Here is a 230686-nt window from a genome sequence, read left to right as displayed (position 1 = left end):
CTTCTTTTAAATTATTATTTTCTATATATATTTGAGACTTTATAATGTATTTTAAAGCTCTTACATCATCTAATTTTTCTGAAATAACATGCTCTTCATATTTATCAATTTTATTTATATATTCATTAGCCTTAGTATAATTTTTTAATATAATTTCTATTTCTGCTAAATTTATATATTTGTATATTTCTAATTCTGCTTGTTCCTTTTGATTTTTTATCTTTTGATTATTACAAGAAGAAATAATTTCACTTGCTGTGCCATATTCACCTAACTGTCTAACAACCACTCCTAAATCGATAGTAGCTCTATTTAGTTCAAAATATCTATCCATATCTGACGCTTGAACTATAAGCTCCAAATTATTTTCTATTGCATATACATATCGGTAAGTTAATATATTTAGATTTGATAGCCTTTTGTAAAGATGCAATTTAGATTCTTTATTTAATAAATTTTCATGTTCTTTAATTTTATTATAACTATTTAATGCCAATTCTCTTCCTTCTTTAGTAGTTAAAATAGGTCTAAACATATTCCAAATAACAACTTTGTAATTTATATAATCTTTTGGATTAATTAGTTCAAATCCACTTTTAGCATCTTCCATAGCTTTTTTTATATTGCTATTTTTCATATTATAATCACTCATAAATCCATAACTGTATAGTAATGCAAACTTGGATGTATATCTATCTCTTTTATTTAAAACTTCTTTAAAATGAGTTTTTGCTTCTTCATAATTATTATAAATATTTAAATCTGTATATCCTAAAATAAATTCTTTATTTGAAATATTATTAATATCACTTAATTTTGATTTATAATTTTCTTTAAAACTTTCACTTAAATCCTCTTGATTCTCATAGCTTCTTTGTATCTCAATGATTAAGAAATTTCCTGTTCTACTTTTAACAAGAAAAATCATAGAAACCGTTATCAATAAAATTACTACTATATATGTAAATATCTTCTTTATTATAATCACATCCCATACAGAAATTATATCCTTAAATTGATTTTATAGTCTAATTATTATAGTGTCAATCATATAGGTAAAATATTGTAAGTTTTTGTAGATTCAAATAAAAATAGGACTACTATATAGTAGTCCTATTTTTATTTGAATTATAATATGAAAAATCCAGCAGCAATTATCAGATATACAGAGAGTAATTGTACCCCTTCAAGCCAATTTGATTCTCCATCACTAGCAACTCTATTTACAATAAGTACAGATACTATTAAAGATACTAACTCAAACTGATTAAATACTATACTCATTGGTGTAAATAATAAGCTTAAAAATATTAAAACTGGAGCTACAAATAATATTATTTGTAAACTTGATCCAACTGCAATTTCTACAGATACATCCATTTTATTTTTCATGGCCATTACAATCGCAGTAGAATGTTCCGCTGCATTTCCTATAATTGGAATTAATATTATACCTACAAAAAATTCGCTAAGTCCTAGTGTTGAAGTTATTGAGTCTACTCCACTAACTAAAAATTCACTTTCAATTGCTATTAGTATAGTAGCAATTGCTAAAATAATTATAGATTTTTTTAGACTCCATTTAGCACTTCCTTTTTCTTCATGGTCTATAGAGTATATATCTTTATGAGTAAAAAAAGAAAATACTAAACTTAATATGTATATAGCAAACATGATTATAGCTACCACTATACTTAATCCTTCATATCTAGTATTAAGTAATTTTGGATCAATAGTGTGAGTGAATATAGCTGGTATACAAAGCCCTATTACGGCAAGCAATAGCATACTTGAAGAAACCTCTATAACTTTTTTATTAAAAGTTTGATTTTTATGTTTTAATCCTCCAAATAACATACTTGCTCCAAGAACAAGTAATATATTACCTATAACCGAACCTGCAATAGAAGCCTTTACAACATCAAACAATCCTACTTTAAGAGCAAAGAAAGATATTATAAGTTCTGTTGCATTTCCAAATGTGGCATTTAAAAAGCCTCCAATTTTGGGACCAGTGTAAAAAGAGATTTCTTCTGTTGCCGCTCCCATAAGCCCTGCTAATGGTATTATTGACAGAGCAGCTAAAACAAACATTACCGTCGGTGGCAAGTGCATAAATTCTCCTATTATACTTATAGGAATAAAAATCAATAAATATTTTAAAATTTTCATTTTCCACCTCTAAATAGTTTTATTTTAATAGTTTTATTTCTAACTTATTATATTCCTTTACTATTTTTTTGTCTATATTCCATTATATAGTATTTGTCTTTTCTCATAATATAATTCAAAAAAAATAACTACATTAATGTAGTTATTTTTTTTGAATTATATTATGTAGTTTTTTATAGTCCCCAAAATCAATAATATAGCACTCCAAAATAAAGCCGCACACATATAAGCTGAGTATCCATGTAATTTATAAATTGTTAATAATAAAATTGTGGTTATTGTGATAATACTTGCCAATACCCTTGATATAATTTTATACTTAAATACAATATTAGGTTTTAAAGGATTTTTTCTATCATTTACTGGAGCTAACATATAAATCGCCCCAAAACTTAACATAGAAAATATCATTACTAAAGATTTGTAAGTTATAATGTCATCATAACGGCTTATATAAATTGTAAATATTAACATAGCGATAAACATTGATAGACGTACTAAATAACTATTATGTTTATATCCAAAAGCAAATTTTCGTATTAAAATATAACAAATTAAAAATATAATTCCTTGAATTACCTTATTAAAAATTAAACCTATAATTACTACACTTACCAAGCTAATTATAAAATATATTAAAGAATTAATTCTACCTTTATATATTTCATATTTTTCTTCAACTACAAATCTCTTTTCAATAAAAAAAGATACTAACTTATCAGCAAGTGCCTCAACCATAGTGCCTCCCTCAAATCTTTTTTATTTTAAAATAACACCTAATATTTATTTATTCAATATGTATTGCAAAATTGGTCACTAAGTGGTCAAAATTGGCGTATTTTAATGCAAAAAAGTACCTCTTTTTATTGGTATCATTATAGTTAAAAGAAATTTCTCATCATCAAATTTTATACTTACTTCTCCATCATATTTATTAACAATATTTTTTATATTCTTAATTCCAAGTCCATGATGAAATTTATCCTTTTTATCAGTTATTATATTTCCTTTTTTGCTTAAAATTTTGTTTATCTTACTATTTTCAATATTTATGACACAAAAACTATTTACATAAGTAACCTTTATAAATATGAATTTTTTTAAAGAATTAGTTTTTATCTTTTGACAAGCTTGAATTGCATTATCTATGGCATTTGAAAATATAATACATATATCATTCATATCAACAAAATCTAACTTTGATAAATCTAAAAAACATTCAAAATTAATATTATTTTTTATACATATGGATTTTTTATCACTTAATATTATATCTACAATTTTATTTCCTGTATTAAATGAGTTATTCATACTGTTTAATTCTAAATTTATATTACCTACATATTTTTTAACTTCTTCTATAGTATCTAAATTTCCAATGCAAATCATATGATTTTTCATATCATGGTAAAGACTTCTAACTTTTTCATGATTACTTTCTACCTGCATATAATAAGTACATTCCAGACTTATTTTTTCCTTTATCAATTTATGTTCTAATTTCAATTTATTATCTTTTAAAATTTTATAAATTATAGCTATTAAAAATACACTAGATATCATTAATAAAGAAGATATAAATACAATTATATAATTATTTATTTTATTATTTGTTGATAAATCTACGGCATAACAATATACAGTTATTAAAATAACTATATTAGTACAAACTGGTATACATACATATACAAAATCCTTTTTACTGATTTCTCCCGATAATTTAAAATAGCTAAAATAAAGAACACATATAAATGCAACTGATTTAGAAATTATTATAGCTTCAATTCTATACATAGAGTAGTTCATAACAAATGAAAAATTAACTTCATTTATAAGTGCTATTACACCTGCGCTTAAAATTTCTATTCCTAATAAAATCAAGGTAAATAATAAAGGTATTATTAAACTTTTGATAAAACTTACTCTATAGTTTATTATATAAAATATAGAGCTACTTATTATAAATATACCTATTCTTATACTTATGTTTATTTTTATTATATTAAATGAAAAAAACATAAATATTATTAAAATAAAACTAATTAAATTAGTCTTAATAGAAGTTTTCCTCTCACTAACTGTATTAAATAACATATAAATAGTTATCAATTCTATCGCTAATGTGAATATATGAACTAAATCCCAAAACATATGGCTGTTTAACATATAATTGCTCCTAATATATTAGTTAATTCCTTCTTTAAACTCTGTATTCTATGTTTACTAACAGGTATTTGAGCTTTATTTATGTAAACAATGTTTTTGTCAATACATTCAATTTTATCTAAATTAACCATAAAACTATTGTGACATCTAAAAAACTTTTTCCCTTGTAATAGTTTTTCTAGTTTTCGCATACTCATTTTAACCTTATACTCATCATTTATCTTATGTATTACAAGCTCTCTTCCTTCAGTTTCCATATACAATACATCGTCTAACATTATTTTTATTAATTTATTTTTATTATTTATAATTAAAAAATTTTTAGATTTTTCTAAAATATTTAAAATACATTCATTTAAATGTCTTTCAATTATTTCATAAGTAAGCGGTTTCAATAAATATCTATAAGCTCTTACTTCATACCCTTCATATACGTATTCATTTAAAGAAGTGGTAAATAAAATTTCTACATTATTATCAAATTCCCTGATCCTTCGAGCAGTATCCATTCCTGTAAGGCCTTCCATCTGTATATCTAGAAATAGTATATCCAAATACTTTGGGTAATTTTTTATCAATTCCTCTCCTGATTTAAACTCATAAATCTCAAAAGGTAAATTTTTAGATTTAATTACTTCTTTTATATGATTTTTTAAAATTTTAATGTGTATTAAATCATCTTCACATATACCAATATGTAGACCCATTGTTTCTCCTCCCTAATCAAATTACTTATTAATATCATTATTTATTTTCACTACTTCTATTATATATAATAGAAGCTTCTAGGTAAATCGATTAATATAGTTATGCTGATATATACATTTTAGACAAAAAAAAGACTGTTTTCCGTTAACAGTCTTTTTAGGGGATATTTTTATACTTTTAGGGGAATAGTATATTTTGAGTCTATATCTTAAAGTGCTTTAATTTTTAATAAATTCTGTCAGTTTCCTAATGATTTGTTTCTTTTTGTCAAATCTTGTTGTCTATGTATACAATATATCATATTATAGTATACAAGTCTATATAAAAATAAAATTTTATGTATTTTTTTGTTTTTATATTTTATTTCAAAAACGAAAAAAGACTGTTTTATTAAACAGTCTTTTTAGAGAATATTTATTTAACTTTTTATAATAAGGGATCTTTAAGGGTAAGAAAAACTTCTTAAGTTTCTCTTTTTAATGTCTATATCTTAATTGATTTAAAACACATATTTATTGTATATTAATTATTTGTTTTAATTTGTCTTTCCTTGTTGTCTATGTATACAATATATCATCTGTTTAAATTAAAATCTATATTATAATTTAAATTTTATATAAAAATATTTTTTTATAATTATTTTTCATATAAAATTTGAAACCTAGTTTTAACTTATTAAATATTCTTTATAAAAATATTAATCTATAAATGTAGTAACATCCTCTAATGGTTTTCTTGGTGGTTGTGCAGGTTGATTATCTTCAGCTACTCCTAGTGCTATCATAGACATTAATTCATATCCTGGTTTTTCAAATCCTATAAGATTTTCTATTTCAGTTTTAGCATGAGTAGGTCCTGTCATATAACAAGCCCCATAACCCATCTCAGTTGCCGCTAATAAAAAGTTTTCTACAGCAGCTCCGATACTTTGAGCTCCTGATTGTGGAGAAACAAGTGTATCTAAAATTTCTTTAGGAGCATCATTTTCTTTTAAAATTTTATATTCTATCATCTTATATTCGCATCCGTAAACTAAAACTACTACTGGAGCATTTTTAAAACAAGTATAATAATTTATTACACTCATATGTATTTTTTTATCTTTTTCAGTTTTTGCTAATTCTCCTATTTTTTCATGACTCTTAGTTACTATATCAGCCATTTCGTTTATCATATCTTTATTTTGAAGAACAACAAAGTGCCAGTTTTGTTGATGTTTTGCTGATGGTGCAAATGTAGCTGCTTTTAATAGTTCTATTATATCTTCCTTAGGCACAGGTGTATCTTTAAACTTTCTTATACTTTGACGATTATATATAAAATCTAAATTTGCCATTATTTTATCTCCTTTTAATATGTATTTATTTCTAAGCTAAATTATATAAATAAAATAGTTTTATGTCAAACTATTTTTTTATAGTTAATTTTTGTATCATTTTCATTAAGTTTTATATAATCTATTGTGTGCGCTTTTAAATAATGCTATTATATGCTGACACATAAATTTAATAATTATAAAGGGGGATTTTATGACCAAGGATATGACAACTGGAAATCCAGTAAAGTTAATTTTGTATTTTTCTATACCACTTTTAATAGGAAATATATTCCAACAGTTTTATAGCATGGTTGATACAATAATAGTTGGAAGGTTTTTAGGTGTAAATGCTCTTGCTGCCGTAGGTTCGACTGGTTCAATGAACTTTTTAATAATAGGATTTGTATTAGGTCTTACTTCAGGCTTTTCTGTTTTGGTTTCTCAAAAATTTGGAGCAGGTGATACTGAGGGAGTAAAAAAGGCTGTGGGTAGTGGTATAATATTATCTATAATTATGACAATTTTAATAACTTCAATTAGTATTCTTACTGCAAAGCCACTTTTAAGAGCTATAAATACACCTAATGATATAATAGATGATGCTTTTTCTTATATAATAGTTATTTATGCAGGAATATTTGCAACATTTTTTTATAACATGATTTCTAGTATCTTACGTGCATTGGGAGATAGTAAAACACCTCTGTACTTTTTAATTGTGGCTTCTATTTTAAATATCATTTTAGACTTAGTATTTATAGTTAATTTTTCAATGGGTGTAGCTGGTGCTGCCTATGCAACAGTTATATCTCAAGGTTTTTCTGGAATTTTATGTTTAATTTATACTTCAAAAAAATTTCCAATATTAAAACTTAACAAAAATCACTTTAAATATGATAAAGATCTCTTTAAAAAACATTTGGGTATTGGTATACCTATGGCTCTTCAATTTTCTATAACTGCAATTGGAGCAATAGTGCTTCAGGGAGCAGTTAATGCATTTGGCTCAACTGTTGTAGCTGCACATACTGCTGCTTCTAAAGTTGAACAGCTTGTTATGCAACCTAGCGTTACATTTGGGGTAACTATGGCAACTTATTGTGCCCAAAATCTTGGTGCTTCAAATATAGACCGCATTAAAGAAGGCGTAAAAAAATGTACTATTATAAATATAGGAATTGGTATAGTTGGTGGAGTTATACTAACTCTATTTGGAAGTTCTTTTGTGAAATTATTTATATCTGATGCAAATCCAGCCGTAATAGATTACTCCATGAAGTATTTAACTACTGTGGCATTCTTCTTTATACCACTTAGTTTAATATTTATTTACAGAAATGCTCTTCAAGGTATGGGATATACTTTTGTTCCTATGATGGCAGGAGTTTGTGAGTTGTTGGCTAGAACCATAGTTGCATTTACACTTCCATTAATTCTTGGATATACAGGTGTTTGTTTGGCAGGTCCGATGGCTTGGATAGCTGCTTGCATTCCATTAATTCTTGATTACACTAGAAAAATTAATAACCTAGAAAATTCAAACTGTTTATCTATAAATGCATAATAAAAAATAAAGTACCTTAAAATTTTTTAAAATTTTAAGGTACTTTATTTTTATATCTTTTTACTATTATATTCTCTAAGGAGTTGTTCTTCTCCCATTTTCACTAATTTTTTAGTCATCATTGCACCTATACTACCTGCCATCAATCCATTTTCATAAGATGTTTTATTCGCTCCATCTACATGATTATTTGGGATTCCAAACTCCCCTGCTATTTCTAATTTCATTTGATTTAAAGCTTCTTTTGCATTATTTACTAACGGTTTATTTGCCATTTATTTGACCTCCTAAATAGTTGTCCTACTTAGTATTTGCAAAGTAGTTTTATATTATTATACAGTTAGTAGCAAGATAGTTTTATTTTTACAAATAATTTTTATTAATTTAACTTCTTAAATCTTCTAATTTCTGAATTTTAGGATTATAATTTAATACTTTTTTTGCACTTTTACTAAAAAGTATAGGAGTACTTCCTATTATCCCTATAAGAAAGCATCCAATCATTATAATTCTTGGATAAAAAATATCTCCAAGTATACCTCCTACTAAACTTCCAATAGGATGTATTCCCATAGATAGAGTAAATATAATGCTCATAACTTTTCCTCTCATATTTTGAGGTATAACTAACATCATAGCTGATGTACTTACAGTATTTGATACAGTATTTAAAAAACTACCTATAAAAAAGCATATACACATTATATAAAATTTATTTATAAGTACACCTAAAAAGAAAAATACACTTTGTAATATTAATGCTGGTAACATAATATTTGCTCTTTTTTCAATTTTTATATTAACTTTTGTTAATAATATACTTGCAAAAATCATTCCAATACTTTGAAATGCAGATATCACGCCAAATCTAGATACCCCTAAATTTGAATCTGCTAAAAATAAAGGTTTAAGAAGCAAAAAAAACATCGCATATAAAAAGTTAAGAGAAAAAGCTGCCGAAAGCAATAAAACAAATCCCCTAAATCTAAATGTAAACTTTAATCCTTCTTTAAAGTCTTCTTTTAAATTTAATTTTGTATTTTTCCTATCTGTTTTTGGAATCTCTATAAAAATTTCACTTATAGTTGATGTTATATAACTAATTCCATTGAATATAAACATAATTGATTCCCCAAGAATTGAGTAGATAAATCCACCTGACATGCTTCCGATAAGACTGGTCGTTGATGTTGCCATTTGTTGAGCAGAATTTGCTTTGACTAGATCTTCATTAGATACTAAATCTGGAATTACAGAACTTATTGCAGGATTAAAAAATGCTGAACACACACCAGATATAATTCCAACTATTATTACCATCCATACATCTAAAAAGTTATTTAAGGCAGCGTAACCTACAAATAGCATACCTATTCCCCTTATAAAGTCACCTAAAAGTATAAGTTTTTTTCTATCAAACCTATCTACTATAACCCCTGCAAAAGGTCCTATTATTACTCTAGGAATACTTACTGCTGCCATTAAAATTCCCATTATTGCTGATGACCCCGTTTTGTCTAAAACCCAAAATCCAAGAGCAATTGAATAAAAAGCATCTCCTAAACAAGACACTAATTGACCTTGCCATAATAAGGAAAAGTTTTTGTTCCAAAGCTTGTTATTTTTCAAACTACTTGAATTATCCAAATTATATTCCACCTTTTATACTAAATTTGAATTTTAACATACTCTCCATTTGGGCTATCAACCTCTACAAGTATTAGTCCCTTATGATTTTTTCTTAAGTATTTTAGACCTTTTATAAGATTTTCTTTATTAAACTCTGTAAGAAAATTACTATTTATTTTATTTTTATCAACATATTTACTACTAGATATATTTGTAAATCTTAGTATAGTAGTTATCATACACATAGGTAAGTTTATATTAATATTTCTCTTTAAGTCATTGGTTTTAACAACTATTTTCAAAATATTCGCCCCCTTATCCTATCTCAATTATAACTCTATCTCCATCATCACTATTAACTTCTACCAATCTTCCTTCAAACCCATTTTCAACAGCATCGATTATACTATTTATATCAATATTATATTTGTCTAAATTTGCTGATCCCATTAAACTATTTGATCCTAGAACCTTTAAAAATCCAATAGGTATATTAACCTTTACTCTTTCTCCATTGCTACTTATAACTCTTATATATATCATTTTTTCTTTTGAGCTATTTTTATCTATCTTAAAAAATTCATTTTCATCTACAATTGGTTGTTTATTTACTTTTACTTCATCACCTGGATTTGATTCTAATGCCTCTAATAACTTTAAGCCCTCTTCTGCACTAATTTTTCCTTCTTCAACCATCTTTAAAACTCTCTTTTTATCTTCCATTTTTATACCACCTTTTAATTATAGATTTTTTAATAATTTTATAGCTTCATCTGAGGATATCTCTCCATTTTCTAACATATTCATAATATGTTGTTTTTCATTATCACTATTTTTTCTAGCATTCAATCCAAGTGTTTGATTTATTTCATCTAATTTACCTCTAACTGTTGGATAAGATATATTTAACTTTTTCTCAACATCTTTTATATTTCCTCTACAAGATAAAAATACTTCTACAAAGTGTAATTGCTCTTGAGATAATTTTTCAAATTTTGAAAATGAAAAATCATTTTCTATTTTTGTATTACAATTACTACACTCTAGCTTTGTAATCTTTAGTTCTTCGCTGCATATTGGACATTTAGTCAAAACTTTATACACTTTATCACTTCCTTTAATATAATTATATACATAAAATTAATATTTGGCACTAATTTATTTAAAATATTTAATTCAAATTTTAATATTATTAATTTTTAATTCTATTTTTATTAATTTATTTAATTTTTATTTTAAATATAAAAGAGTTATTACTATTTGTAATAACTCTTTTAGCTTTCTCACTTATTTATTTAATTCTAAACTTATAGTTTGATTTTTAAATTGAGTATCTTTTCCAACTTTCTTATTCCAATCTTCAATTACTGGTATAATTTTGATTTCTTTCATATCTTTATTAATTTCAAATTCTATAGTACTACCCTCTAAATTTTCTTTATCAGAGCTTAAATCATATGATGCTCCATTTGACTGTATTATATTCCCACTTTCATCTTTTATAATAAAATCTAGGAATATAGGATTTTTATATAAACTAGTAGTATTATTTTCTACTTCAAAATTATATTTTATTTTAATTCTAGTAGGTGTAACCCTTAATTCATCTATATTTGCTTTAATATTCATGCCTTTATAGTTTATATCTAAACTTTTATTTACATCATAAGATTTTATACTTTTAGATAATTCTTTTCCATTTAGATTAGTTTTAAAGTTCCAATTTCCATTTAAATAACCAGTTTTAGTCCCATAAGGTTCTCCATCTTCTGATGTTCCTCCACCATGAGCACCAATTCTGATATCATTAGTAACCTTTTTATCTTTATTGAAAGTATATCCAATTTCATCAATAATTACTTCTACATTATAGTTTTTACTTAAATCTAAGTCTTTTAATAGATCAAAGTTTTCAATATCTGCTTTTCCATCACCATTTTTATCTATACTATCTAATCTACATTTTAAAAGTATATCACTACGATTCTCATCTGTCTTTTCTGAACTCATTGCACCACCTGTATTTACAAAAGTTAAATCTCCTATTTTTACTTTAGGTTCATTAAATTCGGCATTTTTATTTTCACTGCTTATTCCAAGTTTATCTTTATCTAACTTTGAATCATCTAAAGTTAAACTAAGTAATAGCTCTCCATCCTCTAACATAATTTCATTTAGAGTAACATCTATGTTTTTATCAGTTTTAGTTTCATTAACTAAAGTTTTATATCCTCTTAATTCTTCATCATTTTTATTAAAGAAATGTTCTATTTGCTTACCTATATTTTGTATATAAGCCATAGAAGTTTCTCCACTTAAAATAATCCCCCCTGCTACAAGTATTGGTATACTAGCTACTAATATATTTTTTTTATAGTTTGATTTTCTATACTTTATTTTTTTATTCATCCTATTTTTTATAGCTTCTTTATCTTCTTCACTTATATTTATATTTTTATAATTATTTTCATCTATTTTAGTATCATTAAACATTTCATATTTATTTTTCATATTTACCCCTCCTTATGTATAGCTCTTAACTTTTTTCGACCTCTCGATATACGATTGTATAAATTATCTACATTTGTATTGAATTCTTTAGCTATATCACTTAATTCAATATCTTCCAAATAGTATTTTTTAAATATTTCTCTGTCTTTTTCAGATAAATGATTTAATAAACTATCTATTTCCTCTTTTATTTCATGTTGAAGTAAATCTTTATCTTTATAAGATATTGTATTTGCCTCTATTTCTATGGATTCAAGCTCTCTTATATATTTTTTCTTATAATTTATAGCTTTGTATTTAGCTATACTTCCTATCCAATTTTTAAAAGTTGATTTATCACCTTTGTAGGAATCAATATTATCCCATATAGCTAAAAGTACATCATCTAAACATTCCTCTTCATAATTTTTTAAACTTCCTAAATAGTTTCTAACTATTGCTAATATAAATCCTGAGTACTCATCTATTAGCATCTCCATGCCTTTTTCTTTTCTCTTTTTTATGTTTTTTATGAGAAATTTTTCTTTCATATCTTACCTCCTTTGTGAAGCTTCACATATATTAATACAATCTATTTAACAAATTCCTATCATTTATTTTAAATTTTTATTTAAATATATAATCTTTTACTTGATCATTAAAATTCCAGATACTATTAATGCTATATATACAAAGGTTGTAAATGAATCACTATTTATTTTTTTATGAATTATATTACTAACAATTATTGCAATAAACACAAATATCATAGTTATAAATGACAATTTAATTATATCCTTTGTTATTTCATTAGTGTATATATCAATTCCAACCATAACTAAATTTAAAGATGCCCATAAAGCACACAAAGTTGCTCTAAAACTCGTTTTATCTTTTATATTTTTAGTAGCATATACAACTATAAATGGTCCTCCACAAGTAAATGCTCCATGTAGTACCCCTCCACAAAATATGGTAAAGTTTTGAAAAATATTTAATCTTTTACTAGTAGTTTCTTCTATAGATATACAATCTTTATCTAAATTTGTTTCAATTTCTACAACTATTTCTCCTAAATCATTTGATTTTCTTTTTTCTTCATATAAACCCTTAATTCCAATTATAACCATGAATATTCCTAAAGCTATTTTTAAAGGTTTTTCTGGTATTGATTCAAATAGCCACATACCAATAGGCAGTCCTACCATCATTAATGTTGTTATTTTTAAAAACTCTTTTTTATTTATAAATTTTATATCTTTAATAGCTATAATAGTAGATGCTATTAACACTACTATTGTAAGTACTGGTACTGTTGGTTTTAATCCCACAATAGCTGATGCTAAAGGAATTGCAATTATTGTTCCCCCAAAGCCTATAACTCCTTCAATAATATAGGCAACCATAACTATAATTACAAATAATAAAATTTGACCTACTCCCATAATTCCCCCCTAAACTTATTTTTTAAACAGCAAAAACAATTTTACTATGCTATCTCTTTTTTTACAATAACCTTTTCCTAAAATTTCAAATATTTTCGTCAATTTTTAATATTCGCATAAAAAAAGTGAGTTTTTTATAAAAACCCACTTATCTTCTATATAGATATTCTTCTATAGCTTCTCTAGCTAATCTATCTGCAATGTCATTATATTTATTACAACTATGTCCTTTTACTTTTATAAAAGTAATTTCCATGTTTTCACTATATTTTTCTACGTATCTAACATAATCTTGAGTATATTCGTTTTTAGCCTGCCAACTACCACTAGCCCAAAGAGCTATATTTTTCAAATCATGATATATACAAATCTTTTTTAATTCTTTTTCATATCCAAGTTTAATTGCAAATTTAGAAGCTTCTATTTCTCCTACTATATTCCACTGATCCCATTTATCGTTACCTGCAACTTTAAATTCTTCAATAGTGTCGTTTTTTAAATCTAAAACAGCAATTCCAGATCCAAAAGTCTTAGAAACTCTATCATAACTACCATCTACAAAAGCAATAAAATCAAAATCATCTTTTATAGTTTCAGGTTCTATATATTTTTCAAAATATTTTACATTAGCACTACTTCTTATAGGCTTTAAATCACCTTCTTTTTTTATATCAGCTTTTTTAGCACTATTATTTAACTTATTATTTTTATTTTCATTAAAACTCGTTTTTACTCCAGAAAATTTTTCAGCTTCTTCTAAAGTTTTAAAACTTTTATATATAGCTCCTGGAAACTTGTTTACTTGTTCTTTACATTCATCCCATGTTTTGTAAATTCCAGGCTTTTTACCTACTTTAACTGCATAGTATTTATTACTCAAATTATACTCTCCTATCTTTAATTTTATTTATAGTTTTATATTAGTATGAATTTATATATTTATCAAATATTTTATACTAGTTTTTGATTTCTTTAAAATTTTTTTAAATTAATATTGACTTTTTAATTGAAAACAATTATCATTATATTGGCAAGAGAAATTGATAATTAATATCAGCTATCAAAATAATTTCATTATAAGCCTAAGTATATGAAATATTGTATATTCCTAAAAAACAAACAAATTTCAAGAAGGACCGCCTCCCTAAGTTGTGGTCCTTCTTGTTTTTTTGTCTTGAAAAATTTTAATAAAATTTTATAAATTTCGCATTGACTTTTCGTTTGAAAATAGTTATCATTTAATCAGGGTTATCAGTGATGATATTCAATTTCATTTAGGAGGTATTAATTATGAAAATTATATACTGGAGTGGTACTGGAAATACAGAAACTATGGCTAAACTTATATCTAAAGGAATTTCAAATAAAGATAAATCTGTTGATTTGATAAATGTAGAAAATGTGAACATAGATGATTTAAAAAATGAAGATATATTAATATTAGGTTGCCCTTCTATGGGTAATGAAAATCTAGAAGAGGTTGAATTTGAACCATTTATAGAATCTCTTAAGGATATCGGAAAAGGTAAAAAAGCTTGTTTATTTGGTTCTTATGGTTGGGGCGATGGTGAATGGATGAGAACTTGGGAAGATCAAATGAGATCTTATAGTTTTGAACTTCCTCTTGATTCTGTTATAGTAAATGAATCACCTGAAGGTGATGATGAAGATTTGTGCATTAAATATGGCGAAAGTATTGCACAGTTATAAAATCTTAACCTAAAAATCTTATGTAAAATAATATGTTCAAAATGGAGTCATAATAATGGCTCCATTTTTATTCATCATCATTTAACTTATAACCTACACTGATTTCAGTTAATATATATTCTGGATTTGCAGGTTCTTTTTCAATTTTTCTTCTTAATGTTGCCATAAAAACCCTAAGCGATTTGATTTCACTTCCAAATGCACTTCCCCAAATTTCTTTAGCTATAAATTTATGTGTAAGAACTTTTCCATGATGTTTGGACAATAAAGTCAATATATCATATTCACTAGGAGTTAAGTGAATCTCATCTCCTCTTACATTTACTTTTCTTTTGTCAAAATCTATACTTAAATCTTTATAATTAAAATTACTATTAACTATAGTTTTTGGCTTGTTTTTTTCTGAATGTCTAATAGCTACTCTTACTCTAGCTAATAATTCTGCTACTGAAAATGGTTTAGTTATATAATCATCTGCACCCATATCAAAAGCTTCTACTTTTTCTCTGTCTTGTTCTCTTGCGGAGACTACTATTATAGGTACATCTGACAAGTTTCTAATAGTTTTTATAACATCAATTCCATCCATATCTTCAAGCCCTAAGTCAAGTAAGATTACATCTGGAGAATAAGACATGCAAAGAGATATTCCTTCCTTACCTGTTATAGCTTCTTTGACTAAATAATCTTGAGTTGCCAATGAAGCATTTATAAATTTTCTTATAGTTGAGTCATCCTCTATTATAAGTACTAAATATTTACTCATTTTCTCCTCCTAAAATCAATTTTCCTTTGGTAATATAAATTTAAATGTTGCCCCTTTTAACTCATTATTTTTAACTTCTATATTACCTTTATGTGCAGTTATTATAGACTTGCAAATTGAAAGTCCTAATCCTACCCCTTTTCTTGAATCACTATGATTTATTTCTCCTGTAAAAAATCTATCAAAAACACTATCTATAAATTCTTCACAAATACCAGGACCATTATCTATAACTTCAAAAGCTACGTATTCTTCTTCTTCATAAACTTTTATATTAATTTCACATTCTGTGTTACAATATTTAATAGCATTATCTATTAAATTGATAAGTACTTGTTCTATAAGTTTTGCATCCATATCTACAAATAGTATCTCATCTGGTATATCTATTTTTAACTCTACATCTTTCATTCTTTTCTTTATATGCGATAAGGCTTCTGATATGACTTCTTCTACTATTTCTGGATTTTTTTTAACTTCAAGTCTTCCTTCATCTATTCTTGTCATACTTAAAAGATTTTCTACCAATCTAATTAACCACTGTGTATCTTCAAAAACACCATTTAGTAAATCGTCTACAACCTCTTCACCTATTAAATTTTTATTTTTAATTATAGTACTAATAGCTCCACTTATACCTGCAAGAGGCGTTCTTAAATCATGGGATATAGCTCTTAATAAATTACTTCTTAATCTTTCACTTTCAATTTCTAAGCTAACTTCCTTTTGCTCCTCAGCTAAAATTTCTCTATCAATAGATATGGCCATTTGAGCTATAACCGCTTCTATTAGTATTATATCTTCATTATCTATCTTTTCATTTAAGCAAGAAACTCCAACGACTCCTAAGGTTTCATTTATACCTATTATAGGAATGTAAAACCCTTTTGCTCCAGGTAATGTATCTGTTGAACTACCAGCTATAGTATTATTATTTAAAACCCAAGTTGCTACAGCTTTTTCGGAGTTATCTATGAGTAAACTTTCATCTTTATTGTCTTTTATATTTTTATAAAGCTTTAATCTTCGATTTTTTTTATCATTTAGGTAACATACAACATTTCTATTAAGGCCTATTGATAAAAATTCCAATCCTTTTTCTATAATTTCCTCTTTATTAGATATTCTTAAAAAACTCCTACTTAGTTTATATAGCATCTGGGTATTTTGTTCTCTTTTTGCATATATAGATACTTGTTGTTGTATCCTAGAAGTTAATGTTGAAGTTATAATTCCAGCTATACAAAATCCAATCAATGTAATAATGTAATTATGATTTTCAATTTTAAAAGTATATAGTGGATTTGTAAATAAGTAATTTATAATAAGTACACTTAAAACAGAACTTAATATACCTGCCCCATAACCTTTAGTCAAAACTGATACTAGTACTACTCCTAGCATATATGTTAAATATAAATTTTCTTGTATAAATCCAGCCCTATGCAGGGTATATGCAATTATAGTAGCAATCATAGTTATAACTGATAGCTTTATTAAATCAATATTACTTATCTTAAATTTACTTAATAAGTTTTTATTTTTTTTAGATTTAAATTTTCTTCTTTCATCTCCTTTGTAAGGAATTACATGAACATCAATATAATCAGCTTCATCTATTAACTTATCTACTATATCCTTTTTTATTAATTTTGAAAATAGACTATGCTTCTTATGATTTCTCCCTATAATTACCTTAGTAACATTTCGCATTTTAGAAAATCTCAAAATATCTTCTACCATATTGTCTCCATGTAGTAAAACAACTTCTGCTCCTAAGATTTTAGCTAGTTCTAAATTTAATTCAAGTTGTTTGTTAGCTTCTTTAGAAAGATTATCTTTAATTGGATCTTTTATATATATAGCAATTAATTTTGATAAAGATGCTTGAGAAATTCTAGATGCTGTTCTAATTAACTTTGCAGAAGATGGAGATGGAGATACACAAACAAGTATAGTTTCAGAGGTAGGAATTACCGAAGCCTCTCCTTTTGATAATCTATTTATCTCTACTTCTTTATTAACCTTTTGTGCAGTTTTTCTAAGCGCTAACTCTCTTAGCGCTACTAAGTTATCTTTTGTAAAAAAGTTTTCTTGAGCCCTTTTAGCTTGATCTTTTTTATAAATTTTACCTTGATTAAACCTTTCTATTAACACATCTGGTTCCACATCTATAAGTTCTAATTGGGAAGATAAATCTATTAATTTATCTGGTATTGTTTCCTTAACACATACATTTGCTACAATTTCTATTATGTCATTTAAACTTTCTAAATGTTGTACATTCACAGTTGTATAAACATCTATTCCAAAGCTTAGAAGTTCCTCAATATCTTGCCATCTTTTATTATGTCTACACCCTTTAGCATTTGTATGAGCTAATTCATCTACTAATATAACTTCTGGCTTTCTTTTAAGAGCTAAATCAATATCAAATTCTTTTAAATTTATATTTTTATATTTTACTTCTTTTACACTCAAAACTTCTAGCCCATCTATTAAAGCTATGGTTTCTTTTCTTGAGTGTGGCTCTATATAACCAACCACTACATCTACGCCACTATCTTTTAGCATATGTGCAGATTCAAGCATGGAGTAGGTCTTTCCTACTCCTGCTGCATATCCAAAGAATATTTTAAGTTGACCTCTTTTTAACTTAGCTTCCTCGTTGTTTACTTTAGAAAGTAAGCTTTCTGGATCTGGTCTATTCATCTTACCCTCCATTATCTTTATTTAATTTTATCTAAATCTATATTAAGTTTTAAAACATTGACTTTATCCTCTCCAAATATTCCAACAAATTTTCTTTCTGTATTTTTTTCTATAAGTTTCATTAATTTATCTTTTGATACATTACTATACTTTGCAACTCTATCTACTTGATATTTAGCTCCATTTAAAGATATATGTGGATCTAGTCCACTAGCTGAAGCTGTGATTAAATCAACAGGTATTTTCTTATTAGAGTCTTCATCATATTTTTCATATAATTTTATTCTTTCTTCTATAACTTTTTCAAAGTCTTTACCAGTTGGAGAACTGTTACTTCCTGAAGATCCTAATCCATTATATGGATAATCTACACTATTAGAAGGTCTTGACCAAAAGTAGTCAGGGTTAGTAAAGTTTTGCCCCACATATTCTGAACCTAATTTTTTTCCATCTTCTTCAATTATACTACCATTTGCTTTATTATTTACAAAAATTTGAGCAAAAGCAGTTACAGTCATCGGATATATAACTCCTGTTATAACTGTTAATATTGTAAAAATTAATAATGATTTTTTTATATACTTCATATTAACATCTCCTTATATTCTATATAAACTTACCTATTAACATATCTATTAACTTTATAAATATAAATGGTGTAACAATTCCTCCCACACCATATATCATAAGATTTCTTGATAATAATTTACTTGCAGGAAGTTCTTTGTATTTAACTCCTTTAAGTGCAAGTGGTACTAGTGCTATTATTACAAATGCATTATATATAACTGCACTCATTATTGCACTTTCAGGACTAGATAGATTCATTATATTTAGCTTATTTAATTGTGGATATATAGCTATAAATAGCGGTGGTATTATTGCAAAATACTTAGCTATATCATTGGCTATACTAAAAGTTGTAAGTGCTCCTCTAGTCATAAGTAGTTGTTTCCCTATCTTTACAATTTCAATTAATTTAGTTGGGCTCGAATCTAAATCTACCATATTACCAGCTTCTTTTGCCGCTTGTGTTCCTGTGTTCATAGCTACTGCTACATCAGCTTGAGCAAGTGCTGGAGCATCGTTACTACCATCACCTGTCATTGCTACTAAGTGACCTTTTCTTTGGTATTCATGTATTAAATCCAGTTTTGCTTTAGGAGTTGCTTCGGCTAAGAAGTCATCTACCCCTGCTTCAGCTGCAATGGCTGCTGCTGTTAAAGGATTATCTCCTGTTATCATTATAGTTTTTATTCCCATTTTTCTTAAATCATTAAATTTTTCATAGACACCTTTTTTTAATATATCTTTTAAATATATAACTCCTAATACCTTTTCATTTTTACAAACTACTAAAGGCGTTCCACCTTTTTTAGATATTTCTTCAACTATTTCATCACATTCTTTTGGGTAAACTCCTCCAAGTTCTTCTACAAAGGTTTTAATTGCACTAGCTGCACCTTTTCTTATTTTTTCTCCTTTAATATCAGCTCCACTCATTCTTGTCTTTGCTGAAAAAGGAACAAATTGAGCATCTTTAGTTGATAAATACTTACCATTTATAGAGTAACTTTGCTTAGCAAGAATAACTATACTTCTACCTTCTGGTGTTTCATCTAAAACAGAACTTAGTGCAGCATATTCCACAAAATTTTCAATATGAACATTTTTAAGTGGTATAAATTCACTTGCTTGTCTATTTCCATAGGTTATAGTTCCTGTTTTATCTAAAAGTAACACGTCAACATCTCCAGCTGCTTCGATAGCCCTACCTGAAGTTGCAAGTACATTTTTATTATTTAATCTACTCATTCCTGCGATACCAATTGAAGAAAGTAATGCTCCTATTGTTGTAGGTGCTAAACAAACTAGTAAAGCTACTAAAGAAGTTATTGAAACTGGACTTCCTATTCCATTTTGCTTTACTGCAAATTCACTAAATGGATATAAAGTTATAGTTACTATTAAAAATATAGATGTCAATGCAATTAATAAAGTTTGTAGAGCTATTTCATTTGGAGTTTTCTTTCTTTGAGCTCCCTCTACCATAGCTATCATTTTATCTAAAAAGCTTTCTCCAGGACTTGATGTAACCTGTATTATAAGATAATCTGAGACTACTGTCGTTCCTCCTGTTACAGCACATCTATCTCCACCAGACTCTCTTATAACAGGTGCACTTTCTCCTGTTATAGCACTTTCATCTACCGAAGCTACTCCCTCTATAACATCTCCATCTGCGGGTATTTGATTGTTTGCTTCAACTAAAACTATATCTCCTTTTTTTAATAGATTAGATGAAATCATTTCAAAATCACTATTTATATCACAAGTTTTAAGTTTTTTAGCTAATACATCTTTTTTTGCAGCTCTTAAACTACTAGCTTGAGCTTTACCACGACCTTCGGCTATAGCTTCTGCAAAATTTGCAAATAGTACAGTAGCCCATAAAAATATACTTATTAATAAAGTAAATATAGGGTCGTCTTTTGTAACATTTAAAAAAGCCAATAAAGTTATAATACTAGTAATTATTGAACCTATATAAACTATAAACATTACTGGGTTTTTAAGCTGAACTTTAAAATCTAATTTCTTAAAAGAGTCTTTAAAAGCTTGTTTTAAAGTATCTTTATCAATAAAATTTTTATTTAAATCACTCATATTAATATCTCCTCATTAAATATTTAAAATATCATACTTAAATGTTCTGCTATTGGTCCAAGCGCTAATGAAGGTAGAAAACTTAATGCACCTATCATAAGCACAACTCCTACTAATAAAAATACAAATAACATGTTATTGGTAGCTAAAGTACCAGAACTTGCTGGAACTATTTTTTTACTAGCTAAAGATTGAGCTATTTTTATAATTAAAACTATAGGTATAAAACGAGCTAGTAGCATAACTATACCTGTTAGGACATTTACAAACACATTGTTTGCACTAAATCCTGCAAAGGCACTACCATTGTTATTTCCTGTAGAACTTAATGCATATAATATTTCTGAAAATCCATGTGCTCCACTGTTATTTAAAATCTCATTAACACTTGGTAGTAAACAAATTATAGAAGTTCCAACTAAAACTAAAACTGGTGTAGTTATAATTAATATAGATGCCATTTTCATTTCATATGGTTCTATTTTCTTTCCTAAATACTCAGGTGTTCTACCAACCATAAGCCCTGATATAAACACTGTAAGTATTACAAATGCTAACATTCCATAAAGTCCACATCCAACTCCACCAAATATAACTTCTCCAAGTTGCATAAGTATCATCATAGTCATTCCGCCAATTGGTGTAAAGGAATCATGCATTGAGTTTACTGACCCATTAGATGCTGAAGTTGTTGCTACGCCCCATATTGATGAGTTTGTCACACCAAATCTAGTTTCTTTGCCTTCCATATTACCACCAGATTGTCCTAATGAAATATCACTGTTTATACTTACATTATTTACAAGTTCTGGTGTAGATTTATATTCAAAATATATCGTAGCGCTCATAGCCAATATAAATATAATTAACATTGCATATAAAATAACTTTTCCTTGTTTTTTATCATTCATCATATCTCCAAAAGTGAAACATAATGCTGCAGGTATTAAAATTATAGACACTACTTGTGCTAAATTAGATAAATATGTTGGATTTTCTAATGGATGAGCTGAATTTGTTCCAAAGAATCCTCCTCCATTTGTACCTAGTTGTTTTATAGCTATCTGGCTTGCAGCCGGTCCACCAGGAATTATTTGCTTATCAATAACCTCTCCATTATCTAAAGTCATTTCTTGAACTAAACTAACTTCTTGATATGGTTTTAGGTTTTGTACTACTCCCTGTGTAGTTAAAAATATTGCTAATACAAAGGATAACGGTAAAAGTATATATAAAGTAGATTTAGTTAAATCCACCCAAAAGTTTCCTAACTTAGAAATTTTACTTCTTTTAAATCCTCTTATTAAAACCATAAGTACACTTATACCAACAGCTGCTGATACAAAATTTTGAACTGTTAACCCTATCATTTGAGATAAATAACTCAATGTAGTTTCTCCGCTATATGACTGCCAGTTAGTATTAGTTACAAAACTTATTGCTGTGTTAAAAGCTAAATCCCATCTTACATTGGCCAATTTTTCTGGATTTAACGGAAGTAAATACTGTACCATCTGTAAAAATAAAACAAATAGTAAACTTAAGATACTAAAAGAAATTAAACTTATTGTATATTCCTTACCATTCATTTCTTCTTTTTCATTCACTTTTAAAACTTTATAAATGAATTTCTCCACTGGTATTATAATTTTGCTTAAAAATACTTTTTCATTTTTAAATACTTTAGAAATATAAATTCCTAAGGGTTTTGCTAATAATAAAACTAGCAAAATAAATACTATAACTTGAATCAAAATACTACTCATATTTATTCCTCCTAAATATTTTATATAATCATTTTATTTTTTTTCACATTAATTGAGCGTTAAGATGAATTAATATGTATTAAGATTGTATTAAGATTCATATTTAAATAAATAATTTTTTTAGTTTATTTATATATAAATTCTATTTAACAAAAAAGGTCATATAAGAATAAAGTTTTATTAAAAACTGTATCCTTATATGACCTTTTTACCTATTTTGTAAAATAATAAATTATAGGATTATTTTCCTATAATTTATTATTTTATTGTTTATATAGTCTTTTAAAATATAAAGTAGTTAATCCAAGTATTATAGCCCATATAAATATATATGATTCAACTGCAATAACACCATATCTAAATAAAGTTATAACAGGAGCATTTATAACTGTATGTACAAATATAGCTAAAAATAAATACTTAATGCTTTTTTGTCTAATTCCATATAATACTATCATAGACAGTCCAACCTGTATAACCATGACAAATAATCTCTCAAATCCTGCTGAAAAAGCCTCTAATGGAGTAATTGACATAAACATGTCATTTCCAATAAAACTTCCAACTAAAACTGTTATACATGAAATTCCTGTCATTAATATAGACTCTATTCCTCCATGTCCAAGTCCACAAGCTATCCCATCATTATAAGTTCTATTATTTTTTAATAAATACTTAAATGCTATATATCTGCCTACTTCTTCAACTAGTGCTGCTGTTAATGCTAAGAAAATAGAATAAATCCAAGGATTTAAAGACATGCTTAAGTACCAGTCATGATTTGGTAAAACATAATTTATTATTGGTATTCTAATAGCTATCTGAGATATAAAGAATATAGCCATTCCTATGAAAAAACTTTTTAATAATTTTTTGTCTTTAATTACAAAATACACTAAACTTCCTAATGGTATAAGAAAGCATATACATGCGCTTATTATTAAAGCTAACTTTGTTAGCACACTCATTTGATTCACCTCTATATTGGTATTTTTTTCAATTATAACCTTTAGTATTTACAATAGCAATAAATATTTTACTACTAAAAGCCTTAAATAATACATGTAAAACATATAAATAAAAAAATGTCTTAAAATGATTAAAAATCAATTTAAGACATCTATTATTTATTTTACGTAAACACTAGATACATATCCATATTTGCCATCAAATTTTATCTTATGCCAGTCAAACTTAGTATCTATAAGTTCTACTTTTTGACCTTTTGATAGATTTCCGATTTGATTAAAAGTGTATCCACGTCCACTTCTAACCTTTACATTGTCCTCTAATGCAATTGCTATATTTTTATTTGATTTAACACCTATGCCAAATGTTTTTAGTCCTAAATTTTCTTTAACCCCAGCTACAATACCATCGGCAATTTTATCTTGATATTCACTTGTGTTTAGCTTTTTTCCATCTTGATTTCCAGAAATAAATCCACATTCTACTAAAACTGCTGGTTTTTCATTATCTCTTAAAACTTGTAAATTTCCTTTTCTAACCCCTCTATCTTGTCCTTTAGTACTTGTTAGTAAATTCTTTTGTATATCTTTTGCAAGATTTTTATTAACATCATTATAGTAGTAAGTTTCTACACCATTTGCAGTTATATCATTTGCTGCATTTTGATGTATGGATATAAACATATCTGCATCCGATAAATTAGATTTTTTAGTTCTTTCAGATAAAGATACATAACTATCATTACATCTACTTACTTCTACATCTATTCCACTTTTCTTAAGCTTAGCTTCTAATTTATTTGCTATTTGAAGGTTTATTTTATCCTCTATTCTATCTCCATATGATGATCCATTATCTCTTCCTCCATGTCCTGCGTCTATAAAAACCTTATATCCATCAGCATGGGCTACTGTCATTCCTGAAATAAAGGTTGAAGAGATTATCATTGCTGCTATACTTCTTCTTATTGTCTTAATCTTCAAAATATTCCTCCTTTTTAACCTTTATGTAATTTTTATTACAAATTTAATTATACAGATTTTTCTTTTTTTTTCAACTCTATTATTTTATAAATTATTTTTAACTAATTTTAAAAAAATAATTTATAAAATATAAAAAGTGTGCACTTTTATAAGTGCACACTAATTTTTAAAGTTTTTAATTATCTTATTTAACAATCACAATCATTTTTACATGGATGCTTATCACAATCTTCATCCCAAGGTATTAATATTGGATTTGATCCTCTTTCACTCAAGCAATCAACAACATCATCTAATGCTTTATTTAGTTTATCTAATATTCCTTTAACTTCCTTTTGTTTGTCTTTAGCATCTTTTATATCCTCAATAGCATTTTGTTGATCTGGTAAAATTTGATTTAAGTCTTTTATCATATTATCTACATTTTTAACTGCATTACTTAAAGCTTTTTTAATATCAGATAAATCACAAGCTAAATTTAAAAGATTATCCTCTAACCCTTTTATTCCTTCTTTTGCAGCATTTTGGTTTTCCAATGCCTCTTTTAAATCTTTTCCTAACATATTGTTAGTATCCTTTGCATCATCAATAAGGTCTTTTGCATCTTTTATTTCTGCTTTACATTTTTTAGACCCACAACCATTATCCTTACATTTATAATAACATACATTATCCCACTTTTGGTTTTCTATACATTTATAACCTTTCCATACATTGTTTTTGCAGCTCATATTAAAAACTCCTTACATATATTCAGAAATTTAAATTTCTGTAATATAAACTATGATTACATATATTATTTGTTGACAATATTTCTTCATTTTGTACATATTATATAATTTTTTATAAAAAAATAAGAGTTATAAACTCTTATTTTATATTTAATATTTGATTGATTATACAAACACAACCTTTAAATCCCATATAAGGATTTTGTCCACATATGCTGCACTTTTCTTCATTTAAATTACTGATTGGTAAATCTGCTTTTGAATTATGATACATTGCAATAACTGATTCATCACCAAGTAACATTAATAGTTCTTTATCACTTAAATACTTCATTCGATCTAATTCTGCAGTACTTGTTATAATATCCCTATCACTACATTTAACCTTATATATTACTTCTTTTCTATCAACATTAAAGCCTAGTTCTTTCATCATCTCACTAATTCCCGAAACAGTATCAAAGTCTCCAAATATTGCACAATCCTTACTTTCTTCATAAAAATAAAACCTTTTCTTTATTTTAAATATACTCTTTTTTACAAAACAAATTTCTTTATTGTATTTTTCTTCATCTAATTCATATCCATCTATCTTTTTTACAGTTTCTATGAATTTAATAGTATTTTTTAGCCCATATAAATTTTTATATACATATGGTATTCCAAATTTTTCTTTCATATATTCAGCTGCTTTTAAAGCTTCTTTTCTCAAGACTATATTTAAAGATGCACTAGCTGCATTTTCTATCTCATGAATATTTGAATTTATAGTAAATACAACATTAAGTTCTTTATTAAATAAATCCTTCATTATCCTCTTAAGTTCATTTATATCTTGTCGATAATTATATTTATCAATACTAAACCCAATTATATTATATTTATTTTCATCCTTTTCTTTTGGCTTTACTATATCTTTAGCAAATAACTCTAATCCTAATTCAATCCCATTATTGTAATCATAGTTTAAATTGTTTTCATTTATAAATAAAACTTTTGAATTAACTTTTCCCTTTAAATTTGAATCTATCTCTAATACTTTTAATCCTATAATAGCTGGCACACAAGCTTCTACAACAAATATGTATTTAGGTTTTATCTTTTTATCTACATCTAGTATAAATTTTTCTAATTTGTAACAATGGTTATAAATAGTATCTTTTTCATCTAGATTTATAGAATATACATTTGATTGCCTTGTTATATTTAAATTTCTTATTCCTTCTACTGAATTATGAGTTGTTCCAATAGTCCCAAACTCTATAATACAAGCATCTTTTATTGATGATAATGTCCATATCATTCCTATTTTTTCATCGGCTACTGGTAAATACTTATACGCTACCATGTATTGTACCTCCCATATTATTGTTTTAGTCTAAACAATTTAGTTGAATTTGATGTAATAGCATTTAAAAACTCATATGATTTTTTAGTGAGTAATCTAGCTAAAACGCTTACATATGGGTTATGTCCTTATCGGAGTAAAGTTTATTTAAATGGTTTACTTTTTAAAATGTTGTTCTCTTGAATAACACAAAATATAATTACTAAATCATTTAAAAAGCCTACAATTTCAAAAGCCATGATCGAATATTGCCATATATAAGCTTTTTATATTCAAGTGTTTATTTTAATTTATACCCATAAATATAATAGTTCTACCATATTTTTTTATTTTTTTCTAATTTATATTTATTCTTACAATATAAAAAAAGAAGAGCTATGCTCTTCTTAATAAAATTAATCTATATTAAATTAAAACTTTCCTCATCAACGATGATTTTATTAAATTCACTCAATTTTTAAAGCTTTCTAAATGTCTACAAAACTTTTCAAACTCTTCAATATCTTTTATTTGCTGAAGATCTGTTATTCCTATCATATACTTACTATACTTATGGTATAAAAATTGAACTTTATACATTTCACATTTTTTAAATCCATCTTTAAAAGAATACGAATATGGTATAAAATCATCTAAGTGGTTTTCAAAGTATTTTATTTTTGCAAAACAAAGTTTATGTATTTGAAAAACCATAGCAAGTGCAGTATGCTTTGATGCAAATTTTTGTGAAAAATATTCAACAGGCTGATATTTATTTTTTGGATGTCTGTATTCCCAATTTAAATTAGAATTTAAATATAGCCTATACTCATTTATTACTTTTAGTTTTTCTTCCTCTAATTTATATTCCCTTGAAGTAAGTTCCAAAATAATACCCCCTTTGTTTTATTATATCAACTCAATTAATATTTATAAACAATATAAATTCACTATAGATAATTTCTATTACATATCATTTTAAATTTGGTAAATACTATTAAAGAAAATATACATAATGGAGGCAAATTATGAATTTATTAAAAGATAGTAAAACTGCATTAAATTTAATGAGAGCTTTTGCAGGAGAGAGCCAAGCTAGAAATAGATATACATTTGGAGAATCACTTGCAAAAAAACAAAACTTTGAAGCAATACGCCAAGTATTTAATTATACAGCTAATCAGGAAAAAGCTCATGCTTGGATATTTTATAACCACTTAAAAGATCTATCTGGAGAATCTATAACTGTAGATGGAGGATATCCAGTAGAGGTATATACTGATTTAGTCACAACTTTAAAATCAGCACAACACAATGAATATGAAGAATGGGATAAAGTTTATAAAGAATTTGGACAAATAGCTAGGGAAGAAGGGTTTATAAACGTAGCTACAAGTTTTGAAAAAATAGCAGAAATAGAAAAAGTTCATGGAGATAGATTTGGTAAGTTTGCAGATAGATTAGAGTCAAATACTTTATTTAAAAGTAATAATGAAGAAAAATGGATATGCCTAAACTGCGGACATGTGCATACATCAAAGGATGCTCCAAAAGCCTGTCCAGTATGTCAATATCCACAAGGATATTTCCTACTATACTCTGAATCTCCATTTGAAAATTAATAAAATAAAAAAGGCTATAATTGAAGTAAATCAATTATAGCCTTTTATTAATTATATTTAAAATAAATTTCTACTTAAAGCTTTCTTCAACAGCAACAGCTATTGCAACTGTAGCTCCAACCATAGGATTGTTACCCATTCCTATAAGCCCCATCATTTCAACATGTGCTGGCACAGAAGAAGACCCTGCAAATTGTGCATCTGAATGCATTCTTCCCATAGTATCAGTCATACCATAAGAAGCTGGTCCAGCTGCCATATTATCAGGATGAAGAGTTCTTCCTGTACCTCCACCTGAAGCTACTGAGAAATATTTTTTCCCTTCTTGATAACACTCTTTTTTATATGTTCCAGCTACTGGATGTTGGAATCTTGTTGGATTAGTTGAGTTACCAGTTATAGAAACATCAACTCCCTCATTATGCATTATTGCAACACCTTCTCTAACATCATCACATCCATAGCATCTAACTTTACTTCTTTCTCCTTTAGAAAAGGCTTTTTCTCTTACTATTTTTAGTTCTCCAGTATAGTAATCAAACTCTGTTTGAACATATGTAAATCCGTTGATTCTAGATATTATATAAGCAGCATCTTTTCCAAGACCATTTAATATAACTCTTAAATCTTCTTTTCTAACCTTATTTGCCTTTTCAGCTATTTTTATAGCACCTTCTGCTGCTGCAAAAGATTCGTGTCCTGCTAAAAAAGCAAAACACTTAGTTTCATCTCTTAAAAGCATTCCACCTAAATTACCATGACCAAGACCTACTTTTCTATCATCAGCAACAGAACCTGGAATACAAAATGCTTGTAAACCTTCACCTATAGCTTCAGCAGCATCTGCTGCTTTTTTGCACTCTTTTTTTATAGCTATTGCAGCTCCTAATGTGTATGCCCAACAAGCATTTTCAAATGCTATATTTTGGGTATCTTTAACTATTTGATAAGGGTCAAATCCCTTTGAGTTACAAAGTTCTCTACACTCTTCTATAGAATTAAATCCGTATTTTTCAAGTACAGGAGTTATTTGATTTATTCTTCTTTCATAACTTTCAAATAAAGCCATTTAAGTTCACCTTCCTTTTTATTATTCATGTCTTGGGTCTATAACTTTAACACCTTCATTAAATCTTCCATATGTAGATTTAGCTTTTTCTAGTGCCTCATTAGCTTCTACACCCTTAGCCACCATTTCCATCATTTTTCCAAGGTGAACATATTCATATCCTATTATTTCACTATCTTCATCTAAAGCAACTTTAGTTATGTATCCTTCAGCCATCTCTAAGTATCTAGGTCCTTTTTCAAGACTTCCATACATAGTTCCTACTTGACTTCTAAGACCTTTTCCTAAATCTTCAAGTCCTGCTCCTACTGGTAAACCACCTTCAGAAAATGCAGTTTGACTTCTACCATATACTATTTGTAAAAATAACTCTCTCATAGCAGTATTTATTGCATCACATACTAAATCAGTATTTAATGCTTCAAGTATAGTTTTTCCTGGAAGAATTTCAGATGCCATTGCAGCTGAGTGAGTCATTCCTGAACATCCTATTGTTTCAACTAGAGCTTCTTGTATTATTCCATCTTTAACATTTAATGTTAACTTACATGCTCCTTGTTGAGGTGCACACCAACCTACACCATGAGTTAATCCTGATATATCTGTTATTTGTGTAGCTTTTACCCATTTACCTTCTTCTGGTATTGGCGCTGGTCCATGATTAGGCCCTTTATTAATTTTACACATATTTGTGATTTCTGTTGTATAAATCATAAGAAATCTCCTTCCTCGGTGTAATTTTTACTTTCCTATAAGTCATCTACATCTTGTATCGGTTTTATAGCTTTTCCTTTTGGACATCCAGTATAATGTCCATCTGGATCAGATTTACTTGTACTTTCACTTAATATAGAATTTACAACAGAACTTATTCTTTTCTTTTTCTCTGTTAAGTTCTCTTCTTTAATATTTTTCTTGATATTGTTTTCCTTCATAGTAAAATCACCTCTTACTTATGATTTCCAACACTAAAAATATTAAAAGTAAAATATAGGAAATTTCTTTATGTCATTATTATATTCCTATGTTAAAATTAAATCAATGTCAGTTCTTTAAGATATAATATTCCTATTTTTTTGTATTTTTCAAATTTTAAATTAATTTTAATTATATTTTTCAGTAAAATTACTTTTGTATAGCTTTAATTGGATCTAATCTAGATGCCTTAAATGCTGGTATAAGTCCAAATATAATTCCTGTTAAAATAGATGTTAATGATGCATATACAAATCCTTTAACAGATAGTATTGCTTTAAATGGCAACATATTAGATACATAATTTACAGCTACAATACCTATAATCATTCCTAATATTCCGCCTATAATTGTTATAAACGTAGATTCAACTAAAAACTGAAACATTATATTTCTTGGTTTTGCACCTATAGCTCTTCTTATACCTATTTCTTTTTGTCTTTCAACTACAGACATATACATTATATTCATTACCCCTATTCCACCTACAAATAAAGAAACTAAAGTTATTATTTTTACAAATTTATCAATACTTGATGTCATATACTCTAATTCCATATGAGCATTGTCCATATTTTCTGTTACATAATTTCCATCTAAATCCGAATGTAATTCTTGAAGTTTCATAGCCACATTGTTTGCAACTTCATATACATCATGTCCAGGAGATGCAACTATATCAATACTATTTATTTCACTGTTTCCATAGTTATACTTATTGACTAATTTTTCAAACACTTTTTTAGGCATTAAAGCTGTTTGATATTCCATATTTCCACCACTGTACATAGCTTCAATTTGATTTTGTGATTCTTGGACTTCCTCTTCTAAAATACCTACAATTTCATATAAATCACCATCTATATTTATTGCATTTCCTATTGCCTCTTCTGGATTTTCAAATAAATCCATAGCATTTTGCATTGTAATTAATACTACTTTTCGTTCGACATCATCGTAACCAAAATCTCTACCATGAGAAATTTTTACTTTTTTACTTTTTTTATATGAATTAAGTTCTATGGAAGTTGATTTTTTATCAACAAAACCTTCATATCCATAAGTTGTACTAAGTTCACTTCCTTCAGTTGTAGGTTTTACTCTTTGTACTCCTTCTATAAAAGATATAGATTCTATATCTTGCATTGTAAAAGGTCTTAAAAATACAGAATAATCAACCATACTATAATTTGTAGGCTCAAACCTTATAGTGGTTTTTTTCTTACTTACTTTATCAGTTGATTCTTTCATCTTTTCTTCAAGGCCAGCTCCAATTGAAGTTACAACTATTACGGAAGTTATACCTATAATTATCCATATCATGGTTACAAATACACGTAATTTATGAGCTTTTAAATTTGCTAGAGCATTTTTTATCAAATTCACAGCTAAACCCCCTCTACTATGGCACCATCTTTTAAATTTATAAGCTTTGTTGCATAGTTTGTTAGATCTGGATCATGAGTAACCATTATTACAGTTTTACCACTGTCATTTAAACTTTTAAGTAAATTCATTATCTCAATTCCAGTTTCACTGTCTAGTGCTCCTGTTGGTTCATCTGCAAATATTATTTGAGGATCATTTACCAAAGCTCTTGCAATTGCTACACGTTGTTGTTGTCCCCCTGATAATTGAAGCGGTTTTTGATTTACTTTATCTAAAAGTCCTACTACTTTTAGACTCCTTTCTACTCTTTCTTTTCTTTCTTTTTTTGAAAATTTACTATTATATATCATAGGAAGTTCTACATTTTGGAAAACATTTAAAGTTTCTACTAAATTAAATTGTTGAAATACAAAACCTATATTTGTATTTCTAAATTCAGAGCGCTTATTTTCATTTAAATTTGTAACATTATTATATTCAAAAAAATAGCTTCCATCATCAAACTTATCCAAAAAACCCAATATATTTAATAATGTAGTTTTTCCACTACCTGATTTACCCATTATCATTACAAATTCGCCTTGGTTTATAGTTAAATTTATAGATTTCAAAACGTGTAGTTTTTCTTTGCCAACCTTGTATCTTTTTTGAAGGTTCTTAAGTTCTATTACTTTACTCAATTACTTTACCTCTCCTTCAGATGCTACACCTTGACCTTCATAAATATTTTGACCCTCTTTTATACCTTTATCATCTGAATATCTTATTACTTCATCGTTTTCTCCTACACCTTCAACTATAGTGGCAAATTCATCTGTAACTTCTTCTGCTTTTACTTCTTGTTTATACACTATTCCATCGATAACTTTGTATACAAACTTCTTTTCATCTTCTTGAATTAAAGCAGTATATGGAACTTTTATTTTATTATTTGAAGCTTCTATTGTACTTTGAACATGAAATCCATTTTTAACTTTTGATAAATCTTGATTTTCTAAAAAGCTAACTTTTATATCATAGTAAGACATATTTTGATTTCCAGACATATTACCTTCATTTTGATCAGTCGATGGTCTTTCTCCTATAGATGTAACTTTTCCTTTAAACTTTTCCTTTGTTGAGTATACTAATATATCAACTTCTTGATCTATATTAATCTTAGATAAGTCTTGCTCACTTGCTTGTCCTTTTATATAAAATTCATTAGTCTCTAATGTCATTAACGAAGGAGATTGTTCTCCATTTTGAGTTTTTTCATTTATATAAATTTTTCCACTAAACGGTGCATAGACTGTTTGATAAGCCTTTGATTCAAGGCTCTTTATCTTATTATTCATTTGCCCAATTTCTAAATCTATAGACTTTTTTTGTTCTTCTTCTAAATTATTTAAATTATTTTTTTCATTTTCTTTTACTTTTATTTGTTCTTTTAAATCTTCAATTTCGGATATTACAGTTTCATTTTTACAAATAAATAATTGCTGACCTTGTTCTACATTTTGTCCATCTTCTACTTTTATAGTATCTAATATCCCTTTTTCCCCATCTACAGAAAAATCTTCTTTTTTTGCTGGTACGATTTTCCCATTTACAAATATTTTTTCTTTTCCTGGAACAGTATATATTTCTGGAGTCGCTTGCATTACCGCTTCGGATTGTTTATTACCTTGAACTTTTTTTACTATAGTAAACCCCCCTGCAAATATAGATATAACAACTATTCCCCCAATAATAGTTTGTTTTTTACTTAATTTAATACTTTTTTTCAAAAAAATCCCCCCAAATTACCTTATTTTGTCTTTTATAAGTTAATTATATAATAATTTTGCATACGTTGTCATAAAATAAGATTCAAAATTAGTTACAACATTTTAACTTTAAAGGAAAATAAAAAATGAGGATATATTAACCCTCATTAGTTTTCAAATATTGTATTTTCAACTTTCCATTTTATTACATTTATATATAACCAAAATCCATATATTCCTAAAGTTATTATAGTAAGTATCCACCATTTTATATATTGGAAAAATAAATCCGTCCCGCTTCCTACAAACTTTAATCTTTTTCCATCTACAACAGTATTATCTATTTCCCATCTGTACTTTATACACATAGCCCATGGAGTAGCTATTCCCAATGTCACAAAACTTATTATTGCTGCTAATATGTTAACTCCTATTAATCCTAATAAATTTCCTTCAAATCTTGATGTCATTTTGTCTCCTCCTATTATTGATTATTCATTAATTATAAGGGTATATCAAATTATAGTCTATAAATTAAACTTTAAATTTTTCTTAAATAAACCTTAATTATTAAGTGAGTTTACTAGATTTTTTCTTTTTAATTTAATGTTATAGTTTATGTGCTTAAAATCAATTAATAAAAGGAGCTTTTTATATGACTATAAAAACTATATCACCATTTACAATACTATTTTCTGCTCTTTCATCACTAACATTAGGGTTACTAGTATTATTTAATTTTACGTTTATAGCTGATGTAACTTTGGATATGATATCATTCGTATTTATAGTTTTAGGAGCTTTGTCTATACTTACATATATTTTTAACAAAGAAAAAAGGTTACTAATTAAATTAATTATAGGTATTTTTTATGTATCTTTAGCAATTTTTATCAAATTTAATCCAATATTTTTAGGAATATCTATTGTAAGAATAATTGGTATGTATGCTTTTTTAAATTTCATTGCAAGATTGGTAGCTGCCATTGTTCTTTATAAAAATAAAGTAAAGGGTTGGGCTATTGGTATAGCAGTTAGCGTCATATCTTTAGTATTTAGCTTAATTTTATTATTTCATCCTCAACAATATATGTATGTGGTTGCTAAATTTTCAGGAATTTATATAGTATTATATTCTCTTACACTATTTTCTGATTTCTTTAAAGAGATTTCTTATAATAATATAATTCCAGATAGAGTTAAAAGGAAAATAAGAATTGGACTACCTTTATTGTACGCAGCCTTTATTCCCCAACGTCTACTTGAAAAAATAAATGAATCTATAAAAATAAATCCGAGAAATGATATTTTTGTAGAAAGCAAAGAAAGTTATATAGAGAATAATTATTATTCTACTATAGAAATATTTATTCATTTGGCGCCTGATTGTGCTAATGGCTTTGGTCATATAGATATATCTATTGATAATATAACTTATTCTTATGGAACTTATGATAGTAGTTCAAATAGATTATTTACTTTAATAAGTGATGGTGTTTTAATTGAAGCAAGTACCAAAGAATATATAAAATTTTTAAATAAAGAATGTAATCGATCTTTAATAGGTTTTACTTTGGCTTTAAATAAAAATCAGTATAATGCTATAAAATCTAAAATAGATATAATTAAATCAAATTGCTATGAATGGAAATGTGATGTTCAAAAACACCCTAATTCAACTTACACTGATGAAACTAACTTACTTTATTTAGCTACAAATTGTACTTTTTATAAGTTTAAACAAGGTTATTTTAAAACATATTTTACTTTAACTTCTAATTGTGTTAGATTAGCTGATACAATAGTTGGTTCTGCTGGACTAGATTTAATAGCTATAAACGGTATAATAACCCCAGGTACTTATTATAATTATCTAGACAAATTATTTAAAAGAAAAAATACTATTGTTATTAAAAAGAAAATATATAGAAAAGATACATTTAATAAAAAAGATGAATTATCTAATCATTAGATAGTTCATCTTTGTATGATAAAACGCTACTTAAAAATACACTTAAACAAACTACGCTTGTAACAGAGATTAACATAGATGCTATCTTTGCTAAAACTGTAGTTGGTATTATATCTCCATATCCAATTGTAGTAAAGGTTATTACTGTATAATAGAATAAATCAAAGTTAGTATTAGCGTTTAAAAATGCTCCTTTTTCAAGCCCATTTATTAAACAAACTATTAGATATAAATTTATTATCAACATTAAAAGTATTAATATTGAAGCTATTATAATTCTTGAGTATCCATTATCTTCTTTTTTCATAGATTTTATATTGTATGGATTTGCTATTATAGTTATCAAAGTTTTTATATTTAAGTAATAACAAACTCCCATTCCTAATAGTCCTATAACTACATTGTCTATAAATTCCTTTGGAAATAATACAAGTATAGTCAAATATGTACTTATCATAAAATAGCTTAGTATAAAATCTAATTTTAGATTTTTATGTTCAACTGTATTTATAAAACTTTGTATTTTCAAACTTAAATACAACATATATCCAATTGAATAATGTACTATTATAAAACAAATTATCGTTATAATACCTTTTAATAAAAATTCAACTCCACCAGATAAAGTTCCTAATTCTAAGTGCTTAGTTATTGTTGTATATATACCAACAAAACTAGACACTTCAGCAAAAACTAAAAGAGCACCTTGAATAAGTCTTGATAAAATTTGTTTTTGTTTAAAAATTTCTATATACGTTTTATTGATTGCTTTAAAAGTTGATGTAACTCTTTTTTTAAGATGCTTGTCAATTTTTCTATTTCTGGCAATTAAAACTATAAACGTTAATATAGTAACTACTGTAATTATAAACCTACCCATTTTACACCACCTTTTTGCATACTTATTTATTAATATTACTTATTTTTTATATAAAGTCAAATTTAATTTAAACACTAAAAAAGTGATTAGAATTAATTAATTCTAATCACTTTTTATTTTTATTTAAATTCAATGACCATATATGAAATATTATTGTTCTTCAATTATTCCATATCCTAGTCCATGTCTTTTATATACTGTACTTATTTTATCAGTTTCTGAATTTCTAAACATATAGAAGTCATGTCCCAATAGTTCCATTTGTAAAATAGCTTCTTCACTACTCATAGGCTTTATTGAGAATTTTTTCACCCTTTCTATATGTATATCTTTTTCATCAGTATCATTAGTAAAATCATAATCTTCAATGTTTTCAAATCTTATGCTTTTATGATGATGTTTTCTATTTTTTGCTCTAGTTTTATACTTTCTAAGTTGCTTATATAGTTTATCATACACTGTATCTATAGCTGCATATAAGTCTTTTTGAGTATCTTCAGCTCTTATTATAGGTCCCTTTATAGGTGCTATAGTTACTTCTACTGATTGATCTTCTTTTTTAGCACTTATTGTCACTTTTACATCTGTATCTACGTTAAGGTACTGTTGTAACTTCTCCATCTTACTTTCAATCTTAGATTCTATACTTTCTGTTGGATTTATATTTTTACCAATTACTCTTACGTTCATAAGTAGTACCCCCTTGTATAAAACATTAGTTAAATACTTAATTGTTTTTAAGTTTTATATTTAACTTACATTAATTGTAATGGAAATCGTTGGGTTTTTCCATTCTATTTTTTATTTTTTTTTCGTGGTATAATAGTAATAGTGAGGTGTTTTTTGAGAACAATAATAAAAGGTATGTCTTTTTTCAAGACATACCTTTATATATATCGCTTATATAGTAGCTGCTATCTCATCTATAACTAAATTTTCATATTTAGCTAACCATTCTTGTCTTTCTAATTTTAACTTAGTTGCTATTTTAGCATACTCTTCCTTAGTATAATAATTTCTTGGATTATATTTTTCTATATCTATTCCACAAACATTAGTAGGAATCATATAACCCCATTCATCATCTTTTACCCAAGTTATATTGTCTCTTGCTATTTCTTTCATTATAGTTGTAGAAACTTTTATAGTTAATTTTTCACCATCAGTATTTTCTTTTGCTCCAACACTTCCTGTATTTAATATAAAGCATTCCATATCTGGATTATTTTGAAGTATTTCTTTAAGCCTTAATCCTTCTTCTATTTCTGGTCCCATTATAAAAGGATTTGTTCCAACACATCTTTTTGATTGCCCTGCTTTTGTAGGGTCTCCTGCTGAAGTCTCTATGGATTCTCCTAACATAAATGCATCTAGTGCTTGTTTTGGATCTAACTTAACAACAGGTGGTACTATATCATTTCTTCTAGTTATAAAAATTATTTTATTTGCTTTTTCTAAATCTACTGTACCATCAGTTGTATCTATTTCATCTCTTAATATAACTCCTCTACCATTTGATGTAAGAGTTGTATCATAGAAATCTACTTTTCCATTTTCGTCAACTTTTATATTTTCTAATGCTGCATTTTCACTTGTTGCAGCTTTATATAAAACACTTTGTTGCTTAGGATTTAATCCTTCTGTTTTTATATAAAATCCATTCTCTGTTCCAAAACAGCATCTATCTTCATCCATAAATACAACATCATCTTGTCTTACTACTGCTTTTTCTTCTCCAGATAATTCATGATCATGTATAGTTAATGTAGTTTTACCAGTTCCACTAAGACCAAACATTATAAATCCTACATCTTTTAATTCATCGTTTTTATCATAAACTCTAAGTACTTTACTTCCAGCATGAAATCCTAATCCACCTGCTTTTTTTACTTTATACATAGCCATTCTTAAGAAAGATTTTTTAGATTCTCCAAAATAGTCACTACCTAGTATAAATGTAACTCCACTTTCAGGATAAGCTATCATTATTCTTTCTGGCCATTCAGGAATATATATACTTACTAAATCTGGATTTTCACTATCTGTTGGATTAAATAAAGTATTATTCCACATATGAGCTATTCTTGCATATTCTTTTGATATATATAATCTACAGTTAAAAGAGAACTTTTCATTCATTCCCATTTTTCTATCTACTCTTATTACATCTTTATTTTTTATATATTCAAAAACCTTAGCTGCTATTTCATCTGCTTTGGCTTTGCTTATTTTCTGTTGATCTACCCCTGTTTCTATTTCATCAACTATATAAGTATTTTTTGCACTTCTATTTTTTACTTCACTTATATAACTAGCACTATTAAACTCCGTAGTTTTTTCCACATTATTTGCTAGTGATCTTAATTCACCTCTAGTTGGATTTACTATAACATTCCCAAATAATCTATCACTTATATTATTTATGTTAGACATACTTACCCTCCAAATTTAATTAGTGTATCCTTTTTACACTAATTAGTATATCATATTAATTAAAAAAGTCTACTCTTTTTTTTAAATTTACTAAATTTATTATTTGGCTTTATCTTATAATGTTTTGCTCCTAATTTTAAAAATAAAAATAGAGCCTATAAATAGACTCTATCTCCCCTAAAATTCACAATTTTTATTTACATATTAAGATTTAATATAATAAAATATACAGTCGCTGCCAATCCTACTGAACCTATTGTAAATAATGTTCTAATTAATATCTTCGATTCCACTTAAATACCTCCTTAGTTCATAAGTGGCTTTATTATATCCTTTGGTATAGTAAATTCAACTAATCCCATAGCTCCAGGTCCTACTTCATACTTATCAAAACATATAACAAGTTCTCCACTTTTATTTATATAAAATCCCTGATCTCTTTTTATAGACTTAAAATTACTATTTCTAGCTTCTTTATCATTTAGCCAGTAAATTTTATTCTTATCTTTTTTCATTTGTTCTGCCATTTGCTGTTTTATATTTTCACTGATTACGTTTATATAATCATCATTTTTAAACATACCTTCTAATGTTAGTACAGTTTGATTCTTCTTATCTATATTGTAAAATCTTCTTGTAGTATTAGATGAGCCTTCTGCCTCATACTCATATATAACAAGAGATAATATATTGTCATTATCAGTTTTTACTTCATACCAAGATTCAGCAGATTTATGACCACTTTCATTTGATTCCTTTAATCCCTTTACCTCTTCTAAGTATTGACTGTATAATTTCTTTCCATTTTCCTCAAACTCTTTATTTAGTTTATACTCTAACTCTTTATTATCTAGCCCTTCAATCTTAGGCACTTTTATAGAAGCCTCATATCCGTTATCCTTTATTTGGTAGTTAGAAAAATTCACTATCTTTACTAGGTTTCCTATAACAGGAATTTGTTCTAAATTGTCAGCAAATACTGGATTTATATTTATAGCTCCTACAACTGCGCATATAGATGCAGCTGTTACTAACCATTTTGTTTGTATCTTATGATTACTTTTTTTATTTATAGCATCATTTACTACATCATTTAATCTTGCAGGAATTTTTATATTGTTGTAGTTTTCTTTTAGTTTATCTATTTTATATCTATCACCCATAAATAGCTCTCCTCACTAATCCTCTGTATTTATTTTTATTTTAAGCCGTCTTAACCCTTTGTATAATTTTGTTTTCACAGTGTTTATGTTTTGTTGTAAAACATTAGCTATTTCTTCTATTTTCATATCCTCAAAGTATCTCAACATTATTATACTTTTGTATTCTTCCGGAAGCCTATCTAGTGCTTGTTCAAGATCTATATCAGAATATATATCATTTGATATTTTTTCATTTATCATATCTTCTTGACTTAAGCTTACATACTTGTTGTTTTTTCTTATATAATCTATAGCGCTATTTACTAATATTTTATAAAACCAAGTTTTAACTACTTCTATATTTTTAAGCGTATCTATTTTTTGAAGTGCCTTACATATAGCATCATGTACAATATCTAATGCGTCATCTTCGTTTTTGACATAACTGTATGCTATTTTGTAAAACCTTTCTTGATTTTCAACTATATAGTCTTTTACTTTTGATTCTTTTATTTTTTTGCTTGAGCTCAATATATTCATTTAAATCTTTGGGCCTCCTCTCTCTTACATATATATAGACGTTTTATATGTATTAAAAAGTTTTAATTTTTTCAAATTTTATTTTGTGTAATATTTTGCATATCCATTCAAAATAAAAAAATATCAATATAAAGCTATACACAAAGCTTAATAATACAATAAATAAAGGGTATCGTAAATCACGATACCCCCTAGTAAACTTTTAATTTATATATCACTATTTGAAATTTGCCTTGGCCATGAAAGTAAATCCTTCTTAGCTATTTTTAACCATTTTTCATTTGGAAAATGTAAATCACAGAAACAATTATGGTAATTTGCTGTCCAAACATATTTATCCCAAACTTCTATGTTGGTCTTGTGTATACTTAGTAATTCTTCAAGCTTCTTTTTATGTCTAAATAAAAGTTCATGCTGCACTCTTTCAAATTCATAGTCATTATTGCACTCTGTATAAAATTTAAATATAGTATTTAGATAATTTAAAAACCACTGTCCATCACTATCTATTAGTATCTTATTTTTTTGAGGAGCTGCATCATAATAATTTATATATTTTTTTAATAATTTAACAGTTTTTTCATCTAGTACGATTCTTGGATAGCAAGCTATTTTACTTTCAGTATTATGTGCATCAAGAAGTGCAGGTCCAAATACTATATCTTCATTTATATAAAAATCACCTACACTTACTCCCCCTCTAACAAAAAGTCCTTCTAATGATAAGTTAAATTGATATTCTGAAACATTTTCTAAAATTTCATCTAGTTCTTTTTCTCCATCATCTTTTATAGGATATGCAACTACCATATTATCAGTAAAAATTTTAACCTTACCTTTACTGTATTTATTTGGTGTTATACATTGTTTATTTTTAGTTATAAGGTAATTAATTTCTTTAAGTAATTTGTCTCCATATCCATCTCGACAAGAATCAACTATCATTTGTGAAAACCCTAATATATCAATTGCACATACCATAGAGTTTACTAAGCTTGGATTATCTTTATCATATTTTTTTGCGTCCATTTCTACCCACCTTTAAAATATAATTCTATTTTGTATTTATTATATAGTATTTTTAAAGATTGTATAGAAAATTTTAAATAAATTTTATATTTTGTTAAGTTTATTCACATCTTTAGTCATTAAATTTAAATATTTTTTATCCTAAGTTTCTAAATAAATTTACACCCTTAGTTTTTATTATTTTCCATAAAATTAAATCCATTGCTAAAGTTATAGTAGTTGCCAAAATTAATAGCACATTAAAATCAAGCTTAAAAAAATAATATATTGCTCCATAAACTCCTAAATAGGCTAAGCTAGAAAATATTGATATAGTTGAACTTAATCCTCTTTTAACAACTTCAACTTCATTTATATAATCAAGTTTTGGATAAAGTAAATTTATAAATAATCCATATAGTGCTATAAAAAATGAACTAACTATTATTAAAATAGACATTATTATTATATAAAATATACTAAATTTAAGTTTAATAGATATCAGTAAAAAGCTTATTAATGCAATAGGTAAAACTAATAAAATATTTATACCTAATTTAGATTTAAATATATCTAATTCGTCTATAGGTAAACTTTTTAGTATCCATAAATTTTTACCTTCTAAAGATATAGAACTACTAGTAGTACAACTCATAAATATACAAAACATAATTATCATAGTTATCTGTACATTAAACATACTAGTATAAGATGATAAATTTATTATAGTAGCTATTTTATCTTTTCCTAATATTATAATTCCCACCGCTAAAACACCTAATAAAACCAATCCAAAAGAAGTATTTAAAACATATATATAAGATGAAAAATATCTTTTTAGTTCTTTATTTAATAACGCTTTTATAGGTTTAGAACTTTTAAGTCCTTTTACTTTATAATCATTTACTTTATAACCTTCAGTCATTTTTGAATTTATTTTTCTAAATCCTTTTGAAAATATTAAAATAAATACTATAAATGGCGTTATAGATAAAAAAGAAAATATTAAAACTGATAGTAAGTTATTATTTTTAAGTCCATCTATAAAATAATAAGCTGGAATATAAATTTTTTTAGAAATTTCAATTATAGATGAACTATTTTTTATTATAACCTCTAAAAAGTTATCCATATTGTAAGATATCAAAATAATTACCAAAGTAGCCAATATACTGCCTATTATTAAAATAGAATTTTTATATCTACTATTGTATGATAACCTTCCTATTAAATAAGTTATTATTGAAGATATTATTATAGGTATAAAAGGTGTTGTTATAAACATAATTAATAAATTTATTATATAAATAAAAGAGTAATTGCCTTTAATAAAATATACAAGTGATGGAATTATCATAATAAAGGCTGAATATAGATAGTTACTTAAAACTAATAAAATTATCTTACTTGCAAAGATTGTTGAGTCCTTAATTGGTAAACTAGATAACATTTCATAATCTCTTGCTTGATACAAATATGAAGGAGCTTTATATATAGAGTTAATTAAATTAAAAAGTATAGCTCCTATAAATCCAATTACTAATAGTAGTTCAATCTGATTTACTTTTTTTAACATATCTGCTAAATCTAGCATTAAAGAAAACATTGAACCCATTAAAACAATAATTGAAAATAATATAAGTATTCCTATTGATATTTTTTTTATGTTTTCACCTTTACTACTTTCTCTTAATTTATTTATTCCAATAGTGTTTAAAAAACTTATTTTTAATAAAAGTCCTAAATTACTCATTATCAATCAACTCCATAAATAAATTTTCAAGAGATTTATCCCCTTTAACTTCATTTGTAGTTCCAGAAGTTATTATTTTCCCATCTTTTATTATTGCTATTTTATCGCATATTTTTTCAGCTACTTCAAGCACATGTGTTGAAAATAATATACAACCTCCATTTTCACAAAACTTTTTCATTATTTCTTTAAGTGTATAAGAAGCTTTTGGATCAAGACCTACAAAAGGTTCATCAAGTATTAATATATTTGGGTCATGTATAAGTCCAGATATAATAGCTAACTTTTGTTTCATCCCATGAGAGTAAGCTCCAATAATTGAACCTAGTGCACTTTCTATTTCAAACTTTTTAGCATATTCCTTTATAAGCTCTTCTCTTTTAATTTTGTCTACTTTAAATATATCTGCAATAAAGTTTAGATACTGTATTCCAGTTAAAGATTCATATAAGTCTGGGTTATCAGGTATATATGCAATTTGTCTTTTACATTCGATAGCATTGGTTTTTATTGATTTTGAATTTATAATTATATCTCCACTTTCAAAATCATGAATTCCAACAATGGCTTTTAAAGTTGTTGTTTTACCTGCTCCATTATGTCCTATAAACCCAAATATCTCACCTTTGTTTATTTCTATAGATATATTTTCTATAGCTATTTTTTTATTATAATATTTTGTTACATTTTCTAATTTTAACATATTAATACTCCCCCTAATATTATACTATCTGTTATATATAATATATAACAGATAGTACTCATGTGCAATATAATTTTATATTTAATAAAAAAAGCTATCTCGAAATCGAGATAGCTTTTTATTTATCCTACAACTTTTTCAGTTTTCTTTACCTTCTTTAAGTGTTTATTTTCATAAACAGTAAATAGTATAAATCCTGTTAATGCAAATGCCGCTGGTCCACCTATCATAGTCAATGTATCTTTTAATCCGTCTTTAGAAGATAGCACTGGTTCTATTATAGTAAATACATTTGCAAATCCTACTATTGCGGTTACTATTATAGATGATATAATTGCTGCTCCTTTAGTCTTATAAACTACATATGATTTTTCTATTTCTCCATTTAATTGTTTCTTTTTAAATGCAGGAAATGCTGCTGATAAGAACATATATGTTATTGTCATGGCAACATTAGTCATTAAAGTTAATATAGTAAAGAATTCATCTGCATTTTTACCACCAAATGATACTATAAGTATCATTCCTATAACTACTATAGCTTGAACTTTCATAGCGTTTACAGGCATCCCATTTTTTAACTCTCCTAATTTACCAGGCCATAACTCTTTTGGTGCACCTTGTATTAATGTTTTTAAAGGAGAATAAGTTAAAGTAAAGAATGCTCCTGTTAATGATAAGAACATTGAAAGACCTACAAATCTTGCAGTCCATGCTCCTATAGCTAATGATATCCCTTCAGATAAACCAAATCCCGAACCTATTTTATATCCTAAGTTACTCATTAATATGTATGTCGCATTAGCCATATTAACGTTTTCCCCACCTAAAACTTGATTCCAGTTAGTAAACATACCACAAGCAAATATACCAAGTGCATATCCTAATGATATTACTATTGCTGATATAGCAAGCCCTTTAGGGAAAGTTTTTTCAGCATTTTCAGTTTGATCAACTAATCCACCTAAAACTTCCAACCCACCAAATGCAAATACTGCAAATGTTAAGAAAGATAATACAGCTAATCCAGTTTGATAATTTGGACTTGGTGATTGTGTAAATGATTGAGCGATATTACTTATAGGTTGAGCCAATTCTCCATTTAAAATAACTACAAGTACACCTCCACCTAATAAAACTATATTTAAAAGTGCAACAGCTGTTCCACCTATTGAAGTTATTTTACTTATTTTATCAATACCTTTAGTTGATATAAATGTAACTACAGCTATCCATATTATCCCCAATATTCCTAAAGTCTGAACTGAACTTAATCCAAATAAACTCCATGTTGCTGTAGCATCGTATCCAAATATTGCATTTGATAATGGTATCCATAAACTTGAAGATACACTTACCATCCAAATTATATAAGAAGCATACCACATAAATGTTCCTATAAAAGCATATTTAGCTCCTATAGATTTTTCCATCCATGAATACATTCCTCCACTTTCTTTTTTAAATGCTGAACCATACTCTGCCATCATAAATGCATATGGTATGAAAAATAGTATTGCACTTAAAACATACCATGGTATTGCTGAGTATCCCATTAAATAGAACGCTCTTGGCATGTTAGAAAAACCAAATACTGATGTAAATATCATAAGTATTAATGGCATTAATGTAAGTTTTTTAGCATTATTGCTTGGTTGTGACATGTTAATCCCCCTTAAATATGTATGATTTCTTTAAATGATAAATTTTCAATTTTGTTATAAATTTATCATCTCTTTCATTTCAAAGAATAGCATTATTATTTTTACTTTTCAATATAATTTGATTTTTATTAAATATTACAACTATTCTTATTTTTCTAAATAATATACCAAATGAAAACAGTTTTTTTAATTCAATTTAATCGTTATTTCTACATTTACTCATGTTATTTATCTATAATCCTATGTTAATTTTATTTTTCGATAATTTACTATGTTTTTCTACATATATTATAATTTGACACCTACTATTTTTATTAATAAATTATTGAATTAATTTTAATTTATATAAATTATTAATTATTAATTTGTATTTATTTTTTGTCTAATATAAAATTTTGTTTGATATATTCTCAATCCTTCAAATATTTATCAATTGACGAAAAACTTTTTTAATAAAATTTTTTTCATTTTTTATTGCATTTTTTTCATTTAATGCATATAATGATTTAAAATAAAAAATTTTTAGAGGAGATAAAATAGAATGATTAATATAAACTTAACCAAAGCTTTACAATTTCATAACTTTTATTTTAGCTATTATAGTTAAGTTTGTATTTATGATATAAATCGAAAGTCATAGATACAGACACTAAATTTTGTTTGTATCTATGATGGCTAATTTTAGCATGTACTTAGGCCACATAGATAAATACTATGTGGTTTTTTTAATCCTAGGCAAAAAAGGCCACATAGTATATAACTATGTGGCCTTTTTATATATAAATTTAAAAATAATTAAAAGAGAGGTTAAATAATGAATAAAAATAAAGATATATTAATAATAGGATTCGCATTATTCTCTATGTTCTTTGGAGCTGGAAATTTAATATTTCCACCTTTCATAGGATTAACATCTGGAAATCAATGGCTAATAAGTTTTTTAGGATTTATATTTGCAGATGTTGGAATAATTTTATTATCAATTATTGCTGTTGCTAAATCAGGTTCACTACAAAATGTTATAGGAAGAGCTGGTAAAAAGTTTGGATTGACCTTAGAGATTTTAATGATGCTTTGCCTTGGTCCAATACTAGTTGTACCAAGAACTGCTGCAACAACTTTTGAAATGAGTATTTTACCTATATTTAAAAATATGAATCCAGTATTATTTTCTATAGTATTTTTCTCTATAACTTTAGTTTTAACTATAAAACCTAATAAGGTTATGGATATTATAGGTAAGTTTTTGACTCCAATACTATTGATATCATTAGCAGTTTTAATAATAAAAGGAATAATATCTCCTATTGGAGATTTAAAAGAAGTAAATTCTAACGATTTATTTATAACAGGACTTACTCAAGGATATCAGACAATGGATGCCTTAGGTATAGGAGGTATAGTCGCTTTAGTTATGACTTCCTTTATAAGTAAAGGTTACAAAGAAAAATCAGAAATTATGTCTCTTACAATAAAATCAGCTTTACTTGCATGTATAGGTCTTACTGTAGTTTATGGTGGTTTGACATTTTTAGGTGCATCATCTTCTAATATTTATGATAGTTCTATATCTCAAACAGTTTTACTTATAAATATAACTCATCTGATTTTAGGTAATGTAGGAACTATAATGCTAGCTATAGTAGTTGGTTTTGCTTGCCTAACTACTGCAATTGGCTTGACTTCAGTTACAGGAAAATACTTTGAAGATGTTACTAATAAAAAGCTTAAATACGAATATATAGTTGTATTTATATGTATTTTTAGTGCTATTATATCCAATTTTGGTGTTGATAAGATAATACAAGTTGCTGTACCTATATTAAGTTTAATCTATCCTGTATCTATAGTTTTAGTAGTTATGAATATATTTAAAAATATCTTTCCTCATGATGTGACTTTTAAAGGAGCTTCGTATGCAACGCTTTTAGTGAGCCTTCTTACAGTTTTAAATAATTTAGGGTTTAATATAGAAATAGTTCAAAAGCTTCCATTTTCAAACCTTGGACTTAATTGGATTGTTCCAGCTATAATAGGTGGATTTTTATTTACTGTGATTTTTAAGAAAAAAGAAGATAATATTTTATATAAAAACTAATATATTAGATTAAAATAAAAAGAGCTGTCTTAAAATAGACAGCTCCTTAATTTAAGTTAGTTTTCTATTACTTCTATTGTATCACCAGGTATTACTTTTCCACCTTTAATAACTTTGGTAAATATACCTTCTCTTGGCATTACACAATCGCCAACTTGAGTTTTTATAGCACACCCTTTATGACAAGTTTTCCCTATTTGAGTTACTTCTTGTATAGTATCTCCTATTTTTAATTTGGTTCCAACAGGAAGTTCATATAAAACTATACCTTTAGTAGTTATATTTTCTGCAAATTTTCCAACTGATAAATCTTCTATTCCCTTATTTCTTAGCTTATCTATACTCTCATCCGACAATAAGCTAACTTGCCTATGCCAGTTACCAGCATGCGCATCCCCTACTAACCCATGATCTTCTTTAAATATACCTACTTCTACTGGATTTTTTATTACTCCTTTTTTATCACTTATATTTATAGCTAGTACAATTCCTTTTTTATTCATTTCTAATATACTCCCCACTTTTTCCACCTATTTTTTTCATAACTCTTATATTTCCTATTACCATTTCCTTATCAACAGCTTTACACATATCATATATAGTAAGCATAGCTACTGATGCAGCTGTTAAAGCTTCCATTTCAACTCCAGTTTTTCCAACTGTTGATACTTTTGCCTCAACTTCAATTTCATCTTCTAAAATATTAAATTTTATATCTGAACCAGTTAAAAAAATATTATGACACATAGGTATTATATCCCAAGTTTTTTTAGCTCCAGTTATACCACCAATTTGAGCTACTGATAAAACATCCCCCTTTTTCATTTGGTTGTTCTTTATCATCTCTATAGTTTTAGGATTCATTTTTATACTTCCCTTTGCTATAGCTACTCTTTTTGTCTCATTTTTTTCACTTACATCTACCATTTTTGCTTTACCATATTCATTAAAATGAGTAAATTCCATAAATTACCCTCCTATAAAACCTCTATAATTCCATATAATTATATAATCTTATTTATAACCTATTAATTATACATTAACATATAAATTTTATTTCATATAAAATTATATCACCTATGTCTAGCTTGTATTTAAATAGGATGTCTATATTTAGACATCCTATTTAAATAATTATTATAATTTTATACTTTTCATTTCATATTTATCTAATTGTTCTTGTAATATTTTTTTATCTATATTTATTTTTAAATCTTCTAAACTTATATCTAAGTTTATATCAGTTTTTATTGTAGCTAACTTTTTAGACATAAATGCATTTTCTTTTTCTGCTACTAATTTTTTCATAGGATTTCTAATCCCTAATTCATTTTTCCATTCTGTTGCTACAAGCTTTAATCCTTTTTCATCTAAACCATCTATTGATTCATAAATATCCTCTAAAGTATCATACTTTTGAAGTAGTGGTATACTCGTCGTATCCCCTAAACCTTTTATACCAGGTATATTATCTGATGAATCACCTGATATAGCTTTGTAATCTATTATTTGATGTGGCTTTAAATTTTTAACTTGCTTTAGGGAATCTATAGTATATTCAAATGTATTATTTGGTAAATTTAGTTCTTTTAAGTTTAAATCCATACTGCTAGCAAGGTCTTGTGCCTTTGATGTATTCATCCATACAACAGTATTATAATCTACTAGTTGAAGGTAATCTTCATCTTTTGTATATAGTGCTACTGGTATTTCTGATTGAAATTTTTTAGATAAAGTACCTGCAAAATCATCTGCTTCAAATACATTTTCGTAATTTTCACTCGGATTTGACATTAATACTTTAACCCCTATTGTTTCTAACATATCTTTTAGTAAGTCGTATTGTTCTTTAAGAGGCACCTCTACTGGCTTTCTTGTACCTTTGTAATCATCATATATTAATTTTCTAAAAGTCATTCTTGTAGAGTCTAGACATACTGCTAAGTGAGTTGGATTTTGATTTTTAATCATAGATAACATAACTTGCATAAATCCATAAACTCCATTTGTGTATACTCCATCTTTTGTTTGAAGTATTTTATCATAATATTGCTCTTTTTCTTCTATTGTTTTTGCAAACATTACTTGTCTTGGAAGTCTTGCAAAGTAGCTTGTGCTAAGTAATGATGATCCATCTATTACAAGTAACTTTTCCTTACTTATAGTTTCATTTATTTGTATTTCTTCTATTTTATTATCTTCATCACATTCATTATTTATAGATACTTTAACTTCTTCATTTGTAGGAACTTCTTCTTTATTGTTAATTTTTCTATTTTTTATTCTAAAGTCAGTGTTAATTCTAGACCCAACATAACTATTAAGCCTAATTTGATCACTATATGACATATCTACTTTTTCATTTTCTTCTTTTTCTTGATTTTGTTCTAATAAATCAAATAAATCCATACTATTCTCCTTTTATGTTTAATTACATATAATATATAAATTATATCATATCATGCAAATTTTTATCGATTACAGTAGTTTCTAAATAAAAAAATTCTAAGGCTTTAAAACCTTAGAATTTTTTTCACTTTACTTTTCATCAAAGTCTATATGAACTTTTCCTACTGGAGTAACTATATCTATATATGATAAATTGAAGTTTTCATCCATTACATCTATTTTATATTCAAATAACACATCATCTTCTTTTTTAGACATGAATATATAACTTCCATTTTCCTTATCTTCTATTTCATCACATATTTCATCGTATATTTCTTCTCCACTTACAGGTCCATTGTACCCAGCATTTTTTATTTTTTCTTCTATTAATCTGTATATTTCTTCCATATTATTACCTTCTTTCTAATCATATATCAAATACAGTCTACATTCTGTTTTTATATATTGTCAACTATATTACTTGAATTTTATTTGTAATCCTTTTCTTTTAAGTTGTTAATTTCAGCCTTATCTTCTCCAATAGCCCTTCCTATGCTTCCATCTAACATTTTCCAGGCAGTATTGTGCATATCTTCAACATTTGTAAATTTTCCTTTTTCCCAATTTTTTAGATTTTCTAAAAAGAAATCTCTATGTGGTATTTTTGTTTTTTCTAATATAGTTTTAAGTTTATATATATTATCTGGACTAGGTTCTATAACCCCTATTTTTTTACCTTGCTTAGCTTTTATTACTGGATTTGACATCCAATGCACTAAATCATATATATTATCTTGTTTAAACTCAAACACTTTATATGATTTAGCTTTATCAAACTCTTTCTGTAACAATTCTTGATAGTTACCTGTATAAGATACTACTTTTCCACTTTCATCTTTAACTTGTTCCTTTTTACTATCTTTGTAAGAAACTTCTTCAAATAACTTATATCCTATGACCCCGACAACAATAACTATAATTAAAGCAAATAAAATTTGTTTTAATTTTTTCATAATCTCCTCCCCAAATGTAAATCTAAACATGATTTAAAATTTCATCAATATGTTTAAATCAATACCCCTACTAATTTTCTTAAGTAAAATAAATATATTAATGATATAGATATTATATCTAACTTTGTTACATTAAATCAAATTAGATTATACCCTAACTATACTCAAACCATATAATTTAAATACATAAAAACCAAAATAAAATACTTTATTTTTAGTATTTAATATTTTTTAATTACAGTATTTTTTAATAGCTGATTTAAAATGTTTTATATGAACTTTCTCATCTAATATTATTCTTTGAATTATTTTTATTATATAATCATCGTCTATTATTTCTATATGTCTCTTATATGATGCTATATCAGAATACTCTGATTCTAAATCTTTATACAATCTCTCACATATATTTACTCCATAATATACAAAGGAGCCATTCCAAGGCTTAAAATTAGTACTATATGACCCTCTATATTGAGGATTTCCTCCTAGTAAAGTTATTACTTGCCCAAGTATGTCTAAATGATGCATTTCTACCTTTGATATCTGTATATACATATTAGCTAAATAAATCTACTCATATAATTTAATATATTACTTTTTAATTTACATTGACTCTAATGTATTATTTTTAAATAACTTAGCTAAATAGTATTTATAAAAATTAGTAATAAAAAAAGAGATGTATAAAGTAAATTTTATACATCTCCTTTTTTAATTATTACCTAAGTTTAAAGCTTTATTAAATCTATTGAGTGGTAATATAGAAATTATTATAGTTGATAATAATCCTTCTACTCCTACACTTGACACGTTATATAAGAATGAATAAACAAATATATTCATACCTTTAGGTACATATTGTCCAAAGAATACGCATCCAGATATTATATTCATAGATACACTAAGTACTAAGGCAAATAAACACCCTAATATAACTTTTGATTTTTTTTCTTTTCCAAATATTCCAGCTAGTCCAAGTAACATCGTTGGTAGAATATAGTCTAATAAAAATTGCGCTGGGTGAATTATATAAGCCCCTTTTAATAGCTTTAATAAACCATATAATAGCCCCCCAGTTATTCCTATAGTATTTCCACATAATACTGATAATAACATTGTTGGTAACATTGAAAATAGTGAAATTCCTCCACCTTGTGGATATTTTATAAATTCTATCATGCTAAGTATATATGATATAGCACTAAACATACCTATTGTAACTATTAGTTTTGCATTAAACTTAGTATTTTTTAAACCTTTAAGATAATATATGAAAAACGCTATACTTCCTATTATTATAATCGCATTAATCATTTGTTTTCCTCCATTTTAAACATTCATTATATATATCATCACTATTTAATATAGCTGATACTATTGCATATCCATCTACATTTATATCCTTAAATGTAGATATATTATCTAAAGTTATTCCCCCTATTAAAACTTTAGGTATCTCTACACCTTTATCTATTTCCTCTAATTCTTTTAATGTTACTAATGTTGCATCATTTTTAGTAGATGTATTAAACATTGCACCTACTCCTATATAATCAGCTCCATTATTTTTAGCTTCCATAGCTTCTTTTATATTGTGTGCTGATACTCCTATTATCTTATTATCTCCAACTAACTTTCTAACTTCTCTTAGTGGAATGTCACTTTGACCTACATGCACTCCATCTGCATCACAAAGCATAGCAATATCAACTCTATCATTTATTATAAAAAGTACATTATATTTTTTAGTAAGTTCTCTTAATTTATATGCTTTTTCTAAAAATTCTTTTCCATTAACATTTTTTTCTCTTAATTGTAATGTAGTTACCCCTCCTTTTAAAGCATCTTCTATACATTTATAAAAGTCTCTTTCCTTTAAAATTTCTGAATCAGTAACTAAATATAATTTTAATTTTTCTTTCATTTTTATATCTCCTTCTAGTTTTTAGATACCTTTAAAACTTTTTGAAATCTTTTTATTGGTAATAAAACTAATATTATAGTTGAAAGTATTCCTTCAACTCCAGAACTAGATATATTGTATATACAAGAATATAATAATATGTTCATTCCTTTTGGCGCATATTGGCCGAAAAATACTACACCTGAAATTATATTTACTATTACACTTAAAGCACTTGCAAATAAACAACCTTTTACAATATCAATCTTTTTATCTGTTCCAAATTCTCCTGCTAGTCCAAGTGCCATAGTAGATAATAAATAATCTAGTATAAACTGTGCTGGATGAACTACATATACGCCATTTAACAGTTTTAATAATCCAAACACTAATCCCCCTGTAACACCTGCACATCTTCCATATAATATAGCTAATAGCATAGGAGGCAACATAGAAAATAATGTGATTCCTCCACCTTGTGGATATTTTATAAATTGTATCATATACAATATAAAAGATATTGCACTAAACATAGCTATTACAACTATTTCCTTTGTCGTAAACTTAGTTTTGTTTATATCTTTTATATAAACCCAAAATAATCCTATACTTATAAGAATTATTAATATACTTGTCATTAAATACTCGCCTCTTTTACTTTTTCATATGCCATATTCCAAAAATCTAATTCATATAAGCTAGATTTTATAAATATTTCTGTAAGTTTTTTCATTTCCTCTTCACTTAAATTACTACATAAATTGTTTGTATAATCTAACCATTCTTTTAATAATTCATCAAATTCATTATCTGCATACATTTTTATCCAATCTTTATAATAGTTTGTATCTAAAGTATCTTTGTATGTTTCATATAAGTAATGTCCTATATAGTTATAACTCCAGTTACAAGGTAGAGTTGCCATTACTATTTCTTTTACTCCACCTGTTAAAGCTACTGCTTGCATATAACTTGTATAACTACTTGAAACCATTTCAAGTTCACACTTTTCTGCTTCTACTGGCGGTATATCTAGTTTTTTCATATAATCTATGTGTATAGCAGCTTCATCTTCCATTGACCCTTTTGCCGCCCTATTAAAAAACTTCATTTCCTTAATAGTTGCTGATTTTACTATTCCCATTGCAAATACCTTTGAGAACTCTTTTAAATATAAATAATCTTGTATAAGATAGCTTTTAAATTTTTCTTTTGGTAATGTTCCTTCTCCTATTTCCTTTACAAAAGGATGATTTAAGTAGCTTTCCCATATATCTTTAACTTCATCGAATAAATAATCTGTAAACTTCACTAAAGCACCTCCACCCTAGAGAATTTATTTAATGTTTCTTTATTTAAGCTATATATATTATCCATTAAACTTACCTTAAAGCTTCCAATCCCTATGTTGTCTTTATCTGCTAGTTCTCCACATAAGCTCATTGTAAGAATACCCATACTAGCCGATTCTAATTTATTTTCACTAATTCCTAAGTAACTTCCTATTAAACTAGCACTCATACATCCTGTTCCTGTTATACTTTTTAGTTTTGAAGATCCATTGTCAATCTTTATAACTTTTTCTCCATCAGTTATAACATCAATCTTTCCTGTTGAAGCTACTACACATTCTAATTTTTTAGCTACTTTTTTTATTATGTCATCTATATTTTCATCTTCTTCAAAAGAATCTACACCTTTTCCCTTTACATCAAATCCACCTATGTATTTTATCTCTGATGCATTTCCTTTTATAACATCAAACTTAACTTCGTTTAATAACTTTTCTACTAATAAGGCTCTCGATTTAGTAGCAAATACACCTACTGGATCTAATACAACTGGTTTATTAAATTTATTAGCAATTTTTCCAGCCTTTAAAAATAATTCTGTATGTGATGAATTCATTGTTCCTATATTTATAACAACACAACTTGCAATTGGAATTATCTCTTCGATTTCTTCATAAGAATAACTCATAAGCGGACTTGCACCTAAAGCAAGTGTTATATTTGCACAATCGTTTATAGTTACTTCATTTGTATAATGAAGTACTAATGGATTAACCTCTCTTACTTTACTTAATAAATTAAACATATTTTATCTCCCCCGTTTACCTTAGTTTATTATTTATTTAAATCAAATTTATAGAAATGATGTACAGGCCCTACACCTTTGCCTATGTCAAAACTATATTTTATTGCATTTGTTATATATTTTTTAGCTTCCAAAACCGCTTCCTTAACATCTAATCCTAGTGCTAAGTATGCAGTTATAGCAGAAGATAATGTACAACCTGTCCCATGAGTATTTTTCATATCTAATCTTTCACTCTTATAAGTTTCAAAAGTATCTTTTCCAATTAAAACATCTATTGCATCTCCATCTAAATGACCACCTTTCATAAGAACATAATTAGGTCCTAATCCTAAAATCTTTTCTCCAACTAATTTCATATCATCTAGATTATTTATTTTAATTCCTGCTATTTCTTCTGCTTCTAGTGTATTAGGTGTTAATATGTACGCTTTAGGTATAAGATACTTAACTAAGTTCTCTTTAGCTTCTGGCTTTAAAAGTGAATATCCACTTTTAGAAATCATAACTGGATCTACTACTAGATTTTTAGGATTATACTTACCTAGAGTATCAACTATAACTCTTATTATTTCCGGACTTGATACCATACCTATTTTTACGGCTTTAGGTGGTATATCATCAAATACAACCTCTATTTGCTTTTTAATTATTTCCTTACTTAAGTCTTCTACTAAAAATACTCCTTGTGTACTTTGAGCTGTAATAGCAGTTATAACACTCATTCCATAGGTTCCTATAGCACTGAAGGTTTTTAAGTCAGCTTGAATCCCAGCTCCTCCTGATGAATCAGAACCTGCTATTGTAAGAGTTGGTATTTTGTATTTTTCCATTTTGTAGTCCCCCTTATAGTTCTTGTAAGTTTCATTTAATAACAAAAGGCCATATTCCTATGTAGGAATATGGCCTTAAATTTCTATGCAAATAAATTTCATTTGTATATTAAGTAAAGCTTTCCTACGCTGGCATTATCCAGATCAGGTTTGAGGGTTAATGAATAAAAATTCATCTCTCAGCCATAAGGCACCCCTAGCTATTCATTTTAGATTACAATTTTATTATAGCTTAGTTTATACATATGTCAACAAAAAGTTTATATAAAAAACACCCCCTCAATATTTTATATTGAGGGGGTGTTTTTTTATTAAGCTACTTCTACTTCTCTTATAGAATCTTCTTCAAATTCCTTTTCACTACTTGCAACAACTAATGTGCAAGTGTTGTCTCCCATTACGTTTACTGTTGTTCTAAACATATCTATTATTCTTTCAACTCCCATTATAAGTCCGATTCCTTCAAGTGGAAGTCCTACTGATTGAAGAACCATAGATAGCATTATCATTCCGACTCCCGGAACACCTGCTGTTCCAACTGATGCTAATGTTGCTGTTAACACTATTGTTAACATATCATTTATTCCTAAGTTAACTCCATAAACTTGAGCTATAAATAATGCTGCTACACCTTGCATTATAGCTGTTCCGTCCATATTTATAGTAGCTCCCATAGGTATAGTAAACGAACGTATACTCTTGCTTACACCCATTTCTTCCATAAGCTCTAAACTTACTGGTACAGATGCATTGCTTGAAGCTGTTGAAAAAGTAACTGCTGCTACTTTAGTGAACTTACGAGCAAAATCTATAAAACTAAATTTAGTAAATATTTTAAGTGAACCTCCATAAACTACAACAACATGTATTAAAAGCCCAAATAAAACTACTAATATATACTTAACTAATGAACCGATAGCTTGTGTACCAACTGTTGCGAAAGTATTTGTTATAAGAGCAAATACTCCAAATGGAGCAAAATTCATTATAACGCCAACCATCTTCATACAAACTTCATTTGCACTTTCAAATATATTTTTTAAAGGTTGAGCTTTTTGACCAACTAAACTCATTGAAATTCCTGTAAGCATTGCAAAGAATATTATTTGTAACATTTCTCCTTTTACAAAAGATTCTATTGGGTTTGAAGGAATTATGTTTAATACTATTTCCGATAAAGACTGATTTTTAGCTATTGTGGTACTTTGAGATGCAACTGTTCCTAAATCAAGTCCTGCACCAGGCTTTAACATTGCTCCTAAAGCTAAAGATACGCATATAGCAAGAGCTGTAGTTGTTAAATAAAATCCCATAGTTTTAAATCCGATTCTTCCAAGTTTCTTTATATCTTCCATTGCAGATACTCCACAAACTAAAGATACAAATACCAAAGGCACTACCATCATCTTTATAGCTTTTGTAAATCCACTTCCGATAACATTTATAAATCCACCTAATAATAAAGTATCTTTTATATATCCTCCTGGCATTTTACTAAGAATTATACCAAATAACATACCTAAAAATAGTCCGATTAAAATTTTGCTAGTTAATCCAAGTTTCCTCATATTTTATGTCCTCCGTCTCTTTATTATATTTATATTATACATTAAAACCCGCATTTTGTGTAATTTTTTAAAGTTTTATATAATTTATAAAGCTTTTTTCTTAATTTTTTTAAGTATTTTCCTATCAGACTTTATTTTATTCTTCATTATCACTTTATTACCTTATATAATTTTTTAAATTTACTGAAAAAACTTAAATATCAAACTATTACTAGTATTTTTTTATTATAGTTCATAGGATAACGATTATTTGGTTTTATTTGCAAAAATAAAAAACGGTATTAAGTAAAATTACTTAATACCGTTTTATTTAAAATCATCCCTTAAACCTTTAGATCAATTTCTGTTTTTAATTATCCTAATATTTGTATTTCTATATTTTGTCTACCAAAGCTGTTACACTCAGCTTCACTATTCATGAATATATCTATTTTATTACCTTTTATAGCTCCTCCACAGTCTTCTGCTGTAAATACCATATCAAACTTAGGTATATATACTTTTGTTCCATAAGGTATTACTGAAGGGTCTACTGCTATTGTTCCCCACTTTGGAGTTGTTCCTGTAGCAGTTATTGTATGTCCTGCATATGCAGTTGCATTAACAGTCATTAAACGACCTGTATTATTGTTGTTAGAAGCTGTTGTTTCCTCTTTTTGAGTATTTTCTTCAGGCTTAGTAGCTGTATTATTTTGACTTGTTTCAGATACTGCTGTATCATTTTTTTGCTCAACAGTATTATTTGCAGTATTTTCACTTACAGCTGCAGCTTTAACTTCTTTAACCTCTTTATTATTTTGAGATTTTTTACTTACTTGTTGCTTTTTAGCTTGCTCATTTGCTTGAGATTCTGTTAATACATAATCTCCAGAAATCCAACCTTCTTGGTTATCATCTAATTTTATTTTATACCAGTTATCTTGATCTTCTAATATTTCAACAACTGTATTATTATCTAATAATCCTATTTTATCGTTTTCTACAGATGGTCCTTTTCTTACATTTAATTTAGTTGCAGTTACTGTACCTTTTTCTTTAGCAGTGTAATCCCCATTTACCCAGCCTTCTTCTCCATTTGAAAGCTTAACTTTGTTCCATCCATTGTTAGACTCTAATATTTCAACAACCATTCCTCTATCTAATGATCCCACTCTATCATTTTCTACAGATGGTCCTTTTCTTACGTTTAATGATTGTGCAGTTACTATTTCTTTTTCTGCTGCGTATATATTATTTGTTGATGCATATAAACCACCAACTACCAATCCTAATGCTAATACCAATGATTTTTGTGCTCTTTTATTCATACTCATAAAATTCCTCCCTATTTAACCAAATAAAATTATATATTATTAATTATATTGTTTTGTCTTATCCATATTTTTTAACTTTGTTACTTTTTCGTAACTATTTTCAAGTTGTTATTAATGGTAATACATTTTTGTTTGTTTGTAAACACCTAAAGCACAAAAAAACTTAAAAGGGTTACAAAAGAGTTACAATTTGTTACAAGCTCAATACATTGGAATTTCAGAGTTTTATAAATAGTTATATATATAAATTTAAATCAAAAAATTTTTTTAATTTTTTGTAATCTTTATAGTTTTGTAACTTTTTCATATAAAATTTTAATAAAAGCATTAAAAAAGGCTATACAAAGATAATATCATCAGGATAAATATCAACCCTAATTAAAATACTATTTTTATATAACCTCTTATATGTTTAATTTATTTTCTAGGCATAAGAAACAAAAGTGCTATGTAAAATGCTACAGACCCTCCGCCTAATATTACAAATATGACAAACACTATTCTAAGCGTTGTAGAGTTAAATCCAAAAAACTCAGATATTCCTCCACAAACTCCACCTAATACCGAGTCTGATTCAGATAGATACATTTTTCTTTCCATAACTCATCTCCAATCTACTTTATACTTTTATAAATATATTTTGACAATATGCATATTGATACCTTTATTTTTTTAATTTATTATGCATATTATGAAGATTTATTTAATAAGTATATATAGTATTACTTTATAGAAATGAGTTTATCTATCTAAAATACTATTAAACTTTGTAATATTTATGTTAATTACTATAATTATGTGTATACTTAGTTTTTAAGATTGGCATTTTTCTTTCCACTTTGATAGTTTCTTATCATATATTTTTTTTACTTCTTCTAAATCTACATTATTTTCACAACTTTGACTTATTATTGAACTAGCTACTATTATTACATCTAGACACTCTTCAACTACATCTTCTTTAGTTTTATTTTTATATTCACATCCACAAGCCTTTGAGTAGCTTAAAACAGCTTGTGATACTTCTCCTACTTCTTCAGAAAGCTTTAAAGTTCTTTCTACTAATGTTTTTTTATCAAGCTTTGTTAGGCTTTCTATTTCTTTAAAATTTACTAATGAATCATTTTTCATAAATATACCTCTTTCTTATTAAACAAGTTGTTAATTTAAATATTAATAATTATAGATTACAATATTTTATTAATTTATAAAACACATAAAAAAAATGAGTGAAGAATTCTTCACTCATTTATATGTTAACTAGCTTGTTTATTTTCACTGTTTCCATTAGTTTTCTTAGCTATAACAGGTAGTATTAATCCTATTCCCATTAATACTAATGGAGTTATAACATTTAGTGAAACTCTAAATATCCACTCAGAGCTAAATGCAGCTACATCTGTTGGGAACATACCCATTATACATGCAAATGCAGTAAACCCAAAACACCAAGCTCCTACTATAAATCCAAACTTATTACTTTTTATAAACTTATACTCTGTTTTAAACTTGCTACTCATCTTCTTAAGACCCATGTAAGCTAAGAATACCCATAGGTATCTCATTGGCATTACAACTGAGTTTAATTTTAGTAACCAGTTGAATAATTCATTAGTATTACCTATACCTAATGCAGGAACTACTATTAAAGTAGAAACTAATATAGCAGTCATTATATATCCATTAACTAAAACACCATTTTTATTTGTTTTAGATAAAGCTTTAGGTATAAAGTTAGAATCAGCTTCACCTAATAGTACTCTAAGTGGTGCATCTATTGAAAATACTAATGCAGATAATTGAGCAGCAGTATTAGCTAAAGCATAAACTATAACAAATAAGCTACCTAATCCATAGTGTTCTCCAAGTAATTGGAATGCATAGTATTGACCATTCATCATTAAATCTTCTGGTATAGCATTTGCATTAAACATCATACCCATAGCAATAGATCCTAAAAGCGCACATACTGCAACCATTCCAGCTAATACTAACATTCCTTTAGGGAAGTTCTTAGATGGATTCTTTGTATTGTTTACATATGGAGCTATTTTTTCACATCCTCCAACTGCAAATACTAACATTGATAAAGTTGTTAAGTATGCAAAATCAAACTTAGGAACAAATGATTTAACTGTTATATCTGGTGTTGCAACATGACCTGTTATTGCAGGAGCTGCTAACCCTAATACTATATATAGTAATGACATTATAAACATTGACATACCAGCTATATTACCTATAACTTTTAATACTTTTACCCCTTTAGTTGATATATATAAGAATACTAAAAATACCGCTAAAACCATTGATTGTAATATTAAAGGGTTTAAAGCTTTTAAAACTTCTGCTAATTCTCCTGATGGACTTATAGCCCAAGAAAGTGCTATTAATAAAGCTTGTGGCTTTTGAGCCAAGTAAGGAACGTGTACAACCCAGTATGTCCATCCTGCCATAAATGCAAGCATCGGTGTTGTAGTTGATCTTATCCAAGCTGATACTCCACCTTGTGAATCCTTAAATGCAGATCCTAACTCTCCTACCATTAAAGCGTATGGTACAAAGTATAGTGCTATCATAAATATCCATGAAAATACTACTGTAAGTCCTTGATTTGCAAAGTTGTTTACAACATTTCCAAATCCCCATACCATGACAAATCCCATTAAAGCTATATTTTGCCACGTTAAATTTCTGTTTTGATCAGACATTGCTGTTCTCCTCCCGAAAAATTTGTATAATTACGTTTTCTATTATATATTTTTAAAACTCATTGTCAACAGCATTTCATCGAATCGTTTTCATAAATATTCTTAAATTTTCTGACAATTAACTGATAATCAGTCTTTTTTTATCAAAAATGCAAGTTCTATATTTGGAAAATTTTCACTATTGAGGTAAATTTAAATAATTGAATACTGTCATTAAAATAACAATTGAAATTTTTTTGAACTTTTATTAAAAATACCTTTCACTTTTTTAAATTAATTTTTTAATTAAATTTTTTCAATTAATTTTTTATATTTTTATAAATTTATATTTTTAATTATTTTTGTATAGATTTATTAAAATAATACTTAAGTAAATAAATAAAAAACATTAGTTTAATAAACTAATGTTTTTTATTTATTTACTTAAAGTTTTCTATATGCTCTTGTAACTTTTGAGCTTGTAACCCTTCAACCTTAGCAAACTCTCTAAAGCATTTACTTAGTTCCTTATCTTCTATTACATCAGCATATGCCATAAAATCTCTAACTTTCTCTTGAGTATCTAGTAATGCTTTTTTTAGACAATCTTGTGTATTCATTTCCATACTATCACCTCATTAAATAATTTTTTTATTATTATTCCTCTATTAAAAAATTATTATTCAGTTATAATTCAAAGTAAGATTTTATTATTGAGTCAAAAGGATTATTTTTTCTTTATTAAAAAATATTTTTCTCAATTGCTAATTTTATTTACCATTGCTATACTCATAGTATATATATTAATTCATTCGTAAAATTTTTTTATCAATTTTAAAAAACATATTTTTAACAATATATCATAACACTTAATTTTATTTAGCTAATCTTAAATTTAACTTATCCGAATTTTTTAATCATAAATAATTTCTTTAGTTTATCCTTATTATTTTTAATAATTAATATATTGGGGGGAATCTTTTTATGGTATTAAGAAAAAAACTTGCTTTATTATTTGCTCTATCATCATCTGGTATATTGGCATTAACAGGTTGTTCTAACACTGGTTCATCAGGCGGTAACTCAGGCTCTTCAAAGTCTGCAGATCCATATGCAGTTTTAGCAAATGAAAATGCTAGAAAGGCAATAGTTATGTCTATTGATACACCTCAAATTTCCGATGTTATATTAAATAATGGTTCTAAATCAGTTTCATTTGTTACTCCTGAGTCATTAGCTTTTACAAAAGAAGGTAAAGATTATAGAGAAGTAGCTGGTGATATGGGTTATAAACCAAATGATGAAGAAGCTAAAAAAGCTTGGGAAAAAGCTAAAGAAGAATTAGGCTTTGACAATGTAACAATCGAACTTTTATCTTATGAGGGAGAAGCTGGAAGAAAAACAGCAGAATTTATACAGTCAGAGCTTAACTCTAATTTAGAAGGAATCAACGTTGAAATAAAACAACAACCTTTAAAACAAAAACTAGAGTTGGCAACTAAAGGAGATTATCATATAGACTTAAATGGTTGGTCTGCTGATTATCCTGATCCACTAACATTTTTAGACATATTCACATCTCAAGGAATGTATGCTCAAAGATTGTCTTATTCTAATACTGAATACGATAAGTTAATAGAAGAAGCTAAGAATGCTGAAACTCCAGAGGAAAGTTTTAAGAAGTATGGAGAAGCTGAAAAGTTATTCTTAGATGAAGCTTATGCAGCTCCACTTTATCAAACGGGTAGTTCGTTACTTCAAAAGGATTATGTTAAAGATATAGTTAGATACACTTACGGTTCTCCTGCCTCATATAAATGGGCTGATGTTGATAAAGCTAATAAGGAATTAAACTTAACTTTAGCTGGAGATATTCCTACATTAGATGTTAGTAAAGCATCTGATATGGATTCTTTTTATATGATAACAAATACTATGGAAGGTCTTACAAGAGTTGATGCTAAAGGTGTAGCTACTCCTGCTATGGCTGAAAGTTGGGAGCAATCAGAAGATGGTAAAACTTGGACTTTCAAAATAAGAAAAGATGCTAAATGGTCTAATGGTGATCCTGTTACTGCAAAAGACTTTGAGTATTCTTGGAAGAGAACTTTAAATCCTGAAACAGCTTCTCAATATGGATATGTTATGTATGATATAGAAGGTGCTAGTGATTATAATAATGGAAAAGTTGATAATGCAGATAATGTTGGGGTTAAAGCATTAGACGATAATACACTACAAGTTAAATTAAATAGACGTGTTAATTATTTTGACCAACTTATGTCTTTCTGTGTATTCTTCCCTCAAAATCAAAAATTTGTAGAAGCTCAACCTGATAAGATTGGGACTACTGCTGAAAATACAGTTTATAATGGACCATTTACAATGTCTACATGGAAAATGGATGACCTTTGTGTATTAAGTAAAAATGATAACTATTGGGATAAAGATACTGTTAAGTTAAATAAAGTTAATCTAAAAGTTGTTAAAGATCCAAATGCTGCAATAAACTTATATGAGACAGGCGGAATAGATGTTGTTGGATTAACATCTGAAAATGTTGATAAGTATAAAGATTCAAAAGAATTTATGACTACTAAAAAAGCTGAAACTTACTTCTTATTACTAAATAATAAAGGTAATAAGTAAGTTTTTATAATTTTTTTATAAAAAATTGTTTAGAATTCAAATTAAAGTGTATATATATAAAGATAGCTTATATAAATTAAGTTTTTATCTTGCCAATAAAAAAAGCTGACAATAAATTGTCGGCTTTTTTTGTTTTCTATATTCATTATTAATCTAAGTTTCTTAAATCGTCCATTAATTTTGTTTTGTCAGCAGTTTTTTCATCTTTCATTTTTATTACTTTTGCAGGAGAACCAGCAACAACTGCTCCAGCAGGAACATTTTCAGTAACTACAGAACCAGCAGCTACAACTGCACCTTCTCCGATTCTAACACCTTCAAGTATTACTGCATTAGCACCTATCATTGCATTGTCCTCTACTATAACTGGATCTGCTGAAGGTGGCTCTAATACACCTGCAACTACTGCTCCAGCTCCAAGGTGAACATTTTTACCAAGTGTTCCTCTAGCTCCTATTACAGCATTCATATCTACCATAGAACCTTCTCCAACTACTGCTCCTATGTTTATAACTGCTCCCATCATTACTACAGCATTTTTACCTATAGTAACCATATCTCTTATATAAGCACCTGGCTCTATTCTTGCATGTTCATGTAAGTAGTTATACATTGGTATTGCAGAGTTTCTTCTGTCATATTCCATGTGTATATCAACTAATTTATCCTTTTGAGCATCTAAAACTGGCTTTATTGCCTCATAGTCTCCTATTATAGTGAATGAACCGTTGTTTCCAAACACTTTGTAATCTTCAGTTGACTCAGCTTTTAAATCTCCGTTCACATAAACTTTTACAGGAGTTTTCTTCTCAACTGTCTTTATATATCTTGCTATTTCGTATGCGTCATTTAAATTTATCATTCGTTACCTCCTAATTAGCTTAGCATATCGTCCATATTGTAGTATCCAGCTTCTTTATTAACTAAATACTTAGCTGCTGTTATAGCTCCATTTGCAAATATATCTTTAGATTGAGCTCTATGACTTATCATAACTTCTTCATCTAATCCTGCAAATATAGCTTCGTGTTCTCCAACTATTGTTCCACCTCTTACAGCATGTATACCAACTTCATTTTCCATTCTCTTGGCATCTCTTCCGTGTCTTCCGTAGTTATAAGTAACTTCTGGTAAAACTTCTTTAACTGCATTGGCAACCATTATAGCTGTTCCACTTGGTGCATCAACTTTTTTATTATGATGTTTTTCTATTATTTCTATATCAAATCCCTTTAATGCCTTTGCTGCTTCTTTTACAAGTTTTAGCATTACATTAACTCCTAAAGACATATTAGAAGAATGGAATATTGGTATTATTTTTGAAGCTTCTTTTATAGTTTCTAATTGCTCTTTAGTAAATCCTGTTGTAGCTATTACTAAAGGTGTTTTTGTTTTAAGTGCATAGCTTAGCACATCATCAAGTGCAGAGAAATGTGAAAAGTCTATTATAACATCAGCTTCTTCTTTTATCTCACTCATTTTATTATATAATTTATAGTCAGTAGTTTCTCCTGTTGGCATTGAACACCCACAAACTAACTCTGTATCTTTATCTTCATTTACACATCTAGTAAGAACTTTTCCCATCTTACCAAGTGAACCATTTACTATAACCTTTATCATTTTAATCCTCCTAAAACTCAAAACCGTAGTTTACAAGTTCATCTCTTAAAGCTTTTAAATTATTTTCTTCCATAGGAGCAAGTGGCAATCTTAAATCTCCAACTTCAAATCCTAATATATTCATAGCAGTTTTTACTGGTATAGGATTAACTTCTATAAATAATTTATCTATTAATGCTTTCATACCCAATTGTAGCTCTCTTGAACCTTTAACATCACCATTTAAGAATTTTTCTACTAAATCATGAGTTTCTTTTGGGCAAATATTTGCAACTACAGATATAACTCCAACTCCACCAAGTGATAAAAGTGGTAATATAGAATCATCATTTCCTGAATAAATTGCAAAACCTTCTGGAACTAATCTAGCTATTTCTGCTACTTGTGCTATATCTCCACTAGCTTCTTTAACAGCTACTATATTTTCTATTTTTGCAAGTTCTGCTATTACGCTAGGCTTTATATTAACTCCTGTTCTTCCTGGAACATTGTATAATATAATTGGTAATTCTGTACTAGCTGCTATAGTCTCAAAGTGAAGTTTAAGACCTCTTTGATTTGTTTTATTGTAATAAGGAGTTATTACTAAAAGTCCATCTGCTCCTAATTTTTCAGCTTCTTGGCATAAGTAAACTGAATGCATAGTATCATTAGAACCTGTACCTGCTATAACTGGTATTCTTTTATTAACTTTTTTTACAGTAAAATCTATTACAGCAAACTGTTCTTCATCAGACATTGTTGTAGATTCTCCAGTAGTTCCACAAACTATTAATGCATCTGTGTTGTTTTCTATATGATACTCTATTAATTCTCCAAGTTTTTCAAAATCTACACCATCTTCGTTAAAAGGAGTAACTAAAGCAACTCCAGAACCCTTAAATAACATACTCAATACCTCCTAATTTTTATACTAAATCATATTTTAAAAGAAGTTCAGCAATTTGTACAGTATTTGTAGCAGCACCTTTTCTAATATTGTCAGCTACTACCCACATATTTATACCGTTATCTACGCTAAAGTCTCTTCTTACTCTACCTACAAATACTTCATCTCTTCCACTAAGTTCAAAAGCTGTAGGATATACATTATTTTCTATATCATCTACTAATTCTAACCCTTGTGAGTTTGCTAGTAAAGCCTTTAATTCTTCTATATCAAAATCTTTTTCAAACTCTACATTTATAGATTCACTATGTCCATTTACCACAGGTACTCTTACTGTAGTTGCTGTGATTTTTAAATCATAGTCATTTAAAATTTTCATAGTTTCATTTATCATTTTCATTTCTTCTTTTGTATATCCATTATCCATAAATACATCTATATGTGGTAAGCAGTTATATGCTATAGGGTGTGGATAGAATTTATTTTCTAATCCTTTTATTCCATCTTCTAAGTCTTTAGTTCCTTTTACCCCAGAACCTGATACTGCTTGATATGTTGAATATACTATTCTTTTTATATTGTACTTATCATTAAGAGGTTTTAATGGCACCATTGCTTGTATAGTAGAGCAATTTGGATTTGCTATTATACCTTTATGTTCTTTAACAGCTTCTGGGTTAACCTCAGGAACTACTAAAGGTACATTTTCATCCATTCTCCACGCACTTGAATTGTCTACAACAACTACACCTTTTGATGCTGCTATTGGTGCGTATTTTTCACTTATGCTTCCCCCTGCTGAGAAAAGTGCTATTTGTATATCTCTATCAAATGAATTTTCATTTAGTTCTTCTACTGTATATTCTTTTCCTTTAAATTCAACTTTAGATCCTGCTGATCTAGCTGAAGAAAATAAGTATAAATTATCTATTGGGAAATTTCTCTCTTCTAATACTTTTAAAAAAGTTCTTCCAACCATACCAGTGGCTCCAACTATCGCAACGTTTACTTTTTTCATTTCTATGCGCCTCTTTTCACTTAAAATTTCATTATCCAATAATATATACGTAATTTTATTATATATTATTTTAAATATCAATATCTAGTATATAAACATAGCATTAATAGCAATAATTTTTTTAATTTAAGCATTAATGTCCATGTTAGCATCCTCTATATGTTATATTATGACTTTGATGTATATTTAGTGATTTAAATAGATAACCTTATTATATTGCAAACACTTAATAAATATGGTATAATTCATGTAATTTGAATACATCACAAATAAAAGTAAAAGCCGATAGATATTTAATATCTATCGGCTTTTACTTTTATTTGTGATTTCCTCCGTTTAACATTAAAAAATATGTTATACAATCCATTTCTACTCCAAATTCACTACTGTCTTTGTATTTATCCACATTTTCAGATGTTAAAGTTACTCTATCAATATTTCCTGTTTCATATAAATTTAATAAACTATTATTATCTTTTATAATTTTTGTATGCACTTTATTTAACTTAACAGCATCTTTATCCCAATAATTTGAATTTTTTTCCATACTATACTGGTCTTCTAACTTCCATGAACTTAATATAAATGGACCATTAAATAAAGTATTTTCTATACTTGTTCCGAAAGTATCTCCTTTTTCTTCTACAAATTTTTGATTTTGTGGGGAGAATATTGGATGACACATTAATTTATCAAAGTAATTTACAGGTCTTACAAGTTTGATTTCAAGTGTATTATTATCTAGTGCCCTTACTCCTACACTATTTATATCCTTATTTTTCCCCATGTTATAATCCTCAGCTCCAACGATATCATAAAATACACTTGAATTTTCACAAGCTGTAGATGGCGTTAATGTTCTCTTAAATGAATATTCAAAGTCCTTTGCAGTAACAGGTTCTCCATTGTTCCAATAAGCATCTTCTCTCAATTCAAAAGTCCATGTTTTTTTATCCTCAGACATTTTCCATTCTTTAGCCACTCCAGGAACTACATTTAAATCTTTATCCATTCTAACTAAACCTTCCATAACATTTAGAGTTACTTCTCTTGATAGAGAATCTCTTATCTTAGCTGCATCTAAACTTGTTATATCTGCTGAGTTAGTTATGTTTAAAGTTTTATCTTTTTTATCTACATCTGCCCATTTATAAGAATATTTAGGTCCAAAAGTTGCAACGGCTATATCTTTTACATAATCCTTTTGAAGGTAAGACACTCCTCTTTGATACATTGGAGATATATAAGCATCATCTAACAAAACTTTTTCAGCTTTTGCAAATAACTCCCAAGCTTTTTTTATATCTGTTGAGTTTTTAGCCTTTGCCAAAAGGTCATTATATTCCTTATTTTCATAGCCAGTAGCAACTGAATAAATCTGACCTTTTGATAAAGTTCCTAAATACGTTAGTGGGTCTGGATAATCAGGTCCCCATCCATTAAAACTTATATCAAAATCTCCTTTTGAATGTGCTTGTGTAACTTGTTTATAAGGCATTTGTTTTATTTCTAAATTTAATCCTTCTAATATGGTTAACTCAGATTGCACATATTCTCCAAGCTTTCTATTCATTTCAGTATCTGATAAAACCATTTCTAAAGTAACTTTATCAAATCCTATTTCTTTTTTAGCTTTCTCCCACTCTTCTTTTGCTTTTTCATCATCATGAGTATACCCTACATCTTTGACTGTATCTCTAAAGTCCTTTTGATTTTCATCAAGCGCTAAATTTTTAGGTATAAAATAGTTAGCTGATATTGATCCGTTATTAAGTATTACATCTACAAAATTATCTTTGTCTACAGCCATAGCTATAGCTTTTCTTGCATTTAAATTCCCCATTACTTCATCTGAGCTTGCTTCTACATTTGAACCTGATTTTCCATTACTTGAACACCCTACATTAAAAGCTAAACCAACAATAAATATACTTGCTAAAGTCGATACTTTCTTTTTTAAGTGCATAGCATCCCCCCAATTTTTTTATTAACAAGGATATTCACTTAAAGTATATTTTATTCCTTATATTTTAATTGCAAGCATCTACGAAAGCTTTAAATAAATTAAGCATATATTCACAACTATCAACCATTAATTCTGGATGCCACTGAACTGCAACAACAAACTTTTTATCTTCTTTTTGAACAGCTTCTATAACTCCATCATTAGAATAAGCTATTACTCTTAGGTTATTCCCTAAAGTTTTTATACTTTGGTGGTGATAACTATTTACTAAAACTTTGCCCTTTATTATATCTTTTAATATTGAATTTTCTTTTATATCTATACTATGAGTTCCTAGATAAGTCTTAGTTTCTTGATTATGTTTTATGTGGCTTCCCTTTATATATTTTAAGTCTTGATATAAACTCCCCCCTAAAGCTACATTTAGCATTTGTAAACCTCTGCATATTCCAAAGATTGGTTTATCTAATTCTAAAGCTACATTTATAACTTCTATATCAAATTCATCTAATGTTGGATTTACATATCCAAGTTCTTTAAAAGGCTCTTCTTTATATATATTTGGATTTACATCATCCCCACCAGATATAATTATTCCATCCATAGCACTTACTTGTGCTTTTATATTTTCTTTATTTGTATTTGCCGGAATAACAATTGGTACCCCTCCAGCTTTCTCAATTGCATTTACATAAGCATTTGTAAGATTTACTCTTTCAAGACCATTAAATGCTCCTGAATCTATAGTGGCTAATCTTCCCAATACTCCTATTAAAGGCTTCATTTTTACCCCTCCGCATTAACTAAATTATTTAATTTAAAATTTGGTCTCATTTCTCCAATTATATCTTTTCGTGCGTTTAATAGTTTTGGGTTTGCAAACTTTTCTAGTTCTTTTAATTCTTTTTCATTTATTAATTTAAGTTGTCTTAAAACTTCCATAGTAGCACATGCAGTTGCTTGACCTGATCCATCATCAACTTTTATAGCTATTCCAAGTTTATTATTTTTATCTCCAACTAAATACACTCCCTGTGCTCCTGCTTTACCAAATATTCTATCTCCACAAACTCTCATAAGTGCAGTACAAAATCTATCTCTTCCTGCAACCATTTCAGGGTACTTCATCATAGACGATGTTATTTTATTTACATATTCTTCTTTTTGACCTAACTTTTTTGAATCTGCTAATCTTGAAAATCCATAAGCAAATTTCTCTAGAGGCATAGCATGAACTGGTGCTCCACATCCATCGATGCCAATTATTATATCTTCTTTATTGTAATCACAAACAAAAGATATGTTTTCTAAAATTCTTTGTTGAACTGGATGATTTATATCTAGATATGTATCTAAATCTTCATTTAAATTTTTAGCAGATATTAACATTCCACTATGCTTTCCAGAACAATTATTATGTTCTTGAGTTAAAGGTTCTTTACTTTCTATTAATTCTTTGTATATTTGACTATTGCCAGGGACATGTATACCACAGTTTAACTTATCTACGCTTATATTAGCTTTTTTTAATATTTCTCTGGTACACTCTACATGATATGGTTCTCCTGAATGAGATGAGCACATAAAAGATATTTCTCTATCACTTATATTAAATCTTTTATCTGCTTTAGTTTCTAAGACTTGTATAGCTTGTATTGGTTTTACTGATGATCTTGCATATATTACTTTTTTAGGATTTCCTAGAGAATATATAAGGTCCCCCTCTGAATTTACTACAGCTATATGTACACTATGAGTACATTCAATTAAACTGCCTCTAGTTACTTCTATTGCTTTGTTCAAGTTCAATCTCCCCCCTAAATCTATTCTTTTATATATATATTTATCTATAATTTAATTAGTCCTTTTATTTTTAAATTAATTTAGGGTTTACATCATTTTTTTCATCATCGTATCTATTTAAGTTTTTAAGAGCAGGACCTTCAATTACATTTCCCCTATAATCAAATCTAGATGCATGACATGGACAGTCCCATGTTTTTTCAGCAGAGTTAAAAGTTAATTCACAGCCTAAATGAGTGCATGTTATATCTACTATATATAACTTTCCATCACTATCTCTATAAGCTCCACACCTTTTACCATCTACATTAACTACTTTTCCTTCTCCTTTATCTACATTAAAATCTGTATCTCCAACTTTAAATTTTCCTTTTATATACTCTTTACCTACATTTAAATTTTCTGTTACAAACTGTGTAGTTAATAAGCTTCCTGCTCTAGTAGGTTTAAATATATTTTCATAGTCAGATTTCCTATAACACATTAAATCTTTTATTATAATAGAAGCTAATGTTCCATTGCTCATTCCCCACTTACAAAATCCTGTTGCTACATAAACATTATCTTCTCTTTTATTTACATAACCTATATATGGCATATTATCAAAGCTTATATAATCTTGAGCTGACCATTTGTATTTAAATTCACTTACCTTAAATTTTTCTCCTAGTTTAGTTTTTAACTTTTCGTAAATAGCTTCTTCATTGCTACATTGTCCAACTTTGTGGTCTCCTCCACCTGCTATAATTAATTTTTTACCTTCTCCTATATAAGTTTTAAATGTAATTCCATTTTCTTCTACATTTAAATACATACCTCTTGGTATCTTTTCTTTGTACTCTCCACCTAATAAATAAGATCTTTCACCTTTTTCTTTTGCAAAGTAAAAATTTAGCCCATCATACCATGGAAAATGTGAAGCCATAACAATATTTAATGCACTTATTATTTTATGATCCTTAGTTTTTACCTTGTAAATATTTTCTTTTTCATAATCTACAATAGGCGTATGTTCATAAATTTTCACTCCTAATTTTAAGCATACTTTAGTTAATCCATCTAAATATTTTTTTGGATTAAATTGAGCTTGATTAAAAAATTCTATAGCTCCTTTTACTTCAAAAGGAATATCTAATGTGTCGTGGTACTTACATTTTATACCTAGGTTATCACAAGTGCTAAATTCTTCTTTTAACTCTTCTATATAATTTTCATTATCTGCATATATATACGAAGACAACCTTTCAAAACTACATTCTATTTTATTGTCTTTTATTATTTCTTCTATTAAGTCTATAGCTTTTTCATTTCCTTCATAATATAATTTTGCACTATCTAATCCATACTTATCTCTTATCTTTGAATAAATTATTCCATGTTGTGAAGTAATCTTACCTGTATTTCTTCCAGAACTTCCACAACCTATTTTATTTGTTTCTACTATAGCTGTTTCAATTCCCTTTTTAGATAATAAATAAGCTGTAGTAAGTCCAACTATCCCTCCACCTATTATAAGTGTATCTACCTCTAAATCTTCTTTTAAACTTTCAAAATCTAAGCCTTTAGAACTTAACATCCAATATGATTCATTCATAAAATTTTCAACTAGATTATCTAGTTTCTCCTTCCTTATAAATTAATTTACCTTATATTTGTATAGTTCCCTTTTTTTTCTCAATTATAATAAACACTTAATATGACTTTAAATATTTAAGAATTATTTAAGGATTGATTAACAATTAGTTAAATTTGATGTGTTAATATTATTTTTTAAATAATATAAGAGGTGATAATAATGAGATTAAATAAAAGACTTTTTTTAATATTAAGTATATCTATAATTTCTATAAATATGGTTGGTTGTAGTCAAAAAAATTTTTACAATGGAAAAGTAAAAGAAACAATAAATACTATAGACAATACAAAAATTGGTAAGTCTATAAATAAATTTATGGATGTTGATATTAGTGATTCTGTAAATGAATTAATAGATACAAGCATTATAAAAAAGATTATAGATTCTATTAATGTATCTGAATTTAAAAATAACCTTAATAATTTCTTAGATAGTAAAGTATTTGAATAAACAAAAGAGGGTATCGTAAAATGCGATACCCTCTTTTATTTAGATTAGACGAGATGATTATATAACCTGACCAAACATTAAAGCCGATGTCTTGTGTAGGAAGGTTATGTACAATTTCAAGTCATCCTAAATTAATACTGATTTATAAAGAAGAATTCACCTGGTCCTATAGGAGCTCCTGCTAGTGCCCAGGCAACTGCAAACACAGTCCAAGCTATCAAGAATCCTATAGATATCGGTAACATCATTCCCATCAAGTTACCTATTCCAAAGTTTTTCTTATATTTTTGTCCAAAGATTACTATAACTCCCATGTAACTCATAAGTGGAGATATTATATTTGTAGATGAATCACCTATTCTATACATTAACTGTACTCCAGCAGGTGAGAATCCAGCACTCATAAGTATTGGTATAAATATTGGAGCAAGTAAACCATATTTAGATGTACCACCAGCTATAAATAAGTTAACTATTGCTGTAAACCATATAAATGCAATCATTAACATCATAGCCATGAAAGTATTATCTGTTGGTATCTTAGCTACTAAATCTGCTCCTAATGATGCAATCCATATACCTAAGTGTGAATCGTTAAAGAAGTTTAAGAACTGTGCAACAAAGAATAATATAACTATTATAGAAGCCATACTCTTCATAGATACGACCATTGCACCTATAACATCATCTTTAGTCTTAAATTTCCCTGATTTAAATCCATAAACCATACCTGGTACTAAGAATACGATAAACATTAACATCATTATCATATCACCACTAAAGAATATAGAATCTAAAAACTTACTAACTCCATCTACTGCCATAGTTCCTTCTGGAGTTATGCTAGTCATTGGAACTGTTTTAGATAAATCACCAACTATAGGTATTACATTATTTTTATCAAATGGTAAAACTGTTAAAGCTATAAATGCCACTACTCCTAGTAAACTCATATTAGCAGCTTTAAATGCTTTCTTTTCTTGTTGAGTTAACTCCCCAGTTTTTTCAACAACATCTGCTTCTTTCTTATCATATTTACCCATGCTTGGCTCAACAATTTTATCTATAATTAAAGTACCTACTAAAACTATAATAAATGTTGAAGCCATTAAGAAAAACATATTAGATGTAGATTTTAATAATGGCGCAAAACTTGTACCAACTAAAGCATCACCTGTTTCAGCAGCTGCTTGAGTAAATGGTATTAATAATGCATCAAATGAACCTATAAGTAAGTTTGCACTAAATCCTCCTGAAACCCCTGCAAATCCAGCAGCAAGACCGACCATAGGGTTTCTTCCTACTGTGTAGTAAACTAGTGCTGCAAGTGGTATTAAAACAACATAACCTGCATCAGATGCAACGTTTGACATAACCCCTAAAAATATTACAACTGGTGTTACAAGCTTAGCTGGTGTAGCTTTAACTATACTTTGTATACCTATTGATAAGTATCCACTTTGTTCCATTACGCCTATTGCTAACATTATAATAAGTATTGCTCCTAAAGCTGTCATCCCCATAAAGTTCTTTATAACAGAACCTATTATATAAGATAGTCCATTAGAATATGTTTCTGCAACAGCAGTCCCCCCTGCAGTTACCTTTAAAACTTCAATTGGCTTTTGACCTAATAAGTTATTTATTGGGAAAGTTCCAAGTTCTGTTTTAGCAACTACTCCAAACATTCCAAGTATTGCTGAAAGTATAAGTACTCCTATTGATATATAAACAAATAATAACGCTGGACTTGGTAGTTTATTCCCAACTTTTTCAATTACAGCCATGCACGATTGAAGTTTCGACTGTTTTTCACTTTTACTCGATACATTTAATTCCATAATAACAATTTCCCCCTAAAAAATTTTTAATACATATAATTCCCTTTTCTCAAGTTGATTATACAACACAATTTTAATTTTTTCTACAATTTTGAATATTTTAATTATTGAAACTTTTCCCTAAATTTCGAGTTTAACTGTCGATTATGAACTTTTTTAAAAGAGTTTTAAATTTGATTAGTGTATAGATATGAATTTGACAAAAAAAAATAAAACAAGACTTAAAAAGTCTTGTTTTTGAGCTTGAAAAAAATTGTATATTAATTAAAATTTCTATGGCGGAAAATCTTATGATATTATATATATAACCAATTAGAATAGTTTTAAACACTTCAAATTAAAATTTTTTGATTTTTGTAGATTATTATTTTTATTATATATAATTCATTATACTTTTCCTTTTATTATTATCTCGCCCTACAGTTTCTTTTGAATGTATCATAGAACTAATTATAGATTCTTCAATGGATTCTATGCTTGCTCTAAAAATTAAATCTATTTTATTTTCATTTATAAATTTCATTGAATTTATATCTTTTTCTTCATAATGACTAACTTTATTTGCAGTTGAAAATGCAACTACTATATCTCCACTTCCATTTCCTAAGTGAGAACCAGTTCTTCCTAATGATATACTAGCTCTTTTTGCTACCCTTTTTAATTGTCTTTCACTAAGAGGTATATCAGTTGCTATTACAATTATTATAGATCCTTTTTCTAATTCTAAATCTTTTTTACTAGTTATCTCTCTGCCTATTTTTCTTCCATCTAATATTAAATCTTTTTCTAGTCCACAGTTAGATAAAACTAAACTTCCTACTATGTATTCCTTATTATCTAAAGTTATAGCTCTTGAAGATGACCCTATTCCACCTTTTAATTGATAACAACTCATTCCTGTCCCAGCTCCTACTGATCCTTCTTCAAAATCATTGCTTGCCTTTTTTATAGCTTCTATTATGTGTGATTCTTTTACATGAAGTCCTCTTATATCATTTAAAAATCCATCATTACATTCAAGCACCATTGGATTTACTGTAGATGTAGTTTTTCCTATATCTTCATTTTCACTTAACATATATTTTATTAATCCAGTACATGCTGTTCCAATACTTAGTGTATTAGTTAGAATTATTGGTGTTTCTATAGTCCCAAGTTCATCTACTTGTATAAGCCCAATGCTTTTCCCAAAACCATTTATAACAAAAGTAGATGCCATTACCTTTTCTTTAAAAATATTTCCTCCATGAGGTAGTATGGCTGTTACACCTGTTTTTATATCTTGATTATCTAAAGTTACATGACCTACCCTAACTCCATCAACATCTGTTATTAAATTATTTTTCCCTTTTTTTAATTCCCCAATATTTATTAAATACTCTTTTTCTATTCCCATATATCCTCCAAATTATATATTTTTTAATATATTTAAAATATATATAATTTTTATTTAAAAACAAAGATATTATTTTTTATTTATATATAATTTTTTGATTGCGACCTATTTTTCCTTTTTTTGACAACAAATATTTTTTATCTTAATATATTGTTATATCTAATTTAAATAGAATGGAGCTTTTTATTTTTATGGTTACTACGAAAAAAAAACATATTGCTTACAATTTAATGATGGCTTTTTTATCCTTATTAATAGCAGTAATTTTAATCGTTCAACTTACTCTACATTTAAGTTTTAATATAAATGTTATTTTAACAAATACAGCCTGTATAATATGGATAATATTTGTTGTAGATTATATAACTCGATTTGTTTTAAGTAATGATAAAAAATCATTTGTTAAAAATAATATAATAGATTTAATTTCAATTATTCCTTTTCATACTTTTTTTATTTTACTATCTAATTATGGTATTTTAAAACTTGGAAAGTATGTAATACTATTAAAACTTGTTATGGTTCTTAGAATAGTAGCTATTATTAAAAAAAGTGATAGTAATTTTTATAAATTACTTAAAACTAATAACTTTAGTTATACTTTGTTTATAGCTTTATTTATGATATTTTTAAGTTCAGTAACTATGAGTTATTTTGAACATTGGAATATAGGAGATTCTCTTTGGTGGAGCATAGTTACTGTTACTACCGTTGGATATGGATATATTTGTCCTAAAACTTTTTCAGGAAGAATTATTGCTTGTATTTTGATGATATTTGGAATAGGCTTTATAGGTTCTTTAACTTCTACATTATCTACATACTTTATAAAAAAAGAAAATATAAGACATCATAATAATAAGCATAAAAGTAAAAATAACTATCAAATTCTAAACGATAGTTTAAAGGATGTAATATCTAGTTCTAAGTTTAGTAATGATGAGTACAAAGATAAAGTTATATTGGATATTGTAAATAGATTAGAAAATTTTGATAATCTAAGCAAGGATGATATTAATACCATGTGTAATGTACTTTCATCACTTAAAAATGATTAATTTAAAAATAATTTATAAAAATTATAAATTTAATGTATATATTTTTTTTATTTGTTTATAATTTTAATATAATTTCAAATGAAATTTTTAATTATATCGCTAAATATACTATACTTATTTCTCCTTTTAAGAAAAGACGAGTGCCCCACTGACACTCGTCTTTTTATTTTAGGTATTCATGAATTTTTTTAATATTCTCTTTCATATTTGCATCTATTACCCACTTTTTATCTATTATTTTAGTTTCAAAACTTCCTTCAAATGGTATCATATGTTGATTTATAGTAAAATCTTTATCACTTAAAATTTTATTTTGAAGATCTTTTATATCATTTATAGGTATATTTGTATTTACTTGAGACATCATTTCCATACCTACTTCAAACCTTTTACCTGAATCTAACTTCTCATATTTTAAAAGTATAGCTTTTAATACATTTCTTTGTCTTTGAGTTCTTTCATAATCTCCATTACCTTCTTTTCTTATTCTACAATAAGCCACAGCTTGTCTCCCGTTTAAATTTTTTAAGCCGCTTCCTTGTATATAATCAGTTTCTTTAGGTAACTTTTCTATACCATTTATTTCGTTTAAGTTTTGATTTATTTGATTTGCTTCATAATCTTTTAAATCTATATCTACGCCACCTATTATATCAATTACCTTTGCTAAGCTGAAAAAATCAACACTTACATATTTATTTATGTCTAAATCAAAGTTTGAATTTATAGTTTCCATTGAAAGTTCAGGTCCTCCATAAGCATAAGAATGATTTAGCTTATCTTTTCCATGACCTTTTATATCTACTAAAGTATCTCTAAGTATTGATACTAGATTTATTGTTTTTGTTTCAAAATTTATATTTGCAACCATTATAGAGTCTGCTCTTGATTTTTCTTCTTTACTTCTTCTATCTAATCCAAATAAAGCAATATTCATAGATTTTTCATTTTTTAAAGCTTCTTGTTTTGCTTCTTTCTTTGCTATTTCTTCTTTTTTATGATTTTCTTTTATCATAAATGTTAATATTCCTGCTGGAATAAATATAATTAGTAATAATATTACTATAATTTTTTTATTGATTTTCACAAATTCACTTCCTTACATTTTTTATGTTAGTTATAATTATTGACAATTTATTATTATAACATAAAAAAATCCCAAGCTTTTAAAAGCTTAGAATTTTATTCAATAGATTTATTAAATTCTTTTAGAGTTTTAATCTCTTCTATTATTTTGCTTAGGTGATAATTAAATACAGGACTTTTATTCTCTTCAACATCAAAACTTATTTCTTCTGTATTGTATAATTCTCTTAATGCATTATAGTTATCTTTATTTAAGTACAGTTTGCTTTCTAATAATTCTATGGATTGCATATGAAAATAAATTTCTCTACATATACTTATTGATTTCTCTAGATTTTCTATATCTGCATCATTCTTTCCACCATAATCTAGTTCATCCGTTAATTTTGAATATATTTTATCAAGTTGTTGTATATTTTTCTTAAATACGTTTATATCTAAATCTTCCTCATTTACGATTTTAGATTCTATAAGTTGTATTGCAGATTTTTCTATGTTTTTAAATTCAGATACTGTTTTTGCTAAGTAATTAGGTCTAGCGATTAAGTAATTTGTCACAACACCTATAATTACTCCAACTGAAGTATCTATAACCCTGTGAATTGAGTAATATGCAGGATTGTATGTACCAACACCTAAGTGTATTGCTAAAAATGTTACACAAGATACTACTACGGAACTTATTTTTAGCATATTACAAGTGTAAATTGTAAGCATTATACCTATACCACATAAAATAGGTTCTCCTGGTTGAATTAAAGCAAATAAAAATCCGATTATACCACCTACAATAGTTCCCTTTACTCTGTTTAATCCAACTTTCATAGAGCCTTTTACTGTGTCTTGAACTGAAATTACACAAGCTATTGCACAGTAAAATAGTTTTTGAACAAGGAACTTACCTAATAACAGACATATCATTACTGCTATACCTGTTTTTATAGTCCGCATCCCCATTTTTTTTAGCTTCAATGTATTTCCCTCCTAGTATATATCCGATTAGTCTAAGATTATTATGTCATTTATATTTATATAGTATAATTTATTATTTAAAATTTGGGTATACTTAAAATCATTTATTTTGCAATTTATTTCTACCCTATTTGTATATATATAATCATTTAAATAGTTATATATGTGTTACTTTATGAATTTTCTGTTTATTTTAATCATTATTTTCTTTATTTTAAAATATATAAAATTAAATTTTTAATATATAATTTTTAAAGATAAAATCCTTTAAATATAAAAAAGATAAAATGAATTATAATTCATTTTATCTTTTTTATATTTAAATTTAGTTTTAACTCTTGTTAATATTTAATATTACTGTAAACAACTTTTTAAACATTATATATCCAATAACAGCTCCAATTGTATTTAATATAATACTATATATATTACTAGGTATGTAATCATATCCTATAATAACACTGGTTAAAAATTCTACAAATTCTATACATGCACTAAAACCAAATCCTAATATAATAACTTCTTTTATGTTTTTTCTTCTATCAAGAAATGCTAAGTATATTCCAACTGGTATAAACATTATAATGTTTTCTGCTAAATCTTTTAATATAATTACTTTACTTTCTAACTCTATATTTAAGAATAAGCTTTCATATATATAATTTATAGATAAAAATTTATTATTTTCTCCTATGCTATTTTTTAAATTAAACAGAATTCTTTGGGTATTAATTGATATAGGAAATATTGATGATACAATACCTAAACAGATATATATGCCTAATATGTAGTATATAAATTTATTTATATTCTTATTTACTTTAATTTTGGATTTTAAAAATATAGTTGAATATAATATGAAAAAAATTATAAATACATTTTTAAATGATAGCATTGTTAATCCCCTTGTTTAAATTAATTTTCATAAAAATAACTTATCATAAATTTAACAATTTTACTTAAAATTGTACTAAAATGCTTAAGATATGGAGTAAGATTAAAAGTTTTTACATTAAATTATAATTAAATGAATTTTAAAATTATTTCGATACTTTATTGTAACTAATTTTTTGTCTTTTTTTGTTATAATTTGTAGAATAGTTTTAAGGAGGTTGAATTTTATGAAAAAAACTAAAAAGTATTCTATTATGTTTTTTATTTTAAACTTGCTACTAACAGCGACAATAGTCCTGTCTGAATATATATATTCTTCTTATTACAATGTGTTTAGTTGGTATGAAAACTGTGGAACCCAATTTTTAGTTATATTAATTATTTCTATTCCAATCTTTATACTATTAAGTGTTTTGTATTATTTATTAGGAAGAAAAAATATTATTTCTGGATTAAGTAAAAATCTTCCATTGATATCTTTAGGAGTTTTTTTAATTCCAATAATAATAGATACTAGTCTTTCCCCTGCTGTTATATCTGTAGGTACATTTTTAGGATTTTGTGTTTTAATAACTTCAATTTTTACACTGCTTAAAAGCTTTAAAAATATATTTTTATAAAGATTATTATACATAAGAGGGTATCGTGTTTTACGATGCCCTCTTAATGTGCAGTTACATAATTATCTTTTGCTTTATTTTCTGTTTCCAAATTAATTTCTATAGAATAACTTTATATCATATCTAAAGAGATTTTAAAAATTATATCCTCTATTAAATAAATTCTTTTGTGACATTATCACAGATTTATAAAGTAGGTTTGAATATAATCATTATTAGATTGATATTGGAGGGAAAATTATGGCTAAAAAAAGAAAGGCAATAGTTGACACAAATTATTGTGTGGCTTGTGGAGTTTGTGCGAAATCTTGTCCTTTACAGATTATAAGTATTGAACAAGGTGTTTTTGCTAAAATTAATTTTGAAAAATGTGTTGGATGTGGAAAGTGTGCTAAAACTTGTCCTGCATCAGTTATAGAAATTCAGTTAAAGGAGGTTAGTAGTTAATTATGAAAAAGTCTAAAAAAAAGTTTACGGATTATATGTGGATCATTAGTGCTCTTTATTTATTCCTAGGATTATTTAACATACTTTTTGCTTGGCTAGGACTTTTATGTTTTTTTATACCTCTAATAATTTCTTTTTCTGGTGGAGGAAAGTTATATTGTAATAAATATTGTGGAAGAGGTCAGCTTTTAGAGCTTATGGGAAATAAGTTAAAGCTATCAAGATATAAAGATATTCCTAAATTTTTAAAAAGTAAATATTTTAGATATGGATTTTTAACATTTTTTATGACTATGTTTATTGTTATGTTATTTAACACTTATTTAGTTTTTAATGGCACTAATGAGTTAAAAGAATTTATAAAAATACTTTGGACTTTTAAGTTACCTTGGAATTGGGTGAATACTAGTATGGTTTCTCCTTGGGTTGCTCAGTTTGCATTTGGTTTTTATAGTATTATGCTTACTTCTACTATTCTTGGTGTGTTTACTATGATTTTATATAAACCCAAGTCTTGGTGTGTTTATTGTCCAATGGGAACTATGACTCAACTTATTTCAAAAGCTAAGTATAAGGAGTAATTCATTTGTTCAAATATCAAAATAAAAAAGACTAGGATTATTTCTAGCCTTTTTTATTTGCTCTAAATTATAAGTCCTCTTTACACCTATTAAAAGCCTTTCTAAATACTCTATTTTAACTAAAATCCCCCCTCCCTTTTATTTCTTATATACATATTGAATAATTGTCCCTACCATTATCCCTAGTACTATAAACTTGGTTATATCTTTAAATATAAATCCTAGTATTGATCCAAATATAATTCCCAATTCCAAATAATTAAATTTATTTCCTATAATCCTATCCACTAGCCCAATACTAAATATTAAACCCCCAATTATCATAAGTGAGTTTATAAATCCATTTAACAATTCATTAAGAACTCCTAGCAAATTCTTATTTTTATAAAAAATATTAAGCATTATACATCCAAGTTGTGTACTAAATAAGATTATAATAACCCCTAATAAAAAGTATTTAACTTGATATTTTATAAATTATATTGTAAAAATTATTCTTGGTATTAAATCTACTATACATATCGTAGCTAATATTATTATTGATCCTTGTACTCTTGATTTATTTAATTCTACATCTATTCCCTTTTTCTTCAGACTTAACCCTCCATAGATATTTGCTATGTTAGCAACTACAGCTCCTAAGGTTATAATCCAATTTTCATTGTCTAAACTAGCTTTAATCCCACCTCTAACAAATACAAAATATATCATAATTATAGATAATATTATCGAAAAGCATAAAAATAGATTTGCATATTTTTGACTTATTTTCTTAGTCATCAACTTCCCCCTAAAAACTCTATATAGTATATGATATTTAATGTTTATACTAATTTCAATAACTTTCAGCTTCTGTCCATTTATTTAATAGATCATCTAATTCCCCTTCAAGTTTATTTTTTCTTCAAGGAAGCTTTGTAATTTTATATAATCACAATCTATATTTTGTATTTTAAAATCTAATTCTTTTATGTTACCTTCTAATTTTTCCATGTCTTTTTCTATTTTGTATTTATTTATTTTTCTTTCTTCTTTTGCTTTAGTTTTTTCTGTTTTTTTAGATATTTTAATAACTTCAACCGGTTTTACTTTATTTTTTAGTTCTTCTCTTTTTTCTTTATAGTAATCATAGTTTCCATTCCAGCTTAGAACTTGATTGTCTTCTATTGATAATATTTTATTACATAAATTATTTATAAAATATCTATCATGGGATACAAATAAAATACTTCCCTTAAAGTCTTTTAATACTTTTTCTAAATTATTTATACTTTCAATATCTAAATGATTTGTCGGTTCATCTAATATTAGTAAATTCACTTCAAAGTAAAGTATCTTACTTAGTTTAAGTCGTGATTTTTCTCCACCTGATAGAGATTTTACTTTTTTAAATACATCTTCTTTAAAAAACATGTATTTAGATAAGTATTCTCTGGCTTTTCCTTCTGTTATAACTATATCTTCTCTAAACCAATCTAGTATAGTTTTTTCTTTATATTCAAATTCTATATTTTGTGGAAGATATCCTATTTTAGAACTACTTGCTACTTTTAAGTTTCCACTATCTAGTTTTTCTTCTTGTAGTATTATTTTTACAAGTGTTGATTTGCCACATCCATTATCTCCTATTAAGGCTATGTTTTCTCCTTTTCTTACTAAGATGTCTACATCTTTAAATAATAGTTTATTATCAAATGCTTTACTTCCTTCTTTTATTAAAATAACATCTTGAGATTGTTTACTGTTATTATTTATATTTATTTTCATATTTTCGATTTTCTTATTTGGATTTTCTAATTTATCAATTTTATCTAACCTCTTTTGCATACTTTGTGCTCTTTTTACGAATTTCTCATTAGATCCATTTCTTGAAAATACTTTTAATTGTTTTATAGATTCTTCCATAGCTTTTATTTTCTTTTGTTGTTCTTTATAGTTCTGGTTTGCCAAAATTAAAGCTTCTTCTTTTTGACTTAAGTAACTTGAATAGTTTCCTATATAAGTTTTTGAAGTTAAGTTTTCAATTTCAACTACTTTGTTTACAACCTTATCTAAAAAGTATCTATCATGAGATACTATAATTACACTTCCATCATAATCTTTTAAATAGCTTTCAAGCCACTCTATACTTTTCATATCAAGATGATTTGTCGGTTCATCTAGTAATAAAAGATCTGGACTTTCAATTAATATTTTTCCTAGCATAACTCTAGTTTTTTCTCCTCCACTTAGAGAGTAAAATTCTGCTTTTAAAAAATCTTCATTTATATTTAATCCAGTACATACCTTAGATATTTTAGTTTCTTTTTCATAACCTCCTAGGCTTTCATATTCCTGTTGAAGATTGCTGTACTTGTTAAGAATTTTCTCCATATCACAATTTTCATTTTTCATATCTTTTTCTAAATCTCTTAAGTTTTCCTCAAGTTTTATTAAATGTGAAAATCCTAGGTTTAAAATTTCTTTTACTTTATAATTTTCAAATTTTGGTATTTGTTCTAAGTAACCTAATTTTAAATTTTTTCTTTTTAATATTTCTCCTTTATCTTGTTTTTCTTTATCTACTATTATATTGAATATACTACTTTTCCCACACCCATTTCTTCCTACTATAGCTACTCTTTCTTTAGTTTTTACATCAAAATTAATATCTTCAAATATTAAATTTGCTCCATAGTACTTTTTTACATTTTTTACTTCTAGTTCTATCATAATTAAAACCTCCATTAAAAAAACCTAAGCAAGTTTGCTCGGGTTTAAAGGCATGACAAATTAAAGTAAATTTGTGTACTAAAAAATCCGAGCAAATATAAACTTGCCCGGATAAATTTTCTTAAAATATTATATCTGGATTAAAATTTATAACTTACTCTTTGCTTCAAATATTTAATTTTAGACGTACTTATCCCATAGTTAGCTTTATATGCTGAAATATTGAATGAATATTGTCTAATTTTGCACATTTGGTTTACAAAGTAAGTTTTCATTTTAATCCTCCTTTTTATAGTATTTAAAATATATTATAGTTTTACTTTTCTGAAAATTCAAGCTATTTATTGAAATATATTTAATATTTATATTATTAGCTTTTAAATATCTATTTATAACCATTTTTTATTTATTTTCTTCCAATATATAAGCTATGTTTACTATAACCTATTAAATTTGGATTTTCACAAGTTTCTAAGTGATATTTAAGCCATAAATTAAATTCTTCTTTTGTAAAAGAATTTATTCTACCTCTCATCATATCTGCTATTCCATCCGTTGCTATATGATTAATTTTTATAACATCATTTTCTTCCATTAAGTTTTCAATTTCATTATATGTGGAAAAATAGAAATAGTTGCTTTTGTTTTCAAATTCTACACCATTTTTTAATATGTTTTGTAGCTCTTTAGATTTAATTTCTTCTTTATCTCTATTTACCATATCAACAAAATGAGCAAATCTGTTTATATAAGCTACTGTAATTATTCCACCTGGCTTTAATACTCGTAGTGCTTCCTCTACACACTTAGTTCTATCTTCTTTAGTTGTAAGGTGATACATTGGCCCTAGAAGTAATACAAAGTCGTAGTATTCATTTTTAAATTTACTTAAATCTAGTGCATTTCCTTGAATTATATCTAGTTTAAGCTTATTTTCTTTTTGTTTATTTTTCATAATTTCTATATGATTTTCTGATAGTTCTAAAGCTGTTACTTTACAACCTTTTTTAGCATAATAAAAAGAGTATCTTCCTGTCGCTGCTCCTACTTCAAGTATTTTAGATTCTTTCGATATATATTTGTCTAAGTATTTAGTAGTAGTAATAAATTCAATGCTATGAGAGTTATCTTTTATAAGTCTGTTGTCTTCATCATATCCTTCGTAGTATTTTTTTATTTGTGATTCTAATAAATTCATAAAACCCCACCTTTTTAAGTTTTATTATTTGTTGGCTATAAATTTTATAAATCCTTTATAAAATTAAAATACTATTATTTATAATTACTTATATTAACTTTAAACTCCGTAACTTCACTATCTTTTTTATTTTTAAAGTTTTTAAATTTAATTGTTAAAAATTCATTTGTATCGTGATAACCTATCTTATAAATATTTTCACTTGTTACATTATCATAAACCATTTTATTTTTAACTTTATAGTTATTAAATTCCTTTGTATCTAGTTTAATATGGTTTTCTTGAATTTTTTTAACTTGATTATTTTTTGTATAAACATTATTTACAAGTATTTTTGTTATCCAAGTTTTAAATGCTTTTCTATCTTTTAATTTAGTTATATTTAAATATGCCTTTAATACTGTTTCTTGGTATATATCCATAGCATCTTGTTCATTTTTTACATATAAAAATGCCATTTTATAAAGATATCCTTCATATCTATCTATTAACTTTTCAAAAGCATCATCATTCCCCCATTGTGATTGCTTTATTAAGGTTTCTTCTACGGATAGTTCCTTACCTATATCAAAACCCCTAACCTTATTTAAAATATTACTTTTTATCATCTCTATCTCCTTAATAATTTTAATTACATATATAAGACATATTATATAGTCATTTAGTTTCAAAGTTTTCAAAATTTTTATTAAAAAGTTGCTTGATAATGTTGTTACTGTTATATTTATTGTGTATTTGAAAATATGTTATATAAAGTAGGTATTGCATTATGAATTATCGTAAATATAAATTATTCATATAAAATTTGTACAGTAGTGAGTTATAAAACCCTTACTACTTTTTTAATAAAATGAACCTATCACAAAGTCATGACAATAATAAGTAGAAGGGAAGTGATAGATTGAGTGTTGAGGAAATTGAAGATCTTATAGGTGAGTATGGAAATATTTTATACAAATTTTGTATAAAACTTACTCAAAATAAAGAAGATGCAGAAGATCTTTACCAACAAACTTTTTTAAAAGCTACAGAACTTAGGCACAAGATAAATAAAAATTCTAGCCCTAAAAGTTTTTTGGTATCTATTTCAATAAAACTTTGGAAAAATAATATTCGCAAAAATAACAGAAGAAATTTTATAGCTCCAACTATAAATATTGATGAACATGAACATCTAGAAATAAAGGATACTTCCTTTGACATAGAATTGGACCTTTTACATACAGAAGAAAAAAATTATGTAAATAGAGCCATAGAAAATTTAAAAGATAAATATAAAATAGTAATTATAATGTATTATACAGCTGATATGTCTATAGATGAAATTTCAAAGTCTTTAATCATTCCTAAAGGTACTGTAAAAAGCAGATTACACAAAGCTAGAAATTTAATAAAAGACGAATTGGAGGCAATAGGTTATGAAAGAAAAAGATGTTGATAAGCTTTTAAAGGAAACTCTTTCTATAGAAGATTTACCTTCTGATGAATTAAATAATAAAGTAAAGTTTTTAATAAATCAAAATAAAAAAGAAAAAGAATTGTCAATTTGGTGGATGCCAGCTTGTGTTTCAATTCTTATCTCTTTTATGCTATCATTTTTCACTTTTGTGTTTTTATCAAGTTCTTTGATAAAACTTTTGGCTTTACTTTTTATAATTATAATAATTTTAGCAAATATAATTTTAACTTTTGTTGGAGTTAAATATTTTGACTTAAAAAAAGGAGCGGTGATATAAATGCTTTTAATGCTAGGGTTGGTTTTTGTTTTCGTAATACTTGCAATGGTTTTTATGGGTATTTGGACTTATAAAGATGCTTCAAGTAGAGGTTTAAATGCAACACTTTGGACACTTGTAGTAATTTTAATTCCAAATTTAATAGGATTATTATTATACTTTTTAGTTGGAAGAAACAGTGTCTCTGGAAGATGTGAAAATTGTAATGCCACTATTTCTAAATCATCATCTTATTGTAATAAATGTGGTGAAAAAGTAAATATTATTAATCCTATTAAAGATAATTATTCAAAGAAATATTTAATTTGTTTTGTAGCAAGTATTATACTTTCAATATTATGCTTTGTAGGTCTTATAGTATTTGCAATAATGGGTTCAACTTCTGATAATTTCCTAGGTGGATTTTCACTTTTAAAAGTTGAAACTAATATAGGAGACCATTGGAATGTATCTTGTTATAAGACAAATGAAATTGAGTACAAAACAATAGAAATAAAATCAGGTTCCCCAAAATATCTTTTCGTTAAAGGAAATTGCGAGTCAGGAAGTTTAAGTTTAATTATTGAACAAGGTGATAAAATAGAAACAATTGACTTAACAAATTCCTCAGATTATAAAAAAATTGACTTAAGTAAATTTAATGAAGGAAAAATAGAACTTAAGCTAGATGCTACTGGTGCTACAAGTTCCGAGTTTAAATCTTACTGGGAGTAATCTTTTCTTCAATACCCCAGTTTAATATAAAATAAAAAAGCTACATTTTAATATATTTATTAAATCGTAGCTTTTTTGTTTTATAATTATACAAGTTCTTTTTAAAACTGTGTTATAATATAAATAATATATATTTGTATATTATTTTAATGACATTTCTTTTTTTAATTAGCAATTAGTTTCAAATCTTATATCAATATATTAGCTTTTTAGTTTCAAACCATAATAACATATATATTTGTTTTCTGTTTTTTAACTTTATTAAATAAAGTTGTCTACATATAATTTAAAGAAGTTTCAAAATCACCCTAGTTAAATTAATATCAATTAATTAAAATTTATTTATTAAAATTTGAGAGGTGTTGTAATGAAAATTGCTATAATAGGTTATAGTGGAAGTGGAAAATCTACACTTGCTAAACAACTTTCAACATACTACAAGATTCCTGTTTTATTTCTTGATAAGGTTAAGTTTTTACCTAATTGGGTTGATCGTGGTTTAGATGACTCTCGTTTGATGGTACAAGATTTTATGAAAAATGATTCTTGGGTAATAGATGGAAATTATAGAGATTTTCTTCAAAGGCAACGGTTAGAAGAAGCTACTAAAATAATATTTTTAGATTTTCCTAGATATTCTTGCCTTTATAGAGCTTTTAAAAGATATCGTAAATATAAAAATAAAACTCGAGAAGATATGGCTAATGGATGTGTTGAAAAAATGGACTTTGAGTTTGTTAATTGGATTCTTCGTGAAGGTCGAACCAAAGAAATCAAGAGTCATTATGATGAGATAAAAAAAGAATTTGCAGATAAGATAGTAATTTTGAGAAATCAAAAAGAAATAGATTTGTTTGTATTAAATATAGTCAATTCATAAATTTTATGAATTGACTATATTTAATTATTATATCTTTATAGTTAATTAAAGTTTAAAATAAATACTAGTTCTTTTAAATTTATTATTTAAACCATTCACTAGGTGATTCATTAAAATAATGAGGCGAAAATTCTACAATTTTATAATCTTGTATTCCCTCAAGTTTAAATGGTTCATTGTCTAAATACTCTTTTATATTTTCAATGGAATCTGATTTCATAATAAATATTCCACCACTCATATTTTCTTTAAGCCCAGACATTAATATAAGTCCTTCATCCATTGCCTTTTGAGAATAATTCATATGTTTTGTCATAGTGTCCTTATCAATTTCATTTGTACTTTTTAATATACCTTCAACAATAAAATATTTCATTATTATTATCCTCCGTTATAATTAACCTAACCTTATTTTAAATAATAAATACCCCTACTACGATTTATTAAACAATATGTATTTTTAAAACCATTCACAATCAACTTACCTATTTCAAATAAAAATTTATTGTAAAACAATAATAAATCTTTTATAATAAAAGTATACTATCAAAAGGGGTTGTTTTTATGAAAGCTACATTTTCAAAGGATATTTTAAGTTTTATATTGTATTTTTTAGTACTAGCTCTAGGAATTGGCTTTATAGGATTTCCTATAATGGTACTTCAAAAGTTTAGTAATCTTGATTTATTTTCAGTTTTTAATGCAATCATAAACTTAGTATACATATTAATGTATTTAACAGTTGTACTCTGCTTAATAAAAATAATAAGCAGTACTTTAGTTTCACCATTTATAAAAGAAAATGTAAAAAGATTTAAAATAATGGGTTGCTGTTTAATAGTAAATACTATGTTTGAATGTATAATTGGATATAATGCAGCAGCTATATCAAAGTCCGTAACAATAATAGGAAGTGATAGTGGAGGAATTACTCCCCCAATGATTATTTGTCTTATTTCAGCTTTAATATGTTTTGTAATTGGGGAAGTTTTTGATAAAGCTATAAAAATTAAAAATGAAAGTGACTTAACAATATAGCAAAATAGCTGTTTCAAAACTTAATTTGAAACAGCTATTTTTTATTAATTATTTTTATTTACAATACGCTTATACGCTTTATATGTTCCAAAGAAGTATATAGCATAAATTACACATATACTTAATACTGCACCTACATTGGTTCCTACTGTATCATAGTCTCCAAACATTTTAACTACGTTATTTGCTACCTTTATTCCAAAATAACTATGAACTAATGCTAGGGCTATTGGAAGTGAGAAATATATGAAAACTTGTATAAAAATTGATCTGTTTATCATCTTTGAACTTACTCCAAGTTTTTTAAGTATTTCATATCTTCCTAAACTTTCAGTTGCTCCTGATAATTGGTTAAGTGCAAGTACTGCTGCACTAGATATTAAGAATATTATCCCTATATATAAACCTATATATAAAAACATAGCTGAGTTAGACATATTAATTTCTAAAACCATTTGTTTACTCACAAATAATAAGAATGACCCATGGTCTTTTTGATATTGAATTTGTTTATTTTCACTTTTTTCAAGATACTTTGTTATTTTATTTTCTGTATCTTTTTTATCTCCTTCATAATTAAAGCTTAAACATTTTTGACTTATATCATATTTATCTGCGTATTTATCTTCAACTACAAATATCACAAAATCATTTTTAGCTAAATCATTCTTTAAAGATTGATATTGGTAATTTTTATTTATTTTAAATTCATCATTTCCTATTTTTATACTTTTATTATTTTTTATATATTCTTTTATTGGATTCTCCATAGCAGATATGTTTGTAACCAAAATTACTTCTTTATCTTTTAAATCTATTGTTTTTTTGCCTTGTATTTTATTTAGCTTATTATAATCTGATAGTTTTATAATAGGAATATTAGAATCCATCATAACTTTTATTTGTTTAGATAAAAAATCATCTGAAGTATTTTCAAACATTTTAATAAAACTCACAGGAGAGTTGTAAAAATTATAATCCAAGTATTCTTTTGAGTAATCATTTACATTAAAATCTAGCTTTTTAAGTATTTCACTTAATTTTTCATTACTAAAGTGTGTCTTTTCTCCATGCTTATAAAATTCTGTAGCAGTCACATCATATGGAGTTTGAAGCTCTGTCGAACTTTCTATAGATCTTTTTAATCCTATTGCTGTAGAATACATACCAATTGAAATAAATAACATTAAGCATATAATGCTCATTGATATATAGTTTGTATTAATTCTGCTGTTTAATTGTCTTAAAGTGAAAGTGTTAAGATTTTTTAAATATAAGTTTTTATCATTTTGAACTAATTTTATAAAAAATCCTGCCAAAGATCTGAAAAATAATATCGTACCTACAATTCCTAAAAGTATAGATAAATTAAATTTAATATCTGTTATGTTTATAAGAGCATTTTCTAAAATCAATTTATATGCAAATCCTAAACAAACTATAGATATTATAAACAGTATTACAGATAATATTAAGTTTGTACCTTTTAACTTTTCATTTTTTCTTTGGGCATTTATTAAATTTATAAGCTTATATCTTGAAACTACTATAAAGTTTAGAATCATAGTTATAAAAAACATTATGCTAAAATCTATTATTGTTTTTATACAAGCTTCTTTTGAAAATACAAATTGATATTTTTTCATATCCATTGAAAATAATTTTGCAGTAACTGAAGCTAGTCCTTGTGATAAAAATACTCCCACAAATAGCCCTACTACTAAAGACATAACCCCAACTATTATAGTTTCATAAAACAGCATAAAAGTAATTTTACTTCTACTAATACCTAGTGTCATATATATACCAAACTCTCTATTTCTTTTTTTAATTATAAAGTTATTTGCATATATTATTAAAAATCCTAGGATGAAAGACACAAAAACTGATACTATTTCGATTATCCTAGTTGACATTTTCATTAGCATTTTTTGATTATCTGACATATCCATAAGGGATGTTTGTGCTTCTACTGAGTTGAATATATAAAATATACAAACTCCTAGGGCAAGGGTAAAAAAGTAAATACTATAATCTTTTATACTTCTTTGAACATTTCTTTTGGAAAGCTTAAATAACATTGTTATTGTCACCTCCTAAAAGAGTAACAACTTCTATAATTCTTTTGAAAAATTCTTTTCTGTCATCATTTCCTCTTATCAATTCATTAAAGATTTTTCCATCTTTTATAAATAAAATTCTTTTACAATAACTAGCTGTAAAAGCATCATGAGTTACCATCATTATTGTAGAATTCATACTTTCGTTTAAATCAGATAAATTTTCAAGTAAAACTCTCGCTGATTTTGAATCTAGTGACCCAGTTGGTTCATCTGCAAGAATTAAAGCTGGTTCATTTATTATTGCTCTTGCACAAGCTACCCTTTGCTTTTGTCCTCCTGATATTTCATATGGAAATTTAGTTAATATATCAGCTATTCCTAGTCTACTTGATACACTTTTTACTCTTTTATCTATTTCTGCTCCCTTTACTCCTAGTATAGATAATGCTAAAGATATATTTTCATATACAGTTAAAGTATCTAGTAAATTAAACTCTTGAAATATAAATCCTAAATGTTCTCTTCTAAACTTTTCTATGTTCTTTCTTGATAAAGTTGTTATGTCTTTGTCTTCAATTTGTATGTTTCCAGTAGTTGCTTTATCTATTGTTGCTATACAATTTAAAAGTGTAGTTTTACCACTTCCACTAGGCCCCATAATTCCTATAAACTCACCCTTATCAACCTCAAATGAAATATTATTAATAGCCTTTGTTAAATTTTTCTTATTCCCATAATATTTTTCTATATTTTTAACTTTAAGAACTGTACTCATCTTATCTCCTCCATATTTTTAATTTATAATTTTATTTTATAGTCTTTAGAGGATTTAATTAATAAGATAACCTTACCACTATCTTACGAAAATGTAAGTTTATTTATAGTTGAATCATATTACTTTTTGGAAAAGTTATTTTTACAGTGGTTTCTTCATTAACAATAGAGTATATATCTAGTCCTAAATACATCTTTTGGGCTAATCGGTTTGATATATAAAGTCCCATTCCTGTTGATTTTTTTAGTTTTCTTCCATTGATTCCTGTAAATCCTTTGTTAAAAACTTTATTTAAATCCTTCTTATCAATTCCAATACCATTATCTTTTATATATAATTCTAAGCTATTGTCTTTAAGTTTTGTGTATATAGATATTGTTGGAAGTTCTTTTTCTAGCTTTTTATTTATAGATTTATCTCCTATGTATTTTATAGAATTTGCTATAATTTGATTTAATATAAACTCCATCCATTTTCCATCACAATAAACTTTCTCCATAAAATCTTCTATGTCTATACAAATCTTCTTTTCTCTAATTAAGTTTTTATTTCTTTTAATAGTGTTATTTATACATTTTCTTAAATCTGTTTCTTTTATTATGTAATCTATTTCGATTTCACTTGACTTTGAATAATAAAGAGCTTGCTCTATAAAACCTTCTACTTTTTCAATTTCTTCTAAAATACTTAATGTATGTTCATTTTTATTGTTTTCTATAACTAACTTACTAGCTGCTATTGGAGTTTTTATTTCATGTACCCACAAATCAAGATACTCTCTGTATTCTTCTTGATTAAATTTATATTTATTAACTTCTTCATTCATAGATTTATCTGTAATGCTAAGTACATCATATAAAATTTTCCCTTCGCAAAAAGATGGTCTTTTTATAACTACTGGTAGTAAGTATTTTTTGTCTAGTTCATTTAAAGAATTTATCACTTGATCGTAGTAACTTTTCTTTTTTAAATATCCATAAAAAATTTCTATACCACTTAAAGCTATCCAAAGCATAGTTGTAAAAATTATTGTTACTCTTTCAACTTGAGATGCTTTTAGTATAAAAATTACAAAAGCAAAAAATATAAAATTTAATAATATAGCTAAGCTTCTATCTTTTAAATAATCTTTTATATTCATAGTTACGGCATTATATAGCCTCTCCCCCTTTTAGTTTCTATATATCCACTACATCCAATTTCACTTAATTTTTTTCTAAGTCTATTTATATTAACTGTAAGGGTATTATCATCTATAAATAAATCTAGATCCCATAAATAATCCATTAAATCTCCTCTTGAAACTATCTTTCCTTCATTTTTTATAAGGCAATTTAGTATTCTAAACTCATTTTTAGTAAGCTCTACTTCTTGATTTTCAAAGCTTGCACTATTTTTAGATAAATCTAGTTCTAATTCTTTATATTTAATTATATCTGTATTAGCTTTTTTGTAAGTTCTTTTTAAAAGTGAATTTATGCGTGCAAGTAGAATTTGTGTGTTATATGGTTTTGTTATAAAGTCATCAGCCCCTAAGTTCATACTCATTAGCTCATCCATTTCAGTATCTCTACTTGTAACTACAATTATTGGAACATCTGATTTTTCTCTGATTTTTCTACATAAGTAATAACCATCACATACAGGAAGGTTTATATCTAGTAAAATTAAATGTGCTTCTAAACTTAAAACTTCGTCTACTACATTTTCAAAGTCTGAAACAGCAATAACTTCATAATCATAATTAGTTAAAAAGCATTTTAATTCATTTCTTATTTTTTCTTCATCTTCTATAATAATAATTTTTTTCATAAATTATCTCCCCTTAAATTTCTGTTGCTCGTACTTATATTATATATAAAAAACTACTTTATCCAAAGTTATTAAATTCTATAAATTTAATTTAAAGTAAAATAAGGTATCGTAAAACACGATACCCTCTTTTATTATCTTACTTTTGATTGTTTGATTGATTCCCTACAATAAGAAATTGTTTGAACTAACCATATAATAGTTACCATTACCATAGGCATAATTCCAAAATCCCATAAACCATAACCTAAAATACAAAATACCCAAAGTATTAAACATGTTATGGATACAGAACTAAACGCTTTATAAGCACTCTTAAATATTCCTAATCTTATAGCTTCATCACAGCTGTCTATCCATTTTTTAGTGAACTTTGCATCATATACACTTCCCTTTAGTAGAGGATTAATTTCCTTTTCTAAATTAACTATTTTCTTTTGAATTAATATAGAAGATGCAATGCTTATCACAAACCCTATAATAAAACAAATAACTTTTATATGACTAAGACCTCCATCTACATTATCAAAAGGTGCTAACATAACTCCTATTCCAAAGAAGAAAAATCCTAAAATTGTATTTATAGAAGTAAATAATAGTATATATGATAATTTTATTTCAATTTTATCTATTGTATCATCATCATCATTTGCCTCTTTCCATAAAGCATATTTTTTTCGTGAGTCCTTATAGATTATCTGGCTTACTATTATTAATAATATTGAAAGTGCAAGGCTTGCAAATGGTGTAATTATCTCAAATATATTTGTTATTAATCTAGGAACACTACTTCCTAGAAATTCCTTTAAATGCACCGACATAAAACCTAGAATCCACCCTACAATTGCACCAATTATTATTATAATAAGAAAACCTTTAAAAGCTTTCTTATCTTCCTTTTTTATTTCATCTACACGGCTATTATTCATTACAATCCTCCTCCTCATAACTAAAAATATCTTCCACACTTACATTGAAAACCTTAGCTATTTTTAATGCTAAAGTTACTGAAGGGGAATAGTCTCCACGTTCAATTTGACTTATTGTTTGTCTAGATACTCCAACTAAACTTCCCATTTCAGTTTGATTTACATTAATTTTAGCTCTATATTCTTTTAAACGATTATTTAATGGCATTTAACCCCTCCTGACTATTTTTATTGTCACTATGACAACTATATTTGTCAATTTTATTATATGTTATGACAATTATAGTTGTCAACATATGGATTAGATTTTTATATTTAAAATATTAAATAAGAAAAAAAAGAGTAATTATATTAGGCATAAATCACCTGCAATAATCACTCTTTTTAATATTTATACTTGTTATCCTTTGTTTAAACAAACCCTAAAATTTATATAGTTTAATTATTTACTAAATCAAATAGTTTAATATTAAATATTATCAAACGTCTAATATTATATTAATATAGTAAAACATTTATCTTTTAGCATTTTGTATAAACTCATTTAAATCATTTATCTCTTTTATATAAATTGTCTTATTAATATAATAAGTAATCAAAGCTATTAAAATATACTGAATTAAAAAGCTAATATAACTAGTTACATACCCTAACATATTTGCTACTAGAAATAATATTGTTGATAAAATTAAATTCTGAAAAAACAATATTAACTTAAAATGTCTCTCTCCAAACTTATTTACCAACTTTGGATAAACGATAGCTACTGAATATGCAAATAAAAAAGATATTCCTAAAACACTAAGTATCCAAACAGAAATATCTCTACTTGCTGTAAATACTCCATATATCATAAACACAACAAGGCACTGTGCTAAAATCGTAAAAAATCTAGAAGTGCAACTTTTCATTTATTATAAACCTCCTCTATGCATTTTTTAAAATTATTAAAATAACTCCTATTAACAACCTGCTTATACTCATTGCTTAATAATATCTGAAATCTCATATTAGAGTGATAACTAACCTCCTCAACATGATTAACATTAATAATCGTAGTTTTATTCACCTTGATGAAATACCTTCGATTTGATAATAGTTCTTCAAGTTTTTTCATAGATAATTTTAAAACTAATAACTTATTTTCAACAGTTATAAAACAAACATCTCGTCCATAAGTTTCAAAGTAAATAATATCCTTATCAGTTACCTTAAAATCTATACCAGTGTCTAAATCCCTCCCCATAATATTTGAACTTGAGGATAATATTAAATCTTTTATATACATATAGTCATTTTTATTAAATTCATTCGTTATAACATTTACACTTGTTTCATCTACTAAATTATCTTTAATATGATTAACCTTCATAACAACCTCCTTTCTATAATTTAATTGTATGAATATAAAAGCATAGTGTCTACATGGTAAACACTATCTTGCATATAAACCTACATATATTACAAATACTTAAAACTAAACTACATTTTACATAAAAAATGGCATTAAATATTAATGCCTTTAATACCTAGTATATAAAATTAATTTCTATAAGTTTAGGTAATCATATCAATTAATCTCTTTTATTAATTTCATCTGTTATAAGTGATTTTGAAATATACATTGCGTCTATTATTTTCTTGAATCGGTTGTAAAAAGATGTCCCTTCATCAAATTTTGACTGGGCTTTTTCACATTTACTAATAACTGAATCTACTGGTCGTATAGCATCTTTTAATTCTTCTTTTGTATATTTATCCATAACATTTTCACCTGTTATTAATTCTTTTGAAATATTCATAGCTTTTATTCTATTTTTAAGAAGTGTATGTTGAGAAGTTCCTTTTGCAAATTTGGGATGTATTTTTTCACATTTGTTTATAGTTGAAGTTACAACTTGTAGTGCCTTTGATAATTCTTCTTTTGTGTATTTATTCATAATGTTTCACCTCAAATTCCTATTTATATTAAAGTCATTAGTCTAATTATATCTAAATTTAAGGCTTTAAAAAAGTTGTATTTAAATACTAATCATCTTTGTAATGGTTTTTATGATTTCATATCAAATCTATAAGTTAAAAATGCCCATATATTTACAGATACTGCAAAAGTTAATGCTAATATTAACAATTGTGTTCTACAAAGTAACTCAAATGTTAAATTTGGTTGTAAAAAACTTAATACACTTAATACAAATGCTATTAAAAGACATAGCCTAAAAGCTATTGATCCAGCCCTATATTTATTAAACTTTAAGCGTTCATCCTCAAAATTATCCATTTTAGCCCACCAAATATAAGAAAACTTTAATTTCACTCCATTAAAACATTATTTCAGTCCATTTTAGTATTAAAATGTGTTAATTTATGGTAAAAGTATTAAATAAAAAACTAGTAAATAGACGGAGGAGAAATCATGGAATTGGAAGCAAAAAAATCTAAAGCCCCAATTATTTTAGGTGTTCTGAGTTTAATAGCTTGGCTTATACCAATATTAGGGTTAATTATAAGTGGGTTTGGGATAGTAATCTCTTCTAAAAATATAAAAAAATATAATTGTAAAGCATATAAAATAGGTTTTGTTTTAAGCATAATAGGATTAATTTTAGCAATTGGATACTTTGCACTTTCATATTATTTAATTATGAATGGTATGGTTTAAGGAGAATATTATGAAAAAACTTTTAAAATCTATAGGTCTATGCCTAGGCCTACTCGTATTAAATGTTATAATGACAAATATAGTTTTATCTATATTTGCTGTGTTTGCTAAAAATCCTAATGAATTAAATCAAAACTTATATACTTTGGTTTTTATAGGTGATTTAATTACATTAATTTTAGTACATTTAATATTTTTAAACTTTAATAAAAAAATATTAAGTAAAGATATTTTTAAAAAGATAAGCATGAAAGATGCAATTAATATTAGCTTATTCGGAATTGGTTGTAGTGTAGTTTTATTAATTTTATCTGGAATACTAAGCCAAATTTTCCCAGATTATAAAAATGTAACAGCCCAAATTCAATTAGCTAGTAATTATTGGAGCCAATTAATATTAGCTATAGTTTTAATACCTATATATGAAGAAATATTTTTTAGACATGTCATCTTTGGATATTTGAGAGAAAAATATAATTTAATAGGAGCAGTTATTGGTCAAGCTCTAGTATTTGGGTTAGTACATGGAAATATTGTTCAAGGAATATATACTTTTATATTAGGAATAGCATTAGCTTTAATATATGTTTATTCTGAGTCTTTAGTTGGAAGTATTATTGTTCATATAACTTTCAATCTACTTGGAGTATTGGTAATTCCTAAATTAATAGCTGTTAATCCAGCAATGATATATTTAATAATTATATTTGGAATAGTTTGTATAGGTATTTCAATTTTTAAAATTCTAAAAAAATATGAAAATGTCTTGTATTAAAATTTTAACAATAAACTAATAAAAACACATTTATAGTTCATAAGTTTATATTATTTTTAGTTAGGTAACTTTGTAGTTATGATTAATATATTATAAATTTATGAACTATTTTTAGTTATAATTAAAATTAAATTCTTAAAGTATTTTAAATTTATATCAATCTTTAAGGGTATTTAAGTTTTGGCTAAAAAATCTAAAATATTTAATACTAAAAAAGCTGAATTATTAGCTGATGTTTTTTCGAAATCTATATAATTTGTAAAATTATCATCTGCATTATCAGAAATACTTCTTATAATTAAAAATGGAATGTTATTTATATGTGCAACATGACCAATAGCTGCTCCTTCCATTTCAACGCAATGAGGTGAGTATTCTTTTATAATTATATCTCTTAAATTGCAATCCGAAATAAATGCCTCTCCACTAACTATTTTTCCAATATGACAATTAAACTTAATAGATTCTATATTTTTATAAGCTTTTATTGCAGCTTCTATTAAAAACTTATCTGATTCAAATTCTTCTTTAAATGGGAAAAATTTTTTCATTTGAGATTTACGAACATCATGATGAGTTACAGTTTTAGAAATGACTATATCACAGATTTTCACAGATTCATTTAAACTTCCTGCAATACCTGTATTTATTATATGTGTAACATTAAATTTATCTATTAATATTTGAGTACAACTAGCTGCATTAACCTTTCCAATACTGCAAGAAGTTAATATTATTTTTATATTTTCTCTATTACAAATATAAAATGTAAACCCTGCATACTCTATTTCATTTACTATCTTTAAGTTTTCTTTTAGAAGACTTATTTCAATAGGCATAGCTCCTATTATTCCAATTACACTCAATGATATCTCCCCTTTTATAAAAATCATATTTATATATAACTTAAAAAGTTATTTAAAAATATATAGTAAAAATAATCCTATACTTCATTCTTTATTTTTAAATACTGTAATATTTTATATCCATCACTTGTAAACCCCTTATAGGTATTATCCCTATACTTTATTGGTAAAATTGTTACTATAAACTGACCTATACTAAATAGTAATATTCCATTAAATATTATCATAATCAAGTAAGGGAATTCTGTTTTATATAAACTTAGATATAAAACTATTGAAGTACATAAAGATGCTATTGGACCACCTGCAATCATTATAATTGATTTAAATTTATTATCTATAGGTTTCCAGTTAACATAACCATAAGATACGTCCATTATCGATTTGTATCCATTAATATTAATTATTAATCTACTTAGTTTTATTTGTTTCTTTAAATTAGAATTTCCTATGTTAATATTAACTTCATATTTAGTAAATATCAAAGCAGGTATTGCATGACCTATCTCATGAATTGTTGTTAATACAGGCATAAATAAAATATACACTAATGGATATACGATAAAATCTATAAATTCCATAAATTCCCCCCTAAATTATTTTACTAAATATCTTTAAATAAATTTTTACAATTCAATAACCTTATTCATACTTCATAACAAAAAACTCACCAAACCCAGCATAAGTTTCCTGTTTTTTAATATTAATTACTTTAAAACCTTGAGATTCATAACAATTAATAGCTCTTTTATTCCAACTTCTAACCTCTAAAATAATTGGCTTATTTTTATATCTTTTTTTACATTCATCTAAGGCCACCTTAATTATTTGCTTTCCTATTCCAACCCCACAGTACTTAGGTTTAACACCTATTCCCAAAAATACAGAATCCTCTTCATCTACTAAATTTACATATCCAACTAGATTATTTTGTTCATTCACATATCCAATAAAGTTCTTCCTTTTTTCTTCTCTACATAAAGAAATTTGCTTTTTTAAAACTTCATCCCAAGAAGGCAAATTATATATTTCATAATCTCCTTCATATTTCCAAGTCGTTACCTCTTTTGCCAACTCTTCAGTAAATTTAACTGGTTTTAAATTCATGCTAATCCTCCTAAAATCATTAATAGTCTATGTTTAAACATTCCATTCAGACTTTAAAATTGAGTAAACACTTAAGTCATAGAAAGTATCATTTAACCTAACTGCTTGCCTTAAAGTTCCTTCATACTTCATATTGTTTTTTTATCATTACTTTTCCTGAAGCAATATTTTTAGTATTATGCATAGCTACAATTCTATTTAATCCGATTTCCTCAAATAAGTATTTAATAACTGCATTTAATGCTTCACTCATAAACCCTTTATTCCAATGCTCTCTTGATAAACAATAACCTATCTCGCAACAATCATGCTTATCCTTTAAATGAAATACCTTAATATCACCAATAACTTCTTTAATTTCTTTAAGTTCAATAGCCCAGTGATAGTTTCTATCATCACTATATTGACTAATCCAAGAATCTAAAAGCAGCTGAGTAAACATAACATCCTTATGTACATCCCATGCTAAAAATTTAGAAACCTCCTTATCTGATGCCCAGTTTTTAAACATATCATTGGCATCATTTATTTCAAATCTTCTTAAAACAAGTCTATCTGTATTTATTGTTTTAGTACCTATGTGTTTTAACATAAAAGATCCTCCTTTATTTATAATTACAAGTTTTATAATTTATCACTTTATATACAATTTTCTTTATAGTTTTAAACTCCTCTAAATTTAACTTTAAATAATCGATATATAGTGTTAAGTAAAATATATATTTCTTTAATACAAAATATGAGTATTTGTTATTCACTATTTTTATTATCTTTTTTTGGCATTAAAAAAGCGAAATAACAAAGTTATCTCGCCATTAAGTACCTAAATGTTTTTTACCTTATATAATCAAGTCTACGACCTTCATATAAAATCATCTAAAATAGAATCTCCAATTAACCATTATCTATATAATTTTATGTATAGATTCATCTACCCATTGTTTAAAAAACTTTAATTGTTCTTGTGTATGAAAATAATGTTCACCTTTATTCATAACAGTAATATTGCAATTGAATCTTTTAACAAACTTAAATACAATATCGGATTCGCATAAATCATCTTTTAATCCATATAGTATATTTGTTGGGATATTCCATTTATCAATAGGATTATCTTTTACATAGCAATAATAATCCCAGTATAAGTTTTGTCCTATAGGTGTTTTAACTGTTTGCTTGCTTTTTAAATATTCTTCATCTATATCAAACCATAACATCATATTATCTATAATTCTTTTCATATTTAAAACTGGTGAAATAAATAATGATTGCTTTATAAAATCATCTTTATATGCTAATAAACTAAAATACGCTCCCATACTACATGCAAACAAACTAATATTATTCCAATTCTGTTTTGCATAGTTCATAATTAAATTAAGCTCTCTTACACAATCACATACTTTACATTTTATATCTTCCTCAACTCGTTCACCATGTTCAGGTAAATCAAAGCTAATAACTTGATACCCTAAATATACAGCTTTCTTTGCAAATATTTGAATAATATCATCTTCTTTGTTTGACATATTTCCATGTACAGCTATAAATATATTCTCAGAACTTTCTCCCCATAAAATTGCAGGTATATTTTCTATTTTAAAATACTTTTTTATCATTATTATCCTTCTATATTATAGAAGTCTTCCCCCCTAATTCTTTTTGTTTTTCATCTCTTCCCATAAAAAACCTCCTTTATAATATAACATATCAATTTGCTTTATAAATTATCAACAAATACTACAGTATTATTTTTTCCAAAAATAGTTAAATAACATGGTATCGTATTTCACGATACCCTATTAAGTATCTAATTTATAATAAAGTTATGTCAAGTAGTTGGATTGTATCAATATTCATTCCTCACTTATGGTTTATAAACAATCTTATTATCACCATCATAAATAATAAGAGAATTCCCCTTAATCACATCATCCTTATATTTAAAATCACCATTAGAAAAATTAGCAACAACTCTTAAATTATCACCATAACAAGTAGTTTGAACAAGTCTATCCTCACTTAAAAACTCAAAATCAGTCATAGGATAACTCAATGCTTTCTTATTAAACTCAGACCAAACCTTATCATGATTTAATATATCCTCTTTATGTTTTTCCCACTCACTTTTGTCAATATGATACATTGGAGCAGTATTATATAAAACTTCCTTCATCATTCTACTTTCCACCTCATCAGCTATTTTAAAAGTACCCCATAACCAATGGTCAGATGTAACCACAGAATCATTATAAACCAACCTAAATAAAGGAAGTGAATACTCAGGACTTATAAAAATCTTTTTATAAAGTTCTTTAACTGGAACTTGCTTAGAGAAAACTTCAGGAACTCCTCCAGTAGGAGAATAATATCTTCCTACATAATATTTACTATCTTTATTCTTATTCATGTCAGGATCTACCCAAGAAAAAGCAGGAGTCTCAAGTCCATGAGCAAAAGCAATAGTAGTACTTGCAAAATCATTACCACCTTCAGAACCTATAACCATATTCTTATCATCTCTTATATAACTCATTCTCTTTAACCTAGCTTCTAAATCTTTAGCTTGAGTAGTTATATGATTTTTGGAATAATCATCATAAATTTCTCCTGTAGCATCACAATCTATAAACCAAGAATTAAAATCATAGCCTTCATTTAAAACTCTATCTACTCTTGACTTAACACTTGGAATAGATAAAGTTGGATTTAACTTTCTCCCAGTACCTTGAAAACCTTCTAACTTCTTACCATTTTTATCTTTTATAGTAGCATTTTCATACAAAGATTTATCCTCAAAAGTAGCTGTGCTCCACTTTTCCTCACCTGGCTTGTGAATAGAATGATATGAATCATAAGGTCCAACTAAATATCCGTAATCGTTAGCTTTTTTTACGAATTCAGGAGAAACATAACCTGAGTCTATATCATCAAATCCAATCCAAGCCTTATCCATGCCAGACCTTTTCATATCTTCTAAAACATCTATAGTATTAGATTTAGCCCATTCATTTACAGGCTTTGTAGCATTTTTAAGCTCTGATTTTAATAATTTTTTATTTAAATTTACTAACTCAACTCTATTTAATTTATCAATTCCTTTTTTTATAGCTTCTTTACTTTCATTATCTATGTTTTTAAATACATTTGGATTATAAAACTCTTTTAAAGTTATAACTGAATTTAAACCTCTGACTATACTTTGCTTTTGGTAATTATCTATATAATCTTGATTTTTAATAGTATCTAAAATATTTGAAATTTCTTTACCATCTTCCACCTTTGTATTTAAAAGCTCTTTCATCCAATCTATAAATTCTTTGCTCATATTGGTTTTAAATAAATTCCACTTTATATCTTCAACTGTATTTATAGACTTGTCCCAAAAATAAATTTGAGGAGCTCCATATAATTTTTCAATATTTTTATTATCTTTAGCCTTTTCATTTAAAGTCTTAAATTCACCATTTTCTATTACATAATTTTTATAGTTTTTAGTTACATCATCTACATTTTTATCTGTTATATATACTCTAAATCCATAATCTTTATTTTCATTTATACTTGGATACTCATGAGTAAGCTCAAATTTTATATCATTTTTAGAATCAAACTTCACTTCATTGTTAAACTTATTTTTCATAATATATGTGGCTGCAAAATTTTCTTTATTAACAGAGAAAAACTGCATAGAAAAACTTTCTATGGTATTTAAAACTTGATTATTTAAATACTCTTTCCAGTATTTATCATTACTTGGTATAAATTTACCTTCATTTATAGGAAGCACATAACTTTCACCACTTATAGTTGGCCATGTAAAACTATTTTCTTCTTTAACATTAGATTTTATATCTATATCTAAATAGTCATCTTCTTTTTTTATATCAACATCAATATGTTCTTTTGGATAAGTCCATGAAATCTCATTTTTACTTGTCTTTAGATTTGTTACTTGCCTTTCTTTTGTAGGTTCAGATATATTTTCTTTTTTCCCATTTACATCAACTGAAATACTAAAGTTTTTAGGATTAACATCATATTTAAAATCTAAATTGTTAACTTTCTCAACCTTAGCAGATATATTTTTAGAGTTGCTTGAAAAATTATTACTGCACCCTACTAGGATAATACCTGTAAGTAAACAACTTGTTACTACACTTATTTTCTTATTCATTTTATCACCTCAAAATCATTTTATTTTAGTTTTGTTACACCTAGGTTACAAGTTTTAATTAGTTTGAACTTCACTATCTATAATTTGTAAGTTATACTGTCTAATTATTTCAATTAACCTTTGTGCATAGACTTTCTCTCCTTTTTCATTGGTATCTGTACTATAACCTCCATTTTGTAAAGCTTTAGCTTGATGTATATAAGTATTTGCATCAAATACTCCACTTTTTTCGTATCTGTTGTTTTCTGCTAAAAACTTAGCATGATCACTTATTGAATCTCCTGCTTTTTCGTATTTTCTAAATTTGCCATTTATAGTATCATTTTTAAATTCTCTAGTCTCTAAGACTACATAATCTCCTTTCCAGTATTTATCTGCTTTTATTCCAAATAGGTTGTTGTAGTCTTTTGCCAGCTTTGACTTACCCCATCCAGATTCTAATATGCCTTGGGCTATTGTTATTGATGGTAAAACTTTATATTTTTTATAGTTTTTTATAGCATCAGCTTTTATTGAGTTTATAAATTTCATATAATGACTATCACTATTTAATCTTTGTGGCATTAGTCCAAAATCTTTTAATTGATTTATATATTCATAAGTTAAGTTTTTTTGTTTGTTATTAAAATTTAGTTCTTCCAAAATTTTGTCTACACTTTTTAATTCATATTTTCCATTTTTCTTTTGTAAAAACTGTTTTGATACTTCTTTAATTTCTTTTGTAGTTATATCTTCAAAATTATTTTTTTCCATAACTCCAGTTATTGCAGCTACGTATTTCCAGTTTATTTGAACTTTGTTTTCACTTACTTCATCTACGACATCAATAAATTTTGAAGTGTCTATTTCATTTTTATTGATCTCTTTTAATGAGTAGTTTGTTATCATTGTATAAATTATGGTAATTAGTATTATCATTAAAGCTACAAAACCTTTATTTTTCATAAGTTTTCACTCCTTTTTAACTTTATGAAGTCATTATAAATAGGTTTTGTTTCACCAATGTTACAAGTTTAAAATTAATAATTAATTGACTTTAAATTTTCATATATAAAAAAAGGAAACTAACTTAATTTAAGTTAGTTTCCTTTTTTATTTCTAATACATATATTCACTCATGTAGGTTATTAAATCATTTTCAATATTATTATGAATATCATTAATTCCAATCATAGCAAATATTATAAATCCGCTTAAAAATATAGTATTCATAGTTGATTTTACTTCATATTTAGTTTTATATTTTATATTTTGAACTAACATCATTAAAACCATAAATGCCATTCCAAAATAAGAATATACTTTTAAAACTTGGAAATTCATCCATATACTAGCTTTATTTATATATTTATCAAAATATTTTTCATTTTTATTATCTTCTATAATCGTTGAATCCATAGATTTTGATTTTATAGAAACTTCCCTTTTGTTGCTTTTAGAAATTAAGCTATATTCATAATCAAAAATTTTGACATAGCCTTTTTCTTTCCCCTTATTCAAATCTGTAAAAAATACTAATGTAAATATTATAAAGACTATACATATAATTATTGTTATAAATTTATATTTCATAAATACGTTCTTAACATTTTCATCTTTATTGTGAATACACTTAACATATTTTTTAGATAAATAACTTTCATAGGGTACCATTAAAATAACTAATAGTAAAGACTCTATCATAGTGTATCCATTGTATTTACTTAAAAGTATGCTAATTATCCTAATTGCTACGTATATATCTATAAATATAGCAAATTTTTTTAATCCTTTTTTATATTTTTCCTCATCTATAAATTCATAGTTTTTATATTCCTCTGAATTTTTAATATTTCCAAAGTATTTATGACATATATATGAAAACATTATCAAAATAGCTATGTTCATTCCATCTTTTACAAATAACTCCAATATCGATCCTAAGAATAATAGTGATAATACTAGTTTTGCATCTTCCCTTTTAATTATCTCACTTGTCATAATCTCCCCCAAATCTACATATTCTAATTAAATAATATCATATTATTAATATTATATTTTATAAATTTTATATTTTTATGAATTTTTTTAATATTCATAAATCAAAATCAAATTAAAATCTATAATCTTAACCAGATATGATTTGAGTGCTTATAAAACTTCCCCTAGACTTAGCTCTATTAAATTTCACAACTTTCCTTAATTTATATCTTTAGTCATATCCCTTTCTTATATAAGCTTTATAGTTCTTAATTCGATATATATCCCATTAAATCTATCATATACCTCTTTAAATCACTATATATAGAAAAATATGTTGAATTATATATAACTAACTGCTACCATTTAAATTATCTATATTAAATTTTATTATATTTATTAATGTTAGGTAAAATAAACAAAAGGGGACAGGGGAATGAATAGAAAAAATTTAAAGAATTTAATTGGCTGTAGCTTAGCTATATGCTTAATAACAGCAAATTGTGCCTCATCGGTTGTATTTGCTGAAAAAGGAACAAACAGGCAACAAATCCAGACAGAAACATCAATCACAGAAAAAATTCAATTAGATAACGGGATTACTCTTAATTCAAAGGAAATGGGTCAAGGAGATGCAACTATCGTATTTGACACAGGATATGGAAACTCTCTAGATAACTTTTCATATATACAAGGTCAGTTATCAAAGATAACAAAAACTTTTACATACGATAGAGCAGGGTTAGGAGAAAGTAGTGATACAGGAAATATGGCTCCACTTTCTAAAAGTGATAGAGAAACTCTTATATACGGCGGAGTAATTGAGTATAATGAAGATGATTTTAATGGAACTACTAAAACTGCAAAAGATAAAGCTGTCAATTTGTATAAGTTATTACAAGCTAAAAAACTTCCAGAGCCATATATTTTAGTAACACATTCATTAGGAGGTCATACTGCTATAGAGTTTGCAAAGATGTATAAAGAAAAAGTTAAGGGAATTGTATTTATAGACTCTACTGGAAGAAGTGCAAATGGGCAAATGTATGAATTTTTCGAAACGTTTGTACCAGGAATGGGAGATGAACAATTATCTGTCTATAATAAGCAAGACGGAACTTTAGATGAAGTTCTTATGGGTGAAAATCAAGTAAAACACGATAATAATGCTTTGAGAAATATACCTTTACTTTATATAGAATGTGACCCTTATGCAATGGCACAAGGAGCTATGGGTGATGCTTTTGCTAAATTAAAAGTTAAACAAATAGATGATATATTATCAATGTCTGATTATACTAAACATGTTCAAATAAAAGGTGCAACTCATCAAGTCCATACAGATAAACCTGAAGAAACATTATCATATATAACAGAATTTATAAATTCTATTATAAAATAATATTAAATAGGGCTAAATAAGCCCTCTTTTACGCAAAGTTAAAATCTTAATATATATTAAATGAATCATATAATATTTATCTAATATATCCAACCATATTCATCTCTTCTAACTTTTTCAGATTAAATGATTTATAAAATTTATTATCAACTATATCTTCTAAGTCAGTTACAACCATAAACATTCTTACATTAGAATATTTTTGCATTATAGTCTTAAAAAGATATGTTCCAATTCCACGTTGTTGACACTTAGGCTCAACAATTAAATCTTGCACTACCAAAATATGTTCTCCATCCCCAACACATCTAATAAAACCTACAAGTTTACAATTATCAAATGCTCCCATTATATATAATGAATTATCAAATGCTCTTATTAGTTTTTCATCATCTTTTAAATAGGCATTCCAAGATTCTTCTTTATAAATATCTTTTATTTCCTCAATCATTGATGAATCAAATTCCTTATAATTAATCATAAATGTAATTTCCCCTTTTATATCTTTATTAACCTTAATTCACCCTTTGAAGTATTTCATCTAACTCATCTACTTGTTTAATTTCATCTAGTAGCCATTTTCCATTTACATTATTAAACTTCCAATATTCAATGTACTTACTTGGAATATTCTTGCTACCCTCTATTATTTGCCCTTCTTTTTCTATGTAATCAATCATCGAACCTCTTATTACTACCCATATATTACTTTCATTATCAATTTCAAAAACTTTAGCAGAAAGTAGTTTTTCATTTTTCAAAATATTTCTTTCATTTCTAGCATCCATCCATTGAAGTTTAGTATTATGATTTCTATATAGTTTATCAGTTGAATACTCAATAGCTATATCTTGATTCATTTCAGTCCAAGCCTTTGCCATTATGTAAAAAGTATCACTAACATCTTTTTGTATTTTTTCTAATTTATAGTCTGGGTTAGATTTACTTAACTCTTTTAATACTTTCTTATACTGATGTTTTCTTTTAATCAATTTAGTTCTAATTATTATATTATTAGTATTTCCCATTATAAAAATCACTGATGAGAATAATACAAATGTGACAAACTGTCCTTTATGATCTTCTTTCGTTCTGTGAACTCTTCCACCTCTTCCACTAGAAGAATGACTCCCTGAACCGCCCCCTGATGATCCTCCACCTCCAGACGAACCCCCTCCAGGTCTAGCATATGATATAGATGTAAATATCATCAATACAATTGATAAAACTACTAATCTTTTTACTATTTTCATCCTAAACATACTCCTTTTTAAAATCTATAATATTAATGTTATCAATTAAAATAATAACATAACTTCAGTTCCCCATTTATAACCATTGTTTACTTTTTTATTATAGCATTCTTTTAACTCGCTTATTACCAGTTACATAAACTGTGTCGTTCTTAATTTGAAATTTTTTATTATTTGCCTAAAAAGTCATCTTAAATTTCTATAAAGAATTTTAAATACTCATTATTTAATTTTATTCCATATTTAAAATTATGAGAATCTAGTATCTCTTTTACCAAGCTAAGACCTAATCCAGTTCCTGATAGTTGTTTATTTCTTGATTTTTCTAATACATAAAAAGGTTCCCATATTTTTTCTAATTCTTTTTCTATATTAGGATTAGCTTTATTATATATAGCTAAATAAATTTTTTCATTTTTATTTAAATCTATATATATTTTTTTATCTGTTGTATATTTTATCGCATTACTTATTAAGTTGTTTATTACTAACTTTATCCCCTCTTTATCTGTATTTATTATAAATTTATCTTTACTTATATTTAAATTCACTTCTATGTCATTACTTTCTATAAAAACATCATATTCCTTAATTGTATCTTCTAGTAAATCTTTTAAATTTACATTTTCTAATTTTAATTCTCTTTTTTCATATTTGGATAAATACAATAAGTTATTTATTATGTCATTCATTTTTTCACTTTGTTCTATTATTGTGTCCAAATAAGTTCCATCGTCTATTCCATCTTGAATCCCCATTGCATATGCTTTTATTAAAGCTATTGGAGTTTTTAGTTCATGAGATGCTCCACCAATAAAAATCTTTAAATTTTCATTTCTTTTATTTAATTCATTTTGAGCATTTTGTAAACTCATACTCATTTGATTTACACTGTCTGCTAGTTCTTCTATTTCATCATTGGTTTTTATTTTTTCAGTTCTAAAGTTTAATTTTGCAATATCTCTAGATAATAGCTTTATTTTTTCTAATGGGTTTATTATCTTTTTAGATAGTATAAATGTTAGAATAACTATTATAATTACTGAAAAACTTGTCAGTATTAAGTTAAATTTATTTATAATAGCTATAGTTTCTTGTGAATGTTCTATTGGCATTGTTACTGCAAATATATAATTGTCTTTTAATATGAATTTAGTCAATATACTATATTTTAACTTTCCTTGATTATATATTTCATTTATACTTTTTTCTTTCATATCTTCTATCTTTGGTTTTGAAAGCCAAAATTTTTTTAAACTTATACCTTTTTTACTAAATTCATTTACTAGGTTTTGGGTTATAAAATTTTCACTATCTCCTTTTAAATTCACAGGTATATAAACTATAGATGTTTTGTATTTTTCTTCTAGTAAATTAATATTTTTTATTGCACTTTCTATATTTAAATCTTCAATTTCTTCTCCTATTTTATTTATAGTTTTCTTTTTTTCATGTAAATAATATTTATCTATAAATATATTATTTAATGCTAAAGATATAATCGAAACTAATATAACTACCATAGATATACTAATTGCTAGTTTTTTATTTAGTTTAGTCATCTACATCCTCCAAGCAATAACCTAAACCTCTGTGAGTAGTTATGTATTCTTCTCCAATTTTTCTTCTTAGCCTTCTTATATGGGTATCTACTGTTCTTAAATCGCCATAATAATCCATACCCCACACCAAATCTAGTAACTTTTCTCTTGGTAGTATTGACGCTTTGTTATTTACAAGAGTTTTTAATAATTCAAATTCAGTTTTTGTAAGCCCTAAATCTTTATCATCTTTAAATGCTTTTTGTTGTTTTAAATCTACTTTTAAGTTTTTTAGTTTGAATATATCATTATATCCTATTAATTTTTTTACTCTTATTATTAGTAATCTTGGATCAAAGGGCTTTTTTATATAGTCATCTGCTCCTATATTTAGGGCATCTATTTCATCATCAACTTGTCCTTTTGCTGTTAGCATCATTACTTTTGTATCACTTTTTTCTTTTATTTGTTTACAAGCTTCTATTCCATCTATATTTGGCATCATCCAATCTAGTATCGCTAAGTCTATTTTATTTTCATAGAATTTTTCTAGTGCTTCTTCTCCATCACTTGCTGTTAATACGTTGAAGTTTTCTTTTTTTAGGTAAGCTTCTATTATTTTTAACATGCTTAGTTCATCATCTGCTACTAGTATGTTCATGTCTTCACGTCCTTTATAAAATCACTTTTGTTTATATATTATTTTATCATTAGTTTATTACATGAATGTTACAGTTATTTTATTATTTATATTCTTAATAAAATATATGTATTTGTTTAAGAGGGTCTCGTGTTTTACGATACCCCCTATTTGATTTCTTAGGTTTAGAGTTAAGTTTTTTTCTTTTGGTATGTATATGGATCTTCCTCCCATATATTTGACTAGTTTTTTGAAGTTTTCTATTACAATTAATTGAGCTAGGTCTTGGTTGTTTTGTAGGATATCTTTGATAGTTATTTTCATTATATTAGGTATTTTAAAAAAAGTGGTGTGGCTAGTTGTCCGATAAGATTATTTAGTTATTCTATTTCGCTCCTTAAAAAGCTTATCTTAGTCCAATTTTAATATAGTTTTATTCTATAATGTTATAATTTAGAATAAGGCATCTTAGGGAGGTATTTTATGGAAGCTAAAAAAAACTCATTATTTATAACTACAATTTCAACACTTGTTTGCATAGCTATAATTTCACACTATTTACTTGGTAACAATCCTCACGTAAATGCATTTGGAAAAATTGCTATTGTGTTTGCATCTTTAGGATTATGTTTAAATCTAATGTCTGTTATATGTAATATAATTTCTAAGAAGAATATATCCAAAGAAATATTAACGACTATAAATTTTATAATATTTAGTATAGTAGGATTTATCACAGGAATGTTAATATTTTAAGTATAAACTTACATAAAAGAGATTATGTTATCATTAACACTCTTTTATTTTTATAAATAAAATTTTATTTAAATTCAAAAAGCTAATATATTGTGTTATTAGCTTTTTTGTTCGTAAAATTATAAATTTTAAGTTAGATATTAATTCCTACCTATTTTTATTAGTTACATATTTTATCACGACAAACCTCAACTTTATTACGAAAAATCCTCTCTATATACTCTAAATTAAGCTTTCTTCTCTTAAACAAATCCTCTACGGGCAGTTCTATATGATTAGTAATTTTATGATTTTTAAGTTTGATACTTTTATTTAGACATCTTTAAAAATAAAATTAGATGCTGGTCTTAATGATGAAGGTAATACTATTGTAAAAAATAGGACTTATAGTAATGTTCGCCATGATGCTAATAGTCAAGATGTGTTAGATATATCTAAGGCTATTATAGGTCTTCAAGTTCATACTGAGCTTGAGGTTTTAAAACAAGATAATACTATTTTAAATTAATTAGTTTTAGTTTAGTTAAAAGGAGGTGTTTTTATGGAGGTTAAGAAAAATCAAATTGTTAATTAATAGAGCAATAGATTAAATTTATTGCTCTATTTTTTTCCATATGAAGTTGTTAAAATTAAAATAAATTATATATTTTTAAATACTAAAATATAAAGTTATAACTGTATATTAAAATTAAATACCCAATTCTCTAATATACAGTTATTTTAATTTTTAAGCTGGATTTTTATATGATTTTACCAATATTTTCAATATAGTAATTGCAGATATAATAGTTACTATCAATCCAATTATAGATAATATTAAAAGTATCATATGAATTATAGCAATTATCCATCCCAATCCAGTATGAAATTCAGTGTTTCCCCCTGTAAGTCTTAGATATAAATCTCCAACTATTGAAGGTCCTAATACATTTAATAGCATTAAAGCTAATCCACTTATAATACCCATTAATGGATTTATAAACTTCCTCATTTTTATCCCCCTTTTCATTAGTTAATAATTTAATATTTCTTCCAGTAAAATATTGATATTAAAATATTCACTCAAAGTTGTTTTTCTTCCCTCTAAATCCCAGTTTTTATATAATCAAAAAAACTTTTTAGAATTATCATTTCCTACTACTGCTACTAATTTTTTTACAATATGAAAGCTTCTATAGTATTCATACATGATTTTTTCCAAAATATTTTAAAGTTATTTTAGTATAACTATCATAAGGGAATTTTTATTTAAAGTAATTAAAACCAAGTTTCTTTCAAACATGACTTTAATACTGTTAAATTATCAGTACCAATAACTTCTTCAATTGATTTTTCTAATTGATTTTTTAAAACTAAAGTTTCTTCACAAAATTTTTCACCTTTTTTAGTTAATATAAGTGTTTTATCTCTTGAAGAGCTATCATAATTTTCTATTTCTATATATCCTTTTGCAATTAGATTTTTAGTATTTTTATGTGCCCCTTGCCTAGATATATCAATTATTCTAGCAAGTTGCGAAGCTGTCATAGCCTTTCTTTCAAGTAAAGCTATAATATATGATTCTGTATCTGTAATATACTCTCCAGCATTTTCACTCCATTTATCCCTAACAATTTTACGAAGTTGAGCATGTTTTTCACTTAATAAATCTATTAAATTTAAATTATCTAGGTATGAATTCATCTTTCTCTCCTATATTAAAAATATATTATATTCAATTAAGAATATTATACATTATAAATTTAATATTATCATTATTTTTGTCAACTTAATTGACATTTTTAATCAAAGAATTTATAATAGTTTTGTCAACTAAGTTTACAAACTATTATAAGGAGATGAATGATTTGGGAAAAAATAAAGTAGAACATTTTATATTTATTTTAATGATATGTACATCAATGGTATTTATAATGAGCTGTTATAACATTGCTTTAATGGAAGGTTTATCTTTTAATGTGCTTAAGCATGCTGTATTAGGATTTATCCCTGCCTTTTTATTTGCACTAGTAGGAGATATTTTTATAGTTGGTCAAATTGTAAAAAAAATAATGCCTAAAATAATTAACCCTACTGATACTGTTAAAAAGAAAGCTATTTGTATGGCCTTTTTTATGGGATGTGGTATGGTATTATGGATGTCATTTTATGGAGCTGTTGTAAATGTAGGATTTAATGAACACTTACTTTCGGCTTATGGTAGTAATATAGTTAAAAACTTTATATTTGCAATACCATTGAATTTATTGATTGTTTCACCATCTGCAAGAACAGTATTTTTCAAGTTATTTCCACCAGAAAATTTAAACACAAAATCAACTAGTTTAAAAATTTAGATGTATTTGAAGGACTATGAATTAAAATTCATAGTCCTTTTTTAATATTTAAATATATTAATCCTCCTTAAAAATGTCTAGTTAGATTATTTGTATAAATCAAATAACCCTTACGCATCTCATAAGACCTACTCCCCACAGCTTCATCAACATATAATGTCTCATCAATACCCATTTCACAACTTATAATAATAGGTAAATTATTAAAATATCTAAAATTCACTATCTCAAACATAATATTTACATCACTTTTACTAATACTTACCTTAAACAAATCATCTATTAAAAGCACCCTTACATTTTTATATTTACCAACAATCTTTTCATAAATTTCTTTAGCTATAATATTTTGCTTTATATAAGTCATAACATTCCTATAGGTCATATACAAAACCCCTAAATACCTTTAACATAACCTTTATTACATCTTTTATTATCTATTAGATATTTTAAATAGTTTAATATCTATAACTTCACTTATTTCAATTAACCACTTATAAGCTATATTATTTATATTTCCTAGATTCTCTTCATAAATTTTTACATACTTACTTATATCTAAATCTTTACCTATATATTTTTATTTTTCTTTTTCTTTTTTTTATTCTTTTTCTTTTTTTTCTTTTTCTTCCCCATAGTGGTTCTTAAAGTTAATTTCTACTTTAGGTATGGGTATGAATAGAGTATCTATACTGTATCCATACTTACTACATTCATCTAAAAATAAATTTATTAGTTTTTTACTTTTTATTGCTCTTAGTTCCTTTTCAACACACTTTTTTACTTTTGGACTTACTATTTTATTATACTTAACCCAATTGTATATAAATATCTCATTAGTATCTTTATCATATATGATTTTTTCATAATCTTTAAACCTATCTAATAGTTTTTCAATAGTTTCTCTGTTATAGCCTGTTTCCGTTTCTATTATTCGTTTTGGAAGTTCATAGACTCCACATTGTGTTGTTTTACTATTTGTCATTAAATATAGATAAAAATATTTTTCTTCTGGTGTTAAATCTAATATAAATCCATCTTGCCAAAAATCTATGTGTATCTGTCTAAATACAGCCATTTTATACCTCTTTTCTCGGTGTGTTTTCACCTTTTCTTTTAATTTATTAAAACCTTTTCCTATTTCGAATTTTTATAATCTTTAAATTAATTCTTGATGTGTTGTGTTTAAATTTATCAAGTTGTATAATTTAAATATATCTAAATAAAGGACTATATTTTTCTTTAACTACAACATACTTAAATTAAATATTTATTGTTGTTTGTTTATTAGTTTTTTAGATATTGGTGGTAACTTTATACCATCTAAACTGTAGTTGAAATATTTCTATATTTTATTTAACTACAATAAACTAGGTTGGTGATTATAGTAATTTTCAAAATGTTTATAAACGCGCCTCCGATTCAATATGATGTAAATTACTATGATCATCATCTAAGTATATAATCTTCTCCTATACCTTTTCTAACCTCTTTATATGAGTTTGTTTTATACTCTAATTTATTAATTAGGTTTTCTAAGAACTTAGGATTATCTAATAATTCATCTATAGTTTTATTACCTAAATATGCTCCATACTTCCTAATACTTGGAAGTACCTCTTCAAATATCCACCTTTCAAATTTTTCAGCACTTTTAAGCTTTGACCTTATAATTAATCTATATAGGTTTGGTTCATCTATAAATTTTCTGTTAACATATTGTATAATATCTTCTCCATTTCTCTTTTTACCAGAAACTATTCCAATTTCATAAAAAATTATTCCCTCTTTTTCGCAGTGTCTAGTAATTGCATCATGTGTATTTGAATACCCTAAGATTTTACAACACTCTACTGCATCAAAATATTCTTTCCTGTTTATATTTAAAGCCCTAATTTCCCCAAAATCTTTATGTTTAAAAATCTCCATTTTAATACCTCCTAATTATTCTTAAAAATATCATCATCATTATAATTTAAAATTTCTTTAATTTTTAAAGCTATATCAAGAGATGGTGTTCTTTGACCTCTTTCTATTTTTGTGTAATAAGACCTTTCTATATTTAGTTTGTTTGCAACTTGAAGCTGAGTTAAATTTTTATTTTTTCTAACTTCTTTTAAATTTGTTCTCATTTTAATCCCCCCTTTTCTTTGAGTGTCTTTATGTTACTTAAATATTTTCGTGTCTTAATGCCACGACCTTATATTTATGATTATAGTAACGTTTTGAAACCTTGTCTATAAAACTTATTAAATAGTCACATTTTTGTTTACACTAAGACACACATTCTATAAAATATAAGTATGTAAACATTTTCTATATTAAAGATAGATAATTAAATATTTTTAATATAAAAGTTTTGAATAAATTAAATTTAGATTTAATGGAGGTGAATTTTCATGTCATTTGGTCAAAGATTAAAAGATTTAAGAATAGAAAAAAATGTTACTCAACAACAAGTTGGAGACTTTTTAGGTGTTGGAAGAGCAACTATCGCAGGATATGAAACCAAAGATAAGCATCCAGATTTTGATAAGCTAAATTTATTAGCGCAGTTTTTTAATGTTACTACAGATTATTTAATAGGTGTTCCTAATTCTGTTAAGACTTTAGATGATAAGGATATAACTATTGCAACTCATAGAACTGATTCTTATAAAAAGGATTTAGATACTAAAGAGTATTTTACAACTAGTGATGGTCAAAAGGTTAATTTATGTGAGGATTTATCAACAGAAGCTAGAGAACAATTAGAAAGTTATCTTAACTATCTTATGTTTAAATATCCAAAGGAGGATTAGTTTTTTATATTTTTAGGGGGATAATTGTTTATGGATAAATTAGACAAGTTATATGAATTATGTGAGGAAAATGGGATAGTTGTTGAAACTGTTACTTTAATGCCTTCTTTACTAGGTCTTTATACAAAAATGGAAGGCTACCCACCTATTATAACTTTAAATAAAATTATTTTAGGAGATAAAAAGAAAACTCTAGAAGTTCTTTCAGAAGAACTTGGTCATCATTTTACTACTGATGGAAATTTTGTTGGAGTTCTTACTCATTATACAGATAGGATTAATCTCGATTCAATGGAGTTAAAAGCACTTAAGTGGGCTTGTAATTTTTTAATTCCAGATAATGAGCTTATTGAAAATTTAGGAAATGAAACAAATCTTTATGATTTGGCAGAAATTCTTGAAGTTCCTTATCCTATGCTTGTGTCTAAGCTTAATTTTATAAAAAAGGATAAAGGATATATAAAGTTTGGTGATAAGACTCTATATTTATATAGTAATGATAATCTTTTATATCACGAATCTTTAATATGATATATATTAATTTAAAATAAAAAAGTGTATCTATTGAAACCACTACATTTCATTAGATACACTCTTTTTATATTTTTTATTTATCTAAGCTTTAATTTTTAAAGTTTTATGTATAATTATTTATTAAACTTATCAACAATATCGCTTAAACATGAATTGCAAATAGAGAAATTTTTATAAAGCTCTAGGCTTTCCTCACTACCACAAAAACAACAAGTTGTCTTTGATTTTTCTATTTGTATATGATTTTCAAATAATTTAATGTTTACTGCCTGGTTCTCTTTAAATTGCAATTTATCTCTCATTTCTTTTGGTACAACAACTCTTCCTAAACTATCAACTGTTCGTTCCACACCTACTGATAAATCTTTTGAGCTAGCTTTCATTTTCATCCTCCAATAAATCAAAATACTTTAATATATTTTATTAGAAATTAATGGAAAAGTAACTGGAAAAAAATACCTTTAATTTCAAATAAAGTCCTGAATCTATTGAAATTTCAACATTTTTCTGTGTGTTATATAAATTTAGTTAATTTTTAATCATTCTCAAATCAATGAAATTTAAGTAAATAATTTACTTATTTAATACATCTTTTAATTTATCTATGCTAATTGGTCTATAATATACAAAACCTTGAACAATATTACAGTTTAAATTTTTCAAAATATTTATTTGATTCATATTTTCAATTCCTTCACATACAACTTCAAATTTATATTCCTTTGCAAGGTTAATTATTAATTCTAGAAGTTTTCTAGATTTTTCACTTGTTTCTATATCTAATGATAAATACCTATCTATTTTAACTGTATCGACTTCTAAATTTTTTAAATTTTCTAAAGTTGAATATCCCTTACCAAAATCATCAATTGCTATTTTCATACCTAACTTTCTTAAATCTCCAACTTTTTTATTTATCATTTTAGTGTCATTAATATCTGCTGTTTCTGTAATTTCAAATTCTAAAAGTTCAGGTTCAATATCATATTTTTTAATTATTTTCGATATGTAATTAATTAAAGTCACTTGATATAATTCTCTTCTTGAAAGATTTATTGCAACTGGTACAATCTTTTCATTATTATCCTTGCATCTTCTTAGTTCTTTACAAACTTCTTTTATAACCCAACGACCTATTAAATTAATATCTCCATTTTTTTCTGCTATAGGTATAAATATAGCTGGTGAAATATATCCTAAAGTTTTATGTTTCCATCTAATTAATGCTTCTACAGATTCGATTTCTTCTGTATGAATATTTACTTTAGGTTGGTATAATAACTCTATTTCCTTATTTTTAAATGCATTTTTTAAATCTTTTTTTATAATAATCTCTTGATGAGTTTTTAATTCTAGTTCATCGTTGTATATATAATATAGACATTCTCTATTTTTCTTAGATTCCATTCTTGCAGCATTTGAATTGTCTATAATTTTAGCCATTTCCATTTCTCTATCGTTTATTTTAAATACGCCTACATTTAATTCTAAATCTATTTTATTTTTACCATCAAAGTAAAGTGAAGTTTTATCTTCTATGTATTTTATTTTGTTGTCTAAATCCTCTAAATCCTCTATTTTAAATAATATTGAGAATATACCTTCCCCTATCTTACCACTAATGTTTTCAAATTCTATATCTCTTATATCATCAGCTATTTTTACTACTATTTTATCTCCAATACTATATCCAAATAGCTCATTTATACTTTTTAAGTTTTTAATATCAAAGACTATATTTACGTAATTATCTTCTTTATTACTATTTTTTAAAACTATACTGCAATCTTTTTTAAACTTATGTGCATTTCTAAGCTTAGTCAAACAGTCTCTATCTTTCATTTCTTTTATTTGTTTAGCTTTTTTTAAATCTTTTACTGTAGCTAAGATTATATATGAGGATAGTATTATAGCAATGGCTAATCTTGCTAATCTAATTGTATTATATGTTCCTTTAAAAGCTTGTTTTACAGATGCTACTGTAACAACATACCAATCACTTTCTTTTATTTTGTCAAATGACATTACATATTTCATATGGTCATTTTTAAATATTTGAAAGTTTTTTTCACTATAATTAGATATTCCTTTTTTTATAAAGTCTTCATAAAGTGTTTCTTCTCCCTCTGAAGTGATTAATAGTTTTCCTGTTTTATCAACTATAGCTACTTTTGTATTATTTGAAAAAACATTTTCAACTAAACTTTTTTGTAGAGAAGCTTTACTTTGAAAACCAACAATAACCCCCTGTATTTTATTATTTATTATTATAGGCTTAGAGTATACTATAGATGCTTCATGATTAAATCTATCTTCTACTACATCACTTACTGTGTCGTTTCCTAAAATAGCATCTTTAAAATATCTTCTATCTCCTACATATACTTTTTTACCCTTACCAAAATTAATATATCCATCTTTATTTACTACCCCTATGTATTTAAATAGCTTTCCATCACTTATGGTGTTTATTTTCCTTAATAATCCATTTTCATCGTATTTGTTTTTGCTTTCCTTAATATCATTTTTTATATATCTATCTATATAAGATAATTTATCCATATTATTATCTATGTCTAATGATATTTTTTTAGAAATTTGATTATTTACTTCAATTGTAGTTTCTTTTAATTCCTTAGAAAGATTTAGTTCTATCAATTGAATCAAAAAAATGCTTATTAATGATATATAAACTATGCCTTTTATTCTGTTTAAAATTATATTCCTCTTAATCATTTTCAACTTTTAAGTCAGCCTCCTCTGTAGCATAATTTATTTTATATTCATATAAAGTATTTACGGACTAAAAATATACTTTCTTTAATCATATATTCCCCTAGTTTAGCTTTGTAATCTAAAGACCACTGTTATTTACTGGAAGTTACCTATAATTTTACTTTAAATTAAAATTTTTATTAACACATATTTTACAAATAAATTTTTATATATTGTAGAATCAATGTAAACTTTATATTAAAATTAAATTAAAGAAAGAAAATTTCAATTTAGTCCTAATATATAATAAAAAACAATCATTAATATATTTAGTTAAAGCAGTTTTAGTTTATATATTATTCAAAATCCTACCTATAATAATTCTAAATTTTAAAATTTAAAAACTTAATTAACTCAAATAAAGGAGGTAGTAATTATTTGACAAGTTTAATGATCACATGTGCATTAGTTTTACTAATATGCATAACTTCAAGCAAAATCTTATATAAATTTGGAGTGCCTATTCTTTTAATCTTTATAGTATTGGGAATGCTATTTGGCTCTGATGGTATTGTTGGAATATATTTTGATAACTATGAACTAACAAGCCAATTATGCTCTATTGGATTGGTTTTTATAATGTTTTATGGAGGATTTGGTACTAGCTGGGAGATGGCAAAGCCGGTTGCTTTTTCATCTATACTTCTTTCAACTCTTGGAGTTGTTATAACGGCTGGTTTAACAGGTTTGTTTTGTTTTAAGATGCTCAATACAACATTGTTAGAAGGATTGCTTATAGGCTCTGTAGTGGCCTCTACAGATGCTGCATCGGTATTTGCAATACTACGTTCTCAAAAGCTAAATTTAAAGGGCTCTATTGCTTCAATATTAGAAATCGAAAGTGGCAGTAACGATCCACTAGCTTATATGTTAACTGTTATTATACTAGGCCTTGTTGGAAATAAAGGTTATGGTTCTATATTACCTATGCTTTTAAATCAAGTTGTGGTTGGAATTATAGTAGCAGTTTTATTATCCAAACTTACAATTTATTTATTAAGACATATTCATTTTGAGATAGATGGTTTTTACCCTATATTCATTATGGGAATTGCAGTTTTATCTTACGCCTTAAGTGAATACTTTAGTGGCAATGGATATTTATCTGTATATATATCTGGTCTTATGATAGGTAATAGCAAAATACCTCATAAAAAAAGTGTTTTTCAATTCTTTGATGGGATATCTTGGATTATGCAAATTATGCTATTTTTCATATTAGGACTATTGGCATTTCCATCTAAAATACCTTCTATTGTTTTACAGGGAGTTTCTATATCAATATTTATGATTTTTGTATCAAGACCAATTGCAACTTTTAGTATATTAAGTTGGTTTAAAGTTCCTATAAAACAACAACTCTTTGTATCTTGGGTAGGACTTAGAGGAGCCGCCTCAATAGTTTTTGCAATATATGCCCTAACTTATGGAGTTCCTATTGAAAGTGATATTTTTCATATAGTATTCTTTGTAGCACTGTTTTCTGTTGCCATACAGGGTACTCTTTTACCTGCCATTGCTAAAAAGCTTGATTTAATTGATGACGAGTCTCCAGTATTAAAAACATTTAATGATTATAAGGAAGAAATAAATACAAAGCTATTAGAAATAACTGTCGATTATGATAGTGGTATTGCAAATAAAACTATCATGGATTCTAATATACCTGAGGATATTCTTATTGTTATGATAAAGCGTCATGGAGAGGTTATAATTCCAAATGGCTCAACTAACATACTTCCTCAAGATGTATTAGTTGTTACAGGAAATAACTTTGATGGATTAGACGATTTACTAAAATATAATAATCCAAATTTAAGTGTATAGGTAAAATTCTCAAAATATTTCAAATTTATAATCTATCTTATTTAAGGTATTCTAGTAAAGTTTATATGGATCTTTATTCTAAAATAGATAAAAATCTTTTTAATGATTATATAAATTCAGGAAAAGACGTACTTTTTAAATTAGATGGGAAATATTCTCCTTTTACTAAAGATTTTATATATCCACTACATTACAAACCTAATCCTAAAAATAATCAAGTAACAACAGATTTGTTTCAATATATTATGTTAATAAATGGTGTTAATAAATCAAATTCTTTATAAAAAGAGGGTATCGTATTTTACGATACCCTTTTTTTATTTATTAACTCTCAACTAATAATTTATCTTTATTATCATTATATTTAATTATTGATCCATTATAATACCTTTCACATTCCCAGGCATTACGTATAGTATCTAACAGTATTAATTTATAATTATTATCATAAAAATATAAATATAGTCCTTCTCTTCTTAAAACATAAGAGATTGGAAATATCTCTTTAATATTTCCTTTAACTTCTACCCTTACAAAAGATTTTTTATCTAGACAATTATTAATTACTTTTTTTATATAACTATCAGTTCTTATTTTATCTTCTTCTAAATCTATAACTAATCTATCTTGTAGTTTTTCTAATATTTCACTACATCTAGTTGAGTCAACAAGTTTAAATTTGTTAATTAAGTCTGATTTTTTTAAGTCCTCTATTATATTTTCAGAAATATACAATGATAATATTAAATCTTTATAATCATTTTCAGTTAGTACATATTTAGCTATTATATAGTTTTTATCTAGTTCTATTCCTCCATTAAAACCTCTGTATGAAATTATAGGAATACCAATAAGTGATAATTTATCTAAATCCCTTTGTATGGTTTTTTCAGATACATTAAACCTTTCTGCTAGTTCTTTAATTGTGGTTTTAGAATTAATTTTTAATAAATAAAATAGTATTTCCAATAATCTCATCTAAATCTCCTTCTAAGTAAATTCTTTATGCTACTTATTATTTTTTAACCATTTAATTGCACAATACGCATGCATTGCTGCTCCAGTTACCATTATATCTTCATTAAATACAACCTTATTATTGTGCATTGGCTCTCCATATAGTGGATTTTCTTGTTTTGTACCTGCACCTAACATAAAATAAACACTTGGAACTTCATATGAGTAAGATGCAAAATCTTCTGAACCCATACCCCCACCTTCAAATTCAACAACACCTTTTTCACCAACTAAATCCTTTACATAAGAGCCTAATTCTTTAGCTAAATCTGTATCATTTGCTAACGGTGGAACTGAAGATAGTTCTATTAGCTCAGCTTCTCCTCTAAACATTTTTGCTGTTGATTTTACTATATCATTTATTCTATTAAATATAAATTGTCCTAATTCTTTGTCTAAACTTCTTATAGTCCCTTCCATCATAACTTCTTTCGGTATTATATTTGGAGCATCTCCTCCTACAAACTTACCAATTGTTAACACAGCTGGCTTAGTTGGAGGTATTTCTCTGCTAGTTATTTCTTGTAGAGATAAATATATATGAGCAGCTATATTTATAGGGTCTACACCTGTTTCTGGCATAGCTCCATGGCATCCAGTTCCTTTTACAACTATTCTAAATCTATTACATCCAGCTATGCTAGTTCCTAGTCCGTATAACACAACATTTGAAGGTGTTCCAGAATGAACATGCATAGCCATGGCTGCATTAACCTTAGGATTTTCAAGTACTCCTGCTTTTATCATTTTTTTAGCTCCAGTAAATCCTTCTTCATCTGGTTGAAATACTAATTTAACAGTTCCTTCTATTTGGTCTTGATTTTGCTTAAGTAATTTAGCTGCACCTAAAAGCATTGCAGTATGCATATCATGTCCACAAGAGTGCATACATCCATTATTTGATTTAAAATCACAATTGGTATCTTCTTTCATAGGTAGAGCATCCATATCTGCTCTTAATAAAAATGTTTTTGAAGATTTATTACCTTCTATAGTAGCTACTATCCCACTTTCACAAATTTCTATAGGTTCATATCCAAACTCTCTTAACTTATCCATTACAAAAGCTTTAGTTTTTGGTAATTTATCTCCAACCTCTGGATTACTATGAATTGTCCTTCTATAATTTAATAAATCTTCTTTTATCAATTTTGCTTGTTTAATAAAGTTTTCCATAAATACACCTCATAATTCATTTAATAAAATTTTATTCTTTTTATATTGTTCCTTTTTTTAGTAAAATAATTACTCTTACCTAAATCTATACTGTATATAGTTTTTATATTTATACAACTTAGATTTGTCTACTATAATAATCATCAAATAGGACATATATAGTCCATTTTCTATAAAATATAAAGAGGTTCTCGTAAAATGCGATACCCTCTTTATATTTTATAAACTATTTATGTAAGTTAATTTTCACTTTTAATTATTAATCTCATTAATAAAAATACAGGTATGGTTGAAACTACTGGAGCTACCATAGGTGCAAATACCTTGCTTATATGTATGTAATTAACCAAAATTATAATAACTAGCATATTTATTCCATATTCAAATATATAAACTAAAAATGTAAGCAAAAGCTTCTTTAAAGAAAAATCTTTATTTTTAAAAGTAATTTTTGAATTTAAAAAATAAGAAGCAGTTATGCTGATTAAACTTGTCAGTGTGTAGGCTACTATATAATTAATTTTAAATCCAATATATAATGTAAGATAAAAAATCTGAGATACACAAAAATTACATATCCCTACTATATTAAATTTAATGTACTCAAGAAATTTGGAGTTTAATGTTTTTATCCTTGGTAAAAAGTTTTTAGTCATCTTTATTTTATCTCCTTTTGATTTTATCTTGATATACTTACATATCAGATTATATATATTATATCTTAATACTGGATTATATATAAATATAATAAAATAAATAGCCATATCTTATAGATATAGCTATTTATTTTATTTAGTTAGTTTAAATTTTATTTCAAATTACTTTTTACCAATATACTCTATTGTGTGATGATAATGCTTACCTATATTCTCATCTATATCTAATTCCATTCCTGTTTTGATTGAAATTGTTTCTAGACTATTAAAGTAATTTAAAATCTCATCTTTACTAGAATAGTAATACCTATACGTTTTATATTCCTCAAAATACAAAGTATTTTCTTCACCACAAAATCTATCTAAATTTTTAATATAAAAATCATATAAAATAGAAAATGCAGAAAAATAAACTATTCCATTTTTCTTTAATCCTTTTTTAATTTTTTCAATAATAATATCTATCTCACTTTTTCTAAAAAAGTTTAAAACCCATGAAACTATTATTAATGAATATTCATTTTCTTTAATTTCAAAATTTTTAATATCCATTACAGTTCCTTTTAAATCTAATCCCAAATTTTTTGCTTTATTAAGATAAGAAGTTATATTTTCTTTAGAAATATCTACCCCTTCTACTTCATATCCTAATGCTGAAAGAAAAAATGAATTTCTTCCTGTTCCTACTCCTAAATCTAATACTTTTCCTTTTTCAATCAAATCAATATACTCAATAATTTTATGTTCTGGCTCTGCTCCATAAGTATTTTTTAATGAATCATAAAAATCAAACCAATTTTTCATAATATCCCCCGTAAATAATTTTTAATTTAAGCTTAATATACTATCACTATCTTCTAAAATATAATCTATATTTAAAACATTAGTTTTCTCAAACTCCATACATACAATAAATGGCATTACATCTTTAATTTTGGTAAAAGATAAATAATCAAAGGTTTTATCGTAATAGTTGATTATGGTGCTTAGTGCAGTTCCATGTGTTCCTATAACTATATTTTGATTACTATTTTCATTAAGTATCCTATGAAGTGCCTTTATATTTCTAGACTGTACTTCATTTAAGCTTTCTCCATCATTTAATTTATACTCAAAATTCTCCCACTGACTTTTTGAAAATTTATTAAAATCCTCTATCCAAATATTACTTATCTTTCTTTCTCTAAAATCATCTACTACTTCTATTTTGATACTAAGATTTTGTGCAAGTTCCTTTATAGTATCTATTGCCCTTTTATATGGACTTGAATATATTTTATTTATACTTTTTTCCTTTAAAAATTCACATATATTTTTGCTATCTATAATCCCTTTATCAGTAAGAGGCCTAGTTAAATCATCATGTACTGAAAAATCAGGTTTAGCATGCCTAACAAAATATATTTTATTCATTTTATCCCCTCCATGATTTAAAAATATCACATTAACATCAAATTTTCCCAAAAATCATGTCGAAATACATTAATTAAAGTTAATTTATATAAATATATTGAAAAATAAACTTCAATTATCTAAAGAAGAATTAAAGGTTTTAAAGTTGCTGTGGAGAAATATAAAAACAACTAGTAAATAAATTCTAAGCTTTTAAGTATCTGACAAAAAATAATGAATACACTAATTTCTAGATTAGTTGAAAATATATTCTAAACATACATAATAAAATCCCAATTATAATTTTCAAATAAATATTTTCTAAAAAGCTTTTTAAATAACTATTAACCCTTATGATTTTAACCTATCAAAATAAACATCTTAGATTTAAAACTCTTATAAAAGATAAAAATATATGGAGGATAAAGTATGAATGTAAAACTTATGAAAAAAACTAAAGGTAAAAAATTAATATGTACAACTATAGGTATATTAACTATTGGAGCATTATCTCCTGTTATAAATCCAAATATCAAAAACAATTTATTTGTATCTTATGCACTTACAACTGAAAATAAAGTTTCAAATAATCATAAGTTAAGTAAATTTCAAAATACCTTTTTTGATTTAATTGAATTTATGGATAAAGATATATCTGTAGAAAATCTAAGAAGTAAAATTAAAGATTTAAAATTAGTAAAAACTGAGCGCTTAGGTAATAATGATATAGTTGATATATATGAAAAAAATAATGAGCAAATAAAAATTTATTACAATAAAATAGATGGAAAAGAATCTTATTATGCTCGAAATGTTGAATATAAAATTAATAATAAAAACTCCAGTATAAATTCAATTACATTAGGTAATTTAGATCCTTCAACTAATAAAAAATCCATTTCACTACAAGTATCTACAGAGTCAATTAAGGATTTAGATAAAACATCTAAAATATTTAAATTAGATAAATCTAATCCTGATACATATAAAATTTATTTGAATTTAATTAAAGCAATAGAATCTAAAGATAGTTTTACAAGTAAAGATTTAGTTAAGTTTAATTCAGGTTTTAAAAAATTAGAAAATCCATATGATAAAGACAGATCAACATTTGAAATAAAAGTTAACGAATATGAATATATTACTGTTGTATTTAATAAGTACGAAAAAATAAATACAATTAATTTAAGCGATAAAAAAAATGTAAAAACAGTTAAAGACCTTATAATTACAAAAACTAAGGATTCTAAAGATATAGGATGGGATATTCAAAAACATTATAAACAAGAATATAATTTAACTTATGGTGAAACAGGTCATGTTATAAGTGTGGAAAAGCCTAACCCTGATGATGCAAAAAAATTATTTATAGATTTTTTAAGAGAATATAATTAAATTTAAGAGGGTATCGTAAAACACGATACCCTCTTTTATATTTTCTAAATTTCTATCCCCATTTAAACCCTACATAAAATATAAATTAAATAATTTCCGAACAATATTGATTATAATAAAATTTCTATATTATTTAGCTTTTTTAATTTTATTTTGAACTTTTTATTCTTTCTTTTAGTAGATTAACAAATTCATCTTTTTCATCAGTACTTTTAAATACACTTATCGGTATTGTACATAATATTTTTTTATCATATGCTATATCTATAATATCTTTATGAGAAGTATTTACAAATAGCTTAGGATAATCGTATTCTAAACGTTCATCATTAGATATAATAATAAGTTTATCATTATTAATTTCTATAATTTTATTTCCTATCATATTAGGATAATTGCTAAGAACTTTATTTAAATTTCTTTCTAAACATAGTTTATCAAATATATGATTAAGCATTTTTAATGCAAATTTACAAATTATATATCCTAAAAAACATATAATTAATGCTGTAAAAAAAGCAATAATCATAAATAACCCCTTGAATTTTAAAATCATACTTATGGATTTAAAAAATAAAAAAAGTACAAATAAAATACTTAAAACCTTTGAAATTAATATATTTGAGTAGTTCAAATGCTTTATATAATCTTCCCTAGAGTTATAAAAACTTATAACCATCCTTTTCCCCCTTGTTTAATTTTTTATATATTCAAAATATATTGTTAAATCTATTTTATCATATTTTGTTAAATCTAAATAGTTAAATACAAAAGAGGGTATCGCATTTCACGATACCCTCTTTTAAATTGCTAATCGAAGTAGTGGCAAGTAGGTTTATAGCAACCTGACGAAACGTTAAAGCCGCTCTTTGGCTTTCAGTGAAGGAAGGTGCTATAAAGCTACTGCCACTAAAAGCCTTATAGTTGTAGTTTACTTATGCCCATCCCCAACAACTTGATTTAACTCAAACTCACCATCTTTAACTAAAATATCAAAAGCTTGCCCAAACCCTTTAACAAGTCTTCCCTTCTTTATATCCAACTTAAATATATCAAAATCTAAATTCTTTAAAACCGTCATCATTTGAGATCCATGAACATTCTCAAACTCTTCAAACACAACCTCTACATTTTCCTTTAAAATACTTGCTTCACAACTAAAACTTACTCTTTGTCTTGCAAATACAGTCTTACATGTACTTTCATCTTCAATAACCATAACTGAACAATTACTATTATCAATTAGATTTTGATAATGACTAGCAGTCTTACTTATATAAATATATAAATTATTATCCTTCATTATAAAAGGAGCATAACTTATCTCTGGTTGATTTTCCTTACTTAATGAACTTATCATTAAACTCTTTTGTATATTTAATAAATTTTGCATATTCTCTCTCCTAAGCCTTTATATTTAATATTTTTTCCATTATATATAAACATCCTCTAAACCCAACAAATGGAGTATATGGATATATGTTTATCTTCTCTAGGTTTGGATTACTAACTTGTAAATCCAGTTTTGAATTATGAACCATATCTAAGCTTGGCCCATCTCCTAAAAGCATTAATAATTCTTTATCTTTTAAATACTTCATTCTATCTAACTCCGAGGTACTTATTAAAACATCTTCATCTTCACAATTAGTCTTATAAAGAATTTCTTTTCTATCAACATTAAATCCAAACTCATTTAACATATCACTAATTCCAATAACTGTATCATAATCCCCAAACACAGCACAGTCTTTAGTTTTATCATAGAAATAAAACTTTCTCTTTATACTAAACATGTTCTTCTTAACAAAATTAATTTCTTCATTGTATCTTACTTCATTTAATATATACCCATCAATTGCTTTTATAGACTCTATAAATTTAATAGTATTTTTCAAACCATATAAATTCTTATAAATATAGGGAATGTTATATTTTTCTTTCATATACTCAGCAGCTTTTAAAGCTTCTTTTCTAATAACTATATTTAATGATGCTTTTGAAGCTTCTTCAATTTCATCTATACTTGTATTAGCTGTAAAAGTTGTATTTAATTTTTTATCAAATAAATTATTCATAATTCTTTCAACTTCTTTTACATCAGATAAATAATTATACTTATCAATATTAGCCCCTAATATGTTGTACTTATTTATATCGATATTGTTATCCTTTACAATCTCACAAGCTAATAACTCTAGAGCATACTCTACTCCAGTATTATAATCATCTTTTAAACCTCCAGTAGTTATTGGAATTAACTTTGCATTTGTCAAATCTTTTAAAGTATCACACACACTTATTATGTCAGCTCCGATAATAGATGATATTGATGATGCCATGACAAATATATACTTAGGTGAAATATTTTTATCAATTTCTAATATAGCTTTTTCAAGTCTTTCATACTTTCCAAAAGTAACATCACTTTGGTCCATATGTGTAGAATATACTTTTGCTTCATCTTCTCCATTTAGACTTCCTATACCTTCAATTGCATAGTGAGTTGTCCCAGCTGGTCCAAACTCTACAATACAAGCATCTTTTATAGAAGATAGTGTCCAAATTATACCCATTCTATCATTTGCTACAGGAAAATACTTATAAGCCTCCATGCATCATCCCTCCTTTGTGTTCTTTTTTCATTTCAAATAGTTTTATTAAATCCTTCATCATACCTATTGGTAGTTCATATCCAATTTTTTGTGCATGAGAATCTAGAGTTATCTGCATAAGTCCTTTTTCTTTAAGTAGCATAGGATTTTCATGTCCTATATAAATATTTGCTCCTATTGTATCGTATAAATGTCTTAGTGGAGCAATATTTGCTATTCTACTTATATATGGATTGTGACCTTTTTTGATTAAATTATCTTTAAAGATCTTATCTTGTTCATATAATTCTCTAACTTGAACAAATACAGGTATTGCTCCTAAATCACTTAAAAAATCTACTGTTTCAAAAGCCATCATTGGAGTATTTCCATATATTAATTTCTTATCTTTTAAAATTCCACTTAAAGTTAAGAACAGCTCATCATATATTTTTCTTTCTTTTTCTAATTTTTCATTTAAGTTTATTCCTAATATTTCACTTAGCTTTTCATAGTTTTTAAATATTATTTCTTTGTTCATATGCTTATCAAAGTATATATAATCTATATCAAACTTATTTTTCATATATTCAGCTAAAGCTAGTGCTATCATATCAGTCACTATATTTAACTTTGCACTTGTAGCATTTTTTATATCTTCTATATCACACTTAGATGGTATAACTGTATTTATTTTTATCCCTTGATCTTTTAGTAATTTAACTAATTCAGTTTTTTCAACTTCACTTTGTCTATGACCTAATATGTTTATACCTTCTTTTAAATCCGATTTTTTCATAGCACTTCCTAATGATTTTAAAGCCCTAGTCATTCCCGGAATATGTGAATTACATTTAAAATGTTCTGTATTTACTACAAATATTGGTATATCAACTTCTTCACTTAAACTGTACTCAATAGATGAATAGTCTTCTCCTATAAGTTCTGGAACACAAGTTGTAACTATCATTATTGCATCTGGATTTTCTATTTCTATAATTTGCTTTATAGCTTTTTCAACCTTTTTCTGTGCTCCAAATACTACATCTTTTTCTTTAAGTGCTATTGAATATACACTATCCTTACCCTTTTGCCTATGATATGCAAAGTTTTTAGTGTAATATGTACATTCACTAGTTCCAACTACTACTAGTGGCATATTTTTTATATAACTTGCTGTAAGTGCTACCCCAAACAATGGACAGTGTGTCCCTGGAAATATTGCATGGGATAAAGATTTTATATCTTTATCATCATTTATTTCATCTAATTTATTTAAAACGTCTAAACTATACATATTTATTCCTTTCCCTAAGCGACTTTTATTGTTTGAATAGGATGTATTCTTGGTTTATTAGAGATCGGATCATTATCTATATCACAATCTATGTTATATACCTTTTTAATAATTTCTTTATTTATTATCTCTTTTGGACATCCATCAGAAACAATTTCCCCACTTTTCATAATAATAAGTCTATCGCTATACTTACTTGCTTGATTTAGTTCATGAAGTACCATAACTATAGTGATATTAAGTCTTTCATTTATTTCTCTTACTAATTCCATAAGCTCAAGTTGATAAGATATATCCAAATATGTAGTTGGCTCATCTAGTAAAAGAACATCTGGTTTTTGACAAAGGGCTTGAGCTATGTATGCCCTTTGTCTCTCCCCTCCTGATAATGAACTTATAGGAGTGTTTTTATATCTTGTTAATCCTGTATTTTCTATTGCCCAATTAACTAATTCTTCATCTGATTTACTTTTACTTTCATACCATTTTTTATGAGGTATTCTACCAAAATAAACTAGTTCTTCAACAGTTAAGTCTCCTGGTGCATCATTGTGTTGTGACAATAAACACATCTTTTGAGATATAGCTTTGTTTTTTAAACTTTTTATATTTTCACTTTGTATATATATATCACCACTTACTGGTTTTATCATCCTAGATAAACTTTTAAGTAGTGTAGATTTTCCACATCCATTAGGTCCTATTATAGATACTACTTCTCCTTTTTTAATATTTAGGCTTAGGTTTTCAATTATTATTTTTTCTTCGTATCCAACTTTTAAATTCTTACAACTAATCATTAAAAGTTACCTCTCTTTCTTAATAGATATAAAAAGAATGGACCTCCTACTATAGACATTATTACCCCAACTGGTATTTCCACTGCTCCGCCTATAGTTCTACCTAAAGTATCTGCAACTAAAAGCACCATACTTCCCAATATAATACTAAATGGGATAGTAAATTTATGGTCACTTCCCATTAACATTCTTGAAATATGAGGTACTATAAGTCCCACAAAACTTATAACTCCAACTACTGCTGTTGAAGTTGCCGCTAAAAATACTGCAACTACTGATATTAACAGTCTTGTTAAATTAACATTAAATCCTAAATTTGTAGCTGCATCATCACCTAATTGTAATACATTTGCACTTCTTATAAGTAGTAATGATACTATAAGCCCTACGATTGAATATACAAATAACATTTCAACATCTGCCCAAGTTTTAGTAGCCAAGCTACCATTTAACCAAAGCATAGCACTTTGGATTCTATCACTATACATAGTTGATAAATATGATATTACCCCTCCTAATATAGTGTTTATAGCAACCCCTGCTAGAACTATTCTTCCTGGCTTTAACCCATTTTTATAAGCCATTAAAAATACCAACATACAAGCTATAGCCCCTCCTATAAAAGCAGCTATAGGTAATATACTTGTAAATTGAGGTGCAACTAGTAGTATAATAATTGCTGCAACACTAGCTCCAGTGGAAACCCCAGTTATCCCAGGGTCCGCCAATGGATTTTTCATAACTGACTGAAGTAAAATACCACTTACAGCTAAGTTTGCTCCAACTAATACAGCCAGTATATTTCTTGGTAATCTCATTTTATAAACTATGGTAGTTACCATTTTATTATCATCATTAATAAGTGCACTGATAATTTCTCCAAAGCTTAAATTTACACTTCCAACAGTAGTTAATAAAACTAAGAGTACAATCAATAATATTAATGATATTCCTATTGTTAAGTACTTTTTATTAAGTTTCATAATTATTTACCGTAGAATGTTTCTCCAAGAGTTTTTATAGCTTCTTTAACTTGTAAGTTAGCAGATACGTTAAAAATACTTGGGTCTAAGTCTATTACTTTGTTGTTTTTTACAGCGTCTAATTCTTTATATGCTGGGTTTTTATCAAATGCTGAATCAAAAGCTTTTTTAGTTTGTTCTATTTCACCATGAGCAAATCTTAATATATAATCTGGATCTTGTTCTAATATTTGTTCTAAACTAAATTGTATATATGGAGATTTTACACTTGTATCTAAATTATTAGTTATATTCTTAGCTCCAACAGTTTTAACTAAGTCTCCTAAGTAAGAACTTTCAGTAGCTAACATGAAGTTTTCTCCTCCACCAAATATTATTGCTACTTTAGGTGCTTCTCCTTTTTTATTTTTAACAGCTTCTTTTTCTACATCTTTTAATTCATTTATAACTTTTGTAGCTTCTTTTTCTTGACCAATTTTAGCTCCAAGTTTTTCTATACTAGTTAAAAAGTTTGTGTATGTACTTGTGTCAAAGTAGAAAGTATCTAAATCATACTTTTTCATACTTTCTTCAACTTTTTCTTTAAACATATTATCCATAACAAATACATCTGGTTCTAATGATGCTACTATTTCTAAATCAGGACTCATTGCCTGCCCAACTTCTGGAAGCCCCTTTAATTTTTCTGGTAATGTCATTTTAGTAGTAGGAACTCCTACAACATTTGCATCTAATTTATCTAAAACTTGAGCCCCAGATACTGTTGCCGCTACAACACTAGGCTTTTTTTCTGTAGTTTCTTCCTTTTGGCTTTTACCACTAGTTGATTGGCATCCTGTTAAAAATAATGCAGATACCATAAATACTGATGCTAACTTTCTAAATTTCATAATATTTTCCTCCATAGACTTTCATTTTATTTTATTTGTTTTATTATTTTTGATTTATTATTTTTCTAGCTAGTTCTAAATAAACATTTGCCATTTCACACTCTTTATCTTTTTCTATAACAGTCTTTCCATCATTTTCTGATATTTGAACCATTCTTTCTCTTGGTACATAATGAAATACTTCACTATTTATTTCATTTGCTAAAGTTTCAACTAAATCTATTTCATTTTCAACATTTTTAGCATTTAATATAAGACCTTTTAAAGATGCATATCCTCTATTTTTAAATTGGTTTACAGCAGTTGAAATATTACTTGCCGCATACATAGACATCATTTCTCCTGATGTTACTATATAAACATCTTTAGCGTATCCATTTCTTATTGGCATTGAAAACCCACCACATACAACATCTCCAAGTACATCATATATAACTATGTCTGGTTTATAATTTTCAAATGCATTTAATTCTTCTAGCTTTTCAAAAGCAGCTATTATTCCTCTACCTGCACATCCAACTCCTGGTGTTGGTCCTCCTGCCTCTACACAAAGAACCCCATTATATCCTTCAAATACAATATCTTCTAATTTAACGTCATCACCTTTTTTATCCATTACATCTAATACTGTAGGTATGAATTCACCTTTCATTAAGTTTTTAGTAGAATCAGCTTTTGGATCACAACCTATTTGCATAACTTTATAACCTAAGCTTGATAAAGCTGCTGATAAGTTTGATGTAGTAGTAGATTTACCTATTCCACCTTTTCCATATATAGCAATTTTTCTCATTGACTTTCTCCCCGATTTCTTTCATAATATTTATATGTTTATTTGATATTAATTATCATTTACAATTACATTTTATTATCTATTGAATATTATTTCTTTAACTATATTTTTTATTTTTATAAATATATTTGTATTACACGGAGGGTGATTTATGGGAGCATTGGAAAGTATATTATGCGATTTTTACGATTGCTTAAAAATACCGATTCAAATTTTAGATGAAAATCTAAAATTTATAACTAGTAAGGGATACTGTGATAGTTTTTTAGATATGTTTAATGAGTTAGAAGTTATAAATGAAATTAAAAGTGATGTATCATCTACAATAAAACTTAACTATTTTAAAAGTATTCACTTTATAGTAATCCCTGTACTTGGGAAACATAAAAAGAATAATTACTTTATTGTAGGTCCATTTAAAAGCGAAAATACTTTTGATGAAATCGATATGCCTTTTAAACCTTATTCTTGTATAGATTATATATCATCAATGCTAGAAGGTATGATAAAGGATAGAATTTATAAAAAAAATAATTTTAGTTCTTATATAAAAGAGGCTATAGATTTTATACATAGAAATTATTATAATGATATAAATTTAGAAACAGTTTGTAATCATCTTAAATTAAACAAAAGTTATTTTTGCCATATATTTAAAAAAGAAACAGGTTATACTTTTTCTGATTTTTTAAATAGAATAAGAGTTGAAAAAAGTAAGGAATATCTAACTGAAAATAATGATTCTATTTTAGATATAGCTTTATCAGTTGGTTATAACAACCATACCTACTACACTTCTATTTTTAAAAAATATAACGGAGTAACACCTAAAGAATATAGGCAAAAAATATAATATTTCGTATTATATTCTTAATTACGTATATCCTATTTTATAAATACAACAAATGAAAGGATGTATGTTATGAATAAGCCAGTTAATCAAAATGCAAAAAAAGCTTTAAATATGCTTAAAATGGAAATTGCTAATGAACAGGGATATAACTATAATCCAGTTAGTGATAAAATTGAAAGTAATGCTCCTCAAAACACACTAGAAGGAATATCTAAAAATGTTCTCGCTGGAGAACAAGTTGGAGGAGCTATGACTAAATCATTAGTTTCTAAAGGTGAAGAAATTCTTTTACAAATGTATAAAGATAAATAACAAAAAGGGTATCGTATTTCACGATACCCTTTTTCACTAAATGTCTAATTTTTTTGATAGATAAGTCTAGTTGAATAAATTCCGTTATTTGGATTTTTATCTCCCTTAGCAATTTTAAAATAATCATTTTTACCAGGAGTCATAACAAAAACTCCATCTTTAAAATCAGCATTATCAAAATCTATAGTATATGGCATTAAATAACTTTGCCAGTCTGAATAAAAAACGACCTTATCCTTATCCATAAGAATAACTCTATAAACATCATCTGTTTCTGTAATTCTTGCAAACTTATATCCTACTTTATCATATATCTTTTCCCTAGGCGTTTCAGGTTTAAATACATAAGCTTTGTCCCATTTTAAATCACTTATCTTTGATAAACTTATCTTTTCCCCTAACTTTTCACTTACATCATCTATTGCCATCATAACTGCTACCTTGTTATCAAATAATTTTTTATTGGTATTTTTATCCTTATCAAATTGAACAATATCACTAGACTTACTAGCAACTTCCCAGCCATCTTTAGATTTCTCAAGCTTTATATTAATTTTAGACATACACTCTCCATGTTTTCCTGGTTCTGTAACTATAACGTTTTCTCCAGATTTATTCTTATAGTCATGTTGTTTAATCTGAACATGATTATGACCTGCAACTATTGCATCAATACCATCAACATTTTGAGCTAAATTCTGTATTCTATTACCTGGATTTTTAGGTTTCTTTGGCCTTTCTCCAGTGTGTGCTACAGCTACAATAACATCAGCTTTATCTTTTTCCTTCATAACTTTAACCCATTTTTTAGCATCTTCTACTAAATCATTCATATATAGCTCTCCATTGTACTGTTTCTGATCCTTTAACTCCAAAGACTTAGCAGGTACTAATTTGCCATCTACATAATCCTTACTTTCACCAACTTCTTTAATAGTAAGGCCTAATATACCTAACTTTACAGTTCCTTCTGAAGTTTTAATTTCTTTTATAACATAAGGTTTTGTATAACTATCTCCATTTTTTTATAAGTATTTGCGGATAAAACACTTATACCTTGTTTTTCAAAATCATATATAATATTATCTAAATTAGTTTTATCATTAGATACAAATTCGTGATTTCCAAGAGTTACAGTATCAAATCCAGCTTCTTTCATTTCCTTTGCAATAGGTATTTCTCTATGAGTAACTACTCCATTGTTACTATCTTTTCTTCTTTGTTTAAAAAACTTTTCCATGTCTTCAGAAGTCCCAAATTCGCTATCAAAGAAATCTCCTGCATCTACAACTGTTGTATTTTTATCTTTCTTTTTTTCATTTTCTACATATGTAACCATCTCATACGGAATTACACCATGTAAATCACTAGTTGCTAATATATTTATATCTGTTGTTTTTGTAGATGTACACCCTCCTATTAGGAATGTTGATAAACACAATGCCCCAAGTAATGCTTTCTTTTTCATACGTAATATTTTCCCCCAAAATTAATTAATACAAACTTTCAATATACTAAGCTTTTTTTACAAATTAAGCTTTACCTTAATTTTAATATATATCTTATTGATAATTCTACATAAATAGTGAAAAATTTTTACTACTAATTAAATTTTTCTACTGTAATTTAAAATTCTAATATAAAGAAAATAAAGCCATAAATATTTTTAAAAATATTTATGGCTTTATTTTCTTTATACTTTTTATTTTTTTTGATAGATAAGTCTAACTGAATAAATATCATTATATGGATTTTTATCTCCTTTAGATACTTTAAAATAATCATTTTTACCAGGAGTCATAACAAAAACTCCATATTTAAAATTAGCATTATCAAAATCCATAGTATATGGCATTAAATAATTAGTCCAATCTGAATAAAAAACAACCTTGCCCTTATCCATAAGAATAACTCTATAAACATTATCTGTTTCTGTAATTCTTGCAAACTTATATCCTACAATATCATATATCTTTTCTCTAGGCGTCTCAGGTTTAAACACATAAGCTTTATCCCATCTTAAATCATTTGTCTTTGATAAACTTATATTCTCACCTATCTTTTCACTTATGCTCTCTATTCCCATCATAAACTTTACACTATTGTCAAATAACTTTTTATTTATATTCTTACTTTTCTCAAACTGAACAATATCACTAGACTTACTGTCAACTTTCCAACCATCTTTAGATTTTTCAACCTTTAAATTAATTTTAGACATACACTCTCCATGTTTTCCTGGTTCTGTAACTATAACAGTTTCTCCAGATTTATTCTTATAATCATGTTGTTTAATCTCAACATGATTATGACCTGCAACAATTGCATCAATCCCATCGACATTTTGAGCTAAATCCTGTATTCTATTTCCTGGGTTTTTAGGTTTCTTTGGCTTTTCTCCAGTGTGTGCTACAGCTACAATAATATCAGCCTTATCTTTTTCCTTCATAACTTTAACCCATTTTTTAGCATCTTCTACCAAATCATTCATATATAATTTATCTTTAAACCCTGGTTGATCTTTTAATTCTAAAGACTTAGCAGTAACTTTCTTTCCATCTACATAATCTATTTTTTCTCCAACTTCCTTAATAGTAAGGCCTAATATACCTAACTTTACTGTTCCATTTGGAGTTTTAATTTCTTTTATAACATAAGGTTTTATATAACTATCTCCATTTTGTTTATAGATATTTGCTGATAAAACACTTATTCCTTGTTTTTCAAAATCACCGACCATATTGTCTACTTTAGTTTTATTACTACCTACAAATTCATGATTGCCAAGAGTTACAGTTTCAAATCCAGCTTCTTTCATTTCCTTTGCAATAGGTATTTCTCTATGATTAACTAATCCATTATCAATATCTTTTTTTTCTTGCTGAAAATATTTATCCATATCTTCAGAAGTTCCAAATTCACTACCAAGAAAATCTCCAGCATCTACAACTGTTGTATTTTTATCTTTCTTTTTTTCATTTTCAACATATGTAACCATCTCATAAGGAATTACACCATGTAAATCACTAGTTGCAAGTATATTTATATCTGCTGTATTTTTAGATTTACAACCGCCTATTAATAATGTAGATAAACCCAATGCCCAAAGTAATACTTTCTTTCTCATAAATAACATTTTCCCTTCAAAAATAATTAACCCAAAATTTTAGTGCATTAAGCTTTTTTATAAATCAAAGTTTTTTTAAATTTAAATTTATATCTTACTAATAAAACTATATAAGTAATTAAAGAAAGTACTCCAACATAGAAAACTCCATTATAAAAACTTCCAACTCTTAAAACAGGTCTATAATCTATTCCAAGGTCAAGGTATGCTGAACTTCCATTTTTATCTGGAATACCTATGTTTACTCCTCTCATAGCCATAGATTTAGTTTGATTTGAATCATCACTATATCTATAAATAGGTTTTTTCTCAGAAGGCAAAGTAATATTAACAAACCTTATATATTTAAATTTTTTATCTTTTAATATACTTTCAAGTTGCTTTTTATATGTTTCTGGCTTATCTATTTTGTCTTCAATACCTGCTTTGTAAAGTTCTCCACGCAAATCATATCTTAGATACTCTACTTTATCAACTAATCTATCTGAGTAAACCAAAGTTGCAAGACCTACTATTAATGACAGTATAAATATATTTCTAAAAACATTTATAAATCTTTTGTTTAATCTTTCATTATCCTTTTTACTTTCATTAAGAGCCTTATGTAAATCCTTTAACATATCGGCTCCATCATCAAATTGATTTATAGCTTCAAGCTGTGCATCTTCTTTAGAATATCCCTTAGCTATAAATTCATTAGTTGATGCTACTAAATGACCTTTTAACTCTTCCTTTAAATCTTTTACTTCTTGGCTTTTATCATTTGCATACAAAGAATTTAAATATTCATCTATTATTTTCATAACCTATAATCTCCCTTTTAAAAATTCATTCATAATAGTTTGCACAAAGTTCCACTCTTTTGCTTTTATATCCAAGGCTTCTTTCCCTTCATCAGTTATATGATAGTACTTTCTTCTACTACCTCCACCTTGTTCACTTCCCCAATAAGACTTTATAAGTCCTTTAGACTCAAGTCTTTTTAAAGAAACATACATTGTTCCATCTTTAAGTTCAAAAGTGGTTTTTTCTCTAACAGTTTTAGCAATCTCATATCCATAAGAATCTTCTTCATCTAAAATAGCTAAAATTAAAGTATCTATATGACCTTTTAAAACTTCTTTATTTAATTCCATAATGCACCTCCTTTTATATAATACCTCACTATACGATGTAATTACATATTCATAATAAACCATAATACATCGTTATGCAAGGTATATTTTGTAAATTTTTACCAAATATTATATTCTTAACTACTTTATCTAAGTTTATAAAATAAATATAATTTCCTATATTCACCTATAATATTAAGTAATTTCAAATTGTTTATGGAAAATTTTTCCGGGTATAACTCTTACAGTAATCGTTTTATTTTACTATTTTAAATTCCTAAATAAAGCGTTTATAAATCTTAAAGAAAGGGGTTAAATAATGAGTAAACATCTATCAATGGATATTCGTGTTCCAATAGAACCAGATAATCCTTCTATTTGTAGACACGAAGACTTATGTATAAAATGTGGCTCTTGTAGAGATGTTTGTACCGATTATATTGGTGTAAATAAAACTTATTCTCTAGAAAATACAAACGATACTGCAGTTTGTATAAATTGTGGTCAATGTGCAAATGTTTGTCCAGTATCAAGTATTACAGAAGTTTATGATTTTAATAAAGTTCAAGAAGCAATAAATGACAAAAATAAAGTAGTCATCTTTTCAACTTCACCTTCTGTTAGAGTATCGCTTGGGGAAGAATTTGAAATGCCTGATGGAAGTTTTGTTGAAGGAAAAATGGTCGCTCTACTTAGAAAACTAGGTGCAAATTATGTTTTAGATACAAACTTTGCAGCAGACCTTACAATAGCTGAAGAAGCTGCTGAATTAGTAGAGCGCCTTACAACTAAAAATAAACCTCTACCTCAGTTTACTAGTTGTTGCCCTGGATGGGTAAAGTATGCAGAAATTTATCATCCAGATATGTTAAATCATATTTCAAGTACTAAAAGTCCTATAGGTATGCAAGGTCCTACGATAAAAACATATTTTGCAAATAAAATGGGAATAAATCCATCAGATATTGTAAACGTAGCTTTAACACCTTGTACTGCAAAAAAATATGAGATTTTAAGAAATGAAATGAATGCTTCTTCAAAATATCATAATATACCTAATATGCGTGATATGGATTATGTTATAACTACGAGAGAACTAGCAATTTGGGCAAAAGAAAATAATATCGACTTTAAGTCTTTAGTTAATAGTTCCTTTGATAAATTAATGGGAGAGGCTTCTGGCTCAGGTGTAATATTTGGTAATACAGGTGGAGTTATGGAAGCAGCACTTAGAACTGCTTATGCATATATAACAAAGAAAAATCCTCCTGATTTATTTTATGATTTAGAAACCGTAAGAGGTTTGGAAGGTGTTCGTGAAGCTAGTTTTAAGATAAACGACGACACTATAAACATAGCAGTTATATACGGAACTAAACAAGCTTCTGAGTTTATTAAGTACATTAAAAATGTAAATAAAAAATATCACTTTATCGAAGTGATGACTTGCCCTGGTGGATGCATTGGAGGAGGCGGACAACCAAAGGATACTCAATTTAAAGGTGATAAGCTTCGTAAAAAGCGAATTGAAGGACTTTATAAAAGAGATTCTAGTATGGACCTTCGTTTAAGCCATGAAAATGAAGAAATTAAAAAACTTTATGAAGAGTTTTATGGTAAGCCCCTAAGTGAGCTTTCAGAAAAAATGTTACATACATCTTACTTTCATAAAAGTAATTATTTAGGAGGAAAAAATATGAGTACATCAGTTAAATATCGTTGCACAGTATGTGGATACATACATGAAGGAGAACTTCCAGAAGGATTTAAGTGCCCAATTTGTAAAAGTCCAGCATCAGCATTTGTAAAAATAGAAGATGCTAGTCAAACAAATTCTAACTCAAATTCTAAAAATGATAAACAAGAAACTAATAAGTATTCAGGAACTAAAACAGAGCAAAATTTAAAAGAAGCATTAGCAGGCGAATCAATAGCTAGAAATAAATATACTTTCTTTGCAGATGTTGCTAAAAATGAAGGATATGAACAAATTTATCAATTATTCTTAAAAACAGCAGGAAACGAAAGAGAACATGCTAAGTTATGGTTTAAAGAACTTGGATATTTAGGAGATACTAGTGATAATCTTTTACATGGTGCAGAAGGTGAACATTATGAATGGACAGATATGTACGCTAGATTTGCAAAAGATGCAGAAGAAGAAGGTTTCTTTGATTTAGCAGAAAAATTTATAGAAGTTGGTAAAATAGAAAAATCTCATGAAGATAGATATAGAAAACTTCTAAATAATGTACAAATGAAGCAAGTATTTGAAAAATCAGGAGAAACAATGTGGGAATGCCTAAACTGTGGTCATCTTGTAATGGGTAAAAAAGCCCCAGATATATGTCCAGTTTGTAAATATGCACAAGGATTCTTTGAAGTAAGAGCTGAAAACTATTAAAATAATGACACTAATGAATAACTAAGCTTTAATTATTTGATAGTATTATTATTTTAATATATAGTAAATCATAGGTGTTCTAGCAATTTAAATCGTTATTACACCTATTTTTATTATCTTTATATAAAACTTAAGTTTCTAAATTTTTTCTATTTATATAACAAAATTTCAAAATATACATATCTATTAATATTTCCTTTTGATACATTTATACCTTAATTAGATTATAAATACTAATGTTTAGCTAATTTAATATATTTTTCACAAATCTTAAATAGTGCTATAATAAAGGTAACTAATGGAAATTAGTTATTCTTAAATATCTAGGGGGTACTACTATGGATTTTTTAATGAAGATTGTATCATCAGTAAATAGTGTATTGTGGGACAAGAATATTCTATTGGTATTACTGGTAGGAACAGGTATTTGGTATACGTTTCAATTAGGATTTATTCAAATAAGGGGATTTGGAGAAGGATTTAGAAGAACTTTTGGCGGTCTTTTTAAAAAGCAAGAAGCCGCTAATAAAGATGGTATGTCACCATTTCAGTCATTAGCTACTGCAGTGGCTGCTCAAGTTGGTACTGGAAACTTGGCTGGAGCTGCAACTGCAATTGCTGTTGGAGGTCCTGGATCAATTTTTTGGATGTGGGTCAGCGCATTTTTCGGAATGGCGACAATATACGCAGAGGCTGTTATGGCTCAAAAGTACAAGCAAATCGGTACAGATGGTACCGTAACAGGTGGTCCTGTTTACTATATAGAAGCTGCTTTTAAGGGCAAATTTGGTAAAATTCTTGCAACAGCATTTGCAATATTCATAATTCTAGCTTTGGGCTTTATGGGAAATGCTGTACAATCAAATTCAATTGCAGCTGCTTTTGACAAGGCCTTTGGGTTAAATCCAATGATTATTGGTATTTTGTTATCTATATTATCTTTTATAGTATTCTCAGGAGGTATAAGTAGAATTGCCAAAGTTACAGAAACTATAGTTCCAATCATGGCAATATTTTATATCGTAGGTTCTTTAATAGTCATTTTTATCAATTTTAAAAACATTCCTTTAGCCTTTGAAGAAATATTTGTTGGTGCTTTTGCTCCTCAAGCAATTGCTGGTGGAGTTATCGGTGCAACTGTTCAAAAAGCCATGACAAAAGGTGTTGCTCGTGGATTGTTCTCTAATGAAGCCGGTATGGGTTCTACTCCACATGCACATGCAGTTGCTAAAGTTAAGTATCCTTCAGAACAAGGTTTTGTTGCTATGATGGGAGTATTTATAGATACTTTCGTTATATTAAATCTCACAGCTCTAGTCATTATCACAACTCGTTCAGTAACTCCAGATGGTTCATTAATAGGAACAGCTCTTACACAAGCAGGATTTTCATCAGTATTTGGTAAATTCGGAGATATATTTATAGCAATTTGTATGTTCTTCTTTGCATTTTCTACTATAATAGGTTGGTACTTTTTCGGAGAAGCAAATATAAAATACTTATTCGGTGTTAAGGCTGTTAAAGTTTATGGTATTTTAGTTTGTATATGTGTATTTTTAGGAACTCTAGGTGAGGTTTCTATTGTATGGAATATGTCTGATATGTTTAATGGACTTATGGTTATTCCTAACTTAATTGGATTACTTGCTCTCACTGGGGTTGTTAAAAGCGTACATAACGAATATATTAAAGTTAATGGAGGAATAAGCTCTAAAAAGAAAAAATCTACTTCAAAAAATAATTAACTTTTAGGTTCTAAAATTTAATATTTGTGTATTTTATCATTTTCTAGGCAAACATTTTCTTTATGTGTTTATTAATTATAAAGCCCTTAAAATTCATTTATTTGTATTTTAAGGGCTTTATATATTTATACTTGACCATGTATTTTTAATTATTTTCACTAAATATCTTATCTATTTCTTCATTTACATCAACTAAAATATCAACTAGTTTTGGATCAAAATGATTACCTTTTTCTGATATTATTATCTCCATAGCCTTTAAATGAGAAAATCCTTTTTTATAACATCTATCCATTCTTAAAGCATCATACACATCTGCTATTGCAACTATTCTAGCCTCTATAGGAATCTCGTTTCCTTTTAATCCTTTTACATATCCCCTACCATCATATCTTTCATGATGATAAAGTATTATGTTATTTGCAATATCACTTAGGTTGTTCTTTTTAATGATTTCATATCCTTTAGTTACATGAGTTTTCATTATTTCCATTTCTTCATCTGTTAACTTTCCTGGCTTTTTTAAAATGCTATCAGGTATAGCCACCTTTCCTATATCATGAAGTGATGAAAAATAAGTAATCTCTCTTATAAAATGTTCATCATCCGTTATACGCTTTGCTATTATTTCGCAATATTTAGAAATCCTATGTATATGACTTCCTGTATCACTATCATTTAAAGAGTTTACATCTTCTAGTGTTTCCACTAAAGACATTACTAGTTGTTTGTTTTCAGAAACTGCTTTTTTTAAGTTTTTTTGCAATTCAAGTTTAGACTTAATTTCTTTTCTTAAAATTATTATATATATAGAACTTATTATTATCATAAATAAAAATATATGAACTACCTTCATTATAAATGAGTAATCAAAATCATCTATGTTATTTACATTATTTTTATTATACTTAGGCAATACATCGGTATTTATGTTATTATCTAATTTTTTCATTATATTAACTAAAATTTTATTATCTTTATTTACACCTATATATTCGTAAAATATTTCATCTACCACACCTACATCAAAAATTTTCTTTATACTGTCATTTTCTTTTATACAGTACTGCATGATAGTTGAATCTCCTAATAAATAATCTATTTTATTATTTTCAAGAGCAGTTACCATTTCATCGTAACTATTATACTTCTTAACTTTTGAACTTAATACTTTAGATTTTATATATTTTTCAGCTGAATTTTCTATAACTCCAATTTTATAGCCCTCTAACTGATTTAAATTATCTATAACTATTTCTCTTTTGGAAAATATACATAATTTATAACTATTATACGGTTTCATTATTTCTAAGTTGCTTGCTTCTTTATCTGACTTATTAACTCCAAAATAAAGTTGTGGTTCTTGGTTTTTACTTTCAATGAATCTAACTCCTAAAATATACTCTAGCTCCGATATATATCTATTTAAAATGCCGATTTTTTTATTTAACATATTTTTATAATAATACGGTTTAAATTTATGATTAATTTTTATAGGTATTTCTTTATATTTTTGTAACCATTGTTTTTCTTCTTCGCTTAACCCTAAATTATATTTTATATATTCAATTTGATTTTTGGTTTTTATTTCATTCATTTTTCTTAAATTTATACTACTTAAAGCTTTATCTATTAGTCCTTTTAAAATTTCATCTTCTTTTATGTAAGCTAGTATTTGTAGTTTAAGTTCCTTAGATATATCTTTTGAGTACACAGCTTTATTTTGAGATATGTCTAAATATTTTAAAGCTGACGAACTTAGTATAAATCCAAATACTTCTCCATTTTCATAAAGTTTTTTAATATCATTAATGTCATCTACTTCTATAAAATTCATATATTTGCCATAAGTTTCTTGAGTTTTATTGAAAGACTTATGAACGGCAATTTTTTTATTTTTTACATCATCTAAAGAATTGATTTCTTTTGAAGTATAAATCTTTAATGTATCTAAATCATATTGTTTTGTTTTTATATAATTTTTATAATTATTTAAATTTATATCATCAGTTTCAACAGACCAAAATATATCAGGTTCTTTAACATTATCCTTCATTACTATATTTATATCATACAATTGATTTATATATTCTTGTACATCTTTAAATACTCCAAAAGTTTTTCCATTTTTATTTGTATAGTAAATTCTATTTTTAGGCACACTTTCAGCTACTATTTCTTTATCCTTATGTTCTTGTATCCACTGTTTTTCTTCTTTTGTAAGATATATTTCCGTTTTAGAATTGAAAAAAAGAAAGACAAGTGTAGATAATAGGATAATTACTGTAGTAGTAACTATAATTTTTGTATTTTTATACATACCTCACTTCCCTTATTTATAAATTTAATTAAATCCCTAGTATTTAATATTAACTTTATTTTTTCTGTTTTTCAACAAAATTCTACATTTTAATTTAGTACATTTTCCCAATTTTTTTAAATTATAATTATAAAGTCTATAAAATTTTTAATCTAAAAAAATTAAAGGAGATAACTTTTATTATCTCCTTTATAAGTATTTTTTTAATTTTTATGAATACTTTCTAAGTACCGTTTCGATTTCCCTTTTTATTTCTTCTTTTGTAAACTTACGGCTATTTTCCATTCTTATTCTTAAATTAGTTTCATCTGCCCCAATAGATTCACTAATAAAACTCATAAGTCCTCTTACTTTTCTATCTACTTGTAAAAGAATATCCAAATGAGTATTAGTAGGTATAAAAACAACTTCTAATTCATCTAATCTACCTCTATAAACTCCTCTAGTTGGAACAAACTCAAATTCTTGAACAAAATTTAAATTATTTAATCTTGCCTTACAATATTCATTTTCCACTTCTCTAAGAGAAAATCCTAACTCACCTATAGCATCAACTGTATTTTTCATATACTCGTTGTAATCTACATTTATATAATCTCTATCAGTTGAATCTATTCCATTTGCAATTCCTAATCCTGTTGATAACCAAACCTCGCATTTTTGCTTAGTAACAGGAACTCTCTTATATAAAATAAAGCTAAAATTAACTTCAAACTCTTCATTTGGTAAAACATTTCTATCTACTTTGATAGTATGAGAGTGTATTTTTTGATACTCTTGTATAACTTTATCATTAACTTCTTTTTTATAGTTAGTAAAAACTCCTATTGTAATTTGATCTATATACTGTTCAACTTTACCACCTTTTATCTTGCAAATTCCCTCTATTCGCTTTCCTGGCATTATATTTTTAGTATGTACTATAGTATTTATTTTGGCAGCTCCTACCCCTAGGGCTGAAGCCATAAATTTATTAAATTTACTCATGTATTCCTTCCATTTAAAATCATATTTCCCCACTTGTTTATTAATATTATAACATTAATAATGTCTAAAAATTTATAAATTTGTAAATTATCAATTACAGTGATATCATATATATGTATGTTTTATAATTTTTATTTAATTATCTTATAAAGCATTTTTTAATTTAAACTTAGTTCAATTAATACTTTAATTACATAAATTTTGGTAAAATTATTGGTGTCATAATTATTTATATCAAGGAGAACCTTTTATGAGTACAAAACTAATAAATATTATTATATTTATTTTAAGCCTTGTAGCTTTGATAATATCAGCTAATATTTTTATAAATATATCTATATTTTCCAATGAAACAAAGACCTCTTTACCCATAATATATGGAAGTACTTTTTGGTTTTATATGAATTGGGCTAGATTAGGTTTTTTATCTGTAATATGTGTTTTAACAGGGGTCAATATATTTAGTAAAATGCAAAATTCAAATTAAAAAGGATGTCAAATTTAATGACATCCTTTTTTATTCTTTTTTTAAATTAAATTTCAGCTTGTTCTCTTAAAGTTTTTGCTTTATCAGTTCTCTCCCAAGGTAAATCTAAATCACATCTTCCAAAATGTCCGTATGCTGCAACATTTTTATACATAGGTTTTCTTAAATCTAAATCCCTTATTATTGCTCCTGGTCTTAAATCAAAGTTTTTATTAACTAAATCAACTAAAACTTCTTCACTAACCTTACCAGTTCCAAAAGTATCTATAAATATAGATAAAGGTCTAGCAACACCTATAGCATAAGCAAGCTCTATTTCACACTTATCTGCAAGTCCTGCAGCTACTATATTTTTAGCAACATATCTTGCAGCATAAGCCGCTGATCTATCAACCTTTGTAGGATCTTTACCAGAGAAAGCTCCTCCACCATGTCTAGAGTATCCACCGTAAGTATCTATTATTATTTTTCTCCCAGTAAGTCCTGTATCCCCTTGAGGTCCACCTATAACAAATCTTCCTGTTGGATTTATGTATATTTTAGTTTCCTCATCTAATAGTTCACTTGGTATAACTTCTTTTATAACTTTTTCTATTAAATCTCTTCTTATTGTATCATTATCTACATCTTCTCCATGTTGAGTAGATATTAATACAGTATGAACTCTAATAGCTTTATCTTTATCATATTCAACTGTAACTTGAGTTTTTCCATCTGGTCTTAAATAACTTAACTCTCCATTTTTTCTAACCTCAGTTAATCTTCTTGCTAACTTATGAGCTAAAGATATTGGAAGTGGCATTAATTCTTCAGTTTCATTACATGCAAAACCAAACATTATACCTTGGTCTCCTGCACCTACTTTCTCTATCTCATCTTCACTCAATTCTCCACTTCTATTTTCTAAAGCTTCATCAACACCCATAGCTATATCTCCTGATTGTTCATCTATAGAAGTTATAACTGCACAAGTATCCCCATCAAATCCAAACTTTGCTCTAGTATACCCTATACCTTTAACTGTTTCTCTAACTAATTTAGGTATATCAACATAAGTATTAGTACTTATTTCTCCCGCTACTAGTACCAATCCTGTTGTAACTGTAGTCTCACAAGCAACTCTTGCTAGTGGATCTTTTTCTAAAAGTGCATCTAATATTGCATCTGATATTTGATCACATATTTTATCTGGATGCCCTTCTGTAACTGATTCCGATGTAAATAAGTGTCTTGCCATTTTTTAAATTCCTCCTAAGTTTATCTATTTATTTTATCGCTTGCTATAAGTGCTAATTCTCTTAAAATCTTGCATGCAACAACTGTGGAAACATTTGTATTATCATAATCTGGACTAAGTTCTACAATATCTAATCCTACTAAGTTTATATTTGAATTTTTAAGTACTTTAAATACTTCTTCAAATTCTTTATAACTTATACCTCCTGGCTCTGGAGTTCCAGTGCCTGGAAATATCGATGGATCTAATACATCTAAATCAATAGTTAAATATATATTCTTACCTTCTAAAGATTTAACTATCTCTAAAAAAGTATTTATTGTATGAGTTTCCATGTATGTATGCTTTTCTTTTAAAGCAAAATCAAACTCTTTTTTAGTTCCAGATCTTATTCCAAACTGAAATATTTTTTCATCTCCTACAATGTCCCAAATACGCTTTATAACTGTAGCATGAGAATTTTTATTATTATTATACTCGTCTCTTAAATCTGTATGCGCATCAAAATGAAGTACATATATATCCTTGTATTTTTCATAAACTGCTTTAAATGATGGTAAAGTTACTAAATGTTCTCCACCTATCATAAAAGGAACTTTCCCATCATCTACAATAGCTTTCGTTCCTTTATATATTTCATCTAAAACCTTATCCGTATTTCCTATGCTAAGTTCTAAATCTCCAATATCACAAATTTTATAATCATCCATATCTAAATCAAGAATTGGGCTATATGTTTCAAGTCCGTAAAATTCAGGTCTCATAGAAGATGATGCAAATCTAGTTCCTGGTCTATTTGAAGTAGTTCCATCAAAACCTGCCCCAAATACTATAAGTTTACTTTCATTGTAATCATCTTCCATAGACATAAATGTTGGTGTATTATAAAACTTATTTTTCATTTAACATATCCACTACATATTGAGGTAGCATAAATGCTCCACTATGGATGTTACTGTTATAATATTTAGTTTTTAAACCTAGTTTTTCCCAATCTCCTTTATTTTGATCATTTATCGGATCGTATTTCTTAGATGCAAATCCAAATAACCAATGTCCTGATGGATAAGTTGGTATATGGGCTTGGTAAACCTTAACTATAGGGAATAAATTTTTAATTTTTTCATTTGCTCTTTTCATTTCTTTAGCATTAAAGTCAAAGTATGGACTTTCATTTTGATTTACAAGTATTCCTTCATCGCTTAGTACTCTGTAGCAGTCTTTATAAAAGTCAACTGAGAATAATCCTTCTCCAGGTCCTATAGGATCTGTTGAATCAACTATTATTAAATCATAAGATTTATCTTTTGAATTTTTCACAAAAGCTACTCCATCTTCAAAATATAAATTAACTCTAGAATCATCTAACTTGCAAGCACATATATCTATATACTCTTTAGATGCATCTACTACCATTTTATCTATTTCAACCATATCTATTTTTTCTATTTGAGGATATCTAGTAAGTTCTCTTACAGTACCACCATCACCGCCACCTATAACTAATACTTTTTTTATATTCATATTAGTAGCCATAGGAACATGAACTATCATATCGTGGTATATAAATTCGTCTTTATAATTTACCATCATTAACCCATCTAATGTTAAAAACTTTCCAAATTCCTTACTATCAAATACATCTACTCTTTGAAAGTTTGATTGTTCACTAAATAAGTGTTTATCTACTTTTATTGAAAAACGTACATTATCTGTCCATTCTTCTGTGTACCAAAGTTCCATAACCTAAGTCCTCCAAATTTTTGAATTTAATTTTTTATTTTATTTATATTTATGTTTTTATTTGTCTATTTTACTGGTCTTTTGACCATATTTTATTTGTATGTTATAATTTAATTTGAATTTAATTTTTTATTTGTTTATTTTTATTTAATTTAGGTGATTTTTATTTATATAGCTTCTTGATCTTCTTGTGGCTTATGAGTAATATTGCCTAAATCTTTTTTTGCAAATTTCTGTATTTTAGAAGTTAAACCTCTTGGTATTTCTGTTGATTCACTTCTTTCTGCTTGTAACAATTCTTCTAATAGTTCAAAACTTTTCCAAGGATCTATATCTCCACAAGTGAAAAAATCAGCTGATGCATATCCGTATTCTGGCCATGTGTGTATAGTTAAATGAGATTCAGCTATTATAACAGCTCCTGAAACCCCCCATGGATTAAAGTGATGAAATACCGAATCAACTATTGTAGCTTTTGCATTTAGCGCCGAATCGTTCATGAATTTTTCTATAAGCTTTGGATCTCTTAATATATCCTCATTACAGTTGTAGTATTCTACTAATATATGTCTTCCTAAAGTTTCAAATTTCATAGTTGCACTCTCCTTATTCAGTTTTTTGAATTTAATTTTTTATAACTAATATATAATCTAAGTTTTTATCTTTCATATCACATAAATATGCATTATTTTTCTTTAGTAATTTTATGTAATCGATTATTTCTTTTGTAATTTCTTCTCCAGGCGTTACTATTGGTATCCCTGGTGGATAAGCCATTATAGACTCACCTGAAATCCTACCTACACATTCATCAATTAAAATCATTTCTTTATCTTTATAAAAAGCATCTCTTGGATTTAATTTCTGTATTGGATTTATTTGCTTAGTTTTTATAACTTTCATTTTTTCTTCTTTTTTATAAATATTAGATATCGCTTCTAAAGAATCAATCAGTTTATCAACATCTTCTTTTGTAGTCCCAATAGATATAAGTGCTAGTATATTATACAAATCTCCAAGTTCTACTTGAACCGAAAACTCTTGATAAAGCAAATCATATACTTCATGACCTGTTAAATTAAGTTTTGCTACATTTATGCAAAGCTTAGTTTCATCTATAAATTTAACCCCATCATTTCCTAAATTCTCAGTAGTAACAACTTTAATTCCTTTTATTTTATTTATTCTTGCTTTTGCATATCTTGATAAATTAAGTGCTTTTGATAATTGAGCATCTCCATTTAAAACTAAGTTGGATCTTGCCCCATCAATACTTGCCATTAACAAGTATGATGCCGATGTAGATTGAATCATATTTATACTTTGCAATACCTTACTTGATTCTATACGTTCATTATTTAAAAGTAATGCAGAAGCCTGAGTTAGAGCTCCTCCAGTTTTGTGAATACTTATAGCTGACATATCAGCTCCTAAGCTTATACTTGGAGGTGGTAAGTCTTTATGAAATGGAAAATGTGCTCCGTGTGCTTCATCAACTAAAACTAAAACATTTTCCTCATGACATAACTCAATTATAGCTTCTAAATCACTACATGCTCCATAGTAAGTTGGATTTAGTAAAAATAAAGCTTTTATATCTTTATGATTTTTAAGTTCATTTTTTATATCTTCATAAGCTACATTTAAACTTATTCCAAGTTCATCATCAAATCCCGGTTGTATAAATACGGGTTTTCCACCAGTAAGTATTAAAGCATTAATAACCGATTTATGAATATTTCTTGGAAGAAGTATCTTATCTCCTGGATTTATAGTACTTAAAATCATAGCATGTATAGCCGATGTAGTCCCATTTGTTATGAAAAAAGCATCGTCTGCGTTATAAGCATTTGCTAATAAATCTTGAGCTTTTTTTATAATTCCACTGGGATTTGAAACATTATCCATAAGAGGTGATGAATTTATATCCATTTTCATAATATCCTTACCAAAGTACTCATTTAAAACTTCTACTCCTTGATGTCTAACATGACCAGGAACATCAAAACAAGCTATATCTTTATTAGAATAATCTTTCAAAGAAGTAAGTAATGGAGTTTGTTTATGACTTAATGTAGAGTCACTAAAAAAATTATCTTCTAACTTTTCTCCAATAGCTTCCATTTTAATCCTCCTTTCTATATTTTAAAATCAAATCTAAAAGTAAAGATTATTATTTCTATTTATAAAATTTAGTTTTATTAAACTTACAATATTTATTATATTAAGTTTTCAGTTTTTTGCAAGCAATTTTTTTATATTTTTTTATTTTTTTTATTTTTTTTGGTTTCAGTATTTTCAATAGTTTTATATCTAACTTTATATTTTTGTTTATATTAATTTTTCTTAAGTTTAGTATTTATTAACTTTTGTTTATATTAATTTTTCTTAAGTTTAGTATAACTAACTCATTTTTCAAGTTTTATCAATGGTTTCATTTTTATATTATATATTTTTGAGTATATCATTGCTAAACTTTTGAAAATAAACATATTTTGCCTTTTTTATAGAAATATCATAATTTTTTCACTTTTAAGACAAAAAGAGGTGATTAAATTTAATCACCTCTTTTTTTGCTATCTACAACCTTTATATATAATATTTATAGAATCATCTTCCTTATCTTTTATAACTTTTGCATCTACATCATAAACTTCTTTTATAAGTTCTTTTGTTAAAACATCTTTTGGAGTTCCATAAGCTACTATTTCTCCATTTTTTAAAACGTAAATTTTGTCACAGTACATAGCTGCTATATTTAAATCATGTATAGCTGCTATAACTTCAATACCTAAATCTTTTACGATTTCCATTAACTGCAATTGATATTTTATATCCAAATGGTTTGTAGGTTCATCTAAAATTAAGCACTTAGTTTTCTGAGCTAAAGCTCTTGCAAGAATTACCCTTTGTTGTTCTCCTCCAGATAAACTATTAAAACTTCTATTTGATAAATGTCTTATATTTACCTTATCAATAGCTTCATAAACAATATCATAATCTTCTTTTGTATCTCTATCCATAAGTTTTTTATATGGACTTCTACCCATTAAGACCATATCAAGTACTGTAAAATCAAAACTATGATGATTATGTTGTGCTAAAACTCCTATTTTTTTAGCACTTTCTCTAGTAGATATTTTTCCAATTTCTACCTTATCTATATATATACTCCCACTACTTGGACTTAAATTTCTGTATAAACACTTTAGCAAAGTAGACTTGCCACTTCCATTTGGCCCTATAACTCCTATAAATTCTTTATTTCCTAATTCTATATCAATACCTTTTAAAATTTCATTTTTATTTAATAAGACTTTAAGGTCTTTAGTTTCCAAATTCATTAATTACAACCTCCAAAACCATAACTTTTTCTTATCATTAGATATACGAAAAATGGAGCACCTACCATAGATATTAAAATACCTATTGGAAGTTCTGCATTTTCTATTATAATTCTAGAAAGTACATCTGCCCATACTAAAAATATAGCACCTAAAAGAGCTGATATCGGGATAAGTTTTTTATGGTCAGTTCCAAAGAAAATCCTAACAATATGAGGTATAATAAGTCCAACAAAGCCTATCATTCCCGCTGAATAAACTACTAATCCAACCATCAAAGATGTTATAACTAAATAAATCTGTCTATATCTGTGTAAATCAGTTCCAAGAGTTATAGAAACTTCATCTCCTAATAACATTAAATTTAAAATTCTATATTGACTCATGAAAAATAATAATCCAATTATTATAAGTGGAAGTATAAAAACTATCTCTTCCCACTTAGCTCCACCTAAACTTCCCATAAGCCAAAATGTAATACTTTTCATTCCTTCAGCATCATTTTTTATATAAACAATAAAACTTGAAAATGCACTACAAACCGAACTTAAAGCCATACCTGCTAATAATAATTTAGTAGAGTTTGGCCTACCTCCAGCATTAGAAATTAACAAAACTAACATAGAAACTACAAATGCTCCTATAAATGCAAATACCCCTATAGCATTTCCATTTAAAAATGTAGTTAATCCTAGCATTATAGCTATAGTAGCTCCCAAAGAAGCTCCTGATGAAACCCCTAAAATATATGGATCTGCCAATGGATTTTTAACTATAGCCTGCATAACAACTCCAGTTACAGAAAGACCTATTCCAACACATACCGCTAGAATTATTCTAGGTAATCGTATAAGCCAAACTACATCATGAATAGCTCCATTTGCTAGACTTTTATCTCCTATATTAAATAATCTAAATATAATTACATCATATACTTGTTTTATAGATATATCACTTGATCCTATAGTTATAGCTATTAATATAGACATTATAACTAAAAATATCAATAACATTATAACTAAAATATATAAAGGCTTTGATTTAACAAAGCCTTTCTTTTCTTTCATATCATAATTTTCTAAGCTTTTAATCGAATGCATATGTAAATATCCTTCTTTCTATTTTTGATCTGGATAAAGTCCATTTGCAAATGTTTCAATTCCATCTATAGTTCTTACCCCACTACAATACATTTGTCCAAGTTCAATTGGGTAAACTCTATCATTTTTTACAGCATTTAAACTTTGTAATGCTTTATCTTTCATTACTAAATCTTTTGTTTCACTTGCTTTGTTATCATCTTCTCTATTCATGTAAGCAACAAATATGCTATCTGGATTTAATTTTACTAAATCTTCTTTACTTAATGAGTTTCCATCTTCATTTAAAAGCTTAGCACCTAACTTAGTAACCATATCTCCACCTAAAGTAGTTTTTCCATACCCTCTAATCTTGCCATCGCCTAATTCTATTATTAAAGTTGTTTGCTGTTTTTTACCTTTTTCTGATTCTACAATTTTATTTACTTTGTTCTTTATATTATCAACTATCTTTTTAGCTTTATCTTCAACATTAAATATTTTACCTATATTTAATATATCGTCACACTCATTTTGTATAGTTTTTTTCTCAACTGCACCACTATTTAATGCCATATATGTATTTACACCTTTATCTTGCCAATAACTTACATCACCTATTGTTTTATCTGAAAATAATGAGTACCAACCTAATATTAAATCTGGTTGTAACATTGTAACAGTTTCTTTAGAAGGCGTAAATTCATCTAAGTATTTAACCTTTTTAAAGCTTTCTTTATACTCATCTTTAACCTTGTGGTCAAGTCCTGCTGCTGCAACCATATTATCTTCTAGTCCTAATGCAAGCATAGTCTCAATAGAGTCTTGGTATACAGCTAATACTTTTTTAGGTTTTTCTTTAAAAGTAACTTTTATTTCTTCTTTTTTGCTATTATGAGAAGTTATTGTAACTGGATAATACCCATCACTTTTCTCTGTGTTACTTTCAACCTTTGTGTTTTTAGCTTCTTCTTTCTTAGTATCATTCTTAGTACAACCAACTATACTAAGTCCTACCACTAAGCTAAGCAATCCTACTTTAATTTTTTTTGAAATTTTCATTCTTCTCTCCCTCCGAAAGTTAATAATTTAGGCAGGTCTCCTGGCTCATACTTCATCCTAATCTTTCCCTTCCCAAAGAATAATCTTTAGTGGATTTATAAAGACTCGTCCATATTTACAGTAGCGGGGGCTGCTAGTGATTTACACACTATTCCCTTTTAATATAAAAACCTAAATCTTTTTATATTTATCATTATAATATTAGCATAATTTTATATACAATTCTACAATATAAGAAATTCACTAAAATAAAAAGCTCGTAATTACAATAGGCTTTGCAAATACGAGCTTTTTATCTAAATTTGTATACGTATTAATTATATATTAAGCTAATTCTAAAGCTATATTCATCATTCTTGTAAATGCTGTTTGTCTTTCCATAGCAGTTGTTGCTTCACCTTTAAATGGACAATCTGATATTGTTAATATACAAAGTGCATTAACTCCAGCTCTAGCAGCATTCATATAAAGTGCAGCTGATTCCATTTCTACAGCTAAAACTCCCATTTTAGTCCATTTTGCTAAAGAATCTAATCCTTCATCTCCGTAGAATACATCACTACATAATATGTTTCCTACTTTAGGCTCAACACCTTGGCTCTTAGCCACATCTACAGCTTTGCTTAGTAACTCATAGCTTGCTATTGGTGCATAAGTACCTGGTAAATTATATTGTGATGCATAGTTAGAATCTGTACATGAACCCATACCTATAACTATATCATGCATTTTTAAATCTTCATGTAAAGCTCCTGCTGAACCTATTCTTATAAGATTTTTAACTCCATAAAAATGTATTAACTCATATGTATATATTCCTATAGATGGACATCCCATACCTGTTCCCTGTACAGATATTCTTCTTCCTTTGTAGTAACCTGTATATCCATTCATTCCTCTTACAGTATTGTATTGAACTACATCTTCTAAAAATGTCTCTGCTATAAATTTAGCTCTTAGAGGATCTCCTGGTAATAATACTGTTTCTGCTATATCTCCTAATTTTCCGTTATTATGTGGTGTTGGTGCTCCCATTGCCATAATCTTCGTCTCCTTTAGTTTTCATATTTTAATAATATCTTAATAGTATCTTATCTTCTTTTTGATTAAATAATTCATATGTTTTTTAAACTGATATACTATTTACCTTTAAATAAATTATATAATTAAAAATATATCTACATACCATGTATATTTATTTAATTAATCTATACTTTATTAAAAGTATTATACACTATATCATATTTACATTTTACATTTTTTTACTTAATATTACAATAGTTTAATTAATTTTTTAGAATTTTTATAATTTAATTTTAAATCAAATAAAATCCTACTTAATTTAAGTAGGACTTTTTATTATGCTAAATTCTTATTACTTTCTTTTATAACTTGTTGAGCTATATTTGCAGAATGGTCTGCAACTCTTTCTAAATTACTTATTAAGTCTAGGAATATAACTCCGCTATCAACACTACAAGAGTTTTCATTTAATCTTCTCATGTGATTTAATCTACAACTCTTTTCCATCATATCAACTTGTTCTTCTAACTTTATAACTCTACAAGCTAAATCTACATCTGATTTTTCCATACAATCTAGTGCTGTATTATAAGTTTCCATAACTTTATCATATAGATCTCTTAATTCTTTTTCTCCACCTTCAGATAAACTAAGCTTTCCTTCTATAACTGAACTTGCAAGCTCTGCAATATTTTCAGCATGATCTCCAACTCTTTCTATATCATTTACAGTGTTAAATAATAAATCTACACTTTCTCTTGAATCATCATTTAATGAAGTTTTAGATAATTTTAATAAATAATTTAATATACTCTTTTGTAATTTATTTATAAGCTTTTCTTCTTCAAAAGAAGCATCTACTTTAGATTTTGATTTTTCTAAAAATCCTTCCATTGCATTATTTAAGCTTGATTTAGCTTTTTCACCCATTCTTAAAGTTTCTTTTACAGTGTTTGATAATGCTATTGATGGTGTTTCCATCATTCTTTCATCTATATAGTGAACAGTTTTATTTTTCTCTTTCTCAGATTCTTTCTCTGGCATAAGTTTCATAGTAAGCTTAACTATATATTTTGAAAACGGTAGTAATAATATAACATTTATTACATTAAATAGTGTATGAGCATTTGCTATTTGTCTACTTACATCATCTGGATTTAAATTTTGGACAATCATAGTTATTGGTTTAGTTAAAATTAACATAAAAACAATTGTTCCAATTACATTAAACACCAAATGCATTACTGCTGCCCTTCTAGCATTTATACTAGCCCCTATACTAGATATTAATGAAGTAACACAAGTTCCTATGTTTTCTCCATATAGTATAGGAAGTGCTGCTGTTAAAGGTATTAAACCTTGAGATGCAAGTGCTAATAACATCCCCATAGATGCACTTGAACTTTGAACTATTGCAGTTATTCCAAACCCTAGTAATATTCCTAATATCGGTTGATTACTAAAAGCTACTAATGCATCTGTAAACCCTTTAAATTCAGCTAGTGGTTTTACTGCTTCTTTCATAAAGTCCATACCAGTAAATAATATACCAAATCCAATTAATATTTCTGCTATTGTCTTTGCCTTTTGATTTTTAGAGAATAAGTAAATAACAATACCTATACCTAATGCTAAAGGTGCTATTCCAACTAAATCAAGTGATACTAATTGTGCTGTTATAGTTGTACCTATATTCGCACCCATTATAACTCCAATTGCCTGAGGTAATGTCATGATTCCTGCGTTAACAAATCCAACTACCATAACTGTAGTTGCACTACTACTTTGTATAATTGCTGTAACTAAAGCTCCAACTAGAACCCCCATTAATACATTGCTAGTCAAAAGCTCAACTATTCTTTTTAATTTTTCTCCTGCTGATTTTTGAAGCCCATCTGCCATAAGGTTCATACCATATAAGAAAAGCCCCAGTCCTCCCATTAAACTTATTGCTATTTGCACTTAATTTCTTCCTCCTTGATATATAAATATAAAAATTTATTTTACCTCTTTCGTTGTTTTAATTTTACCAAATATTTTGTCAATTTTAGTTAAGTGGATGTTAAGAAAAACAACCAACTGTTAACTAGGTGTTAATATATTGTTAAGAGAATGTTAACTGTTAAAAAACAATTAAGTTTTAGTTAAAAACCAAACTCTTACGGTAAAACATTTGTTAATTTTGTTAAATACAATAATAAAAGCGAGTAAACTATTAATTTACTCGCTTTTATTATTGTATTTATCTATTGATTATTCTTGTTCCTGTATATCCATTTAATGCTTCTTTTGCCTTTTCTAAGGAAGTTATTATAGCCTTTGAATTTTTATTATTTTCAACAAACTCTATACAAGCTTCAATTTTAGGAAGCATAGATCCTTTTGCAAAGTAGCCTTCTTTTACATATTCTTTTGCTAAATCTATATCCATAGTATCTATAACCTTTTGATTTTCTTCATTATAGTTTATATATACATTCTCAACAACTGTTAATATTAAAAGTGTATCAACTCCTAAATCTATTGCTAATTTACAACTAGATTTATCTTTATCAATTACAGCATCTACTCCTATATAAGAATTTTCTTCTTTTATTACAGGAATGCCACCTCCACCTACAGCTATAACAATACACTCTTTGGATAGTTTTTTAATTACATCAGCTTCTAAAATTTCCTGTGGTTTAGGGGAAGGTACTACTCTTCTATAACCTCTATTACTATCTTCTATAAATTTATATCCTTTTTCTTCACTTATTTTTTTAGCTTCTTCTTTACTATAAAATATACCTACTGGCTTTGTTGGATTTAAAAAAGCTTCATCCTTTTTATCAACAATAACTTGTGTTATTAAGCTTACAACGTCCATTTTAATGCTTCTTTTATTTAACTCTTCCTTTATAGCTTGTTGAAGATGATACCCTATATACCCTTGACTCATAGCTCCACATTCAGCAAAAGGAAAACTTGGTGTATTTCCTCCATTATTTGAAGAGAAATCCATAGCCAAATTTATAACTCCTACTTGAGGTCCATTCCCATGACTTACAATTACTTTATATCCTTCTTCAACTAAATCCACAATTATTTTAGAAGTATTTTTTACTAGTTTTAGTTGTTCTTTAGGATCTTTTCCTAAAGCATTTCCTCCAAGTGCTATAACTAAACTTTTCATAATCTAAACTCCAAGTGTAGCTAATATCAAAGCTTTTATAGTATGCATTCTATTTTCTGCCTCATCAAATACAACAGAATTTTCAGATTCAAACACTTCATTTGTTACTTCCATTTCTGATATTCCAAATTTTTCATATATTTCCTTTCCAACTTTTGTATTTAAATCATGAAATGCTGGTAGGCAGTGCATAAATATAGCATTTTCTTTAGCATTTTCCATGACTTCTACATTAACTTGATATCTCTTAAGCTTATTAATTCTTTCTTTCCATACTTCATCTGGCTCTCCCATAGATACCCAAACATCAGTATATATTACATCAGCATTTTTACTTCCTAAATATATATCATCTGTTAAAGTTATAATAGATCCACTTTCTTTTCCTATTTCTCTACATTTATCTACCAAATCTTTTGGAGGGAACAAATCTTTAGGGGCACAAGCAGTAAAGTTTAATCCCATTTTTGCACAACCTATCATCAATGAGTTAGCTACATTATTTCTTGCATCTCCCATATATACAAAATTTACTCCTTTTAGTCTCCCTATTTTTTCTTCTATAGTTAATAAGTCGGCTAATACCTGTGTAGGATGAAATTCATCTGTTAGCCCATTCCAAACAGGAACCTTTGAAAATTCACTAAGTTCATTTACTATTTCTTGAGAAAACCCTCTATATTCGATACCATCATAAAGTCTTCCAAGTACTCTAGCTGTATCTCTTATTGATTCTTTTTTCCCCATTTGAGATCCACTAGGACCTATATAAGTTACCCCTATTCCTAAATCCATTGCAGCCACTTCAAAAGCACATCTGGTTCTAGTTGAGTCTTTTTCAAATAATATTACTATATTTTTATTTTCTAAAAGCTTATGTGGTTTTTCTAGAAATTTAGCAGTTTTATAAAGTTTAGCTAAGTCTAGTAAATATCTTATTTCCTCTTCTTTATAGTCTAATAAAGTTAAAAAAGATCTTCCCTTTAAATCAATAGCCATTGTCCTTCCTCCCCAATATTATGTCTAATTTTCTCTGATTAGTGGCATGGACATACATCTAGGTCCCCCACGTCCTCTAGATAATTCAGATGATGCTATGATATGTGTTTTTATTCCATATTGTCTTAAAAGTTCATTAGTAACATAATTTCTAGAATAAACTATAACTTCTCCTGGCTTAATACATAAAGTATTGGACCCATCATTCCACTGTTCTCTTTCTGAAGCTATTTCATCATTACCTCCACATGGTATTAAAGTTACCTTTTCAACATTTAAATACTTTTCTAGAATTTTATCTAGTTCCATATTAAGCTTATTTATAACTAAACTCTTTCCCTTTCCTTTTTTTATTTCATATACCTTAAGTGGTCCTTGTATTTTAGGATGTATAGTAAATTTATCATAATCAACTTGAGTAAATACTGTATCTAAATGCATAAAAGCTCTAGCTTTTGGAATATCAAAAGCTAAAATAGTATTAATATTACAATCTGCATCTGAAAAAAATATTTCTTTAGCTATAACTTCAATAGCCTCTGGGCTAGTTCTTTGAGATATTCCAATAGCTATAACCTCGTTACTTAAATTTAAGATATCTCCTCCTTCAATTGAAAATTCAAAGTTTCTTTTGTACCATCTTTTAGTATTTTTAAAATCTTTATGATAATTAAATATATAATCTGAGTATATAGTTTCTCTGTTTCTAGTCTCAGAAAACATTTTGTTTATACTTACGCCATTTGAAATACTTGAAAATGGATCTCTTGTAAAATATAGATTTGGAATTGGATCTGTTATAAATGGATAGTCATTTTCAATATAATTTTTAAGAGTCAATCCGTTAATTTCATCAACTCTTATTCCTTCCATTGTTTTTTTTATTAATTTATCTAAATCTTTTATAGAACTTAAGTAATCAAAAACTAGTTTAATTATTCTTTCATCTTTTATATTTGCTTCTTTTATAAACTGCTCTATAAATTTTTCTTTTATATTTATATTGCTTAATACTTCCTTCATTAAATCATGCAAATAAACTACTTCTACTCCATTTTCTCTTAATAAGTTTGCAAACTCATCATGTTCCTTTTGAATTTCATCTAAATATGGAATATCATCAAACAATAATCGTTTCATTGTTTCAGGCGTTAAGTTTTCTACTTCTTTGCCTGGCCTGTGAAGTAAAACTTTTTTAAGCGGCTTTATTTCACTGCTTACACTAATACTATCTGTATTATATAATTTATTTTTCATATATTGTCCTCCTTTTACATAAAGAAAGCCCTAATTTATTTTACTAACTAATATAAACTTCTGTTACATATATTTTTTATATAAATTTATAATCTCATATAAAAAGGACTACTAAAAAGTAGTCCTTTAAATTTATTTAAACATTGAATTCATATCATTTGGTTTATCTGGTCCTGCTCCTGTTTTATAATAAGTAGTTTTATTTCCATACTTATCTACTTCAACTATTTTTTCTCTATCAGTATTAGTGTTTTCACTTTCCATATATAGCATTTCTTTAAATAGACCTTTTATGCCACTTAAAAACGAATTGTCTTTCAAAATAAACACCTCCAACTAAAATTTATGATTAACTTAGTAGTCATTTTTAGTTTTCTCTTATTTGAAAAACAAATACAGTAAATTTTTTCATAAATTATTTCATAACTTTTTTTATTAAGTTTAATTTATCCTTATATGGTGGAAATATTAAGTTTATATTTATTTTGCTATTTCTTTTTACTATTCCTTTTTCATAGGTAAAAGTTTTAAAACTATCATACCCATGGTATCTTCCCATTCCAGAAGTTTTAACCCCACCAAAAGGTAAATTTGTAGATGCAACATGAGTTATAGTATCATTTATACATCCTCCACCAAAAGTAAAGTTTTTCATAATATATTCACTAAAATATTTATCTTCACTAAATACATACAAGGCTAGTGGAGTTTTATAAAGATTTAAATAAAATTTAATATCATCTAAATCACTATATTTTATTATTGGCATTAATGGCCCAAAAATTTCATCTTCCATAATAGCATCATTATAGTTAACATTTGCTATTATAGTTGGAGAAATATATCTTTTTTCAAAATCTATATCTCCACCAAATACTATTTTTTCACGATCTTTATCTATTATATTTTTTAATCTATTCATATGGCGATCATTTACTATACGTCCAAAATCTTTATTTTCTTTTATATTCTCTCCATAAAAATCAATTATAGTATCTTTTAACTTTTCTATAAATTTATCGTAAATATCTTCATGAACTAATAAATAGTCTGGAGCTACACAAGTTTGACCTGCATTTGTAAATTTCCCCCAAACTATACGTTTTGCACTTATATCTAATTTCGCGGTTTTATCTACTATAGTAGGTGATTTTCCACCTAATTCTAATGTTGTTGGAGTTAGGTGTTTACTTGCTTTTTCCATTACAATTTTACCTACATTTACACTGCCTGTAAAAAATATATAATCAAAATTTAGATCTAATAATTTACTATTTACAGTATAGTCTCCAATTACAATATCTACATATTTTGCTTGAAAACATTCTTTTATAATTTTTACTAAAACACTTTCAACACTTACAGTGTATTCTGAAGGCTTAATAACAGCCGTGTTTCCTCCTGCTATAGCTCCTATTAATGGTTCTATAGTTAATTGAAATGGATAATTATAAGGTCCTATTATTAAAACACTACCATAAGGACAATTGTATACATAAGATTTGCCTGGTATTTGAGCTACATCATTTCTAACTCTTTTTACTTTATTCCACTTTTTTATATTTTTTAAAGCATGATTTATAGACCTATATATAAATCCAACTTCTGTTGTATAACTTTCAAATTCAGACTTTCCTAGATCTTTATAAAGTGCATCTATTATATCTTTTTCATACTTTTTTATTGTTATTTTTAAGTTTTTTAAGGCTTCTATTCTATAGTCTATACTTATAGTTCCAACTGAGTTTAAATACCTTTTTTGAGTTTCTAATATATCTATATAAGTTTTCACGTTATCATCTCCAATTAAGTTTTATAAGTTCATTATATATTATTTTTATTACTTATATAGATTTTTACCCTAAAATTAATAAAAGCAAGCATCGTATAAATCATATACTATGCTTGCTTAAATTTTTTTATTTTACAGGTTTAAGTTTTGATGTAAAGTGTCTTAAAACTTTAGGTTGCCAAGTTATTTCATATCCATTTATTTCACTAGCTCTTTCTTTTATAGATATTAAAGCATCTACTATAACATCTAAGTGAGCTTGTGTATATACCCTTCTTGGAACTGCAAGTCTTGTAAGTTCAAGTTCTGATTGGCGTTGTTCTCCTGTAACTGGGTCATTGTCTAACATATATGAACCTATATCACAAGATCTTATTCCAGCTTCTTTATATAACTCAATAGCTAAAGCTTGTGCTGGGAATTGATAATATGGTATATGTGGTAATAATTTTTTAGCATCTATAAATATTGCATGCCCTCCAACTGGTGATTGATAAGCTATTTCTGCTTCATCTAATCTATTTGCAATGTATTCCATTTGTCCTATACGATATCTTAAATAATCATAATCTATTCCTTCATATAATCCAACAGCTAAAGCTTCTAGATCACGTCCTGCTAAACCTCCATAAGATACAAATCCTTCAAAAGATATTGTACGAGCTTTTATATTATCATATAATTCTTCATCATCTTTAATTCCTATAAGTCCTCCCATATTTACTATGGCATCTTTTTTAGAACTCATAGTCATCATATCTCCGTAACTAAACATTTCTCTAACTATTTCTTTTATAGTTTTATCTTCATATCCAACTTCACGAGTTTTTATAAAGTAAGCATTTTCAGCATATCTAGCAGCATCTATAAGTACAGGTATATTATACTTTTTAGCAACTTTATATGTTTCTCTCATATTTTTCATAGATACAGGTTGCCCACCAGCAGTGTTGTTAGTAACAGTCATTATTATTACTCCAACATTTTCTGGCCCAAATTCATTTATAAGATTTTCCATTCTAGCTACGTCCATATTTCCTTTAAATGGTGCGTATTTTACAGTGTCTAGTGCTTCTGGCACTACACAGTCTATAGCTTTTGCCCCTGTAAGTTCAACATGTGCTCTAGTCGTATCAAAGTGCATATTTGAAATTGCATACTTCCCAGTCTCAGCAAACAAAGGAATTAAAACCTTTTCAGCCGCTCTACCTTGATGTACTGGTTGTATATATTTATATCCAAAAATATCTTTAGCTGCATCTACTAATTTAAAGTAGCTACTAGCCCCTGAATATGACTCGTCTCCTAACATAACTGCTGCCCATTGCTTTGAACTCATAGCACCAGTCCCACTATCAGTTAATAAGTCTATGTACACATCATCTGCTTTTAATGAAAATAAGTTATAATTTGCATTTGCTATCTTTACTTCTCTTTCCTCTTTTGTTGTCATTTTGATTGGTTCTACCATTTTGATTTTGAATGGTTCTGCTACGTATTTTTTACTCATAATAAAGACCCCCATGCTTTTAATAGTTTAACTTTATTTATGATGTATTTAAAATGTCATTGATATGATGTTGATTTGTCTTTCTAACTTTAATATTATCAAATAAAATTTTAACAATCAATATGTATATAAAAATATATTCTATTTTTAAAATTCAGTTTTATCTTAATATAAATACTTAATACTATATCTATTGTGTTTTAATATTTTACGACTAATTTTGATATTTCCTAAGAAATACAATAGGCATAAATAAAAAAAGATGTCTCTTTTTAGAGACATCTTTTTTATAAATATCTATCATTATATAATTTTATACTATTTACATTTACATCTTTTATTAACCTAAAACTATCAAATATCCAATGTACATCTTTTATTCTTACACATCTTGTCACCATAAGCATTATAGCATATATACCCATTGAAACTAAAAGTCTACTTAAAAACTCATTACTTATGTAATATGCTGAAATAGCTGATATACTTACACATATTATAGGCTTTAATACCCAACTAAAAATATTAAATTGAAGATTAGTAACTTTTAAAACATTAATCATATTCAATGTAAAATTAAAAATATTGCTTACAAATATAACTATTATAAAACCTTCTATGCCCCTTGTTGGTATTATAAAGTAAATTATTAATATTCTAATTATCATGTCTACTAAATTTATCTTTAAAAGCGCTACTTGTTTATTTAAGGAATTTAAAATCCCATCCATAATTCTCTCTAGATACATTATTGGAATTACAGGAGCTAAAATTTTTATAATCGACCCTATTTCCTTATTATTGTATACCAAAAATCCAATATCATTTGAAAATGTTATAAATATACCTGATGCAAAAATAGATATTATAAAAGTTATTCTAAACACATTAGATATTATAAAGTTAACCATTTTATTTCTATTAAGTGAGTGTGCTTCGGCAATTTCAGGTATTATTAAAGTTGCAAAAGAACTTAAAAATACAGCTGGAAAATTTATTATAGGTAATGCCATACCTTTTATCATACCAAATATAGATAAGGATGTAGATAAAGATGTTCCAGACATTCTAAGCGCATTTGGTATTAATACATCTTCTATGGTTCTAAGTCCACTTTGTATATATGAACTAGATGCTATAGGAAGTGCTATTTTAGTTATATCAATGATTTTACATTCACTGTAACTACTAAGTGAAGCTGTTCTATTTAAAGTTCTTACCTTTAATGCACATAAAAAATATGCATAAATACAAGATATTATACTCCCAACAGCCATTCCTACACATATAAGTGCACATACTTTTTCTATGCTACTATCAATAAATATATTTATTGATAGTATTACTATTACCATCATTATTAAATTTTCTATAATTTCAGCAGAAACAGATTTTACAACTTCTCTTGCTCCATAAAAGTATCCACTTAAACATGATGATACCCCTATAAAAGGAAGGCTATATGATAATATCTTTAATGATGATATAGCCCTTTCATCATTTAAAAAGTTTATACTTATATATTCTGCTCCATAAAAAAGAAGCACTGATGTTATTAAACTAAAAAACAAACTGTAAATACAGCCTTTATTAACTATTGATTTAATAGCTTTTTTGTTTCCTCTACCAACTTGTTCTGCTACAAGTCTTGTTATAGCTATCCTAATTCCTGCACTAGAAAAAGTAATAGACATTATATACACAGACATTATAAGTTGATATAGTCCCATTCCTTCAGTACCTATTTTTTTAGATAAGTAAACTCTAAAAAACATAGCTACAAATCCAAATATAATAGTTGAAAAAGTCATTACCAAAGCGTTTATTATAAGTTTTTTTCTTCTCATGTAATCACCACATATATTATTTTTTTATCTTGTACACTTTTAATATATATGTGACTTTAGTAAATAAAATTCTATAATAATTTTATATTTGATGTTAAATCTGTTATACAATCAAGAGCACATGCTACATTTTCTTCATCTGCCATTACAGTTAAATAATCTCCACCTAGTAAAACCGTATCTCCACATGGAATTATTTCTTTTCCACCTCTTGCTATTGAAACTATTAAACAGTTTGCTGGCCATTTAATTTCTTTTATTTTTTTATTTTCAACGTCACTACCTATATGAACAACAATTTCCATAAGACTTTTTCTAGATATATTTGTTTCGAATTTATCATTTCCACTTTGTAAGCATCTTTCAAGTAAACTTTCATATATTGGCTCAGATTTTAATAAATCAGAAGTTATATATGCAACTACACATACTATAGCTAATGAAAGTAAATGTTCAAAGCTTCCTGTCATTTCACAAATTAGTATTATACCTGTAATAGGTGCTTTTACAATAGCAGCAAAATTTGCAGCCATAGCAAGAATTATAAAGTTAAACATATAAACACTTGGAATATCAAATATATCTATTGCTACAATTCCAAATATATTTCCTATCAACGCTCCTAATACTAATAGTGGAAAGAATATACCTCCTGGTATTCCAGATCCAAATCCTACAAATGTAAGTAAATATTTAACTAATAAAAATAATAATAGCATTTTTAATGTTATAGATCCTTTACCTAATGACATTATAAGTCCATGCCCTCCACCTAATAGTACAGGTGCTAATAGACCTACAACTCCTGTTATTAAAAATGGGATTATTACTTTTATCTCTGTACTTAATTTAGATTTTTTAAACATAGCCTGTGTCTTTAATATACCACTATTAAATATTACTCCACTTACACCAACTATGGCACCTAGTATTATTAAAAGCCAATAATATTTTAAATCTAAAACTTTAACTCCAACAAAATTAAGTGATTTACCAATACCTAAAAGATTTTTAGTAACAAAGTCTGACATTAATGCAGACGACATTACAGATAGTAAAACTAATGGAGAGAAGTTTTTATGAACTTCTTCTAAAGCAAACATAACTCCTGATATTGGCGCATTAAATGCTGCTGCTAAACCAGCACTAGCCCCACTAGTAATTAAATATTTTTCTTCTATACTAACTCTTTTAAAAATCTTCGCAAATCCTTCTCCTATACTTGCTCCCATTTGTACAGAAGGACCTTCTCTACCAAGTGATAACCCAGCACCTAGAGCTAAAAGTCCACCTAAGAATTTATTAACTAATATGCTTAGCCAATTTCCTTTTAATTTTTTCATTAATATACCTTCAACTTGTGGAATACCACTACCACTTATCATAGGTACTTTCTTTACCATTATTGCAACTATATATCCACTTATAATTAAAAGTCCAAATAATACTATAGTATCTAATAGATTTCCTTTGCTATGAGTATATAAATTTAAAAATAGTCCAGATAACTTGTCAAGTAAAACTCTGTGTAGTACTATTGTTAAACCTACTATTGCTCCTATTATTGCACTTTCGAGTATAAGTTTAAACTTTAAATTTTCAGTATGCCTTAATAAGTTACACGTTTTTTCTTTCTCCATCTAGAGTCCTCCTTTTTTTATAGTACCTATCTATTATACTACTAAATCTAACTTTTTTAAATTGTATACAATGTGTAAAATAAATTTATTTTAATTTTGAACTATTTTTTGCAATTTATCCATGTTCGATTCCATATTTACTTTTTTTAATATATAATAAAATTTAAATAACCAAGATTAGAAAGGGTATTTTAATGACTAAAGAAACACATTCATCTGGAGGATACTTACTTACCGCTTTAACTTTTTCTTCATTTGCTAGTTTATATTTAGAAAATTATAGTATTTTATATAAATTAATACTTTTTTCAATTTGTTTTGGATGTGCTAATTTAGGAGCGCTTCTTCCTGACCTAGATACTAGAAAATCATATATAAGTAAGAAATGGCCTTACTTATCTAAGTTCATTTCCAAAAGATGTAAACATAGAGGTTTTACTCATAGTCTTTTATTCTTGATAATATTAGCTGAAATTTTAAAAATAATTATCTTAATAGGCGAAAATAATATTATACTAATATGTGCTTCATATGGCATATTTTCTGGTTATGTTTCTCATATAATTTTAGATGCCTTTACTTATGAAGGCGTGGATTTATTTTTTCCTTTAGGTTTTAACCTGAAATTATCAAGACTTAAAACTAGCTCTAAAGGCGAAAAACACGTCTATAGAATTTTAAAATTTATTTCTATAAACTTAATTCTTTATAATTTATATATGTTGCTACAATTAAAATTATAGCTCCTCAAATGAGGAGCTATAACTTTAATATATATCAGAAAATTCTATTTGTATTTTTTTATTCATATTTATAGACTCGTTTCTTATAAGATATTTATTGCCTTCAAACCCTTGCACCTTATTAGGTATTTTAACTTTAAATTCCGTTCCTACTCCAACTTTGCTACTAACATCTACCATCCCATTATGAAGTGCTACTAAAGATTTAACTATTGATAACCCTATACCACTGCCTTCACTTATTTTTGTAAGTCTATTGTCTACTTGTTTGAATTTTTCAAAAACATCTCCTATCTTATCACTTGGTATTCCAACCCCTGTATCCCTTACATTTATATCTATATAATCTTCATTACATTTAATTCCAACATCAATTCTTCCGTTTTCTTTATTGTATTTTATTGCATTAGATAGTAAATTCAAAACTATTCTTTCCATTTTATCACTATCAAAAGAAATTATTTTCTCTTCTTGGTCTGTATCAAATATTAAATCAATGTTTTGAGAATGACTAAACTCAACAACAGACTCACAAATATTTTCTACAAAAGCAACTATATCTTTATTTTGTGGGTTATAATCTAAACATCCCGAGTCTATTCTAGTTGAGTCAATTAAATTATTTACTAATTTTAAAAGTCTCATACCATTTTGTTCTATTATTCTTAGGTATCTTATTAATACATTTACATCTCCTTTTTTTATATTAGAGATGCTTTGATCAATTAATTGTACTGAAGAAAATATTAAATTTAGAGGAGTTCTAAATTCATGAGTTAAGTTTGAGAAAAAGTCTAGCCTCAGCTTTTCAAGTTCTATTTCAGTTGCTTTTTTCTGTGTTAAATCAATTACAATTCCGATTACTCCTATAACTTTTTTTCTATAATCCCATAAAGGAACTTTCGTTATCTCTATGTATTTATCCCCTGATTTTCTTTCTACATAAAGTTCATTTACAGTAGTTACCTTGTGTTTTATTACTTTATTATCGGCATCTTTATACATTTTAACTCTTTCTTCATCTATATTTAAATCATAATCTTTTTTACCTATTATATTATCTCTATCTAGTTCTATTAATTCATCAAAAGCTTCATTACAATACAAGTAAACTCCATGTTTGTCTTTATAGAATATAGGAATTGGTAAGTTATCCACTATAATTTCTAACATCTTATTTCTATTTTCTATACCTATTGGAGTTTTTGAATTAACATAATCATAAATTTTAAAACCATAAGTGCCTATAATATTTCTTTCATTGTCATACATAGGATGAATAAATACACTTATCCATTCATCATCTTCAAAAATTGTTTTTTCAATAACATGTTCTTTTTTTTCAAGTACAAGTTTTTCATATTCTTCCATATACTCAAAAGTATTTCCTATATTAAGCTGAGAATTTTTTTTACCTATTATATCTATATCTTCTAATCCCGTTATTTCTTCAAAATTCCTATTAACTTTTATATATCTTCCATTTACATCTTTTATCCATATCATAGCTTTTAAATTATTTTGTATGGCTAAGCTATAATTGTTGTTTATATGATACGATTCAAACCAAATAAAAAACTTATCATCTTCACACATACTTAAAGTTACCTTATATATGTCTCTTAAATTACATACATATTGATACTTCATTTGTTTATTTTCATCAATTCTTGAAAATGAATTAATCTCATTTCTAGATATTCCTAAAACCTCAGATACACTTTTCCCTATTATTTCCTTATCACTATTTACCCCTAACTTTTCAATTAATAGTTTATTTCCCCCTTCAATTATATACCTTGATTTTTTATCTCTAAAATCTGTCATGCGTTTTCCCCACACACATGGTATAGGGCATACCTCTAAAACTTCTGAGTGTTTGTTAAAGTCCAAGTTTATCCCCCTTAATCTATATACCGATTTTTATATTATTAATTATAGCAAATAAATACAAAAATCTCGATTACAATTTGTAATCGAGATTAATATTTATGCATATATATCTGAAAATTCTACTTTTATTTTCTCTATATAAGAATTTTGCAGATTTTTTTCTGTTATCGTATATTCACATTCATCAATAATTTTATTTGGTATTTGTATATTAAATATCGTTCCAATTCCAACTTCACTGTCTACAAATATGCTTCCTCCATGCATATCAACTAGACATTTAACTAGATATAATCCTATTCCGCTACCTTCACCTTTTCTTATTGTATTACCATCAACTTGCTTAAATCTATCAAATATAGAGTTTAACTTATTCTTTGGTATACCTATTCCGTTATCTGAAATTTTAATTTCTATATTATCATCATTTTCTTCAATGTCAATTTTAATTACTCCACCATCTTTACTAAATTTTATAGCATTAGATAAAATATTAAGAATTATACGCTCCATTTTATCAAGGTCAAAACATACCACTTTTTCCTCTATATATGTATCAAATACAATATCTATATTTTTTTGTTTTGCAAAGTCTACAACAGATTGACATATACCTTCTATAAAATATATAATATCATAATTTTGAGGACTATAATCAAAATATCCTGAGGTTATCTTATTGGAATCAATTATATTATTTACTAACTTTAATAATCTATATGTGTTTTGATTTGCCATATTTAAATATTTGGATATAGATTTCTCTTCTTTAAAATTTGCATTTTTTATTTTTAACTCTAAAATTTGTAGCGAGCTAAATATAAGGTTCAATGGAGTTCTTAATTCATGAGATAGGTTTGCAAAAAATTCTGATTTTATTTTATTGGATTCTTCATAATTTAATTCTTTAGTTATATCTATAAACCAAATTACATATTCATTTTCTGATACCTTTCTGGGTATCAACTCATATCCTACGTTAAACTCTTTAAATTCTATTTGTTTAATTTTTTCTTCCTTTACACACTTTAAAAACTCTTCATAATTATTTAACTCTAAAATTTCACTTATATCTTTATCTACTATCTCACTTTCTTCTATATTAAATTTATCTGTATAAACATCGTTGATTCCTTTTACCAAAAAAAACTCAATCCCACCAATGCTTTTTTCTAATTCTCCAAATATATATGGAATAGGTAAATATTCTACCATATCCATTTTTAAAACTTTAGATTTCATTATACCCCCCACTTCTAAAACAAATTAAAAAATAATTATATTATTAAATTTTCTATTTTTTTCTAACGATTCCCTTTTATATTTTCATATTTTTTTTAGACATTTTATTTAAATCATATATTTTTAAAGTCAAACCTTATTTTAACTTTATTTTTATTAGTTTTATTAAATTTAAACTTTATTAAATTTTCTATACATTTAAATTAGGGTTTATTTTTCATAATTTTTATTATAATATTATGTATATAAATTTAATAAAAATTTTTGTATTTTGTTGTTTTATATACTTTAATTGCAAATAACAGAGGAGTGTGTATATATGCGTAGGTACAACTTTAAGGAAATCAATGATATGTATGGAAAAATTAGCCCATTTGAATTTAAAGATATGTTAATAAAGTTGGCTAAATTTAGAGCTATGGAAAGTGGAAGAAGAGTTCTTGATGCCGGACGTGGTAATCCAAACTGGACAGCTGCAACACCTCGTGAAGCTTTTTTTACATTTGGACAGTTTGCAGTTAGTGAGACTAGAAGAACATGGAATGAAGGTGACTTAGCTGGAATGCCTAAAAAAGAAGGCATAGCTACTCGTTTCTATAAATATATTTATGAAAATATTAATATGCCTGGAGCAAATTTAGCCAAAGACATAGTAGATTACGGTATAGAAAATTTTGATTTTGATCCTGATTCTTGGGTTTTTGAACTAGCAGATGGAATAATTGGAGATAACTATCCTTCTCCTGATAGAATACTTGTTCATATAGAAGAAATCGTAACAAAATATTTAATTCAAGAAATGAAATATGATACTAAAAAGGGTGGTCCTTTAAGTATATTCGCTGTAGAAGGCGCAACTGCCGCTATGTGTTATGTCTTTGACTCTTTAATGGCTAATGAATTATTAAGAAAAGGTGATAAAATAGCTATTATTACTCCTATATTTACACCTTACTTGGAAATACCTCATTTACCAAGATATGATTTTGATGTTGTTTTTATAAATGCAGATGAAGTTGATGAAAATAACTGTCATACTTGGCAATATTCTAAAAAAGAACTAGAAAAACTTACTGATAAGTCTATAAAAGCATTATTTTTAGTTAATCCTAACAATCCCGCTTCTATAGCTATGGATGAAAATAGTTGTAAAAATTTAATAGACGTAGTAAAAAATAGTCATCCTGATTTAATGATTATTTCAGACGATGTTTACGGTACTTTTGTTAATGGGTTTAAATCTATAATGGCAAACCTACCTTATAACACAATAGGTGCTTATTCTTTCTCTAAATACTTTGGTGTAACTGGATGGAGATTAGGTACTTTAGCTCTTCACGAATATAATGTATTTGATAAGCTTATAAATGAATTACCATCTGATTTAAAAGCATCTGTAAATAAACGTTACAGCGATATGAGTTTAAATCCTGATAAAATATCTTTTATGGATAGAATAGTTGCAGATAGTAGATTAGTTGCACTTAATCACACAGCCGGATTATCTACTCCTCAACAAGTTCAAATGTCATTTTTCTCTGCATTTGCATTAATAGATAAAGAAAATTCTTATAAAAAAGTAAATATGTCTATTTGTAAACGTAGACAAAAATTATTTTATGATGCTTTAGGAGTAAAAATAAAAAAAGATATACATGATGCTTCATACTATGTGATATTTGATATTATGGAATGGGCAACAAATACTTATGGGGTTGAATTTGCTGATTTTATAAAAACTAATTATAAACCTGCAGATGTGCTATTTAAATTAGCAAATAATTACTCTATAGTTTTACTAAGTGGACATGGTTTCTATGGTCCAGAATGGTCTGTAAGGGTTTCATTAGCAAATTTAGATGATGAATGCTATACATTCATAGGTAATTCTATTAAAGAAGTATTAAGCTACTATGTATATACATGGAGAAAAGATAAATAAATTTTAATTATAATATAAAAACACTAAAGGGACTAATTAATTAGTCCCTTTTCAATATAGAATTATCTTCTTAAGCTATATTTAATTTCATATCTTCCTACCTTACAATCTCCAATTTTTAACCTATAAATGATTTCTGATTTATCTTTTTCAAAGAATTTTGCACAATCATCTATAGATTTAAATACATCTATAACTTCATGCTTTTTATCTATAAGCTCTATTTTTTTCTTTCCTCCACGTCTAATTAACTTCCCATATATTTTAAAATATTCATCATATTCATCATCTAAAGTTTTAAATTTATAATACATAGATATTGGTTCAATTTTATTGCTTGATAAAATTTCTTCTCTTTTACTCTCACTCATATTACTATTCCATAGTTCATTATGTAATAAATTAAATATCTCGTTTATATTTTTATCTCCCATTTTTTTAGAACTAATATCAAATCTTAATTTTTTGCTTAAAAACTTAACAGCTTCTCCATAGTAATCTGTATATCCATATTGTAAATTTTCTTTTATGTAATCAATTGGTACTCCTAATTTTTTACTACATTCTTTATGAGTATCAAATATAATTTCTTCGTTAGTATAAACATCTATTGCTTTTATTTTTTTACCTCTTTGTATTTTTACAAGTTTTATATAGTCTTGTTCTTCTTTTGTTAGAATATGTACTTCTTCATTTTGTTCTTTATCATCTTTCGTTTCTTCTGCAACTTGATTTATCGATTTGATTGTTTCTATTTTTTCAGGTTCTTCAGGTTCATTGGATATGTCTTCTTGAATTATTATTTCTTCAGATTTTATAACTTTCTCTTCAATGATTTCTTGTTCAATATGTAACTCTATTTCTTCTTTATTTATCTTTTCCTCTTTATTTGTCTTTATAAAATTTAATAACTTCTTTAACAAAATTATTCCTCCTATACCTTTTGTCTAATTCCTATTAAGCCTTTGTTACTATTATAGTATACTAAATATTTGTTTATTTATATATAAAAATATGCTTATTTGTCTTAAATATGTATATTTTTGTATATAAATAAATACACCTATCAATATGATAGGTGTATGTTTATTAATTTAAGTTAATATTAACTAGCTTTTTTATTGTTATCGTTTGATTTTCTTCCGTATTTTTTATCATATCTACTATATAACCAGAATCCTATTAAACCAAATGCTACTGGCCCAGCTATCATTGTTAATGTATCTGTTAATCCTGCTGGTGAAGATAATGTTGGTTCTATTATAGTAAATACATTAGCAAATCCAACTAATATACCTATTATTACAGCAAAAGTTGTTGCTAATCCAACACTTTTATAAACTACAAAAGCTTTATCTACTTTACCTTCTAATTGTTTCTTTTTAAATGCAGGGAATGCACTTGATAAGAATAAGTAAGGTATAGTCATTGCAACGTTAGTCATAAGAACTAGTAAGGCAAAGAACTTCTCAGCACTCTTACCACCAAATGATACAACAAGTATCATAACTATAACTATTATAGCTTGAACTTTCATAGCATTTATAGGCATACCATTTTTTATTTCTCCTAATTTTCCAGGCCAAACTTCTTTTGGTGCACCCTCTATAAGAGTTTTTAGTGGAGAATATGTTAATGTGAAGAATGCTCCTGATAATGCTAAGAACATTGATAATCCAACGAATCTAGCAACCCAAGCACCCATTACTAATGAAGTAGCTTCACTAGCTCCAAATGCAACACCTAATTGATATCCTAAGTTTTGCATTAATACATAAGCAACATTAGCCATGTTTACATTTGATCCTGATAGTATATCACTCCAGTTAGTAAACATACCACAAGCAAATATACCTAATGCATATCCTATAGATATTACTATAGCCGCTAAAGTAAGACCTTTAGGGAAAGTTTTTTCAGCATTTTCAGTTTGGTCAACTAATCCACCTAAAACTTCTAATCCACCAAATGCAAATATTGCAAATGTTAAGAATGATAATACAGTTACAGGAGTTTGATAAGCTGGGTTTGGAGAATTTGTAAATGCTTTAGCCACATTATGTATAGGCTCTGCAAATTCACCTTTATTCATTGCTACAACAGCAACTCCACCAATTAATAAAACTAAGTTTAGTAATGCAACTGCAGTACCACCTATAGATGTCACTTTTGTTATCTTTTCTATACCTTTAGTAGATACGTAAGTAACTAAAACTATCCATAATGCTCCTATGATACCTAATGTTTGAACTGAACTTAATCCAAATAAAGACCAAGTTGATGTAGCATCGTATCCAACTATAGCATTTGATAACGGTATCCATAAAGTTGATGCAACGTTTACCATCCAAATAATATAAGATGCGTACCACATAAATGTTCCTACGAACGCATATTTAGGCCCAACTGATTTTTCCATCCAAGAATACATACCACCTGATTCTTTTTTAAATGCAGATCCGTATTCAGCCATCATAAATGCATATGGTATGAAGAATAAAACTGCACTTAATATATACCAAGGTATAGCTGCATATCCCATTAGGAAAAAGGCTCTTGGCATATTAGCAAACCCGAATACTGATGTAAATATCATAAGTACTAGGGGTACTAATGTTAATTTTTTAGCATTATTAGTATTTCCTGCCATTTGTTTTCCTCCTCTTAAATTGTACAAATACTTTTTACATTTAAAGGTTTTCAACTAATTATTTTATTATATTAATTAATTGACCTTTTGTACTTTACATATAATATCATAATTCTACATTTTTTCCAATACGTTTTAAATTTAATTGAATTTTTAGATTTTCTTAACATTTCAACCTTTATACCATATATTATCTCCTCTAGACTTCTAATTATTTATGTTTATAGCTTTTTATTTTTTAACCATAATTTTTAGAATTTTCATAAAAAAATAGAGGTTAAAACCTCTATTTTTTAAACATTTAAATCTATTTTTATGCCCATAGAATCCTTAAATTCTTCTATAGCTGGTTTAATAGTCTCATCAACAAACTCAACAACTTGTACTGGCGCTCTACCAACAAAGTTTTTAGGATCCATTATAGCAAGTATTTCATCTTTACTCATTTTAAAGGTTTCACAATCTGCTAATATTAATTCTAATAAGTTATTATCCTTACCTTCTTGTTTAACTCTCTTTGCAGCTTGCATAGAATACTCTCTTATTACTTCATGTAACTCTTGTCTATCTCCACCTCTTTTTACAGCTTCCATAAGTATAGTTTCAGTTGCCATAAAAGGTAATTCTTCATTTATATGTTTGTTTATTATGTTTTCATAAACAACAAGTCCATCAGTTACATTTATACCTATTTCAAGTATAGCATCAACTGCCATAAATGCTTGAGGTATAGCTAGTCTCTTATTTGCAGAGTCGTCTAAGCTTCTTTCTAGCCATTGAGTAGCTTGTACAAGTGCTGGACTTAAAGACTCAGCTATAACATACTTAGATAAAGATGCTATTCTTTCACTTCTCATTGGGTTTCTTTTATAAGCCATAGCTGATGAACCTATTTGATTTTTCTCAAATGGTTCTTCTAACTCTTTTAAACTTTGTAATAATCTTATGTCATTTGTCATTTTATGCATACTTTGAGCTATACCAGATAGTATAGATATTACTTGATAATCTAATTTTCTAGTATATGTTTGTCCACTTACAGCATAAGAAGCTTTGTATCCCATTTTCTCACAAACTAGCTTATCTAATTCTTTTACTTTTTCATTATCACCTTCAAATAAACTTAAGAAACTTGCTTGTGTACCAGTTGTCCCTTTAGCACCTCTAAGTTTCATATGTTCTATTCTAAAGTTTAAATCTTCTAAATCTATTAATAAATCTTGAGCCCAAAGACAAGCTCTTTTACCTACTGTTGTAAGTTGAGCTGCTTGGAAATGTGTAAATCCTAAAGTTGGTATATCCTTGTTTTTTATTGCAAAATCTTTTAAATTATTAATTAAGTTAACTAATTTTACTCTTATAAGTTTTAGCGCTTCTGTCATTTGTATAACATCAGTGTTATCTCCTACATAAGCACTAGTAGCACCTAAATGTATTATACCTTTTGCACTATCACATTGTAATCCATAAGCTTTTACATGGCTCATTACATCATGTCTTACTTCTTTTTCTATTTTTCTAGCTTCATCAAAATTTATATTATCTATATTAGCTTTTAATTCATTTATTTGCTCATCTGTTATATTAAGCCCTAACTCTTTTTCTGACTCTGCTAAAGCAACCCATAGTCTTCTCCAAGTTGAAAATTTATATTGTGGAGAAAATATATAACTCATATCTTTACTGCAATATCTATCTATTAACGGATTTGCATATGTACTATATTTACTTTCCATATTAATTAGCACCTTCCTTATGTCTTTATTTTATAAATTAATTATATATAATTTTACGAACGATAACAAGTTATTTTTTATTTATGTTCATTTTATCACTATCCATAATATAATCTATACTTTCACTGTCTACAAAATTAATTACATATTTATATCTAATAGCGTAATACTTATCACTCCAGCCAAGTTGATTTTTTATGTCTTCAGTTCCTGCTCCAAGTCTTAAACTTATAGCTGCAAATGAATGTCTAAAATCTTTTGCAGAATAATTGCTAAGACCTGCTATATCTAATGCTTTCTTTACTATTATTCTGACATTTCTATCTGTTATAGAACTTCTTTTTTGACTTACAAATACAAAATCATCTGATGGAATTATCATTTCTGGAAGACCTAAGTAAGCTCTGTATGATTCTATTGTAGAAAAACAATACGGATGTAACTTAACAACTCTCTCTCTTTTGTTTTTACCTAACCTTACATAAGCATTATTTTTTTCATCTAACATTAAGTCTTTCCATTTTAAATTAACTAATTCATTTAATAAACATCCTGTAGTAACTAAGAATATCATTATAAGCCTATCTCTCATGTTAAGCCTTGGTAAGCTATCTATTAGCTTATTAATTTCTTGTATACTAAGCACATCATCTTTAGTTTTTATTCTACTAACTTGAGGTTTTTCCACAAATTTAAAAGGATTTACCTCTATATATCCCTGCTTTTTCATAAAATTATAAAAACTATGTAAATAGCTATAAATCTTTTCTGAAGTAGATTTTGCATAACTTCCCCTTACAAATTCTACAAACCCCTTACAATCTTCTTTCGATACTTCAATTAATTCTTTATTTTTAATAAAGTCCTTAAATAGTATAATTTTGCTAAAATAATCATGTTTAGTAGCTGGATTATGTTTTTTAGAAAAATCATTAAAAATCTCAAATTCATATTCATTCAATAAAACTTTTTCTTCCATTTTTGCCCCCTATTTTTATACTTAATTAATTTATTTTTTAATAACTCTTTAATATATTCTAATATATTGAATATCTCCCTTAATCTTGATATACTTTAACTTATGGTTAAAATATATTTATAATTAGGAGGTAGTTAAATTTGATAGAAATGTTAAAAGCCGTTATACTTGGTATAGTTCAAGGTATAACTGAATGGCTTCCTGTAAGTAGTACTGGACATCTTATATTAGTTGAGCAGTTTGTAAAATTTAATTTAACAGATGTTTTTGTAAGTACTTTTATGGTAGTAATACAACTAGGATCAATACTAGCAGTATTAACACTTTACTTTAGGAAATTAAATCCTTTAGATAATTCTAAAACCGAAAAAGAAAAAAGAGCTACTATAGATTTATGGCTTAAGGTTATTGTTGCTGTCATACCATCTGCAATATTAGGATTTTTATTTGATGATGCAATAGATGCATTATTCTTTAATCCAACTACAGTATCTATAACACTTATTCTTTACGGAGTTATTATGATAATACTTGAAAATAGAAATAAAAAACCTATTGTAAGCGATTTTTCTCAACTTACATATAAATTAGCAATCGGTATAGGTATTTTCCAATGCTTAGCATTAATACCAGGTACATCTAGATCTGGTGCAACTATAATCGGTGCTGTATTTTTAGGAGCATCTAGATATATAGCTGCTGAATTTTCATTTTTCTTAGCTATACCGACAATGTTTGGAGCTAGTGGTTTAAAATTATTAAAAACTGGAGCTAGCTTTTCAGGGTTTGAATGGGGAGTTATAGGAGTAGGATTTGTTACAGCATTTATAGTTTCTGTATTTGCAATCAAATTCTTAATGGATTACATCAAGAAACATGACTTTAAAGCATTTGGTTACTATAGAATAGTTCTTGGTATAATAGTTTTAGCTTATTTTAACTTTATACTTTAATATAAATAAAAGAAGCACATCGTGCTTCTTTTATTTTTTCGACTCTACCAATAACTTGATTATATCGCTTGCACTTTCATTAAAAGTAGTTATTATACTTAAATAATCTGTCGATCTATTTATAGCAAGGTAAACTTTATTTAAATCTCCTATAAAATCATTCACTTGATAGTCCTGTTTTACATCATTTATACTATGATTATAAAGCATTTCTAACTCACAAAATATTACAGCTTTATATTCTAAATTTTTTATGGAGTATATATTTGAAATAGTAACTCCTACTTTTTTAGACATATTAGTTAAATCATCATCTCCATATATATATGGAATTTCATTTTCTTCTAAATCTTTCTTTAACATATACTGAAAGTATATCGTTTTTCCATTTTTTAATCTTTTTTTATTAAAAGGATATACTACCGCTATATCAGAATAACTTAGCCCTTTTTTATGTGTTAAATATTCAATTTCCCAAAGAACAGAACTTATCTGTTCTTCAATATCTGATACTTTTATTATATCTACAGAATTATTACTTTCTCTAACAGGTTCTGATAGATAATACATATCATTAGTTATATTTGGTCTAATACCTTTTATATATTCATTTGAATTTTCATCAAAATTATTTACAAATTCAACTAGTAGACTACTTTGTCTATAGTTTTTTTCTAATTTTATAATATGATCAAAATCTATATTGTCCCAAGAATTTTTAAATAAACTTAAATTACTTGAAATATTTAATCCCTTACATTCAAATCCATTAAAAATATACTTAGACTTATATAAGAACTCTCTAATAAAACTTAACTGTTCAGGTTCAAAGCTTTCTATTTCATCCACAAATATTCCCTTAAACATGCTCTTATTTTTAATAGTGTTTTTAGCTTGTAATACAAGATTCTTATAAACTTTTTCAGGAGTATTTTTAAGCATGCCATAATCAAATACCAAATTATATATTTTGGCTAATTTGAATAAGAAAGAACTAAATGTATGTACCTCTATATTATTATTATCTTTATACAATATAGAAATCCTTTCTTTCAGTTCATTTTTAAGCTGTTTAGTATGAGTAAATACAACAAATTTATGGTGAGGATATACTCTTGCCAACTTGATTGCTCTAGCTAATAAAATAGTTGTTTTCCCTGATCCTGAAGGTCCTCTATATAATGTATCTCCATATTTTATAGATACTGCTTCTTCTATTTGACACCTTTCTAATATAGTTGCTGTGTAATTATAATCCTTATTAGAAAAAGAAATTTTCTTTAACTTGTTATTTAAATTTAAATTGTTGTTTATAACATAATACTCAGGACATATTTGCAACATAAATAAGTTAACTAAAATTTCATCATTCGGATTACTTAAATACTCATCTATACTACTTTCATAGTCCATCATCTTATATAACTTAGCTTTATCTATTATATTATTTTCCACGAAATCATTATGTTCTTCATCTTCATATATAGTTACATGAGGCATAATAAATACATAATTGTACTCTATGTCATTTCCTATTTTACTCATTTTTTTCTTTAAAAGTTCGTATTCCTCTTCCATTATTTCTAAAAGTTCATCTTCTAATATCATAAATAAATCTTCTGTTGTGTCCATAAATTTTATAAAGAGAATACGTCCATCTTTTATGTATAAAAGATCTGTATTTATTCCTTTAAAAGGAGTCACCTTTGGCACTACATTTGCTTCCTCTTTCATATTTAGATAAAATATTTTTTCAAATTCTTTTACCTTTAATGCATCTAGCTCGGAATTTATATTTATGTACTGGCTCAACTTCTCATCCCCCTTATTTTATATAATTATATCATTTTCGTGGACTTTTTTCTATATTTGATACATTTAATATATTATTACCATTATTTTTTAATATTAATTCAATTATTTTAATTTAATATTAATATTATATACAAAAAAGGAAACTTTAATAAGTTTCCTTTAATTACATTTTATAGTGATTTTCCATCCATATATTCATTTTTCTTCTTATTTCATTTTTCTTTACTTCATCAAAGTTAGCATCTTTAATTTTATAACTTTGAACAAGCTTTTCAACCTCTGGAGGATATTCTAAAAAGTTCCCATTTTTATTTTCAAATCCAATACTCATAATATCATAATTATCTTCATTTGCATTAATTACTACTCCATACTCAACAACTTCATTTATTTTGTCGCTGTCTGTAATTTTTACATATTGATTTTTAGATAAACTATTTAGCATACTTGATTTTCCTTTCATATATTATTTAATATTATTATTATCTTATTTTAGTAAATTTATTATTTATATCTTATAAACTTCTCATTTTTGCTAAATTGCTTAAATCAATTAAAATTTTCATATAAATAAATCTATAATTTATAATCAAAAAAGCGAATATATCAATTGATATATTCGCTTACATTATTTTCTTATTTAGCGTATTCTATTGCTCTTGTTTCTCTTATTATACTAACTTTTATTTGTCCTGGATATTCTAATTCATCCTCTATTCTCTTAGTCATATCTCTAGCTAGTAAATGAATATCTTCATCACTTACATTTTCAGGTTTAACCATTATTCTAATCTCTCTACCCGCTTGTATAGCAAATGATTTATCAACACCATCATATGAGTTCGCAATTTCTTCAAGTTTTTCTAAACGTTTAATATACGCTTCTAGAGTTTCACGTCTAGCTCCTGGTCTAGCTGCTGATATAGCATCTGCAGCAGTAACTAATACGGCTTCTATAGTTTGTGGCTCATAATCACCATGGTGTGTACTCATAGCATGGATAACATCTTTAGATTCTTTATATCTTCTAAGTAAATCCATACCTATTTCTACATGAGTACCTTCCATCTCATGATCTACAGCTTTTCCTATATCATGTAAAAGACCAGCTCTCTTAGCTAATTTAACATCTGCACCTATTTCAGCTGCCATTATACCTGCGATATGTGCAACTTCTATAGAATGTCTTAAGACATTTTGACCATAACTAGTTCTATAATTTAATCTACCTAAAAGTCTTACTAACTCTGGATGTAATCCATGTACCCCTGTTTCAAAAGTAGCTTGTTCCCCAAATTCTTTAATAATACTATCTACTTCTTTTCTAGCTTTTTCAACCATTTCTTCGATTCTAGCTGGATGTATTCTACCATCTGCTATAAGTTTTTCAAGAGCTATTCTTGCAACTTCTCTTCTTATAGGATCGAATCCTGATAATATAACAGCTTCTGGAGTATCATCTATTATTAAATCTATACCAGTAAGTGTTTCTAATGTTCTTATGTTTCTACCTTCTCTACCGATGATTCTACCTTTCATCTCATCATTAGGTAAGTTAACTACGGTAACAGTAGTTTCTGCAACATGATCTGCTGCACATTTTTGTATAGCATATCCTATTATTTCTCTAGATTTCTTGTCCGCTTCTTCTTTTGCTTGAGACTCTATTTCTTTTATCATTATAGACATTTCACGTCTTACGTCTCTTTCTGCATTAGTTAAAATGATTTCCTTAGCTTTATCAGAAGTTATTCCAGATATATTTTCTAACTTTTCTAATTGTTGAACTTTTATGTTTTCAACTTGCTCTTCTTTCTTCTCAACCTTTTTTAACTTATCGCTTAAAACATTTTCTTTGTTCTCTAGAGCTTGAAGTTTTTTATCTAAAACTTCTTCTTTTTGTATTAATCTTCTTTCAAATTTTTGTAATTCAGTTCTTCTTTCCTTATTTTCTTTCTCTGCTTCATTTCTCCATTTATGGATCTCTTCTTTTGCTTCTAATAGTTTTTCTTTTTGTAGAGTTTCTGCATCTTTTTTTGCTTTATCTATTATATCATCGGCCATCTTCTCAGCTTGGCCAATCTTAGCTTCAGATATGTTTTTTCTTACAAAATAACCAACTATAATACCCACAAATATTCCCAATAAAGCGCTTATTATTGCCTCTATGACATCCACCTCCTTTGTTAATATAAACCGTCAACTACAGTATTTATAACATCTATTTTTATAAACTAAATAAGAATATTTCATTCTTATTTAATTTTATAATTTTTTCTACCTTGTGTCAAGTTAATAGGAGGTATAGGAACCATTATTCTCCAATATTTTCTGTTGACTCTTCGTTTTCTGAAGAACCTTCTCTATTTTCATCTAATTTATAATATTTTCTTACTAAAACTTCAATTTCTTCTATTAAATCAGGATTATCTGATAAGAACTTTTTAACATTTTCTCTACCTTGTCCTAATTTTGTTTCATTGTAGCTATACCAAGCTCCAGACTTTTTAACTATATCTACATCTGTAGCTATATCTAATAAATCCCCAACTTTAGATATACCTTCTCCATACATTATGTCAAATTCACATTGTTTAAATGGAGGAGCAACCTTATTTTTAACTACTTTTACTCTTGTTCTACTTCCCATTACTTTATCCCCTTGTTTTATAGTGTCTATTTTTCTGACATCTAATCTTACAGAAGAGTAGAATTTAAGAGCACGTCCACCTGTTGTAGTCTCAGGACTACCAAACATAACTCCAACTTTTTCTCTTAATTGGTTTATAAATATTGCTACACAGTTAGATTTCTTTATAGAACCTGTTAACTTTCTTAAGGCTTGAGACATAAGTCTTGCTTGAAGACCTACATGTGAATCTCCCATATCTCCTTCTATTTCAGCTTTTGGAACTAATGCTGCAACTGAGTCTATTACAATTATATCTATAGCACCACTTCTAATTAGTGCCTCTGCTATTTCTAATGCTTGTTCTCCTGTATCTGGTTGAGAAACTATTAAGTTATCTACATCTACACCTAAAGCTTTTGCATATATCGGATCTAGAGCATGCTCTGCATCTATGAATGCTGCTATTCCACCTTGTTTTTGAGCTTCTGCAACTGCATGTAGTGTAACTGTTGTTTTACCAGAAGATTCTGGTCCATATATCTCAACTATTCTTCCCTTTGGAAGACCTCCTATACCAACTGCTATATCAAGCCCTATAGAACCTGTTGGTATAACATCTATAGCCATAGAGTTAGCTTCACCTAACTTCATTACTGATCCTTTACCAAAATCTTTTTCTATTTGAGATAACGCTGAATTTAACGCTTTTAATTTTTCATCTTGTATTCCTGCCATTTATGGTACCTTCCCTTCTATAAATCATGTATATTATCTTTATTTTATTTAATTTAAAGTTTCCAATCAAACACTTGTTCTATTAATATTATATCTAGTTTTATAATTAAAGTCAATTAAATAATACTTTATTAGTATTAACTTTAATTATAAAACTTTATACTATTCTTCCATAAATTGTATAAATATTTTTAATTGATTATAAATTGATATTTACCAGTTTATAGTTTAAATTTTTTAAATAAAAAAAGACAGGCATAAATGATTTATCCCCACCTTTTTATAATTACTTACTTTCCATAAATAGATTTTTGTTTTTATATAAATATTCCCACCCTGAATAAAGAGTAAGTAGTGTAGCTATTAAAATAGTTACTTTACCTATATTTAAAAGTGGTATACTTCCAAAGTCTTTTCCTAATAATAAAACTATTATAGCTATCATCTGTGAAATAGTCTTTAACTTACCTCCAGAGCTTGCTGCTATAACTTTTCCATCAGCAGCTGCTATAGCTCTTAATATACTAACCGTAAGTTCTCTTGCAACTATAATTATAACCATCCATGCTGGAACTAAGTCAAATTCTATCATAGTTGTCAAAGCTGAAATCACTAATAGTTTATCTGCAAGTGGATCCATAAACTTTCCAAAATCAGTAACTAAATTATATTTTCTTGCTATATATCCATCCATTGCATCTGTAGCTGAAGCCACTATAAATATCATACATGCTATTAAAAATTTATTTGGTACGTTTAACATCATTATGATTATAAATACTGGTATTAAAAATATCCTAAATAAAGTTAATTTATTAGGCAAGTTCATTAACTACATCTCCCATCAAATCATACTCTAGAGCATTGTTTATTTTTACATTTACAAAATCTCCTAGATTAAGTTTATTGTCAGATTTAACATAAACTATACTATCTATTTCCTCTGCATCTCCTTGAGTTCTTCCTATATAAACCTTGTCTTCTATTTGTTCTTCTATTAAAACTTCATACTCATTATCTACCTTTTGAGCGTTTAACTCTTTAGATATTTCTTGTTGAACTAGCATAAGTTCATCTCTTCTTCTTATCTTAACATCTTCTTCTAAGTGATTTGGTAGTTTATCTGCTGGAGTATCTTCTTCTCTAGAATAAGCAAAAGCTCCTAATCTATCAAATTTAACTTCTTTTGCAAATTCTACTAATTCTTTGAAATCTTCTTCTGTCTCTCCAGGGAATCCAACTATTATAGTAGTTCTTAATGTTGCATCTGGTATATAACTTCTTATCATCTCAACCTTAGCTTTTATATCTTCTTTAGTTGTATGTCTATTCATTAATTTTAATACACTATTGCTTGCATGTTGTATAGGCATATCAAAATAATTACATATGTTATCATATTTTTTCATAACTTTTACAAGTTCTTCTGTTATTGATTCTGGGTAAGAATACATTATTCTTATCCATTTTATACCCTCTATTTGAGCAAGTTCTTCTAATAATTGTGGTAGTTTAGCTTCATTGTATAAATCAAATCCATACTTTGTAGTGTCTTGTGCTATAACTACAAGTTCTTTAACTCCTTTAGATGCTAAGTCTTTGGCTTCTCTTAATATGTCTTCCATTTTTCTACTTCTATACTTTCCTCTTAACTTAGGTATTATACAGTAAGTACAGTGATTGTCACACCCTTCACCTATTTTTAAATAAGCCATATAATCAGGTGTTGTTACATATCTTGGAAGGTCCTCATTGTAAGCAAATTCTATATCATTTAAGCTTACTATATTATTTTCTTTTTTAAGCCCTTCTATAATTTCATCTATTTGTTGATAACTTCCAGTACCAACTATAGCATCTATTTCTGGTATCTCTTCTTGAAGTTCTTTAGCATATCTTTGTGCTAAACATCCAGTAACTATAAGTAATTTTAAATTTCCAGTTTCTTTTAATTGAGCTAGGTCAAGTATTGTATCTATCGATTCTTGTTTTGCTGATTCTATAAATCCACAAGTGTTCACAAGTATTATATCAGCATCTTCAAAATCTCCTACCAGTTTATATCCTTTTCTATTTAAAATTCCCATCATTATTTCTGCATCTACTAGATTCTTAGAACATCCTAATGATTCTAATGCTATTTTTAACATCTATATTGCTCCTTCCTTCGCTGCTTTGTGAAAATCAATCATATCTATTAAAGATTCATCCATATTGTCACAATTTATAACCTTATTATATTCATATTTTTCAACAGAATGCCCATAAAGTGCATCATAATATTCTACTAAATAATGTTCTATAAGTTGGTCGTATTTTCCTTCATTAAATAACTCTATATAATAATCAACTTTTGCATTTCCTAATCTTTTTCTAAATTTATTTATACATTGTATTAATGCTTCATCATTTTTCTTATCTGTATATATATAATCACTACATAATCTATCTACTCTAGATTTTATACTACACTCCATTAATACATGATATCCATCTCTTATTATTCCTTCATATATCTCATGTGGAACATTCACATGTCCAACTCTTTTACTTTCACTTTCTATGAAAATGTAATCACTTTTTGAGAAGTATAGTTTTTCAAAAATCTTCGTTTCAAACTTCTTTTGTGTTGGAGGTTTTTCATCAAACATTATAAATCCAAAAGTAGATCCACTATTTTTAGCCATACCTTCTAAGTCTATAACATCTATGTCATTTTCTTCTAGCTTTAGTAACATATCAGTTTTACCTACGCCAGTTAATCCATGTAATACTATAAAATTTTTAGTATCCATAATTGTTTTAAAGTAATTTAGTACAAAGTTTCTATAAGCTTTATATCCACCTTCTAATTGATATACATTAACACCTAATGTAGATATCATATTAACTAAACTACCACTTCTCATTCCACCTCTAGCACAATATATAACTATATTGTCATATTCATTAGCTAAACTTAAAACTTCCATGTACATATGCTTAAGTTTATCTTTTACATAGTCAAATCCTTTTTGGATAGCCTCATGCTTTCCTTGCATTTTATATATAGTTCCTATATCTTTATGCTCATCGTCATTAAATAAAGGCATATGAAATGCATCTACTATATGATCTTCTTCAAATTCCGCGCTTGTCCTAACATCTATAAATATCGAGTTTGGTAAATCTAATGCACCTTTAACATCTATTGTTTTCAAATTTATTCACCTTCTAAATTATCTAAGTCTTGTTTGCTTATTAACACTTTTCTCGGCTTACTTCCTTCGCTCTTTCCTACTATGTTTCTTTCTTCCATAGAATCTATAAGTCTTGCCGCTCTATTAAATCCTATTTTAAACTTTCTTTGAAGCATTGAAGCTGAAGCTTGACCACTTTCAACTACAAATTCTATTGCTTCACTTAAAAGCTCATCTGTATCATCGTCTTGTTCTTTTGATATTTTACTTATACTATCGACAATACAGTCTTCATATTTAACTTCTTCTTTAATTTGACCTTTTATATAGTCAATAACTTTCTCTGATTCTGATTCTGATATAAACGCACCTTGTAGTCTTACTGGTTTTGCTGCTCCTAGTGGGTAGAATAGCATATCTCCTTTTCCTAAAAGTTTTTCAGCTCCACCCATATCAAGTATTGTTCTTGAATCCGTTTGTGATGATACAGCAAATGCTATTCTTGAAGGTATATTAGCTTTTATAACTCCTGTTATAACATCAACTGATGGTCTTTGAGTAGCAACAATTAAATGCATACCTGCTGCTCTTGCCATTTGAGCTAATCTACAAATATAATCTTCAACATCACTAGCACTAACCATCATTAAGTCTGCAAGCTCGTCTATTATTATAACTATCTTAGGAAGTTTTTCTTCGCTTTTTTCATTATAGCTAGTTATATCCTTTACACTTGTTTCTGCAAATAATTTATATCTTCTATTCATTTCTGTAACTGCCCAATTAAGTGCATTAGCTGCTTTTTTAGGATCTGTTACAACTGGAATTAATAAATGTGGTATTCCATTATAATTTGCAAGCTCTACAACCTTAGGATCTATAAGTAAAAACTTAACTTCATCAGGGTTAGCTTTGTATAAAATACTATTTATTAAAGTATTTACACAAACACTCTTTCCTGAACCTGTAGATCCTGCTATAAGTAAATGTGGCATTTTACCAATATCAGCTATTATTGGTTTTCCTGCAATATCTTTCCCAAGACCCATAGCTAATGGTGATTTAAACTTTTCAAATTCATCACTTTCAAGAACTTCTCTTAAAGTTACCATTTGAGCTTCCTCATTTGGAACCTCTATTCCTATAGCACTTTTACCAGGTATAGGAGCTTCAATTCTTATACTCTTAGCAGCTAAGCTAAGTGCTATATCATCTGTTAGGTTAACTATTTTACTTACCTTTACTCCTGGACTTGGTTGAAGTTCGTATCTTGTAATAGTAGGTCCTACTGTAACTTGATTTACTTTTGCCTCCACTCCAAAGTCTGATAGAGTTTTTTCAAGTAAAGAAGCATTTTTTAATACTTTTTTCTTACTTTTATCATCAGTTTTTGTATCAATTTTATTTAAAAGTTCAACACTAGGCTTTTTATAATTTTCATAACTTGAATCTGTCTTTATATTCATAGGTTGAGTTTTATCTAGTTCACTATTTGCTTGATTTTCAACCTCTGTTTTTGAATTAGGTTTTGCCTTTTGTAGTTCTTTTAAAACTTCTAATTCAGGCATACTTTGAGTGCCCTCTAATATTTCTAGGTAATCATCTTCGGCTTTATTAAATCCTACAATTTTTATTGTCTTATCATTTTCATCTTCATATGAATCATCTACATTACTATCTTCTTTAGACTTACCTCTTAATCCAGCCTTTGTTACCATAGTATTTTCATCTACTTCTTCCGTTACCATATTAACCATAGCTGATTTTAAGTTTTTAGCCTTGTCTTTAAGTGAAAGATTACTATTTTTATCTTTATTTGACTTAGCCTTAATTGTATATATTATGTCTTTTAAAGATATATTAAATGTAAATAGACATGTTATAAATAATGCAAAAATACTTACTAACCATGCACCTGTTATCCCAAATATTTTAGTAACATAATAAGTAATAACAGTAGCTATAAGTCCACATCCTTCTCCATTTACAGCTTGTTTAGTTACTTCTTTTATAACATATGTATTAGTAGGACTATCTATAGGTAAATTTTTTGCATTTATTAGACCATAAAATATGAATATAAAAAATACACCTACATAATATAACTTTGTACTCTTAATTCTATATATATATTCATTCTTCTCAAAAAATCCTAGCACACCACTAACTATTATTATAAACGGTATAACTAATGATAATTTACCGAATAAACCTAGGAATATATTTTGAATAAATGTTCCTAACATTCCCATTGAACTAGAGTTTAAACTATATAGTAAAAATATACCTACAAATATAGTTATAAGGTTATTATATTCAGCCGTAAAACTTGATTGTATATTCTTTTTCTTTTTAGATTTTTTCTTAGCCACCCATCTCACCTCTTTAAAAATAAATTTATACAAGAATTAATAAACTGCAAAATCATAGCAAAAAGTGCTAATGTATTTATACACTAACACTTTTATATCTTTTAATTATAGCATATATTTTGTTGTTTAAACAAATTTATTTGCTTATATCATTTATTATCTTCCTTATCGTCTTCTTTTATTAATTCTCTTAACTTTGACATAGCCTCTTTTAGTCCACCAACTTCATCAATCAAACCACAATCTACTGCTTCTTTTCCTATTAGGACACTTCCCACATCACTAACTAACTCTTCTTTAGAATACATCAACTTTTCTAATTCTTCTCTGTTTATATCTGATGTTCTAGTTATAAACTGAGTAATTCTTTCTTGCATCTTCTTAAAATATTCAAAAGTTTCATTAACTCCAATTACTAGTCCATTGGTTCTTATAGGATGGACTATCATTGTAGCTGTAGGTGCTATAAATGAATGATTTCCTGCAGTGGCAAGAGGAACACCTATACTATGACTTCCTCCTAATACAAGAGTAACTACTTTTTTAGATAAACTATTTATAAGTTCTGCCATAGCAAGTCCAGCTTCAACATCTCCACCTACAGTATTTAATATAACTAAAACTCCTTTTATTTCACTACTTTCCTCTATTGAAAATAACATAGGAATTATATGTTCATATTTGGTTGATTTTTTTTGAGGGTTTCCTGCAAAGTGACCTTCTATCTCACCTATTATAGTTATACATTGTATATCTTTTATATTAGATTGTGGAATATTAGGTACTCCCATTTGCTTTATATTTTCAATATCTTCATGCTCTTCATTACTATTTTCATTTTCTTCAGATTTTAATTTTATTCGTTCTTCATTATCTTTATTGTATAAAAAGCTCATATGTAGCCTCCTTCTAAGACTTTATTTTTTCCTATTTTTGTTTAGGATGTTTTTTTATTGGTCTTGATGTATTTTGAGCTACTGAACCACTTTTATTAGGTCTAAAGCTTGCTGGTAGGCTTATTTCTTCATCGAATTCTAATTTAAATGTAGGTTGTTTTTTATTTTTTTTATTTGACATAAAAAATCCTCCTTTAATGTTTAACTTTAAATATAAGTTAACCAAAATCGGAGGATATTATTAATTTAATCTAATTTAATTTAAATTCTTCATGTATAGCATGAACTGCATTTTTCATATCTTTTTCTTCAACTAAGCAAGATATCGTCATATTTGAATCAGATGTTTGCAATAAGTTTATCTTAGATTTTGATAGTGCTCTAACAATTTTTGTCATAACTCCAGGTATTCCAGTCATCTTAGAACCTATAAGTGTTACTTTAGCACAATTTTCTTTGATTTTATAATCTAAATTATGAGCTTTTAATATTTCTATTAAAGAATTTAGCTTATCATGTTCTATTACAAATGCTTTTTCTTCTATAAAAAAGTTTATCATATCTAAACTTATTTCATTTTTTTCTATATCATTCATTATTTCAGTGAATATATCTTCTCTTGATTTAATTTTTATTTGAGCTATTCCATTTTTATGAGCAACAGCTGTCATAGTATTTAAGCATGCATCATCTTCATTTACTTCAAATTTGGGACATCTTCCACTTATTCTAGTTCCAGGATATTCTGGATTTAAAGTATTTTTTATACTTAAAGTAATAGATCCACTTTTTGCTATTTCAACTGCTCTTGGATGTATGACTTTAGCTCCTTTATCTGCCATTTGAAATACTTCTTCATAGTTTATATATTCTAATACCTTAGCTTCTGGTTCTACTCTTGGGTCTGCAGTCATTATTCCATCAACATCTGTGTATATCTCTACATTCTCACATCCTAATGCTTTACCTATAGCAACAGCAGATGTATCACTACCTCCTCTACCTAGGGTAGTTACTTCTCCATCTTCTGTTACACCTTGGAAACCTGCAATTATTACAACTTTACCTTTACTTAATTCCTTAGATATTCTATCTGGCTTTATATCTACAATTCTAGAATCTGAGAATTGTCCATCTGTATAGATACCAGCTTGGCTACCTGTTAAAAATATAGAATCTATACCATAGCCATTTAACATATTTGTAAGTATTGTTCCTGAAATTATTTCTCCACAAGACATTATTAAATCTAGTTCTCTCTTAGATGAATTTTCATTTACATCCTTACATAAATTTAATAATGTATCTGTTGCATAAGGTGCACCTTTTCTTCCCATAGCTGATACTACAACAACTAAGTCTAAACCTTTTTCTTTATAGTTTTTTATTATACTGCAAACTTGTTGCATTTTTTCATTAGACTCCACAGATGTCCCGCCAAATTTTTGAACTACTATTGTCATATTGCCCTCCTAATAAATACCATCGTATTCTATAATAATCATGTCATTACCAATCTTTTTTACATTTCTCCATGGTACTTCCAATACCGATTTGTCTTTTCTAAATCCAAAGAAACCTCTTTCTCTTGGAATTAATAAAGCTAATATTTTTCCAGTTGTATCTTCAATTATAAGATCACATTCTCCAACTACTCCTAATCTCTCTCCCGTAACTAAATTTACAATCTCCTTACCTGCTACTTCAGATAAATTCATACGTATCCCCCCATATAATATATCTAATATAGATAACCTTAATTATATGTCTAGTCTAGTTAGTCTAAAGTTATACTTTCTACATCTCTTCCTACAATGCATATGCCTATATTTTCTTTGTTAAATACCTTGTCTATAATTAAGTCTATTCTAGCTTTTTCAATATTATTTATACTTTCTATAATATCATTAGGATCTTTTACCTTTTTAGTTAAAAGCATCGATTTTCCTATTGACATCATTCTACTGCTAGTACTTTCTAAACCTAATATATAGCTTCCTTTTAACTGCTCTTTACTCTCTCTTATTTCTTCTTCTGTAAGGTGATTTTCTCTTATATTATCAATTTCTTCCAATACTAAATTATATACTTTTTTTAGATTTTCGTTACTCATACTTGCATAAATACCAAGTTCTCCACTCTTTCTATAAAGACTTGGCGCAGAGTATATTGAATAAACAAGCCCTTTATTTTCTCTTATATTTTGAAACAATCTAGAACTTATGCTTCCTCCAAAGATATTATTTATTATAGATAAAGCATAAGCATCTTCTCTATCTTCTAAAGGTATCGCTTTTAGACTTATAGCTAAGTTAACTTGTTCAGTATCTTTATTTTTAGCTATAAAACATGGATGAAATTCAGGAGTAGTTATTTCTATATTTACATCTCCTTTATTCAGATTTTTAAATTTTTCTTCTATTAATTTTACTATTTCTTCAAATTTAAAATTACCACTGATTGAAATAACTGAATTGCTAGCAACATAATACTTTTTGAAATAATCACTTATAATTTCTCTATTCATATTGTCTAGTGATTCTTTAGTTCCTATTATATTACCTCCAAGAGCATCTGTTTTATATACTCCTTCCATAAGTAAGTCATATACTAAATCCTCTGGAGAATCTTCATACATTTTTAATTCTTCTAAAATAACCTGTCTTTCTTTTTCTATATCTTCTTTGTCAAATAGTGGATTCAAAAACATATCACTTAATATGTCTAATCCTATATCTATATGTTCATCTAATAGCTTTACATAGTAGCATGTGCATTCTTTACTTGTAAATGCATTTATTTGACCCCCTAGGTTATCTATTGTACTTGCAATTTCCTTAGAAGTCCTATTTTTAGTTCCTTTAAAAAGCATATGTTCTATAAAATGCGATATTCCACTTAGTTTTTCACTCTCTATCCTAGAACCTGCATTTACCCATACTCCAAGTGTTATAGATTTTAAATAGGGAATCTCCTCTCCTACTATAGTAAGACCATTATCTAATGTGTGTATTTTATACATACTCATCCTCCAATTTCAGTTGTGCTTTATAATATTTATGATAATTTTTACTTTATATCTTAAGCAATGTCCTTTAAATTATAATTTAGTGAAATAAATTATTCAACATTAAAATACTATATAGTCTTTTTAACGTCAAATACATCACTAAGTTTACCTGGTTTTAATCCTTTACTTTCTATAATTTCTATAATATCATCAATACCTTCAGCGCTTGCATGTGTAGGATGCATTAGTATTATACTTGAGTCTTTCATATCTTTAGATTTTACTCTTTCTATGATAACTTCAGGTTCTTGTCTATTTTTCCAATCTATTGTGTCTATATCCCACTTATATGGTATATATCCTAAATCAATAGCTGCTTTTACTGTGTCCTTATTAAAAGAGCCTCCTGGAGCTTGGAAAAACTTTGTTTCCGTTTTTATTATTTCATCTATAATCTTTTTTGATGTTTTTATTTGTTCATAATTTTTGTCATAATCTAAAGTTCCATAGTCTAAATGTTTGTAGCCATGATTAGCTATCTCATGTCCTTTTTTTTGAATTTCAAGTAGAAATTCTGGATTTTCTTCAGCCCATCTTCCTGTTACAGCAAAAGTTATCTTTGCTTTTTTTTCATCTAATACTTTAAGTATTTTTTCTATGTATTCACTTTCCCACCCTAGGTCTACGTTGCAACTAATTGCAACGCGCCCACTATTGGTTTTATTACCATTGTAATATGGTTCACTAGCTTTATAAAACATATTTAATGTTGGCTTATCATTATTTCTATTAACAAACAAAAATCCTAAAATTGCTAATATTATAACTAAAATTCCTATAAATATTTTTTTAAGCTTTTTTTTATTGAGTACCATCATTATCATAAAAGTTTCCTCCTAATATGTACAATTTATTCTCCTTAAATTGTATTAGGTAGTCTAACTTTTTATGCATCTATATTATATATTGTATTTTACAGTGTATATATAACTTAAAATGACTTTACTATTGTAAAAAATGCTTTTATATAAAAACACCTATTAACATAATGTTAATAGGTGTTTTTATAAGTTATTACTTTTCTTCTTTATTTGATTGCTCTTCTTTAGTTTCTTTTACTTCTTTAACTTCTTTTTTCTCAGGTTTTGGTAAAAGTGCTTTTCTAGATAAGTTTACTCTTCCTTTTTCATCTATTTCAGTAACTTTTACTGTTACTTCATCTCCTACATTAAGAACGTCTTCAACTTTATTAACTCTTTCATGAGCTATATGAGATATATGAAGTAATCCTTCTTTTCCTGGAAGGATTTCAACAAAAGCACCAAAGTTCATTATTCTAGTTACTTTACCTGTGTAAGTTTCTCCTACTTCAGCTTCTGCAACTATATTATTTATAAGTTCTTGAGCTTTTGCTATCATTTCAGCATCTATTCCGCTTATGAATACTTCTCCTGTTTGTTCAATATCTATTTTAACACCAGTTTCATCTATAATCTTAGTGATTATTTTTCCACCAGGTCCTATTACATCTCTTATTTTATCTGGATTTATGTTCATAGTAACAATCTTAGGTGCATACTTAGAAAGCTCTGGCTTAGGCTCAGATATAGTCTTTCTCATTTCATTTAATATGTGTATTCTACCAACCTTAGCTTGTTTTAAGGCAGTTCTTAAAACTTCTTCATCTATTCCAGCTATTTTTATATCCATTTGTATAGCAGTTATACCATTTTCAGTTCCTGCTACTTTAAAGTCCATATCCCCTAAATGGTCTTCCATCCCTTGGATATCTGAAAGTACAGCAACTTTATCATCATGCTTTATAAGTCCCATAGCTATACCTGCAACCATATCTTTAAGAGGAACACCAGCATCTAAAAGTGATAATGTAGATCCACATACACTTCCTTGAGAAGTAGATCCATTAGAACTTAAAACTTCTGAAACTACTCTTATTGCATATGGAAAATCTTCTTTAGAAGGTATAACAGGAAGTAATGCTCTTTCTGCAAGCGCACCATGACCTATTTCTCTTCTACCTGGTCCTCTTGATGGTCTAGCTTCTCCAACACTGTATGCTGGGAAGTTGTAATGATGCATATATCTCTTACTTTCTTCTTCATCAAGTCCATCAAGTATTTGAACATCACCTAATGCTCCAAGTGTTGCTATAGACATAACTTGTGTTTGACCTCTTGTAAATAATCCAGAACCATGAGCTCTTGGTATAAATCCATTATCGCACCATATAGGTCTTATTTCATCTGGCTTTCTATTATCAGGTCTTATATTTTCATGTACTATAAGTTTTCTTACTTCTTCTTTTATAATTGCATGTAATGTTTCTTCTATATCTTGTCCGAACTCTTCTGCTATTTCTTCAAAATGAGTAAAAGTTTCTTCCTTTACTGCATCCATTTTTTCCATTCTCTCAAGCTTCTCTACAGTTTTTACTGCTTCTTTCATTTTATCTGTAGCAAACTCACGAACAGCTTTTTCTACATCTTCATCTATTTTATAAAGAGTAACTTCTATTTTTTCTTTACCTACTTCTGCAACTATCATTTCTACAAATTCAACAACTTTTTTAATCTCTTCATGTGCAAATAATATAGCTTCTAGCATTAATTCATCTGGAATCTCTTCAGCCCCTGCTTCAACCATCATTATAGCATCTTTCGTACCTGAAACTACAAGGTGAAGTGAACTTTTTTCTCTTTGTTCTGCTGTTGGATTTATAACAAATGCCCCATCTACTAATCCTACTGATACAGAACCAGTTGGTCCATTAAATGGTATATCAGATATTGATAAAGCTATTGATGACCCTATCATAGCTACTATATCAGGAGTACAATCTTGATCTACCGATAAAACAGTTGCAACTACTTGTACATCATTTCTAAATCCCTTAGGAAATAACGGTCTTATAGGTCTATCTATAAGTCTAGATGTAAGTATTGCTTTTTCTGAAGGTTTTCCTTCTCTTTTTAAGAATCCTCCAGGTATTTTCCCTACTGAATATAACTTTTCTTCATAGTCAACACTTAAAGGGAAGAAATCTATTCCGTCTCTTGGTTGAGCTGACTTTGATACGTTTACCATAACCATAGTTTCACCATACTGAAGTATAGCACTTCCACTAGCTAGTTCGGCAATTTTCCCTATTTCAACAGAAAGCTCTCTTCCTGCAAAATCCATTTTAAAAACTTTATGTTCAAACATTAATGCTTGTACCTCCTCTTTATTAAAACCGCGTTTAGTATCCTATGTACTATCTTATCAAAAATACTATAATTTAACAACATAAAAGTAAATTACACACTTGTATTGATATGTTTTAGAGATACAAAACGTAAATTAGCAAATAATCTATTTTAACTTATTATTCACTTAATATGTAAAATTTAATACATTTAATTTGAACAACTAATAGCTAGTATGTCTGGACCTGTATGAGAACATATACAAGCTCCACCTCTTGTTAGATATAAGTTCTTTACATTAAACGTTTCTTCTACTTCTTTTTTAAGTATTTCAAAGTCTTTTACGTTTTCGCCACAACCAATAGTTATATTTTTATCTTCAAAACTATCATATTGCTCTTTTATTAAATCTATTAAGGTATGTATTACATGCTTTTTACCTCTTACTTTTGTAACTAATGATATATTCCCATCTTTCATAGAGAATATAGGCTTTAAGCTTAACATATTACCAATAGTTGCAGAAGTTACAGATACCCTTCCGCTTCTTTTTAAATATTCTAAACTACCTGGAACGAAAAATAAATTTACACTTTCTCTTAAAGCTTCTAATTCATTTACTATAGCTTTTGCATCTAGATTTTGATCAATAAGTTGACATGCTTTTATAACAAACTGACCACTTCCTAAAGATAAATTTAAAGTATCAAATATATGTATATCTCCATCTGTATCATTCTTAGCTATAACAGCACTTTGATATGTACCAGAAGATCTTGATGATCCAGTTATACAAATTATTGAATAATCGTCTTTATATTTATCAAATACCTCTTTAAATTGCATATATGTAGCTTGAGATGTTTTAGGCATAGTACTAATCTTTTTCATAGTTTCATAAAACTCTTCATTTGTCATGTCTATACCATCTTTATATTCTTTACCGTCGATTATTATAGTTAATGGCATTATTTCTATGTCATATTTTTCAGCTAACTCCATAGGAATATCACATAAACTATCGCATATTAATTTTATTTTCATAGCAAATCCCCTCCTAAAAGAAAAGTTTCTATATAATTTGATTTATTCCTTTATATATTTTATATAATATTTGTTTATTTGTAATTATTTACTTTTTTTTAAAAGTAATACTATTTTAAGGTATCTAAAATAAAAAAAGAAGGCATAAACCTTCTTCTTTATTCGAAAAATAATTAAATTATTTTCTTAATCCTAACTTAGCTATTAAAGCTCTGTATCCTTCTAAGTCCTTTTCTTTTAAGTAAGCTAATAAGTTTCTTCTCTTACCAACCATCTTTAAAAGACCTCTTCTTGAATGGTGATCTTTTTTATGCATCTTTAAGTGATCATTTAATTCATTTATTCTAGATGTTAATAAAGCTATTTGTACTTCTGGAGAACCAGTATCTCCTTCAAATCTTCCGAATTCTTTTATTATTGCAGTTTTATTCATTGTGAATACCTCCGTTTTATTATTAAATCCCCAATTACTAAGCATTGATTGGAGTCTTCAAATGCCGAGTAACGGTTCACGAATTTTATTTTACCATAAATCAGTTATGTTTGTAAACATACTTTTCATATACAAAATTTACATCTTTTTTTAGTTGTCCTTTTAACTCTTCTAGAGAATTAAACTTTTTTTCATCTCTTATTCTTTCTAAAAACTCAATTTCAATTATATCTCCATATATGTCTTGATTAAAATTCAAAATATTAGTTTCTATAGATAAGGCTTGTCCATTTACTGTAGGATTAAACCCTATATTAGTAGCCCCATAGTAAGTCTTAGTTGATAAGTGAACTTTAACAGCATATATTCCACATTTAGGAATTATTAAATTATTTTCTGCCTTTAAGTTTGCTGTAGGAAACCCTATAGTCCTACCTATTTTTCTAGCATGTATAACTTCACCTCTTAGTGTAAAGTTTCTTCCTAAAAACTTCTTTACTTTTGAAACTTTACCTTCATCAATAAGTTTTCTTATATAGCTACTACTAATTCTTATTCCATCAATTTTTATAGGTTCAATTATTTCTACTTCAAATTTATACTTTTTACCTATTTCCTCTAAAGTTTTTGAATTTCCTTCTCTATTTCTAGCAAAAGTAAAATCATGACCTACTATAACTTTTTTACAATTAAGTTTATTTACTAAAATTTCTTCAATAAAACTTAAAGCAGACACTCTAGTCATATATTCATTAAAAGGAACCATTAATACAACGTCCACGCCCAATGATTTAAGTATCTTTATCTTTTCATCATTTGTTATTATATTTTTTATAGCATTAACCTTAAAATAACTCAAAGGATGATTTTCAAATGTAAATACAATACTTTTGCATCCTCTTTTTCTAGCTTCTTTCACGGCTTCTTTTATAAGCTTTATATGCCCTTTATGAATACCATCAAAATTCCCAATAGTTACAACACTTTCGCTAATATTTGTTACTTCGTTTAATGATTTTATAATAGTCATAATAAATTCCCCACTACCTATATTCTATATAAATAGTTTATCATTTTTTAAGCATATTGTACCATCAACTTTTAAAAATTTACCTACACCTAAAAATTTATCTTCACTATATACTCTTACAAATTCATCATTTTCATTGAAGTCACCTTTTATAAATCCTTTTTTATAAACTATAGCACCATTTACATAAGGCTTAACAGCTAGTGGATTTATATGTATACTATTAAAATTAGATAATACATAATCTATATCATACAAATGTTTATCTAACTCATTTTCATTATATAAAGTCTCTAACTCCTCTAATGTTATAGAATTGTCTAGATTAAACTTTCCAGATGATGTTCTTAATAAGAAAGACATATGCCCTCCACATCCTAATTCTTTTCCAATGTCATAACATATACTTCTTACATAGGTACCTTTTGAACACTTTACATAAAACATTACTTTATTATCTTTAAAAGATAATATGTTTAATTCTTTTATGTTAACATCTCTATACTTAAGAGTTATTTCATCTGCTCTTCCTGCTCTTACTAAATCACACATTCTTTTACCATTTACCTTAAGAGCTGAATACATAGGAGGTAACTGCTTAATTTCACCTCTTTGTGTTTCAAAAGCTTTTTCAATATCTTCAATGCTAAAATCTTTAATATCAAATTCTTCTATTATTTCTCCTGATGAATCATAGGTATCTGTATTTATACCTAAAGTTAGTTCACAAATATATGACTTATCTTTATTAAGTATAAGCTCACTTACTTTAGTCGCTTTTCCTATACATATAGGTAGTACCCCTGATGCATCTGGATCAAGGGTACCTGTGTGACCAACTTTTTTTATATTTAAAATTTTTCTAACCTTTCCTACAACATCATGAGATGTCATACCTGTAGGTTTTAGTATATTTACTATTTTATTCATGTCAATCATCCTTAAATATGTTTTAAAACTTCGTTAATCACTATTTTTTTAACATTTTCTATACTGTCCTTGATAGTACACCCTGAAGCTCTAACATGACCTCCGCCTCCAAAGACTTGTGCTACTGCACTTACATCTACATAGTTTTTCGATCTAAAGCTAACTTTAACTTCTCCAGGAGCTTTTTCTTTAAATAAAAGTCCTACTTCTACTCCATCTATATCTCTAGTATAAGATGTAACTCCATCTGCATCATTAAAAGAAATTTCATTTCTCTCTAACATATCTATAGTTAACATCATACTAGCTATCTTTTTATCTACAATTTCAAGAGTATCTAAAGCTTCTCCTAATAATTTATAATAATTGTAAGTGTTGCTTTGGAATATCTTTTGAATTATAAGGTCTTTTTTAGCGCCTAGATTTACTAAATCATAGGCCATTAGATAGCTACTTGGATTTGTATTTGAATAAGAAAAATTACCTGTGTCTGTTAAAAGTCCTGTATATAGATATGTAGATATATCTTCATCTAATATTTGTTCTCCCATTTCTTTAGAGAACTCTTTTAATAAATTATATACCAACTCACAAGTTGAAGACTCATTTGGATTTATATAGTTTAAATCTCCATAATTATTATTACTTGCATGATGATCTATACATATTAATTGTTTTACAGACTTTTTTATGTTTTCACTTACACATATCCTGTTAAAATCACCACAATCTAGTGATATTAATGTGTAATCACTTAAATTCTCATCCATTTCTTCTGATTTTAAAATTTTTACATCTTTCACTAAAAATGTTAAGTTTAACGGTATACTATCGTCTAATACATAATACACTTTTTTTCCTAGTTTTTTAAGTGCATAATACATTGACAATGTAGATCCTATATTATCCCCATCCGGACTATAATGAGAGGTAACAATAAAATTGTTACCTTCCCTTATAGCTTTTATAATATTTTTAATATTATTTAGCATAAACTATTCTCCTTGAGTTTCTTCATCTGAACTTTCATCGTTCTTTTCACTCTCTTGGTTAACTTTTTTGATTAGATTTTCCATATACATACCTTTTTCTATAGAATCATCTAATTTAAAAATTATTTCTGGAGTATGTCTAAGCTTAACATTTTTTCCAACTTCTTTTCTTATATATCCACAAGCACTTTTAAGTCCAGCCATGCTTGATTCTTTATTTCCACCTAATATACTTACATAAACATAAGCATAACTTAAGTCACTAGTTACTTCAACATCCGTAACACTTACCATAGAATTTATTCTATAATCTTTTATTCCACTTATAAGCATTGTGCTTACAACTTTTCTTATTTCTTCACCTATTCTTTGTGTTCTATTGTATGATGCCATAATATCGACCTCTTTTATTTACTATTTTAATTTTCTTTCAACTTCTTTAGTTACATAGGCTTCTATTATATCGCCTTCTTTTAAGTCGTTAAAGTTAGTTATTGTTATACCACACTCATATCCATGATTAACTTCTTTAGCGTCATCTTTAAATCTCTTTAATGCAGCTATTTCACCTTCATGTATTATAAATCCATCTCTAACAACTCTTACTTTACCATTTCTAAATATCTTACCACTTAATACATAACATCCAGCTACTGTACCTACTCCAGATATTTTAAATGTTTCTCTTACTTCAGCTTTACCTGTATCTTCATCGATGTATTCTGGGTCTAACATACCTGTCATAGCAGCTTGTACATCTTCTATAGCTTTATAGATTATTGTGTAAGTTCTTACATCTACTTCTTCTTTTTTAGCCATTACTTCTGCAGTTGCAACTGGTCTTACGTTAAATCCTATTATTATAGCATTAGATGCTCTAGCTAGCATAACGTCTGATTCAGTTACAGCTCCAACTCCACCATGTATAACCTTAACCATAACTTCTTCATTAGATAATTTTTCTAAAGATTGTTTAACTGCTTGAACAGAACCTTGTACGTCAGCTTTAACAACTAAGTTAAGTTCTTTAACATCAGCATCTGACATTTGACTGAAGAATTCATCAAGACTTACTCTTTGGTTAGATTTTAACATTTCTTCTCTAGCTATATGTTGTCTCTTTTCAGCTACACTTCTAGCTATTTTATCAGTAGCTACAGCTACGAATTGGTCTCCACCTTGTGGAACTTCTGATAAACCTAATATCTCAACAGCAGTAGATGGTCCAGCAGTCTTAACTCTTCTACCTTTATCGTTTATCATAGCTCTTACCTTACCAGAAGCTGTTCCTGCAACTATAGGATCTCCTACTTTTAAAGTTCCACCTTGAACAAGTACAGTAGCAACTGGACCTCTTCCTTTATCAAGTTCAGCTTCTATTACAGTACCTACAGCTCTCTTATTAGGGTTAGCTTTTAATTCTTCTACTTCTGCAACTAAAAGTATCATTTCTAATAATGTATCTATATTAGTTTTTTGTCTAGCTGATACAGGAACAGATATTACATCTCCACCCCAGTCTTCGACTAATAATCCTTGATCTGCTAATTCTTGTTTTACTCTATCAACATTAGCAGCTGGCTTATCTATTTTGTTTATAGCAACTATTATTGGAACTTCTGCAGCTTTAGCATGGTTTATAGCTTCTATAGTTTGTGGCATTATACCATCATCTGCTGCAACAACTAATATAGCCATATCAGTTACTTGTGCTCCTCTAGCTCTCATAGATGTAAAAGCCTCATGCCCTGGTGTATCTAAGAACACTATTTTTTCACCATTTATAGTAACTTCAGATGCCCCTATATGTTGAGTTATTCCACCAGCTTCGTTTGTAGTTACACTTGTTGATCTTATTGCATCTAATAAAGATGTTTTACCGTGGTCAACATGTCCCATAACTGTAACTACAGGAGGTCTTTTTACTAAATCCTCTTCTTTATCTTCTTCTATATCCATTAATGCATCTATTTCAGCAGCTTCTTTTTCTGATGCATCTCCTTCTACAAGCTCGAATCCATAATCCTTAGCTACTAATGAAGCTATTTCAAAATTTAACTCTTGGTTTATTGTTGCCATAGTTCCCATTTTCATAAGCTTCATTATTATTTCTGTAGCAGGTTTTTCTAAACTGTTTGCTAATTCTTGAACTGTTAGCTTTCCATCAACTGATACAGTTGGAAGTCCACTTCCTGCTGCAACTTCATCTTCTAATAATTCCATTGCCATTTGTGCATCATCTTGGCTTAATTCATCATTTTTATCATTTACGTTTATGTCTAATTCTCCTAGTTTAGTGATAAGTTCTTCACTAGTAATTCCTAATTTTTCTGCTAATTGGTATACTCTTGTTGACACAAGACCACCCCCTATTATATTTTTGTATTTTCCATAAGTTCTAAAATCTTATTGGCAAAGTTTGTATCTTTTATTCCCATAACTGCTCTAGGTGCTTTTCCAATTGCTAGCCCTAGTTGAAGCTTTGTTGAATATGTAATACAAGCTATATTTCTAAAAGATGTTTTATCTTTAAATAATTTTTTAGTATTATTTGAAGCATCTTCTGCTACTAATACTAATTTAACCCTATTTTTTTTAACATCAAGCATAGTAGAATCATCACCTGATACTAATTTTCCTGCACGTTGAGCAAGGCCAAGGAAGGAATATATCTTAGCTTCAGTAGTATTATTCATTTTCACCTATCTCCTTCATTAAACCTTCATAAACTTCATTTGGAACTTCTATTTTAAAAGCTCTATTTAAAGCTTTGCTCTTAATAGCTTTTTCTAGACATATTTTAGAGTCACATATATATGCACCTCTGCCATTTGCTCTTCCGGTCTTATCTAGAAATATTTGACCTTCTTTATTCTTAACAATTCTTATTAATTCTTTTTTATTGTCTTTATCTTGACAAGCTATACACTTTCTTTGAGGAACTTTTTTTACCTTATTCAAATGTATCACTCCTTGTACCTAAGCATCTATTTCATCTTGACTATCTGCTTCTTTAGCTGCTTGAGATTCACTCTTTATATCTATCTTCCAGTTAGTAAGCTTAGCTGCAAGTCTTGCATTTTGACCTTCTTTACCTATTGCAAGAGATAATTGGTAGTCTGGAACTACTACTAGTGCACTCTTTTCTTCTTCATTTACATCTACAGAAACAACCTTTGATGGGCTAAGTGCTGCTGATATAAATTCTACTGGATTTTCACTATATTTAATTATGTCTATTTTTTCGTCACCTAATTCATCAACTATGTTTTTAACTCTTGATCCTTTAGGTCCAACGCAAGCTCCTATTGGGTCTATACTAGGATCTACAGAATGAACAGCCATCTTAGTTCTTGATCCAGCTTCTCTAGCTATACTCTTTATTTGAACAGTTCCTTCAAATATTTCTGGAACTTCCATTTCAAATAATCTCTTAACTAATCCTGGATGACTTCTTGATACAGTTATTTGAGGTCCTTTATTAGTTTTCTTCACTTCTAATATATATACCTTTATTTTTTGACCTGCTTGATAATATTCACCTGGTATTTGCTCAGCTTGAGTCATTATAGCTTCTATTCTACCTAAGTTTACATGAACTATATTCTTATTTACTCTAGCAACTTCTCCTGTTACTATTTCATCTTGTTTATCTATAAATTCATTGTAAACTATGTCTCTTTCAGCTTCTCTTATTCTTTGAACAACTACTTGTTTAGCAGTTTGAGCAGCTATTCTTCCAAAATCAGTAGTAGTTATTTCATCTTCTATTATATCACCAATTTCATAATTTGGACTTATTTGTCTAGCTTCATCTATTTCTATTTCTAAGAATGTATCATATATATCTTCTGAATCAACAACAACTCTTTGAGAATATACTTTTACATCACCTTTTTCTCTATCAAAGTAAACCCTAACATTTTGAGCTGATCCAAAGTTTTTCTTATAAGCTGTTAATAATGCTTGTTCTATAGTATCTATAAGTATTTCTTTATCTATTCCTCTATCTTTTTCTAATTCGTCTAATGCTTCCATAAACTCGTGGTTCATTTTTTTGTCCTCCTCTATTAAGTTTTAATTAAAATTTTATAGCAAGTCTTATAAGTGCTATATCTTTTTTATCAAATTCCATTTCTTCGCCATCAACTACTAATTTAACTATTTTATTATCTACTAGTTCAACTAATTCAGCTTCAAAATGTTTTAATTTATTTATAGGTCTATATAACTTAACCTCTACATCTCTTCCTGCGTATCTTATAAAATCTTTTTCCTTTTTTAATGGTCTATCTAGACCTGGAGAAGATACTTCTAAGAAATAGTTTTCTTTTATTGGGTCTTTCTCATCTAAAATTGGATTTATTGCTCTTGTTACAACTTCACAATCATTTAATGATACTCCACCATCTTTATCTATAAATATTCTTAAATAATATTCGCCTGCTTCTTTAACATATTCAACATCAACAAGTTCTATGTTATGTTCATTAGTTATTGGAAGTACTAATTCTTCTACTAATGCTTCTGTACTTTTTTTCACTTGACTAACCTCCTATTCAGTTGTTATTTTATAGCTTATGTAATTGCTATAATAAAAGAGTGAGAACTTCTCGTCTCACTCTTAGTTTTTACATTATATACTATTTTATATACTATCATATCATACATTGTTTTTATTTGCAAATTTTCTAGTATTTTTCAATACTCTAGCTATAAATTTTATTATTAAATACTATGTAATTAAATTAATTTTAAAATTCAAATTTATTAAATTTTAACTATAAGAGTATTTAATATGCTTTCTACTTAATAGTATGTATATTTAAACTTTTATATATTTTATAACTACTAAACTTATTTTCTAAAGTTTATAATGCATACCATTTGATACTACTTTTATACCTTAGCCTATTATAAAATCAAATATATCATCAATTTTATTAGATGGAACTTTATAAAATTCAGTATATTTACATCTTTTGCATGTTATAGCTGTAAATTTTCTATTTTGAACATCAAATATTTTAGACATCCCACTACCTGTTGCACATATTTCATCCACTTCATATTCTAAGTTTCCACATTTAGAACACACATACCCTTTACTCATTAAATACCCTCCTCAATTACTAATAACTTATTTATATATAACTATATACTAATTTTCAAAGGTTATCTTTATTTTTTCTCAACTTTTTCATCTATAAACTTATAAATTCTATCAAAGTATTCTTTACCTAATACATCATATGCTTTAACATGTTTAACTCCATCAATTAGCCATAACTCTTTTTTATTGTGAGGTATATTGTTATAAATTATTTCACTACTTTTTGAAGCACATACAGTATCAGCAGTCCCATGTATCAAAAACATAGGTGTTGTTATATGTTTAACTGCTTTATATGGTTTAACATCTTCATAATTAAACCCTGACTTAACTTTTGTATATAAATTTCCCATAGCTCTTGCATAGCCAACTGGTAATAACGGTATATTTTCAGCTTCTATTCCTAGTCTTATCGCATCTGACATTTCATGATATGGTGAATCAGCTATATAAAAATCTACATATTTGTTTTTCTCATTTATTTCAGAATGCATAATTACAGTTGCAGCTCCCATAGAATGTCCGTGTGCTCCTAATAATCCATTAGGATACTTTTGTTTTACAAATTTAGCCACATTTTCTAAATCATATTTTTCACGAAGTCCAAAAGTATAATCATCCCCACCGGTATGACCTGTATGTCTTTGATTGTATAACATGACATTATAACCATGATTTAAATATTCAAATGCCTTTTCTAAATATTCATAGTAATTACTTTCTATTCCATGGACTAAGATTATATTTTTATCCGTAGGTGTATTAGATTTTATAAATTTACCTTCTACCTTATATCCATTTTCTGGAGAATTTATAAATACATCTTCATATTTATAGTTTTCTAGTTTTTCTAGTGGTTTACCTTTTCTATGTGAAAATACTTCTACTATATCTTCATTTTTTATCTTTTGATGAGAACCTACTGATCCATCATAAACCAAGTATCCTACTACGTATGATCCTATTAAAATTGTTAATATTACTAATGCTGATATTATTAAAATTGCTTTTTTTTTCATTGATGCCCCCTCATATTATTACTTAGTACTAATAGTTAGTATACAACGAAACTTTAAATTTTTCTAGTAATTTTTCATTCTAAAAATCATTAAAGGGCTATGACTTAGTCATAACCCTTATTCTATACAATACTAATAAAATATTTTAATCACATTTACATTCGATATTCTCACAGAAAAAATCACTATTGAAAAATTCATCATCAAAGTAGTTAGATAGTTTAATTTTTCGTTCTCTCCAAACTTCACAACCTTCGTAAGGATTTGCAGTTCCAATATATAGTTTATTTTCATCTCCAACGTAAAGTATTCTGCTTCCATAGTTTTGTTTATTCCCTAACCCTTTATAAATGCAAGGCTTAAAGTTTATTCCATCTTTAGATGTATATAAATCAAATCCATAAGGATAATCAATTTCTTTTAACTTCTTTATAGTAATTTCTAATTGTTCTATTATCTCTTCAGGACTTACTTTAATACCTCTTTTTTCAAGTAAGTATCTTAGTAGTTCTTTGTTTTTTATACATATTTCTAACACTGGCTCCATAGTAATTCCATGATCAAGAGTTCCAATTAGTAATTTACCATCATGTTCTTTTATTTGCCATGCATATACATTTAACGGATTATTAAATCCTGACATAAGTCCACTTAAACTTTTACCTCTTTCTCCTACACTTGGCTTAGTAGCTATTAAAGGTTCTCCTCCAACAATCAATTGCCAATTATCATTTTTATCGATTCTAATAACATCACATCCTTTTGGTGTAATAAAAGACGTAATATTAGATAATTCCATTGTAGCTCCAACATAAAGATGTTCTTTATATACTCCCATACTTAAAGGAACTTGATTAGCTTTGTCACCAGCGCCTTTATCTAGTATTAAAGTCCAATCATCTTTTTCAGGATCAGATTTATTTGTTCTCCATACTTGCATACCTTCATAATGAGAAGTGGCAACATATAACTTTCCATTAAAAGATACCATTCCATAAATATATCCAATTGGATTTTTATTTTTCTTAGTACCTATTTTGATTTTATCCCACCCATATAATTCAGGGTCTGAACTACTATATATAAGTGGTTTATACAATTTGGATATATCATCACTTTCTTGATCTACAGTTGCTAAATAGAGCTTGCCATTATGAATAGTCATAGCTCTTGATGTACTTCCTTTTAAATTTTTAGAATCTAGCTTAAACCAATTTACTCCATTTGTGCTCTTTAGAATTTGAACATTGCCTCCATTTGTTGCTGCATATAAACATGGCTTCACTCCAAATGATTCATATTTAATCATAAATCTAAATCCGTCTATACCAGAGTCTTTAGTTGCTTTATATACCTTTTGCCAAGGTAGTGACTTATCTTTTTTATATCTCCATATTTCTGCTGAATTATCAATTTTATTAGGCATCCAATCCAAAGATAAGTCAATATTTGGAGCTACTCTATATAAATACTGTAAAAGTACATTTCTACCTGTTCCAACATATATATAATCTTCTAATTCTGCCATTGACCATACATAATTGTTTTGTCTAGCGTTGTCCAAGTCATTTTCATCAAATCCATTTATATCATTTAGCTTCTCAAATTTTAAAAGTTCTATAAAGTCATATAAATCCTTGCTTATATATGGCTTTTCTTTAGAATAAATCAACATGTCATTTAAGACTTCTATTAAATTAATTTTTTTATCTATATATATATCGTTATAAATATTATTATCATACATTTTACAACACCCTTTTAATAAAATACATATTAAGGAGATCTCTCCTCAATATATTTTATTAAAAAAATATATTCTAGTTACAATTTTAGTCATATTATTTGCTAAATAGACATTTATTCTTTAATAAAAAAAGTAGACTATTAATAGTCTACTTTTTATTGGAGCTAGTGATAGGAATCGAACCTACAACCTGCTGATTACAAGTCAGCTGCTCTACCGTTGAGCCACACTAGCATATGGCGGGAATAACAGGACTCGAACCTGTGACCCATTGATTAACAGTCAATTGCTCTACCAACTGAGCCATATTCCCAAAATTTTTAATTGGAGGCGACACCCAGATTCGAACTGGGGATCAAGGAGTTGCAGTCCACTGCCTTACCACTTGGCTATGTCGCCTTAACCTTACTCTATAATTATATTATCTTTTTCATATTTTGTTAAGTATTTTTTTTAAATTTTTTCATTTTTTAATCGACATTTTTTTCATTTTTATTAATTAGATTTCTATATCCAATATTTATTAGATAAACTCCTAAAATTAAATATATAAAAGCTATTAACGAATTTGTTGGAATCCTCACTACAGCTAAAAAATTATTTATTATATGGATAAATATACAAGTTTTTATGGATCTTGTGTAGTAATATATAATACCTAAAATAAAGGCTCCTAAGAAAGCCGTTATACTTTGAATTAAATTCATATGTATAGCAGCAAAAACTACAGATGAATAAATTATGGCTTTAAATGGCTTTTCATAATACTTATTTAAAAGACTTTTTAATAAAATTCCTCTAAATAGAATTTCCTCCAATATAGGTCCTATTATTATTATTTGTAAAAATATAATTACATATCCAAGAAATTTTTCATGTTTTAAATATGAGTTAACAAAAAAACTTTCATAGTGATTTAGTAGGCTAAAATAACTAATTTTACTTAAAATATATATAATTAAACATTTTATTAAAATATAACCTAATATTAAACTTATAGAATAAATTAAATTTTTAAACTTTGATTCGGCTTTAAATTTAATTACTTTTTCTGAAAAATTTATTTTATTTGCAATAAAACTACAAGTTAAAACTAATAATATATCCATTAAAACTACTGTTATAGTTATTAATTTAAATGATTCTTTATCTTTCATAAACAAAAATATAAATGAAGATATAATCATTGAAATAACTATAAAAATTGTAACTAAAACTCCCTTATTAAACTTTAATGATTTAATGTCAATCTCCTCCTATACTGCTATACTAAGGTTAGGTATTTTAACCCTAACCTCAGTAATTAATTTTAAAATAAAGATAATTGATTTTCATCACTCATATTTTCAAGTGATCCATGATTAGTAAGAGTTTCTATAACAGTTTTAGATATTTTTGTTCTCTTTCTTAAATCTTCTTTTGATATAAACTCTCCATTTTCTCTTTCTTTTTGTATATTAATAGCAGCATTTTCTCCAACTCCTTGCAGGGCTATCATAGGAGGAAGTAATTTCTTTTCTCCTACAACTTGGAATGTCTTAGCATCTGATTTATATATATCAACAGGTATAATCTTTATATCTCTAGCATACATCTCTAGCGCAACTTCTAATACAGTTAACATGTTCTTTTCTTTTGTTGTTGCATCATTACCAAGTTCTTCAATTTCCTTAATTTTAGATTTAATTGCTGGAAGTCCTTTTACTATTAAATCCGCATCGAAATCTTCTGCTTTAGTTGTAAAATATGTTGCATAAAAAGCTTCTGGATAATGAACTTTGCAATATGCAAGCCTAAAGGACATCATTACATATGCAACAGCATGGGCTTTAGGGAACATATATTTTATTTGTTGGCAAGACCATATATACCACTCAGGAACATCATTTGCCTCCATCTCTTTTATATGTTCTGGTTTTAACCCTCTACCTTTTCTTACACTCTCCATTATTGTAAAGGCCATTTTAGGAGGTAATCCTTTAAAAATAAGGTAGTTCATTATGTCATCACGAGTAGATATAACATCTTTAAGTCCAACAATCTCTTTTTGAACAAGTTCTTGCGCATTGTTTAGCCAAACATCGGTTCCATGAGAAAGTCCAGATATACGAACAAGTTCAGCAAATGTAGTAGGTTTTGTATCAAGTAACATTTGTCTAACAAATTTTGTACCAAATTCAGGTATTGCAAGAGATCCTATAGGACAATTAATTTCCTCAGGTGTAACCCCTAAAGCATCTGTTGATGTAAATAAAGACATTGTTTCTTTATCATCTAAAGGAATAGTGGTAGCATCTATTCCCGTTATGTCTTCAAGCATCCTAATTATGGTCGGAACGTCGTGTCCAAGTATATCAAGTTTCAGTATTCTACCACTTATTGAGTGGTAATCAAAGTGAGTAGTTATAACTCCACATGAAGTATCATTTGCTGGGTATTGTATTGGAGTAAAGTCGTAAACATCTTTATAATGAGGAACAACCATAACTCCTCCTGGATGTTGCCCTGATGTTCTTTTAACTCCCGTACATCCATTAGCCAATCTTAAAGCTTCTGCCGATGTTGTATTTATGTTATTTTCTTCAATATACTTTCTAGCATAACCAAATGCTGTTTTTTCTGCCACTGTACCTATTGTACCAGCTCTATAAACATATCCTTCACCAAACAGTTCCTCTGTATATTTATGAATTACTGGTTGATATTCACCAGAGAAGTTAAGGTCTATATCTGGCTCTTTGTCTCCTTCAAATCCTAGGAAAACTTCAAATGGTATATCATGACCATCTTTTTTTAGAGGCCTTCCACACTTTGGACAATCCTTATCTGGTAAGTCTGCTCCTGATCCCCATTCTCCTATTTCATAAAAATAGGAATATTTACATTCTTCATTTTCACATATATAGTGGGCAGGCAGTGGATTAACTTCAGTTATATCACTCATTGTAGCTGCAAAGGAAGATCCAACAGATCCTCTTGAACCAACTAGGTATCCATCCTTTAGAGATTTTGTAACTAGCTTTTGGGATATTATATACATCACCGCATAACCATTACCAATTATAGAATTTAATTCTCTATCTAATCTTGATTTAACAACATCTGGCATTGGATCTCCATATATTCTCTTAGCTTTTGCATAACACATTTCTCTAAGTTCAACATCTGATCCTTCAATTACCGGTGGATAGGTATCATCAGGTATAGGCTTTATAGAATCTATCATATCCGCAATTTTATTAGTATTTGCAACTACAACTTCATAAGCTGTTATTGGATCTAAGTAGCTAAATTCATCTAACATCTCATTTGTAGTTCTAAAATGTAGATATGTCTCTTCTTCATCAACTTTAAACCCTTGAGAATATTTCAAAACCTTTCTAAGTACGGCTTCATGCTTATCTAAAAAATGTACATCTCCTGTAGCTACAGGTAACTTTCCAAATTTTTTGGCTACTTCAATTAATCTTCTATTTAAATATCTTAATTCTTCTTCATCTTTTACTTCACCTTTTTCAATCATAAATCGATTGTTATCAATAGGCATAACTTCAATATAATCATATAAATCTATGATTTTTTCCATTTCTTCATCAGTAACATTTTTCTTCACAGCATTAAATACTTGTCCAGCTTCACAGGCTGACCCTATTATAAGTCCTTCTTTATATTTTTCTAAAACACTTCTTAGTATTCTTGGAGCTCTATAAAAATGATTTACATGTGCATCTGATACTATTTTGTATAAATTTTTAAGTCCTATATAGTTTTTTGCAAGCAATGTTATATGATTAGTTGCTATTTTTGTATAATCTAAGCCTCCTAATTTTTCATTAACATCACTTAAGACTTCTACTCCTTGTTTTTTTAACATTTCTAAAAACTTAATAAATATATGAGCTGTAGCTTCTGCATCATCTACGGCTCTATGGTGATTTAAAAGAGGAATCCCTAAATCTTTTGCTATTACATTTAATCTATGTCTTTTTAAATGAGGTAGTAAAACTCTTGCTAATGTTAATGTATCTACACTTTTATTTTTAAATTCTAATCCTTGTTCTCTACTTTTTTGAGATATAAATCCCATATCAAATTCAGCATTATGGGCAACTAATACACTATCTCCCACAAACTCTAAAAACTTAGGTAAAATTTCTTCTATAGTTGGTTTATCTGAAACTAAATCATTAGTTATCCCTGTCAATTCTTGTATTTTATATGATATGTCAACTTCGGGATTAACTAGTTCACTAAATCTATCAACTACTTTAAAGCTTTCTATTTTAACCGCACCTATCTCGGTTATCTTATCATTTGTATTTGAAAATCCTGTGGTTTCTATATCAAATACTACAAATGTCTGATCTAACCCCTTTTTATTTGGGTCTTTTACAATGGGCACCTCATCTTCAGCTAAATAACCTTCTACTCCATATATAACTTTTATTCCATGTTTTTTTGCTGCATCCATAGCTTCAGGAAATGCTTGTACAACTCCGTGATCTGTTATAGCTATTGCTGGATGCCCCCATTTAGCAGCTCTTTCAACTAGCTTCTTAGTTGGGCAAATAGCGTCCATAGATGACATTTGGGTATGAGCATGAAGCTCTACTCTTTTTTCGTCAGAAGTATCTATTCTTTCTTCTTTTTTTTCTTCTTTTATACCACTTATAGTCATTGTAAGTTCTCTTTGGTAATTATCATAAAGAGCATCTCCCTTAATTTTTAAATAGGATCCTTTAGTTACAGAATCTATAACTTTATCTTTATTCATATCATTTAAAAATAGTTTACAATTTATTGAACTTGTATAATCAGTTACAGCTGCAATTAAAAGAACCTTACCATTTCTAAGTTCTTTTAATTCAACATCAAAAACTTCACCTACAATACAAACTGTACCTGAGTTTTGATTTAATCTATTTATTTTTTCAACTGGAGCATTTACATTTTCTCCATATACATATTCCTCTTTTGACACTATCTCTATTGCTTTATTCTCATTAACCTCTTCATCTTCGTCTAATATTATATTTTCTGAAATTCTTTCTTTTACCATAGCCTCAACTAAGCTATCATTTCGCTCTATTAACTTATCTACATCAGGACCTTTATTTATAGATTTTTCAAATATTATATCAATATCTATACCTGCTTCTTCACTTAATACATTTTTTAAAACCTGTATAGCATTTTGCTTCATAAGTCTTTTGTAAAAAAGATCTGATGGTATTTTAATTTTTAAAGTATCATCTATACACATATATTCGATTCCCTTTACCCATCCATTAAGCGATGGACATAAAACTGTTAATATATGAACTATGTTGTTCCAATACTTTTTTATAATATCTTTAGTCTTTTGTTTCTCTAATTTAATATATCTAATTTTTACTTTTATATCTCTAAAATAATCTAACCTTTGTTTTAGTTCATTTCTAAATAGTTCAATATAATCATAACTTATTATATTTTTAGAACTAAGGTATATATATATTAGTCTTTCTTCTTTAAAATAAGTTACTTTAGATATATTAACATCTGATAATTGTTTATTTAATATATTGTTATTTATTTCTAATTTTTCTAAGTAATCTTTAACACTTTCCATAAGAAGTTACCTCCTATCTATCAAATCATTATATCATATAAAAACTATTTTTTTATTGGGATTAGCTACAAACTATATATTTTTTAATAATATATTACTAGATAAGTTTTACGTCATAATTTAGGTGGTGATTTATGAACGATTGTGAGAACAATTTAATTAGTAAAATTTTAATTTCTTATAGAGAATTGGGAGAAAAAAAATTTTTTAAACAACTAATAAAAGATATACAAATAGATAAAAAACTTTATATGTTATATTTTAAAAAAAGATTTATACCTATATGTACTTTGCCAAAATTAAGGATTATTTTTATATCTAAGCACGGTTTCGTATCATTTTGTTATAATTTTTTTACTTTCCTACATTCGAAAAACATTTTCATTAACATATCTTGTAAAAACTTAATATCTATAGCTAAATTCGTAATTTATCATGAGGTTGGTCATATTTTAGATACAACTATTAAAGAAAATAAGTTAGAATACAACCAAATAGTAAAAACCTTTATAGAACGGCTGATAGAGTATGATGTAGATATTAATTCTAAAGATCTTCATAAGATAAACTTGCCACCACAGGTAGAAGAATGTGTAATTGGTATTAAAAAAAATCTAATCGAAAGGGAATCTAAGGCTTGGAAAATAGCATATGACATGATTATATTTGAAGATAAAAATGAAGAGCTTATTTTTAATAACATGAGAGAATATGCTTTAGCAACTTATAATTTTGGAAATATAAAAAATATTATAAATGAAAATAATATTGATTTATTTGTAAAGTATAAAAAAGCAATATAAAAAAAATGAGGATTATTAATCCTCATTTTTTATCTATGTACAGGAACTTCATAAACTAAATTGCTATTAGTATCATACATTCCTACTAATCTTGACATTACACTAGATATTACATTTGCCCAATTTACATCTGTAGCATATTGATGCCATAAATGCTCATAACTCCATCTCATTTTATACAGTGTATTTTGATCATATCCACCATTATGAATATAATTTTGAGATAACCACTTAGCTGAACCTTCTATAGTTTTTTCTACAGTAGTCCATCCATTTTTATATGCAGCCTCTGCTCCTGATAAGTTAGCTGTACCATCAAAAGCTCCTATTCCAAAGAAATTATACACTTTAACTGGTTGCGGAAGTGGACTTCCTTTATATGATGTTAAAACTTGTCCTTGAGCAAGAGTTGACTTTCCATATCCAGTTTCAACCATAGAGTGTCCTACTAAGTAAACTACATCTATGTTATATTTTCTTGCAGCATCTAAAAATGCTTGTCCTTGATTGTAAAATACGTTAGTTCCACTAGATGCAGGTGAAAGACTATTTAGGTATCCATTTAATTCACTAGCACTTATTCCACCTTTATAACTATCTAGTCTTAAGAACTGTAACATTCCACTTTTGCTACTTGTAAAGTTCTTTGGATTTATATAATGCTCTATGTCAGATCTGCTTGCTTGAACAAATCCTCTACCAGATATCATATTACCATTTCCTTTACTTGCCTGCTTATTTACGTGATCTTGTAAAGAATAGCTTAAGTTTCTATAGTTTACAGTTGCTCCATTTACTACTTCAGAGCTACTTCCTCCAGATCCTCCTCCAGGATTAGTACCTCCACCTTGATAGTCAGTTAAATATGTGCTTGATACGTAACCTTCTTTTCCATTGTATTTTATTTTTGACCATCCATTACTTTCTGATATTACTTCTACTTTTTCATTATTTTTTAAGCTTCCTATTATACCATGTCCTGTTGATGGTCCACTTCTTACATTTAATGATGTTGCTGTTACTACCTTTGTTTTTGTTTGTTCTGGAGGTGTAACCGCTCCACCTTCGTTACTATCTTTTAAGTATGTATTTGATACATAACCTTCTTTTCCATTGTATTTTATTTTTGACCATCCATTGCTTTCTGATATTACTTCTACTTTTTCGTTATTCTTTAAGCTTCCTATTATACCATGTCCTGTTGATGGCCCACTTCTTACATTTAATGATGTTGCTGCTACTACTTTTATCTTTGTTCCAACATTTGGTTTTTCATCTGGTTTTGAAGTTCCGCCTTCGTTACTATCTTTTAAATATGTACTTGATACGTAACCTTCTTTTCCATTGTGCTTTATTTTTGACCATCCATTGTTTTCTGATATTACTTCTACTTTTTCGTTATTCTTTAAGCTTCCTATTATACCGTGACTTGTTGATGGTCCACTTCTTACATTTAATGATGTTGCTGCTACTACTTTTATCTTTGTTCCAACATTTGGTTTTTCATCTGGTTTTGAAATTCCGCCTTCGTTACTATCTTTTAAATATGTACTTGATACGTAACCTTCTTTTCCATTGTGCTTTATTTTTGACCATCCATTGCTTTCTGATATTACTTCTACTTTTTCGTTATTTTTTAAGCTTCCTATTATACCGTGACTTGTTGATGGTCCACTTCTTACATTTAATGATGTTGCTGCTACTACTTTTATCTTTGTTTCAACATTTGGTTTTTCATCTGGTTTTGAAGTTACGCCTTCGTTACTATTTTTTAAATATGTACTTGATACATAACCTTCTTTTCCATTGTATTTTATTTTTGACCATCCATTACTTTCTGATATTACTTCTACTTTTTCGTTATTCTTTAAGCTTCCTATTATACCGTGACTTGTTGATGGTCCACTTCTTACATTTAATGATGTTGCTACTACTACTTTTATCTTTGTTCCAACATTTGGTTTTTCATCTGGTTTTGAAGTTCCGCCTTCGTTAACATCTTTTAAATATGTACTTGATACGTAACCTTCTTTTCCATTGTATTTTATTTTTGACCATCCATTACTTTCTGATATTACTTCTACTTTTTCGTTATTCTTTAAGCTTCCTATTACACTATTCCCTGTTGATGGTCCACTTCTCATATTTAATGATGTTGCCACTACTACCTTTGTTTTGCTTACTGATACTTGAGGTTGTACAGACACATTAGGTTGTTGTTCTGGTTTAGTAGTTTGATTATTATTCTCAATAGGAGATAAATATTTGCTAGCTACAAATCCAATTCTTCCATCATGCTTAATTTTTGTCCATCCATTACTCTCTGATATTATCTCTATAACTGTTCCCTTATTTAATTGCATTATTACTCTATAACTTGTAGATGCTCCATTTCTCATATTTAGATTATCTACATTAACTACCTTTTTATTGCTTTGTTGATTTGTATCACTTGTATTTGTACTTATGTATTCACTTGACGCCCAGCCTTCGTGTCCATTTGCTGTACTTATTTTATACCATCCATTTTCACTTTTTAATATAGTAACTTTATCGTTCTTTTTTATAGAAAATAAAAAAGAACTATCTGTTGATGGTCCGCTTCTTACATTTAATGATGTCGCCGTTACTATACCTTCTTGATTGGATGCAAATGCATTTGTAGCTGTAAATGGTATTAATGCCAATGTAGCCATTGCTATTCTACGCTTCAACACATATTCCCCCATTCTGTTGATATATATTATACTTATAATCTATTATACGACACTTTATTTCGTTAATAAACATTAAAAGTTAAAATTTTGTAACTTTTACCATTTTTTTATTTTTTATTAAAAAAAGTATAATATAGTTCTTAATTCTCAAAGTTTATAATATAAAAAAGTATAGTTTTGCAAAAATAAAAAGATGGGATATCCCATCTTTTAATTATTTATAACTATTGCTAAAAGTTCTAAATCTTCATTTCCAGTATTTTCTAAATAATGTGATTGTCCATCCGAAGTATATACTACATCACCTGAACCTATTGGTTGCATAAAGCCATTATCCAACACTCTACCTTCACCTTGTATTATGTAATATACCTCAAAGTCTGTGCTATGATCATGTACGCCTATAGATGCACCTGGTTCTAAAACTAGCTTAGATATTAACTTTGCTTTGCCCTTTAACTCTTCGCCTTCTATTAAATGATACATAGTAGTAATTCCTCTACCATCTCTTAACTTTTCGACTTTACTTACAGTTAATTCTTGCGGTCTTTTTATCATTTAAATCGCCCCCCTATATGCTTACTATAATTTTACCACATTTATAAATTATATTCATATAAGAAGATTTAATTTTTTATACAAATTTATTTTTTTACGTCTACTTTATATTCTTTAGTCAACTTTTGAATTAAAGCATCTTGTTTTTCTGCTACTAACTGCTTTGTTAATGAATCCTTAATCTCATCAAATGATTTTTCTTTTTCATCTGTTTTCTTTATTATATGATATCCAAATTGCGTTTCAACAAGCTTTGGATATATCTCACCTTTATTTAATCCAAATGCTGCTTTTTCAAATTCAGCAACCATAGCTCCTTTAGAGAAAAATCCTAAATCTCCTCCACTTTGAGCGCTTCCATCCTCTGAATATTTTTTAGCTAATTCCTCAAAATTTTCACCTTCAAGTGCTTTTTTTAGAATGCTCTCAGCTAACTTTTTATTTTCTTTAATTTTAGCATCATCTAGTTTCTTACCATTTTCATCTATATTTTTTATTAAAATATGTGAAGCTTTTATTTCATTTAAATCTTTTTTATTTTTATTGAAATATTCTTCAACTTCTTTATCTGTAACTTTTGATTCCTTATCTATATACTTTGCAGCTATAGCTTCTTTTTCTACAGACTTTTTAATTTCTTCTTTTGTTAATCCAAATTCTTTTAAAAATTTTTCTTCGTCCATACCAAATGTTTGAGTTATGCTTGTCATAAATGCTGAATATTGAGAATCAATTTCCTTTGTATCTAGTTTAACTTTATTTTTTACTCCTTCTTGATAAAGCATTTCAGTAGTAGTCATATAATCTATCATACTTTGTTCATATTTATCTATTTGCTCATCAGTCATTTTGTTTTTACCATTCATGTAGAAAATAGGTTCCATTCTATTTTTTAAATCTTTCTCTGTTATTTTAACATCTCCAACTGTTGCTACAACTTTATTACTACTATAATGTCTACTTGTTGCTGGTAATGTTCTTCCCTTTTGTTTTCCCATATAAAAAGCAGTTCCTACTCCTAAAATTAATACAGCTGCAAAAATTACGATATTTTTATTTATACTTTTTTTCTTGTTTTCTTTATCCATATTTTATTTAAAACCCTCCTATAAATTTAACCTTTTATTATAATTTACACTATAAATATGAATTCTATATGAATGAAATATGAACATAATTTTTTTACATCGCATCACATTCCAATATTTTGCCAAAATAGACAAATATAATTTTTTTTAAAATTATATTTACATTTAGCTTTTTTTTAACTATAATAATATTCAGAATATTTATTGTAGTCAATAAAAATTTTATAGATTCCAAATTATATTTTTGATTTAAAATGTCCTAAAAAAAGTATGAATATATATTCATACTTTTTTTTATTACATTATTGTTAATTTTTTGCTTATCAAGAATATCTAGACAATATATATTCTTTTCTAGTTAATTCGTATCTATCACATTTTATATACTTAACCTTATCATTTTCCATAACTTTTTTATTAAAAGTATTAACATATCTAAAGCCTAAACTTTCTAAAGACTTTCTTGTTCTTGGATTTTCTTCATAAGTTTTTGCAATTATCTTTTCTAAATTTAAATTCATAAACCCATATTTTAATGAGTTTTTAGTTAACTCAGTTGCTATGTCATTACCCCAATATAATGGATTTATACATATTCCTATTTCTGCCTCTTTATCTTTTTGAGATACATTATTTAATCCAATATTTCCTATTAACTTTTTATTTGTCTTATCTATTATTGCCCAGTGATTTACATATCCTTTTTTGTAACTATCAATAAAATAAGTTCTAATAAATCTTTTTGTCTGAGCTATTGATCTATGAGGTTTTATAGGTAAATATTTCACAACTTTCGCTTGGCTATAATATTCAAACATACTAGGTGCATCTTCCTGACAGATAGGTCTTAATATATACTTATCTGTTTCAATTATTTTCATTTGAGGGTATATAGATTCCTTCATAAAATTATACCTCCTAAATTTATATTAATACTATTTAATATGCTTAAATATATGTATGTGTTAAAAAAAAAGATATAAAATAGGTTTAACCTATTTTATATCTTTTTATTTTCTATGAAGTTTTGAGTATACTCCATCTTTTTCTATAAGTTCCTTATGAGTTCCTCTTTCTTCAATACCATTTGGAGTTAAAACAATTATTTCATCCGCATTTTGGATTGTTGATAGCCTATGTGCTACAACTAAATTTGTTCTATCTTTTCCTAACTCTTCTAAGGATTTTTGTATTTCATGTTCAGTTACATTATCAAGTGCTGATGTAGCTTCATCTAAAATCATGATTGGAGGATTCTTTAGGAAGATTCTAGCAATAGATATTCTTTGCTTTTGACCACCAGATAACTTTACGCCTCTTTCTCCTACATAAGTTTCATAACCTTCAGGCAATGTCATTATAAAATCATGAATTCTAGCCTTCTTACAAGCTTGTATGATTTCCTCATCTGTTGCATCAGATTTACCTATTATTATGTTATCTTTTATTGTACCTGTAAATAAAAATACATCCTGAGCTACTACCCCTATATTTTTTCTAAGAGAAGTTAAGCTTACATCTTTTACACTTATTCCATCAATTTTAATATCTCCCTCTTCAAAATCAAAAAATCTAGGTATAAGATTACATAAAGTAGTTTTTCCCCCTCCAGATGGACCTACTAATGCTACAGTCTTTCCGGCTTCAATAGATAAGCTCAAGTTTTTGAAAACTTCATTGTCATCTTCATATGTAAATGATACATTCTCAATATCTATATTTCCTTTTACGTTTCTTAGCTGAATAGGATCTTTAGCTTCTTTCTCGGTTTCTTCATTTATTATTTCTCTAAATCTTTCAAATCCAGTCATACCATTTTGGTACTGTTCTGTAAAGTTTATCAATTTTCTAATTGGTTGAATAAACATGTTTACATATAAAAGATATGCAGTAAAGTCTCCTAAGTTTATATAGTTCATGTAAGCAAAATATCCTGCAACAATTAAAACTACTAAATTTAATAAGTCAATGAATAAAAACATTCCTGAGAAATATTCGGCCATAACTTTATATGCACCTTCTCTGGCATGTTTAAATATATTATTAGATTCATTAAACTTATCTAATTCTTCTTTTTCAGTACAAAATGACTTAGTAACTCGCATTCCAGCTATACTATTTTCTAATGTGGCATTTACATCACCTGTCTTAACTCTAGTTTCCATGAAAGCTCTTCCCATTTTCTTCCTTTGAGTTATAGCAAATAAAATTATAAATGGTAAAATAGCAAACACTATTAAAGTTAATGGCACATTAATTCCAAGTAATATTAAAAATGATCCAATTAGCATTACCAATGATACAAATAAATCTTCTGGTCCATGATGTGCAAGTTCTGAAACTTCCATAAGGTCGTTTATAATTCTAGACATTATAACTCCAGATTTATTGTTATTAAAATATGAATTAGGCAATTTTTGTAGATGAGTAAAAACATAATTTCTCATATCTGCTTGCATTCTAACTCCTACAACATGACCCCAGTATTGCATAAAATAGTTTAACCCCGCTTTAATTATAAATATAACTAGTAAAGTAATAGCAAATACTATAAGCATTCTCAAATCTTTATTTGGAACTACATCATTCATTATATTTCTAGTTATCATAGGATAAACTAAATCACATAAAGCTACAGTAAAAGCAGCTAGTAAATCGAGTATAAACAACTTTTTATATGGTTTATAATATTTAATAAATTCTTTTAACATAAAATACCTCCACTTCTATTATATTATATACCCTAAATAAGCATATATAATATAATTTTATTAATTTTTTAAATTTAAAAAGTTGTATGATAATTCTTTAATATCATACAACTTTAAATTAAAAGCATTATTTATTTATAGATTTATTTATTTCATCTAACATAGTATTAGTTGACATAATGCCTCCATCGCTTAAGTACCATGAATATGTATCTAAATAAACTATCTTATTATCTTTTGCTACTTTCATATTGTTTATTAAATCATTATTTAAAATTTCTTTTGCTGGTTTTTGATTTTTATCAGCAGATATAACAGATTTATCTATAACAAACATGTAATCTGGATTTTGACTTGCCAAGTACTCAAAAGATACATCTTGACCATGATTTGCAGCTTCTATATTGTCATCTGTATTTTTAAACCCAAGGTTATTATATATAATTCCAAATCTTGAATCTTTTCCAAATACACTTAAGTTACCATCACTAGCCATTAAAGTAGTTGCACTATAATTTTTCTCTTTAACCTTTTTATTTATAGCATCTATTTTTTCATTTATCTTAACTAACTCAGTATCAACTTCTTTTTTCTTGTCAAATATTTCTCCTATTACCTCCATATTATGAGTAAAAGATTCCATATATTTTCCATCTTCCTTAGCTAAAGATATAGTTGGTGCTATCTTATTTAGTTTATCATAAAAACTATGTTGTCTTCCATTTATAATTATTAAATCCGGATTAAGAGAATTTATCTTTTCTAAATCAGGTTCCTTAAGACCTCCAACATTTGCATAATTTTCTCCTGAATATTTACTCAAATATCCTGGTATAGAAGATCCTTTAGCCGTCCCTATAACTCCATCTACACCTAAAGTTTCTATAGCATCTAATGCCGCATAATCAAATACAACTACTTTCTCTGGTTTTTTATGTACATCTGTAGTCCCTAATGCATGCTTTACAGATACTATATCATTTTTATTTGCTATCGCCTTTTCATTCCCTTTATTTCCAAAGAATAGTACACTTCCTACCAATCCTGCTATTACCAACCCTGCTACTACTGCTACTTTTTTATTCATTTTATGTCCTCCGAATAGATATTGATTATCTTTATCATTTATTTTTTAAAATTTTTTAGAAATAAACACAAATTTTATCTCCATTTATTTCTCTTATGTCAAATTCCATTTCATAAATATCTTCTAAAACTTCTCTTTTAATTATTTCATCTGTGCTTCCATGTCTTGCTATTTTTCCATTTTTTAAAGCTACTATATAATCTGAGTAACATGATGTATAGTTTATATCATGCATAACTAAAACTACAGTTTTCCCTAGCTCATCGCATAAATTTCTAAGTACCTTCATCATTTCAACAGAGTGCTTCATATCTAAATTATTAAGTGGTTCATCCAAGAATACATATTCAGTATTTTGAGCTATAACCATAGCTATGTATGCCCTTTGTCTTTGACCTCCACTAAGCTCATCTATGTATTTATTTTCTATATCATCTAATTTCATATATCTTATAGCTTCATCTATACACCTATTATCTTCGGAGGTTAATCTTCCTTCGCTGTGGGGATACCTTCCGAAACTAACAAGTTCTCGTATAGTTAATTTTAAATTTATGCTATTAGATTGTTTTAGTATAGCTAGCTTTTTTGATAGTTCTTTATTGTCCCATTCTTCTAGTCTTTTCCCATCTATTAAAACTTCACCACTATCTTTTTTTAAAATCCTAGTTATCATAGATAAAACGGTACTCTTACCAGCTCCATTAGGCCCTATAAACGATGTTATCTTACCTTTTTCAATATTAATAGATACATTATCAACTACATTTTTATTAGAATATTGTTTTGACAAATTAGTCACTTTTATCATTAGACTCTACTCTCCTTTAACAATAAGTATATGAAGTATACTCCTCCTATAAAATTTATAATTACACTTATTGTAGTTGTAAATGTAAATACTCGTTCAACTAAAAATTGTCCGCTTACTAGTGTTAGTATACTTATTAAAATAGATGCACATATTAAGTAACTATGCTTATATGTTCTAAAAATTTGTTTAGTTACATTTGTAACTAAAAGACCTAAAAATGTTATAGGTCCAACCAATGCAGTTGAAACCGAAACTAAAATAGCTACAACTATTATCATCTTTTTTACTACTTTATCATAATTGACTCCTAAATTTATTGCATGTTCTTTTCCTAATGATATTACATCCAAACTTTTTATATCATCATATATAAAAGGTACTAAAGCTATTATTATAATACCTGCTATAAATAATATATTCGTGTTAACATTTCCAAAGCTTGCATATAGATTATTTTGAAGTGCTGCATATTCATTTGGATCTATTACAACTTGCATAAAAGTAGACAAACTTTTGAAAAGAGTTCCAAAAATCATTCCAACTAGCAACAGGAAAAATATGTTATTGTTAGCTTTTTCAAATAACTTTTTATACAATATAAAAGATGCTATTACCATTACTGCTACCGAAAGTAAAAAATTATTACTTTTATTTGTTATCAATGTATTATCAACCCCAACAAGGAAAACTATTATGGTCTGAACCAATATGTATAGTGAATCTAACCCCAAGACACTTGGCGTTAAAATATTATTATTTGTTATCGTCTGAAATACTATTGATGAAAAAGCTATGCAAAATCCTGTTATAACAATAGCTATTAATTTA

228 protein-coding genes, 3 tRNA genes and 2 riboswitches (2 of these 233 running past the window's edge) are annotated in these 230686 nt (G+C 27.0%); of the genes, 36 read left to right on the top strand and 195 right to left on the bottom strand.

All coding sequences use genetic code 11. The features are described 5' to 3' along the window. The 6 genes from ATCC9714_RS04460 to ATCC9714_RS04435 form a co-directional block, all read right to left on the bottom strand. Positions 1-943 carry the start of an EAL domain-containing protein gene (locus tag ATCC9714_RS04460; RefSeq protein ID WP_057544572.1) on the bottom strand. The gene continues 1238 nt to the left of window position 1, outside the view, so the window shows 943 of its 2181 coding nt (coding positions 1-943); its start codon is at positions 941-943; its stop codon lies beyond the left edge, outside the window. A gap of 185 nt (positions 944-1128) precedes the next feature. After that, the gene (gene cax / locus ATCC9714_RS04455) at positions 1129-2172 is read right to left on the bottom strand and encodes a calcium/proton exchanger (RefSeq protein WP_057544570.1); all 1044 of its coding nucleotides are present in this window, start codon (positions 2170-2172) and stop codon (positions 1129-1131) included. Positions 2173-2328: 156 nt separating this feature from the next. Continuing rightward, positions 2329-2910: an accessory gene regulator B family protein gene (locus ATCC9714_RS04450; protein ID WP_057544568.1), complete on the bottom strand. Its 582-nt coding sequence runs from the start codon at positions 2908-2910 to the stop codon at positions 2329-2331. A 102-nt stretch (positions 2911-3012) separates the two neighbouring features. Next, complete coding sequence (locus ATCC9714_RS04445) at positions 3013-4338, bottom strand: ATP-binding protein (protein ID WP_057574310.1); 1326 nt, start codon at positions 4336-4338, stop codon at positions 3013-3015. Then, a complete protein-coding gene (locus ATCC9714_RS04440; protein ID WP_057544564.1) occupies positions 4332-5045 on the bottom strand; it encodes a LytR/AlgR family response regulator transcription factor in 714 nt (237 codons plus the stop codon). Before ATCC9714_RS04440 ends, ATCC9714_RS04445 begins: the two co-directional genes overlap by 7 nt. Positions 5046-5743: 698 nt before the next feature. Further along, positions 5744-6382, bottom strand: coding sequence for a nitroreductase family protein (locus ATCC9714_RS04435; RefSeq protein ID WP_054631273.1), 639 nt, complete (start codon positions 6380-6382; stop codon positions 5744-5746). 193 nt (positions 6383-6575) lie between these two features. Between ATCC9714_RS04435 and ATCC9714_RS04430 the strand changes: the two genes are divergently transcribed. Then, positions 6576-7928, top strand: a complete 1353-nt coding sequence (locus ATCC9714_RS04430) for an MATE family efflux transporter (protein WP_057544562.1) — start codon at positions 6576-6578, stop codon at positions 7926-7928. 50 nt (positions 7929-7978) lie between these two features. Here the strand turns inward: ATCC9714_RS04430 and ATCC9714_RS04425 are convergent, their stop codons facing one another. From ATCC9714_RS04425 to ATCC9714_RS04385, 9 genes are all read right to left on the bottom strand, one after another. Next, a complete protein-coding gene (locus tag ATCC9714_RS04425) occupies positions 7979-8203 on the bottom strand; it encodes an alpha/beta-type small acid-soluble spore protein (protein WP_021128668.1) in 225 nt (74 codons plus the stop codon). A 109-nt stretch (positions 8204-8312) separates the two neighbouring features. Continuing rightward, complete coding sequence (locus ATCC9714_RS04420; protein WP_057544560.1) at positions 8313-9575, bottom strand: MFS transporter; 1263 nt, start codon at positions 9573-9575, stop codon at positions 8313-8315. Positions 9576-9595: 20 nt separating this feature from the next. After that, on the bottom strand, positions 9596-9859 hold the full coding sequence (locus ATCC9714_RS04415) for a hypothetical protein (RefSeq protein ID WP_021123369.1): 264 nt from the start codon (positions 9857-9859) through the stop codon (positions 9596-9598). Between the two features lie 13 nt (positions 9860-9872). Beyond that, on the bottom strand, positions 9873-10280 hold the full coding sequence (locus ATCC9714_RS04410; protein ID WP_054631278.1) for an SHOCT-like domain-containing protein: 408 nt from the start codon (positions 10278-10280) through the stop codon (positions 9873-9875). A gap of 18 nt (positions 10281-10298) precedes the next feature. Next, complete coding sequence (locus tag ATCC9714_RS04405; protein ID WP_021123366.1) at positions 10299-10661, bottom strand: DUF2089 domain-containing protein; 363 nt, start codon at positions 10659-10661, stop codon at positions 10299-10301. A gap of 183 nt (positions 10662-10844) precedes the next feature. Beyond that, positions 10845-12068: a DUF4179 domain-containing protein gene (locus tag ATCC9714_RS04400; RefSeq protein WP_057544558.1), complete on the bottom strand. Its 1224-nt coding sequence runs from the start codon at positions 12066-12068 to the stop codon at positions 10845-10847. Between the two features lie 2 nt (positions 12069-12070). Beyond that, a complete protein-coding gene (locus tag ATCC9714_RS04395; protein WP_057544556.1) occupies positions 12071-12598 on the bottom strand; it encodes a sigma-70 family RNA polymerase sigma factor in 528 nt (175 codons plus the stop codon). A gap of 96 nt (positions 12599-12694) precedes the next feature. Then, entirely contained in the window at positions 12695-13492 is a 798-nt protein-coding gene (locus tag ATCC9714_RS04390; RefSeq protein ID WP_057544554.1) for a sulfite exporter TauE/SafE family protein, read from the bottom strand. 148 nt (positions 13493-13640) lie between these two features. Further along, a complete protein-coding gene (locus ATCC9714_RS04385) occupies positions 13641-14372 on the bottom strand; it encodes a ribonuclease H1 domain-containing protein (protein ID WP_054631282.1) in 732 nt (243 codons plus the stop codon). Between the two features lie 410 nt (positions 14373-14782). On the opposite strand from ATCC9714_RS04385, the gene ATCC9714_RS04380 reads away from it, so the two are divergent. Then, positions 14783-15202 (top strand): flavodoxin, encoded by a 420-nt coding sequence (locus ATCC9714_RS04380; protein WP_021123359.1) that lies wholly within the window; start codon positions 14783-14785, stop codon positions 15200-15202. Positions 15203-15269: 67 nt separating this feature from the next. On the opposite strand, the gene ATCC9714_RS04375 is transcribed toward ATCC9714_RS04380, so the two are convergent. From ATCC9714_RS04375 to ATCC9714_RS04330, 10 genes are all read right to left on the bottom strand, one after another. Then, positions 15270-15968, bottom strand: coding sequence for a response regulator (locus ATCC9714_RS04375; protein WP_057544552.1), 699 nt, complete (start codon positions 15966-15968; stop codon positions 15270-15272). Between the two features lie 15 nt (positions 15969-15983). Continuing rightward, positions 15984-18680 (bottom strand): sensor histidine kinase, encoded by a 2697-nt coding sequence (locus ATCC9714_RS04370; RefSeq protein WP_057574311.1) that lies wholly within the window; start codon positions 18678-18680, stop codon positions 15984-15986. Positions 18681-18697: 17 nt separating this feature from the next. After that, a complete protein-coding gene (gene kdpC, locus ATCC9714_RS04365; RefSeq protein WP_021123350.1) occupies positions 18698-19267 on the bottom strand; it encodes a potassium-transporting ATPase subunit KdpC in 570 nt (189 codons plus the stop codon). A gap of 19 nt (positions 19268-19286) precedes the next feature. Continuing rightward, positions 19287-21347 (bottom strand): potassium-transporting ATPase subunit KdpB, encoded by a 2061-nt coding sequence (kdpB, locus tag ATCC9714_RS04360; protein WP_057544548.1) that lies wholly within the window; start codon positions 21345-21347, stop codon positions 19287-19289. Between the two features lie 23 nt (positions 21348-21370). Then, positions 21371-23113 carry a potassium-transporting ATPase subunit KdpA gene (gene kdpA, locus ATCC9714_RS04355; protein ID WP_057544547.1) on the bottom strand — a complete coding sequence of 581 codons (1743 nt, stop codon included), beginning with the start codon at positions 23111-23113 and terminating at the stop codon, positions 21371-21373. Positions 23114-23376: 263 nt separating this feature from the next. Next, entirely contained in the window at positions 23377-24081 is a 705-nt protein-coding gene (locus ATCC9714_RS04350; protein ID WP_057544545.1) for a YhfC family intramembrane metalloprotease, read from the bottom strand. Positions 24082-24240: 159 nt separating this feature from the next. Continuing rightward, positions 24241-25065 carry an N-acetylmuramoyl-L-alanine amidase gene (locus tag ATCC9714_RS04345; protein ID WP_057544543.1) on the bottom strand — a complete coding sequence of 275 codons (825 nt, stop codon included), beginning with the start codon at positions 25063-25065 and terminating at the stop codon, positions 24241-24243. A gap of 188 nt (positions 25066-25253) precedes the next feature. After that, positions 25254-25796: a hypothetical protein gene (locus tag ATCC9714_RS04340; RefSeq protein ID WP_057544541.1), complete on the bottom strand. Its 543-nt coding sequence runs from the start codon at positions 25794-25796 to the stop codon at positions 25254-25256. A 139-nt stretch (positions 25797-25935) separates the two neighbouring features. Then, positions 25936-27144, bottom strand: a complete 1209-nt coding sequence (locus tag ATCC9714_RS04335; protein ID WP_054631292.1) for a nitrogenase component 1 — start codon at positions 27142-27144, stop codon at positions 25936-25938. Positions 27145-27594: 450 nt separating this feature from the next. Next, a complete protein-coding gene (locus tag ATCC9714_RS04330) occupies positions 27595-28011 on the bottom strand; it encodes a hypothetical protein (RefSeq protein ID WP_021123338.1) in 417 nt (138 codons plus the stop codon). 140 nt (positions 28012-28151) lie between these two features. On the opposite strand from ATCC9714_RS04330, the gene rbr (ATCC9714_RS04325) reads away from it, so the two are divergent. After that, positions 28152-28745 (top strand): rubrerythrin, encoded by a 594-nt coding sequence (rbr, locus tag ATCC9714_RS04325; RefSeq protein WP_054631293.1) that lies wholly within the window; start codon positions 28152-28154, stop codon positions 28743-28745. Between the two features lie 70 nt (positions 28746-28815). Here rbr (ATCC9714_RS04325) and ATCC9714_RS04320 read toward each other — a convergent pair whose 3' ends face one another. The 7 genes from ATCC9714_RS04320 to ATCC9714_RS04290 form a co-directional block, all read right to left on the bottom strand. Beyond that, positions 28816-29814 carry a GGGtGRT protein gene (locus ATCC9714_RS04320; RefSeq protein ID WP_057544539.1) on the bottom strand — a complete coding sequence of 333 codons (999 nt, stop codon included), beginning with the start codon at positions 29812-29814 and terminating at the stop codon, positions 28816-28818. A 21-nt stretch (positions 29815-29835) separates the two neighbouring features. Continuing rightward, positions 29836-30528: an iron-sulfur cluster assembly scaffold protein gene (locus ATCC9714_RS04315; protein WP_021123334.1), complete on the bottom strand. Its 693-nt coding sequence runs from the start codon at positions 30526-30528 to the stop codon at positions 29836-29838. 35 nt (positions 30529-30563) lie between these two features. Beyond that, the gene (locus tag ATCC9714_RS04310) at positions 30564-30749 is read right to left on the bottom strand and encodes a hypothetical protein (protein ID WP_021128690.1); all 186 of its coding nucleotides are present in this window, start codon (positions 30747-30749) and stop codon (positions 30564-30566) included. Positions 30750-30939: 190 nt separating this feature from the next. Next, on the bottom strand, positions 30940-32175 hold the full coding sequence (locus tag ATCC9714_RS04305; RefSeq protein ID WP_057544537.1) for an ABC transporter permease: 1236 nt from the start codon (positions 32173-32175) through the stop codon (positions 30940-30942). Between the two features lie 2 nt (positions 32176-32177). Further along, positions 32178-32858 carry an ABC transporter ATP-binding protein gene (locus ATCC9714_RS04300; protein ID WP_057544535.1) on the bottom strand — a complete coding sequence of 227 codons (681 nt, stop codon included), beginning with the start codon at positions 32856-32858 and terminating at the stop codon, positions 32178-32180. Next, positions 32859-33947: an efflux RND transporter periplasmic adaptor subunit gene (locus ATCC9714_RS04295; RefSeq protein WP_057544533.1), complete on the bottom strand. Its 1089-nt coding sequence runs from the start codon at positions 33945-33947 to the stop codon at positions 32859-32861. Between the two features lie 146 nt (positions 33948-34093). Beyond that, positions 34094-34396, bottom strand: a complete 303-nt coding sequence (locus tag ATCC9714_RS04290) for a DUF898 family protein (protein ID WP_021123326.1) — start codon at positions 34394-34396, stop codon at positions 34094-34096. Between the two features lie 185 nt (positions 34397-34581). Between ATCC9714_RS04290 and ATCC9714_RS04285 the strand changes: the two genes are divergently transcribed. After that, on the top strand, positions 34582-35898 hold the full coding sequence (locus ATCC9714_RS04285; RefSeq protein WP_057544531.1) for an HdeD family acid-resistance protein: 1317 nt from the start codon (positions 34582-34584) through the stop codon (positions 35896-35898). On the opposite strand, the gene ATCC9714_RS04280 is transcribed toward ATCC9714_RS04285, so the two are convergent. From ATCC9714_RS04280 to yjeM (ATCC9714_RS04240), 9 genes are all read right to left on the bottom strand, one after another. Next, positions 35888-36778, bottom strand: coding sequence for a potassium channel family protein (locus ATCC9714_RS04280; RefSeq protein WP_057544529.1), 891 nt, complete (start codon positions 36776-36778; stop codon positions 35888-35890). The genes ATCC9714_RS04285 and ATCC9714_RS04280 overlap by 11 nt on opposite strands. Positions 36779-36928: 150 nt before the next feature. Then, complete coding sequence (gene hpf / locus ATCC9714_RS04275) at positions 36929-37468, bottom strand: ribosome hibernation-promoting factor, HPF/YfiA family (protein ID WP_021123321.1); 540 nt, start codon at positions 37466-37468, stop codon at positions 36929-36931. Between the two features lie 210 nt (positions 37469-37678). Beyond that, the gene (locus ATCC9714_RS04270; RefSeq protein ID WP_057574312.1) at positions 37679-39211 is read right to left on the bottom strand and encodes a phosphoenolpyruvate carboxykinase (ATP); all 1533 of its coding nucleotides are present in this window, start codon (positions 39209-39211) and stop codon (positions 37679-37681) included. Between the two features lie 305 nt (positions 39212-39516). After that, the gene (locus ATCC9714_RS04265) at positions 39517-40374 is read right to left on the bottom strand and encodes an anti-sigma-V factor rsiV (RefSeq protein WP_021128698.1); all 858 of its coding nucleotides are present in this window, start codon (positions 40372-40374) and stop codon (positions 39517-39519) included. Between the two features lie 15 nt (positions 40375-40389). Further along, positions 40390-40893, bottom strand: a complete 504-nt coding sequence (locus ATCC9714_RS04260) for an RNA polymerase sigma factor (protein ID WP_021128699.1) — start codon at positions 40891-40893, stop codon at positions 40390-40392. Between the two features lie 207 nt (positions 40894-41100). Next, entirely contained in the window at positions 41101-41922 is an 822-nt protein-coding gene (locus ATCC9714_RS04255; RefSeq protein ID WP_057544527.1) for a hypothetical protein, read from the bottom strand. A 136-nt stretch (positions 41923-42058) separates the two neighbouring features. After that, positions 42059-43654, bottom strand: coding sequence for a putative ABC transporter permease subunit (locus ATCC9714_RS04250; protein WP_057544526.1), 1596 nt, complete (start codon positions 43652-43654; stop codon positions 42059-42061). Beyond that, positions 43647-44357, bottom strand: coding sequence for an ABC transporter ATP-binding protein (locus ATCC9714_RS04245; protein WP_057544525.1), 711 nt, complete (start codon positions 44355-44357; stop codon positions 43647-43649). Before ATCC9714_RS04245 ends, ATCC9714_RS04250 begins: the two co-directional genes overlap by 8 nt. Positions 44358-44479: 122 nt before the next feature. Next, entirely contained in the window at positions 44480-46021 is a 1542-nt protein-coding gene (gene yjeM, locus ATCC9714_RS04240) for a glutamate/gamma-aminobutyrate family transporter YjeM (RefSeq protein WP_057544524.1), read from the bottom strand. An 814-nt stretch (positions 46022-46835) separates the two neighbouring features. On the opposite strand from yjeM (ATCC9714_RS04240), the gene brnQ reads away from it, so the two are divergent. Beyond that, complete coding sequence (brnQ, locus tag ATCC9714_RS04235) at positions 46836-48119, top strand: branched-chain amino acid transport system II carrier protein (RefSeq protein ID WP_057544523.1); 1284 nt, start codon at positions 46836-46838, stop codon at positions 48117-48119. A 56-nt stretch (positions 48120-48175) separates the two neighbouring features. On the opposite strand, the gene ATCC9714_RS04230 is transcribed toward brnQ, so the two are convergent. From ATCC9714_RS04230 to ATCC9714_RS04145, 18 genes are all read right to left on the bottom strand, one after another. Continuing rightward, on the bottom strand, positions 48176-48622 hold the full coding sequence (locus tag ATCC9714_RS04230) for an MOSC domain-containing protein (protein ID WP_054631160.1): 447 nt from the start codon (positions 48620-48622) through the stop codon (positions 48176-48178). Continuing rightward, positions 48615-49085, bottom strand: coding sequence for a cyclic pyranopterin monophosphate synthase MoaC (moaC, locus tag ATCC9714_RS04225; protein WP_057544522.1), 471 nt, complete (start codon positions 49083-49085; stop codon positions 48615-48617). The genes ATCC9714_RS04230 and moaC overlap by 8 nt, the downstream gene beginning before the upstream one ends. A gap of 171 nt (positions 49086-49256) precedes the next feature. After that, positions 49257-50528, bottom strand: coding sequence for a 5'-3' exonuclease (locus ATCC9714_RS04220; protein ID WP_057544521.1), 1272 nt, complete (start codon positions 50526-50528; stop codon positions 49257-49259). Positions 50529-50657: 129 nt separating this feature from the next. Continuing rightward, positions 50658-50918: a hypothetical protein gene (locus ATCC9714_RS04215; RefSeq protein WP_021128709.1), complete on the bottom strand. Its 261-nt coding sequence runs from the start codon at positions 50916-50918 to the stop codon at positions 50658-50660. 80 nt (positions 50919-50998) lie between these two features. Next, positions 50999-51523, bottom strand: a complete 525-nt coding sequence (locus tag ATCC9714_RS04210; protein ID WP_057544520.1) for a DUF6241 domain-containing protein — start codon at positions 51521-51523, stop codon at positions 50999-51001. Positions 51524-51754: 231 nt separating this feature from the next. After that, on the bottom strand, positions 51755-52081 hold the full coding sequence (locus ATCC9714_RS04205; protein WP_021123297.1) for a ferritin family protein: 327 nt from the start codon (positions 52079-52081) through the stop codon (positions 51755-51757). Between the two features lie 156 nt (positions 52082-52237). Next, entirely contained in the window at positions 52238-52840 is a 603-nt protein-coding gene (thiT, locus tag ATCC9714_RS04200; RefSeq protein ID WP_057544519.1) for an energy-coupled thiamine transporter ThiT, read from the bottom strand. Further along, complete coding sequence (gene thiE / locus ATCC9714_RS04195) at positions 52833-53450, bottom strand: thiamine phosphate synthase (protein WP_021128713.1); 618 nt, start codon at positions 53448-53450, stop codon at positions 52833-52835. Before thiE ends, thiT (ATCC9714_RS04200) begins: the two co-directional genes overlap by 8 nt. Positions 53451-53464: 14 nt before the next feature. Next, positions 53465-54067 carry an energy-coupled thiamine transporter ThiT gene (gene thiT, locus ATCC9714_RS04190; RefSeq protein WP_021123293.1) on the bottom strand — a complete coding sequence of 201 codons (603 nt, stop codon included), beginning with the start codon at positions 54065-54067 and terminating at the stop codon, positions 53465-53467. Then, positions 54067-54741, bottom strand: coding sequence for a thiaminase II (tenA, locus tag ATCC9714_RS04185; RefSeq protein WP_057544518.1), 675 nt, complete (start codon positions 54739-54741; stop codon positions 54067-54069). Before tenA ends, thiT (ATCC9714_RS04190) begins: the two co-directional genes overlap by 1 nt. Beyond that, positions 54741-55526, bottom strand: coding sequence for a hydroxyethylthiazole kinase (gene thiM, locus ATCC9714_RS04180; protein ID WP_057544517.1), 786 nt, complete (start codon positions 55524-55526; stop codon positions 54741-54743). The genes tenA and thiM overlap by 1 nt, the downstream gene beginning before the upstream one ends. 29 nt (positions 55527-55555) lie before the next feature. After that, positions 55556-56359 (bottom strand): bifunctional hydroxymethylpyrimidine kinase/phosphomethylpyrimidine kinase, encoded by an 804-nt coding sequence (thiD, locus tag ATCC9714_RS04175; protein ID WP_057544516.1) that lies wholly within the window; start codon positions 56357-56359, stop codon positions 55556-55558. A 104-nt stretch (positions 56360-56463) separates the two neighbouring features. Next, a riboswitch (TPP riboswitch) is annotated at positions 56464-56567 on the bottom strand. A gap of 103 nt (positions 56568-56670) precedes the next feature. After that, positions 56671-57927, bottom strand: a complete 1257-nt coding sequence (locus ATCC9714_RS04170) for a dicarboxylate/amino acid:cation symporter (protein ID WP_021128718.1) — start codon at positions 57925-57927, stop codon at positions 56671-56673. Positions 57928-58280: 353 nt separating this feature from the next. After that, a complete protein-coding gene (locus ATCC9714_RS04165) occupies positions 58281-59240 on the bottom strand; it encodes an SH3 domain-containing protein (protein ID WP_057544515.1) in 960 nt (319 codons plus the stop codon). Positions 59241-59657: 417 nt separating this feature from the next. After that, positions 59658-59840 (bottom strand): PspC domain-containing protein, encoded by a 183-nt coding sequence (locus ATCC9714_RS04160; protein ID WP_021123281.1) that lies wholly within the window; start codon positions 59838-59840, stop codon positions 59658-59660. A 213-nt stretch (positions 59841-60053) separates the two neighbouring features. Continuing rightward, the gene (locus ATCC9714_RS04155) at positions 60054-60371 is read right to left on the bottom strand and encodes a MazG-like family protein (protein WP_021128722.1); all 318 of its coding nucleotides are present in this window, start codon (positions 60369-60371) and stop codon (positions 60054-60056) included. Between the two features lie 125 nt (positions 60372-60496). Next, positions 60497-61951, bottom strand: coding sequence for an APC family permease (locus ATCC9714_RS04150; protein WP_055334598.1), 1455 nt, complete (start codon positions 61949-61951; stop codon positions 60497-60499). A 419-nt stretch (positions 61952-62370) separates the two neighbouring features. Further along, positions 62371-62556, bottom strand: a complete 186-nt coding sequence (locus tag ATCC9714_RS04145; RefSeq protein ID WP_021128724.1) for a hypothetical protein — start codon at positions 62554-62556, stop codon at positions 62371-62373. A gap of 358 nt (positions 62557-62914) precedes the next feature. Here ATCC9714_RS04145 and ATCC9714_RS04140 point away from each other — a divergent pair, with 358 nt between their 5' ends. Continuing rightward, positions 62915-64579 carry an ABC transporter substrate-binding protein gene (locus ATCC9714_RS04140; protein WP_057544514.1) on the top strand — a complete coding sequence of 555 codons (1665 nt, stop codon included), beginning with the start codon at positions 62915-62917 and terminating at the stop codon, positions 64577-64579. 148 nt (positions 64580-64727) lie between these two features. On the opposite strand, the gene dapD is transcribed toward ATCC9714_RS04140, so the two are convergent. The 8 genes from dapD to ATCC9714_RS04100 form a co-directional block, all read right to left on the bottom strand. Further along, complete coding sequence (dapD, locus tag ATCC9714_RS04135; protein ID WP_057544513.1) at positions 64728-65441, bottom strand: 2,3,4,5-tetrahydropyridine-2,6-dicarboxylate N-acetyltransferase; 714 nt, start codon at positions 65439-65441, stop codon at positions 64728-64730. A 14-nt stretch (positions 65442-65455) separates the two neighbouring features. Next, positions 65456-66202, bottom strand: coding sequence for a 4-hydroxy-tetrahydrodipicolinate reductase (gene dapB, locus ATCC9714_RS04130; protein ID WP_021123274.1), 747 nt, complete (start codon positions 66200-66202; stop codon positions 65456-65458). 10 nt (positions 66203-66212) lie between these two features. Further along, a complete protein-coding gene (dapA, locus tag ATCC9714_RS04125) occupies positions 66213-67091 on the bottom strand; it encodes a 4-hydroxy-tetrahydrodipicolinate synthase (protein ID WP_021128727.1) in 879 nt (292 codons plus the stop codon). 19 nt (positions 67092-67110) lie between these two features. Beyond that, entirely contained in the window at positions 67111-68109 is a 999-nt protein-coding gene (locus ATCC9714_RS04120) for an aspartate-semialdehyde dehydrogenase (RefSeq protein WP_021128728.1), read from the bottom strand. Between the two features lie 316 nt (positions 68110-68425). Next, on the bottom strand, positions 68426-70075 hold the full coding sequence (locus ATCC9714_RS04115; RefSeq protein ID WP_057544512.1) for an ABC transporter substrate-binding protein: 1650 nt from the start codon (positions 70073-70075) through the stop codon (positions 68426-68428). 64 nt (positions 70076-70139) lie between these two features. Next, positions 70140-70859, bottom strand: coding sequence for a gamma-glutamyl-gamma-aminobutyrate hydrolase family protein (locus tag ATCC9714_RS04110; RefSeq protein ID WP_057535765.1), 720 nt, complete (start codon positions 70857-70859; stop codon positions 70140-70142). Positions 70860-70861: 2 nt separating this feature from the next. Beyond that, positions 70862-71878 carry an asparaginase gene (locus ATCC9714_RS04105; protein WP_077065657.1) on the bottom strand — a complete coding sequence of 339 codons (1017 nt, stop codon included), beginning with the start codon at positions 71876-71878 and terminating at the stop codon, positions 70862-70864. A gap of 70 nt (positions 71879-71948) precedes the next feature. After that, complete coding sequence (locus ATCC9714_RS04100) at positions 71949-73472, bottom strand: FAD-dependent oxidoreductase (protein ID WP_057538307.1); 1524 nt, start codon at positions 73470-73472, stop codon at positions 71949-71951. 201 nt (positions 73473-73673) lie between these two features. Here ATCC9714_RS04100 and ATCC9714_RS04095 point away from each other — a divergent pair, with 201 nt between their 5' ends. Continuing rightward, positions 73674-73964: a hypothetical protein gene (locus ATCC9714_RS04095; RefSeq protein WP_057544511.1), complete on the top strand. Its 291-nt coding sequence runs from the start codon at positions 73674-73676 to the stop codon at positions 73962-73964. A gap of 131 nt (positions 73965-74095) precedes the next feature. Here the strand turns inward: ATCC9714_RS04095 and ATCC9714_RS04090 are convergent, their stop codons facing one another. Then, positions 74096-75805, bottom strand: coding sequence for an AbgT family transporter (locus ATCC9714_RS04090; protein WP_055329483.1), 1710 nt, complete (start codon positions 75803-75805; stop codon positions 74096-74098). Positions 75806-76178: 373 nt separating this feature from the next. Further along, positions 76179-77201: a DmpA family aminopeptidase gene (locus ATCC9714_RS04085; protein WP_057544510.1), complete on the bottom strand. Its 1023-nt coding sequence runs from the start codon at positions 77199-77201 to the stop codon at positions 76179-76181. Between the two features lie 191 nt (positions 77202-77392). Between ATCC9714_RS04085 and ATCC9714_RS04080 the strand changes: the two genes are divergently transcribed. Then, the gene (locus ATCC9714_RS04080; RefSeq protein ID WP_055329485.1) at positions 77393-78259 is read left to right on the top strand and encodes a potassium channel family protein; all 867 of its coding nucleotides are present in this window, start codon (positions 77393-77395) and stop codon (positions 78257-78259) included. A 163-nt stretch (positions 78260-78422) separates the two neighbouring features. Here the strand turns inward: ATCC9714_RS04080 and ATCC9714_RS04075 are convergent, their stop codons facing one another. The 3 genes from ATCC9714_RS04075 to ATCC9714_RS04065 form a co-directional block, all read right to left on the bottom strand. Further along, positions 78423-79346: an LCP family protein gene (locus ATCC9714_RS04075; protein WP_057538312.1), complete on the bottom strand. Its 924-nt coding sequence runs from the start codon at positions 79344-79346 to the stop codon at positions 78423-78425. A 95-nt stretch (positions 79347-79441) separates the two neighbouring features. Beyond that, a complete protein-coding gene (locus ATCC9714_RS04070) occupies positions 79442-80317 on the bottom strand; it encodes an FUSC family protein (protein ID WP_021128738.1) in 876 nt (291 codons plus the stop codon). Positions 80318-80648: 331 nt separating this feature from the next. Beyond that, complete coding sequence (locus tag ATCC9714_RS04065) at positions 80649-81212, bottom strand: VanZ family protein (protein ID WP_054630044.1); 564 nt, start codon at positions 81210-81212, stop codon at positions 80649-80651. Between the two features lie 226 nt (positions 81213-81438). On the opposite strand from ATCC9714_RS04065, the gene ATCC9714_RS04060 reads away from it, so the two are divergent. From ATCC9714_RS04060 to ATCC9714_RS04050, 3 genes are all read left to right on the top strand, one after another. Then, positions 81439-81831: a hypothetical protein gene (locus tag ATCC9714_RS04060; RefSeq protein ID WP_155485663.1), complete on the top strand. Its 393-nt coding sequence runs from the start codon at positions 81439-81441 to the stop codon at positions 81829-81831. A gap of 240 nt (positions 81832-82071) precedes the next feature. Further along, a complete protein-coding gene (locus ATCC9714_RS04055; protein ID WP_021123247.1) occupies positions 82072-82278 on the top strand; it encodes a DUF362 domain-containing protein in 207 nt (68 codons plus the stop codon). Positions 82279-82280: 2 nt separating this feature from the next. Then, positions 82281-82859, top strand: a complete 579-nt coding sequence (locus ATCC9714_RS04050; RefSeq protein WP_057574313.1) for a 4Fe-4S binding protein — start codon at positions 82281-82283, stop codon at positions 82857-82859. A gap of 138 nt (positions 82860-82997) precedes the next feature. Here ATCC9714_RS04050 and ATCC9714_RS04045 read toward each other — a convergent pair whose 3' ends face one another. The 6 genes from ATCC9714_RS04045 to ATCC9714_RS04025 form a co-directional block, all read right to left on the bottom strand. Further along, complete coding sequence (locus tag ATCC9714_RS04045; RefSeq protein ID WP_077065656.1) at positions 82998-83261, bottom strand: hypothetical protein; 264 nt, start codon at positions 83259-83261, stop codon at positions 82998-83000. A 75-nt stretch (positions 83262-83336) separates the two neighbouring features. Next, the gene (locus ATCC9714_RS04040) at positions 83337-83639 is read right to left on the bottom strand and encodes a hypothetical protein (protein WP_021123243.1); all 303 of its coding nucleotides are present in this window, start codon (positions 83637-83639) and stop codon (positions 83337-83339) included. Positions 83640-83735: 96 nt separating this feature from the next. Beyond that, complete coding sequence (gene abc-f / locus ATCC9714_RS04035; RefSeq protein ID WP_244465155.1) at positions 83736-85571, bottom strand: ribosomal protection-like ABC-F family protein; 1836 nt, start codon at positions 85569-85571, stop codon at positions 83736-83738. Between the two features lie 140 nt (positions 85572-85711). Beyond that, complete coding sequence (locus ATCC9714_RS17670) at positions 85712-85846, bottom strand: hypothetical protein (RefSeq protein WP_261291298.1); 135 nt, start codon at positions 85844-85846, stop codon at positions 85712-85714. Between the two features lie 131 nt (positions 85847-85977). Next, on the bottom strand, positions 85978-86769 hold the full coding sequence (locus ATCC9714_RS04030; protein WP_057544507.1) for a class I SAM-dependent methyltransferase: 792 nt from the start codon (positions 86767-86769) through the stop codon (positions 85978-85980). A gap of 74 nt (positions 86770-86843) precedes the next feature. Beyond that, positions 86844-87377: a sigma factor gene (locus ATCC9714_RS04025; RefSeq protein WP_021123237.1), complete on the bottom strand. Its 534-nt coding sequence runs from the start codon at positions 87375-87377 to the stop codon at positions 86844-86846. Between the two features lie 293 nt (positions 87378-87670). On the opposite strand from ATCC9714_RS04025, the gene ATCC9714_RS04020 reads away from it, so the two are divergent. From ATCC9714_RS04020 to ATCC9714_RS04005, 4 genes are all read left to right on the top strand, one after another. Continuing rightward, a complete protein-coding gene (locus ATCC9714_RS04020) occupies positions 87671-88207 on the top strand; it encodes an RNA polymerase sigma factor (RefSeq protein ID WP_021128753.1) in 537 nt (178 codons plus the stop codon). Continuing rightward, entirely contained in the window at positions 88188-88505 is a 318-nt protein-coding gene (locus ATCC9714_RS04015; protein WP_021123235.1) for a hypothetical protein, read from the top strand. Before ATCC9714_RS04020 ends, ATCC9714_RS04015 begins: the two co-directional genes overlap by 20 nt. Next, entirely contained in the window at positions 88506-89219 is a 714-nt protein-coding gene (locus tag ATCC9714_RS04010) for a PLDc N-terminal domain-containing protein (protein WP_057544506.1), read from the top strand. It abuts the gene before it with no gap. A gap of 367 nt (positions 89220-89586) precedes the next feature. After that, positions 89587-90099 carry a DNA topology modulation protein gene (locus ATCC9714_RS04005; protein WP_054630054.1) on the top strand — a complete coding sequence of 171 codons (513 nt, stop codon included), beginning with the start codon at positions 89587-89589 and terminating at the stop codon, positions 90097-90099. 82 nt (positions 90100-90181) lie between these two features. On the opposite strand, the gene ATCC9714_RS04000 is transcribed toward ATCC9714_RS04005, so the two are convergent. After that, the gene (locus tag ATCC9714_RS04000; protein ID WP_021123230.1) at positions 90182-90475 is read right to left on the bottom strand and encodes a YciI family protein; all 294 of its coding nucleotides are present in this window, start codon (positions 90473-90475) and stop codon (positions 90182-90184) included. Between the two features lie 188 nt (positions 90476-90663). On the opposite strand from ATCC9714_RS04000, the gene ATCC9714_RS03995 reads away from it, so the two are divergent. Next, a complete protein-coding gene (locus ATCC9714_RS03995) occupies positions 90664-91137 on the top strand; it encodes a DUF2975 domain-containing protein (protein ID WP_057544505.1) in 474 nt (157 codons plus the stop codon). A gap of 44 nt (positions 91138-91181) precedes the next feature. Here the strand turns inward: ATCC9714_RS03995 and ATCC9714_RS03990 are convergent, their stop codons facing one another. The 10 genes from ATCC9714_RS03990 to ATCC9714_RS03945 all read right to left on the bottom strand — a co-directional run bounded on the left by ATCC9714_RS03990 (position 91182) and on the right by ATCC9714_RS03945 (position 98997). After that, complete coding sequence (locus ATCC9714_RS03990; RefSeq protein ID WP_057543505.1) at positions 91182-93218, bottom strand: ABC transporter permease; 2037 nt, start codon at positions 93216-93218, stop codon at positions 91182-91184. Beyond that, positions 93208-93975, bottom strand: a complete 768-nt coding sequence (locus ATCC9714_RS03985) for an ABC transporter ATP-binding protein (RefSeq protein ID WP_057543506.1) — start codon at positions 93973-93975, stop codon at positions 93208-93210. Before ATCC9714_RS03985 ends, ATCC9714_RS03990 begins: the two co-directional genes overlap by 11 nt. Positions 93976-94078: 103 nt before the next feature. Continuing rightward, entirely contained in the window at positions 94079-95116 is a 1038-nt protein-coding gene (locus tag ATCC9714_RS03980; RefSeq protein WP_057544504.1) for a sensor histidine kinase, read from the bottom strand. Positions 95117-95118: 2 nt separating this feature from the next. Continuing rightward, positions 95119-95787 carry a response regulator transcription factor gene (locus ATCC9714_RS03975; RefSeq protein ID WP_057544503.1) on the bottom strand — a complete coding sequence of 223 codons (669 nt, stop codon included), beginning with the start codon at positions 95785-95787 and terminating at the stop codon, positions 95119-95121. A 134-nt stretch (positions 95788-95921) separates the two neighbouring features. Then, entirely contained in the window at positions 95922-96716 is a 795-nt protein-coding gene (locus ATCC9714_RS03970; RefSeq protein ID WP_057544502.1) for a DUF3169 family protein, read from the bottom strand. Then, positions 96709-96924 carry a helix-turn-helix transcriptional regulator gene (locus ATCC9714_RS03965; RefSeq protein WP_021123219.1) on the bottom strand — a complete coding sequence of 72 codons (216 nt, stop codon included), beginning with the start codon at positions 96922-96924 and terminating at the stop codon, positions 96709-96711. The genes ATCC9714_RS03970 and ATCC9714_RS03965 overlap by 8 nt, the downstream gene beginning before the upstream one ends. A 307-nt stretch (positions 96925-97231) precedes the next feature. Continuing rightward, positions 97232-97627: a hypothetical protein gene (locus ATCC9714_RS03960; protein ID WP_021123218.1), complete on the bottom strand. Its 396-nt coding sequence runs from the start codon at positions 97625-97627 to the stop codon at positions 97232-97234. Beyond that, the gene (locus ATCC9714_RS03955) at positions 97624-98088 is read right to left on the bottom strand and encodes a LytTR family DNA-binding domain-containing protein (protein ID WP_057544501.1); all 465 of its coding nucleotides are present in this window, start codon (positions 98086-98088) and stop codon (positions 97624-97626) included. The genes ATCC9714_RS03960 and ATCC9714_RS03955 overlap by 4 nt, the downstream gene beginning before the upstream one ends. 202 nt (positions 98089-98290) lie before the next feature. Further along, positions 98291-98656 (bottom strand): hypothetical protein, encoded by a 366-nt coding sequence (locus ATCC9714_RS03950; protein WP_021123215.1) that lies wholly within the window; start codon positions 98654-98656, stop codon positions 98291-98293. A 110-nt stretch (positions 98657-98766) separates the two neighbouring features. Further along, positions 98767-98997, bottom strand: a complete 231-nt coding sequence (locus tag ATCC9714_RS03945) for a DUF3796 domain-containing protein (RefSeq protein WP_021123214.1) — start codon at positions 98995-98997, stop codon at positions 98767-98769. A 135-nt stretch (positions 98998-99132) separates the two neighbouring features. On the opposite strand from ATCC9714_RS03945, the gene ATCC9714_RS03940 reads away from it, so the two are divergent. Continuing rightward, positions 99133-99378, top strand: a complete 246-nt coding sequence (locus ATCC9714_RS03940; RefSeq protein ID WP_021123213.1) for a hypothetical protein — start codon at positions 99133-99135, stop codon at positions 99376-99378. A gap of 10 nt (positions 99379-99388) precedes the next feature. Then, positions 99389-100153 (top strand): CPBP family intramembrane glutamic endopeptidase, encoded by a 765-nt coding sequence (locus ATCC9714_RS03935; RefSeq protein WP_057544500.1) that lies wholly within the window; start codon positions 99389-99391, stop codon positions 100151-100153. 173 nt (positions 100154-100326) lie between these two features. On the opposite strand, the gene ATCC9714_RS03930 is transcribed toward ATCC9714_RS03935, so the two are convergent. The 8 genes from ATCC9714_RS03930 to ATCC9714_RS03895 form a co-directional block, all read right to left on the bottom strand. Beyond that, positions 100327-101019, bottom strand: coding sequence for a 5'-methylthioadenosine/adenosylhomocysteine nucleosidase (locus ATCC9714_RS03930; RefSeq protein WP_021123210.1), 693 nt, complete (start codon positions 101017-101019; stop codon positions 100327-100329). 77 nt (positions 101020-101096) lie between these two features. Then, a complete protein-coding gene (locus ATCC9714_RS03925; RefSeq protein WP_021123209.1) occupies positions 101097-101600 on the bottom strand; it encodes a peptidase M50 family protein in 504 nt (167 codons plus the stop codon). A gap of 61 nt (positions 101601-101661) precedes the next feature. Beyond that, positions 101662-102126 (bottom strand): GNAT family N-acetyltransferase, encoded by a 465-nt coding sequence (locus tag ATCC9714_RS03920; RefSeq protein WP_057544499.1) that lies wholly within the window; start codon positions 102124-102126, stop codon positions 101662-101664. 121 nt (positions 102127-102247) lie between these two features. Further along, complete coding sequence (locus ATCC9714_RS03915) at positions 102248-102718, bottom strand: GNAT family N-acetyltransferase (RefSeq protein ID WP_021123207.1); 471 nt, start codon at positions 102716-102718, stop codon at positions 102248-102250. Between the two features lie 313 nt (positions 102719-103031). Next, on the bottom strand, positions 103032-103745 hold the full coding sequence (locus ATCC9714_RS03910) for an alpha/beta hydrolase (protein ID WP_057544498.1): 714 nt from the start codon (positions 103743-103745) through the stop codon (positions 103032-103034). A gap of 248 nt (positions 103746-103993) precedes the next feature. Continuing rightward, a complete protein-coding gene (locus ATCC9714_RS03905) occupies positions 103994-106303 on the bottom strand; it encodes a glycoside hydrolase (protein WP_057544497.1) in 2310 nt (769 codons plus the stop codon). Between the two features lie 54 nt (positions 106304-106357). Continuing rightward, positions 106358-107248: a glycoside hydrolase family 73 protein gene (locus ATCC9714_RS03900; RefSeq protein ID WP_057544496.1), complete on the bottom strand. Its 891-nt coding sequence runs from the start codon at positions 107246-107248 to the stop codon at positions 106358-106360. A 153-nt stretch (positions 107249-107401) separates the two neighbouring features. Further along, positions 107402-108283 carry a hypothetical protein gene (locus ATCC9714_RS03895; protein ID WP_057544495.1) on the bottom strand — a complete coding sequence of 294 codons (882 nt, stop codon included), beginning with the start codon at positions 108281-108283 and terminating at the stop codon, positions 107402-107404. Between the two features lie 415 nt (positions 108284-108698). Here ATCC9714_RS03895 and ATCC9714_RS03890 point away from each other — a divergent pair, with 415 nt between their 5' ends. Continuing rightward, positions 108699-109664: an alpha/beta fold hydrolase gene (locus ATCC9714_RS03890; protein ID WP_057544494.1), complete on the top strand. Its 966-nt coding sequence runs from the start codon at positions 108699-108701 to the stop codon at positions 109662-109664. A gap of 76 nt (positions 109665-109740) precedes the next feature. Here the strand turns inward: ATCC9714_RS03890 and ATCC9714_RS03885 are convergent, their stop codons facing one another. The 4 genes from ATCC9714_RS03885 to ATCC9714_RS03870 all read right to left on the bottom strand — a co-directional run bounded on the left by ATCC9714_RS03885 (position 109741) and on the right by ATCC9714_RS03870 (position 113119). Next, positions 109741-110145: a GNAT family N-acetyltransferase gene (locus ATCC9714_RS03885; RefSeq protein WP_021123197.1), complete on the bottom strand. Its 405-nt coding sequence runs from the start codon at positions 110143-110145 to the stop codon at positions 109741-109743. Positions 110146-110179: 34 nt separating this feature from the next. Then, complete coding sequence (locus ATCC9714_RS03880; RefSeq protein ID WP_057544493.1) at positions 110180-110917, bottom strand: TIM44-like domain-containing protein; 738 nt, start codon at positions 110915-110917, stop codon at positions 110180-110182. Between the two features lie 191 nt (positions 110918-111108). Next, positions 111109-112479 carry a sensor histidine kinase gene (locus tag ATCC9714_RS03875; RefSeq protein WP_054630078.1) on the bottom strand — a complete coding sequence of 457 codons (1371 nt, stop codon included), beginning with the start codon at positions 112477-112479 and terminating at the stop codon, positions 111109-111111. Then, a complete protein-coding gene (locus ATCC9714_RS03870; RefSeq protein ID WP_054630079.1) occupies positions 112472-113119 on the bottom strand; it encodes a response regulator transcription factor in 648 nt (215 codons plus the stop codon). Before ATCC9714_RS03870 ends, ATCC9714_RS03875 begins: the two co-directional genes overlap by 8 nt. A gap of 462 nt (positions 113120-113581) precedes the next feature. Between ATCC9714_RS03870 and ATCC9714_RS03865 the strand changes: the two genes are divergently transcribed. Together ATCC9714_RS03865 and ATCC9714_RS17930 are read left to right on the top strand one after the other, a co-directional pair. Beyond that, positions 113582-113854, top strand: a complete 273-nt coding sequence (locus tag ATCC9714_RS03865; protein ID WP_057544492.1) for a hypothetical protein — start codon at positions 113582-113584, stop codon at positions 113852-113854. Between the two features lie 328 nt (positions 113855-114182). After that, positions 114183-114362 (top strand): DUF1659 domain-containing protein, encoded by a 180-nt coding sequence (locus ATCC9714_RS17930; RefSeq protein ID WP_081013620.1) that lies wholly within the window; start codon positions 114183-114185, stop codon positions 114360-114362. A gap of 219 nt (positions 114363-114581) precedes the next feature. On the opposite strand, the gene ATCC9714_RS03855 is transcribed toward ATCC9714_RS17930, so the two are convergent. Further along, positions 114582-114845 (bottom strand): hypothetical protein, encoded by a 264-nt coding sequence (locus ATCC9714_RS03855; RefSeq protein ID WP_021123189.1) that lies wholly within the window; start codon positions 114843-114845, stop codon positions 114582-114584. A gap of 266 nt (positions 114846-115111) precedes the next feature. Next, positions 115112-115537: a MarR family transcriptional regulator gene (locus tag ATCC9714_RS03850; RefSeq protein WP_021128783.1), complete on the bottom strand. Its 426-nt coding sequence runs from the start codon at positions 115535-115537 to the stop codon at positions 115112-115114. A 164-nt stretch (positions 115538-115701) separates the two neighbouring features. Here ATCC9714_RS03850 and ATCC9714_RS03845 point away from each other — a divergent pair, with 164 nt between their 5' ends. After that, complete coding sequence (locus ATCC9714_RS03845; RefSeq protein WP_057544491.1) at positions 115702-116190, top strand: DUF2798 domain-containing protein; 489 nt, start codon at positions 115702-115704, stop codon at positions 116188-116190. A gap of 67 nt (positions 116191-116257) precedes the next feature. Here ATCC9714_RS03845 and ATCC9714_RS03840 read toward each other — a convergent pair whose 3' ends face one another. The 4 genes from ATCC9714_RS03840 to ATCC9714_RS03825 all read right to left on the bottom strand — a co-directional run bounded on the left by ATCC9714_RS03840 (position 116258) and on the right by ATCC9714_RS03825 (position 118322). Continuing rightward, positions 116258-116575 (bottom strand): hypothetical protein, encoded by a 318-nt coding sequence (locus ATCC9714_RS03840; protein ID WP_057544490.1) that lies wholly within the window; start codon positions 116573-116575, stop codon positions 116258-116260. A 216-nt stretch (positions 116576-116791) separates the two neighbouring features. Continuing rightward, positions 116792-117268 carry a hypothetical protein gene (locus ATCC9714_RS03835; protein ID WP_054630083.1) on the bottom strand — a complete coding sequence of 159 codons (477 nt, stop codon included), beginning with the start codon at positions 117266-117268 and terminating at the stop codon, positions 116792-116794. 371 nt (positions 117269-117639) lie between these two features. Then, a complete protein-coding gene (locus tag ATCC9714_RS03830; RefSeq protein WP_021123182.1) occupies positions 117640-118119 on the bottom strand; it encodes a BRO-N domain-containing protein in 480 nt (159 codons plus the stop codon). 11 nt (positions 118120-118130) lie between these two features. After that, complete coding sequence (locus ATCC9714_RS03825) at positions 118131-118322, bottom strand: helix-turn-helix transcriptional regulator (RefSeq protein ID WP_021123181.1); 192 nt, start codon at positions 118320-118322, stop codon at positions 118131-118133. Positions 118323-118589: 267 nt separating this feature from the next. Between ATCC9714_RS03825 and ATCC9714_RS03820 the strand changes: the two genes are divergently transcribed. Together ATCC9714_RS03820 and ATCC9714_RS03815 are read left to right on the top strand one after the other, a co-directional pair. After that, positions 118590-118991, top strand: coding sequence for a helix-turn-helix domain-containing protein (locus ATCC9714_RS03820; protein WP_021123180.1), 402 nt, complete (start codon positions 118590-118592; stop codon positions 118989-118991). A gap of 30 nt (positions 118992-119021) precedes the next feature. Next, the gene (locus ATCC9714_RS03815; protein ID WP_057544489.1) at positions 119022-119522 is read left to right on the top strand and encodes an ImmA/IrrE family metallo-endopeptidase; all 501 of its coding nucleotides are present in this window, start codon (positions 119022-119024) and stop codon (positions 119520-119522) included. Between the two features lie 116 nt (positions 119523-119638). Here the strand turns inward: ATCC9714_RS03815 and ATCC9714_RS03810 are convergent, their stop codons facing one another. Both ATCC9714_RS03810 and ATCC9714_RS03805 read right to left on the bottom strand, forming a co-directional pair. Then, positions 119639-119908 (bottom strand): AbrB/MazE/SpoVT family DNA-binding domain-containing protein, encoded by a 270-nt coding sequence (locus tag ATCC9714_RS03810; RefSeq protein WP_021123178.1) that lies wholly within the window; start codon positions 119906-119908, stop codon positions 119639-119641. A 190-nt stretch (positions 119909-120098) separates the two neighbouring features. Further along, complete coding sequence (locus tag ATCC9714_RS03805) at positions 120099-122261, bottom strand: GGDEF domain-containing protein (protein ID WP_244465167.1); 2163 nt, start codon at positions 122259-122261, stop codon at positions 120099-120101. Between the two features lie 417 nt (positions 122262-122678). Here ATCC9714_RS03805 and ATCC9714_RS03800 point away from each other — a divergent pair, with 417 nt between their 5' ends. Then, positions 122679-124127: a potassium/proton antiporter gene (locus ATCC9714_RS03800; protein WP_057544487.1), complete on the top strand. Its 1449-nt coding sequence runs from the start codon at positions 122679-122681 to the stop codon at positions 124125-124127. A gap of 65 nt (positions 124128-124192) precedes the next feature. Beyond that, entirely contained in the window at positions 124193-124411 is a 219-nt protein-coding gene (locus ATCC9714_RS03795; RefSeq protein ID WP_021123172.1) for a hypothetical protein, read from the top strand. 40 nt (positions 124412-124451) lie between these two features. Here ATCC9714_RS03795 and ATCC9714_RS03790 read toward each other — a convergent pair whose 3' ends face one another. The 5 genes from ATCC9714_RS03790 to ATCC9714_RS03770 all read right to left on the bottom strand — a co-directional run bounded on the left by ATCC9714_RS03790 (position 124452) and on the right by ATCC9714_RS03770 (position 128389). Beyond that, a complete protein-coding gene (locus ATCC9714_RS03790) occupies positions 124452-125105 on the bottom strand; it encodes a helix-turn-helix transcriptional regulator (protein ID WP_057544486.1) in 654 nt (217 codons plus the stop codon). A 30-nt stretch (positions 125106-125135) separates the two neighbouring features. Further along, positions 125136-126320 carry a M20 metallopeptidase family protein gene (locus tag ATCC9714_RS03785; protein ID WP_057544485.1) on the bottom strand — a complete coding sequence of 395 codons (1185 nt, stop codon included), beginning with the start codon at positions 126318-126320 and terminating at the stop codon, positions 125136-125138. 239 nt (positions 126321-126559) lie between these two features. Continuing rightward, positions 126560-126976 (bottom strand): GtrA family protein, encoded by a 417-nt coding sequence (locus ATCC9714_RS03780; protein WP_054630092.1) that lies wholly within the window; start codon positions 126974-126976, stop codon positions 126560-126562. A gap of 162 nt (positions 126977-127138) precedes the next feature. Next, positions 127139-127780 carry a class I SAM-dependent methyltransferase gene (locus tag ATCC9714_RS03775; protein ID WP_057544484.1) on the bottom strand — a complete coding sequence of 214 codons (642 nt, stop codon included), beginning with the start codon at positions 127778-127780 and terminating at the stop codon, positions 127139-127141. Positions 127781-127801: 21 nt separating this feature from the next. Further along, on the bottom strand, positions 127802-128389 hold the full coding sequence (locus tag ATCC9714_RS03770; RefSeq protein ID WP_021123164.1) for a histidine phosphatase family protein: 588 nt from the start codon (positions 128387-128389) through the stop codon (positions 127802-127804). A gap of 408 nt (positions 128390-128797) precedes the next feature. Here ATCC9714_RS03770 and ATCC9714_RS03765 point away from each other — a divergent pair, with 408 nt between their 5' ends. Beyond that, complete coding sequence (locus ATCC9714_RS03765) at positions 128798-129763, top strand: hypothetical protein (protein ID WP_057544483.1); 966 nt, start codon at positions 128798-128800, stop codon at positions 129761-129763. A 148-nt stretch (positions 129764-129911) separates the two neighbouring features. On the opposite strand, the gene ATCC9714_RS03760 is transcribed toward ATCC9714_RS03765, so the two are convergent. The 8 genes from ATCC9714_RS03760 to ATCC9714_RS03725 all read right to left on the bottom strand — a co-directional run bounded on the left by ATCC9714_RS03760 (position 129912) and on the right by ATCC9714_RS03725 (position 137120). Further along, the gene (locus tag ATCC9714_RS03760; RefSeq protein ID WP_021123162.1) at positions 129912-130292 is read right to left on the bottom strand and encodes a hypothetical protein; all 381 of its coding nucleotides are present in this window, start codon (positions 130290-130292) and stop codon (positions 129912-129914) included. 402 nt (positions 130293-130694) lie between these two features. Beyond that, on the bottom strand, positions 130695-131156 hold the full coding sequence (locus tag ATCC9714_RS03755; RefSeq protein ID WP_057544482.1) for a HugZ family pyridoxamine 5'-phosphate oxidase: 462 nt from the start codon (positions 131154-131156) through the stop codon (positions 130695-130697). Between the two features lie 10 nt (positions 131157-131166). Beyond that, positions 131167-132378, bottom strand: a complete 1212-nt coding sequence (locus ATCC9714_RS03750; RefSeq protein ID WP_057544481.1) for a nitrogenase component 1 — start codon at positions 132376-132378, stop codon at positions 131167-131169. Then, positions 132365-133654 (bottom strand): nitrogenase component 1, encoded by a 1290-nt coding sequence (locus tag ATCC9714_RS03745; protein ID WP_057544480.1) that lies wholly within the window; start codon positions 133652-133654, stop codon positions 132365-132367. Before ATCC9714_RS03745 ends, ATCC9714_RS03750 begins: the two co-directional genes overlap by 14 nt. A 14-nt stretch (positions 133655-133668) precedes the next feature. After that, on the bottom strand, positions 133669-134454 hold the full coding sequence (locus ATCC9714_RS03740) for an ABC transporter ATP-binding protein (RefSeq protein ID WP_057544479.1): 786 nt from the start codon (positions 134452-134454) through the stop codon (positions 133669-133671). After that, positions 134454-135437, bottom strand: coding sequence for a FecCD family ABC transporter permease (locus tag ATCC9714_RS03735; RefSeq protein WP_054630100.1), 984 nt, complete (start codon positions 135435-135437; stop codon positions 134454-134456). Before ATCC9714_RS03735 ends, ATCC9714_RS03740 begins: the two co-directional genes overlap by 1 nt. A 2-nt stretch (positions 135438-135439) precedes the next feature. Continuing rightward, entirely contained in the window at positions 135440-136327 is an 888-nt protein-coding gene (locus ATCC9714_RS03730; RefSeq protein WP_057544478.1) for an ABC transporter substrate-binding protein, read from the bottom strand. A 43-nt stretch (positions 136328-136370) separates the two neighbouring features. Then, positions 136371-137120, bottom strand: a complete 750-nt coding sequence (locus ATCC9714_RS03725; protein ID WP_021128806.1) for a nucleotide-binding protein — start codon at positions 137118-137120, stop codon at positions 136371-136373. A 151-nt stretch (positions 137121-137271) separates the two neighbouring features. Between ATCC9714_RS03725 and ATCC9714_RS03720 the strand changes: the two genes are divergently transcribed. Beyond that, positions 137272-137973 carry a helix-turn-helix transcriptional regulator gene (locus ATCC9714_RS03720; RefSeq protein ID WP_057544477.1) on the top strand — a complete coding sequence of 234 codons (702 nt, stop codon included), beginning with the start codon at positions 137272-137274 and terminating at the stop codon, positions 137971-137973. Positions 137974-138042: 69 nt separating this feature from the next. Next, the gene (locus ATCC9714_RS03715; RefSeq protein ID WP_021123147.1) at positions 138043-138285 is read left to right on the top strand and encodes a small, acid-soluble spore protein, alpha/beta type; all 243 of its coding nucleotides are present in this window, start codon (positions 138043-138045) and stop codon (positions 138283-138285) included. A 44-nt stretch (positions 138286-138329) separates the two neighbouring features. Here the strand turns inward: ATCC9714_RS03715 and ATCC9714_RS17515 are convergent, their stop codons facing one another. The 5 genes from ATCC9714_RS17515 to ATCC9714_RS03695 all read right to left on the bottom strand — a co-directional run bounded on the left by ATCC9714_RS17515 (position 138330) and on the right by ATCC9714_RS03695 (position 142548). Next, positions 138330-139118, bottom strand: coding sequence for a metallophosphoesterase family protein (locus ATCC9714_RS17515; protein ID WP_244465154.1), 789 nt, complete (start codon positions 139116-139118; stop codon positions 138330-138332). Positions 139119-139273: 155 nt separating this feature from the next. Beyond that, positions 139274-139753 (bottom strand): metallophosphoesterase, encoded by a 480-nt coding sequence (locus ATCC9714_RS17510; protein ID WP_021123143.1) that lies wholly within the window; start codon positions 139751-139753, stop codon positions 139274-139276. A gap of 234 nt (positions 139754-139987) precedes the next feature. Then, positions 139988-141412: a metallophosphoesterase gene (locus tag ATCC9714_RS03705; protein WP_057545344.1), complete on the bottom strand. Its 1425-nt coding sequence runs from the start codon at positions 141410-141412 to the stop codon at positions 139988-139990. 47 nt (positions 141413-141459) lie between these two features. Continuing rightward, positions 141460-142215 carry a permease prefix domain 1-containing protein gene (locus ATCC9714_RS03700; RefSeq protein WP_057544476.1) on the bottom strand — a complete coding sequence of 252 codons (756 nt, stop codon included), beginning with the start codon at positions 142213-142215 and terminating at the stop codon, positions 141460-141462. A gap of 3 nt (positions 142216-142218) precedes the next feature. Then, positions 142219-142548 (bottom strand): PadR family transcriptional regulator, encoded by a 330-nt coding sequence (locus ATCC9714_RS03695; protein ID WP_021125126.1) that lies wholly within the window; start codon positions 142546-142548, stop codon positions 142219-142221. A gap of 298 nt (positions 142549-142846) precedes the next feature. Here ATCC9714_RS03695 and rbr (ATCC9714_RS03690) point away from each other — a divergent pair, with 298 nt between their 5' ends. Continuing rightward, a complete protein-coding gene (gene rbr / locus ATCC9714_RS03690) occupies positions 142847-144931 on the top strand; it encodes a rubrerythrin (protein ID WP_057544475.1) in 2085 nt (694 codons plus the stop codon). A 338-nt stretch (positions 144932-145269) separates the two neighbouring features. Next, entirely contained in the window at positions 145270-146676 is a 1407-nt protein-coding gene (locus tag ATCC9714_RS03685; RefSeq protein WP_057544474.1) for an alanine/glycine:cation symporter family protein, read from the top strand. A gap of 145 nt (positions 146677-146821) precedes the next feature. Here ATCC9714_RS03685 and ATCC9714_RS03680 read toward each other — a convergent pair whose 3' ends face one another. Together ATCC9714_RS03680 and ATCC9714_RS03675 are read right to left on the bottom strand one after the other, a co-directional pair. Continuing rightward, positions 146822-148996 (bottom strand): HD domain-containing phosphohydrolase, encoded by a 2175-nt coding sequence (locus ATCC9714_RS03680; RefSeq protein WP_057544473.1) that lies wholly within the window; start codon positions 148994-148996, stop codon positions 146822-146824. 210 nt (positions 148997-149206) lie between these two features. Continuing rightward, on the bottom strand, positions 149207-149983 hold the full coding sequence (locus ATCC9714_RS03675) for a sporulation protein (RefSeq protein WP_057544472.1): 777 nt from the start codon (positions 149981-149983) through the stop codon (positions 149207-149209). A gap of 250 nt (positions 149984-150233) precedes the next feature. Here ATCC9714_RS03675 and ATCC9714_RS03670 point away from each other — a divergent pair, with 250 nt between their 5' ends. Further along, on the top strand, positions 150234-150470 hold the full coding sequence (locus tag ATCC9714_RS03670) for a hypothetical protein (protein ID WP_021125139.1): 237 nt from the start codon (positions 150234-150236) through the stop codon (positions 150468-150470). Positions 150471-150516: 46 nt separating this feature from the next. On the opposite strand, the gene metK is transcribed toward ATCC9714_RS03670, so the two are convergent. The 18 genes from metK to ATCC9714_RS03580 all read right to left on the bottom strand — a co-directional run bounded on the left by metK (position 150517) and on the right by ATCC9714_RS03580 (position 172178). Further along, positions 150517-151707, bottom strand: a complete 1191-nt coding sequence (gene metK, locus ATCC9714_RS03665) for a methionine adenosyltransferase (RefSeq protein WP_057544471.1) — start codon at positions 151705-151707, stop codon at positions 150517-150519. Between the two features lie 20 nt (positions 151708-151727). Then, positions 151728-152609, bottom strand: coding sequence for an agmatinase (gene speB / locus ATCC9714_RS03660; protein WP_057544470.1), 882 nt, complete (start codon positions 152607-152609; stop codon positions 151728-151730). Continuing rightward, positions 152599-153450 (bottom strand): polyamine aminopropyltransferase, encoded by an 852-nt coding sequence (speE, locus tag ATCC9714_RS03655; RefSeq protein WP_057544469.1) that lies wholly within the window; start codon positions 153448-153450, stop codon positions 152599-152601. The genes speB and speE overlap by 11 nt, the downstream gene beginning before the upstream one ends. Positions 153451-153617: 167 nt before the next feature. Continuing rightward, entirely contained in the window at positions 153618-154043 is a 426-nt protein-coding gene (speD, locus tag ATCC9714_RS03650; RefSeq protein WP_021128823.1) for an adenosylmethionine decarboxylase, read from the bottom strand. 31 nt (positions 154044-154074) lie between these two features. Continuing rightward, positions 154075-155574 carry an aminotransferase class I/II-fold pyridoxal phosphate-dependent enzyme gene (locus ATCC9714_RS03645; RefSeq protein WP_057544468.1) on the bottom strand — a complete coding sequence of 500 codons (1500 nt, stop codon included), beginning with the start codon at positions 155572-155574 and terminating at the stop codon, positions 154075-154077. 452 nt (positions 155575-156026) lie between these two features. Continuing rightward, positions 156027-156794, bottom strand: a complete 768-nt coding sequence (locus tag ATCC9714_RS03640; protein ID WP_021125147.1) for an ABC transporter ATP-binding protein — start codon at positions 156792-156794, stop codon at positions 156027-156029. Beyond that, positions 156794-157894, bottom strand: coding sequence for a FecCD family ABC transporter permease (locus tag ATCC9714_RS03635; protein ID WP_330374693.1), 1101 nt, complete (start codon positions 157892-157894; stop codon positions 156794-156796). The genes ATCC9714_RS03640 and ATCC9714_RS03635 overlap by 1 nt, the downstream gene beginning before the upstream one ends. A gap of 18 nt (positions 157895-157912) precedes the next feature. Beyond that, entirely contained in the window at positions 157913-158935 is a 1023-nt protein-coding gene (locus ATCC9714_RS03630; protein WP_057574314.1) for an ABC transporter substrate-binding protein, read from the bottom strand. Between the two features lie 13 nt (positions 158936-158948). Continuing rightward, positions 158949-159125, bottom strand: a riboswitch (cobalamin riboswitch). A 134-nt stretch (positions 159126-159259) separates the two neighbouring features. Beyond that, positions 159260-159970, bottom strand: coding sequence for a purine-nucleoside phosphorylase (deoD, locus tag ATCC9714_RS03625; RefSeq protein WP_021125153.1), 711 nt, complete (start codon positions 159968-159970; stop codon positions 159260-159262). A gap of 324 nt (positions 159971-160294) precedes the next feature. Continuing rightward, positions 160295-161920 (bottom strand): Na/Pi cotransporter family protein, encoded by a 1626-nt coding sequence (locus ATCC9714_RS03620; protein WP_054630784.1) that lies wholly within the window; start codon positions 161918-161920, stop codon positions 160295-160297. A 280-nt stretch (positions 161921-162200) separates the two neighbouring features. Continuing rightward, complete coding sequence (gene arcC, locus ATCC9714_RS03615) at positions 162201-163133, bottom strand: carbamate kinase (protein WP_021125156.1); 933 nt, start codon at positions 163131-163133, stop codon at positions 162201-162203. Positions 163134-163136: 3 nt separating this feature from the next. Then, the gene (argF, locus tag ATCC9714_RS03610; RefSeq protein WP_057544466.1) at positions 163137-164132 is read right to left on the bottom strand and encodes an ornithine carbamoyltransferase; all 996 of its coding nucleotides are present in this window, start codon (positions 164130-164132) and stop codon (positions 163137-163139) included. A gap of 24 nt (positions 164133-164156) precedes the next feature. Then, positions 164157-165389 (bottom strand): arginine deiminase, encoded by a 1233-nt coding sequence (gene arcA, locus ATCC9714_RS03605; RefSeq protein WP_054630781.1) that lies wholly within the window; start codon positions 165387-165389, stop codon positions 164157-164159. Positions 165390-165521: 132 nt separating this feature from the next. After that, positions 165522-165710 carry a hypothetical protein gene (locus ATCC9714_RS03600; protein WP_021125162.1) on the bottom strand — a complete coding sequence of 63 codons (189 nt, stop codon included), beginning with the start codon at positions 165708-165710 and terminating at the stop codon, positions 165522-165524. Between the two features lie 94 nt (positions 165711-165804). Continuing rightward, positions 165805-167181 carry an aldehyde dehydrogenase gene (locus ATCC9714_RS03595; RefSeq protein WP_057544465.1) on the bottom strand — a complete coding sequence of 459 codons (1377 nt, stop codon included), beginning with the start codon at positions 167179-167181 and terminating at the stop codon, positions 165805-165807. A gap of 127 nt (positions 167182-167308) precedes the next feature. Beyond that, entirely contained in the window at positions 167309-168691 is a 1383-nt protein-coding gene (locus ATCC9714_RS03590) for a tryptophanase (RefSeq protein WP_021128834.1), read from the bottom strand. Between the two features lie 287 nt (positions 168692-168978). Further along, entirely contained in the window at positions 168979-170538 is a 1560-nt protein-coding gene (locus ATCC9714_RS03585; protein WP_057544464.1) for an oligosaccharide flippase family protein, read from the bottom strand. 71 nt (positions 170539-170609) lie between these two features. After that, positions 170610-172178 carry a ClC family H(+)/Cl(-) exchange transporter gene (locus tag ATCC9714_RS03580; protein WP_057544463.1) on the bottom strand — a complete coding sequence of 523 codons (1569 nt, stop codon included), beginning with the start codon at positions 172176-172178 and terminating at the stop codon, positions 170610-170612. 194 nt (positions 172179-172372) lie between these two features. Here ATCC9714_RS03580 and ATCC9714_RS03575 point away from each other — a divergent pair, with 194 nt between their 5' ends. Beyond that, positions 172373-172921 carry a metal-dependent hydrolase gene (locus ATCC9714_RS03575; RefSeq protein WP_021128837.1) on the top strand — a complete coding sequence of 183 codons (549 nt, stop codon included), beginning with the start codon at positions 172373-172375 and terminating at the stop codon, positions 172919-172921. Positions 172922-172945: 24 nt separating this feature from the next. Here the strand turns inward: ATCC9714_RS03575 and ATCC9714_RS03570 are convergent, their stop codons facing one another. Both ATCC9714_RS03570 and ATCC9714_RS03565 read right to left on the bottom strand, forming a co-directional pair. After that, a complete protein-coding gene (locus ATCC9714_RS03570; RefSeq protein ID WP_057544462.1) occupies positions 172946-174814 on the bottom strand; it encodes a PAS domain-containing sensor histidine kinase in 1869 nt (622 codons plus the stop codon). Between the two features lie 96 nt (positions 174815-174910). Beyond that, positions 174911-176056, bottom strand: coding sequence for a sensor histidine kinase (locus ATCC9714_RS03565; RefSeq protein WP_244465153.1), 1146 nt, complete (start codon positions 176054-176056; stop codon positions 174911-174913). A gap of 319 nt (positions 176057-176375) precedes the next feature. On the opposite strand from ATCC9714_RS03565, the gene aspD reads away from it, so the two are divergent. Beyond that, complete coding sequence (gene aspD / locus ATCC9714_RS03560) at positions 176376-177998, top strand: aspartate 4-decarboxylase (RefSeq protein WP_057544461.1); 1623 nt, start codon at positions 176376-176378, stop codon at positions 177996-177998. A gap of 62 nt (positions 177999-178060) precedes the next feature. Here the strand turns inward: aspD and ATCC9714_RS03555 are convergent, their stop codons facing one another. The 4 genes from ATCC9714_RS03555 to ATCC9714_RS03540 form a co-directional block, all read right to left on the bottom strand. Then, positions 178061-178921 (bottom strand): hypothetical protein, encoded by an 861-nt coding sequence (locus tag ATCC9714_RS03555; protein WP_057544460.1) that lies wholly within the window; start codon positions 178919-178921, stop codon positions 178061-178063. 182 nt (positions 178922-179103) lie between these two features. Then, complete coding sequence (gene yjeM, locus ATCC9714_RS03550) at positions 179104-180648, bottom strand: glutamate/gamma-aminobutyrate family transporter YjeM (protein WP_021128842.1); 1545 nt, start codon at positions 180646-180648, stop codon at positions 179104-179106. 293 nt (positions 180649-180941) lie between these two features. After that, on the bottom strand, positions 180942-182384 hold the full coding sequence (purB, locus tag ATCC9714_RS03545) for an adenylosuccinate lyase (protein ID WP_021128843.1): 1443 nt from the start codon (positions 182382-182384) through the stop codon (positions 180942-180944). Positions 182385-182454: 70 nt separating this feature from the next. Further along, positions 182455-183363, bottom strand: a complete 909-nt coding sequence (locus ATCC9714_RS03540; protein ID WP_021128844.1) for a tyrosine-type recombinase/integrase — start codon at positions 183361-183363, stop codon at positions 182455-182457. Positions 183364-183512: 149 nt separating this feature from the next. On the opposite strand from ATCC9714_RS03540, the gene ATCC9714_RS03535 reads away from it, so the two are divergent. Beyond that, the gene (locus ATCC9714_RS03535) at positions 183513-184316 is read left to right on the top strand and encodes an undecaprenyl-diphosphate phosphatase (protein ID WP_080653490.1); all 804 of its coding nucleotides are present in this window, start codon (positions 183513-183515) and stop codon (positions 184314-184316) included. A 30-nt stretch (positions 184317-184346) separates the two neighbouring features. On the opposite strand, the gene ATCC9714_RS03530 is transcribed toward ATCC9714_RS03535, so the two are convergent. The 34 genes from ATCC9714_RS03530 to ATCC9714_RS03365 all read right to left on the bottom strand — a co-directional run bounded on the left by ATCC9714_RS03530 (position 184347) and on the right by ATCC9714_RS03365 (position 220080). Next, positions 184347-186128, bottom strand: a complete 1782-nt coding sequence (locus ATCC9714_RS03530) for a UvrD-helicase domain-containing protein (protein ID WP_057544459.1) — start codon at positions 186126-186128, stop codon at positions 184347-184349. Positions 186129-186294: 166 nt separating this feature from the next. Continuing rightward, positions 186295-186576, bottom strand: coding sequence for a hypothetical protein (locus ATCC9714_RS03525; protein ID WP_021125196.1), 282 nt, complete (start codon positions 186574-186576; stop codon positions 186295-186297). A 191-nt stretch (positions 186577-186767) separates the two neighbouring features. Then, on the bottom strand, positions 186768-188309 hold the full coding sequence (gene rny, locus ATCC9714_RS03520; protein WP_057544458.1) for a ribonuclease Y: 1542 nt from the start codon (positions 188307-188309) through the stop codon (positions 186768-186770). Positions 188310-188445: 136 nt separating this feature from the next. Then, positions 188446-189498 carry a recombinase RecA gene (recA, locus tag ATCC9714_RS03515; protein ID WP_021128849.1) on the bottom strand — a complete coding sequence of 351 codons (1053 nt, stop codon included), beginning with the start codon at positions 189496-189498 and terminating at the stop codon, positions 188446-188448. 286 nt (positions 189499-189784) lie between these two features. Beyond that, on the bottom strand, positions 189785-190327 hold the full coding sequence (gene pgsA / locus ATCC9714_RS03510; RefSeq protein ID WP_055332339.1) for a CDP-diacylglycerol--glycerol-3-phosphate 3-phosphatidyltransferase: 543 nt from the start codon (positions 190325-190327) through the stop codon (positions 189785-189787). Continuing rightward, positions 190314-191648, bottom strand: coding sequence for a 30S ribosomal protein S12 methylthiotransferase RimO (gene rimO / locus ATCC9714_RS03505; protein ID WP_021128851.1), 1335 nt, complete (start codon positions 191646-191648; stop codon positions 190314-190316). The genes pgsA and rimO overlap by 14 nt, the downstream gene beginning before the upstream one ends. After that, positions 191649-192698, bottom strand: a complete 1050-nt coding sequence (gene mnmH / locus ATCC9714_RS03500) for a tRNA 2-selenouridine(34) synthase MnmH (RefSeq protein WP_057544457.1) — start codon at positions 192696-192698, stop codon at positions 191649-191651. A gap of 2 nt (positions 192699-192700) precedes the next feature. After that, the gene (locus ATCC9714_RS03495) at positions 192701-195049 is read right to left on the bottom strand and encodes an FtsK/SpoIIIE family DNA translocase (protein ID WP_057544456.1); all 2349 of its coding nucleotides are present in this window, start codon (positions 195047-195049) and stop codon (positions 192701-192703) included. Between the two features lie 149 nt (positions 195050-195198). Further along, positions 195199-195945, bottom strand: coding sequence for a ClpP family protease (locus ATCC9714_RS03490; protein ID WP_054630766.1), 747 nt, complete (start codon positions 195943-195945; stop codon positions 195199-195201). Positions 195946-195976: 31 nt separating this feature from the next. Further along, positions 195977-196126 (bottom strand): hypothetical protein, encoded by a 150-nt coding sequence (locus ATCC9714_RS03485; RefSeq protein ID WP_021128855.1) that lies wholly within the window; start codon positions 196124-196126, stop codon positions 195977-195979. Between the two features lie 70 nt (positions 196127-196196). Continuing rightward, a complete protein-coding gene (gene dapG, locus ATCC9714_RS03480) occupies positions 196197-197408 on the bottom strand; it encodes an aspartate kinase (protein ID WP_057544455.1) in 1212 nt (403 codons plus the stop codon). Between the two features lie 9 nt (positions 197409-197417). After that, complete coding sequence (locus tag ATCC9714_RS03475; RefSeq protein WP_021125213.1) at positions 197418-197663, bottom strand: YlmC/YmxH family sporulation protein; 246 nt, start codon at positions 197661-197663, stop codon at positions 197418-197420. Positions 197664-197722: 59 nt separating this feature from the next. After that, complete coding sequence (locus ATCC9714_RS03470; protein ID WP_055329568.1) at positions 197723-198967, bottom strand: M16 family metallopeptidase; 1245 nt, start codon at positions 198965-198967, stop codon at positions 197723-197725. Between the two features lie 116 nt (positions 198968-199083). Beyond that, positions 199084-199839, bottom strand: a complete 756-nt coding sequence (locus tag ATCC9714_RS03465; RefSeq protein WP_057540561.1) for a polysaccharide deacetylase family protein — start codon at positions 199837-199839, stop codon at positions 199084-199086. 190 nt (positions 199840-200029) lie between these two features. Continuing rightward, positions 200030-202180 carry a polyribonucleotide nucleotidyltransferase gene (locus ATCC9714_RS03460; protein ID WP_055329569.1) on the bottom strand — a complete coding sequence of 717 codons (2151 nt, stop codon included), beginning with the start codon at positions 202178-202180 and terminating at the stop codon, positions 200030-200032. A 191-nt stretch (positions 202181-202371) separates the two neighbouring features. Then, positions 202372-203205, bottom strand: a complete 834-nt coding sequence (locus ATCC9714_RS03455; protein ID WP_054631510.1) for a DegV family protein — start codon at positions 203203-203205, stop codon at positions 202372-202374. A 178-nt stretch (positions 203206-203383) separates the two neighbouring features. Then, complete coding sequence (rpsO, locus tag ATCC9714_RS03450; protein WP_021125223.1) at positions 203384-203638, bottom strand: 30S ribosomal protein S15; 255 nt, start codon at positions 203636-203638, stop codon at positions 203384-203386. 100 nt (positions 203639-203738) lie between these two features. After that, on the bottom strand, positions 203739-204668 hold the full coding sequence (locus tag ATCC9714_RS03445) for a bifunctional riboflavin kinase/FAD synthetase (RefSeq protein ID WP_057544454.1): 930 nt from the start codon (positions 204666-204668) through the stop codon (positions 203739-203741). Positions 204669-204692: 24 nt separating this feature from the next. Beyond that, complete coding sequence (truB, locus tag ATCC9714_RS03440) at positions 204693-205598, bottom strand: tRNA pseudouridine(55) synthase TruB (protein ID WP_054631508.1); 906 nt, start codon at positions 205596-205598, stop codon at positions 204693-204695. 11 nt (positions 205599-205609) lie between these two features. Further along, on the bottom strand, positions 205610-206590 hold the full coding sequence (locus ATCC9714_RS03435; RefSeq protein ID WP_054631507.1) for a DHH family phosphoesterase: 981 nt from the start codon (positions 206588-206590) through the stop codon (positions 205610-205612). Positions 206591-206593: 3 nt separating this feature from the next. Next, a complete protein-coding gene (gene rbfA / locus ATCC9714_RS03430; RefSeq protein ID WP_054631506.1) occupies positions 206594-206983 on the bottom strand; it encodes a 30S ribosome-binding factor RbfA in 390 nt (129 codons plus the stop codon). 21 nt (positions 206984-207004) lie between these two features. Then, a complete protein-coding gene (gene infB / locus ATCC9714_RS03425; RefSeq protein WP_057544453.1) occupies positions 207005-208948 on the bottom strand; it encodes a translation initiation factor IF-2 in 1944 nt (647 codons plus the stop codon). Positions 208949-208962: 14 nt separating this feature from the next. Continuing rightward, on the bottom strand, positions 208963-209286 hold the full coding sequence (locus ATCC9714_RS03420) for a L7Ae/L30e/S12e/Gadd45 family ribosomal protein (RefSeq protein ID WP_021128866.1): 324 nt from the start codon (positions 209284-209286) through the stop codon (positions 208963-208965). After that, positions 209279-209551: an RNase P modulator RnpM gene (rnpM, locus tag ATCC9714_RS03415; protein ID WP_021128867.1), complete on the bottom strand. Its 273-nt coding sequence runs from the start codon at positions 209549-209551 to the stop codon at positions 209279-209281. Before rnpM ends, ATCC9714_RS03420 begins: the two co-directional genes overlap by 8 nt. An 18-nt stretch (positions 209552-209569) precedes the next feature. Then, the gene (nusA, locus tag ATCC9714_RS03410; RefSeq protein WP_054631504.1) at positions 209570-210643 is read right to left on the bottom strand and encodes a transcription termination factor NusA; all 1074 of its coding nucleotides are present in this window, start codon (positions 210641-210643) and stop codon (positions 209570-209572) included. Positions 210644-210671: 28 nt separating this feature from the next. Further along, a complete protein-coding gene (locus ATCC9714_RS03405; RefSeq protein WP_021128869.1) occupies positions 210672-211133 on the bottom strand; it encodes a ribosome maturation factor RimP in 462 nt (153 codons plus the stop codon). Positions 211134-211496: 363 nt separating this feature from the next. Next, on the bottom strand, positions 211497-211703 hold the full coding sequence (locus tag ATCC9714_RS03400) for a zinc ribbon domain-containing protein (RefSeq protein ID WP_021125236.1): 207 nt from the start codon (positions 211701-211703) through the stop codon (positions 211497-211499). A 68-nt stretch (positions 211704-211771) separates the two neighbouring features. Then, complete coding sequence (locus ATCC9714_RS03395; RefSeq protein ID WP_054631503.1) at positions 211772-212722, bottom strand: alpha/beta hydrolase; 951 nt, start codon at positions 212720-212722, stop codon at positions 211772-211774. 145 nt (positions 212723-212867) lie between these two features. Beyond that, positions 212868-214469: a hypothetical protein gene (locus ATCC9714_RS03390; RefSeq protein WP_081013622.1), complete on the bottom strand. Its 1602-nt coding sequence runs from the start codon at positions 214467-214469 to the stop codon at positions 212868-212870. A 159-nt stretch (positions 214470-214628) separates the two neighbouring features. Further along, positions 214629-214703, bottom strand: a tRNA-Thr gene (locus ATCC9714_RS03385). Positions 214704-214706: 3 nt separating this feature from the next. Next, positions 214707-214782: transfer RNA gene (locus ATCC9714_RS03380), tRNA-Asn, on the bottom strand. Between the two features lie 12 nt (positions 214783-214794). Further along, a tRNA-Cys gene (locus tag ATCC9714_RS03375) sits at positions 214795-214868 on the bottom strand. 71 nt (positions 214869-214939) lie between these two features. After that, positions 214940-215656 (bottom strand): CPBP family intramembrane glutamic endopeptidase, encoded by a 717-nt coding sequence (locus ATCC9714_RS03370; RefSeq protein WP_057544452.1) that lies wholly within the window; start codon positions 215654-215656, stop codon positions 214940-214942. 122 nt (positions 215657-215778) lie between these two features. Next, on the bottom strand, positions 215779-220080 hold the full coding sequence (locus tag ATCC9714_RS03365; protein WP_057544451.1) for a PolC-type DNA polymerase III: 4302 nt from the start codon (positions 220078-220080) through the stop codon (positions 215779-215781). A 134-nt stretch (positions 220081-220214) separates the two neighbouring features. On the opposite strand from ATCC9714_RS03365, the gene ATCC9714_RS03360 reads away from it, so the two are divergent. Beyond that, complete coding sequence (locus tag ATCC9714_RS03360; protein ID WP_057544450.1) at positions 220215-220883, top strand: hypothetical protein; 669 nt, start codon at positions 220215-220217, stop codon at positions 220881-220883. Between the two features lie 29 nt (positions 220884-220912). On the opposite strand, the gene ATCC9714_RS03355 is transcribed toward ATCC9714_RS03360, so the two are convergent. The 8 genes from ATCC9714_RS03355 to ATCC9714_RS03320 all read right to left on the bottom strand — a co-directional run. Next, a complete protein-coding gene (locus ATCC9714_RS03355; RefSeq protein WP_208872228.1) occupies positions 220913-223597 on the bottom strand; it encodes an SH3 domain-containing protein in 2685 nt (894 codons plus the stop codon). A gap of 213 nt (positions 223598-223810) precedes the next feature. Beyond that, complete coding sequence (locus tag ATCC9714_RS03350) at positions 223811-224158, bottom strand: cupin domain-containing protein (protein ID WP_055329579.1); 348 nt, start codon at positions 224156-224158, stop codon at positions 223811-223813. Between the two features lie 86 nt (positions 224159-224244). Next, positions 224245-225246 (bottom strand): peptidylprolyl isomerase, encoded by a 1002-nt coding sequence (locus tag ATCC9714_RS03345; RefSeq protein ID WP_054631883.1) that lies wholly within the window; start codon positions 225244-225246, stop codon positions 224245-224247. Positions 225247-225569: 323 nt separating this feature from the next. Next, a complete protein-coding gene (locus ATCC9714_RS03340) occupies positions 225570-226151 on the bottom strand; it encodes a GNAT family N-acetyltransferase (protein ID WP_021128878.1) in 582 nt (193 codons plus the stop codon). Positions 226152-226256: 105 nt separating this feature from the next. Continuing rightward, positions 226257-227957: an ABC transporter ATP-binding protein gene (locus tag ATCC9714_RS03335; protein WP_054631884.1), complete on the bottom strand. Its 1701-nt coding sequence runs from the start codon at positions 227955-227957 to the stop codon at positions 226257-226259. Positions 227958-228084: 127 nt separating this feature from the next. After that, entirely contained in the window at positions 228085-229044 is a 960-nt protein-coding gene (locus ATCC9714_RS03330) for a siderophore ABC transporter substrate-binding protein (RefSeq protein WP_057544447.1), read from the bottom strand. Between the two features lie 55 nt (positions 229045-229099). Then, positions 229100-229855, bottom strand: coding sequence for an iron ABC transporter ATP-binding protein (locus tag ATCC9714_RS03325; RefSeq protein WP_057544446.1), 756 nt, complete (start codon positions 229853-229855; stop codon positions 229100-229102). Then, on the bottom strand, positions 229855-230686 hold the 3' portion of the coding sequence (locus ATCC9714_RS03320; protein WP_055329583.1) for an iron chelate uptake ABC transporter family permease subunit. It continues 161 nt past the right edge of the window; 832 of the gene's 993 nt are visible here — the last part of the coding sequence; the start codon falls outside the window, past its right edge — the gene reads right to left on this strand; the stop codon is at positions 229855-229857. Before ATCC9714_RS03320 ends, ATCC9714_RS03325 begins: the two co-directional genes overlap by 1 nt.

This window comes from Paraclostridium sordellii, assembly GCF_000953675.1.
Taxonomy (GTDB): Bacteria; Bacillota; Clostridia; order Peptostreptococcales; family Peptostreptococcaceae; genus Paraclostridium; species Paraclostridium sordellii.
The sequence above is the reverse complement of the archived record's forward strand: the minus strand, read 5'-3'. Positions and strand labels throughout refer to the sequence as shown.

Coding starts and splice junctions, on each gene's coding strand:
- ATCC9714_RS03540 (WP_021128844.1), bottom strand. CDS start 183,363: ATGGAAGAAAAAGTTTTATTGAATGAATATGAATTTGAGATTTTTAAT.
- arcC (WP_021125156.1), bottom strand. CDS start 163,133: ATGAAAAGTTTAGTTATAGCACTTGGAGGAAATGCTTTAGGAAAAGAT.
- ATCC9714_RS03880 (WP_057544493.1), bottom strand. CDS start 110,917: ATGAAAATAGTAAAAAGATTAGTAGTTTTATCAATTGTATTGATGATA.
- ATCC9714_RS04160 (WP_021123281.1), bottom strand. CDS start 59,840: ATGGAAAGAAAAATGTATCTATCTGAATCAGACTCGGTATTAGGTGGA.
- ATCC9714_RS04165 (WP_057544515.1), bottom strand. CDS start 59,240: ATGAGTATGAATAAAAGAGCACAAAAATCATTGGTATTAGCATTAGGA.
- ATCC9714_RS03435 (WP_054631507.1), bottom strand. CDS start 206,590: ATGCTAAATAATATTAAAAATATTATAAAAGCTATAAGGGAAGGTAAC.
- ATCC9714_RS03865 (WP_057544492.1), top strand. CDS start 113,582: ATGGAAGCTAAAAAAAACTCATTATTTATAACTACAATTTCAACACTT.
- ATCC9714_RS03875 (WP_054630078.1), bottom strand. CDS start 112,479: ATGACTAAACTAAATAAAAAACTAGCAATTAGTATATCTATGGTAGTT.
- ATCC9714_RS03420 (WP_021128866.1), bottom strand. CDS start 209,286: ATGAATAATACTACTGAAGCTAAGATATATTCCTTCCTTGGCCTTGCT.
- ATCC9714_RS03950 (WP_021123215.1), bottom strand. CDS start 98,656: ATGAATAAATACACAAAAGAAGAATTATCAAAGGCACTACAAGTTGTA.
- truB (WP_054631508.1), bottom strand. CDS start 205,598: ATGAATAAAATAGTAAATATACTAAAACCTACAGGTATGACATCTCAT.
- ATCC9714_RS03630 (WP_057574314.1), bottom strand. CDS start 158,935: ATGAAAATTTCAAAAAAAATTAAAGTAGGATTGCTTAGCTTAGTGGTA.
- ATCC9714_RS03580 (WP_057544463.1), bottom strand. CDS start 172,178: ATGGAGAAAGAAAAAACGTGTAACTTATTAAGGCATACTGAAAATTTA.
- ATCC9714_RS03345 (WP_054631883.1), bottom strand. CDS start 225,246: ATGGATAAAGAAAACAAGAAAAAAAGTATAAATAAAAATATCGTAATT.
- ATCC9714_RS04390 (WP_057544554.1), bottom strand. CDS start 13,492: ATGGGAGTAGGTCAAATTTTATTATTTGTAATTATAGTTATGGTTGCC.
- ATCC9714_RS03925 (WP_021123209.1), bottom strand. CDS start 101,600: ATGGAATTTATAGATTTTATCGTATATCCATTAGTGTATATTTTATTT.
- ATCC9714_RS03960 (WP_021123218.1), bottom strand. CDS start 97,627: ATGAAAAGTTGCACTTCTAGATTTTTTACGATTTTAGCACAGTGCCTT.
- ATCC9714_RS03850 (WP_021128783.1), bottom strand. CDS start 115,537: ATGAATTCATACCTAGATAATTTAAATTTAATAGATTTATTAAGTGAA.
- rimO (WP_021128851.1), bottom strand. CDS start 191,648: ATGTTAAAAATAGCATTAGAATCATTAGGATGTTCTAAGAATCTAGTA.
- ATCC9714_RS03700 (WP_057544476.1), bottom strand. CDS start 142,215: ATGAAAATAATAGATGAATATTTAAATTCTTTGTATGCAAATGATAAA.
- ATCC9714_RS03775 (WP_057544484.1), bottom strand. CDS start 127,780: ATGAAAAATTGGTTTGATTTTTATGATTCATTAAAAAATACTTATGGA.
- ATCC9714_RS04430 (WP_057544562.1), top strand. CDS start 6,576: ATGACCAAGGATATGACAACTGGAAATCCAGTAAAGTTAATTTTGTAT.
- rbfA (WP_054631506.1), bottom strand. CDS start 206,983: ATGGCATCATACAATAGAACACAAAGAATAGGTGAAGAAATAAGAAAA.
- ATCC9714_RS03780 (WP_054630092.1), bottom strand. CDS start 126,976: ATGACTAAAAACTTTTTACCAAGGATAAAAACATTAAACTCCAAATTT.
- thiM (WP_057544517.1), bottom strand. CDS start 55,526: ATGTTTAATTTATTAAGTAAAGTAAGAGAGGTTAATCCATTAGTACTT.
- pgsA (WP_055332339.1), bottom strand. CDS start 190,327: ATGAACTTGCCTAATAAATTAACTTTATTTAGGATATTTTTAATACCA.
- ATCC9714_RS03400 (WP_021125236.1), bottom strand. CDS start 211,703: ATGAGTAAAGGGTATGTGTGTTCTAAATGTGGAAACTTAGAATATGAA.
- ATCC9714_RS03985 (WP_057543506.1), bottom strand. CDS start 93,975: ATGAGTACAGTTCTTAAAGTTAAAAATATAGAAAAATATTATGGGAAT.
- ATCC9714_RS03340 (WP_021128878.1), bottom strand. CDS start 226,151: ATGAAGGAATCTATATACCCTCAAATGAAAATAATTGAAACAGATAAG.
- ATCC9714_RS03995 (WP_057544505.1), top strand. CDS start 90,664: ATGAAAGCTACATTTTCAAAGGATATTTTAAGTTTTATATTGTATTTT.
- ATCC9714_RS03325 (WP_057544446.1), bottom strand. CDS start 229,855: ATGATAAAAGTGACTAATTTGTCAAAACAATATTCTAATAAAAATGTA.
- ATCC9714_RS03975 (WP_057544503.1), bottom strand. CDS start 95,787: ATGAAAAAAATTATTATTATAGAAGATGAAGAAAAAATAAGAAATGAA.
- ATCC9714_RS04280 (WP_057544529.1), bottom strand. CDS start 36,778: ATGGGTAGGTTTATAATTACAGTAGTTACTATATTAACGTTTATAGTT.
- ATCC9714_RS03445 (WP_057544454.1), bottom strand. CDS start 204,668: ATGACTATTATAAAATCATTAAACGAAGTAACAAATATTAGCGAAAGT.
- ATCC9714_RS04025 (WP_021123237.1), bottom strand. CDS start 87,377: ATGATAAAAAGTAATATTTTAAATAAGGTTAGGGGTTTTGATATAGGT.
- ATCC9714_RS03895 (WP_057544495.1), bottom strand. CDS start 108,283: ATGACAAGTGAGATAATTAAAAGGGAAGATGCAAAACTAGTATTATCA.
- ATCC9714_RS04005 (WP_054630054.1), top strand. CDS start 89,587: ATGAAAATTGCTATAATAGGTTATAGTGGAAGTGGAAAATCTACACTT.
- ATCC9714_RS03805 (WP_244465167.1), bottom strand. CDS start 122,261: ATGATTAAGAGGAATATAATTTTAAACAGAATAAAAGGCATAGTTTAT.
- ATCC9714_RS03370 (WP_057544452.1), bottom strand. CDS start 215,656: ATGATTATATCTTCATTTATATTTTTGTTTATGAAAGATAAAGAATCA.
- ATCC9714_RS04050 (WP_057574313.1), top strand. CDS start 82,281: ATGAAAAAGTCTAAAAAAAAGTTTACGGATTATATGTGGATCATTAGT.
- ATCC9714_RS04110 (WP_057535765.1), bottom strand. CDS start 70,859: ATGAAGCCTTTAATAGGAGTATTGGGAAGATTAGCCACTATAGATTCA.
- cax (WP_057544570.1), bottom strand. CDS start 2,172: ATGAAAATTTTAAAATATTTATTGATTTTTATTCCTATAAGTATAATA.
- ATCC9714_RS03980 (WP_057544504.1), bottom strand. CDS start 95,116: ATGAATATAAAAGATTATTTAAAAGATAGAAGCTTAGCTATATTATTA.
- ATCC9714_RS03645 (WP_057544468.1), bottom strand. CDS start 155,574: ATGGAAGCTATTGGAGAAAAGTTAGAAGATAATTTTTTTAGTGACTCT.
- ATCC9714_RS03490 (WP_054630766.1), bottom strand. CDS start 195,945: ATGAGCTTTTTATACAATAAAGATAATGAAGAACGAATAAAATTAAAA.
- ATCC9714_RS03745 (WP_057544480.1), bottom strand. CDS start 133,654: ATGTATAGTTTAGACGTTTTAAATAAATTAGATGAAATAAATGATGAT.
- ATCC9714_RS04375 (WP_057544552.1), bottom strand. CDS start 15,968: ATGAGTAAATATTTAGTACTTATAATAGAGGATGACTCAACTATAAGA.
- ATCC9714_RS03835 (WP_054630083.1), bottom strand. CDS start 117,268: ATGGCTGTATTTAGACAGATACACATAGATTTTTGGCAAGATGGATTT.
- ATCC9714_RS04155 (WP_021128722.1), bottom strand. CDS start 60,371: ATGAAAAATGATTCATTAGTAAATTTTAAAGAAATAGAAAGCCTAACA.
- speD (WP_021128823.1), bottom strand. CDS start 154,043: ATGAAATTTGAAACTTTAGGAAGACATATATTAGTAGAATACTACAAC.
- ATCC9714_RS04395 (WP_057544556.1), bottom strand. CDS start 12,598: ATGAAAGAAAAATTTCTCATAAAAAACATAAAAAAGAGAAAAGAAAAA.
- ATCC9714_RS03575 (WP_021128837.1), top strand. CDS start 172,373: ATGACTAAAGAAACACATTCATCTGGAGGATACTTACTTACCGCTTTA.
- speB (WP_057544470.1), bottom strand. CDS start 152,609: ATGAAAAATAAGTTTTATAATACACCAACATTTATGTCTATGGAAGAT.
- ATCC9714_RS03920 (WP_057544499.1), bottom strand. CDS start 102,126: ATGAATTTAAAACCAGTTAAATTTACTGAAGAGTTGGCAAAAGAGGTA.
- purB (WP_021128843.1), bottom strand. CDS start 182,384: ATGGAAAGTAAATATAGTACATATGCAAATCCGTTAATAGATAGATAT.
- ATCC9714_RS03730 (WP_057544478.1), bottom strand. CDS start 136,327: ATGAAATTTAGAAAGTTAGCATCAGTATTTATGGTATCTGCATTATTT.
- ATCC9714_RS03470 (WP_055329568.1), bottom strand. CDS start 198,967: ATGTATAAAATACACACATTAGATAATGGTCTTACTATAGTAGGAGAG.
- ATCC9714_RS04210 (WP_057544520.1), bottom strand. CDS start 51,523: ATGAAAAAATTAAAACAAATTTTATTTGCTTTAATTATAGTTATTGTT.
- ATCC9714_RS04120 (WP_021128728.1), bottom strand. CDS start 68,109: ATGAAAAAAGTAAACGTTGCGATAGTTGGAGCCACTGGTATGGTTGGA.
- ATCC9714_RS17510 (WP_021123143.1), bottom strand. CDS start 139,753: ATGAAAAAGAAAGCATTACTTGGGGCATTGTGTTTATCAACATTCCTA.
- thiT (WP_021123293.1), bottom strand. CDS start 54,067: ATGACAAGTATATTAATAATTCTTATAAGTATAGGATTATTTTGGGTT.
- ATCC9714_RS03990 (WP_057543505.1), bottom strand. CDS start 93,218: ATGTTATTTAAGCTTTCCAAAAGAAATGTTCAAAGAAGTATAAAAGAT.
- ATCC9714_RS03535 (WP_080653490.1), top strand. CDS start 183,513: ATGTTAAAAGCCGTTATACTTGGTATAGTTCAAGGTATAACTGAATGG.
- ATCC9714_RS04320 (WP_057544539.1), bottom strand. CDS start 29,814: ATGGCTTTATTTGAAAGTTATGAAAGAAGAATAAATCAAATAACTCCT.
- ATCC9714_RS03695 (WP_021125126.1), bottom strand. CDS start 142,548: ATGGAATTAAATAAAGAAGTTTTAAAAGGTCATATAGATACTTTAATT.
- ATCC9714_RS03640 (WP_021125147.1), bottom strand. CDS start 156,794: ATGAATTTGGAAACTAAAGACCTTAAAGTCTTATTAAATAAAAATGAA.
- ATCC9714_RS04255 (WP_057544527.1), bottom strand. CDS start 41,922: ATGGACGCAAAAAAATATGATAAAGATAATCCAAGCTTAGTAAACTCT.
- ATCC9714_RS04435 (WP_054631273.1), bottom strand. CDS start 6,382: ATGGCAAATTTAGATTTTATATATAATCGTCAAAGTATAAGAAAGTTT.
- ATCC9714_RS04310 (WP_021128690.1), bottom strand. CDS start 30,749: ATGAAGGAAAACAATATCAAGAAAAATATTAAAGAAGAGAACTTAACA.
- ATCC9714_RS04080 (WP_055329485.1), top strand. CDS start 77,393: ATGGTTACTACGAAAAAAAAACATATTGCTTACAATTTAATGATGGCT.
- ATCC9714_RS04205 (WP_021123297.1), bottom strand. CDS start 52,081: ATGTATATACAGATATCAAAGGTAGAAATGCATCATTTAGACATACTT.
- ATCC9714_RS03475 (WP_021125213.1), bottom strand. CDS start 197,663: ATGAATTTATCTGAAGTAGCAGGTAAGGAGATTGTAAATTTAGTTACG.
- kdpC (WP_021123350.1), bottom strand. CDS start 19,267: ATGAAGTATATAAAAAAATCATTATTAATTTTTACAATATTAACAGTT.
- ATCC9714_RS03455 (WP_054631510.1), bottom strand. CDS start 203,205: ATGAAAATAAAATTAATATGCGATAGTTTATGTGATATTCCTATGGAG.
- ATCC9714_RS03485 (WP_021128855.1), bottom strand. CDS start 196,126: ATGTCAAATAAAAAAAATAAAAAACAACCTACATTTAAATTAGAATTC.
- metK (WP_057544471.1), bottom strand. CDS start 151,707: ATGGCAAGACACTTATTTACATCGGAATCAGTTACAGAAGGGCATCCA.
- ATCC9714_RS04045 (WP_077065656.1), bottom strand. CDS start 83,261: ATGCTTAATATTTTTTATAAAAATAAGAATTTGCTAGGAGTTCTTAAT.
- ATCC9714_RS04015 (WP_021123235.1), top strand. CDS start 88,188: ATGAAAGAAAAAGATGTTGATAAGCTTTTAAAGGAAACTCTTTCTATA.
- rbr (WP_057544475.1), top strand. CDS start 142,847: ATGAGTAAACATCTATCAATGGATATTCGTGTTCCAATAGAACCAGAT.
- kdpB (WP_057544548.1), bottom strand. CDS start 21,347: ATGAGTGATTTAAATAAAAATTTTATTGATAAAGATACTTTAAAACAA.
- ATCC9714_RS03720 (WP_057544477.1), top strand. CDS start 137,272: ATGGGAGCATTGGAAAGTATATTATGCGATTTTTACGATTGCTTAAAA.
- ATCC9714_RS03890 (WP_057544494.1), top strand. CDS start 108,699: ATGAATAGAAAAAATTTAAAGAATTTAATTGGCTGTAGCTTAGCTATA.
- ATCC9714_RS03525 (WP_021125196.1), bottom strand. CDS start 186,576: ATGCTAAATAGTTTATCTAAAAATCAATATGTAAAAATTACAGACAGC.
- dapB (WP_021123274.1), bottom strand. CDS start 66,202: ATGATAAAGGTTATAGTAAATGGTTCACTTGGTAAGATGGGAAAAGTT.
- ATCC9714_RS04445 (WP_057574310.1), bottom strand. CDS start 4,338: ATGTTAAACAGCCATATGTTTTGGGATTTAGTTCATATATTCACATTA.
- ATCC9714_RS04400 (WP_057544558.1), bottom strand. CDS start 12,068: ATGAAAAATAAATATGAAATGTTTAATGATACTAAAATAGATGAAAAT.
- ATCC9714_RS03855 (WP_021123189.1), bottom strand. CDS start 114,845: ATGAGGAAGTTTATAAATCCATTAATGGGTATTATAAGTGGATTAGCT.
- ATCC9714_RS04145 (WP_021128724.1), bottom strand. CDS start 62,556: ATGGAAATGAATACACAAGATTGTCTAAAAAAAGCATTACTAGATACT.
- ATCC9714_RS03740 (WP_057544479.1), bottom strand. CDS start 134,454: ATGATTAGTTGTAAGAATTTAAAAGTTGGATACGAAGAAAAAATAATA.
- ATCC9714_RS03360 (WP_057544450.1), top strand. CDS start 220,215: ATGAACGATTGTGAGAACAATTTAATTAGTAAAATTTTAATTTCTTAT.
- ATCC9714_RS03750 (WP_057544481.1), bottom strand. CDS start 132,378: ATGGAGGCTTATAAGTATTTTCCTGTAGCAAATGATAGAATGGGTATA.
- ATCC9714_RS03705 (WP_057545344.1), bottom strand. CDS start 141,412: ATGAGAAAGAAAGTATTACTTTGGGCATTGGGTTTATCTACATTATTA.
- ATCC9714_RS03675 (WP_057544472.1), bottom strand. CDS start 149,983: ATGAGTAAATTTAATAAATTTATGGCTTCAGCCCTAGGGGTAGGAGCT.
- ATCC9714_RS04285 (WP_057544531.1), top strand. CDS start 34,582: ATGACTATAAAAACTATATCACCATTTACAATACTATTTTCTGCTCTT.
- ATCC9714_RS03810 (WP_021123178.1), bottom strand. CDS start 119,908: ATGAAAGCTAGCTCAAAAGATTTATCAGTAGGTGTGGAACGAACAGTT.
- arcA (WP_054630781.1), bottom strand. CDS start 165,389: ATGAAAAATAAATTATATAATACAGATAGTATTAGTGTAAGCAGTGAA.
- ATCC9714_RS03390 (WP_081013622.1), bottom strand. CDS start 214,469: ATGTATGATAATAATATTTATAACGATATATATATAGATAAAAAAATT.
- ATCC9714_RS04030 (WP_057544507.1), bottom strand. CDS start 86,769: ATGAATTTATTAGAATCACAAATAAAAAAATACTACGAAGGATATGAT.
- ATCC9714_RS04370 (WP_057574311.1), bottom strand. CDS start 18,680: ATGAATAGACCAGATCCAGAAAGCTTACTTTCTAAAGTAAACAACGAG.
- ATCC9714_RS03900 (WP_057544496.1), bottom strand. CDS start 107,248: ATGAAAAATAAAGGTTTTGTAGCTTTAATGATAATACTAATTACCATA.
- ATCC9714_RS03815 (WP_057544489.1), top strand. CDS start 119,022: ATGGATAAATTAGACAAGTTATATGAATTATGTGAGGAAAATGGGATA.
- ATCC9714_RS03820 (WP_021123180.1), top strand. CDS start 118,590: ATGTCATTTGGTCAAAGATTAAAAGATTTAAGAATAGAAAAAAATGTT.
- ATCC9714_RS03770 (WP_021123164.1), bottom strand. CDS start 128,389: ATGAATAAAATATATTTTGTTAGGCATGCTAAACCTGATTTTTCAGTA.
- ATCC9714_RS04140 (WP_057544514.1), top strand. CDS start 62,915: ATGGTATTAAGAAAAAAACTTGCTTTATTATTTGCTCTATCATCATCT.
- ATCC9714_RS04085 (WP_057544510.1), bottom strand. CDS start 77,201: ATGGGAATAGAAAAAGAGTATTTAATAAATATTGGGGAATTAAAAAAA.
- ATCC9714_RS04335 (WP_054631292.1), bottom strand. CDS start 27,144: ATGGTAGCGTATAAGTATTTACCAGTAGCCGATGAAAAAATAGGAATG.
- ATCC9714_RS04410 (WP_054631278.1), bottom strand. CDS start 10,280: ATGGAAGATAAAAAGAGAGTTTTAAAGATGGTTGAAGAAGGAAAAATT.
- ATCC9714_RS03940 (WP_021123213.1), top strand. CDS start 99,133: ATGGAATTGGAAGCAAAAAAATCTAAAGCCCCAATTATTTTAGGTGTT.
- argF (WP_057544466.1), bottom strand. CDS start 164,132: ATGGCTATTGATTTAAAGGGAAGATCTTTTTTAACTTTATTAGACTAT.
- ATCC9714_RS03785 (WP_057544485.1), bottom strand. CDS start 126,320: ATGGAAAACTTTATTAAACAAGCAAAATTGATAAAAGAAGATTTATTA.
- ATCC9714_RS03685 (WP_057544474.1), top strand. CDS start 145,270: ATGGATTTTTTAATGAAGATTGTATCATCAGTAAATAGTGTATTGTGG.
- recA (WP_021128849.1), bottom strand. CDS start 189,498: ATGGCAGGAATACAAGATGAAAAATTAAAAGCGTTAAATTCAGCGTTA.
- ATCC9714_RS17515 (WP_244465154.1), bottom strand. CDS start 139,118: ATGAATGATTTAGTAGAAGATGCTAAAAAATGGGTTAAAGTTATGAAG.
- ATCC9714_RS04250 (WP_057544526.1), bottom strand. CDS start 43,654: ATGAGTAATTTAGGACTTTTATTAAAAATAAGTTTTTTAAACACTATT.
- ATCC9714_RS04115 (WP_057544512.1), bottom strand. CDS start 70,075: ATGCACTTAAAAAAGAAAGTATCGACTTTAGCAAGTATATTTATTGTT.
- ATCC9714_RS03735 (WP_054630100.1), bottom strand. CDS start 135,437: ATGAAACTTAATAAAAAGTACTTAACAATAGGAATATCATTAATATTA.
- ATCC9714_RS03715 (WP_021123147.1), top strand. CDS start 138,043: ATGAATAAGCCAGTTAATCAAAATGCAAAAAAAGCTTTAAATATGCTT.
- ATCC9714_RS03350 (WP_055329579.1), bottom strand. CDS start 224,158: ATGATAAAAAGACCGCAAGAATTAACTGTAAGTAAAGTCGAAAAGTTA.
- ATCC9714_RS03590 (WP_021128834.1), bottom strand. CDS start 168,691: ATGAGTAAAAAATACGTAGCAGAACCATTCAAAATCAAAATGGTAGAA.
- ATCC9714_RS03970 (WP_057544502.1), bottom strand. CDS start 96,716: ATGAATAATAGCCGTGTAGATGAAATAAAAAAGGAAGATAAGAAAGCT.
- ATCC9714_RS03760 (WP_021123162.1), bottom strand. CDS start 130,292: ATGATTATTGCTTTTTTTACAGCATTAATTATATGTTTTTTAGGATAT.
- ATCC9714_RS04315 (WP_021123334.1), bottom strand. CDS start 30,528: ATGATTTATACAACAGAAATCACAAATATGTGTAAAATTAATAAAGGG.
- ATCC9714_RS04090 (WP_055329483.1), bottom strand. CDS start 75,805: ATGGAATTAAATGTATCGAGTAAAAGTGAAAAACAGTCGAAACTTCAA.
- ATCC9714_RS04380 (WP_021123359.1), top strand. CDS start 14,783: ATGAAAATTATATACTGGAGTGGTACTGGAAATACAGAAACTATGGCT.
- aspD (WP_057544461.1), top strand. CDS start 176,376: ATGCGTAGGTACAACTTTAAGGAAATCAATGATATGTATGGAAAAATT.
- ATCC9714_RS03330 (WP_057544447.1), bottom strand. CDS start 229,044: ATGAATAAAAAAGTAGCAGTAGTAGCAGGGTTGGTAATAGCAGGATTG.
- ATCC9714_RS03725 (WP_021128806.1), bottom strand. CDS start 137,120: ATGAGAAAAATTGCTATATATGGAAAAGGTGGAATAGGTAAATCTACT.
- ATCC9714_RS04265 (WP_021128698.1), bottom strand. CDS start 40,374: ATGGGTGATAGATATAAAATAGATAAACTAAAAGAAAACTACAACAAT.
- ATCC9714_RS03565 (WP_244465153.1), bottom strand. CDS start 176,056: ATGAAATCTAAAGTTTTAAAAATGGATATGGTAGAATATTTACCTATT.
- ATCC9714_RS03755 (WP_057544482.1), bottom strand. CDS start 131,156: ATGCAAAATTTATTAAATATACAAAAGAGTTTAATGATAAGTTCATTA.
- ATCC9714_RS04350 (WP_057544545.1), bottom strand. CDS start 24,081: ATGAGTGTGCTAACAAAGTTAGCTTTAATAATAAGCGCATGTATATGC.
- ATCC9714_RS04065 (WP_054630044.1), bottom strand. CDS start 81,212: ATGCTATCATTTAAAAATGTATTTATAATTTTTTTCATATTATATTCA.
- ATCC9714_RS04270 (WP_057574312.1), bottom strand. CDS start 39,211: ATGTCTAACATAAATAATATAAGTGATAGATTATTTGGGAATGTTATA.
- nusA (WP_054631504.1), bottom strand. CDS start 210,643: ATGAACCACGAGTTTATGGAAGCATTAGACGAATTAGAAAAAGATAGA.
- ATCC9714_RS04040 (WP_021123243.1), bottom strand. CDS start 83,639: ATGACTAAGAAAATAAGTCAAAAATATGCAAATCTATTTTTATGCTTT.
- rbr (WP_054631293.1), top strand. CDS start 28,152: ATGAATTTATTAAAAGATAGTAAAACTGCATTAAATTTAATGAGAGCT.
- ATCC9714_RS03915 (WP_021123207.1), bottom strand. CDS start 102,718: ATGTTAAAACACATAGGTACTAAAACAATAAATACAGATAGACTTGTT.
- ATCC9714_RS03905 (WP_057544497.1), bottom strand. CDS start 106,303: ATGAATAAGAAAATAAGTGTAGTAACAAGTTGTTTACTTACAGGTATT.
- ATCC9714_RS04000 (WP_021123230.1), bottom strand. CDS start 90,475: ATGAAATATTTTATTGTTGAAGGTATATTAAAAAGTACAAATGAAATT.
- deoD (WP_021125153.1), bottom strand. CDS start 159,970: ATGGGAGCACCAACACCACATAATAACGGAAAATTAGGAGATATAGCA.
- ATCC9714_RS03965 (WP_021123219.1), bottom strand. CDS start 96,924: ATGCCATTAAATAATCGTTTAAAAGAATATAGAGCTAAAATTAATGTA.
- ATCC9714_RS03635 (WP_330374693.1), bottom strand. CDS start 157,894: ATGCATTCGATTAAAAGCTTAGAAAATTATGATATGAAAGAAAAGAAA.
- ATCC9714_RS04425 (WP_021128668.1), bottom strand. CDS start 8,203: ATGGCAAATAAACCGTTAGTAAATAATGCAAAAGAAGCTTTAAATCAA.
- moaC (WP_057544522.1), bottom strand. CDS start 49,085: ATGGAATTTACTCATTTTAATGAATATGGTAAAGCAAAAATGGTAGAT.
- hpf (WP_021123321.1), bottom strand. CDS start 37,468: ATGAACGTAAGAGTAATTGGTAAAAATATAAATCCAACAGAAAGTATA.
- ATCC9714_RS04340 (WP_057544541.1), bottom strand. CDS start 25,796: ATGAGCTGCAAAAACAATGTATGGAAAGGTTATAAATGTATAGAAAAC.
- ATCC9714_RS03830 (WP_021123182.1), bottom strand. CDS start 118,119: ATGGAGATTTTTAAACATAAAGATTTTGGGGAAATTAGGGCTTTAAAT.
- ATCC9714_RS04060 (WP_155485663.1), top strand. CDS start 81,439: ATGAAAAAAACTAAAAAGTATTCTATTATGTTTTTTATTTTAAACTTG.
- ATCC9714_RS03945 (WP_021123214.1), bottom strand. CDS start 98,997: ATGGATAATTTTGAGGATGAACGCTTAAAGTTTAATAAATATAGGGCT.
- ATCC9714_RS03460 (WP_055329569.1), bottom strand. CDS start 202,180: ATGTTTGAACATAAAGTTTTTAAAATGGATTTTGCAGGAAGAGAGCTT.
- abc-f (WP_244465155.1), bottom strand. CDS start 85,571: ATGATAGAACTAGAAGTAAAAAATGTAAAAAAGTACTATGGAGCAAAT.
- dapG (WP_057544455.1), bottom strand. CDS start 197,408: ATGACAATAGTAGTTCAAAAATTTGGCGGGACATCTGTGGAGTCTAAT.
- thiD (WP_057544516.1), bottom strand. CDS start 56,359: ATGGAAAAATACAAAATACCAACTCTTACAATAGCAGGTTCTGATTCA.
- ATCC9714_RS03395 (WP_054631503.1), bottom strand. CDS start 212,722: ATGAAAAAAAAAGCAATTTTAATAATATCAGCATTAGTAATATTAACA.
- ATCC9714_RS04290 (WP_021123326.1), bottom strand. CDS start 34,396: ATGACATCAAGATTTGAAGGAAATTTATTAGGATTAATAGGAGTTAAC.
- ATCC9714_RS03585 (WP_057544464.1), bottom strand. CDS start 170,538: ATGAGAAGAAAAAAACTTATAATAAACGCTTTGGTAATGACTTTTTCA.
- ATCC9714_RS04010 (WP_057544506.1), top strand. CDS start 88,506: ATGCTTTTAATGCTAGGGTTGGTTTTTGTTTTCGTAATACTTGCAATG.
- ATCC9714_RS03765 (WP_057544483.1), top strand. CDS start 128,798: ATGAATGTAAAACTTATGAAAAAAACTAAAGGTAAAAAATTAATATGT.
- speE (WP_057544469.1), bottom strand. CDS start 153,450: ATGGAACTTTGGTACACAGAAGAATGGACAGATAATGTACGTTTTTCA.
- ATCC9714_RS04260 (WP_021128699.1), bottom strand. CDS start 40,893: ATGAATATATTGAGCTCAAGCAAAAAAATAAAAGAATCAAAAGTAAAA.
- thiE (WP_021128713.1), bottom strand. CDS start 53,450: ATGAAAGAAAAATTAAAATTATATTTAGTTACTGATTCAGAAATTTTA.
- ATCC9714_RS04100 (WP_057538307.1), bottom strand. CDS start 73,472: ATGAATGAATCATATTGGATGTTAAGTTCTAAAGGCTTAGATTTTGAA.
- ATCC9714_RS04215 (WP_021128709.1), bottom strand. CDS start 50,918: ATGGAAGAAATATACAGATTAATAGAAGAAAAAATAAAAAATGCTGGG.
- ATCC9714_RS04170 (WP_021128718.1), bottom strand. CDS start 57,927: ATGAGGAAACTTGGATTAACTAGCAAAATTTTAATCGGACTATTTTTA.
- ATCC9714_RS03955 (WP_057544501.1), bottom strand. CDS start 98,088: ATGAAGGTTAATCATATTAAAGATAATTTAGTAGATGAAACAAGTGTA.
- ATCC9714_RS03365 (WP_057544451.1), bottom strand. CDS start 220,080: ATGGAAAGTGTTAAAGATTACTTAGAAAAATTAGAAATAAATAACAAT.
- brnQ (WP_057544523.1), top strand. CDS start 46,836: ATGAATAAAAATAAAGATATATTAATAATAGGATTCGCATTATTCTCT.
- ATCC9714_RS04450 (WP_057544568.1), bottom strand. CDS start 2,910: ATGGTTGAGGCACTTGCTGATAAGTTAGTATCTTTTTTTATTGAAAAG.
- ATCC9714_RS03670 (WP_021125139.1), top strand. CDS start 150,234: ATGAGTACAAAACTAATAAATATTATTATATTTATTTTAAGCCTTGTA.
- ATCC9714_RS03790 (WP_057544486.1), bottom strand. CDS start 125,105: ATGAGATTATTGGAAATACTATTTTATTTATTAAAAATTAATTCTAAA.
- ATCC9714_RS04230 (WP_054631160.1), bottom strand. CDS start 48,622: ATGAATAAAAAAGGAATTGTACTAGCTATAAATATAAGTGATAAAAAA.
- ATCC9714_RS04220 (WP_057544521.1), bottom strand. CDS start 50,528: ATGGATTTATTTGATTTATTAGAACAAAATCAAGAAAAAGAAGAAAAT.
- ATCC9714_RS04440 (WP_057544564.1), bottom strand. CDS start 5,045: ATGGGTCTACATATTGGTATATGTGAAGATGATTTAATACACATTAAA.
- ATCC9714_RS04095 (WP_057544511.1), top strand. CDS start 73,674: ATGAGATTAAATAAAAGACTTTTTTTAATATTAAGTATATCTATAATT.
- ATCC9714_RS03885 (WP_021123197.1), bottom strand. CDS start 110,145: ATGATTAATTATAAGGAATTTGATTCATCAATGATTGAGGAAATAAAA.
- ATCC9714_RS04245 (WP_057544525.1), bottom strand. CDS start 44,357: ATGTTAAAATTAGAAAATGTAACAAAATATTATAATAAAAAAATAGCT.
- ATCC9714_RS03870 (WP_054630079.1), bottom strand. CDS start 113,119: ATGAACATACTAGTAGCAGATGATGAACTAAGCATGTTAAAAATAATA.
- kdpA (WP_057544547.1), bottom strand. CDS start 23,113: ATGAGTAGTATTTTGATTCAAGTTATAGTATTTATTTTGCTAGTTTTA.
- ATCC9714_RS03680 (WP_057544473.1), bottom strand. CDS start 148,996: ATGTATAAAAATACAAAAATTATAGTTACTACTACAGTAATTATCCTA.
- ATCC9714_RS03935 (WP_057544500.1), top strand. CDS start 99,389: ATGAAAAAACTTTTAAAATCTATAGGTCTATGCCTAGGCCTACTCGTA.
- ATCC9714_RS03465 (WP_057540561.1), bottom strand. CDS start 199,839: ATGATAATGATGGTACTCAATAAAAAAAAGCTTAAAAAAATATTTATA.
- ATCC9714_RS03825 (WP_021123181.1), bottom strand. CDS start 118,322: ATGAGAACAAATTTAAAAGAAGTTAGAAAAAATAAAAATTTAACTCAG.
- rpsO (WP_021125223.1), bottom strand. CDS start 203,638: ATGAATAAAACTGCAATAATAAAAGAATTCGGAAGATTTGAAGGAGAT.
- yjeM (WP_021128842.1), bottom strand. CDS start 180,648: ATGGCAGGAAATACTAATAATGCTAAAAAATTAACATTAGTACCCCTA.
- ATCC9714_RS03840 (WP_057544490.1), bottom strand. CDS start 116,575: ATGACCTATAGGAATGTTATGACTTATATAAAGCAAAATATTATAGCT.
- ATCC9714_RS04150 (WP_055334598.1), bottom strand. CDS start 61,951: ATGTCTGATCAAAACAGAAATTTAACGTGGCAAAATATAGCTTTAATG.
- ATCC9714_RS03795 (WP_021123172.1), top strand. CDS start 124,193: ATGGATCTTTATTCTAAAATAGATAAAAATCTTTTTAATGATTATATA.
- ATCC9714_RS04055 (WP_021123247.1), top strand. CDS start 82,072: ATGGCTAAAAAAAGAAAGGCAATAGTTGACACAAATTATTGTGTGGCT.
- dapA (WP_021128727.1), bottom strand. CDS start 67,091: ATGTTATTTAAGGGTTCTGGAGTTGCTTTAGTTACTCCTTTTAACGAA.
- thiT (WP_057544519.1), bottom strand. CDS start 52,840: ATGATTAATGCGATTATAATAATAGGAAGTATAGCGTTTTTCATATAT.
- dapD (WP_057544513.1), bottom strand. CDS start 65,441: ATGATAAATTTAAATGACGCATACGAAATAGCAAGATATATAAAGACA.
- ATCC9714_RS03910 (WP_057544498.1), bottom strand. CDS start 103,745: ATGATAAAAAAGTATTTTAAAATAGAAAATATACCTGCAATTTTATGG.
- ATCC9714_RS03335 (WP_054631884.1), bottom strand. CDS start 227,957: ATGTTAAAAGAATTTATTAAATATTATAAACCATATAAAAAGTTGTTT.
- ATCC9714_RS17670 (WP_261291298.1), bottom strand. CDS start 85,846: ATGAAAACTTACTTTGTAAACCAAATGTGCAAAATTAGACAATATTCA.
- yjeM (WP_057544524.1), bottom strand. CDS start 46,021: ATGTCACAACCAAGCAATAATGCTAAAAAACTTACATTAATGCCATTA.